The following is a 227,367-nucleotide window of genomic DNA, read 5'->3' as shown; positions in this document are numbered from 1 at the left end:
CGCGCGCGGCAGAAGCTGGTGCTCAGCTACGCCGAATCGCGGCGCATCCACGGGCAGGAAAACTACAACGTGCCGTCGCGCTTCCTGCGCGAGATCCCGCGGGAACTGCTCAACGAAGTGCGGCCCAAGGTGCAGGTCTCGCGCACCGCCTCGCTCGGTGCCAACCGGGTGATGGGCCACGCCGCGCTGGAGGCGCCGCCGCTGAAGCTGGGCGCGCTGGTCAACCACCCGAAATTCGGCGAAGGCATGGTCACCGACTACGAGGGCAACGGCCAGCACGCGCGCGTGCAGGTGGAGTTCGCCGACGCCGGCAGCAAGTGGCTGGTGATGGCCTACGCCAACCTCACCGTGCTCTGAGCCCGGCGCGCCACGGATGACGCGCCGGGTCTTGTAGCCGGCGCTGTTGGCCCTGCCGCGGTAGTGCCGGCCGCTGGCCGGCTGCTCTTCGCTCGGCTGTTATCGGGAGCCGGCCAGCGGCCGGCACTACAATGGGGCGTATTCCGTTGGCACAGGCCACCCCCATGACCGATTCCCCGCTGCACGTCACCGTCAAATTGAATGCCAAGCTGCAACCCGAGCATCGCCATGAGCTGTTCGAGGATCCGCTCGATGCGCTGCTGGAAAGCGCTGAGCTGGGCCAGCTTACCGGCGGCGGCACCGCGCTGACCGACGAGGGCGAAGTGGACTACGGCGATATCGAGATTGCCCTGACCGACCCGGCCTCGCTGCCGGGCGTGATCGAACTGCTGGAACAGCTGGGCGCGCCGAAGGGCTCGCTGATCCAGCGTGCAGGCGAACCGGACCAGCCGTTCGGCGTCACCGAAGGCCTGGCGCTGTACCTCAACGGCACCGACCTGCCCGATGAGGTCTACGAGCAGTGCGACTCGAACTATGTGTTCGAGCAGATCGTCGAGCGGATTGAAGGCGTGGGCGAGATCTGCAGCTGGTGGCAGGGGCCGACCGAGACCGCGCTGTATCTGTACGGCGTGTCGTTCGAGACCTTGCGCGAGCGCATCGCCGACTTGGTCGCCACCTACCCGCTGTGCCAGGGCGCGCGCGTAGTGAAGATCGCCTGATCACCGTGTAACGGTGCCGGGTGTGCGTGCAGCCGACCAACGGTCGGCTCTACCGAACCCCAGACCGTTGGCAGGCCGCCAACCCCGGTAGAGCCGACCGTTGGTCGGCTGCACGCGCGCCTGATCGAGAAATTCCTGCCGGTCGAGTTCGACTGGCAGCCGCACGAGGGCGGGTGGCAGGTGACGGTCAGTCGTTGACCGCGCGCGCCACCCGGGGCGGGACAAGGTCGGGGGGGCGCGCCCCGAACAGGGTCAGCCACAGGCCGCTGCCAATCTCACCGAGCGAAGCGGGCAGCGTGGCGTAGTTGGAGAGTGCCGTCGTGGCGTAGCCGGGGATCAGCAGCTCGCCGAACACGTTGAGCAGGTAGCCGATGCCGCCGAGCATCAGCAGCACGCCGAGCACGCGCGGTATGGCGCGCGTGCGCCACACCAGCCAGCCGAACGGCAGCAGCCACAGGCCCCAGAACAGGCTGGCCAGGGAGATGTGGCTGCTCCAGCTTTTCAGCGCGGCCATCGCCAGCATCTGCAGCTGCCCGCCCGACAGCGCCCGCGCCAGCGCCGGGTCGGTGAGCAGGGTCACCGCCTCCAGGCGATGGGAAAGTGCGGCCAGCGCGATCGGTACTCCGGTGACCGCCAGTGCCACCATCAGCGTGGCCGCCGGGCGATGCGCCGCAGAGAACACGCGATACAGCAGCAGCGGTAGCAGCAGGAAGGCGATCTGCTCCAGCGCGAAGGCGGCGATGCCGGCGCGGAACAGGTCGGCATGCGCGATCACGTTGGCCACGGTGGCGGCGGGATCGTCGCCGACGCTGATCCGCGAGGGCACATAGGCCAGGCTGAAGATGCCGGTGGCGATCACCACCAGATACACCCCTCCGGCCAGGCGGCCGGTCCGCTGCTGCGTTGCCATCGTGCCGCTCCGGGTGCCGGTGTGGAAGGACCGGTTGCCGCCACCGTACGGCGCTGGTGGGGCCGTGGTGACTGCCGGAAGTCACGCGCCGACGGACGGTAGGGCGGCGCAGGGCCGCCGGCCGCGGGCGCCGGCGCCCCCACTCGTCGGCCATGGCCGTGCACTCATCCCGCATTTCAGCCGCTTCGTCGCGTGCCGCTTGTGGCGGTCCGGCGCGGCGACCAGAGTCTGGCGCTGTCCGCTGGGAGCGCGCAAATGAACAAGGGAACTCCGTACCTGTTGGCTGTCCTGGTTGCGCTGACGCTGTCGGCAGACTGGGTGGCACCGGTCGTGGCCCTGTTCGAGCATGCCTACGCCTGCCTGCAACACGGCGGTGGCCTGGACCTGGTCCGGCTGCGCTGCGAACCGCGCCCGGATGGCCTGTGCGCGTTGCTGGCGTCCTGGCCGTTCTGGGCCACCGCGGTCGCGTTGGCGGTGGCCACGCTGGTTGTCACGCGCGGACCGCGGCGGCAGCTGCGCCTGCGCTGAACCGGGCGCGCTGCGGGCTTACCGGCATCGTGGCGAACCGGCATCATCAGCAGCCGCATTGCAGGAACGATCATGGCGCTGAGCGAGAAGGACAAGATGCTGTCCGGCCAACCCTACCGGCCGGGCGACCCGCAGCTGCGGGCCGAGATGGCGGCGGCCAAGGCCTGGATGGTGCGCTACAACGCCGCCCTGGCCGAGGCGCCGGATGTCCGCCGTGCGCTGCTGCGCGAGCGCCTCGGCGCGGTCGGCGACGGCACGGTGATCCGCCCGCCGTTCCATTGCGACTACGGCAGCCACATCCACCTGGGCACCGGGGTGTTCCTCAACTACAACTGCGTGATCCTGGACGTGGCCGAGGTGCACATCGGCGATGGCACCCAGATCGGCCCGGCAGTGCAGATCTACGCGGCCGACCACCCGCGTGACCCGCAGGCGCGGGCGCAGGGATTGGAGCTGGCGCGACCGGTGCGAATCGGGCGCAATGTGTGGATCGGCGGTGGCGCCATCCTGCTGCCAGGCGTGAGCATTGGCGACGACGCGGTGGTGGGTGCAGGCAGCGTGGTCACCCGCGACGTGGCGGCCGGTGCCACCGTGGTGGGCAACCCCGCACGCGTGGTGCCCCCGCGCGATTGATCCGGCTCAAGGCGCGGCCTCCACGCCGGGTGTGCAATGGTGGTCCCACACTGCACCGGAAGGAGCCCTGCCATGTACAAGCGAATCCTGATTGCCACCGACGGTTCGGAGCTGTCTGAAAAGGGCCTGCTCAAAGGCCTGGAGCTGGCCAAGGATCTGAATGCCGAGGTCGACATCGTGACCGTGTCCGAGCCGTGGGCGGTGGGCATGTACGACGCGATGGGCTGGAGCGTGGGCTACATGAACAGCCCCGAGTACAAGGCCGACCGCGAAGAGACCGCGCAGAAGGTCCTGGCCCCGGCCAAGGCCACCGCCGAGGCGCAGGGCCTGCGTGCCAATGTGGTGCACGTGCTGGACCGGTATGCGGCCGACGGCATCATCGATACCGCCGTCGAGCGCAACAGCGACCTGATCGTGATGACCTCGCATGGCCGCCGCGGCGTCACCCGCGTGCTGCTGGGCAGCCAGACCGCCGAGGTGCTGGCGCGCAGCACCGTGCCGGTGCTGGTGATCCGTTGACGGACGGCGCCGCATAGCCGCGTCCCGGTAGTGCCGGCCGCTGGCCGGCTCCCGACCATGCCAGGTTTTACGAGGATCCGGCCAGCGGCCGGCACTACCGTGTTGGGTAGGGTTTGCCGAGGAGCCGGCCAGCGGCCGGCACTACCGTGGGTGTGTTGAGGGTGCGTTCACCGCTACGGCCGCAGCTTCAGCGTCTGCGATTCATCCAGGCTGCCGTCAGGCTGCAGCACCACGAAGCGTTCGCCGCTGCGGTCGAACAGGACCGGGATCGGGTCGCGGAACAGCGGGCGGCGCACGAAGCGCAGGTGCCAGCCAAAGTGTTCCAGCGTTTCCACGGCCTGGCGTTGCTCGGCGGTGAGCCCGGCCCGCAGCTGGGCGGGGTCGGGCGGCTGGCGGCGTTCGGGCGTATTCATCTACTGAAACAAGGCAAAGTCCGGAGAACCTGTCGATGCAAGCAGCGTTCCAACCGCGTGGCGGGCGGGGCGCCTGCCGTCACCAGCTGTAGAGCTTCCAATACACCGGCGACACGCCGTCCTTGTCGCTGTCCATGCGGCCATCGCCGTTGCGGTCGTACATGTAGAACGCCGGGCCCTGCGCAGGCGTCACCTTGACCATCCGCAGCTGGCCACCCACGCGGTATTCCTGCAGCGTGTCGCCGTTGGCCAGTGTCTTGCTGGACACATCGGCACCGCTCACATCGACCGGGGGCTTACCGCCGCCGCCCGTGGTGGCACAACCGGCCAGCGCGAGCAGGCCAACCAGCAACAGGGTCTTCATGGGCCGAGGTCCTTGTACAAAGTGAAGGTCGATTATGCCCCACGCGTCGTCGTCGGCGTGTCTGGGGTCGGCGCGGGCGGGCGCGTAGAATCGTCGCATGAGCCGATTAGTCCTGATTGACGGGTCCAGTTACCTGTACCGCGCGTTCCACGCGCTTCCGCCGCTGACCAACGCCCACGGTGAACCCACCGGCGCGCTGTTCGGTGTGGTCAACATGCTGCGCGCCACCTTGAAGGAGCGCCCGGCCTACGTGGCGTTCGTGGTCGATGCGCCCGGCAAGACCTTCCGCGACGACCTGTATGCCGACTACAAGGCCAACCGCCCGCCGATGCCCGACGACCTGCGTCCGCAGATCGAGCCGATGTGCCGTATCGTCGAAGCGCTCGGCCTGAGCATCCTGCGCATCCCCGGCGTGGAAGCCGACGATGTGATCGGCACGCTGGCCCTGCAGGGCCACCAGGACGGCCTGCAGGTGACCATCTCCACCGGCGACAAGGACTTCGCCCAGCTGGTCCGCCCGGGCATCGAACTGGTCAACACCATGACCGGCAGCCGGATGGATTCGGATGCGGCGGTGATGGACAAGTTCGGCGTGCGCGCCGACCAGATCGTCGACCTGCTGGCGCTGATGGGCGACACCGTGGACAACGTGCCCGGCGTGGAGAAGTGCGGCCCCAAGACCGCCGCCAAGTGGCTGGCCGAGTACCAGAACCTGGACGGGGTGATGGCCGCCGCACCGGGCATGAAGGGCAAGATCGGCGAGAACCTGCGCGCGGCGCTGGAGCGCCTGCCGCTCAACCGCGAACTGGTCACCATCCGCACCGACGTGCCGCTGGAGTCCAGCCCGCGCACGCTGGCACTGCGCGACCCGGACGTACCCACCCTGGGCGAGCTGTACCTGCGCTACGGCTTCACCCAGGCGCTGAAGGAGCTGGGAGGCCCGGCCGCGGCGGCAGTGGCCGCCAGCGACGCCACGGTGAGCCTGCGTGGCACCGCCGCCGGGTACGCACGCAGCGCGCCGGCGGAAACGGCGGCCGAGGTCGATCCGGCGCTGTCGGCGCCCGGCGAGTACGAGACCGTGCTCACCACCGAACAGCTGGATGCCTGGGTGCAGCGCGCCGAGGCGGCCGACCTGATCGCCTTCGACACCGAAACCGACGCGCTCGATGCGATGCGCGCCAACCTGGTGGGCATCAGCCTGGCGGTCGAGCCGGGCAGGGCCGCCTACATCCCGGTGGGCCACAACTACCCCGGCGCGCCGGCCCAGCTGGGCGCCGAACAGGTACTGGCCGCGCTGCGCCCGGTGCTGGAAAACCCCGACAAGAAGAAGCTCGGCCAGCACGGCAAGTACGACCTGCACGTGCTGCGCCGGCATGGCATCGACGTGCAGGGCTACCACGACGACACCATGCTGGAGAGCTTCGTGCTCAATTCCACCGCCACCCGCCACGACATGGATTCGCTGGCAATGCGCTACCTGGGCTACACCACGATCAAGTTCGAGGACGTGGCCGGCAAGGGTGCCAAGCAGATCCCGTTCTCGCAGGTGGGCCTGGACGAGGCAGGCCGCTATGCCGCCGAAGACGCCGACATCACCCTGCGCCTGCACCGCGTGCTGCAGCCACAGCTGCTGGCTGTTCCGTCGCTGGACGGGGTGTACCGCGACATCGAAATGCCGCTGGTGCCGGTGCTGGCCCGGATCGAAGCCAACGGCGTGCACATCGACATGGCCGAACTGCGCCGCCAGAGCCAGGACCTGAGCGTGCGCATGCTGGCCGCCCAGCAGAAGGCCACCGAGCTGGCCGGCCACACCTTCAACCTGGATTCGCCCAAGCAGCTGCAGGCGGTACTGTTCGACGAACTGAAGCTGCCGGCGCTGGTGAAGACCCCCAAGGGCCAGCCCAGCACCAATGAAGAGGCGCTGGAGGCCATTGCCGAGCAGCACGAGCTGCCGCGGGTGATCCTGGAGTACCGCGGGCTGGCCAAGCTGCGCAGCACCTACACCGACAAGCTGCCGGAGATGGTCAACCCGGACACCGGCCGGGTCCACACCAGCTACCACCAGTCCGGCGCGGCCACCGGCCGGCTGTCTTCGTCGGACCCGAACCTGCAGAACATCCCGATCCGCACCGACGACGGCCGCCGCATCCGCCGTGCGTTCGTGGCCCCGCCCGGGCGCAAGATCCTGGCCTGCGATTACTCGCAGATCGAGCTGCGGATCATGGCCCACCTGTCCGAAGACCCGGGCCTGGTGCGCGCCTTCGAACAGGGCGTGGACGTGCACCGGGCCACCGCGGCCGAGGTGTTCGGGCGCGCGCTGGACGAGGTCACCCCGAACGAGCGCCGCGCGGCCAAGGCGATCAACTTCGGCCTGATGTACGGCATGAGCGCGTTCGGGCTGGCCCGCAACCTGGGCATCGACCGCGGCCAGGCCCAGGATTACGTGGCGCTGTACTTCAGCCGCTACCCGGGCGTGCGCGACTTCATGGAGCGCATGCGCCAGCAGGCCCGCGACCAGGGCTATGTGGAAACCCTGGAAGGCCGCCGGCTGTACCTGAACGACATTCACGCCCGCAACCAGGGCCTGCGCGCCGGGGCTGAACGGGCGGCCATCAACGCCCCGATGCAGGGCACCGCGGCCGACATCATCAAGCGGGCGATGGTGAAAGTGGACGGGTGGCTGCAGGGCCAGGGCGACCAGGCGCGGATGATCATGCAGGTGCACGATGAACTGGTGTTTGAAACCGAAAGTGAGTTTCTCGATACCTTGCGTTTGAAGGTGGTGGAACTGATGTCGTCTTCAGCCCAGTTGCGGGTGCCGTTGGTGGTGGACGCCGGCGTCGGCGATAACTGGGATGAGGCGCACTGAGACGGAAATCACGCTCAAACAGCTGAATTGGTTCATGGCGCCCTGAAAAACTGACTGTCGGATGAATGTTTCCCCTACAGAGCTTTCATTAATTGGGCCCCTTCACGAACTATCAATGTTCGGGGTGCTTTTATAGACCTCGACAGGCGCAACGCCTGTTGTGGATCTCTCCCATCCCCTGGAGCAGATCTCGGAACGGGGGCTCCTCCCCAAGCGCCCGTTCCCCGGCCCCGCTGACCTCCCCCTGGTCGGCGGGGCTTTTTATTTGGGGCGCCATAAACTCCGCGCGGCCCGCCGCAGGACAGGCCCCCGCGCTGCCGATTGCCGTTTGCCCTGCGCGCGGCCCATGCTGTGGGCTGGACCCGGGGAGAACCGCATGAGCGATCTGTTTGCATTGGCCATGCCGTGGTGGGAATTCATCCTGCGCGCGGTGGTGGTGTACGTGCTGGTGCTGGGCATGGTGCGGTTGTCGGGCAAGCGCGCGCTGGGCCAGATCACCCCGTTCGATGTGCTGCTGATCGTGCTGCTGGGCAATGCGGTGCAGAACGCCCTGCTGGGCAAGGACACGTCGCTTGGCGGCGGGCTGCTGCTGGCGGCCACGCTGATCCTGCTCAACTACGGGGTGGGGTGGTTGAGCACGCGCAGCCGGCGCGTGGAAACCCTGGTTGAAGGCGAGCCGGTGCTGATCGCGCGCGACGGCAAGCTGCTGGATTCGGTGCTGCGGCGCGAAATGGTCACGTCGGCCGATGTCGATGCGGCGCTGCGCCAACAGGGTTGCCTGTCGATCGACGATGTCGCGCTGGCGGTGCTGGAAATCAACGGCCACATCACCATCGTGCCGAAGAAGGGGTAATGCCACCCCATGGGTGGCTGCCTTCGTTCGTCGCCGGTAGAGCCACCCCATGGGTGGCTGCCTTCGTTGGGTACCGCAGCCACCCATGGGGTGGCTCTACCACCCGCCGGGGCGACCATCGGCCGTGCGCGATTCCACCCTCGGTAACGCACCGGCCTCTGCGGTGCCGCGTCCGGTTACACCCAGTCGCGCGGAACCAGGTAGTCGGCCAGGCGGGCTTCGTCGCTGCCGGCTTCGGGCTGGAAACCGTATTCCCAGCGTACCCGCGGTGGCAGGCTCATCAGGATGCTCTCGCTGCGCCCGCCGCTCTGCAGGCCGAACAGCGTGCCGCGGTCGTAGACCAGGTTGAACTCCACGTAGCGGCCGCGGCGGTACAGCTGGAACTCGCGCTCACGCTCGCCGTACGGCATGTCCTTGCGACGTGCCACGATCGGCAGGTAGGCGTCGAGGAAGCCATCGCCGACCGCGCGCAGGTAGGCAAAATCGCGTTCGAAGTCACCGTGCAGGTCGTCGAAGAACAGCCCGCCCACGCCGCGCGTTTCATTGCGGTGGCGCAGGAAGAAGTACTCGTCGCACCAGCGCTTGTGATCGGCATAGCGCCCTTCGCCAAACGGCGCACACAGGTCGTGCGCGACGCGGTGCCACTGCTGCACGTCCTCATCGAACGGATAGAACGGGGTCAGGTCGAAGCCGCCGCCGAACCACGACGCCACTTCCACGCCATCACGCTCGGCGCGGAAATAGCGCACGTTGGCATGGGTGGTGGGCAGGTACGGGTTGGCCGGGTGGAACACCAGCGATACCCCGGTGGCCCGCCACGAGGCACCGGCCAGCTCCGGCCGGTTGGCTGACGCCGACGGGGGCAGGCGGGTGCCGGCCACGTCGGAGAAGCCGATGCCGGCCTGCTCGAACACCGCGCCATCGCGCAGGATGCGGGTGCGGCCGCCACCACCCTCGGCGCGCTGCCATTGGTCTTCGGCGAACCGAGCCTGGCCGTCGGCGGCCTCGATGGCCGCACAGATGCGGTCCTGCAGGTCGGTCAGGTAGCTGCGTACGCGCTCGAATTCGTTCATGGCGCTACTTTACCGCAGGCCGGAGACCGGGCTGCAGGGTAGCGAGGCGGCCGGCGCAACCGTGGCTGTCGCTTACGGCCGTTGGCGCCGCGCCGCCGTCGCAGGCGTCACTCGCCGCCTGCGGCCTCCTCGGCGATCGCACGCACCATCGCGCGCAGTGCCGGCCAATCACGGGTCGCGTCCACGTCGCAGGCGATGTGGGTAGCGCCGCCCTTGGCGCAGATGGCGGTCAACATGTTCGGCACCGCTTCGTCACCGGTATGCACGTAGACCTCGGCCAGGCCCACGCAGCCATCGCGCACGCCGGCGGTGCACAGCGCGGCGTAGTAGGGCAGCGTGCTTTTCCAGTCTTCATCACGTGCACGCGCGCTGGCGGCCAGCTTGCAGCCCAGCAGCTGACCGGCCTTGCAGCAGGCCTCCGGACCGCCTTCGCGATCCAGCGTGGGGCAGTCCAGCGGCTGCGGAATCTCGGTGAAGCTCAGCGGTGCGCTGCAGGCGCCGGCGGCGCCGGGTTGACGCGTGTAGTGGGCAAAACGGGTGTTGCCGTCCATGCCCACCAGGCTGCCGTCGCGCGTGGTCTGCAGCACGACATCGTCGCCGATGTCGCGGCGCAGGTGGATCCGCCCGTCCTGCACGCGGGCACGCAGGCGCGTGGCGTAGCCGCTCAGCTGGACCACGCCGGCATCGCCGAACTGCAGGTCCGAGGGCAGGCCGTTCTCGGCCTCGTAGCGGCCACAGGGCAGGGTGGTGGCGGGCACCGGCGACAGCGCCGCCGCCGACAACCCGACCAGCGGGGCGACCAGTGTGCAGGCATGGGCGTCGGCGCGCGTGCTGCAGGCGTGCTGCAGGGCGTCGCGGGCCTCCAGCAACCGGCCGGCGTTCCACTGTGCCTCGGCGACGCTCTGGCAGAATTCCTCGCGAGGGTGCTGCTTGCACAGGCCTGCCAGTTCGATCAGCTGCTCGGACGGCAGTACGGCCTGCGATGCGTGGCTCAGCCCCATGATCGCCTTGCCCATGATCTCGCCTGCCATGGTTTCGCCCAGGCGCAGGCAGACCACCGGGTCGAATTCCTTGGCGGTTTCATCGCACTGCGCCGGCATGGGGAACGGCGGCGGCTCTTCCGGGGCGGCTGCGTTGGCCTGTTCCTGGTAGACCTCGATCAGGCGCTTGCAGGCCACCGGCACGTCTTCGCTGCACCACTGGCGCAGCTGCACCGGTTTGGCCTCGACGTAGTGCTCCAGGCAGCCCACCGGATCGGCGCGGCAGCTGCCTTCCTCGACCGCATAGAACGGCTTGCAGGCCGCGGCCTTCTCGCGCACGAAATCGTGGTATCCGCCGGTCAGGGTGCGGTCGCCCTCGCCGAAGGTCCAGTTCTCCATGCGGCCGGTGGCCAGGTTGACCATGCCCAGCACATCCTCGCTGCGTGCGATGCGCAGTTCCTCGGTGGGCGAGTGGGCCGACGTCAGGAAGCCGTGGCCCTCGCTTTCCAGGATCAGGGTGGCGTTGCCATCGTCCTGCTTGTACGTGCCGCAGGCCATGGACTGGGCAGCGGCGGGAAGGCTGGCGGCGGCCAGAACGAGAACGGCCAGGGCACGCCAGCCGATGAAGCGGCGGCGCGCGGAAACAACAGAAGTCACAACAGCATCCTTGGGTGGAAATCGGGGGGCGTCGGCACGGGCGCAGGGGCCGGCCGGGCCAGGTATCAGCGTTGCAGCCAGGCGCGCACGTCGGGACGCAGCAGGCGTGCGGCCAACCAGCCATGCAGGCCGGCAAAGCCCACGGCAGTGAGCACCAGCATGCCGCTCAGGACGATGCGCTGCAGCTGCAGGTCGTGGCGCAGCTGGCGCATCTCGGGGGTGTCAGCGTGCCGCGTCAGGTACTGCGACAGGTGCGCCATTGCATCGTCCATCGCCCACGCGGCAACGAAGTTCAGCAGTGCGGTCACCACCAGCAACACGATGAACAGCCACACCGCCCATTGTTCACGGCGCAGCATGCCCACGCACGCCACCACGCCCACCAGGCAGGTGAGCAGCATGGCCACGCAGATGCCCAGCGCATGTGTGGTCAGCCATTGCAGCGGCGGTGACAGCCAGGCCACATCCCGGGTTTCCACCTGCTCCTGCAGGAAGGCGCCGATCGACAGCGGGCCGACGACCAGCGCCGCAATGGCCCAGCCCACGGCGGAGGCCACGCACACCAGCAGCACCGACTTGGCCATCGGCGACAGGAATTTCGGGGGCGCCAGCGGGTCTACGGGCGGCTGGGCACTAGGTAATTGCGGGGGCGATGACATCCGGTGTCCTGTTGGAGTCGGCCACGGGCATCAGCCCGCGGCCACCGCGCGTGCGGCCGCGGGCAGGATATGGTCTTCGCTCAAGGCTGCCAAGCGCCGCCCATGCGGCGCCTGCAGGGGAACCCAGGCCAACTCGGCGATTTCCGCCTGCGCCTGCGGTGTGCCGGTGACCTGCACCCGCCACACCTGGGCCCGTACCCGGCGGCCGTGTTCGTGCACCGCCCAGGCGTCGAAACGTCCCAGCGCCTGGGCGCTGGCCAGGTCCAGCTGCACGCCCAGTTCCTCGTGCAGTTCACGTGCCAGCGCCTGCAGCGGCGCTTCGCCCGGGTCGGGTTTGCCCCCGGGCTGGATGAAGGTATCCGAGCCGTGCTTGCGCACCACCAGCACCTGGCCGGTGGCATCCAGGATGACCGCGGCGACGATCTCGATCGGCGCCGCGGGGTGGCTGGCCTGCGCCGCCACTTACTTCAAAGTGTCGTTGAACAGCTTGAGGATGCGCTTGTACTGGTCCAGCCACGAGTCCGGACGGACGTAGCCATGGCGCTCCAGCGGGTACGGCGCGATGGACCAGTTGTCCTTGTGCAGCTCGATCAGCTTCTGGGTGAGGTTGACCGAGTCCTGGAAGAACACGTTGTCATCCATCATGCCGTGCGCGATCAGCAGGTGGTCCTGCAGGCCGTCGGCGTATTCGATCGGCGACGACTTGCGGTACGCCTCCGGGTCGATGTCCGGGGTGTTGAGGATGTTGGCGGTGTAGCCGTGGTTGTACTGGTGCCAGTCGACCACGGGGCGCAGCGCGGCACCGGCCTTGAACGTGCCCGGCGAGCGGAACAGCGCCATGAAGGTCATGAAGCCACCGTAGGAGCCGCCGTAGATGCCGGCGTGGTCGCGGTCGCCCTGCTTGGTGGCCACCAGCCAGTCCAGGCCGTCCTTGTAGTCTTCCAGCTCCGGGTGGCCCATGTTGCGATAGATGGCGGTGCGCCAGTCGCGGCCGTAGCCTTCGCTGCCGCGGTAATCCATGTCGAGCACGATGTAGCCCTGCTGCACCAGCAGGTTGTGGAACATCTGCTCGCGGAAGTAGGCCGGGTAGCGCTGGTGGACGTTCTGCAGGTAGCCGGCACCGTGCACGAACATGGCAATCGGGTACTGCTTGCCCGGTTCGGGGTTCTCCGGGCCGTAATACTTGGCCCAGACCACGCCGGCGCCATGCTTGGACGGCACCTGCACCAGCTTGGGCTGCACCCACTCGCGGGCCTTGTAGGCGGCGGTGCGGGTGTCGGTGAGCACCTTGGCCTGGCCGCCGCTGGTGGGCACCACGGCCAGCTGCGCCGGCAGGTAGGCGCCGGAGTAACGCACCAGCAGCTGCTGGCCGTCCGGGGACAGCGAGAAGTCTTCGACGCCGTTGAGCGCGGTCAGCTCACGCACCTGCCTGCTGGCGGTGTCGACCGCGCAGACTTCGTAGTCGCCCGGGCTCTGCTGGTTGCACAGGAAGTAGAAGCCGCGGCCGTCGGCGCTGGGCACCGGCATCGAGGTTTCCCACTTGCCGCCGGTCAGTGCCTGCGGCTTGGCGGTGCCCTGCTGGGTATACAGGTGCGCGTAGCCCGATTCTTCGGACAGCAGCCACAGCGTGCGGTTGTCGTTGGACCAGCCAAAGTCGTTGAAGCCCCAGTTGATCCAGGCGCTGTCGGTCAGGCGGTGGCGGTTTTCCAGCGTGGCGCTGGCGGGGCTGACGCTGGCAATCCAGCGGTCCTTGTTGTCGTTGGCGCGCAGCATGATCGCGGCCTGCTGGCCGTCGGCGCTCCAGCGGATGCCGGGGTTGCCGGGGCCGGCCAGCACTTCCAGCGGGCGGTTGCCCTTGAGTGCGTCCTTGCCGGCGGCCTTGCGCAGTGCGGCCAGCGGGTCGGTGCCGATGCCGGGCAGGCGGTCCAGCGAGAGCGGCTTGACCGTGCCGGTGACCGCATCGACCAGCCACAGGGAATGCGGCTCGGGATCGTTGCGGCCCACGCGGGTGCGGGTGTCCTCGGACTCTTCGTAGCCCGATTCGGTCACGTACTTGGGCATCTTGCCGCCGCGGCCTTCGTCGAAGCCCTTCGGCTTGGTCACCACGATGAGGCTGCGGGTGTCCGGCGAGAGGGCGCTGCCGACGATCTCCACGTCGGCGCCCAGGTAGACCGGGCCGGGCGCGCGGGTGGCGTCGGCGCGGCGCCAGCTGGCTTCCTGGGCCTTGAGCGCGTCGCGCTGGGCGCGATCGTTGCGCAGGGTGGCCAGGGTGCGCAGCTGCTGGTCGCGCAGGACGTCGGCCTTGGGCGCATCGTCGGGGTTCTTTTCGGCCTTGAGGCTGGCTACCTGCTGGACGCCACCGGTGGCGGTCCAGTGGAACCAGTTCTGGCCGGTCTGCCAGATCACCCCGCCGTCGCGGGCGAAGTTGACCGCGCTGGCCTTCTCGCTGCCGCGGGTCAGCTGGGTCAGCGCGCCGCTGCGCAGGTCGCGCAGGAACACATCGCCGTTGCGCACGAACACCGCGCGCTGGCGGGTGGTGTCGTACACCGGGCTGTCCACGTCCAGGCTGCTGCGCTGGTCATCGGCCACCTGGGTGGCCACGCCACCGCTGACCGGCTGGCGGAAGGTGTCGCGGACCGGGCTGCCCGTGCGCTTGAGCTGGTACTCCACCTGCTGGCTGTTCCAGGACCACCACGCGCTTTCGACCGGCGGGCCGATCCAGTCGGGGTCGGCCATGGCCTGCTCGATGGTGATCGGCGTGGGCGCCGCGTGGGCGGTCCCGCCGAGGGCGGCGAGCAGCAGCAGGGACAAGGGCAGCGTTCTGGGCATTGCGGGCGGCACCGTAGTAGAAAACCCCGCAAGCGTAGCAGCCGCAAGGGCCGCAGGAAGGGGCCACAGGTCATGGGCGTGGCCCCTTCCTGCGCAAGGCAAGCGGTGGTCGGTGGGTCGGGCGCTGGGGCCCCATACCCTTTCCGGCGAATGTCCCCCGGCGTCGGCCTGCGGCCGACCCCTCCTCCTTTATTTCGCCTCCAAGGGTATGGGACCCCAGCGCCCGACCCACCGACAGGCCCCGAAATGCCCGGCGTCCACTTGCTTACCGCAAGCCGAGCCCCGTAGCGGCCGGTAGGCTTCTGGGCAAAATAAAGGAGGAGGCCGCCCAGCGGCCGGGGGACATTTGCACCAGGGGCCTACCGGCCGCTAAGGGGCCCTCACGCTCGCGGTAGCCCCTGCGACAAAGTGAAGCAGCGCGTCACCGGGTCGCATGTGCCTTTCACGGATACCGGCCCAGACTGGTGCGGATTTCAGAAACCAGTCGGAGGCGTCACGTGGACGCGTTGTTGTTGTCGCGGATCCAGTTCGGGTTCGTCATCAGTTTCCATGTGTTGTTTCCCGCCTTCACCATCGGCACCGCCAGTTGGCTGGCCTTCGTGGAGTCACGCTGGCTGCGCACCGGCAACCCGGTCTGGCGCGAGCTGTATTTCTTCTGGCAGAAGATCTTCGCGGTGTCCTTCGGCATGGGCGTGGTCAGCGGCATCGTCATGGCCTTCCAGTTCGGCACCAACTGGCCGCGCCTCAGCGAGGTGGCCGGCAGCGTGATCGGGCCGCTGCTTACCTATGAAGTGCTCACCGCCTTCTTCCTGGAGGCCAGCTTCCTGGGCGTGATGATGTTCGGCTGGGGCCGCGTTTCGCCGCGGCTGCATTTCTTCTCCACCTGCATGGTGGCGCTGGGCACGCTGTTCTCCACGTTCTGGATCCTGTCGTCCAACAGCTGGCTGCAGACCCCGGCCGGCTACGCGCTGATCGACGGCATCGTGCACCCGCAGGACTGGTGGCAGGTGGTGTTCAACCCCTCCTTCCCCTACCGGTTGGCGCACATGGCGCTGGGCTCGTTCATCACCACCTGTTTCGTGATCGGTGGCGTGGGCGCCTGGTACCTGCGCAAGGGCACGCACGTGGAAGCCGGGCGCACGATGCTGCTGGCGGCCGTGGCGTTCGCCGCGCTGACCGTGCCGGTGCAGATCTTCGTGGGCGACATGCATGGCTTGAACACGCTCAAGCACCAGCCGATGAAGATTGCCGCGATGGAAGCGCACTGGCATTCCGAAGGGCAGGGCGAAGGCGTCCCGCTGGTGGTGTTCGCGGTGCCCAACGAAAAAGCCGAGCGCAACGATTATGAAATCGCCATTCCCCGGCTGGGCAGCCTGATCCTGACCCATTCGCTGGAGGGAACGTTCGACCCGCTCACCTCGGTACCGGCCAGCGATCGGCCGCCGGTGGTGCCGGTGTTCTTCGCGTTCCGGATCATGGTCGGGCTGGGCACGCTGATGCTGCTGCTGGCCTGGGTGTCGGCGTTCCAGTGGTGGCGGGGCAAGCTGCTGCAGTCGCGCTGGCTGGTGCGTGGCTGGAACTGGATGCTGCCCAGCGGCTTCATCGCGCTGGTATCGGGCTGGTTCGTGACCGAGATGGGGCGCCAGCCGTGGGTGGTGTACGGGGTGCTGCGCACCGCCGACGCGGTGGGCCCGCAGAGTGCCTGGATGACCGCGCTGTCGTTGGGCGTCTACATCGTGGGCTATGCGTTCGTGTTCGGCTGGGGCATCTGGTACCTGGTGAAGATCATCCGCACCGGGCCCAAGCCGCATGAGCCGGCGCCGGCGCTGGACGCGGGCAGTCATACCCCGGCGCGGCCGCTGTCCGGTGCCGACGAACCGCTGGAGGAGCGCTGACATGGAGATGACAACCTGGCTGCCGGTGGCATGGTTTGCGGTGATTGGTTTTGGCGTGCTGATGTACGTGGTGCTGGACGGTTTCGTACTGGGCATCGGCATCCTGGCGCCGATGGCCGAGGACGAAGAACAGCTGGACATCATGATGAACACCGCCGCGCCGATCTGGGACGGCAACGAAACCTGGCTGGTGCTGGGCGGGGCCGGGCTGATGGCGGCCTTCCCCAAGGCCTATGCGGCGCTGCTGTCGGCGCTGTACCTGCCGGTGCTGCTGCTGGTGGTGGCGCTGGTGTTCCGCGGGGTGGCGTTTGAATTCCGCTTCAAGGCGCACCGCTCGCGGCGGTTGTGGAGCGTGGCGTTCGGGCTGGGCTCGCTGCTGGCTGCGTTCGCGCAGGGGGTGATTCTCGGGGCGCTGGTGGAAGGCCTGCAGATCGTGGATGGCCGTTACGCCGGCGGTGCGTTCAGCTGGTTCAGTCCGTTCTCGATGCTGACCGGTGCGGCGGTGGTGTTCGGCTATGCGCTGCTGGGCAGCACCTGGTTGATCCTGAAGACCGAGGGGCGTGAGCAGGCGTTCGCGCGCACGCTGACGCGGCCGCTGGTGGTGGCGGTGATCGTCTTCATGGGGCTGGTGAGCACCTGGTTGCCGTTCCTGGATTCGCGCCTGATGGCGCGCTGGTTCAGCGATGGCAACTTCTGGTGGTTGTCGCCGGTGCCGCTGCTGACGCTGGGCGTGGCGGTGGCGCTGTGGCGCAGTGCGATGCACCCGCGCCGCGACCTACCGCCGTTCCTGTTGACCCTGGCGTTGTTCATCCTGGGCTTCATCGGGCTGGTGCTGGGCATGTGGCCCTACCTGCTGCCGCCGAGCATGACGCTGTGGGAGGCGGCCGCCCCGGCGTCGTCGCTGGGCTTCAGCCTGGTCGGGCTGGTGGTGCTGCTGCCGGTGATCCTGGGCTACACGGCGTGGTCGTACCGGGTGTTCCGCGGCAAGGTGCGCTCCGATACCGGGTATCACTGAGGAGGAGAGGCGCTGGCTCTTCTTATGTTCCGGGGTTGGCGAGGGTGGTCAGACCCTGCCGGGACACGCCGTGAACCCATCCTTGGGGGCTCGTGAGCGGCATCCATGCCGCTCAACGGTCCCGGCAGGATCTGACCACCCTCGCCCCGCAAAGTGTGCATCGTCGGTTGGACGAGCCAGACGCAAAAGAAGGGTCGAGAGCAGCCGACCAACGGTCGGCTCTACGCAGGACGCGGCCGAGCGTGTATCAGGCGTGCAGGCCTTCGATTTCGACCAGCAGTTCGGCCCGGCAGACTTCGGCGTGCAGCACTACGTAGGCCGGTGGGCCGGGTAACGCGGCCATCTGGGCGGCCACCGCCGGCATGTCTTCGGCACGCCGCACATACACTTTGAGTACCGAATCGGCGCCGAGCTGGGCGGCCAGCGATGGACGCTGCCGTCGGGCGGCGTCCACCAGGCTCTGCAGGTTGGTCAGCGTTTCGCGCAGCTGGTCTTCCACGGCGCCGGTGTGCTGGGACACATGGCCCACGATCGCCGCCGTGCCCGACTGCAGCAGCGGCAGCCCGGTTGCTGCCGGTGCCAGCAGCGCCCGCGAGAAACTGGGCGACTGCGGGCCGTACTGGCGCGGGTAGCGGAACGCGCTTACCTGGCGGGGGTTTTCCAGGGGCAGGCCGGGTTCGCGGCCGGCCAGCCAGTACACCTGCAGGCGCCGGTGCCCGTCGAAGCGACCGATGCAGGTCGCGGCCGGCAGGGCCGCTTCGTCCAGCTCGCGCAGCCCGCGCACCCGGCCCACGCAGAAGCGCCGGTAGCGTTCCTGGTCGCCGTCGCCTTCGGTCACCGCGTCCAGGTAGTTCCAGGTCCGCAGCAGGTGCGGGAACCCACAGTGCGCCAGGAAGCTGCTCATCCGCGCATAGGCGTCGGCGGCGGCCGTCTCGATGTCGCCCTCGGCTTCGTCGATCTCCAGCACCCCGAACAGCAGCGCGGCATTGTGCGACCAGCGCACTCCGTCGGTGACGCCCGACTGCACCGGCGTCGCGCCCCGCCAGACTTCCACCTGCGCCGGACCGTGTTCGGCCAGGGGCACTTGGAGCCAGCGCGGATCGTTGCCCGGGAAGGTCGCAGGCGCGCCAAAGCCGAACACCGCCAGGGTGCACGGGTCGGCCAGGGCGGCCTCGCGCAGCGCTGCCGGCAGGTAGCCGGCGCTGAACACCGCCGCCCCTGGGGGAAAAGCGACCGCCGGGGCCGTTGCGTCGTGGATCGTGCTGCTCATTTCAGATTGTGAAAGCTGCCAGTGCCAAGGGTGTCATGATAGCGTGCGCTCCTTTTTACGGCGGTGCGCTGCGATGCCTTGGTGCCCATCAACATGTTGGCGTGAATGATCGAGTTCTCAGTGGTGGATTGGTCGGCCTGGGCACCGGGACTGACCTCGAAGGAACAGTGGCAGGCCTGGGCACAGGCGCCCGCGCTGCCGCAGGGCGATGACACCCCGGCGCTGGCCGAGGTCCCGGCCATGCAACGACGCCGCATCGAGCGGCTGGGCCGCATGGCCATCCAGGCCGCGTGCTGGTGCGAGCAGCCCGACGACGCCGGCCAGGTGCCGCTGGTGTTCGCCTCGCGCCATGGCGACGTGGCCCGTTCGATGGAACTGCTCGACAGCCTGGGCGCCGACCACGGCATGTCCCCGACCGCGTTCGGCCTGTCGGTACACAACGCGGTGGCCGCGCTGTATTCCATCGCCCGCGGCCACCGCGGCAACTACCTGGCCCTGGCCGCCGGCCGCGCCACGGTCGAAACCGCCTGCGTGGAGGCCTACGGCCTGTTGGCCGATGGCGCCGACGAGGTGCGGGTGATCGTGTATGAATCGCCCTTGCCGCCGGTGTATGCCGGCTTCGCCGACGAGCCCGATCCTTATTACGCCTGGTGCTGGCGGCTGGCCCGGGCCGATCGCCCCGGCACCCGGCTCTCGCTGGGCTGGGGCGCGGCCGGGGCCGACAGCCCGGCCGGCGCACTGCCCCACGGTCTGGATGCGCTGCGCTTCCTGTTGGCCGGCGATCCAACCCTGACGCTGGCCGCCGATGGCCAGCAATGGACCTGGCAACGCCATGGCTGAGCGCGGTCCCGGCCGTCTCAACCATGCCTGGCGGGTGTTCGGCACCGGGCTCAGCTTTGCCGTGTTCGGCATCGGCGGCCTGGTGCTGGGCGGGGTGTTGTTCCCGCTGCTGTTCCTGGTCCGCAACCCGGTCCGGCGCCGCACGCTGGCGCGCCGGTTGGTCCAGCTCAGCTTCGCCAGCCACGTGGGCCTGATGCACCGGCTGGGCGTGATGACCTATGAAATCCGCGGGGCTGAACGTCTTCAGCGCAACGGACTGCTGATCCTGGCCAACCACCCGACCCTGATCGACGTGGTCCTGCTGATCGCCCAGTTGCCCAATGCCGACTGCGTGGTCAAGCGGGCCGTGGCCTGCAACCCGTTCATGTGCGGCCCGGTGCGGGCGGCAGGGTATGTGTCCAATGAGGATGGTGCGGGGCTGATCGATGACTGCATCGCCGCGGTCAAGGCCGGCGGCACCTTGGTCATCTTCCCCGAAGGCACCCGCACCGTGCCCGGCCAGCCCCTGCGCCTGCAGCGCGGGGCGGCCAACATCGCCGTCCGCGGTGGCCTGGACATAACCCCGGTCAGGATCACCTGCACCCCGCCTACCCTGACCAAGGGCCAGAAATGGTATCGTGTGCCATCACGGCGTTTTCACGTTCAGCTGGAAGTCGGGGAAGATCTCCCGATCGCCCCGTTCCTGGCGGTGGCCGGCGACACGCCCAGGGGGGATGCCTTGGCGGCCCGGCGCGTGACCGATCATCTTGCCCATTACTTTGACTTCGCTGGAGAACCAAGCCGTGCAGGCACTTGAGCACGAGATCAAGGAATTGATCATTTCATCGCTGTCGCTGGAAGACATCACTCCCGAAGACATCGACCCGGAAGCGCCCTTGTTCGTCGAGGGGTTGGGGTTGGATTCGATTGACGCACTTGAACTTGGTTTGGCCCTGCAGAAAAAGTACGGTGTCAGCCTGTCTGCGGATTCGGAAGAGACCCGTCGCCATTTCTCCAGCGTGCGTGCCCTGGGCGAGTTTGTCGCCGCACGCCAGTCGTCGTAACGGCGCGTCAGGATTTGCCATGACCAAGAACGAACTTTTCGATCGCATCGTCAAGATCCTCAAGGACAGCTTTGAGATCGAACCGGCGCGCATCACGCCCCAGGCCCGTCTGTACGACGACCTGGACATCGACAGCATCGACGCGGTCGACCTGATCGTGCAGCTCAAGCCCTTGCTGGGCCGCAACCTGCAGCCGGAGGCCTTCAAGGCCGTGCGTACCGTGCAGGACATCGTCGACGTGGTGCACGGGCTGCTGCCCGGTCAAGCAGCCGCCTGACGGCTGCCGCAGGACACTGACCATGGTCCGGGTGCGCGTCGCGGCGTTTGCGTTGCTGTCGCTGGCATACCCGCTGGTGGTGTACCTGTCGCTGGGCCGGTTCGAGCCGCGCTGGCTGTCGCTGTTGCTGTTCGGGCTGGCCGCGCTGCGCGCGCTCACCACCCGCCAGCCGGTGTGGTGGGTGGCCGCCCTCGGCACCGGGGTGCTGGCCCTGGTGGCTACGGCCTTCAACGAGGCCCTGCCGCTGAAGCTGTACCCGGCGCTGGTGAACGCGGTGATGCTGGTGATCTTTGCCACCAGCCTGCGGTTCCCGCCCAGCGCGGTGGAGCGCCTGGCGCGGCTGAGTGAGCCGGACCTGCCGCCGTTCGCCGTGATCTATACCCGTCGCGTCACGTGGATCTGGTGCGGCTTCTTTGTTCTCAACGGAAGTCTGGCCCTGGCCACGGCGCTGTGGGCGTCCAACCAGGTCTGGGCGCTGTACAACGGATTGTTGGCGTACGTGATGATGGGTGCTCTGTTTGGTGGCGAGTGGCTGGTGCGGCGACGGGTGAAAGCGGCGCACGCGCATGGTTGAGTGGATCGCATTGGACCAGCTGGCGGTGTCGCCACGGCCCGGCCGGATCGTGGGCGAAGCCGAGCACGGCGCGGTGTTGCACCCGGACTTCCGCCTGCAGGTGATGCGCTGGCAACAGGCGTTCGCCCGTGCGCCGGGACGCGACTGGGCCCTGTACTTCGACGACACCCTGGCCTTTGCCGCCGCACTGCTGGGCGCCTGGCACGCCGGCAAGCGGGTCTTCCTGGGCGGGGACAACCTGCCGGCTACGCTGGATGCGCTGCGCCCGCGCGTGGCCGGGTTTGCAGGTGACGTGCCCGCGCACCACGCCCCGCTGCAGCCCGATGCCGACGTCGACGTCGAGGGCGAACTGCTGCCGCTGGACGAAGACCAGCTGGAACTGGTGGTGTTCACCTCCGGCAGCACCGGCGCGCCCAGCGCGATCGTCAAGCGCATGCGCCAGCTCACGCGTGAAGTGGAGGCGCTGCAGGCCGCGTTCGGCGAGCAGCTGGAAGGCACCCAGGTGCACGGCACCGTCTCGCACCAGCATATCTATGGCCTGTTGTTCCGCGTGCTGTGGCCGCTGGCCGCCGGCCGCGCCATTCAGCCGCGCCGGTTCTTCCATGAAGACCTGGTCAGTGCGTTGGCGCGGCAGCCGTCGGTGCTGGTGGCCACCCCGGCCCACCTCAAGCGCCTGCCCGAACAACTGGACTGGTCCTCGCTGCAGGGTCCGCTGCGCGCGGTGTTTTCCTCGGGCGGTCCGCTGCCCGAAGAGGCCGCGCTGCAGGCGCGGGCATTGCTTGGCGTGGCCCCCACCGAGGTGTTCGGCAGCAGCGAAACCGGCGGTATCGCCTGGCGCCGCTGGAGCGCCGGGCAGCCGCAGTGGCACCCGTTGCCCGGCGTGGCCTGGCGCATCCAGGACGGCTGCCTGGCAGTGTCCTCGCCGCACTTGGAAAACACCGACTGGTGGCAGACCCAGGACCGCGTGGAGGCCGACGCCGGGCGCAGCTTCCGCCTGCTCGGCCGGGCCGACCGCATCGTCAAGATCGAAGAACGCCGGGTATCGCTGGACGCGCTGGAACAGCAGCTGCGCGCGCATCCGGCGGTACAGGACGTGCGCGTGCTGGTGCTGCCGGGCGCGCGCGAACAGCTGGCCGCCGTGGTGGTGCCGCAGCAGGCCGACGCGGCCGGCTGGGACGACGCCCAGCGACGCCGCCAGGCGCAGGCGCTGGGCGCGCACCTGGCCAGCAGCCACGATGCAGTGACCCGGCCGCGGCGCTGGCGCTTCGTCGACGCGCTGCCGTTGAACGCACAGGGCAAGGTCACCTTCGCCGCTCTGGCAGCGCTGTTCCGGCCGCAGTTCCCGGTGGTCCAATGGGAGCGGCGCGAGCCCGACACGGCAGCGCTGCTGTTGCCGCTGGACCCGGACCTGATCGCCTTCGACGGGCATTTCCCGCAGGCCAAGATTCTTCCGGGCGTGGTCCAGCTGGATTGGGCCATCCATTACGCCCGCGATGTGTTCACCATGCCACCGCGCTTCGAACGCATGGACGCGCTGAAATTCCAGCACGTGGCGCGCCCCGGCGATTGCCTGCAGCTCACCCTGGGCTGGGATGCGGCCAAGTCGGTGTTGAGCTTCCGCTATGTCTCCGACCACGGCGTGCATGCCAGTGGCCGGGTGGTGTTCGGCGATGTCTGACACTCTTCGCGCTGGTCCCCCGGCTGCGCCCTTTGCGCCGCTGGTGGTGATTCCGGTCTACGACCATGAGCATGCCATCGGCGCCGTCGTGCGCGGCGTGCTGGCCAGCGGGCTGCCGTGCCTGTTGGTGGATGATGGCTCGCACCCCGCGTGCGCGCAGGCGCTGGATGCCCTCGCGGCGGGATACCCCGCGCAGGTCACATTGCTGCGCCTGCCGGTGAACCAGGGCAAGGGCGGGGCGATGCTGGCCGGGTTTGCCGAGGCGGCGCGCCGTGGCCACAGCCACGTGCTGCAGATCGATGCCGACGGCCAGCACGACCCGACCGACATCCCGCGCTTCGTTGCCCTGTCGCGGCAGCATCCCGACGCGGTGATCTGCGGCATTCCGGCCTACGACGACAGCGTGCCCAAGGCGCGTCTGTACGGCCGTTACGCCACCCACATCTGGGTGTGGATCAACACGCTGTCGCTGCAGATCCGCGATTCGATGTGCGGCTTCCGGCTGTACCCGCTGGCACCGGTGACGGCGCTGGTGGGCGAGGAGACCATCGGCCGGCGCATGGATTTCGACAGCGAGATCCTGGTGCGGCTGTTCTGGCGCGACGTGCCGGTGATCAGCCTGGCTACGCGGGTGACCTATCCCAGCGATGGCGTGTCGCACTTCGATGTGTGGCGCGACAACGTGCGCATCAGCCGCATGCACACCCGCCTGTTCTTCGGCATGCTGTGGCGCGCGCCGCGCCTGCTGTGGCGGCGCATCACCGGTGCGCCGCGGGCCGGAGCACCACGCGCATGACCGCACCGGCACCGGCTAACGCCCCACACTGGGCCGACCTGGGCGAAACCACCTCGGCCGCCGGGGTGTTGTTCCTGTGCTGGGTGCACCGCTGGTTCGGGCGCTGGCCGTTCCGCCTGTGCGTGTACCCGGTGGTGCTGTGCCATTGGCTGGGCAACCGCGTGGCGCGGCAGTCGTCGCTGCAGTACCTGCAGCGGCTGCAGGCGCACACCGGCGTACTGGGTGGCGTGCCCGGGCGCTGGACCAGCCTGAAGCACTTCGCGCTGTTTGCCGACACCCTGCTGGACAAGCTGCTCGGCCTGGGCGGGCGCTATCCGCCCAGCCACATCCGCCTGCAGCGCGACCTGATGCTGGAGAAGATCGCGCGCCGCGAGGGCGGGCTGATCCTCACCGCGCACATCGGCTGCCTGGAACTGTGCCAGGTGCTGGCCGAACAGGTCCCCGGTTTCCGCATCACCGTGCTGGTGCACACCGCGCACGCGCAGCGCTTCAACCGGCTGATGCAGCGGTTGGATCCGCTGGCATCGGTGGAACTGATGCAGGTCACCGACATGGGCCCGGCCACCGCGGTGGAACTGCAGCGGCGGGTCAACGACGGCGGCTTCGTGGCCATCGTTGGCGACCGCGTGCCGCTGCGCGGCGGGCGCACCGTGCCGGCGCCGTTCCTGGGCCACGTGGCGCAGTTCCCGATCGGCGCCTACGTGCTGGCCTCGGCGCTGGCCTGCCCGGTGTACACCATGGCCTGCCTGCACGACGGCGACGGCTACCGCGTGCGCTTCGAGCATTTCAGCGACCGCATCGTGCTGCCGCGCGGGTCGCGTGACGCCGCGCTGACCGCGCAGGCCGAACATTTCGCCCGGTGGCTGGAAGTTCAGGTCACCCAGGCACCCTTGGACTGGTTCAATTTCTTCCCCTTCTGGGATCAGGCATCTCATGGCAAGTAAGTCACCCGATATCCGCTTCGGCGATGCGCCACTGACCATCGAAGACGTGGTCGCGCTGTCGCAGCGCCAGGCCCAGGCCGTGGTCAGCGACGACCCGGCCTTCCAGGCGCGCATCCAGAAGGGGGCCGACTTCCTCGACCGCCTGCTGCGCGAGGACGGCGTCATCTACGGGGTGACCACCGGCTACGGCGATTCGTGCACGGTGAACATCCCGCCGGCGCTGGTGGCCGAACTGCCGCACCATCTGTTCACCTACCACGGCTGCGGCCTGGGCCGGTTCCTGGACCCGCAGGAGACCCGCGCGGTGATCGCCGCGCGCCTGGCCTCGCTGGTCCGCGGCATGTCCGGGGTCAGCCATCCGCTGCTGGACGGGCTGGCCACGCTGCTGCGCCACGACGTGCTGCCGCTGATCCCGGCCGAAGGCTCGGTCGGCGCCAGTGGCGACCTCACCCCGCTGTCCTACGTGGCCGCGGTGCTGTGTGGCGAGCGCGAGGTGATGTACCAGGGCGCGCGCCGCCCGGCCGCCGAGGTGCTGGCCGAGATCGGCATGACCCCGCTGCGGCTCCGTCCCAAGGAAGGCCTGGCGATCATGAACGGCACCGCGGTGATGACCGCGCTGGCCTGCCTGGCCTACGACCGCGCCGACTACCTGACCAGGCTGGCCACCCGCCTGACCGCGTTCAACGTGCTGGCCAGTGACGGCAACGCGCACCATTTCGATGAGATGCTGTTCGCCGCCAAGCCGCACCCGGGCCAGATGCAGATCGCCGCGCGCCTGCGCCAGGACCTGCACAGCGACCGCCCGCCGCGCAACGAACAGCGCCTGCAGGACCGCTACTCGCTGCGCTGCGCCCCGCACGTGATCGGCGTGGTGCAGGACGCACTGCCGTTGATGCGCCAGCTGATCGAAACCGAACTCAACAGCGCCAACGACAACCCGCTGATCGACGCCGACGGCGAGCGAATCCTGCACGGCGGCCACTTCTACGGCGGGCACATCGCCTTTGCAATGGACGCGTTGAAGAACACCATCGCCAACCTGGCCGACCTGCTCGACCGGCAGATGGCACTGGTGGTGGACGCGCGCTACAACCACGGCCTGCCAGCCAACCTGTCGGCGGCCACCGGTGAGCGCGCGGCGATCAACCACGGGCTGAAGGCGCTGCAGATCAGCGTGTCGGCGTGGACCGCCGAGGCGCTCAAGCAGACCATGCCGGCCTCGGTGTTCTCGCGTTCCACCGAGTGCCACAACCAGGACAAGGTCAGCATGGGCACCATCGCCGCGCGCGACTGCCTGCGCGTGATCGAACTGACCGAGCAGGTGGTTGCCGCGCTGCTGATCACCGCCCGCCAAGGCGTGGCGCTGCGCCAGCGGGTAGGCATGAAGGCTATCCTGCACGGCGAACTGGACGCGATGTACCAGGACCTGTGCGCGCGCATCGCGCTGGTCGAGGAAGACCGCGCGCTGGACGGTGAGCTGCGCGCACTGCTCGATGACATCCGTGGCCAGCGCTGGAGCCTGTATGACCAGCCCTGACCTGAGCCTGGAGGTGCGCCTGTCGCCCACCTTCCACGACTGCGACCCGATGCACGTGGTGTGGCACGGCAACTACTTCAAGTACTTTGAAGTTGCCCGTTGCGCACTGCTGCAGCAGTACGACTACGACTACCCGCAGATGCGCGAATCCGGCTACATCTGGCCGGTGGTGGACGCACGGGTGAAGTACATCCGGCCGCTGCTGTACGGGCAGGCGCTGCGCGTGCGCGCCACCATCACCGAATGGGAAAACCGGCTGAAGATCGCCTACGAGATCTTCGACGCCGACAGTGGCCAGGTGCTGACCCGTGCCCACACCATCCAAGTGGCGGTCGACGCGGCCACCAATGAAATGCTGTACCTGTGCCCGCGCGTGCTGTGGGACCGTCTGGGAGTGGAAGTGCAATGAACGCTGTGCTGCGCACGCTGGTCGTGCTGGTGTCGTTGGTCGTGGCCGCGCCGGTGCTTGCCGCCCCCGCTGCCGATGTGGATCTGGTCAAGCAGCGCGTGGCCAAGGTGGGCGTGCTGCGGGGCGAGTTCAGCCAGGAAAAGCAGGTGGCCGGCTTCAAGAACCCGCTGCGTTCGCAGGGGCGCTTCGTGCTGGCCCAGGACCACGGCGTTGTCTGGACCACGCTCAAGCCGTTCCCGTCCGAAGTGGTGGTCACCCGTGACCGCATCCTCAGCCGCCAGCGCGATGGCAGCAGCCGGGTCGAGCTGGACGGCCGCCAGCAGCCGGCGATGCGCTCGGTCAACGCGATCATGTTCGCGCTGATGAGCGGCGACGCGCAGGCATTGTCGGCCCAGTTCACGGTGAAGGTGGAGGCCAAGGCGAACAACGGCTGGAGCATGCAGCTGAGCCCGCGCTCGGCGATGCTGGGCAAGGTGTTCACCGGGCTGAAGCTGCAGGGCGACCGTTACGTGCGCGAGGTGGAGATCACCGAGGCCAACCAGGATGTCACCCGCATCCACTTCACCGGCATGAGCGAAACGCCGGCTGCGTTGAGTGCGGAAGAGGGCGGCAAGTTTGAATGACGCACTGAAGTCGAACGGCCGCCTGCAGCGCATCTGGCGCTGGCTGGCCGTGCTGTGGCTGCTGGTGCTGCTGGGCTTGGGCGTGCAGCAGTGGCAGCTGTGGAAGAGCGAGTCGCGGATTGATACCGACATCCTGGCGCTGTTGCCGCAGGATGCACACGACCGCCTGTTGTCCGACGTCACCCGGCGCATCGCCGATGCCAACGCGCGCCAGATCGTGGTGCTGCTGGGCAGCGCCGACGCCGCGCAGACCAAGGCCGCCGAGGCCGCCTTCCGCGCCACCATCACCCCAAAATCAACCAACGTAGCGCGGGGCTCTGCCCCGCTGCCTCACGCGCCAGCCGCCGTAGAGCGGGGCTCTGCCCCGCTGCCTGCCGCAGGTGACGTTCCAGCGGGGCAGAGCCCCGCTCTACTGCAGGAAAGCGGCTCCATCGAAGGGTGGTTCGAACAGGCGCGTGCGTTCTACGCGCCGTACCGCGACCGCCTGCTCACCAGTGAGCAACGCCAACGCCTGCAGACCGAGCCGGTGGATGGCCTGGCCGACGCCGCGCTGGCCGCCCTGTACGGCCCGATGGGCGCGCCGCGGTTGACCGAGTGGCGGCAGGACCCGCTGTCGCTGTGGCCGCAGTGGTGGCAGGAACGCGCGCTCGGCTCGGGCCTGCAGATGGGCGATGACGGCTTGCTCGAAGCCGACGGCAAGCACTGGTCGATCGTGCAGTACGACACCGTGGGTTCGGCGTTCCAGCTCGACGGCGAACGCCACATCGACCTGCTGCTGGACCAGGCCGCCGCGGCGGCCCGCAAGCAGGCCCCCGGCCTGGAAGTGCTGCGCGCCGGTGTACCGCTGCATGCGGAAGCGGCGGCGGTGCAGGCCAATTGGGAGATCAATACGATCGGCTGGGGCTCGCTGGCCGCGGTGCTGCTGCTGGTGTGGCTGGCCTTCCGGTCGCTGCGCCCGATCCTGCTGGTGGCAGCCTCGCTGCTGATCGGCTGCGGCGTGGCCCTGGCGGTCACGGTGCTGGTGTTTGGCAAGGTGCACGTGCTCACGCTGGTGTTCGGCGCGTCGCTGGTGGGCGTGGCCGAGGACTACGGCATCCACTGGTTCGCCTCGCGCCAAGCCGAGCCGGCCGACCGCCGCTGGCGCCTGCTGCGGCACCTGCTGCCCGGCCTGTGGCTGGCGCTGCTGACCAGCGCGCTGGCCTACCTTGCCCTGGGCCTGGCACCGTTCCCGGGGCTGCGCCAGATGGCGTTGTTCTCGGTGGTCGGCTTGGCCGCCGCCTTCCTCACCGTGATCTTCTGGTTCCCGTGGCTGGACGGCGGCGAGATCCGCACCACCGGCTTCTCGCGCTGGCTGGGCGGCACGCTGGAGCGCTGGCCGCGCCTGCACGGGCGCAAGGCCGCGATCTTCCTGGGCGTGGCGGCGCTGTTGTCGGCCGTGGGCATTGCCCGGCTGGACAGCAACGATGATCTGCGCAGCCTGCAGTCCTCGCCCAAGAGCCTGATCGACCAGCAGATCCGCATCAGCCAGATGCTGGGCATGCCCAGCCCGGCGCAGTTCTACCTGGTGCAGGGCGACAGTGCCGAACAGGTGCTGCAGCGCGAAGAGGCGCTGATCGAACGCCTGCGCGTGCTGGCGGCCAACAAGCAGATCGGCGGGTACCGCGCGATCAGCGACTGGCTGCCCTCGGTGCAGCGCCAGCACGCCGATGCCGCGCTGACCGCCACGGTCGAGCCGCAGGTACTGGGCAAGGTCGGCCAGGCGGTGGGCGAAACCCTGTCACGCCCGGACTACGCCGGTCGCGACCTGGACGCCGACGCCTTCCTGGCCTCCCCGGCGGCGATGCCGTTCCACCACCTGTGGCTGGGCAAGGTCGGTGCGGGCCTGGCCACCGTGGTGATGGTCGATGACCTGTCACGCGCCGATGCGCTGACCCTGCTTGAAACCCAGGCCAAGGGCATCGATGGCGTGCGCTGGGTCGACCGCACCGCCGATTTCTCCTCGCTGCTCAAGCACTACCGCAAGCTGATGAGCGGGCTGCTGCTGGTGGGCATCGTGCTGGTGTTCGCGGTGCTGTACTGGCGCTACCGCGCGCAGGCGTGGCGCGTGTTCGCCCCGACCCTGGTGGCCGGCGCGCTGACCCTGGCCCTGCTGGGCCTGTTCGGCCAGCCGCTGCAGTTGTTCAACGTGCTGGCGTTGATGCTGCTGCTGGGCATGGGCATCGACTACGGCATCTTCCTGATCGAACACCGCGGTGATGCCAGTGCGTGGTTGGCGGTGTGCGTGGGCGCGGCCAGTACCTGGCTGTCGTTCGGCCTGCTGGGCCTGTCGGCCACGCCGGCACTGCGCGCGTTCGGCCTGACCCTGCTGTTCGGCATCGGCCTGGTGTGGATCATCTCGCCGCTGTTCCGCCCGCCACCGCACGACGCACCGCACTGAGCACCGCGTGTTTCCTTTCCCGCCATTGTTTTCTTGATCAAGGATGTATCGATGAACCCGCAAGTGGAAACAACCGAGATCCTGGTGATCGGTGCCGGCCCGGCTGGCTCGGTCGCGGCGGCGATGCTGCGCAGGCAGGGCCGCCAGGTGCTGATGATCGAGCGCCAGCAGTTCCCGCGCTTCTCCATCGGCGAGAGCCTGCTGCCGCAGAGCATGGAATACATCGAAGCGGCGGGACTGCTGCAGGACGTGGTGCAGGCCGGGTTCCAGTACAAGAATGGCGCGGCGTTCGTACGCGGCGAAGCGAGCACCGAGTTCGACTTCCGTGACAAGTTCTCGCCGGGTTGGGGCACCACCTACCAGGTGCAGCGCGCCGACTTCGACAACGTCCTGGCGCGCGGTGCCGAGCGCATGGGCACCACGCTGCGTTTCGGCGATGAAGTGCTGTCGGTGCAGCCGGGTCGCCCGGCGCGGGTGCAGGTGCGCCGCCCCGACGGCAGCGAGTACACCATCGAAGCCGGCTTCATCCTCGACGCCAGCGGCTTCGCGCGGCTGTTGCCGCGCCTGTTGAACCTCGAATCGCCGTCGAACTTCCCCGTGCGCGGCGCGATCTTCTGCCACGTGCGCGACCATATCCCGGCCGACGCGGGCTTTGACCGCAACAAGATCCTGATCACCACCCATCCCGAGCATGTGGACGTGTGGTACTGGACCATCCCGTTCTCCAACGGCTGCTGTTCGCTGGGCGTGGTCGCCGAGCCCAGCTTCTTCGAGAAGTATCCGGGCAGCGACGAAGACAAGCTGCGCGCCATCGTCGGTGAAGACCCCAACCTGACCCGCCTGCTCGTCAACGCCGAATGGGCCGTGCTGCCGGTGCGCACCATTACCGGGTACTCGGCCAACGTGTCCTCGCTGTGGGGCGAAGGCTACGCGCTGCTCGGCAACGCCGGCGAGTTCCTCGACCCGGTGTTCTCCTCGGGCGTCACCATCGCCTTCAAATCCGCGGAGCTGGCCAGTGCGTGCATCGCCCGCGAATACGACGGGCAGACGGTGGATTGGGAGAAGGACTTCTCCCTTCCGCTGCGCGCCGGGGTCAAGACCTTCCGCCGCTTCGTCGAAGCCTGGTACGCCGGTGGCTTCCAGAAAATCATCTATCACCCCGACCCGCAGCCCGACGTGCGCCGCATGATCTCCTCGATCCTGGCCGGCTACGCCTGGGACACCCACAACCCGTACGTGGCCGACGATAGCGGCCGCCGCCTGCGGGTGCTGGAGGAACTGTGCAGCGGCTGATTGTCCTGTTGCTCGTCTGCGTGCTGCTGGCGTCCTGCGCCAGCACCCGCATGCCCGCGTCGCTGGTGCAGCTGCCCACCCTGCAGCTGGCGCCGTCGGCCCTGCCGCAGCCGTTGCAGCTGCAGCAGCGCCTGCAGTTCCGCTTCGGCACCCACGAACGCGAGCTGGATGCGTTGCTGGAAGCCGACGGCAGCCAGGTGCGGCTGGCGGTGCAGGCCATGGGCCAGACCGGCGTGCGCATGGTCTGGGACGGCACCACGCTGGAACAGACCCGCGCGCCGTGGCTGCCGCCGCAGGTGCGCGGCGAGCGCGTGCTGGACGACCTGCAGTTCGCGCTGTGGCCGGCCGCGGCCATCCGCGCCGCCCTGCCGGCGGGCTGGACGCTGGTCGAGGCCGGCCGCGAGCGCCGCCTGGAGCAGGCCGGCAAGGCGTGGCTGCTGCTGGAGCCGCTGCCCGATGGCCGCGTGCGCCTGCGCAACCTGGCCGAAGGCTATGAACTGGTGATTGAATCGTTGGACATGGAACAGGCACCGCCGTGAGCAGTAGCAGCAGCGCGATCTATCTGAATGAACTGGGCGTGGTCTGCGCGCTCGGCGGCGACCGCGCGCAGGTGCGCGCCGGCCTGTTCGCCGACCAGCCCGGCGGGTTGCGCGACAACGACCAGGTGATCGCCGGTCGCACCCTCGCGTTGGGCGAGGTGACCACCCCGCTGCCGGACCTGTCCGTGCTGCCGGTGGCGTTGCGCGGGCGCAACAACGCCCTGCTCGAAGCGGCCCTGGTGCAGATCCGCCCGGCCGTGGACGCGGCGATCGCGCGCCATGGCGCCGATCGGGTGGCGGTCATCATCGGCACCAGTACCTCGGGCATCGGCGAATCAGAGAACGCGCTGCGCTGCCACCGCGACACCGGCCAGTGGCCGCCGGGCTTCGATTACGCACAGCAGGAAATGGGCACGTCGGCGCGGTTCGTGCGCGAGCGCATCGGCAGCACCGGGCCGGCCTGGACCATCTCCACCGCCTGCTCGTCCAGCGCCAAGGCGCTGATGGCCGCCGCGCGCCTGCTGCGCGCCGGGGTGGTGGACGCGGTGGTGGCCGGCGGCGCCGATTCGATGTGCCGGTTCACCGTGGCCGGCTTCAGCGCGCTGGAGTCGGTCTCGGCGGCGCGCTGCAACCCGTTCTCGGCCAACCGCAACGGCATCAACATCGGCGAGGGCGCCGCACTGTTCCTGATGACGGCCGCGCCCGGCCCGGTGTGCCTGGCCGGGTGGGGCGAGTCGTCCGATGCGCACCACATGTCCGCGCCAGACCCGCAGGCACGCGGCGCGATCGATGCCATGCAGCAGGCGCTGGACCGGGCCGGCTGGGCGCCGTCGCAGGTGGACTACGTGAACCTGCATGGCACCGCCACCGGGCACAACGACGCGATGGAAAGCCAGGCCGTGGCGGCGGTGCTGGGCGCCACGGTGCCGGCCAGCTCGACCAAGCCGCTGACCGGGCACACCCTGGGCGCGTCCGGGGCGATCGAGGCCGCGCTGTGCTGGATGGTGCTGGCCGACAACCCGCGCCAGCAGCTGCCCACCCACTGGTGGGACGGACAGGGCGACGCTGCGTTGCCGGCGCTGGCGCTGGTGGAACCGGGCACCCTCGCCGCACACCCGCCGCAGCATGTGCTGAGTCACTCGTTCGCCTTCGGCGGCAGCAATGCCGTGCTGGCCCTGGCGAAGGGATGAACATGCAGCTGCCGCTGAACATCGAGGAGGTGCTGCCCCACCGCGACAGCATGCGCCTGATCGACCGCCTGCTGGACTGGCAGCCGGAGTCGATCGTGGTCGAGGTGGATGTGCCGCACCACGGCCCGTTCAACCATGCCGACGGCGTCCCGGCGTGGGTGGGCGTGGAATACATGGCCCAGGCGATCGCCGCGTGGGCAGGCTGCAAGGCACGCCAGGCCGGGCGCGAACCCTCTATCGGGTTCCTGCTGGGCACCCGCCGCTACACCGCGCACCAGCCGTACTTCGCCGCCGGCAGCTGCCTGCGGGTAGAGGCACAGTGCGAGCTGATGGGCGAAAATGGGCTGGGCATGTTCGCCTGCCGGATCCTGGCAGGCGCTACCGAATTGGCGGTCGCCAACGTATCGGTGTTCGAACCACGCGATGCGATGGCTTATCTGGAGAGTGGAGAGGCATGACAGGGAATCTCACAGTGCTGGTGACCGGCGCCAGCCGGGGCATCGGCCGCGCCATCGCGCTGCGCATCGCGCGCGACGGCTTCGACGTGGTGGTGCATTGCCGCAGCCGCATCGAGGAAGCACAGGATGTGGTGGCCCAGATCCAGGCCCTGGGCCGGCAGGCCCGCGTGCTGATGTTCGACGTGGCCGACCGCGACGCCGCGCGTACCGCGCTGGAGGCCGACGTGGAAGCGCACGGCGCTTATTACGGGGTGGTCTGCAACGCCGGCATCGCCCGTGACGGCGCGTTCCCGGCGATGCCCGCCGAAGACTGGGACGCGGTGGTGCACACCAACCTGGACAGCTTCTACAACGTGCTGCATCCGCTGGTGATGCCGATGGTGCGGCGGCGCAAGCCGGGCCGCATCGTCACCCTGTCCTCGGTGTCGGGGCTGGTCGGCAACCGCGGGCAGACCAACTACAGCGCAGCCAAGGCCGGCATCATCGGTGCCACCAAGGCGCTGGCGCTGGAACTGGCGAGCCGCGCGATCACCGTCAACTGCGTGGCCCCGGGCCTGATCGAGACCGACATGATCAACCAGGAAGTGCTGGACCACGCCCTCAAACTGATTCCCGCCGGGCGCATGGGCCAGCCGGACGAGGTCGCCCATGCGGTGTCCTTCCTGCTGTCCGAATCGGCCGGTTACATCACCCGCCAGGTGATCTCGGTCAATGGAGGCATGGTCTGATGAGCCGAACCGAACGTCGCGTGGTGGTCACCGGTGCCGCCGCGCTCAGCCCGTTGGGCCACGACTGGCCGAGCATCCGCGAGCGCCTGCATGCGCGCGTCAACGCGGTGCGCTACATCCCCGAATGGGAAGTGTTCGACGGCCTCAACACGCGCCTGGCCGCGCCCGTGCAGGACTACGACCTGCCGGCCCACTACAACCGCAAGACCACCCGCAGCATGGGCAAGGTGGCGGTGATGTCGGTGCGCGCCACCGAACTGGCGCTGGAGTCGGCCGGCCTGCTTGGCCACCCGGTGCTGCGCAGTGGCATGGCCGGCGTGGCCTATGGCTCGTCGTCGGGCAGCCACGAGGCCACCGCTGAATTTGGCCGCATGCTGCACGAACACACCACCGACGGCATCAGCGCCACCACCTACCTGAAAATGATGAGCCACACCTCGCCGGTCAACATCGGGGTGTTCTTCGGTTTGTCCGGTCGTGTGTACACCACGTCCAGCGCCTGTACGTCGGGCAGCCAGGGCGTGGGCGCCGGTTACGAGGCGATTCGCGGCGGCAAGCAGCTGGTGATGGTCACCGGCGGTGCCGAGCAGCTGGATGCCACGGCCGCGGCGGTGTTCGATACGTTGTTTGCCACCAGCGTGCGCAACGACGCGCCGCAGACCACGCCGAGCCCGTTCGACGCGCACCGCGACGGCCTGGTGCTGGGCGAGGGCGCCGGCACGCTGATCCTGGAAGAGCTGGAGCACGCGCAGGCGCGCGGCGCCACGATCCTGGCCGAAGTGGTTGGCTACGGCACCAACAGCGACGGCCAGCACGTCACCCAGCCCACCGCCGACACCATGGCCCAGGCCATGCGGCTGGCGCTGGAAGATGCGGGCCTGGAACCGGCGCAGATCGGGTACGTCAACGCACACGGCACCGCCACCGAGCATGGCGACATCGCCGAGACCCAGGCGACCGCGCAGGTGTTCGGCCCGGGCATGCCGATCAGTTCGCTGAAGAGCTACGTGGGCCACATGCTGGGCGCCTGCGGTGCGTTCGAGGCCTGGATGACCATCGAGATGATGCGTGAGGGCTGGTTCGCGCCCACGTTGAATCTGCACGAGGTGGACCCGCGCTGCGGCGCGCTGGACTACATCCAGGGCGAAGGCCGCGCGCTGCAGCCGGAGTACGTGATGAGCAACAACTTCGCCTTCGGCGGCATCAACACGTCGTTGATCTTCCGCCGCTGGCAGGCCTGATCCATCCGACCCGGGTCCGGGTCGGTCGTTTTCCGCACCACCCCGCGTCCTACCAACAAGGAGAAAGTTGAATGCGTCGTTTTGCCCTGATTGCCGCCACCGCGCTGCTTGCCGTCGCCAGCACCGCCCAGGCCCGTGACACCCGTGTTGAACAATCGCTGCGTGAGCTGGTGAACTCGCAGGCCGCCCGTGATGCCGGCATCGACGGCAGCGTGCGTTTCTACCTGGCCGGCGAGAAGGTCAACGTGCAGCAGCGCCTGGGCGAAGACGTGACCAACAAGAAGACCAACGCGGCCAACAAGAGCGACGAGGAAGCCTGCCGCTGGGTCGCCCTGTCGGCGCTGCGCGCGCTGCAGGACGGCGCCAAGTCGCGCAACGCCAACGCGGTGGTGGACATCGTGAGCTACTACAAGAAGAACGAGTTCAAGAGCACCACCAACTACGAGTGCTACGCCGGCACCCTCATGGCCGGCGTCGCGCTCAAGGGCACCTACGCCAAGGTCAAGTAAGACCGCCGCCAGCCACCGCTCCGTTGGGGCGGTGGCTGCGCGTTGTTTCACGATCGACAGCGACAGCCACGGCCAAAGCGATTTCTCGTCTGTGCCGGGGAGGGCAGGCCTGTGTGGGTTTCCGGGGCACGCCGTAAATCCATCCATGGAGGCTCGGTGTTGCCATCCATGGCAACACACGGCCCCGGCAACCCACACAGGCCTGCCCTTGGACAGTGTGTCGGTTCGCATGGAACGGCAAAGTCACAGGCAAAGGCTAAGGCTCAGACCAAGGCGCCACCTGACCCAAGGCCGCGCGGCCTGCTGGTATTGCCGAGCCACGCTCGGCAGCTCTTCCTCCCACCCCAAGAAAACCGGTGCTCTGCTCCGGCTCCTGCCGTGGCTGTTGCCCTGCTCTCCAAAACGCACCAGCCAATTCTGAAAGCGTTGGGGAGGGTGGGTATCCGGGGCCCTGAGCCGCATGGATGCGGCGACGGAGCTTACACGGACGTACTTGCAGCGTGCCCCGGATGCCCACCCTCCCCAGCGCTCCCCCACGAAAAGCGGTGCCGCCTTTGATCCAGCTCTGGCTCCTGCTTCAAGCTCTGGCATCAAAGAAAACCGGCCAAACCCACCTGAACAACCCCGCGACATTGATGAACCTGAATCTGCCGCGCGCCATCAAAGCGTCACTTAAGCCCGCTCCCGGCTTTCCCCCTTGCCTGCTTTACTCCACAATCATCGTATCTACTGCCAGGGCCAAGCCCCGCGGGCAATGCAAGCCTACGTCTACAAAAGCCAACGCAAGCAGGACACTTACGTCTACCTCGCCGTCCGTGATGACTTCAACGCCGTACCTGACGCGTTGAAGGCCAGCCTGGCGCCGTTCGCATTCGTCCTTGAAGTCGCCCTGACCCCCGACCGTCGCCTCGCCCTGGCCGACGTTGCGCAAGTGCGCGCCAACCTCGCCGAACGCGGCTTCCACCTGCAGATGCCCCCGCCGCTGGTCGCCCCCGTGCGCGTACCGCGCCGCGATGACTGACGCCCTGCGCAACCGCGCCACCGCCATCGCCCTGGCCGCCGGCGTCCTCCTGGCCCTCGCCGCCGCACTCGGCCGCGTACCGGCCGCGCTCGGTGTCGCCCTCGCACAGCCCGCGTTCGCCCTCGGCATCTCCTGGTGGCGGCGCACCCGCCCCGTGCATCCGCCTGCGCAGCTCCTGCGCCAGGAACTGCCCGCATTGCTCGCCCCCTGGGTCGCCGGCCCGGTGCTGCTTGCCGCCCTGGTCGCCTGGCCGCTGGGCGCACTGCATGACAGTGGCAGCCTCGCCGCCGTCCTCGGCCTCAGCGTCGCCGTCAGCGCCGCCCTGCTCGGCGTCTGGCGCACCTGGCCGCTGTGGAATGAAATCGAACGCACCGATGGCAGCCTCACCGACCACTGGCAGGCCCTGTCCGGCCGCGACCTGAGCGCCTGGCGCGGCCTGGCCGTCGCCGCCCTGGTCGTCGTGGTCTGCGCCCTCGTCGTGCTGCCCGCCTGGCCGGGCCTGGTCGCCGATGCGCTGCGCTGGCCGCTGACCCTCGCCATCGTCGTCCTCTCACCGCTGGCGCACCTGCTCCTGCAGGCCATCACCCCCGCCGCCCCGCTGGCGGCGCGTGGCCATGCCAGTCTTGATGGTGACGCGGCTGCTGCCTTCACCGCGCACGCCCCCGAACCGCAGCCGCTGGAGCCGCTGGGCACGCACGAACACCTGCCCGCCCTGTACGACGCCGCCCGCAGCGGCCGCGTCGACCGCGCCCTGCAGTTGCTCGCCGCCGGTGCCGACCCGCACGGCCTGCCGGATCCGGCCTGGCGCGACCAGCGCAACCTGCCCGTGCTGGCCGCCGTGCTGCCCGACCTGCGCCTGCTGCGCGAACTGATCGCACGCGGCGTCGACGTCAACGCCCCGCACCGCGGCATGACCCCCTTGCTCGCCGCCACCCGCGACAGCTGGCACGGCCGCCCCGAAGCCGTCATGACCCTGCTGGCCAACGGCGCCGACTCGCGCGCCGTCGACAGCGACGGCAACACCCCGTTGCACCACGCCGCACGCAGCTCCGACCCGGGCGTGGCCGCGCTGCTGCGCGACGCCGCCGCCGAAGTGGATGCGCTCAACAATGACAGCTGGTCGCCGCTGGCCGTGGCCTGCCAGGTCGGCAACTGGCGCCTGGCGCGGTTCCTGCTCGAGCGCGGCGCCAAGACCGAACCCGCCGATGGCACGCCGGTCCTGCTGGCCGCCGCCGGCACCGAAGAAGACGATCCGGCCGGCGTGCAGCTGCTGCTCAAGCACAAGGCCCGCGCCGACGCACGCGACCGCCAGCGCCGCAGCGCCCTGCACGAAGCCGCCCTGGCCGGCCATGTCGACATCATCGACGTCCTGCTGGCCGCCGGCGCCAACCTGGAATCGCGCGATGCCCTGTCGCGCACGCCGTGGCTGGAAGCTGCCCGCGGCGGCCGTGCCGCCGTGATCGAACACCTGCTGCCGCACAAGCCCGACCTGGGCGCGGTCGACCTGGAAGGGCGCAATGCGGTGCTGCTGGCCTGCATGGCCGACAGCGTGTCGCCGCTGCTGGTGCGGCGCCTGCTGGAGCTGGGCATCGCCGCCGACATTCCCGATCCGCAGGGCCGCCGCGCCGTCGACATTGCCGCCAGCGCCGGTCGCTGGACCATCGTCTCGCTGCTCGATCGCAGCTACCCGCTGCCGGCCTCGGTCACCGACGGCCTGACCGCCGCCGAGGGCGATGCCGCCCTGGCCACGTCGACGCTGCCGGACCGCCCGCCGCTGGACCTGCTGCGCGAAGCGCTGGGGTTCGGCAATTTCGAAGGCATGGTCGCGTTGGCGCGCCTATGCGATCCGCAGGAACTGGGCGGCCTGTTGCACGACGCCGAACTGGCGCTGGACCCGCAGGCCGTGGACTGGCTGCTGGCACATGGCGCCGCGCCGGAAGTGCTGGACGCCTGCGGCGATACGCCGATGTTCGCCCTGCTCGCGCGCGGCATCGATGCGGTGCCGGCCCTGCAGGTGCTGCTGCGGCGTGGCCTGTCGCCGGCCGGTCGCGGTGGCCTGGCGCGCCTGCTCAGTGCCTGCGCCCAGCACGACCACGCCTCGCGGGGCCTGGAACAGCTGGCGCTGGAACTGCTGGAGCGCGGTGCCGATCCGTTTGCCCCGTCCCCCGCGGGCGATCCGCCGCTGTCCCTGGCCGTGCGGCTGGGCTGGCTGCGGCTGCAACACGCGCTGCTGGTGCTGGGCGTGGACCGTGAGGCACGCGACAGCCACGGTATGACCGCCCTGCACCTGGCCACGGCGCTGGCCCGCGAAGGCTCGCTGAAGCTGCTGGTGCAGCAGGGCGCCTCGCCGGAAGCACGTGCTGCCGACGGCCAGACGCCGCTGGGCGTGGCGCTGTCGATCGGCCGCCGCGACCTGGCCGACTGGCTGGATTGGCGGGTGTGGCCCTTGCCGCGCCGTGTCCTGCGCGATGCCGACCTGCCGGCGGCCGCCATGTCCGGCGACGCCGACGCCGTGCGCCGCCTGATCGACCTGGGATTTGCGGTGGACGTGGTGGACGCCCAGGGCTGTACCGCCCTGCTGCGCGCAGCCGGCGGCGGACACCTGGCCGTGGTCGACCTGTTGCTGGCGCGCGGTGCCAACCCGCAGCACGCGGCGGCCAGCGGCGCCACGCCGTTGTCGGCGGCGGTCAGCATGCGCCAGATCGACATCGTGTCGGCGCTGCTCGACGCCGGCGCCGAACTGGAATATCGCCTGCCGGGCGGTGTCACCGTGCTGATGCTGGCCTCTGCGCTGGGCCTGCCCGACATCGTTGCGCGCCTGCTCACCGCCGGCGCCAACGTGCATGCCGGTGACGCGCAGCAGCTGGGCCCGCTGCATTGCGCGGCGTTGTATGGGTTCAGTGCGCGCGACCGCTCGCGCCTGCTCGCCCTGCTCGACACTCTGCTGCTGGCCGGCGCCGAGCCGGACCAGGCCGCCGCGGGCTCGGTAACGCCGCTGCTGCTGCTGCTGGGCGCGCGCGCCGAACCGGGTACCGCCTGCGACGAACAGGTGGTGCTGGCGGCGGTGGAGCGCCTGCTCGACGAGGACGTGTCGCTGGACGTGCGCGACCCGCGCGGATTCGGTCCGCTGCACCTGGCAGCCCTGCACGGCCTGCCGTTGCTGGTACAGCGCCTGATGCGTGCCGGCGCCGACCCGGACGTGCGTGACGCGCTCAACCGCAACCCGCGCGAAATCGCGGTCATGCGCGGCTTCATCGACGTGGCCGGCGAGTTCGCCCCACGCGTCCCCGGCGTGTCCTCGATGGCGCGGTTCCTGCGCGACAACGGCTGACCTGTCGCCAACCCTTAATCGGTACTGCGTGGCAACTGATGTGACCACCGGGCCAGAAGCGGTGGAAAGCGGTCATGCGTGCGGCACCACCCTGCGGCCTCGGGCGCAAGCCATTCCATCAGTTGCATCATGTCCGCATGATGCTGCTGCAAGGGCCAGTGCAGGATCGGCTCGTGATGCGCGATGCGGTTGCGAAGCTGCCGTATCCGCACCAGCGGCGTGGAAAACTGCTTGCGTCGAAGCCCACGCCCGGCCGGGTCTGCCGAAATCCGGTGCAGCGTCTGCTGCCATAGCACCTCGTGTTCCTTGTTGAACATCATCGTCCAGAATCCAAAGGTCAGGTGCGAGATGATGCCGCCCGGAGTGATCGCCCTTCCTTGACGCCGCAGATCCCCGGCCGCGGCTCTTAGTTGTTCGTGCTGTCGCGGGATGCCCAGCACCCTCGTACCTGCCTCGAACCAAAGCGGCCCGTGCGCGGCGGCCAGCACGTGATGAATACGATTGCGCAGCAAGACCTCAAGGGTCTGCAGAGGCACGTACAGACTTTCGGAAAGCTGTAAGTTCATCGCGTAGAGAGAGGCCGCACGGGCGCTGCAATGACCGGCCCAGGTCAGATAGCGACGCATGCGCTCGTCGGAATTCCATTCAGCGAGTCTCTCAGCATTCGCCGCCTTCATTCAGAAAATCTCTGGTGCGGCGCTTGATGCAGTGGCATCACGGCGCTAACCTTGCCAGGCACACCCCGGTACCGTCTCTGCCATTGGCACGCGGCCGGGGTAAGTTCTTTCTGGGGCATGGATAGTGGCCTTGTGGCTGCAGTTTCCCTGCAGCGTGGCCCAACCGGTCCTGCCCAGACAGCGGTGACCCGCCCGCCAACGCCTCGGTACGTTCCGCAAAACGCGGTGGGGTTTTCAGCCGCTGCACGCGGTTGCCGGGCAGAGCCCGGCACTACGGGGTAGGTGTAACTTCAGCCGCGGCGGTCGGACGCGTCCGTCTTTGCGTCGCGCTCCGCATCCGCCTCGAACAGATGCATCAGATCGGCCCGCGCGTCACGCGAGGTCTGGATCACCGCCGCCTCGTCGTCGTAGACCAGGTACTGGTCGCGCAGCAGTTTCTCGTCGTGCTCGCGGAAGCGCTGCACATGGCTGCGCGCGGTATCGGCCGGGATGCCCAGCGCGATCAGCATGCGCTCGCTCAGCTCCAGGCTGGTGCCGAACACTTCGCGGAACGGCTCGGCCGACATGTCCATCAAGCGCCACGCATGCTGGCGGTTGCGTGCACGCACCAGCACCACCGCATCGGGGTACATGCGCCGGATCAGCCGCGTGGCGCGCATGTTGGCGTCCGGGTCGTCCAGCGTCACCACATACACGCGGATGTGCTCGCCACCGGCGGCGCGCAGCATCTCCGGCCGGGTCGGGTCGCCGTAGTACAGCTTGTTGCCGAACCGGCGCAGGTCCGACACCGTGTCCGGGTTCGACTCGAGCGCCACGAACGGAATCTTCTGGGCGGTCAGCAGGCGCGCCACCACCTGGCCGAAGCGGCCCATGCCGGCGATCATCACCTGCGGCTGGGTGCCGCCGGTGTCCACCTTGTCGGCCGGTGGCGCAGTGCCCTTGGGTGCGTCCTCGCGGCCCAGCAGGCGCAGCAGCGCGATCATCAACAGCGGGGTGATCGCCATCGACAGGCCCACGATCGCCACCAGCCGGTCGTGGTTGGCGCTGCCCAGCAGGTGTGCGCGCTGCGCTTCGTTGAACACCACGAAGGCGAACTCACCGCCCAGCCAAAGCACGCTGCCCAGCATCACCGCGTGCCGGGTGCGCAGCTTGGCCAGCTTGCCGATGCCGAACAGCAGGCCGAACTTCACCACCAGCAGGATCGCCACGCCCGCGGCGATCATCGCCGGCTCGGCGACGATGCGGTCCAGGTCGATGCCCATGCCCACCGCAATGAAGAACAGCCCCAGCAGCAGCCCCTTGAACGGTTCGATCTGCGATTCCAGCTCGTGGCGGAATTCCGAATCGGACAGCAGCACGCCGGCCAGGAACGCGCCCAGGCTCGGGCTCAACCCGGCCTCCTGCATGAACCACGCCGTGCCCAGCACCACCAGCAGCGCCATCGCGGTGAACACTTCCGGGCTGCGCGTGCGCGCGATGATGTTGAACAGCCGGCGCAGCACCGGTCGCCCGCACAGGATCACCACCGCCAGCGCGCCCAGCGCCACGGCCACGTCGTTCCATTGCAGGGTTTCGTTCTTGGCCCCGCCCAGCAGCGGAATCGCCGCCAGCAGGGGAATGGCGATCAGGTCCTGGAACAGCAGGATCGCAAAGCCCAGCCGGCCGTAATCGCTGTTGATCGCCTTGTGCTCGGACAGCAGCTGCAGGCCCACTGCGGTGGACGACAGCGCCAGCGCGATGCCCACGATCAGCGCGCTCTTCCACTGGAAGTGGTCGAGCAGCAGCAGGCTGCCCAGCACCAGTGCGCTCAGCGCCACCTGCAGTGCCCCGGCGCCGAACACCGAGCGCCGCATCACCTTCAGGCGGGCCGGGGACAGCTCCAGCCCGATCACGAACAGCAGCATCACCACGCCGATTTCGGCCGCGCCCAGGATGCGGTCGGCATCCTGCACGAAACCCAGCCCATCCGGGCCCAGCACCACGCCGGCAGCCAGGTAGCCCAGCACCGCGCCGAAGCCCAGCTTCTTGAACACCGGCACGGCGATCACCGCCGCCAGCAGCAGCACCAGGGCCAGCTCAAGCGCGCCGCTATGCATGGAAGGACCTGCTCATGGGATCGTCGCCGGGCAACATCGAGGGAAAGGGCATCACGGCCCACGGCCGCCGCCCATTATGCGACGCGCACGTTGGCCCAACGTCAATCGCAGCCCAACACGGCAGCGGTGCCCGGGTTGACCCGCCCGGCGCCCGGGTCCAGACTGCCCGCCGCTGCCGGCACGTCCGGCAGTACACCCTTGCGGAGTCCCCGAACCGATGTCCAGCGACAGTAGAAGTCGACCTTGCTCGACGCCAGTGATGGCCACCGCCTGACGAGGGACGGTTCGCCACTGCTGGCGTCGCGCATGGCGATCCCCACAGGCGAACCCGATGAACCAGAAAGACCTGCTGCGCCCGGTGGCCGATGCCGCCGCCCTGAGCGCACCCCTGGCCAGCTTCAACACCGCCGATGCGGTGGAGTTCCTCAATACCCTGGAGCTGTCGCGCGCCGCCGACACCCTGGCCGCCTTGCCGTTGCCGCGCGCGGTGAAGATGCTCGAACAGCCCGAGCTCAACCGCAGTGGCGACCTGGTGGCGCTGCTGCCGGTGGCCCGTGCCGCCGCGCTGCTGGGCCTGATGGCCGACGACCGCGCCACCGACATCGTCCATGAGCTGGACGAAGACGAACGCGCGCGCCTGATCCCGCTGCTCAGCGCCGACGCGCGCCAGTCCATCCAGCAGCTGCTCAGCTACCCCGCGCACACCGCCGGTGCGCTGATGACCACCGAATTCGTCAGCGTGCCGGCCGACTGGACCGTCGGCCGCACCCTGCAGCACATCCGCGAAGTCGAGCGCACCCGCGAAACCGTCTACGCCATCTACGTGCTCGACCCGCACACCCGCACCCTGGTGCAGGTGGTGACCATGCGCCGCCTGATCACCGGCCTGCCCGACGAGCCCATCCTCGACGTGGCCCAGACCAACCCGCCGGTCACCGTCGATGCCATGCTCGACCAGGAAGAAGTGGCCCAGCTGATCCGCCGCCACGACCTGCTCGCCATCCCCGTGGTGGACCCGGCCCAGCACGTGCTCGGCATCGTCACCGTGGACGACATCCTGGATGCCCTCATCGAGGAATCCACCGAGGACGCGCACAAGTTCGGCGGCATGGAAGCGCTGGAAAAGCCGTACATGCAGATCGGCTTCTTCGGCATGATCCGCAAGCGCGCCGGCTGGCTGAGCGTGCTGTTCCTGGGCGAAATGCTCACCGCCAGCGCCATGCAGCACTACGAGGACGAGCTGGCCCGCGCGGTCGTGCTCACCCTGTTCATTCCGCTGATCATGAGCTCGGGCGGCAACTCCGGCTCCCAGGCCACCTCCCTGCTGATCCGCAGCCTGGCCCTGCGCGAACTGCGCGTGCGAGACTGGTGGAAAGTGGCGCTGCGCGAAATTCCCACCGGCCTCACCCTTGGCGCCATCCTGGGCGTGCTGGCGATGATCCGCATCGTCTCCTGGCAGCTGCTCGGCCTGCACGACTACGGCCAGCACTGGCAGCTGCTCGCCCTCACCATCGGCGCGGCGCTGGTGGGCATCGTCACCTTCGGTTCGCTGTCCGGCTCGATGCTGCCCTTCATCCTCAAACGCCTAGGCTTCGACCCCGCCAGCGCCTCGGCCCCGTTCGTCGCCACCCTCGTCGACGTCACCGGCCTGGTCATCTATTTCAGCATCGCCGCGATGATCCTGCGCGGCACGTTGTTGTAGCGCCGCCCCGGTAGTGCCGGGCCATGCCCGGCAACGCCAACGCCAACGAACCCCGCAGATTGCGCCCGATCATGCGGGCCGCACCGCCACCCGTGTACCGTGTAGCCACGTACCCCGGCGACTGTGCGGCCCCATGAGCACCTACCACCTGCAATCCGTCTTCCGCCCGCAATCGGTTGCCGTCATCGGCGGCAGCCCGCGCGAACGCTCCGCCGGCCGCGCCGTCATGCGCAACCTGCGCAGCACCGGCTTCCCCGGCAAGGTGGCCTGGATCAACCCCCGCTACAGCGACATCGACGGCATCCGCACCGTCAAACGCCTCAAGGACCTCGACTGGGTTCCCGAACTGGTCGTCATCACCGCGCCGGCCAGCATCGTGCCCCAGGTCGTGGCCACCGCCGCCGAACGCGGCGTGGCCGCCGCCATCATCCTCACCGCCAACCTCGGCCAGGGCCCCGGGTCGCTGGCCGAGCAGGTGGAAACCGCCGCCCGCGCCAAGGGCCTGCGCATCCTCGGCCCGCACTGCCTGGGCGTTATCGCCCCGCACGCGCGTTTGAATGCCAGCATCGCCGCCCACTTCCCGCAAGCCGGCGACCTGGCGCTGATCTCCGAATCCAGCGCCATCGCCGCCGCCCTGGTCGAATGGGGCGTCGCGCGCTCGGTCGGCTTCTCCGCGGTCGTCTCGCTCGGCGACACCCTCGACGTCGACTTCGGTGACCTCCTCGACTACTTCGCCACCGACTACCGCACCCGCGCCATCCTGCTCTACGTCGAACACATCGGCGATGCGCGCAAGTTCATGTCGGCCGCGCGTGCCGCCGCGCGTGCCAAGCCGGTGGTGGTGGTCAAATCCGGCCGCCACATCCGCATCAACCCCGATGCCGACACCCACGTGCAGGCGCTGGCCAGCGCCGATGCGGTGTACGGCGCCGCCTTCAACCGCGCCGGCCTGCTGCGCGTGGGGGCACTGGACGAACTGTTCACCGCCGCCGAAACGCTCGGCCGCCTCGGTACCTTCCCGGGCCGCCGGCTGGCCATCCTCAGCAACGGCGGCGGGGTAGGGCGCCTGGCCGTGGACCAGCTGCTGGCCCTGCGCGGCAGTCTGGCCGAGCTGTCGCCGGCCACCGTGGCGCAGCTGGACAGCGTGCTGCCGCAGGGCTGGTCGCGCAGCAACCCGGTCGACATCGTCGTCGACGCCGATGGCGAGCGCTATGCCGCCGCCATCGACGCGCTGATGTCCGACAGCGAAAACGATGCCGTGCTGGTGGTCAACGTGCCCACCGCGTTCACCTCCTCGGCCGACGCCGCCCAGGCCCTCACCCGCACGCTGGGCCTGCGCCCGCGCCACCACCGCGACAAACCCGTGTTCGCGGTCTGGCTGGGCAACGATGACCGGGCCACCGCCACGCTCAACGCCGCGCGTGTGCCCACCTATCCCACCGAAGCCGAGGCCGTGCGCGGCTTCCAGCACCTGGTGCGTTACCGCGACGCGCAGGCCGCGCTGATGGAAACCCCGCCCAGCCTGCCCGAAGATTTCGTGGTCGATACCACCACCGCGCGCGCGCTGGTCGAGGCTGCGCTGGCGGCCGGCCAGCAGTGGCTGGACCCGATCGCCACTCACCAGCTGCTCACCGCCTATGGCATTCCGTCGGCGCCGGTGATGCAGGCCCGCGACGCGCGCGAGGCCATGGAGCTGGCCCAGCCGCTGCTGGAGCAGGGCGCCACCGTGGCGGTGAAGGTGTTTTCCGCTGACATCCCGCACAAGTCCGATGTGGACGGCGTGCGCCTCAACCTCGGCTCGCTGCAGGCGGTGCATGCGGCGGCCACCTCGATCATCGCGCGCGCGCATGAGAAGCGCCCCGACGCCCGTATCGACGGCGTGCTGGTGCAGCCCACCATCGTGCGCCCCAAGGCGCGCGAACTGATCGCCGGCATCGCCGACGACCCCACCTTCGGACCGGTGATCGTGTTCGGCCGCGGCGGTACCGCCGTCGAAGTGATCGACGACAAGGCGCTTGCGCTGCCGCCGCTGGACCTGCGCCTGTCGCACGAGCTGATCGGCCGCACCCGCGTCTCGCGCATCCTCAAGGCCTACCGCGACGTGCCGGCGGCCGACGAGCGCGCGGTGGCGCTGATCCTGGTCAAGCTGGCGCAGCTGGCCGCCGACATTCCCGAGATCCGCAGCCTGGACATCAACCCGCTGCTCGCCGACCGTGACGGGGTGATCGCGCTCGATGCACGCGTGGCCATCGCGCCCTCGCGCAAGCTGCACAAGGGCCGCGGCCATCCGCGCTTTGCGGTATTCCCGTATCCCAAGGAATGGGAACGCACCATTACCCTGTCCGACGGCGCGCCGGCCTTCGTGCGCCCGGTACGGCCGGAAGACGACGCGCTGTTCCGCGCGTTCTTCGCCCGCGTCACCGACGACGACCTGCGCCTGCGCTTCTTCCAGTCGGTGAAGCACTTCAGCCACGAATTCATCGCGCGCCTGACCCAGCTCGATTACGCCCGTTCGATCGCGCTGGTGGCCATCGACCCGCGCAGCGGCGACATGCTCGGCGCGGTGCGCCTGCACGCCGACGCCGACTACGACCGCGGCGAGTACGGCATCCTGATCCGCTCGGACCTGAAAGGCCACGGCATCGGCTGGCGGCTGATGGCGATCATGATCGAGTACGCCAAGTGGCTGGGCCTGAACATCGTCGAGGGCCAGGTGCTGCGCGAGAACAGCACCATGCTGGCGATGTGCCAGAGCCTGGGCTTCAAGACCAGGCTGGACCCGGACGACTCCACGGTGATGGTGGTGACCCTGCCGGTGCAGGAGGTGCAGGTGCCGGACGTGCCAGATACCGCAACGCACTGAGCCGTCGGCGGCACGGACCGTGCACGTCGGCGCGGCGACAATAGGGGCATGACCGACCGCCTTCCCCTGCTGCTGCTCCCCGGCCTGCTCAACGACGCTGAACTCTGGCGCGCGCAGGTGGCCGACCTGTCCGACATCGCCGACTGCATCGTGGGTGACCAGACGCGGGGCGAGACGATGCAGGCCGTGGTCGACGATGTGCTGGCGCAGGCGCCCGAGCGTTTCGCGTTGGCGGGCTTCTCGCTCGGCGGCTTCGTCGCCCAGCAGATCCTGCGCACCGCGCCGGAGCGGGTGCTGCGGCTTGCGTTGATCGACACCTCGATCCACGCCGACTCGCCCGAGCGCGCCGCCCAGCGCCAGTCGCAGCGTGCCAGCGTGCGCCTGCCCGGCACCTTCCACGGCTTTGGCGACACACTGATGCGCAGCTACATCGACGCCTCGCGGCTGGATGACTACGTGCTGGTGCAGCGCGTGCGCGACATGACCGCGCGGCTGGGCGCGGAGGTATTCCTGCGCCAGAGCGCGCTGGAACGCGGCGATGGCCACGACGTGCTGGCCGGCTACCGCGATCCGCTGTTGATCGTGTGCGGCGCCAACGACCGCATCACCCCGCTGGCGATCAGCGAGGAGATGCATGCGCTGGTCCCGGGCTCCACGCTGGTGGTGCTGCCCGATTGCGGGCACCTGGCACCGATGGAGAAACCGGACGAGGTGAGCGCGGCGATGCGCGCGTGGTTGCACGCCTGATCCGGCACTGTCGCCGCGCCCGCTGCTCCCGGTAGGGTCGGATCCCGATCGACTGCCGTGAAACGCGCCACGTTCGGTGATGGCATGACCCTCGTCGAAGCACGCGCTTCGGCCAGGGTCATGCGTTCGCCGCCCCGATTCACATGGTCGGCGGTCGATTGGGATCCGACCCTACCGCCGGTTACATTCGGAAGACGGCCAGAAGGTGCGGATGACCAACACCGGGAAAGCGACCCCCGGTAGGGTCGCATCCGGATCGACTGCCGTGAAACGCGCCACGTTCGGTGATGGCATGACCCGCATCGAGGCACGCGCTTCGGCCAGGGTCCTGCGTTCGCCGCACCGATTCACATGGTCGGTGGTCGATCGGGATCCGACCCTACCGCCGGTTACATTCGGAAGACGGCCAGAAGGTGCGGATGACCAACACCGGGAAGGCGACCCCGGTAGGGTCGCATCCCGATCGACTGCCGTGAAACGCGCCACGTTCGGTGATGGCATGACCCGCGTCGAAGCACGCGCTTCGGCCAGGGTCATGCGTTCGCTGCGCTGATGCACACGGTCGGCGGTCGATAGGGATCCGACCCTACCGCCGGTTACATTCGGAAGACGGTCAGAAGGTGCGGATGACCAACACCGGGAAAGCGACCCCCGGTAGGGTCGCATCCGGATCGACTGCCGTGAAACGCGCCACGTTCGGTGATGGCATGACCCGCGTCGAAGCACGCGCTTCGGCCAGGGTCATGCGTTCGCCGCCCCGATTCACATGGTCGGCGGTCGATTGGGATCCGACCCTACCGCCGGTTACATTCGGAAGACGGCCAGAAGGTGCGGATGACCAACACCGGGAAAGCGACCCCCGGTAGGGTCGCATCCGGATCGACTGCCGTGAAACGCGCCACGTTCGGTGATGGCATGACCCGCATCGAGGCACGCGCTTCGGCCAGGGTCCTGCGTTCGCCGCACCGATTCACATGGTCGGTGGTCGATCGGGATCCGACCCTACCGCCGGTTACATTCGGAAGACGGCCAGAAGGTGCGGATGACCAACACCGGGAAGGCGACCCCGGTAGGGTCGCATCCCGATCGACTGCCGTGAAACGCGCCACGTTCGGTGATGGCATGACCCGCGTCGAAGCACGCGCTTCGGCCAGGGTCATGCGTTCGCTGCGCTGATGCACACGGTCGGCGGTCGATAGGGATCCGACCCTACCGCCGGTTACATTCGGAAGACGGTCAGAAGGTGCGGATGACCAACACCGGGAAAGCGACCCCCGGTAGGGTCGCATCCCGATCGACTGCCGTGAAACGCGCCACGTTCGGTGATGGCATGACCCGCATCGAGGCACGCGCTTCGGCCAGGGTCCTGCGTTCGCCGCACCGATTCACATGGTCGGCGGTCGATAGGGATCCGACCCTACCGCCGCGTACATTCGGAAGACGGTCAGAAGGTGCGGATGACCAACACCGGGAAAGCGACCCCGGTAGGGTCGCATCCCGATCGACTGCCGTGAAACGCGCCACGTTCGGTGATGGCATGACCCGCGTCGAAGCACGCGCTTCGGCCAGGGTCCTGCGTTCGCCGCGCCGATTCACATGGTCGGCGGTCGATAGGGATCCGACCCTACCGCCGCGTACATTCGGAAGACGGTCAGAAGGCGCGGATGACCAAGGCGAACACCGACCGTGCCGCCTCGTTCAATCCCAGGCCGGCGCAATCCCATCCGGGTTGGCCAGCCGCTGGCCGCGGTCCAGCGTGGCGATCTGGGCCATGTCCTCATCGCTCAGGCGCAGGTCGGCGGCGAGCAGGTTGCTGGCCAGGTTCTCGCGCTTGGTGGAGGAGGGGATCACCGCGAAGCCCTGCTGCAGCGCCCACGCCAGCGCTACCTGGGCCGGGGTGGCCTGGTGGCGTTCGGCGATCGCCTGGATCACCGGGTCCTTGAGCACTTCGCCGTAGGCCAGGCTCATGTAGGCGGTCACGTGGATGCCCTGTTCCTTCAGGAACGCGATCAGGGCGCGGTTCTGCAGGTAGGGGTGGACTTCGATCTGGTTGGTGGCGATGGCATCGGCGCCCAGGATCGTGATGGCCTGGCGGGTCAGGTCGATGGTGAAGTTGGAAATGCCGATCTGCCGGGTCAGGCCCAGCGACTTCGCTTCGGCCAACGCGCCCAGGTACTCGGCCATCGGCACCGCATCCTTGGGCGACGGCCAATGGATCAAGGTGAGCTCGACATGGTCGGTGCGCAGCTTGCGCAGGCTCTCGCGTAGGCTGTCCAGCAGCGCGTCGTGGCTGAAGTTGGCGATCCACACCTTGGTGGTCAGGAACAGATCGTCGCGGGCCACGCCGGATTCGGCGATGGCCTGGCCAACCTCGGCCTCGTTGTCGTAGATCTGCGCGGTGTCGACGGCGCGGTAGCCCACGTCCAATGCGTTGCGGACCGAGTCGATGACGGTCTGGCCCTTCAGGCGGAACGTGCCGAGGCCGAATGCGGGAATGCTCATGGAAACTCCTTCATGGGGTGAGGTGCAGGCTACGCCGTGCACCGTAAAACGACGGTAGAGCCGACCGTTGGTCGGCTGTGGTCAGGTAGAGCCGACCATCAGTCGGCGGCTGTCACGGGTCCGCGACCGGAATCCCTCAATGCGCGCCCACGGCGATGCCTTCGGCGCGGTCGGCCACGCCATCGCGGCGATCCAGGCGACCGCTCAACGCGGTCAGGCCGAAGGCACCCATCACCACCAGCGCACCCAGCCACGGGGTGTGCATCAGGCCGAAATGGTCCACCACCAGCCCGCCCAGCGAGGCACCGAGCGCGATGCCGACGTTGAACGCGGCGATGTTCAGGCCCGACGCCACGTCGGCGGCCTGCGGGGCAAAGCGCTGCGCCTGCTTGACCACGTACACCTGCAGCCCCGGCACGTTGCCGAACGCCACCGCGCCCAGGGCCAGGACCGTCAGCAGCACCAGCCAGGTGTTGTAGGCGGTGAAGGTCAGCACGAACAACACGGCCGCGAGCAAACCGAAGATCAGCTTCAGCGCCGGGATCGGGCCGCGACGGTCGGCCAGGCGGCCGCCCCACAGGTTGCCGATCGCCACCGACACGCCGTACACCAGCAGCACGCCGCTGACCGCATTGGCCGAAAAACCGGTGACGTCCTGCAGGATCGAGGCCAGGTAGGTGAACGACAGGAAGGTGCCGCCGTAGCCCAGTGCGGTGATGGCATACACCAGCAGCAGGCGCGGCTGGGCCAGCACCGAAAGCTGCTGGCCGAACGTGGCCGGTTCGCTGCGCTGCAGGTTGCGCGGCACGAACAGCAGGCTGCCGATCAGCGCGATCACGCCGAGCGCGGCCACCGCCAGGAAGGTGGCGCGCCAGCCCAGGTGCTGGCCGATGAAGGTACCCAGCGGCACGCCGGTAACCAGCGCCACCGTGAGCCCGGTGAACATGATCGCGATCGCGCTGGCGGCCTTCTCCTTGGGCACCACCGAGGTGGCGATGATCGACCCGATCGAGAAGAACACGCCGTGCGCCAGGCCGGTGAGCACCCGCGCCACGATCAGCGAGCCATAGCCGGGCGCCATCCAGGCAATCACGTTGCCCAGCGTGAACAGCACCATCAAGGCCACCAGCAGGGTCTTGCGCGGCACCCGGCCGGTGAGCGCGGTGAGCACCGGTGCGCCGATCGCCACGCCCAGGGCGTACAGCGAGACCAGCAGGCCGGCCGAGGGCAGGGACACGCCCAGGTCGGCGGCGATGGTCGGGATCAACCCGACGATGACGAATTCGGTGGTGCCGATGGCATACGCACCGAGGGTGAGCGCCAGCAGGGCCAAGGGAATACCACGGGACATGACGGTTACCGGTGGGAGGTGAGGCTGCGCAGTCTGCGCGCCGCACTCTTGCCGAAAAAGCGGCCTTCACGCCAATCACTCTTGCCTGATGGTCAATAATGGGCCTCTGTCCGCCGCGTGCCCGCCATGAAAACCACCCTCGACGAAATGCAGGCCTTCATTGCCGTGATCGACAGCGGTTCGATCACCGCCGCCGCCGAAACCCTGGGCCAGACCACCTCCGGGGTGAGCCGCGCGCTGGGCCGGCTGGAAGAGAAGCTGGGCACCACGCTGCTGACCCGCACCACCCGGCGCCTGCAGCTCACGGAAGAGGGCGATGCGTTCCTGGCCCACGCGCGCGCGATCGTGGCGTCGGTGGAAGCGGCCGAGGAACAGCTCGCCGCCCGTCGCGACCGGCCGGCGGGCCGCTTGCGCGTGGATGCGGCGATGCCGTTCGTGCTGCACGCGATCGCGCCGCTGGTGGCGGGCTACCGCGCGCGTTACCCCGACGTGGTGCTGGAACTCAACAGCAGCGAGCGCTACATCGACCTGCTGGAACGGCGCACCGACGTGGCGATCCGGATCGGGCCGCTGGCCGATTCCACCCTGCATGCGCGGCCGCTGGCCCACAGCCGGCTGCGCGTGCTGGCCAGCCCGGGCTACCTGCAGCAGCACGGCACCCCGGCCAGCGTGGCCGACCTGCGCACGCACACGCTGCTGGGCTTCAATGAGCCGGACTCGCTCAACCACTGGCCGCTGCCCGGCGACACCGACGCGCTGCTGCATGTGCGCCCGGCGATGGCGGTGTCCAGCGGCGAAACGCTGCGCGCGCTGGCGCTGGAAGGGGTGGGCATCGTCTGCCTGTCCGACTTCATGACCCACCGCGACCGCCAGGACGGCCGCCTGGTGCAGCTGCTGCCCGACCTCACCGTGGAGGTGCGCCAGCCGATCCACGCCGTTTACTACCGCAACACCGCGGTGTCGGCGCGGATCAGCTCGTTCCTGGACCACCTGGCGGCGGCGATGGTGGGCGACCCCTACGTGCGCTGATCCGCGCGCTGACGCCGGCCCAAGGCCGGCGCCGCGTTGGATCACGCCGCGCGCGACAGCCCCGGCGCCGGCGCGCGCCCGGCGTCCAGCACGAACACGTCCACGGCGTCGTTCAATGCCACCGCCTGTTCTTCCATGCTGCGTGCCGCCGCCGACGCCTCTTCCACCAGGGCGGCGTTCTGCTGGGTGGCTTCGTCCATGTGCACAACGGTCTGGTTGACCTGTTCGATACCGGCCGACTGCTCCTGCGATGCGGCGGCGATCTCGGCCATGATGTCGGTCACCCGCTGCACGCCGGTGACGATCTCGCCCATGGTCTGCCCGGCCTGCTGCACCAGCCGCGCGCCGGTGGCGACATCGCCGACCGAAGCATCGATCAGCGTCTTGATTTCCTTGGCCGCGCCGGCCGAGCGCTGCGCCAGCGTGCGTACTTCGCTGGCCACCACCGCAAAACCGCGCCCCTGTTCGCCGGCACGCGCCGCTTCCACGGCCGCGTTGAGCGCCAGGATGTTGGTCTGGAACGCGATGCCGTCGATCACCGAAATGATCTCGGCGATCTTCTTCGACGAGGTTTCAATCGCGCCCATGGTCTGCACCACCTGGCCCACCACCGCACCGCCCTGCGAGGCCACCGCGTGTGCGCCGATGGCCAGCTGGTTGGCCTGTCGCGCGTGCTCAGCGTTCTGGCGTACGGTCGAGGTTAGCTCCTCCATCGAAGCGGCGGTTTCCTCCAGGTTGGCGGCCTGTTGTTCGGTGCGCTGGGACAGGTCGCTGTTGCCCGCGGCGATTTCGCCGGCGGCGGTCTGGATCGACTGCGCGGCACGCTTGATGTCGCCCACGATGCCGGTGAGCTGGCCGCTGGTCAGCGCCACGTCGTCGCGGATGCGCGCGAACACGCCATGGAACTGGCCGTGCATGCGCGCGCTCAGGTCGCCACGCGCGATCGCCTGCAGCACCGTGGAAACCTGGTCCAGGTCGCGCTCGGTGGTCTGCATCAGCTGGTTGAGCCCCCCCACCATGTCGCGGAAATCGTGCTCGTAGCGTGCCTCGTCGCCGCGCTGGCTGAAATCGCCGGCCGCTGCCGCACTGGCCAACTGCTTGATCTCCGCATTGATCGCGCCGAGGTTGGCCTTGACCCGGTCCAGCGACTGGGTGATCACCGCCTTCTCGCCGGGCAGGCGTTCCATGTCCTGCGACAGGTCGCCCACCGCGTAGCGGCCCATGATCTCGATGGCGCGCATCTTGACCTGGATGTGCGCGGCCACCAGTGCGTTGCTGTCGCGGACCATCTGGCCGTAGCCGCCGGGGAAGGCGCTGTCGTCCATGCGGTAGCTGATCTGGCCGGCCTCGTGGCGTTCGGCCATGGTGGCCTGCGCAGCCAGCACGTCCTTGAGCGTGCGTGTCACCGCCATCATGGCCTGGCCGAGGCGACCGATTTCGTCGCGGCTGTTGACCTGCACGCTATGGTCAAGCTCGCCACGCGCCACGGCGCGTGCGGCCGCTTCCACCGCCACTACCGGCGCAATCACCGCGCGGCGCAGCCACACCGCCAGCAGGCCCATCAGCACCACTGCAGCCGCGGCGGTCAGTGCCGCGCACACCAGCAGCGTCCGCCGCGCCTGTTCGGAACGGGCCTGCACAGCCTGCTCGGCGACCGCGGCGGTGCGGTTGCCCAACGCGTCCAGCGTGGTGCCCAACGCGCGGTCCTTGCCGCGCACCAGCGCATCCCCCTCCAGCGGGCTGTAGCCGCTGGCGGCGAAGGCGTCGAGCGCGCCGTGGTAGTCCTTTTCAAGCGCGGCATGCTGGGCCATGAACTGGGCGGCCAGGCGTGCGGTGCCGGCATCGCTGCTGGTGGCCAGGTCCTTGCCCAGCGTGCGGGTCTTGTCGCCCTGGCGGTCGAAAGCGGCCAGGTGGCGCGCACGCAGTGCCGCATCGCTGCCGCGGATCAGCACGTTCTTCCACTCCTGCACCTGCAGCCGGAACTCGCGCTGCAGCGCTTCGGCCTGCGTATTGCGGGCCACCTCCGGCGGTACCGCGGTGGACAGGTTCAGCCAGGCCGAACCGAGGCCGGCCAGGGCGCACAGCACCACGATGGCCAGGCCGAGCGACAGCGCGCCCAGCAGTTTGAACTGCAGGCTCAAGGCGCGGGTGGGGGCGCCGGACGTCATGTTCATGGGAATTGAAAGTGAGGGAGGGCGATGCGGTATCGGTTTACCCCCTCCTCTTCTGAAGTGAGATGCGGATCACATTAATGTCCTAATTAACAACATGAAGAGCGTGTGACAGCCGCCCGAAACCGTATGGAAGCGCCCGCTGGACATCGGCTCAATTTGTAACTAGTGTTGTTACATGAAATCCAGCAACCAGTTCTCCGATGCCCTGCACGTGATGGCCCACCTGGTCGGCCAGGACGGCCCGCGTACCTCCGAGCAGCTCGCCACCTGCCTGCCCACCCACCCGGTGGTGATCCGGCGCCTGCTCGCCGCCCTGCAGAAGGGCGGGCTGGTCACCAGCGTGCGTGGCCACGGCGGCGGCAGCCAGCTGGCCCGCGCACCGGCGCAGATCACCCTGCATGACGTGTACGTGGCGATCGGCGCGCCGGCGCTGCTGTACACCGGTGCCCGCGAAACCGGGCGCGGCTGCCCGGTGCAGCAGGTGGTCAACGACGCACTGGATGACAGCTACCGCCAGGCCCAGGCCCTGCTTGAGCAGCGCCTGCGTGGCACCACCCTGGCCACCCTCGGCGAGGCCTTCGCCCGTCACCTGGCCCACCATGCAGCAGGAGTTCCCCATGACCGTTGATGCCATTGTCGTCGGCGGCAGTTTCGCCGGCCTGTCCGCCGCCCTGATCCTGGCGCGTGCGCGCCGCGAGGTCCTGGTGATCGACAGCGGCCTGCCGCGCAACCGCTTCGCCGCGCATTCGCACGGCGTGCTGGGCCAGGACGGCATCGCCGGGGCCGAGCTGCTGCGCAACGCCAAGGCGCAGCTGCTGGAGTACCCCACCGTGCGCTGGATCAGCGACACCGTCACCACGGCCCAGCCCACGGTCGATGGCTTCGTGGTGGCGACCGCCAGCAACGAGAACTGGGCCACGCGCAAACTGCTGCTGGCCACCGGCATCCGCGACAATCTGCCCGACCTGCCTGGCCTGGCCGAGCGCTGGGGTCACAGCGTGGTGCATTGCCCGTACTGCCATGGCTATGAAATCGGCGGCGGCGCGATCGGTCTGCTGGGCGGGCACGAGAAGTCGGTCACGATGGCGGCCCTGCTCGCCGATTGGGGTCAGGTCACCCTGTTCGCGCACGGCATGGCGCTCACCGCAGAGGAACTGGCCGCCCTGCAGCGTCGCGGCGTGAGCATCGAGCACGAGGCGGTGGTTGGCCTGGAGGGCGAGGCACCCGCGTTGAGCGCTGCGCTGCTTGCCGATGGCCGCCGGGTGGAACTGCGTGCGCTGTTTGTTACCGCGCGCCAGCAGATGGCGACGCCGCTGGTCCAGCAGCTCGGCTGCGCACTGGAGGACAGCCCGGTGGGCGTACTCGTGCAGGTCGATGCGGGCAAGCAGACCAGCGTGCCCGGCATCTACGCGGCCGGCGACGCGACGCTGGTCGGCAACATCAGCCTGGCCAGCGCCGAAGGCGTGCGCGCGGGCGTGAGCCTGCACCACGCGCTGGTGGCCGAAGACAGCGCGGTTTGACACATCCACGGCCACCGGTTGGTGGCCGCCCCGTTCTGCCTGCTCAGCCCTTGATGCACACCACCTGGCGCAGCGTGTGCACCACCTCCACCAGGTCGCGCTGCGCGGCCATCACCGCGTCGATCGACTTGTAGGCCGCGGGTGACTCGTCGATCACCGCGGCATCCTTGCGGCATTCCACGTGCGCGGTCGCCTCGCGGTGCTGGGCCAGGGTGATCTGCTGGCGCGCCGCGCTGCGACTCATCACGCGGCCGGCACCGTGGCTGCAGCTGTGGAAGCTCTCGGCATTGCCCTTGCCACGCACGATATAGCTGCGCGTGCCCATGCTGCCCGGGATGATCCCCAGTTCGCCGGCGCGCGCGCTGACCGCACCCTTGCGGGTCACCAGCAGCTCCTCGCCACCGTGGGTCTCGGTCTGCACATAGTTGTGGTGGCAGTTCACCGCCAGCTTCTCCAACTGGAACTTCGGCAGCCGCAGGCGCATCTCGGCCAGCACCCGCGCCATCATCGCCTCGCGGTTCTCGCGGGCGTAATCCTGCGCCCACGACACGGCCTGCACGTAGTCATCGAACAACGGTTCGCCCTGCATGAAGAAGGCCAGGTCCTTGTCCGGCAGGTGGAAGCCGAGCACGCGCCGGGCCAGCTGCTCGCGCGCCTGCTCGATGAAGTAGGTGCCGATCAGGTTGCCGGTACCGCGCGATCCGCTGTGCAGCATCACCCACACCGCCCCGGTTTCATCCAGGCAGATCTCGATGAAGTGGTTGCCGCCGCCGAGCGTGCCGATCTGGCAGGCCAGCTTGTCGGTGCGCACGCGCCGGTGCCGTTGCTTGATGGCATCCAGTCGCTCGACCAGCCCGGACCGCACGATGCGGCTGTGGATGCTGTCCGGCAGCTGCCGGTGCTCGCCGCCGCGGCCATTGCCCACCGGCACGCTGCGCTCGATGTCACTGCGCAGCCGGGCCAGGTTGTCGGGCAGGTCCTCGGCACGCAGCGTAGTGCGCACCGCCGCCATGCCGCAGCCGATGTCCACGCCGACCGCAGCCGGAATGATCGCGCCGCGGGTGGGGATCACCGAGCCCACGGTGGCTCCCTTGCCTACGTGTACGTCCGGCATCACCGCCACCCACGGGCCGACGAACGGCACCGCGGCGATGTTGCGCAGTTGCGCCTGGGCCAGTTCGTCCACGGGTACGCCGTGGACCCAGCCCTTGATGGGGGTGGTGCCCTCGGCGTGCAGCAGCTCAAAAGTGGATTCTATGTTCATGGTCATTCATTCCATTGCGTGGCGGTGCCAGATAATCTCGGGACACGGCCAGGCAGCGCCGGGTAAACCGGCACGCATAATAAAAAAGACATCATCTCCCGCTGCCCGTGCCCCACACCTGGGCACAGCGCTTTCGCGCCTCGTGGCAACACGTCCGTGTGGTCAGGCAGTGCTTGCCCGGGTGTGGACGATGGAAGATCACGCCATGTGATCGGAAGGTGGGGCGACGCCAACGCAAACGAAAACGCCCCCGGATGCAGCATCCGAGGGCGTTGGCGTGCCTCGGAGATCGGTGACCGATCTCCGTGCGGGAAGATCAGTCGATGGTCAGCGCGTCGGCCTTGCCCGCAACGTCGCACGGACGCAGCGCAGTTGTTGCGCGGTGCAGTCGCTTGGCGATGGCGGAGAAACGAAGGGACATGACGGGCTCGGTTGGGTGGAAGGGTGCCGCAGGCTGCGGCGATGGGCGCGAACATTACCCGGGTTTGTTTCCCGCTGCAAGCGGACTATGTAATCCTCACATTATGTCGGCCGAATGCAACGACCGCCGTTGCATCGCGGCCGTGCACCACGGCATGACGTAAACGACGCAGCCGCCTCGCGGCGGCTGCGTGTGCGACACGTGGGCCGCCGGGCTCAGCCCTGCTCGGTGCTGGCGGCATCCAGCTGCGCCACATCCTCGGCCGACAGCGCCACCTGCGCGGCCGCCAGCACATCCTTCAACTGCGCGACGCTGGTGGCGCTGACGATCGGCGCGGTAATGCCGGGCCGCGCGATCAGCCATGCCAGCGCCACCTGCGACGCACTGGCACCGTGCGTGCTGGCGATGTCGTCCAGCGCGGTCAGGATGCGCAGGCCGCGCGGATTGAGGTACTTGTCCACCACGCGCTTGCCGCGCGCGCTGCTCTTGCTTGCATCGGCGGCACTGCGGTACTTCCCGCTCAGGAAGCCGCTGGCCAGCGAGTAGTAGCTGATCACGCCGATGCCCTGGTCGCGCACCAGCGGTTCCAGTTCTGCCTCGTAGCCGGCGCGGTCGTACAGGTTGTACTCCGGCTGCAACGTTTCATAGCGCGGCAGCGCGTAGTCGGCCGACACCGCAAGCGCATCGCGCAGGCGGCTGGCGCTGTAGTTGGACGCGCCGATGGCGCGCACCTTGCCCTGTTCGATCAGGCGGCCGAACGCGGCCAGGGTGGTTTCCAGCGGCGTGGATTCGTCGTCTTCATGGGCCTGGTAGAGATCGATCACATCGGTCTGCAGGCGGCGCAGCGAATCTTCCACCGCCGCGGCGATGTTGTCGGCCGACAGGCCCGGGCGCTCGGCCCACTTGGCCACCTTGGTGGCCAGCACCACCTTGTCGCGCTTGCCGCTGTGCTTGAACCAGCGGCCCAGGATGGTCTCCGATTCGCCGCCGCTGTTGCCCGGCACCCAGGCCGAATACGCGTCGGCGGTATCCACCAGGTTGAAGCCGGCGTCGACGAAGGCATCCAGCAGCGCGAACGAGGTTTTCTCGTCGGCGCTCCAGCCGAAGACGTTGCCGCCGAAGGCAATGGGTTGCACAGTCAGGCCGGAGCGGCCGAGTTCGCGCGATGCAGTCATGGGAGAGGTGCTCCTGTGGAAATCCAATGCATCAGCATAGTTCCGCGGCCATGACAGCGCTGCGGCGGCTGCCACAAAACAGTGTTCCGCCGTGCTGCATCGCACTAACGTTTTGTGAACACCTTGGGCATCGCGGCTGCTAGTCTCGCCGCATCCCGCCACTGGAAGACGCCGATGAAAACCCGTTCGCTGACCACTGCCTGCCTGTTCACCTTGTCCACGCTGCTGCTGTCCGCCCCGGCCCTGGCGACCAAGCCGGCCGGCCCCAATGCACAGATCGCGATCACCCCGGCGGTGCAGACGGCGGTGCAGGGCACCTGGCGCGACCCGGCCAACGTCAAGCGCGATGCGTGGCGGCATCCGGCGCAGACGCTGTCGTTCTTCGGCGTGGCACCGGGCAAGACCGTCATCGAGATCACCCCGGGCGGCGGCTGGTACGCGGAAATCCTGGGCCCGCTGCTGCACGACAAGGGCACCTATGTCGCGGCGGTGGTCGACCCGATGGCGGTGCCCGAAGGTCGCGGCCGTGACTACCAGCAGCGCAGCCGCGACGGCCTGGACAAGAAGTTCGCCGCCAATGCCGCGCTGTATGGCAAGAGCAAAGTGGTGGCCTACAACCCGACCGCCCCGCAGTTCGGTGCGGACAACTCGGCCGACGTGGTGCTGACCTTCCGCAATGTGCACAACTGGCGCAGCGCCAACCAGGCCGAGGGCATGTTCACCGGCTTCTACAAGGTGCTCAAGCCCGGTGGCGTGCTGGGCGTGGTTGAACACCGTGCCAAGGCCGATGTGCCGGCCGACGACAAGAGCGGCTACGTGGGCCAGAAGCAGGTGATCGCGATGGCCGAGGCGGCGGGCTTCAAACTGGCCGGCAGCAGCGAAATCAACGCCAACCCGCGCGACACCAAGGACCACCCGAACGGGGTGTGGACCCTGCCGCCGACCAACCAGCACGACAAGGCCGACGATGCGAAGTACCAGGCCATCGGCGAGAGCGACCGCATGACCCTGCGCTTCGTGAAGCCCTGACCCGCAGCGCCCGCTGCCGGTAGGCCTGCATCACAGACGAGCGGGGGATGGGACAATGGCCCGTCCCCCGCTGTTGTTTCCGCCATGCTGATCGCCTTCAACAAACCCTTCAACGTGCTGTGCCAGTTCACCGACCGCAGCCAGCCACCGCGCGCGACCCTGGCCGGCTTCGGGCTGCCGCCGGCGGTGTATGCGGCCGGGCGGCTGGACTACGACAGCGAGGGCCTGCTGCTGCTCACCGACGACGGTGGCCTGGCGCACACCCTCACCGATCCGCGCCACAAGGCCGACAAGACCTACTGGGTGCAGGTGGAGGGCACGCCCAGCGACGCGCAGCTGCAGGCCCTGCGTGACGGCGTGCAGCTCAATGACGGCCCGACCCTGCCGGCGAGGATCGAACGCCTCGACCCCGCCCCCGCGCTGTGGGTGCGGGATCCACCGGTGCGCTTCCGCAAGACCGTGCCTGACAGCTGGCTGGCCGTCACCCTGCGCGAAGGCCGCAACCGCCAGGTACGGCGGATGACCGCAGCCGTGGGGCTACCGACGTTGCGCCTGGTGCGCGCGTCCATGGGCCCGCACGCGCTGGGCGACCTGCAACCAGGCCAGTGGCGCCAGATCGGATAACACCGCCGGTAGGTACCAACCGTTGGTTGGTACGCATATGCAAAACCAAAAAAAACCGCCGGACAAGGCCGGCGGCTTTCGATACACCTGCGCTGACGCGTCAGCAGATCAGGCGTCGCTGCCGATATCGCTGTGCTCATCGACCACGGTGCTGGTGCGGCGGTTGCGGGCGCTGATGCGCTGCGCCTGGCCGTCCACCACGCCGCCGTTGGCAAGCTTCTTCTTCTGCTGCTTGCGGTACAGCGCGTAGCCCAGCAGGCCCACGCCCACCGCAGCGGCGGCGATGGTGACGGCCGGATTGCGGCGGACCACCTTCGCGGCGACCTTGCTGCCGGTCTTCACCGCGCCCAGTGCGGCACCGGTCTTGATCCAGTCCGTAGCCTGCGGGCCAAGGTGACGCAGGCTGCCACCGGCATGCTTGAGGCCGTCGCCAGCGCTGCTTGCCAGGTCCAGGGCGCGCTCAAGGGCGCGGTCGGTAATCACAGTCAGTCTGCTCATGGGGGTTCCTTTGCCTCGGTTCTGATCCAGTGTGGCGCGCGGGCCGTGTAGGGCGTGTTAGCCACCTGCCACGGCCGGATCACGACTGTAGCCGCTTGCCCGTGCCGGTGCGGTGCGGCGCGATGACGCGGTCAGCCGGCAGCCATGAATGCGACAGCCGCGTCACGTCCCGCGTGGCTTGGCCCGGTGCGTGGCAGTCGCCGTCCACGGATCGTCCGGCCACGGGTGCCGGGGATAGCGGCCCTTCATTTCCTTTTTGACCTCGGCGTAGGTGTTGGCCCAGAAGTTGCGCAGGTCCTGGGTGACCTGCAGCGGGCGGCCGCCGGGCGAGAGCAGGTGCAGGGTGAGCGGCACGCGGCCATCGGCGATGCGCGGGGTGTCGGCCAGGCCGAACAGCTCCTGCAGTTTCACCGCCAGCACCGGTCCCTGCGGGGTGACGCCATCGGCGTCCACCGCGTAGTGGATCGGCCGCTCCATGCCCGACGGCACCGCCATGCGCACCGGCGCGTGCCGGTCGATCACCTGGCGCTGCGCCCACGGCAGCGGCGATTTCAGGGCCTCGCCCAGACTGGCTTCGTCCAGCGCGTCCAGCCGCGTCTTGCCGGTGAAGGCCGGCGTCAGCCACTGCGGCAGGGTCGCCATCAGCGCGGCATCGGATACGTCCGGCAGCTCCAGCTCGGGCATCCACGCACGCAGCGCCAGCGTCCGTGCCTGCCATTGGCGCAGGCCCTCGGTCCACGGCAGCGCGTCGATACCCAGTTCGGCCACGGCCTCGGTCAGCGCCTGCGCGGCATGCGCCGGATCCACGCGCCCGGCCGACCGGCTGTCCAGCACGATGCGGTCGAAACGGGTTTCGCGGCGCGCCACCAGCGCACGCTTGTCGCCGTCCCAGCGCACCACGTCCTGCTGGGTGAAGCGGGCGGGGAAGTCGCGGCGCAGCCGGTTCTCATCGACCGGCGCGGCGCGCAGCAGCAACGCGTCGCGCGCCTCATAGCGCAGTTCCACCGCCACCAGCCACGGCTCGCCACGCAGATCGCTCGGATCGAACAGGCGCGCACTGCGCCCGTTGGCCAGCAGGTAGCGCAGCGGATCGGTGGGGTGGCGCGCGGCGATCCGGTCGGGGAAGGCGTGGGCCAGCAGGTCGCCGAGCTGGTGTGCCTCCACCGACGTGGGCGGCGCGGCGTCGCAGCGCAGGCGTCGCCGCCACTGCTTGCTGGCGGCATCGATGGTGGCCAGCCCACCGCGGTTGGCATCGTGCGGCGCGCGGCCGTGGCGGAACGCCGCCAACGCGCGCCATCGCGCGGCCAGTGCATCACCGCCCTGACGCAGCGGGTCGCGTGCCTCCACCAGCGCGGCCAGATCGCACGCCAGCGCCTGCTCGCTGCCGCCGGTGGCGGCCAGCAGCATCGCCGCCAGCCGCGGGTGCGTGCCCAGGGTAAGCATGCGGCGCCCCAGCGCGGTCAGCCCGCCGCTGTCGCTCATCGCACCCAGCCGCTGCAGCAGCTCGCGCGCGGCGGCCAGTGCGCCCACCGGCGGCGGGTCGACGAAGCGCAGGTCATCGCTGCCCCACGCGGCCAGCTCCAACGCCAGCGACGTCAATTCCACCTGCGCGATCTCCGGCCGGCGCTGTGCCTCCAGCCGCTGCGACTGCGGCCACAGCCGCCATGCCCAGCCCTCGGCCACACGCCCGGCACGCCCGGCGCGCTGGTCGGCCGACGCCTGCGCGATGCTCACCACGTCCAGCCGTGCGAAGCCGCTGTTGGGGTCGTAGCGCGGCTCGCGCGCCAGCCCGGCATCGATCACCACGCGCACCCCCGGCAACGTGACCGAGGATTCGGCCACGTTGGTGGCCAGCACCACGCGGCGCTGGCCCTGCGGGTCGGGTTGCAGCACCCGCGACTGCTGCTCCACCGGCAGTTCGCCGTGCAGCGGCAGCACCTGCACCGTGGCCGGCAGCGCCTGCTCCAGCGCGGCCTGGGTGCGCGCGATCTCGCGTTGGCCCGGCAGGAACACCAGGACATCACCGGGATGCTCGGCCAGTGCCTGTTCCACCGCGCGCCGCGCCTGGGCTTCCAGCGATTCCTCGCGACGGGCGGGGAAATGGCTGATCGCCACCGGGAAGCTGCGGCCCGCGCTGCTCAATCGCGGTGCATCCAGGAACTGCGCCAGGCGCTCGCCATCCAGCGTGGCCGACATCACCACGATGCGCAGGTCCTCGCGCAGCTGCGCCTGCACGTCCAGCGCCAGTGCCAGGCCGAGGTCGGCGGCGAGGTGGCGTTCGTGGAATTCATCGAACAGCAGCGCGCCCACGCCGTCGAGCATCGGGTCGTCCTGCAGCATCCGGGTCAGGATGCCTTCGGTGACCACTTCGACGCGGGTGCGGGCCGACACCTTGTTCTCGAAACGGATGCGGTAGCCGACGGTGTCGCCCACCTCCTCGCCCAGCTGTCGCGCCATGAACTGCGCGGCGCTGCGCGCGGCCACCCGGCGGGGCTCCAGCATGATGATCCTGCGGCCTTGCAGCCACGGCGCGTCGAGCAGGGCCAACGGCACCTGGGTGGTCTTGCCGGCGCCGGGTGGCGCTTCCAGCACCAGGCGCGCGTGTGCGGCCAGGTGGTCCAGAATCTGCGGCAGCAGCGGGGAGATGGGGAAGCGCGAGGAGTTCATCGGGTAAGGATACGGGCTCGCTGACAGGGATGTTTGGCAGGCGTGGGCAGCTGTGCTCTCATGCGCGCACTGTTTTCAGGGATGCCACATGTCACCGTTCACCCGCGCCTTCGTCGCCGCACTGACGCTGTTCGCCGCCATTGCCAATGCCCGCGCGGATGCACCTGCCCGCACCGCCGCGCCCGCGCCGTGGTCGGCCGGTTTCACGCTGGAAAAGAACGGCGAAACACTGCAGGTGCTGGATGCCCAGGGCCATGTGGTTGTGGGTGGGCTGGAGGGTTTCTTCCCCAATGCGCGCTACGCCCTGCTGCTGCGCCAGTCGCAGTGGGGGGTGCTGCGTGCGGACGGACATATCCTGCTGGCACCCGAATACGCCCGCGTGGAGCATCTGCCCGAATCACAGTTGTTCGAGGTATGCCGCGACGCCAATGAGCGCTGCGGTCTGGTCGATATGGATGGGCGCATCGTGGTGCCGATGGACAACGCGCGTATCACCGGCGTGTGGGTGACCCAGACGCCGTGGGTGGTCGAACGGGACGGCCGCAGCGGCGCGTTCGACCCGGCCACGCGTCGCTGGGTGGTACCGCAGGCGCAGGCCGAGATCCGTGTGGGCGCGGGCATGCTGATGGTCAAGCGCGAGCCCGATAGCCCGTGGCAGGTGCTGGATCGGCGGGGCGCGGCCATTGCCGGCATCCCGCCCGCCAGCGATTGGCAGGTGTGGGAGGAGGGCATGCGTATCATGGGTGCGCAGGGCATGTTCGATGCCACTGGCAAAGCATGGGTGCCGGCTGGCCGCTACGACGCCATCGCGCCCCAGGGCGACACCGCCGTGGTAAGCACCCGCACGGGTCAGGGCCTGATAAACGCGCAGGGCAGGCAGGTGCTGCCGCCGCGATTCCTGCTGATCGAGCCGTTGGAAAGTGCCCACCTGGGTTGGAAGCGGTTCGTGGAAGGCGAGCGCTGGGACGCGCGCCGCGTGGGTGTGATGGACGCTCAGGGCCTTGTCATCCTCCCTGCGCGGTGGGACGGCATCACACTGGACCTGGCCGACACCGCGCGTGGCCGGCGCAACCAGCTCATCTTCCAGGTAGAACGTGATGAACGGCTCGGGGTGCTGGACGCTGCAGGCAACACCTTGTTCCCGCCCCGGTTCGACAGCGCCAGCATGATCGCCTACGGCAGCGTCATGTATCTGGTGTCGGAAGACGGCAGGCAGGGGCTGTGCAACTTCGCCAGCGGCCACTGTCCGATTCCAGTGCAGTTTGAACGGATCCAACAGGTGGACGACAGCGAGGCAGGACAGTCGCTGTTCGTGGTAACTCAAGACACCCGCTCGGCCCTGTATACCGAGCAGGGCCAGGTGGTGATGCCCCTGCAGCCGGGCCTGATCGCGCTGTCCACGGCCAGTGATGACCTGCACGTGCTTGAGGTCACCCTCACCCAGGGCAGTGAACAGCGCACGCTCCGCCTGCAGGTGCTGGCGGGCGTGTGGCAGGTGCAAGCGCCCGGCCACGCGCCGGCGCAGTAGCCCCCGAGCCACGGGTGCCTGCCGGACCGCGGGCTACAATGGCCGGGTTACCTGTCTTGTAGCTCCCCCATGCAACTGATCGATATCGGCGCCAACCTCACCCACGACTCCTTCGACCGCGACCGCGACGCCGTGCTGGCGCGTGCCCGCGACGCGGGGGTGGCACAGATGATCATCACCGGCGCCAGCCGCGAGCATTCGCCGATGGCGCTGGAGCTGGCACGCCAGCATCCCGGCTTCCTGTATGCCACCGCCGGCGTGCACCCGCACCACGCGGTGGAATACACCGACGAATGCGATGCGGACATGCGCGCGCTGCATGCGCATGCCGAAGTGGTGGCGGTGGGCGAGTGCGGGCTGGATTACTTCCGTGACTTCGCCCCGCGCCCGGCCCAGCACCGCGCCTTCGAGCGCCAGCTGCAGCTGGCGGCCGACGTGGTGGCTGCCGATGGCGCGCGCAAGCCGCTGTTCCTGCACCAGCGCGATGCCCACGCCGATTTCATGGCGCAGATGAAGAACTTCGACGGCCGACTGGGCGCGGCGGTGGTGCACTGCTTCACCGGCGAGCGCCAGGAGCTGTTCGACTACCTGGACCAGGACTGGTACATCGGCATCACCGGCTGGTTGTGCGACGAACGCCGTGGCGGCCACCTGCGCGAGCTGGTGAAGCACATCCCGGCCAACCGCCTGATGATCGAAACCGACGCGCCGTACCTGCTGCCGCGCTCGCTCAAGCCGATGCCCAAGGACCGCCGCAACGAGCCGATGTTCCTGTCGCACATCGTCGAGGAGCTGGCGCGCGATCGGGGCGAAGACGTGGAGACCACGGCCGCCAACGCGACGGCGGCCACGCGTGCGTTCTTCCGGTTGCCTGACGTCGCCTGATACATCCCCACGACCAACGGTCGTGGGCTACCGGTGGCCGTCGCCGCTTGCCCAGGCGTCGGCCAGACCATCGCGGTAGGTCGCGAAGCGGGGCTGCCATTGCAAGGCCGCGCGCGTGCCGCGGCTGTCAATGCGCTTGTTGCTGGCGTAGAAGCGTCGCAGCGAGGCGGGAACGGCCGGGTCATCCCAGGCCTGCGCGGCGGGCAGCGGCAGGCCACTCAGCAACGCGGCATGCGCCAGCACGTCCTGCGGCGGGGCCGGCTCATCGTCGGCCGGCAGATACAGCGCGTGCCCCTGCGGACGCTGCATCGCCGCCAGCACCGCAGCGGCCAGGTCTTCCACATGCAGCCGGTTGAACACCAGCCCGGGCCGTACCACGTGCCGGGCCTTGCCCTGCGCCAGCTGCGCCAGCGCGTTGCGCCCCCGACCGTACAGGGCGGGCAGGCGGAACACCGCCGAGGCGATACCGCGTGCCTGCGCGAACGCACGCCACTGCTGCTCCGCACGTAACCGTCGCAGGGCGGTGTCGTCGTCCGCATCGGCACGGGCCTGTTCGTCCACCCAGCCCCCGTCGCGGTCGGCGTAGACCGCCGTCGAGGACAGATAACCCACCCAGCGCAGCGCGGGGCTGTCGTGCAGTACATCGGCGAGCAGGCGCAGCGCCGGGTCGCCCGCCTCCTCCGGCGGCACGCTGCACACGATCGCGTCCGCGCGCCGGAGTGCCGCGCGTAGCTCCTCATCAACCGGCACGCCCTCGGCCAGCCGATACCGCGTCAGTCCGTCATCGGGGGCGGTGCCGGGGTCACGCACGGTGCCGCTGCATGCGATGCCCTGGGCCTGGAGCAGGGCGGCCAGGTGCCGCCCGCTGTAGCCCATGCCCAGCACCAGCACGCGCGCCGGCGCGGCCATCTGCATGGTCAGGCGCCGCGCTGGCGCTGGTAGGCCTGCAGGTGGCTGTAGGCCACCGCCAGCAGCGGGGCTGCCTGCCCGGCGGCGCGTGCGCGCGCCAGCATGTCGCCCACGATCTGCTCGGCCTCCACCTGCTGGCCCGCTTCCAGGTCGCGCAGCATGGACGCCTTCAACACCGAGCCGGGCTGGGTCGTGGCCGTCAACGCGATCTCGCGCGCCTTGGCCGGAATCGGCTCGCCCGCCGCATCGGCCACGGCCAGGCATTCGTCATACAGGCCACGCACGATCGCCGCGCCATCGTCGGTGGCCACGATCGTGCCCACATCGGCGCGCATCAGGCACGTTGCCGCCGCCAGGGTGGTCAGGAACGTGTACTTGATCCACTGCTCCTGCCCGATCGCATCGCTGGCCACATGGTCCACGTTCGCCTGCACGCACGCGGCCGCCAGCGCCAACACCCGCGCGCTGCTGCCGGTACCGTCGCGCTCGCCGAAGGTCAGCTTGGCCGCCGGCGCCAGGTGCAGCACCGCGCCATCGGCGGCCTTGGTCGCACTGATGAAACACAGCCCGCCCAGCACCGCATCGCGCCCGAAGCGCGCATCCAGTGCCGCGTAGTGGTGCAACCCGTTGAGGATCGGCAGCAGCGTCGTACGCGGCCCCATCGCCGGGGCAATCGCCTCGATCGAACTGTCCAGGTCGTACGCCTTGCAGCTCAGGATCACCAGATCGAACGGCTGCGCCGCCGCCAACGCAGGCAGCGCATCGGCCGTGACATGCGCCACCGGGAAGCGGGCATCGCCAAGCGGACTGCGGATCACCAGCCCCTCGGCCGCCAGCTGCGCCGCACGCGCGGGACGCACCAGGAAGGTCACATCCACACCGGCCTGGGCCAGCCGACCACCAAAATAACCACCGGTACCACCGGCGCCGAGGATCAGGATACGCATCGCACGCTCACTGCAGTTGGGGGATTCACCCTGCGATTGTGCCGGAGTTTTGCGGCACCCGCAGGGCGTTATGTGGCGGTTGGCGTAGCGCCTTTCGCGGATGGGCGAGATCGATTCAAGACACGACGTCCCTCCAAATTTCTCTTCCACATTCTCACAGTTCGTCCAACCGCATACGAAAAGAGCCGGGCAAAAGCCCGGCTCCACAGGAACGATCATTTCCGCGAGGTTGCTGGCCAGCGGCCGGCACTACCGGAACTCCGCTGCCGTCACCGGGAAACTATCGAAGGCGGGGTGGGTGAGTGTGCGGGGGCGTGAGCGCCATGGATGGCGCGACCGAGCCTACAGGGACGTACTCGCGGCGTCCCCCGCGGACTCACACACCCCGCCTACCCCGATTCAATCCAGAGCCGCAGTTGACGTTGCTTCAGCAGTGGCAGTGGCAGTAAAGCGGGCCGCCGGGCCGCAGGCCCGGCAAAACACCACTCAGCTCCGCATCCCCACGCCCCGCTTCAACAACCACAACGCCAGTGCCGTCAGCGCCACCACGAACCCGATCATCAGCGCATACGCCACCCACAGCGGCACATCACTGGTCCCCAGCAGTCCGTAACGGAACGCATTGACCATGTAGAAAATCGGATTCGCGTGCGTCGCCGCCTCCGCCCACGTCGGCAGCAGCTGCACCGAATAGAACACACCGCCCAGGTAGGTCAGCGGGGTCAGGATGAAGGTCGGCACGATCGCCACATCATCGAACTTCTTCGCGTACACCGCATTGATGAACCCGGCCAGCGAGAAAATCGTCGCGCCCAGCAGCACCGTCGTCAGCGTCACCAGCGGGTGCGGAATGCGCACCGGCGTGAAGAACATCGCGATGATCAGCACGATCACGCCCACCATCAACCCGCGCAGCACCGCACCGGACACATACCCCCACAGGATCACCCAGTTCGGCATCGGGCTGACCAGCAGCTCCTCCACGTGGCGGCCGAACTTGGCGCCGAAGAATGACGAACTGATGTTGCCGTAACTGTTCTGGATCACGCTCATCATCACCAGGCCCGGCACGATGAACTGCATGTAGGTGTAGCCGCCCATGTCGCCCACGCGCGAGCCGATCAGGCCGCCGAAGATCAGGAAGTACAGCGTCATGGTGATCGCCGGCGGCACCAGGGTCTGGCCCCAGATGCGCAGGATGCGCGCCACTTCGCGGCGCACGATCGTCATCAACGCGATGCGGTTGCGCTGGCCGTCGGTCAGGACCGGGGTAGGGGTGGTGCTCATGCCGCATTCTCCTGGTTGCCGGTGAGGCGCACGAACAGCTCCTCCAGGCGGTTGCTCTTGGTCCGCATCGAACGCACCCGGATACCGGCCGCGTTCAAGGCTTCAAATACCCGGTTGAGGTCCATCGCGCGCGGCATGTCCACGTCCAGCGTGTGCCCGTCGGTCGCGATCAGGGTGGCGCCTTCGATCACCGGCAGCTCGGCCGGCAGGCTGCCGTCGATGTCGAACAGGAAGCCTTCCACGTCCAGCTTGGCCAGCAGCTCACGCATCGGCCCCTGGGTGACGATCTGGCCGTGGTTGATGATGGCCAGGTTGCGGCACAGGTGCTCGGCTTCTTCCAGGTAGTGCGTGGTCAGGATGATCGTCGTGCCGGCGGCATTGATCTCCTTGAGCACCCGCCACATGTCGCGGCGGATCTCGATGTCCACCCCGGCCGTGGGCTCGTCCAGGATCAGCAGGCGCGGGCGGGTCATCATGGCCCGGGCGATCATCAGTCGGCGCTTCATGCCGCCGGACAGCGTGCGGCTCATCACCTGCGCCTTTTCCCACAGGTGGGCGCGCTTGAGCTCCTCTTCGGCCATCTTCTCGGCCTCGGCACGGGCCACGCCATAGAAACCGGCGTAGTTGACCAGGATGTCGAAGGGCTTTTCGAACAGGTTGAAGTTGATCTCCTGCGGTACCAGGCCGATCAGGCGCATCGTGGCGCTGCGGTTGCGCACCAGGTCGCTGCCGAAGACCTCGACCTGGCCCTCGCTGAGGTTCACCAGCGAGCTGATGATGCCGATCAGGGTCGACTTGCCGGCGCCGTTGGGGCCCAGCAAGGCGAAGAAGTCGCCCGGGGCCACGTCCAGCGAGACGCCCTTCAGGGCCTGGGTGCCGTTGTCGTAGGTCTTGCGGAGGTCACGCACCCGCAGGGCGGGGGCGGCGGTGGGCGCGGGAGTGTTCTGGGAAGCCAAGCTCTTGCCTTCGCGCCCATGGGCTGGCGCTGGATAGGGGCGGGGAGCGGCTATTATAGAAGACCCCGAGGGCTTGCCCCGGCTACACACTGTCCCGAAAAGTCGTGCCTGCCCAATTCCCCCTCAAACTGGTCGACCGGCGCATGCTGGCCCCGACCGTCGGCCACTACCAGTTCCTGCGTGATGACGGCCAGCCGCTGGATTTCCAGCCCGGCCAGTTCATCCAGGTCCATTTCGAGTACGCCGACGGCACCGCCACCAAGCGCAGTTACTCGCTGGCCACCATTCACAACCACGCCCTCGGCGCGGGCGACGCGGTCGATATCGCGGTCAGCTTCGTCCCCGGCGGCGCCGCCACGGCTCTGTTCGAGGGCCTGGACATCGGCGGCCACGTCACCGCCAGCGGCCCGTTCGGCCGGTTCTGCCTGCAGCCGGGCGACCACAACGCCCGCTACCTGCTGATCGCCACCGGCACCGGGGTCACCCCGTACCGGTCGATGCTGCCGCTGCTGGCCACCGCCATGGCCGAGCGCGGGGTGGAGGTGGTGCTGCTGCAAGGCGCCCGCACCCCCACCGAGCTGCTCTACAGCGACGACTTCTATGCCTTCGCGGCCGCCCACCCGGGCTTCCGCTACGTGCCGTGCCTGTCACGCGAGCTGCCCGACAACCCCCATCCGGACGTGCGCCACGGCTACGTGCAGCAGCACCTGGCCGAGTTCGCACCGAACCCGGCCACCGACATCGCCTACCTGTGCGGCAACCCGGACATGGTCGATGCCACCTTCGAGTCCCTGAAGGACGCCGGCCTGCCGACCCCGCAGGTGCGGCGCGAGAAGTACGTCAGCAGCAAGTAACCGGTGCGGCGCGCGCTAAGATGCGCGCGCCGCCCTGAGGCGCGAGGCCGCATGACCCTGGATTTCCCCACCGTCGCCGTGCTCGGCTACCTGCTGTGCCTGGGCATCGCGCTGGGCTTCTCACTGCTGTTGTTGGTCCTGCGCGGGCAACCGGCGCTGCGGCTGTGGACGGCCAGCCTGTGGCTGCTGGCGCTCAGCCTGACCTCGGTGGCGCTGCGCGCCCATCTGCCCGTCGTGCCTTTGGTGATCTTCGGCAACGCCGTACTGGCGCTGTCGGCGGTGCTGATGCTGTACGGCGTGGCGCGCCACCTGCAGCGGCAGCTGCCGGCCTGGCAGCCGGCCCTGCTGGCCGGGGCATACGTGGCGGGCATCGTGGTGTTCGTGGTGCCGTTCCCGAACCTGGCCGTGCGGCTCAACGTGGCCAGCCTGTTCGCGGTGCTGATCAACAGCTGGATGGCCTGGATGCTGGTGCGCCATGCGCCGCCCCAGCAGCGCACCAGCTGCCGGCTGGCCGCGGCCATCTTCGCGGCCGAAGCGGTGGTGTACCTGGTGCGGCTGTGGCTGCCGGTGGCGCCCGATGCCGGACAGGACATCTTCCGGGCCGGCGCGCCGATGTTCGCCACCTACCTCGCGGGCATCTTCCTGGAACTGGCCCGCTGCTTCGCGCTGGTCCTGCTGCTGGTGGAGAAGATGCTGGTCGACCTGCGCCGCGCGGCACGCACCGACGGGCTCACCGGCCTGCTCAACCGCGGCGCGGTGCTGGCCGATGGCCAGGCGTGCCTGCAGCAGTGCCAGCGGCAGCAGCAACCGCTGGCCCTGCTGCTGCTGGACGTGGACCACTTCAAGCAGGTCAACGACCGCTGGGGGCATATCGCGGGCGACCAGGTGCTGCACCACTTCGCCTCGGTCCTGGCCAACTGCCTGACCAACTGCCTGGCCAGCCAGCAGCCGCTGCTGGGCCGCTACGGCGGCGAGGAGTTCGTGGTGCTGCTGCCGGGTGCCGACCATGCCCGCGCCCTCCAACACGCCGCCTACATCCGCGCGCAGCTGCAGGCGCACCCCGCCTACGTGGGGGACATGCCGGTCACGGTCACCACCAGCATCGGGTTGGCGGTCGGCACCGGCGCGCACGACCTGGCGGCCTTGCTGGCCGCCGCCGACCGGGCGCTCTACCAGGCCAAGGCCGACGGCCGCGATCGCACTGTCAGTGCGGTGCCACTGCCTGCCTGAGCCTGGCCGGCGCACGCCGCCCGTGCCACCGGTACCGCGCTGGTCACATCCAGCGCGCCCCTTCGTCATGGCATGCTGAGACCCTTCAATCCAGGATGCGATCGAACATGCGAGTTTCCTGCCGTCCCTTGGCGACCGGTGCAGCCTTGCTGCTGCTGGCCGCCTGCCAGGCCACACCGGAGGCCACCCCGGAAGCCGCACAACGTCAATACGGACACCTGACGTTCAAGCCGTGCACGCTGACCAGCACCCAGGCCAGCGACAACGTGGAAGCGCAATGCGCCACCCTGCAGGTGGCCGAGAACCCGGCCGCGCCGGACGGCCGCAAGATCGGGTTGAACATTGCCTGGCTGGATACCAGCAACGAAGGCGAGGGCAAGGGCGACCCGGTGTTCTTCCTGGCCGGTGGACCGGGCCAGGCAGCGACCGAAGTGGCTGCGGTGATCAACGTGGCGTTGCGCGAAGTGCGCAAGCAGCGCGACATCATCCTGGTCGACCAGCGCGGCACCGGCAAATCCAACCCGCTCACCTGCGTGGGGGCCGACGGCAAGGAAATGGCGCTGGACGACACCATCGCCCCGACCACCCAGGCCATTGCCGACTTCGCCGCGCAGTGCGCCACGTCGCTGGCCAGCCGCGCCGACACCCGCTTCTACACCACCACCCAGGCCATCGCCGACATCGACACCGTGCGTGCGGCGCTGGGCGTGGACAAGATCAACCTGATCGGCGGGTCCTACGGCACCCGCGTGGCCCAGCAGTACGCCGCGCACTACCCGCAGCACACCCGTGCGGTGGTGATCGACGGGGTGGCCCCGAACGACGTGGTGGTGGGCGGTGATTTCGCCAACACCTTTGAAGCCGCCATCGACCTGCAGGCGGCGCAGTGCAGGAAGGATGCCGCCTGCGCCAAGCGCTTCCCGGTCGATACGCGTACCCAGCTGAAGAACGTCATGGACGCGCTGGCCAAGTCCCCGGTCGAAGTCGAGTACCGCGACCCGGGGACCGCCGAAACCAAGCGCGATGTGTTGACGTCCGATTCGGTCACCGGCCTGGCCTTCATGTTCTCCTACATGCCCGAGTTGTCCTCGCTGCTGCCGGTGGTGCTGGATGAAGCCGCGCATGGCCGCTACGCCCCGCTGATGTCGCTGAGCAGGATGGCCAGCCGCTCGCTGGGCGTGCAGATGAACCGTGGCATGCAGTGGTCGGTGATCTGCGCCGAGGATGCCGACCGCTACCAGGAGCCGGCCACCAGTGATCGCCTGCTCGGTCCGGAGGTGGCGCGCATGTTCTTCGCCGCCTGCCCGGGCTGGAAGGTCGGTACGCGCCCGAAGGACTTCACCGCGCCGCTGAAGAGCGACCTGCCGGTGCTGCTTCTGTCGGGCCAGTTCGATCCGGTCACCCCGCCGCGCTACGCCGAGCAGGTGCTCAAGACGCTGCCCAACGGCCGCCACCTGATCGCCAAGGGCCAGGGCCACGGCACCCTCAACGCCGGTTGCATGCCGCGCCTGCTGGGCCAGTTCATGGACAAGGCAGATGCCAAATCGCTTGACGCCACCTGCCTGGACTCGCTGAGCCCGGTGCCGGCCTTCACCTCGTTCAACGGATGGGAACCATGATCGTCGCCGAGAACCTGCACAAAGCCTTCAAGACCAAGACCGGCCTGATCAAGGCGGTGGAGAACGTCGGCTTCCAGGCCGAGGACGGCCAGATCACCGGCCTGCTCGGCCCCAACGGCGCCGGCAAGACCACCACCATGCGCATGCTGTACACGCTGATGACGCCCGACCAGGGCCGCGTGCTGGTGGATGGCATCGACGCGTCCGCCGACGCGGTCGCGGTGCGCCGCCGGCTGGGCGTGCTGCCCGACGCGCGTGGCGTATACAAGCGCCTGACCGCCCGCGAGAACATCGCCTATTTCGGGCAGCTGCACGGCATGAGCGCCGCGCAGATCCGCGCGCGCACACAGGTGCTGTCCAAGGCACTGGACATGGACGACATCCTGGACCGCCAGACCGACGGTTTCTCGCAGGGCCAGCGGACCAAGACCGCCATCGCCCGCGCGCTGGTGCACGACCCGCGCAACGTGATCCTGGATGAACCCACCAACGGCCTGGACGTGATGACCACGCGCGCGCTGCGCGGCTTCCTGCGCGGCCTGCGCGACGAGGGCCGCTGCGTGATCTTCTCCAGCCACATCATGCAGGAGGTGGCCGCGCTGTGCGATCGCATCGTGATCATCGCCCACGGCACGGTCATGGCGGCCGGCAGCGCCGATGAGCTGCGTGCACAGACCGGGGAAGACAACCTGGAAGATGCCTTCGTCAAGGTGATCGGTTCGGAAGAAGGATTGCACGCATGAGTTCGTTGAGCACGTTGTTGACCGTGATGCGCAAGGAACTGCGCGATCTTTCCCGCGACCGCCGCACCCTGGCCCTGACCCTGCTGCTGGGCCCGCTGCTGTATCCCATCCTGATCCTGGGCATGGGCAAGCTGGCCGAAAGCCGGGTCAAGACCCAGATCGACAAACCGCTGGACATCGCCACCATCGGCCGCGAGAACGCCCCCAACCTGGTGCGCTTCCTGGCCGCGCAGGGGCTCAACGCGGTCGATGCGCCCAAGGATCTGACCGCGGCCATCCGTGACCAGCAGATCGACGTCGCGCTGCGGATCAGCCCGGACTTCGGCAAGGACTGGGCCGAAGGCCGCCCGGCGCTGGTGGAGATCGTCAAGGACAGCACCCGCCGCGCCGCCGACATCCCCAGCATGCGCCTGCAGACCGCGCTGGCCGGCTACAACCAGCAGGTGGGTGCGCTGCGTCTGCTCGCCCGTGGCGTGGATGCCCAGGTCGCGCGGCCGCTGGATCTGGCCACCCAGGACCTGGCCACTGCCGAAGCCAAGCGCGGCCAGGTGCTGTCGTTCCTGCTGCCGGTGCTGTTGACCATCACCTCGTTCCTGGGCGGTGCCTACCTGGTGATGGACACCACCGCCGGTGAGCGCGAGCGCCAGTCGCTGGAACCGCTGCTGGCCACCCCGGCCTCCCGCAGCGCGATTGTCAGTGGCAAGATCGTCGCCGCCTGCGTGGTGGGCATGGCGTCGCTGCTGCTCACCTTGCTCGCGTTCAAACTGAGTGCGCAGCTCTCCAGCAGCGGGGCGGGGCGACAGCTCAACATGGGCTTCCTGCCGATGCTGCAGATGCTGCTGATCATGCTGCCGATGCTGTTCATCGGCACCTCGCTGCTGACCTTCCTGTCGGCCGCGGCCAAGAGCATGAAGGAAGCCCAGAGCCACATGACCTGGCTGATGCTGCTGCCGATGCTGCCCGGCTACGCGCTGATGGTCTACCCGCTGAAGAGCGAGCTGTGGCAGTTCGCGGTGCCGTTCCTGGCGCAGAACCAGATGCTGCTGAAGATCATCCGCCACGAGGCGATCAGCATGCAGATGTGGGCCGTCTATCTGGCCGCCGGCTTCGGCCTTGCCGCGGTGCTGTGGTATGCGGCGGTGCGCCGTTACCACCAGGAGCGGTTGGCGATTTCGGGCTGAGCACACCGGGGCGATGGCGAGTGCGCCATCGCCCCGTCGGCCGCTCTCATCCGCGTGCATCCCGCGCATACCGCGCCGGTGTATCGCCCAGTTCGCGTTTGAATACCGCGATGAACGCGCTGGTGGTCTCATACCCCAGCGCCAACGCGGTACGCGTGACCGTGTCACCTGCCGCCAGCCGGGGCAGCGCATGCAGCACCCGCAGCCGTTGCCGCCAGCGCGACAGCCCCATACCGGTTTCGCGCTGCCATTGGCGGGTGAGCGTGCGGCTGGACAAGCCGGCGAACGCTGCCCAGTGCTCGACGCTGCGGTTGTCCTCGGGGTGGGCGGCGAACGCGCTGGCCACGCGTCGCAACCGTCGATCCTGCGGATGTGCCAGGGCCAACGGCAATGCCGGGTGGGTGGCGATCTCATCCACGATCACCCCTGCCAGGCGTCGCTGTGCAGCGCCCAACGGGCCGGGCGGCCACTGCTGCGCGCGCTGGATGGCGGCCTGCAGCAGCGGCCCCGGTGCCAGGATCCGGGGCTGGTCGGGCAGCAGCGCGCTGGCGGCTGCGTTGAAGTACAGGCTCCACCCCTCAAAGCCCTGTGGCGCCAACAACGCGTGCGGCAGGTCAGGCGGGATCCAGGCCAGGTGGCCGGCCGGCAACAGCCAGTGCGTGGCCCCCACGTCGATCTGCATCAGGCCGCTGTCGGCGCCCAGCAGTTGCCCGCGCGCATGCTGGTGGCGCGGTGTGCGCCGTGGACCGGCCTTGCCGCCACGCGGGACCGTGCGGGCAGCGAACAGCAACGGGCCCGCGGGGGCATCGGCCAGCGCCGGGTCGAGCAGGGCGGGATGTGTCGGATCTGCCATATCAGGTGGCAGTTATACGACAGAACCGCCGTTGCGGTCCCTGGATACTGGCATTCCCCCCCTTGGAGCGTGCCCCGATGCGACCTGAAGACCTGCTGCCGGATGACCACAACCATGTGCAACGCGCCGGCATCACCGTGCGCAAGGGAAGCGTCGGCGCGTTCCTGGCCAATGCGACGATCCTGCTCGATGCCGATCAGGACGCCGCGGCGCACAACGCAGCCGAGCGCGACCTGCTGGCGCTGCTGCCCGGCCTGCACGCCCTGGGCCTGTTCGACGTGCTGGTGCCGAAAGATGCAGCGCTGCGACAGCTGGTGGAACAGCACCGGTGACGGCGTTGCCTGCGCGGCGCGCGCGTCACGCGCAGCGTGTCATCGCGCACTGACCTTTCGCAGCGCTGTGGAGCGTTGGATGTCCCTGCCACGGATAGGCATGTCATATGGATGCTCGCGAGTCATCCACAAATCGAAATAGAAAAACTGTGAAGCCCGCGACGCATTGTCGGTTCTGGCTCTTCGCTACACCCCATGCCCCTCGTAGCCTGCCTGCAACCACCGATGCAGAGTTCCAATGGACCTGGACATGCACGTCAACGCGCCGATCGACATGGGTCATCGCACCTTCCTTGCGCAGACCCACGCCATCATCGACCCCACCCAGGTGGCCGCCACCTGCTTCGCCGATCTCTCCGGAGAGCCGCTGGAGCCGGTGGAGCTGGAAGGGTGTCTGCGCCAGCCGCCGCTGCTGGTGGCGCTGGATACGTTGTCCTGGGACCGGCGGTTAGAGATGCTGGACCGTGCCGAACGCCATCTGCGCGAACGCGGACGCCCCTTGTTCTGCGCGCTGTTGGCCTGCAACGACGCAGCGCGCCTGCGAGGTCACCTGCGGCATCTGATGGGCTTGTGGCGGCCCGGCAAGGGCCGCGTATGGTTTCGCGTGCACGATCCCCGCGTGTTCCGCCACCTGCGCTGGTTGTTGACCCCGGCGCAGATGGCCGAAGTGATGGGCCCGGTACATGCGTGGACCTGGCACGAGCCGCTGGGCGGCACCTGGCGCACCCATCACCGGCCAGACGCGCACGCGCCGTTCGGCTTGCTGCTGCAGCCGGACCAGTGGCTGGGCCTTGAGCAGATGGGCGTCATCAATGCATGCCTGCGCGATCTGGTCGATGCCCCTGCCACTGCGGGTAGTGGCCCGTTGCGCGCGCTGATGGAGGGCGTGCTGGAAGCGCGCGATGCCGGTCTGGAAGATGTCAGGGACCTGTCCCTTTACGCGCGGCAGCGTCTGCAGCACGGACCCGGGTTCCGGCAACGGCCCGATGTGGCTGCGCGGCTGGCACGGTTGCGTGGCGACGGGATGTCCTATGCGATGGCCACCCGGCTGGAATCTGACGCCTCCGCCACGGCGGTAGCGGCATGAACGACGCCGCTGCCGACTACTGCCCCAACTGCATCAGGTTCGGCTTTCCGATCCTGCTGGCGCGCTATGCCGTGGCCCGCACCGACGCAGAGGTACGGCGGCGGGCACCTCCGTTGCAGGCTCCTTTCGGCGCGGGCATACAGGACATCGTGCTGCCGGCATCCGATGCGCAGTACACGCTAAGGCTGCTGCGCGGCGGCTACGTCTATGCGTTCAACGAGACGCGCGGCGAGTGGCTGGCGTGGCAGGTCAATGAGCACGGCGACCTGTCTTCCTTCGACATCCGTGACACCTCCCCGCCGCCGCAGAACGATGACGCCCCGGCCAGCTGCTCGCGGCACGGCAGCGCGATGATGAGCAAATGCATCGTCCTGCCGGATGCGAAGTGGGGGACCACGCTGTGGCTGGCGTACAGCACGGCACCGTGGACGGCCAGGGTATGGCGCCGCCACCAGGACGCCGCGTACCGGCAGCGCAGCATGCGCCGCATCGACCTGGCCGGCTGGGTCGGCAGCGGAAACCCGCAACCGCACATGGCAGGCTTGTACCAGACGCTGGATCAGGTGTCGGAATTCCACCTTGTCGACACTTACTCAATCCTGCCCAAAACACCAGACGCCACCAACCTGCCCCGCATGGAGGTGCTGCCCGGCGCACATGCGCTGGATCACAGCCTGAGCGGTCGAGTGCAGTACGCCCAGCATCAGCTCGACCTGCTGCGCGCCCAGGCGCGACTGGCGGCACGCCAGGACGTTCCGGACCATCCGCTGGCGGTGGCCCCGGCGCTGGTAGCGCTGGACGACCCGGTGGGCATCATCGCCGACCTCAACCAGTTGGCGGTGACGCGTTTGCTGGAATGGGAGAACGAACCGGAGCGGGCAGAGAAGCGCCAGTCCGCGGCGGCCATCACCGCCCTGCGCGAAGCCATTCATCAAGGCGCGATCGAAGATGAAGTACACCGGAAACGCACCAGCGCCATGGTGGGGAGGGGGATCGTCGGCGTACTCGGTGGACGGGCTGCCGCGCAGGAACTGAGCAGGTCGTTGCCGCTGTGGACCGACGACGTGTTCGCCGTGGAAGACGAAGAGGAGGTGCTCAGGCTGGGCAGAAAGTCCTGGAAGAAATACCGCAAGCACCTGCGCGGTGGCAACGCGTATGCGCGTTGGCTGAAGAATACCTACCTGGACGAGCAGGACCGGTTCTACCAGAAGCACATCGCCGCACTGGACGATGGGTACATCGCCTGGTTGTCGGCAGCGGCCTTCAAGCAGCATATGGCCTGCAACTTCGACAGCACCGACACCACGTCGGGGATTCTGTATCAGGAGGCGGTGACCGCCATGCTGCAGGACGCTACCTCGCGCGGCAAAGTGTTCGCGTATGTGCTGGAACAGTTGGAGAACGGCGATCCGCTGGATCCCGAGTCCATTCTTCTGCGCGCGCAGATATGGAACCAGGACGCGCTGATCAGCGATTGGAAACAGGTGCTGGAAAAGACGTCCACCGCGCCGGGTGCGCGCGACTGGTTGCTGGCGGCCAACGGGCTGTCCAATGCGTTCAAGGGGCTGCTGGACCATCCGGCGGCGGGCAAGACTGCGGGCATGTATCAAGGTTCAGCGCGTCTACTGGAGCACCTTTCAGGTCCAGTGACGCGAATGGTAGGCGACGAAATTGGCCGTATGGTCGCTGCGGACGTTGGCCGCCTGCCTGCGCGCTGGCAGATGGGGCTGTTGACCGCCATGGCGCAGTCGGGATCGCCTCAAACCCAGCTGATGGATCTGACCGGCTACACCACACCAAAACGCGCGCGCAAAGCCTTGGCCATGACCTTGGCGGCGCGGGCGGGCTTGAACGCGGCACAGCAGGCCAGCGTCGCTGCGACCGCAGCACTCGAATCCGCCAACGCGACGATGGATGGCGCCCGGTTCAAGTTCGGCATGCTGGCATTCGTGGACGCCGATCAACTGAAGCTGTTCAAGGCACTCAATGCCAAGGCGGTGATTCCCGGGGCGGCGATTCAGGGACACCTGCAACGCACCTTGAGCGTAGTGGACCTGCATGATGCGATGCGTAGCACCGTCTCTGGACTACATCGCAGCTCTTATGGGTATGGCGTCGCGGGGTTGGTCATGATGTCGGCCAGCCTGGGTCACCTGAACCAGCAGATCATGAAGGCGCCCGTGGAAGAGCGGGGTCTTCTGCAGGCCAACTTCGCGGCAGGCGCAGCGGCGCTGATTGGTGATTCGGCCATTCTTCTGGGTGAGGTTGGCGCGAAGCTGCCCTGGTTCTCGAAGACCTTGGCTGAGCCAATGGGGCGATGGATGTTCAATGCCAGCACGAGAGCTGAACTTTTGGGGGGAGGTGGGCGTTTGATGAGTGGATTGGCGGGCATGGTTATTGGTGCCCTTACGTTCTATCAGGGCTACCGCGACTACGCATTGAGCAAAGGCTATGGCGCGAGCATGATGATTGGCGGCATTGCCGGCGCGGCTGGCGCATTTCTCATCACCATCGGCGCCGCCATTCCAGTGGCCATTTTTCTCATGATCTCTGCAGCCGTACTAACCGTAGCAGTGGCGTGGATGGTGCCAAACGAAGTTGAGCGCTGGCTCGATAAGGCGGTGCACTTCGGAAACAATGAGAGCGGCGCCTTCGACAGTTGGACGGACCAATCAAAGGCCATGAAAGCACTGAGGGCACTTTGAGATGCTGACAGGCTGGCAGCCCCCGTTCAAAGTTGAGCGCGATCTCACCAAGGAAGAATGTGACGGTGAACTGAAGCATGACGCCTCAAACGAAGTTTCGGCGGATGACGCGATAAGCCTCGTTCGCTTCAACTCAGTATTCATTGAGTACATAGATAGGACATTCAAGATCAAGGGAATGATTGCGACGTTGGTATCGCTAACGCTCTCCTGCTTGACAGTGTTTGGGGTATCGGCACTGATCTTCAAGGCATCCGGGATGCGTGGCGGGCTCGCAGACAGTGCGTTTTCTGTCTCCTCCGTCGCACTTGCTGGAACGGGCATGATCGCACTGATCTGGTTCCTCTACCTACGCAAGGACGTGTTTAGTTACACCCACTATCCCGTCCGCTTCAACCGCATCACCCGCAAGATCTACTTCTTCCGTCACAACGGCCCGGGCGGCGTCGTGGTCGTGCCCTGGGGTTCGCCCTTCGCCTTCTTCCATATAGGCCGTGGCGGCCAGGACCCCAATCTGCGCGACCTTCGCTGCCACCTCCTTGATCGCAACCGTCAAGTGCAGCAGACCTTCACCATCGGCCACTTCTGGGATCACGACCAGGACATCCGGGAAGAATGGGCGTTGATCTGTCGGTACATGCAGGACGGTCCGGAGACGTGCTTCGACGACCCGCTGGATCGCGTCATCACGCTCTCCACACTGCCCACCTTCCGCAACCACTGGATGCTGGTGTGCCTGATGATGGGCACCAACCTATTCCCATTTCGGCACAACCTTCTTTTCCCCTTCTATGGCGCACTGACCCTCAGTCGCTGGCTTACCTTGAAGACCTGCAAAGCGCCGGTATTTCCGCCAGAAATAGAGGCAGAGTGCGCCATCGCACCGGATGATCCCTACGCCCTCCCGGAGCCGCGCTTCATGGCCGAGTTCGCCAGCGATCCGGCCATCTACGAGCGTGCACGCAGGCGCCACTTGGAAAAGATCATGTGGCGATAGGTAGCGGCGTTCATGTCGCCAAGGCGCATCCCATTCCAGACAGAGAGCAGGTGTAGCAATGTTCACCGGTTGGCAGCCAGTGCTCAGTATAGATAGAGGTCTTTATCCTACAGAGCTGAAGAATCGACTGGAGCGCACATGTCGCCGCGTGGTCAGTCCAGACGACGCCATTGCGATGACGCGTTTCAACTCGACGTACCTGGAGATGGTTGATCGCACGTTCAAGATCAAGGGGATGTTCGCACCCCTCGCTGGCATCAGTGCGCTCGCCGCCTTTCTGGTAGCTTCGCTCTCCCTGCCGTGGCGACCGCTCGTTGTGGAGTCGGAAATTGACCTCGAGAACATCGCCGCTGTGGCCTTGATGTCCCTGGTATTCGTCGGCTGCTGCGTGCGCTTGTGGAGGATCAATCTGCGTAAGGATATGTTCCAGTACGCGTACTATCCCGTGCGGTTCAATCGGAGGACGCAGAAGGTCTACTTCTTTCGTCACAACGGGGCCGGCGGAGTAGTCGAAGTTCCCTGGGACTCACCCTCGTTGTTCTTCCATGTGGGATGTGGCGGGCAGAACACTGAGCTGCGTGATCTTCGCTGCCATGTGCTTGACGAAAACAGGCAGGTCATGGACACCTTCACCATGGGTCACTTCTGGACGGGTGACGCCGAGGTTCACAAGATGTGGGAGTTCATCTGTCGCTACATGCAGAATGGCCCGGATCAAGCCTTCGCCACGCCTTCGGAAGGCGTCATCACCCTGTCCACACTGCCAACACTTCGCAACCACTGGATGATGGTCTGTCTGATGATGGGCACCGCACTCCTGCCGATGCGCTACACGCTGATGTTCCCGCTGTACGCCGCGTTGACTGCATGCCGTTGGCTGGTCTTCAAAAGTTGCACGGCGCCGGTGTTTCCTCAGAAGATCGAGCTCGAATGCGCCATTTCGGTGGACGATCCGCTTGCGTTGCCAGAGCCGCGTTTCATGGCCGAGTTCGCCCGCGCCCATGCGGTTCGTCAGCACGTACGCGAGCGCCAGTGGGAGTGGAACGCGCATGAGGGCGCCATGTTGTTTGACGCGAGCTGGGTAGGCTGGAAAGTGGTTGCGTGGATCCTGGCTGGGTTACTTTTCATGCACGGGCTCAAGGATTTCGCTCTCGCCAATCTCTATGGCGCATGCCTTATCTCCACCGGATTTCTACTTGTTTTCGCCACGTTCTTGTCGAGCATCGGAGGGGGCGTTGGTCCGCACCCACGATTTGAATAAGGGCGACGACCGCTCACCGACGCGTGCCCTCATCGCTTGATCAGGTTGTGCGATCTGCGGTCCGGGCCCGCACTCACGGGCGCTTGCCTCGTACATATCGCATGGGCGTGGTGCCCCGTTCGCGCCGGAAGACCGCGATGAACGCACGGTGCGTGTCGCAGCCCAGGCGCTGGCCACTGACTCATCGGCCAGCGATCGCGGTGGCGCGTGGAGTACCCGCAGGCGCTGTCGCCAGCGTGCCCGTTCGATGCCGGCGCACCAGTGGAAGGAAGCCGCCGAAAACAAAAAAGGCCCGGATCGCTCCGGGCCTTTCTGCAAGTCACTGTTGAAACCGATCAGCCGCCCGGCGCGAACGCCAGCGTACGTCGGGTGGTCACCGGTGCGCCCACCGGTTCGAACTTCCAACGCTTGACCGCGTTGAGCGCCTCGCGGTCGAACACGCGCGACGGCGTGGCGCGCAGCACGCGGGCGTTGGTGACCGAGCCGTCGGTGCCAACGGTGATTTCCACCAGCACTTCGCCGGAGGTACCCGAACGCAGTGCTTCGGCCGGGTAGCGCGGGGCCGGCGTGCTGACCGGACGCAGGCTCGGTGCCGCTGCCGCCGGGGTGGCGGCCTGGCGGGCCGCGGCGGCCTGCTGGGCGGCGGCGGTCTGCTGGCGCTGCTCGGCCTCGCGGCGGGCGCTGGCTTGGCGCTCGGCATCCTGGCGTTCGCCGTCGCGGCGCGCGGCATCCTGCTGGGCGGCAATGGTGCGGGCCGCTTCGGCTTCGACCGCCTGCTGCTGGGCCAGGCGCTGCTGGTCGGCCAGCTGCTTGGTGCGGTTCTCGGCGTCCTTCTTGACCTTGTCGGTCTCTTCCTGGGTGCGCTTGAGGGCGGTCTGCATGCCGCCGCTGATGCCCTGCTTCAGGCGCGGCAGGGCCGGTGCGGTGGCGTCCACCTTCTCGATCAGCGCGACCAGCCGCTGCGACTCGGCGAAGTCCTCACGGCCCAGGCTCTGTTCGGCGGCGATCAGGGTGTAGGGCAGCAGGTCGGTGAGCGCGCTCTTGACCGAGGCGTCATCCGGGGTCTTGTCGCGCAGCGCCAGGTAGTACTCGATGGCGTTGTCGCCGGCCGGGGCGTACATGCGGTTCTCGCGCAGGGCCTTGCTGGCCAGGTCGCGCAGTTCCTCGGTGCCCATCGACTGCACCTTGGCCGACACGGCAGGTGCCGCAACCGGGGCGGCAGCGGGGGCCGCGGCGGGCGCGGCCGGCGCCGGTTCGTCCTTGCCTGAACAGGCAGCCAGAGCGACCAGAAGGGCCAGCGGCGCCAGCCGGCGCAGCGTGGCAATCGTGTTGACGTGCGACATCCAACTCCCCTTTGAATACGACGGTACGTAAGGCCCGATGCGGTCAGGCTGGCCGAGGCCGATGGACGTTTCCCGGCGTCCACGGCGGTACTGCAGGTGTGCAATCTAGCATCACCCCGGCCGGCCAGGGGCCGGACGGCGAGGGCAGGCCGGCATCGTGACCGATGCCGGCGCCGCCCGGCAAGTGTCAGTGCGCCGACGCCTTGCTGGGCGTTCCGCTCATCAGCTTGTCGGTGTAGGCGATGCCGATGGCCGACAGGATGAAGGCGCAATGGATGATGGTCTGCCACATCACGCCGGTGGAGGTCATGGTGGTGCACTTGAACGCGGCTTCGGCGCTCGGGCCAATCGTCTTGATCGCGGTCTGCACGGCCAGGATGTAATCGGGACTGCTGCACAACGGCAGACCGTCCAGGTTGCCGGAGGCGATGAAGGTCTTGAGCAGGTGGATCGAGGAGATGCCGATGATCGACAGCGCCAGTTTCACCTTGAGCACGCTGGCATTGACGTGGCTGAGCCACTCCGGCTGGTCGGGGTGGTTCTCCAGGCGCAGGCGCGAGACGAAGGTTTCGTAGCCGCCCACGATCACCATCACCAGCAGGTTGGAGATCATCACCACGTCGATCAGGCCCAGCACCAGCAGCATGATTTCCTGTTCGCCCATGGCATTGGCCTGGTGCAGCAGGTGCCACAGCTCCTTGCCGAACAGGAACACGTAGACGCATTGGGCCAGGATCAGGCCCAGGTACAGCGGCAGCTGGAGCCAGCGCGAGGCGAAGATCAGGGAGGACAGGGGGCTGATGGGCCGGGGAGTGGGGCTCATGCTGGAATGCTGCGTTGCGGGAGACGCGGCAGGGTAACGGGTCCGCCGTGACCCTGCCACCCAACTGACGCACTAGACTCGGTGTTCCTCATCCGCGAGTGCTGTCGCCATGATCGATCTGTATTACTGGCCTACTCCCAATGGCCACAAAGTCACGCTGCTGCTGGAAGAGCTGGGCCTGCCGTACCAGATCAAGCCGGTCAACATCGGCGCCGGCGACCAGTTCAAGCCGGAATTCCTGGCCATCTCGCCCAACAACAAGATGCCCGCGCTGGTCGACCACCAGCCTGCCGATGGCGGCGCGCCGCAGAGCGTGTTCGAATCCGGTGAGATCCTGCTGTACCTGGCCGAGAAGACCGGTCGCTTCCTGCCGGCCGACAGCCGTGGCCGCGTGGCGGTGCTGGAGTGGCTGTTCTGGCAGATGGCCGGGCTGGGCCCGATGAGCGGGCAGATGGGCCACTTCAATGTGTACGCGCCCGAGCAGATTCCCTATGCCATCGAGCGCTACAACAATGAAGTGCGCCGCCTGCACGGGGTGATGGACAAGCGCCTGGCCAACAGTGCGTACCTGGGGGGCGAGGCGTACAGCATTGCCGACATGGCCAGCTACCCGTGGATTGGCGCATACGACAAGCTGCCCGTGGACTTTGCCGCCTTCCCGCACCTCAAGCGTTGGCATGAGGCGATTGCCGCACGCCCGGCCACCCAGCGCGCCTATGCGCTGCGCCAGCAGGTGAACCCCGATGCCGGCAAGCCGCTCAGCGACGCCGAGCGCAAACACCTGTTCGGCCAGCGCTGACAAATCCGGTAGCGCCGGGCTCTGCCCGGCTGTGCCCTGCCGCCGGAGCCCAAGGCAGCGGGGCAGAGCCCCGCTCTACGCAGGGGCGCGTCCCCATCCGTAGCGCCGGGCTCTGCCCGGCTGCGCCTTGCCGCCGAGCCCAGGGCAGCGGGGCAGAGCCCCGCTCTACGTGGGGGCGCGGTTCGGTCCGTAGCGCCGGGCTCTGCCCGGCTGCGCCCTGCCGCCAGAGCCCAGGCCGCCGGGCTCCGGCCGCGCCCGGGTAGAAGGTCATGCTGCCTTCCCGCACTGCCTTGGTTAGGATGGGGGCTGACCGCCCCATGCCTTCCTTGGCAACGGGCGGACCTGTCGCTTGCCGGAACCCTTCATGCGCCACCTGTTTGCCTCGCTCGCCCTCATGCTCGCTTCGACCACCATGGCCCACGCTGAAAAACTCACCCTGGAGGCCATCACCGGTCCGCTGCCGTTGTCCGGTCCGACCCTGATGAAACCCAAGGTGGCCCCGAATGGCTCGCAGGTGAGTTTCCTGCGCGGCAAGCAGGAAGACCGCAACCAGCTGGACCTGTGGAGCTTCGATATCGCCAGCGGCCAGACCCGGCTGCTGGTGGACTCCAAGGTGGTGCTGCCCGGCACCGAAACCCTCAGCGATGAAGAAAAGGCACGCCGCGAGCGCCAGCGCATCGCCGCGATGACCGGCATTGTCGATTACCAATGGTCGCCCGACGCCCACACCCTGCTGTTCCCGCTGGGCGGCGAGCTGTACCTGTATGACCTGTCCAAGCAAGGCACGGCCGCGGTGCGCCAGCTCACCCACGGGGAGGGCTTTGCCACCGACGCCAAGCTGTCGCCGAAGGGCGGCTTTGTCAGCTTCGTGCGCGCGCGCAACCTGTGGGTCATCGACCTGGCCAGCGGCCGCCAGATCCAGCTGACCCGCGATGGCAGCGACACCATCGGCAACGGCGTGGCCGAATTCGTCGCCGACGAAGAGATGGACCGCCACACCGGTTACTGGTGGGCCCCGGACGACTCGGCGATCGCGTTTGCGCGTATCGACGAAAGCCCGGTGCCGGTGCAGAAGCGCTACGAAATGTACGCCGACCGTACCGAAATGATCGAACAGCGCTACCCCGCTGCCGGCGACCACAACGTCACCGTGACGCTGGCCGTGATTGCCCCCAAGGCCGATGCCGCACCGCGCTGGGTCAACCTGGGGGCCGACCCGGACATCTATCTGGCGCGCGTGGACTGGCGCGATCCGCAACGGCTGACCTTCCAGCGCCAGTCGCGCGATCAGAAGCACCTGGCGCTGGTCCAGGTCGACCTGGCCAGCGGCAAGCAGCACACGCTGGTCACCGAAACCTCCACGACCTGGGTGCCGCTGCACAACAGCCTGCGTTTCCTCACCCAGGGCGGCTTTGTGTGGTCGTCCGAGCGCAGCGGTTTCGAGCATCTCTACCGCATCTCCGATGACGGCAAGACCGTTACCGCGCTGACCGCCGGCAACTGGCCGGTGGACGAACTGCTGGCGGTGGACGAAGCGGCCGGCAAGGTCTACTTCCGGGCCGGTGTCGAGTCGCCGCGCGAGAGCCAGATCTATGCGGTGTCGCTGCAGGGTGGCACGCCGCAGCGCCTGTCCCAGGCGCCGGGCATGCACAGCGCCAGCTTCGCGCGCAATGCCAGCGTGTACGTGGACAGCTGGTCCAACACCACCACCCCGCCGCAGATTTCGCTGCACCGCGCCGATGGCACGAAGATCGCCACGCTGGTGGAGAACAACCTGGCCGATCCGCAGCACCCGTATGCGCGTTACCTGGAGGCCCAGCGCCCGGTCGAGTTCGGCACCCTGAAGGCCGCCGACAACCGCACCGAACTGCACTACAGCCTGATCAAGCCGGCCGGTTTCGACCCGGCCAAGCGCTATCCGGTGGCGGTGTACGTGTACGGCGGGCCTGCCAGCCAGACCGTCACCAACAGCTGGCCCGGCCGCGGCGACCACCTGTTCAACCAGTACCTGGCCCAGCAGGGCTACGTGGTGTTCTCGCTGGACAACCGCGGCACCCCGCGTCGCGGTCGCGACTTCGGCGGCGCGTTGTACGGCGTGCAGGGCACGGTGGAAGTGGCCGACCAGCTGCGCGGCGTGGCCTGGCTGAAGCAGCAGCCGTGGGTGGACCCGGCGCGCATCGGCGTGCAGGGCTGGTCCAACGGCGGCTACATGACCCTGATGCTGCTGGCCAAGGCGTCGGACACCTACGCCTGCGGCGTGGCCGGCGCGCCGGTCACCGATTGGGGCCTGTACGACAGCCACTACACCGAGCGCTACATGAACCTGCCGGGCAACAACCCGAAGGGCTATGAAGAGGCACGCGTGCTGACCCACATCGACGGCCTGCGCTCGCGCCTGCTGCTGATCCATGGCATGGCCGACGACAACGTGCTGTTCACCAACTCCACCGCGCTGATGAGTGCGTTGCAGAAGCGTGGGCAGCCGTTCGAACTGATGACCTACCCGGGCGCCAAGCACGGTCTGTCGGGCAGCAACGCGCTGCACCGCTACCGCCTGGCCGAGGACTTCCTGGGGCGCTGCCTGGCACCGTAACTCTTGCGGTACACCGCATCACCGGCATAACAAGGAGGACGCCGATGAACCAGCCACCCCCGCTTCCCGGGGCGCGCCGTGCCGGCACCGGATGGTGGCGCCGACACTGGCGCTGGGCCATGCCGTTGGCCGTACTGTCGGCCAGCGCGGCGGCGGCGGCCGTGGTGTGGCTGGCGGTCACCCAATGGGCGCACTGGAGCCGCAGCAGTGAGCCCTACCAGGAAGCCATGCGCCGCGCGCGCTGCAGCGTGGAACTGGTGGCGGTACTGGGTGAGCCCATCGAAGACGGGTTCCTGCCCGCCGGCAGCATGCGTTCGGCGCCCGGTGGCGGTGGCCACAGCCAGTTCCTGGTGCACTTGAATGGTCCGCGCGGCCACGCGCGGATGTTCCTGCAGGCCACGCGCCAGCAGGGGGAATGGGACTACCCGATGCTGTACGTGCTGGCCGGGCAGTCCGAGCCGATCGACCTGACCGCACTGGACGACGCCGAGGCTGCGCAGGAATGTGCGCTGCGCGAATGCCGCGCGCGCGGCGACTGCCCCCTCACGGCGATGCTGTGAGTGCAGCGCCTGCTGCGGCGTCGGCCGCAGCAGGTCGGGCACAGGCGCCCGGCGGTGCGCCCACCATGACCCTTGGCCGATTGTCGGTACCGTCCTGACCGGGTAGGGTCGCAGGCATCCGTTCCCGGGAGTCGTGCATGAAGCCGCTTGTCCTTGCCGTTGCGTTGGCCCTTTCCGTTCCCGCTGCGCTGAGCGCACCCCCGGCCCTGGCCGCCAAGGCTGCCGCCGCCAAGGCGCCGTCCAGCCCGGCCTGGGTCACCCGCAGCAACCAGCTGGCGCAGATCCTGCTGGATGCGCAGGGCCCGTTCCAGCCGGAGGAAACCGGCTTCTTCGGCGTGCCCGGCTACGACGACAAGGTCGCCGATTTCGGCCCGGACAACGGCGCCCGCTACCGTGCGGCCATGGCCAAGGCACGCAGCGAACTGCAGGCCAAGCTGGCCACCGAGCGCGACCCGAACGTGCGCCAGGACCTGGCGATCATGATCGCCGCGGCCAGCCAGAACATCGAAGGCAGCGAGCTCAACGAGAAGTACCTGCTGCCGTGGACCGACACGCCGCAGACGGTGTTCAGCGGTATCAACATGCTGCTCTCCGACCAGGTATCGGCCGAGCGTCGCGCCAAGGCGCTCGATCGCCTGAAGGCCTACGCCGGCCTGGCCCCCGGCACCCAGCCGGTGACCACGCTGTCGCGCCAGCGCTATGAAGAGCGCCTGGCCGACAAGGGTCTGCTGCAACCGACAAAGATCGAGGTCGAGCAGTCGCTGGCCAACGTGGACACCTACATCACCGGCATCGAACAGCTGTTCGGCAAGTACAAGGTGGCCGGCGCCGACGAGACGCTGAAGACGCTTGCCACCCAGCTGCGCGAGTACCGCGACTGGACCCGCAAGGACGTGCTGCCCAAGGCCCGTACCGACGCGCGCCTGCCCGAGCCGCTGTATGCCTACCAGCTCAAGCGCGTGGGCATCGACATCGCCCCGGCGGTGCTGATGCAGCGTGCGCAGCTGGAATTCATGGAAACCCGCTCGGCGATGCGCCAGCTGTCGCCACTGGTGGTGCAGGCCAAGGGCCTGAAGGTGACCGACCCCACCGATCCGGTGGCGGTGGTGCGCGCGCTGAAGGGCGACAAGATCGCCGACGACCAGCTGGAGCACCACTACCGCGGCGTGATCGATGCGATCGACCCGATCATCCGCCGCGAAAAAATCGTCGACGTGCCGCAGCGCCCGATGCAGATGCGCCTGGGCTCGGCCGCCGAAAGCGCGGCCTCGCCGGCCCCGCACTTCCTGCCGGCGCCGCTGGTGGGCAACACCGGCCAGCAGGGCACCTTCGTGCTGCCGCTGGGCAACCCGGCGGCGGGCGACAAGGCCGCGCAGTACGACGACTTCAACTTCGGTTCGGCGGCCTGGACGCTGAGCGCGCATGAAGGCCGCCCGGGCCACGAGTTGCAGTTCACCGCGATGGTCGAACGCGGCATCTCGCTGGCGCGCACCATGTTCGCCTTCAACTCGGTCAACGTCGAAGGTTGGGCGCTGTATGCCGAAGCCGAGATGGTGCCGTACGAGCCGCTGGACGGGCAGCTGATCGCGCTGCAGTTCCGCCTGCTGCGGGCCGCGCGCGCCATGCTCGACCCGATGCTCAACCTGGGCCTGATCGACCGTGCCAACGCCGAGCGCGTGCTGATCGACGAGGTCGGCCTGTCCAAGGCGATGGCCACCCAGGAACTGGACCGCTACATGGTGCGCATGCCCGGCCAGGCCGGCAGCTACTTCTACGGCTATACCCGGATCCTGGAACTGCGCATGCAGACCGAACTGGCGCTGGGCAAGCGTTTCGACCGTCTGGCCTTCAACAACTTCCTGCTCGACCAGGGCCTGCTGCCGCCGGACCAGCTGGCGCAGGCGGTCAACGAGGTGTTCGTGCCGAAGTACAAGGCACCTGCAAAACGCTGACCTGGCAAATGCCGGTGGGCACCGACCGTTGGTCGGTGCGCCGTTGCGGGGCCGCCACGACCAACGGTCGTGGCCTACCGGTTACCGGGTCGGCGTGATCGTCTGCGTCGGCAGGCGCGCCGGTGCCGTGGGTGCGGCCGGGTTCGGTACCCAGATCGCCACGCCGGCCGCGCGCTTCTGCGTGGTCGGAATGCCGATGCCGACACCGCCGCCCACATGCGAGCCGTAGCTGCCGCCGCCCACCGACATGCCCACCGGCGAGCCGCTGGAGCCTACGCCCATCAGGATCACGCCGTTGGCGCCCAGGGCGGCCGCTTCACGCTTGAGCCGCATCACCGCCGCATCGGTCTGGCCCTGGGTGCCGAAACCAACCGCGCTGGACGATTCCAGCTGGGCGATTTCCACCGAGCCGGCCGGCGGGGTCGAATAGATCTGCACGCTGGCCGGGTCCACCGGCGCACGCGCCTGGCCCAGCATCACTTTGGACGTGCTGGCGCAACCGGCCACGGCCAGCAGTACGCCGAGTACGGCAATCGATCGGATGTTCATGCATCACCCCTGTTCGGTAGGGACCGGTGGTCCGTGGCGCGATCATCGGCGCTGGCAACTGAATCGGTGCCAACGTTCTGACTGCCACGCTAGCACCCTGCGGGTGATCGTCATGGCACTGCTGCGATGGCCGGCACAGATGCGCCGATGAACGCGTCAGGTTCGGCGCCGACGGCCCGGATCTGGGCTATGGTGGCGCCACCGTCATTCAAGGAGCCTGGCATGGGATTGATCAGTCTGTTGTGGGGCATTCTGGCCCTGCTGTGGATGGTGCTGGCCCTGATCCCGCTGCTGGGCTGGGGCAACTGGTTCCTGATTCCGTTCGCGGCGGTCGGTGCGGTCATCGCCGCGCTGGGCATCCTGTTCACCCACCCCAGCAAGCGCGGCCGGGCCTGGGCCGGGCTGGTGCTGAACGGCATCGTGGTGGTGGTGGGCATCGTCCGGCTGGGCCTGGGCGGCGGCATCATCTGAGCCGACCCGGCGGCTGCGGCCCGGGCTGCGACCATCGGTCGCAGCGGGCAGGCGCCCGCGTGCAGGGGCGTACAATCAGCCGCTGCCGGGGCGTTTGCGCCACTGGCCCACGCCTTCCCAGGCGCCATGTCCGCTTTCGATGATCATTCGTCCCCGCCCCCACGGCTGGCAATTGCTGTACATCCTGCGCGGCTCCATCGTTCCGGCGGTGGCGCCCAAGGTGCTGGCGATCCTGGTGCTGGCCATTGCCGTGGCCGCCTTCGCCGAGGTCTGGCACCCGCCGGGCATCGAACGCGTCTCGGTGGCGCCGTTCACCCTGCTCGGCCTGGTCCTGTCGATCTTTCTGAGCTTCCGCAACAACGCCTGCTTCGAGCGCTGGTGGGAAGGCCGCAAGTTGTGGGGCCAGCTGGTCTACGAATCGCGCAGCCTGGCGCGGCTGTGCAGCGCTTTGCTGGCAGACGACGCGCCGCGCCGCGACCGGATCTGCCGGCTCGGGATCGGGTTTGCCCATGCGCTGGCGGCCAAGCTGCGCGGCGGTGACGCCGCGCTGGCCGCACTGCCCTGGGTGGCCGAGCACGACCACGCCCGCTTCGGCGCGCGCCTCAACGCACCCGACCAGCTGCTGGCGATGATCGCCGCCGATCTGGCCGAACCGCTGCGTGCCGGCCGCCTCGACCCGATCCTGTACGCCCAGTTCGAAACGCGCCTGCACGCGATGTCCAGCATCCAAGCCGGCTGCGAGCGGATCCTGTCCACCCCGCTGCCGTTCGCCTACACCCTGCTGCTGCACCGTTGCGCGTGGATGTTCTGCGTGCTGCTGCCGTTCGGCCTGGCCAGTTCGCTGGGCTGGGCCACCCCGGTGGTGTCGGCGGTGCTGGCCTACGCCTTCTTCGGGCTGGACCAGCTGGGCGAAGAGATGGAAGAGCCGTTCGGGCTGGAGCCCAACGACCTGCCGCTGGACGCGCTGGTGCGCACCATCGAAATCGACCTGCTCGACAGCCTTGGCGTGGACCCGCTGCCCGCGCCGCTGCAACCGCATCGTTACCTGCTGCAGTAATCCTGCCGCGCCCCCTGCATACCGTTACGGAGCATCCCCATGGCCCACCCCGACTATCGCCCCCGCCGCATGCGCCACGACGAGTTCTCGCGCCGCCTGATGCGCGAGAACACGCTCACCACCGACGACCTGATCTACCCGGTGTTCGTGCATGAGCGGGAAGGCCGCGCGCCGGTGGCATCGATGCCGGGCGTGGAGCGCCTGTCCATCGACGAGCTGCTCAAGGTGGCCGAAGAGGCACTGGAGCTGGGTATCCCGGTGATCGACCTGTTCCCGGTGATCGACCCGGCCGGCAAGTCGCTGGACGCGGCCGCCGCGTGGGATGAAAACGGCCTGGCGCAGCGCGCCATCCGCGCGCTGAAGTCGCGCTTCCCCGAGCTGGGGGTGATGACCGACGTGGCCCTGGACCCGTACACCACCCACGGCCAGGACGGCATCATCGACGACAAGGGCTACGTGCTCAACGACATCACCGTGGCCGCACTGGTGAAGCAGTCGCTGTCGCACGCCGCCGCCGGCGTGGACATCATTTCGCCGTCGGACATGATGGACGGCCGCATCGGCGCCATCCGCCGCGCGCTGGATGCCGATGACCACGTCAACGTGCGCATCATGGCCTACTCGGCCAAGTACGCCTCGGCCTTCTACGGCCCGTTCCGCGACGCGGTGGGCAGCTCGGCCAGCCTGGGCAAGGCCGACAAGAAGACCTACCAGATGGACCCGGCCAACGGCGACGAGGCCATGCGCGAAATCGCACTGGACCTGGAAGAGGGCGCGGACATGGTGATGGTCAAGCCGGGCATGCCGTACCTGGACCTGGTGCGCCGGGTGAAGCAGCAGTTCGGCGTGCCGACCTTCGCCTACCAGGTCAGTGGCGAGTACGCGATGATGAAGGCCGCCTTCGCCAACGGCTGGCTGGACGAGCGCGCCTGCGTGCTGGAGTCGCTGATCGGGTTCAAGCGCGCCGGTGCCGATGGCGTGCTGACCTATTTCGCCCCGCAGGTGGCGCGTTGGCTGCGCGAACGCTGACAATACGCGCCACTACGCCGACAGGACGATGACGATGCAGACGATGGGATGGGTCCAATGGGTGACCTGGGGCACCGGGGTGGTGGTGTTCGCGGCGGTGATCGGGCTGGTCATCCGCGGCGTGCTGCGCGCGGCCAAGCGCCCGCCGGAACAGCCGTCCGCCGCCGCCCGGGTGGCGCGTGAGGCGCAGCTGTCGCCCGAACTGCAGGCGCAGCTGGCCGCGTTGAACCAGCGCAAGGACCACGGCGACATCAGCGAAGCGGAGTACGAACGGCAGCGCGCCGCGTTGCTGGCGTCGCGCTGACCGCATCGATTCTCCTCAGCGGCACGCACCGCCCGGTGCGGCCGGTGCCTTCATCCGGTACAGGTCCAGCCCGCCGGCACGCGGTGCGCGGGCCATGCCGGCCAGCACCAGCTCGCCCGGCTTGGCGGCATCCACCACCGGTGCGCCGGTCTGGCCATCGGCCGTGTTGAACGACAGCACCAGCGGCGTAGCCGGTTGGCGGTAGTCGCAGCCCACCACCCACACCTGCGCGTGCCCGCCGCTGACCCGGGTGAGGGCCAGTGCGCCGTCGTTGCCCAGCCACGCGCCCCCCAGTTCGTCGGCGGCGCTGTTGAGCGGGGCCGGCAGCGCGGCCACCGCGCCGAAGCCCTTGTCCTGCACGGCAGCCCGATACAGGTCGAAGCCGCCGTGGGTGCCGGTGCCATTGCGCGCGAACAGCAGCGCCTGGCCATCCGGGCGCAGGGCCGGGCGGCGCTCGTCGGCGGCGGTGTTGATCGTCACCGGCAGCGCCATCACCGGCCCGAAGCTGCCGTCGCCACGCACCGCCACGCTGTACAGGTCGAACCCGCCGCGCCCGCCACCGCGGTTGGAGGCGAAGTACAGCCAGCGCCCGTCGTGGCTGAAGTAGGGGTCGGTTTCATCGCTGCCGGTGTTCAACGCCAGCGGCGTCGGGTCCTGCCAGCGTCCATCGCGCAGTACCGCCTGCCACAGGTCCCAGCCGCCGGCGCGGTCGGAGGCCCACACGATGCGCTGGCCGTCCGGGGCTATCGTGGCCTGGGCCTCGTTGGCCTTGGTCGACACCACGCCCATGCCCTCGATGCCGAATTCGGAAAGCGCCATCGCCTGCGGCGTGGAGAGTAAACTGGCGCACAGCGCGAGCAGTGACAATGGAGTGCGCATAGCCGCTTCCGTTGGGGGTTTGCGTTCCATTCTAGGCCCGGAGCAGACACACCCATGACCGCCGATCGTTACGCCGTATTTGGCCAGCCCATCGCCCACTCGCAGTCGCCGCGCATCCACGCCGCGTTCGGCCGCCAGGAAGGCATCGCGCTGGACTACCGCGCCATCGAGGCCAGCCCGGACGCGTTCGCCGCCGCACTGGAGGCCTTCGCGGCCGAAGGCGGCGTGGGCGCCAACATCACCGCCCCGCACAAGGAAGCAGCGTTCGCGCTGTGCACCACGCTGACCTCGCGCGCGCGCCGCGCCGGCGCGGTCAACACCCTGCTGCGCAAGGGCGACCGCTGGCACGGCGACACCACCGATGGCATCGGCCTGGTGCGCGACCTCACCGACCGCCACGGCCTGGACCTGCGTGGCCGCCGCACCCTGCTGATCGGCGCGGGCGGATCGGCGCGCAGCGTCGCCCCGGCGCTGCTGGATGCCGGCATCCTGGAACTGGTGGTGGTCAACCGCACCCCCGAGCGCGCCGATGCGCTGATCGACGCCATGGGCGAACCCGGCCGCGCCATCACCCGCTACTGGGAAGACATCCGCGAGCTGGGCGACTTCGAACTGATCATCAACGCCACCTCGGCCGGGCGCGACCGCGCCAATGAATTCACCCTGCCGCTGGGGCTGGTCAACAGCATGACCACCGCGGTGGACCTCAACTACGGCGAGGCCGCCATCGGCTTCACCGCGTGGGCGCGGTCGGCCGGCTGCCGCAACGTCGTCGACGGGCTGGGCATGCTGGTCGAGCAGGCCGCCGAGAGCTTCCTGCAGTGGCATGCAGTGCGCCCGCAGACCGACCCGGTGTACACCGAGCTGCGCGCCGAGCACGCGTTGGCCGGCGAGGACTGAGCCGATGAACATGGAGCTGCTGATTTCCGTGCTGGGCATGACCGCCACGCGCCTGCCGATCCTGATTGCCCTGGCCGTCTCGGTGGTCTGGGTCATCGACACCCCGCGCACGGCCGTGCGTGACGTGGCGTTGTGGTCGCTGATCCTGCTGGCCGTGGCGACCGTGGCCGGGCTGGTGTTGAACCTGGTGCCGATGTGGATGGTGCAGCAGGGCAACTACGAGTCGATCCGCAGCCTGTCGATGTGGCTGGGCGTGGGCCACTTCGTGCTGGGCCTGCTCAATGCGGTCGGGGTGGTGCTGCTGGTGTGGGCCCTGACCCGCACGCTGCGTGCCCGCCACGCCACGGCGGCCGCTGGCTGAGGATCGGGCCGGCGTTCCGGCCCGACGTGCTGCGGGGTTTGCAGCAAAGGAATTCACACACAAGGAGGTGGACCGATGACGCTGTCTGATATGGGTGTGCTGTGGGGGCTGGTACTGCAGGGCGTGCTGTGGCTGGCCAGGCCGGGGGTGCTGATGCCGGTGCTGGGTCTGGTGGCGCTGGTGCTGCTGTTGCGGCGGCCCGCGCAGCCGGGGCGACGCCTTGGCCTATGGGCGGCGGGCGTGCTGCTGCTGGCTCCCGCAGTGGGGGTGCTGTGGGATGCCTCGCTGGTCATGCTGATGTCCTTCATCAGCAGTGAGGTGTCGCTGGGTCTGTTGCTGGGCGCCTTCGGCTGGGCCCGGACGCTGTTGCTTGCCGCTGCCGTGGTGCTGCTTGGCAGGGCACTGCGGCAGGCGCTGGCAGGCTCTGCAGGAGAAGGCGCATGAGTTCGCCGCTGTCGCTGTCCGGTCTGATGATGGTGGGGCCGATGCACATGGCGCAGCTGCTGCAGCACGTCACTGTGCTGGGGGTGGCGGTGCTGCTGCTGGTGACGTTGCGGCCGTTCGTGCGACGCCGCGGCGGGCGCATCGGTCTGGTCGGTGCCGCGTTGCTGTTGGGCGGCGCGGCGCTGGACATCGTGCGGATCCTGCCGGCCCTGCTTTCCGGCAGTTCGGACGCCGTGGAGTCGCTGTACCTGGCACAGAGCACCGGGCTGATCGTGCTGGTCTGGGCCCTGCTGGCCGCGCTGCGTCGGCGCTGAGGTCCCGGCCATGCGTGTCCCCGGTTGCTCCGGCACCGGACCTGCATCCCGGATCTGAACCGGCGCGGAAATCCGCGCCGGTCCCGACCCTCCGCTCGTGAGAAAATACCCGCCGTGATCCAGGCAGGTAGCTCTTGGCGTGACCGAAAAAGTTGAAGCCCCGCGTGCGCTGAACGACGACATGAAGGCCGCCATCCGCGATGCCTACGCCAAGCTGCAGGCCAACACCCCCGGCTTCAGCACCCGGCGGTCGCAGAGCCAGATGATCGGCGTGGTCTCGCGTGCGCTGTCGCACAGCGGCGGCGTCGGCGTGGTCGAAGCCCCCACCGGCGTGGGCAAGTCGCTGGGCTACCTCACCGCCGGGGTGCCGATCGCGCTGGCCACCAAAAAGAAGCTGGTGATCAGCACCGGCACGGTGGCCCTGCAGTCGCAGCTGTTCGAGCGCGACATCCCCAACTTCCTCAAGGCCACCGGCATCGAGGCCACGGTGGCCCTGGCCAAGGGCCGCACGCGCTACCTGTGCACGCGCAATGCCGCCGAAGCACATGGCGATGGCGCCCAGGAGGGCATGTTCGAGGACGAGCAGCCGCTGTTCGACCGGCCGTTGGCGCCGATCGAGATGGACCTGGCGCAGAAGCTGAGCAAGGACTTCCTGGAAGGGCGCTGGAATGGCGACCTCGACAACGCCCCGGAGACCATCAGCAACACGCTGCGCTCGCGCATCACCACCCCGGCGTCCGGCTGCGCCGGGCGCAAGTGCGCCTATTCGGCGCAGTGCGCGGTGCTGCGCTCACGCAACACCGTGCGCGAGGCGCAGATCGTGGTCACCAACCACGCGCTGCTGTTGTCGGCGCTGTCCATCGGTGAAAGCGACAACGGCCAGCCGCTGATCGCCCCGCCCTCGGACATGCTGCTGGTGCTCGACGAAGGCCACCATATCGGCAGCGTGGCCATCGACCAGGGCGCGGCCAGCCTGGCCCTGGACGAGATGGCCAAGCGCACCGGCCGCCTGCAGGTGCTGATCGCCGCCTCTTACCGCGCGGTGGACAAGGACAAGCTGGGCAACCTGCTGCCCAACGAAGCCATTGAAGCGGCGGCCAAGGTCAGCAAGCAGCTCAAGGCGTTCCGCGACGTCATCGACCGCAACTGGCGCCCGGACCCGGCCGCCCAGGAACCGATGTGGCGCGCCCCGAACGGGCGCCTGCCGGACATCTGGATGGCCGACATCGAGGCCATCGCCGACGACACCCGCAGCCTGTTCAACTGGGCCCATGCCGCGCTGGCCCAAGTAGCCAAGGGCAAGCCCGAGGACGCCGCGCGCGAACGCCTGCAGCGCAACCTGGGCATGGCGCTGGAGATGATCGAGCAGCAGCACAACCTGTGGACGGCCTGGCGCCGCGAAGACAAGGAAGGCCAACCGCCGATGGCGCGCTGGATCACCCTGTCGCGCGACGGCGACCTGATCCTGCACGGGTCGCCGGTGTCGGCCGCGCACGTGCTGCGCAAACTGCTGTGGGACGAAGTGGACTCGGTGGTGATGACCTCGGCCACGCTTACCGGCGGCGGCGATTTCCAGTCGCTGGCGATCGACAACGGCATTCCGGCCGAAGCCGAGATGGTGTCGCTGGCGTCGCCGTTCGACCTGCCCAACCAGGCCCAGCTGATCGTGCCCGCGTTCCCGGTCACCCCGGACGACCGCGAGCGCCACCCCAAGGAAGTGGCCAAGTACCTGGTCAAGGAACTGGATTGGGGCAAGGGCAGCATCGTGCTGTTCACCTCGCGCTGGAAGATGGAAAAGGTGGCCGAGCTGATGCCTGCCGCGCAGCGCAAGCTGATGCTGGTGCAGGGCGAGGGCGCCAAGCAGAAGATGATCGACGAACACCTGCGGCGCACCGCTGCCGGCGAAGGCTCGGTGCTGTTCGGGCTGAACTCGTTCGGCGAGGGCCTCGACCTGCCCGGCGAGGCGTGCACCACGGTGGTGATCACCCAGGTACCGTTCGCGGTGCCCACCGACCCGCAGACCTCCACGCTGAGCGAGTGGTTCGAAAGCCGTGGCCTCAATGCCTTCAACCTGATCGCGATCCCGCACGCGCTGCGCACGCTGACCCAGTTTTCCGGCCGCCTGATCCGCACGTCCACCGACACCGGCCGCGTGATCATCCTCGACTCGCGCCTGCTGACCCGCCGCTACGGCAAGCGCATCATCGACGCGTTGCCGCCGTTCAAGCGGGTGATCGGGTAGAAAACCGGTAGAGCCACGCCATGCGTAGCTGCACGGCGTGACCCAGGCGCTCACCCCGGCGTTACCCGCCCGGGGTGCGGCAGGCCATCCCGTAGGCATCGCGGTAGGGCTTGCCGAAGCAGCGGACAAAGGCATCCACCACGTCGAGGTTGGGCGGCCAGGCCACCTTCATCGTTTCGCCGCTGGGCAGGGTGAACGAAAAGAACCCGTCCTTGACGTTCGCCTCCGGGGGCGCCGGCACGGCTGCCAACGCCGCGCGGGCCGAAACCAACGCAGGCTTGTTCTTCTCGATCAGCGCGATGCTGGCATCCACGTAGGGATTCCAGCCCCCGGCATCGGGGGCGGGCTTGTAGGTCTGGCGCATCAGCGCCACAGCCTGCGCATCCTGCCCGGCCTCCGCGCGCACCTGCGCTTCGTGCCAGATCAACGTGGTGTTGCCCGCAGCCTTGGGCTGCGCACGGTAGGCGGCAATCAGGTCCGCAACGGGCAGCTGGCATCCCGGCTTCTCCGCCATCGGTCGCCAACCGCCGGTCAGGTCCTGGTCGAAGGCATCCGGCGACAACGCCAGCAGCGCGGCCCGATCGACCACGCAGTCGTCGGCAAGAGCGGGAAGTGCAACGGCCGAAACGGCCAGTGCAAGCAGACAGCGAACAGCACGCATCGTCACCTCCTTGTGCAGAACCATCACCCGAGTGTTTGCCAGCAGCGCGCGTCGGGTCAAGCCGTTGCTCACTCCGGCGCGGCCGGACACGCCTCATAGGCCAACGCATACGGCTGGTACATGCAGCGCACCAACGCATCCACCACCGGCAAGCGCGGCGGCCAGGGCACCTGCTCGGCCTCCACCTGCACCATCCCATTGCGGACCACGCGGCCCGGTGGCGGCGGCAGCGCGGCCAACCGCGCCCGCGCCTGCTTCAACGCGGGCAGGTCGTCGTCCAGGAAGGCGATGGTGGCGTCCACATACGCATTCCAGCCGCCCACATCGGCGTGCGCCGGTTTGTAGGTGCTGCGCATCAGCGCGCTGGCCGGGTCGCGTTGCCCGCCCAGTGCGCGCAGCTGCGCCTCGCGCCAGATCAACGGCCGGTCACCGGTCGCCGTGGGCTGCTGGCGACGGTAGTCGGCGATGAGGTCGGCGGTCTCCAGCGAACAGCCCGGCCGGTCGGCCAGCGGCCGCCAGCCGGCATACGGATCACCATCGAACACCTGCAGGGGCAGGGCCAGCACCGCGTCGCGGTTGGCCACGCTGCATTCGGCCGCCAGCAGCGGAGCGGAAGCGCAGGACAGCGCAAGAAACATCAGGCAGGCAGTCAGCCGCATCGTCACGTCCATGTGTGAAGGACGCCAAGTATGAAGGCTGCGTGCCGTTCCCGCATGGGCAACGGTCACCGTTGGCCATGCCAACGCGGATCGGTAGTGCCGGCCGCTGGCCGGCAGCCGCACACCCGTAGTGCCGGGCTCTGCCCGGCAGCACGTGTTTGGCTGGGGAGCCGGCCAGCGGCCGGCACTACCGGGGTGTGCGATAGATGCCGGTTACAGCTTGGACAAATCGCGCACCGCCCCCTTGTCGGCGCTGGTGGCCAGTAGCGCGTAGGCCTTCAGCGCGCCGGTGACCTTGCGTGGGCGTGCTTCGCGCGGCGCCCAGCCCAGCGCGTCCTGCGCGGTGCGGCGGGCGGCCAGTGTGGCGTCATCCACCAGCAGGTCGATGCGGCGCGCCGGGATGTCGATGCGGATGCGGTCGCCTTCCTGCACCAGCCCGATCACCCCGCCGGCCGCGGCCTCGGGCGAGGCGTGGCCGATCGACAGCCCGGAGGTGCCGCCGGAAAAGCGCCCGTCGGTGAGCAGTGCGCACTGCTTGCCCAGGCCTTTGGATTTCAGGTAGCTGGTCGGGTACAGCATTTCCTGCATGCCCGGGCCCCCCTTCGGGCCCTCATAGCGGATCACCACCACGTCGCCGGCCACCACCTGATCGGCGAGGATGCCGGCCACCGCCGCATCCTGGCTTTCGAACACGCGTGCGCGCCCTTCGAAGACGTGGATGGACTCATCCACGCCGGCGGTCTTGACCACGCACCCGTCCACGGCCAGGTTGCCGCGCAGCACGGCCAGCCCGCCTTCGGCCGAGTAGGCATGGGCGACGCTGCGGATGCAGCCGTCGGCGCGGTCCACGTCCAGCGTGGGCCAGCGCGTGGCCTGGCTGAAAGCCACCTGGGTGGGAATGCCTGCCGGACCCGCACGGAAGAAGTCGTGCACCTTTTCATCGTCGCTGACGGCCACATCCCAACGCGCGATCGCGTCGGCCAGGCTGCGGCTGTGCACGGTGGGCACGTCGGTATGCAGCAGCCCACCACGCGCCAGTTCGCCCAGGATGCCGTACACGCCGCCGGCGCGGTGCACGTCTTCCATGTGGTACTTCGGCGTGTTCGGGGCCACCTTGCACAGCTGCGGCACGCGCCGCGACAGCGCGTCGATGGCATGCAGGTCGAAGTCGACCTCCGCTTCCTGCGCGGCCGCCAGCAGGTGCAGGATGGTGTTGGTGGAGCCGCCCATGGCGATGTCCAGGGTCATCGCGTTTTCGAACGCGGCCACGCTGGCGATGGTGCGCGGCAGCGCGTTGGCGTCTTCGCCGCCGTACCAGCGATGGCACAGCTCCACGATCAGGCGCCCGGCACGACGGAACAGCTGCTCGCGGTCGGCGTGGGTGGCCAGCGTCGAGCCGTTGCCCGGCAGCGACAGCCCCAGTGCTTCGGTCAGGCAGTTCATCGAGTTGGCGGTGAACATGCCCGAACACGACCCGCAGGTGGGGCAGGCGCTGCGCTCGTACTCGGCGACCTTCTCGTCGCTGGCGCTTTCGTCGGCGGCAATCACCATCGCGTCCACCAGGTCCAGCTTGTGCTCGGACAAGCGGGTCTTGCCGGCTTCCATCGGGCCGCCGGACACGAACACCACCGGGATGTTCAGGCGCAACGCGGCCATCAGCATGCCGGGGGTGATCTTGTCGCAGTTGGAAATGCACACCAGCGCATCGGCGCAGTGCGCGTTGACCATGTACTCCACCGAGTCGGCGATGATCTCGCGGCTCGGCAGCGAATACAGCATGCCGTCGTGGCCCATGGCGATGCCGTCATCCACCGCGATGGTGTTGAACTCCTTGGCCACGCCGCCCACCTGTTCGATCTCGCGCGCCACCAGCTGCCCCAGGTCCTTGAGGTGCACGTGGCCGGGCACGAACTGGGTGAAGGAGTTGGCGATGGCGATGATCGGCTTGTGGAAGTCGCCATCGGTCATGCCGGTGGCGCGCCACAGGGCGCGGGCGCCGGCCATGTTGCGGCCGGCGGTGGAGGTGCGGGAGCGGTATTCAGGCATGGTGGCTGGCAGGATCTGGCGGGCCGTGGGGGCGCGTTTCACCTCGATTCTGCCGAAAAATTCCGGTTGCGTTTGCAACCAAGCGCCCGCCGCCCGTAGCGATGGCGGGCCGCGTGGCGCGACGGATTTCTGAAATGCCATTCATCTTCCCGGCTTTGCCGGTTTTGGTTGTTCGGCCCGATGAGGCATGATTGAACCGATAACCGTACAAGGGGGCATGACGCCATGAAACGTTCCAGGACCACCGCGCTGCTGTTGATGAGCGCCGCACCGCTGCTGTTCACCGCCTGCCAGAAGGACGCCGGCGTCCAGACGCAGGAAGGGCTGTACACCTCGGTGGAAGCCTGTACCGAAGCCACCGGTGACCCGTCCAGCTGCCGCACCGCCTTTGCCGAAGCGAAGAAGCAGTCGGCCGATGCGGCGCCCAAGTACGCCTCGCGTGCCGAATGCGAAGCCGAGTACAACGCCGAGCAGTGCGTGGAACAGAAGACCTCCACCGGCCACTCGTTCATCGGCCCGATGATGATGGGCTTCTTCATGTCGCAGATGCTCGGCAACCGCGGCGCCGGCCTGGCCCAGGCCCCGGCGGCCAGCCCGGCCTACCAGGACAAGGCGAAGGGCTGGGCACGCCCGGCACCGGGTGGCAGCGGCGGCTTGAACACCGCCAGCGGCATCGGCGCCGGCAAGGCCGGCCTGGCCCCGGTCAACGCCACCCCCAACCGCGCCGTGACCGCCAGCCGTGGTGGCTTCGGCAGCACCAGCAGCGGCCGCAGCAGCGTCGGCGGTTGATCGATGCAGCGTGTCCGTATTGCCGAGCGCAGCCAATGGCGCGCCCGGGCCGAGGAATCCGGCTTCCGCTTCCACACCATCGACGGCCTGCCGTATTGGGATGAAACCGCGTACTACGCCTTCACCCTGCGCCAGATCGAGCAGGACATCGAAGACCCCAGCGCCGAGCTGCACGCCATGGCGATGGGGTTGGTGGACGAAGTGGTGGGCAGCGAACAGCTGATGGACCAGCTGGCCATCCCGCCGGCGTTCCGCGACTGGATCGCCGACAGCTGGCGCCGTGGCGAGCCGCACCTGTATGGCCGCCTGGACTTTGCCTACGACGGCACGGGCCCGGCCAAGCTCTACGAACTCAATTACGACACGCCCACGTCGCTGTTCGAGGCGTCGTTCTTCCAGTGGCAGTGGCTGGAAGACCAGCGCAACCAGAACCGTCTGCCGCCGCACGCCGACCAGTTCAACGCGATCCACGAAGCATTGGTGGACCGCTTCGCACAGCTGTCCGCGCAGTTGCCGCCGCCGCTGTACTTCAGCGCGGTGGGCAGCTCGGAGGAAGACCAGGGCACGGTGGCCTACCTGCGCGATTGCGCGGCCCAGGCCGGCCTGCGGGGCGAGGCGATCGCGATCGAGGACATCGGGTTGTCCGAAGACGGTCGCTTCACCGCGATGGATGACACCGTCATTGGCAGCCTGTTCAAGCTGTACCCGCTGGAAGACCTGATGACCGAGTCGTTCGGCCAGGCCTTGCCCGGGTCGGGCGTGCAGCTGCTGGAACCGGCGTGGAAAGCGATCCTGAGCAACAAGGGCGTACTGCCGTTGTTGTGGCAGCGCCACCGCGGCCATCCCAACCTGTTGCCGGCCGAGTTCGACGATGGCAGCGCGCTGCCGCGTGGCTGGGTACGCAAACCGCTGTTCTCGCGCGAAGGCGCCAACGTGGCCATGCACCTGGCCGATGGCAGCTGGCAGGAGAGCGAAGGCCCGTACACCGGCCCGGCGATCCGCCAGGCCGCGCACCCGCTCACCGCGTTCGACGGCGGTTACCCGCTGGTGGGCAGCTGGGTGGTGGGCGACCAGGCCTGCGGCCTGGGCATCCGCGAAGACAACAGCCGCATCACCCGCGACAGCGCGCGTTTCGTGCCGCACGCGATCATCGACGAAGCCCCCACCCGCATTTACGTGTGATGGCGATCCAGCGCGACCGCAGCCTGCGTCCCGGGCCGTTGGCCGGGCGGCATCTGGATGACGGACATGCCCTGTGGCGCTACGCGGACCGCATCGCGGTGCGCTGCCATCGCTGCGATTTGCCGGGCTGGGTCACGCGGCAGGACCAATTGAGGCGCTTCCGTTGCCTGGGGTGCGCCATGGCGCTCGACGGGGGCTGCGGCTGCAGTCGCTGCGGCCCCGGCGACTGGGTGGGGCCGATGCTCTACAGCGGCTACCGACCCTGCGGCCACTGCGGGTACAAATGGGTGGGCGTGGAGATCCGTCGCCCGCGCCCAACGCCAACGTTGACCACGTCTACCGCGGCGTGCCGGCAATGCGGTCGCGACAGCGAAGTGGAGGTCACCGCGCGGCCACTGGGCAGCGCTGAGTCCAACGACCCGCATTTTGGCATGCCGCTGCTGCTGGTCGAGAAGACCGCAGCCGGCGTGCTGTGGGCGTACAACGCAGCGCACCTTCAGGCGCTGCACGACTATGCCGCCGCACCGCTGCGCGAACGCGCCGGCATGTCCAACGGCTCCATGTTCTCCCGCCTGCCGCAGTGGATGAAACTGGCGCGTAACCGCGTGCTGCTGCAGAAGGCCACCGCCCGTCTGATCGCCAAGGCCAACGCGATCCGGTAGGTACCGACCGTTGGTCGGTACATGCATCCGCGCCGATGCACCGTGCGCCACGACCAACGGTCGTGGCCTACAGCAGCCCGTCGCGCTTGACCGCCAGATACCGCTCCACCAGCGCGCCGGGCAGTGCATCGGCGGTGACATCCAGCACCATCACCCGATGGCTGCGCAGGGCCTCGTGGGCGTCGCTGCGCTGCTGCAGGTAACGCGCAATGGCGCCGGCCTGGGTGGCGTCCTGCAGGGTGTCCACCGGCTGGTCCAGCGCGTCGTCCAGCTCGCGTTCGCGCAGGCTGGCCACGCACACCAGGTGCTGGCGCTGCAGCAGCCGCACCGCGGCCAGCAGGTCTTCGATGTCTTCGTCGCGGACGTTGGTGACCAGCATCACCAGTGAACGCCGCCGTTGGCGCAGGGTGAGCTCGGTGGCGGCCGCCAGGTAATCGGTGGCGACCGGTCGCGCCTGCAGGTCGTAGCTGGCGCGCAGCAGGGCATCGATGGCGCCCATGCCGCGCTGCGGTGCCACCCAGCGGTTGTCGCCGCCGCTGGCAAACAGGCCCACGCCGTCGCCCTGGCGCAGCGCCAGGTAGGACACCACCAGCGATGCGTTGAGCACGTGGTCGAAATGCGACAACCCACCTTCGCTGGCCATCATGCGTCGGCCGGTGTCGATCATCAGCATCAGCTGCTGGTTCTTCTCGTCCTGGTACTCGCGCGAAATCAGCTTGCGCGCGCGCGAGGTCGCTTTCCAGTCGATCTGGCGCAGGCTGTCACCGATGCGGTACTCGCGCATCTGATGGAAATCGGTGCCTTCGCCGCGGCGACGCTTCAGGTGCGCGCCGACCAGCCGCGAGGCCTGTTCGGCACTGAACAACGCAAAACGGGTCAGCGGGGCGAAGTTGGGGTACACCCGCACGCTCAACGCGGGCGGCAACGTACGCCGCTGCCACCACAACCGCCACGGCGCATGCACGCGCAGGTGCACACCGTCCAGCTCGAAACGGCCGCGCGCGCTGGGGGTCACGGTGTACTGGAAACTGCTGGCCACCATCGGCTTGAGCGTGAGCCGGCGCGGCAGGCCCTGCAGCGTCCATTGGCCCGGTGCCAGGTCGAACACCTCCACGCGCTGGCGCAGGCTCGATTCCAGCCGCAGCGTTACCGGCCGTGCCACGTTCAAGGCCAACGCCTCGGGCATGTCGCGCTGAATGCTGGGCGAGGGCTGCCGCCACAGGCGCAACAGATCCACCAGCGCCAGCACCGCGATCGCAGCGCCGGCGGCCGCCCAGCTCCAGCGCGGCCACAGCCCGAACGCCACCGGCAGCCCGAGCAGGCTCCAGGCCAGCAGCAACACCAGCAGCAACGGCGCTGGCCTCATCGGCGCAGCCCCCAGGCGTCAATGGCGCGGCAGGACCTCATTTGCGCGGTGCTTCCACCTTGGCCAGCAACGCTTCAAGCGCATCGTCGGCACTTTGCCCTTCGATCTGCAGTTCCGGGGCCAGCGCGATGCGGTGGCGCAGCGCCGGCTTGGCGATGTCGCGCACGTCATCGGGGGTGACGAAATCGCGACCGGCCAGCACCGCCTGCGCGCGCGCCGCACGGACCAGCGCGATGCTGCCGCGCGGACCGGCGCCCAGCGCGATGCCCGGCCACTGGCGCGTGGCGGCCACGATCCGCACCGCGTAGTCGATCACTTCCGGATCCACGGTGATCGCGGCGGTGGCCTGCTGCAGCGCCACCACCTCGGCGGCGGTGAGCACGCGCGGCACCTGCGACAGGTCGAAGTCGGCCGCGCTGCGCCCGGTGGTGATCGCATCCACCATGCGCTTCTCGTCTTCCAGCTGCGGGTAGTCGATCAGCACCTTGAGCAGGAACCGGTCCAGCTGCGCTTCCGGCAGCGGGTAGGTGCCTTCCTGCTCCACCGGGTTCTGCGTGGCCAGTGCAAGGAACGGCGGGGTCAGCGCGAACGCCTTGCCTTCGATGGTGACCTGGCCTTCCTGCATCACTTCCAGCAGCGCCGACTGGGTCTTGGCCGGGGCACGGTTGATTTCATCGGCCAGCAGCAGGTTGGTGAACACCGGGCCGCGGCGGATCTTGAAGCTCTCCGACTTGGGGTCGTACACCGCGTGCCCGCTGACGTCGCTGGGCATCAGGTCGGGGGTGAACTGCACGCGTCCGTAGTCCAACTCCAGCGCCTGGGCCAGTGCCCGCACCAGCAGGGTCTTGCCCAGCCCGGGCACGCCTTCGATCAGCACGTGGCCACCGGCCAGCAGCGCGATCAGGATCTGGTCGAGGACCTCCGGTTGGCCAATGAACGCGCGGCCGACCGCGTCGCGCACGGCATCGACGCGTTCAACCAGGCTGGGGCCGGACAGCGCGGCCGGGGCCGGGCTGGGGTCGGGCGGGGACAGCGGCGGCGGCTGGATGGACTCGGTCATAGCAGGTTTCTCATCTGGATCAGCAGGCGGATGCGCTCGCGCAGCGCGGTGAGGTCTTGCGAAGCGGGGACGTGCAGGGCGGTCTGCACGCGGCCGTGGGGCCACTGCAGCAACGTGGCGATGGCCTGTACCTGCGCCTCGCCGGTGAGCGCGGCGGCTGTTGGTGCCCGCCGCCGCAGCCGTGCCAGGAACGCACGGCGTACCGCGTCGTACAACAGTGAGGCCTTGCCGTACCGCAGCAGGTGCTCGCCACTGGCGCGCACGTGTTCCAGCAGCGAGCGGCGCTCGATCGCCGGTGACGGCAACAGGCTGCCCATGCGCTGCGCGCGCTGCCACAGCCAGGCCAGCAGGGCCAGCAGCAGCGGCACCCAGACCGGCCAGCCCTGGTAGAAGATCCGGTGCCACAGCGAGGGCGGACGCGAGCCGTACACCAGCCACATCGTGCCCTGGCCATAACGCGGGGCCAGCAGGTAGCGGGTGAGGTCGCGGTGCGCCTTGTCGTGCAGCCCGTCGATGAAGTCGCCCTGTTTGGCGCTGGGCGTGTCCGACGGCGCCGGGTGGCCCAGCCCTTTCATGAATTCCATGTCGGCCAGCACATCCACACTGCCCTGGCCGTGCTGCAGGCGGGCGAACACCAGCCCATAGGCCTCGTTGTCTTCGTCGTGCTCGCCCCAGCTGCGCGCAAGCGTGACGCCCGGTGGTGGGGCCACGCTGAAGCGGCGGCCGCCACAGAATTCCACGTGCTGCGGGTCATCGCGCACGTGGAAGGGCTGGCAGCCGGCCTCCCCATCGATGCTGTCCACGCCCAGCGCGTCCAGCAACGGCCCATTGCGCTCGAGTGATTCGTCGCCGGTGATCGGCGGGGTGCGCACCAGCAGGTGGCCGCCGCGTGCCACCCAGTCCAGCAGCGCCTTGGCGGTGGGGGCGGGCAGCAGCGCGCTGTCCTGCAGCAGCACCAGGGTGTCGTGCGGCTGCAGCGCCATCGTGGTCAGGTCCACGCGCGGCTGCGAATGCACCTCGATGCCATCGGCACGCAAGGCCTGCCCCAGCACGTACAACGGGTTGTAGCTGGCTTCGCCCTGCGGGGGCAGGTGCTGGGTTTCGGTGATGCGCTCATGCGAGCGCAGGAACAGGATCGTCAGCGGCACGCCGATCGCGAGCAGCCCCACCACCACCAACAGCCAGCGCAGACGGACGCTCATCCGCGCCACCGGAACTGCTGCTGCAGGGTGCTGGCCAGGCTCTCGAAGGCGTCATCGTCGGGCAGTCGTCCGGCATAGGCGGCGTACTGCCACACGCGCACGACACGCGCGAACAGGCTGCGGTCGGCCGCGTCGGGCATGCGCCGGGATACGCGCAGGCACTGCGCCTCGGTGGCACCCGGCGGCAGCGCCATCTGCGCCCGTTCGCTCATCGATTCCACACTGGCGCGGTACAGCAGCGCCAACGCCTGGCGTGGCCGCCCCTGGTGCCACAGGGCGCGTGCACGCGCCGCCGCGTCCGGTGGGACCTCCTGCGGCACGGTGATGTCATCTTCGACCACGGCCGACACCGTGCTGCGGCGCCGCGCGCCGTCGCCACGCAACCAGCGCAGCCAGCGCGGTGCGGTGACCACCAGGATCACCAGCAGGATGCCAACCAGCCCCCACAGCATCCATTCGGCGATCTGCGCCGGCAGCAGCGGGCCCTTGCGCTTGCGCGCCGTGTCGGCGTCCTTGGGGTCCGGTTTTTTCTCTTCTTTCTTGGCGGCATCGTGGTCGATGCGTTCCCAGCGGCTGACCTGGCGGGTGGGGCTTTGCAACGGATCCTCATAGGCGCGCTGCACCGCCTGGCGGAAGCCGGCGGTGTCCACCGGGTCGGCGCCGAAGATGCCGTCGGCGGTATTGGTCGGGTCGTTGGCGTAGGTGGCGGTGGGCCGCTCGGCTGCGTCCGTGTCCGTCTCTGCCTCGGCCTCGGCTTGCGCATCGTCCAGCAGCTGCTCCAGCGAGGGGGCATCCGCATCGGCCGACTGGGCATGCACAGCGGTGCCGGGCCATGCCAGCACCAGCGCAAGCACGAGCAGCGGTGCGGCCTGCTGCAGGCGGTCGCGGAGGCGCCGGAAGGCAATCTCCACGTCCCACGCTTCCATCTCGGTGCGCCGGTTCAAGTACAGCCCGAAGCCGGCGCCGGTGTAGAACGGCCCGATCAACGTCGCCGACAGCCAGCACACCAGGTTGAGCCCGAGCAGGGCCCACGCCGGGGTGTCGTCGCGCACCATGGCCCACGCGGCGCGCCACGAGTCGGACAGCAGCTCGAACGGCACGAACAGGAAGACCGCGGCGATGCAGCCTGCCACCAGCACCAGCTCGAAGGCCATGCAGGTGGCAGCCAGCAGCACCGCGTGCCCGAACGCACCGCCGGCAATCGCGCGGCGGCGCGCGCCGCGGTGTTCGGGCGGGTTGCCTTCCAGCAGGTTCACCGGCAGCAACAGCGCGCGCAGCGGGCTGAAACGGCGCCAGCCCAGGTAGCCCCAGAACCCGGTCCAGCCCCACTGGCGCTGTGCGCGCAGGGTCTGCAGGGCACCGGGCGCTTCGCCGAAGATGCTGCGCGACATGACGTACAGGGCCAGCCGGTCGAACACCGGCTTGAGCCACCACATCAGCAGCCACGCCCAGCCGAATGCATCGGCCCACCACGCCAGTGCGTTGACCAGTGCGAACACCGGCAGGCCCAGCAGCAGGATCGGCGCCCAGATCGCGCGTGCGTGCCGGCGCACCAGCGCCGTGCCCAGTTCCACCGCTTCCCAGCCACTGCGTGCGCGCAGCACTACGTCGAGCTGGTCAATGCGCATGCCCGCTCCCACGCCCACCACGCCACAGCCAGGCAAACACCGCGCTCCACAGCACGGCGGCCACGGCGAACTTGCCCCACGCGGGGATCTCGGCGATCGAGGACCAGAAGGCTTCGATGAACGCGGCCACCAGCAGCATCGCCGCCACGCCCAGGCACAAGCGCGCGCCGATCACGCCGCCTTCGATCAAGGCATCGATGCGGCGCCTGCGCCCCGGTGCCAGCAGTTTCATGCCCAGCTGCAGGCCCGCGCCACCGGCGATCACGATCGCGGTCAGCTCGAACGCACCGTGCCCGACCACGAAGCGCCAGAACGGTTCGCCATGGCCCACGTGCTGCAGATGGCCGGCCACCGCGCCGATGGTGAGCCCGTTGAACAGCAGGATCAGCACCGTGCCCACGCCGGCCAGCAGGCCACTGGCGAAGGTACGCAGGCCGATGCTGATGTTGTTCATGATGTAGTAGCCGAACATCATCCAGTCGGTGCCGCTGTCGCGCCCCAGGTGCGGTGCGGCCGGGTCGTACATGCGCTCCATCGCGGCGATCTGCGTGTTGTCCATCAGCAGGTGGATGAACTGCGGGTACCACTGCACGAGCGCGAAGGTGCCGACCAACGGCACCACGAACAACGCGGTGGCCACCCACATGCTGCGCGCCTGGCTGCGCACCAACTGCGGAAAATCCGCGAACAGGAATTCCAGCGCACGCCGCCAGCGGGGCGGTGGGGTGCGGTAGAGCAGGCGGTGGCCCTGCTGCATCAGCAACTGCAGGCGTGCCACCAGCTGCGGGCTGTAGCCGCGCTTGCGGGCCAGCGCGAGCTGCTGGCACAGGCGCCGGTAGTGCTGCGGAATGTCCTCATCATTGAGCCCGTCGGCTGCCGGTTGCCCGCGCCCACTGCGCGGGTTGTCGCCGCGCGTGGCCAGCCAATGCTCCAGCGCCTGCCATTCGTGCTGGTAGCGGGCGACGAATTGTTCCTGCCTCATCGGCGCCCCAGCAGCCAGTTGGCCATCGCATACAGGCGCAACACGCCCACCTGGCCACCGCCGCCGCTGAGCGGGGCGACGATACCGGCCAGTTCCTGCTGGCGCGGGGCCGACAGCCGCGCGGCACGTTCGGCAAAGGCGACCACGGCGGCCTGTTCGGCCGGCTGCAACGGTTGCGGTGGCGCCAGTACGGTGTCGATTGGCACGCTGCCCAGCGCCGGGCGCGCGCTGTCGTGGATCACCACGGTGCCGGCGACCAGGTCGCCCAGGCGGCGCCCGTGCGCATCGAACAGGCTCGACAGCAGGCCCAGCGCGTAGCCGAACGGCAGCATGTCCACGGTGCGCAGCAGGTTGCGGGTGATGGCGGCCATCCAGCCGATGGGTGCGCCGTCGCGCGCGACCACGCGCAGACCCAGCACGCGCTTGCCCACGGTGCGGCCCCACAGCGCTTCCTGCACGATGGTGTAGGCCCACATCAGCAGGAACATCAGTGCCAGGTAGAGGCCTTGGCCGAACTCGCCGAGGAAGGCCAGCGGAATGCTCAGCATCATCAACGCGCCGACGCGGAGCATGAAGTCGATCGCCCACGCCAGCGCACGCGGCACCGGACCGGCGGCCGGCAGGTGCAGCGGCACGCCTTCGGGCGTGATCACTTCACGGTAGGTGTCCAGCATCGTCGCGCTCATGCGCGCACGGGGCCGGAAAAGATGTGCCGGAATCCTCTCCGGTCTGCTGCCAGCGGGGGCATGCGGGTTCTCGACTGCTTCCTGGTCGGCTGTGGACTTTACCGTGCGGCCGTGCCGATGCCCAGCACCGGGGGCGGGGTGGGGGCGGTTGCGACCGCCGCGACCGGGATCAGCCCAGGTACTTGTCCTTGAGCCGGACGTAGTGGTCGGCCGAGTAGTGCAGCGATTCGATCTGCTTGCTGGTCAGCGTGCGCACCAGGCGCGCCGGGTTGCCCACCCACAGTTCGCCTTCGCCCACCACCTTGCCCGGGCCCACCACGGCACCGGCGCCGACGAAGCCGTGCTGCTCCACCCGTGCCCCGTCGAGGATGCACGCGCCCATGCCGATCAGGCTGTAATCGCCGATGGTGCAGGCATGGATGATGGTGCCATGGCCCACGGTCACCCCCTCGCCGATCAGCGTCGGGAAGCCTTCCATGTTGTACGGGCTATGGTGGCTGACATGGATGATGGTGCCGTCCTGGATGTTGCTGCGCGCGCCGATCCGGACATGGTTGACGTCGCCGCGGATCACCGTGCCCGGCCAGACCGATACGTCATCGCCCAGGACCACGTCACCGATGATGGTGCAGGCCGGGTCGATGTAGCAGCGCTGGCCAAGGACGGGAAGCGTGTCGAGGAAGGGGCGGATCGGGGACATGTGCAAACTCCGGCAACGCAGGGGCAGGGACGCCGCCTGCAGCGTTGTCCCGGCCCCCGATGATAACGCGGGGGCGCCCGACGCCCGCCATGCGCAACGGCACGCACCCACCCGGGGGGTAGAGCCGACCGTTGGTCGGCTGCCAGAAACCCGGCGGCGCATGCTGTGCAGCCGACCAACGGTCGGCTCTACCGGGGGGCGTGGGTGGCCAGCATCTGGCGGAACAGCGTGTCCAATGCCTCGCTGTCGCCATTGCCCGATGCCAGTGGCGGGGCTGCATGGCCCATTGCCGCCAGTTCGGCCTCGATGTACGCGCTGATCACCTCCACCCGTGGGCCATCGGCAACCTCGGCGCTGGCACGCTTGACCACCAGCAGCTGGTCGATTGCCGCGCGCACCGGGCCGTGGGGCAGCAGGCGATCCAGTAGCAGCTCGAAGGCCATCGGCGGCGGCTCGGCCTCGCACTCGATCCAGCGGCAGGCCAGTAGCGGGCGCAGCACATACAGGTACTTCTTGGTGCGCACCCCAACCCGGGGTAGAGCCGACCGTTGGTCGGCTGCACGGAACCCCAGCGGCGATTGGTGTGCAGCCGACCAACGGTCGGCTCTACCCATCCAGCAGCGTGGCCACCGCGGCATCGTCCTGCCGATACACGATCGGCGAGCGCAGCCATTCGGACAGGGTCGGGTTGGATTTGGACACCAGCCGCAGTGCCTTGCGCAGGTCCCAGCCGCTCACATCCAGTTCGTCGTCGATCGGCAGCTCGATGACATCCCGCTGTGCTTGGCCGGGGCCGGTGGCCTCGTTGACGCTGACGTACCACGGTTGGCGGTGCACGTAGATGAAGCGCGCGTCGTAATCGCTGTCGGGCGAGGAGAAGCCCCAGCCGCGACTGCCCGATTCGCAGGCCATCAGCACGCGCACGTCGTGTTCGCGTTCGATGCGCTCCAATTCGACGATGACGGCGGCGCGCTTGTCCGGCGCGATCGGATGGATATCCATGTCTGTTCTCCTGCGTCCTGCAGCGGTGGGTTGGGCGTGGACCGGGTAGAGCCGACCGTTGGTCGGCTGCGCGGGACCTGGGGCAGCCGGGCAACGGTTGCTGTGCAGCCGACCAACGGTCGGCTCTACCGGGCATTTGGAGCAGCCGACCAACGGTCGGCTCTACCTGGTGGGGGCCGCGTTACCCGGTGGGGTGGCGTGTCATGCGGCGCGGATGCGGCGCGCGCGTTCCAGGTGCACCAGCAGCAGCGAGATCGCCGCCGGGGTCATGCCGGGGATGCGCTGGGCCTGGCCGATGGTCTGCGGGCGCACGCGCTCGAGCTTCTGCTGCACTTCGGCCGACAAGCCGCGCACGCCGGCATAGTCGAAGTCGCTGGCGATGGCGGTGTTCTCGTGGCGCTGCTGGCGCGCGATCTCGTCGCGCTGGCGGTCCAGGTAGCCGGCGTACTTCACGCCGATCTCCACCTGCTCGGCCACCTTCGGGTCGGCCACCGCCGGGCCCAGCGACGGCACCTGCATGAGCTGGGCGTAGTCCAGTTCGGGGCGCTTGATCAGGTCCAGCACGTTGGTTTCGCGGCTGACCGCCACCCCCAGGGTGGCTTCCACTTCGCGGCCCAGTGCGTTGCCGGGCGTAGCCCAGAGCGCGCGCAGGCGCGCCGATTCGGCGGCCACGGCCGCCTGTTTGGTCTGGAACGCGGCCCAGCGGTGGTCATCCACCAGACCCAGTTCGCGGCCGGTGCCGGTCAGGCGCACGTCGGCGTTGTCCTCGCGCAGCTGCAGGCGGTACTCGGCGCGGCTGGTGAACATGCGGTACGGCTCGGTGGTGCCGTGGGTGATCAGGTCGTCGACCAGCACGCCCAGGTAGGCCTCGTCGCGGCGCGGGCACCAGCCGGCCTGTTCGCGCACGTGGCGGGCGGCGTTGATGCCGGCCAGCAGGCCCTGTGCGGCGGCTTCTTCATAGCCGGTGGTGCCGTTGATCTGGCCGGCGAAGAACAACCCGGACACGCTCTTGGTCTGCAGGGTGTTGTCCAGCCCGCGCGGGTCGAAGAAGTCGTACTCGATCGCGTAACCGGGGCGGGTGATGTGCGCGTTCTCGAAGCCGCCGATGCTGCGCACCAGCGCCAGCTGCACGTCGAACGGCAGCGAGGTGGAAATGCCGTTGGGGTAGATCTCCACCACGTCCAGCCCTTCGGGCTCGACGAAGATCTGGTGGCTGGCCTTCTCGGCGAAGCGCACCACCTTGTCTTCAATCGACGGGCAGTAACGCGGGCCAATGCCTTCGATCTGCCCGCTGTACAGCGGCGAGCGGTGCAGGGCACTGCGGATGATGTCGTGCGTGCGCTCGCTGGTGTGGGTGATCCAGCAGCTCACCTGGGCCGGGTGTTCGGCCTGGTGGCCCAGGAAGGACATCACCGGGCGCGGGTCGTCGCCGGGCTGCTCGTCCATCACCCTGTAGTCCAGCGAACGGCCGTCGATGCGCGGCGGCGTGCCGGTCTTCAGGCGGTCGATCACGAACGGGCGCTCGCGCAGGCGGGCGGCCAGCGTGGTGGCCGGCGGGTCGCCCATGCGGCCGGCGGCGTACTGGGTCTGGCCCACGTGGATCTTGCCGGCCAGGAAGGTGCCGGCGGTGAGCACCACGGCGGCGGCGTGGAAGGTCAGCCCGGTCTGGGTGATCGCGCCGCGCACGGTGTCGCCGTTGATCACCAGGTCGTCCACCGCTGCCTGGAACACGGTCAGGTTCGGCTGGGCTTCCACGATCTGGCGGATCGCCATGCGGTACAGGTTGCGGTCGGCCTGGCAGCGGGTGGCGCGCACGGCCGGGCCCTTGGAGGCATTGAGGGTGCGCCACTGGATGCCGGCGCGGTCGGCGGCATGCGCCATGGCCCCGCCCAGGGCGTCGATCTCCTTCACCAGGTGGCCCTTGCCGATCCCGCCGATGGCCGGGTTGCAGCTCATCGCGCCGATGGTTTCCACGTTGTGGGTCAGCAGCAGGGTGCGTGCACCGCTGCGCGCAGCCGCCAGCGCAGCTTCGGTGCCGGCGTGGCCGCCGCCGATGACGATGACGTCGTAACGGTAGAAGGAGTCGGTCATTTCGATGGGGCTCGGGGGCGCGGGGGGCCCGGAACGGCCCTGGACGCAGGGCGTGGGGTGGTGATTTTAGCGCCAATCGGGCCTGTCGCTGAAATCAACCCTCAAGTTGGCACGTTTTCTGCAGATAACCCAATAGCACCCAGGCTGGCAGGCGTCGTTTGGCGCTACGGACCGGAATTGGAACAGGGGCCGGTCCATGCGCAACCAGGGGAAGCAGAAGGGCCGGCAGTCGGGGGACTGCCGGCCCTGTTTTTTTCAGCCCATGCCACGATCCAAAAACAGAAGGCCCCGCCATGGCGGGGCCTTCTGCGTTGTAGGTGCCGACATCCGACAGGGCCGGAACAGGGGGGATCCAGAGAATCCCGGCGGATATCGACATAGAGCTGGATGTGACGTGCTGTGTCGCTTTTGTCACTTTGCGACCGAAGCTGTCACCACCCGCCTAGATTGAACCGGGTGGGTGGTGAAAATCAAGATGGATCAGGGCTCAACTGTGCGCTGGTTCAAATTGTTCATGTTCCGCCACGGGGAACCGTTCATCCGCTGTGCCGGGCGCGGTGCCTGCGCCGGACGTGCCTGCGGCGGCGCCGATGGGCGCTGCTGCTGCTGCGGACGCTGCTGTTGCTGCCGGCCCCCCAGTGAATCCATGTTCCGCCACGGCGAGCCGCCGTTGTACGACGGACGCGGTCGATCCGGGCGATCGGGCCGGACCGGCGGATTGCCGCCGTTGCCCGGGCGCGGCGGCGGGCGGTGGTTGTGCGGCGGGCGATAGTTCGGATACGGGCGGTAATACGGGTTGCCGTAGCCATAGCCACCGCCGTAGTACCCGCCACCGTAGTAGCCCGGGCCGTAACCGGACGGGTACCCATAGGGATAGCGGTACTCCACCGACGGCGCGCCGTGGTAGTAGCCGCTGCCAGCACCACCGCCAACGTAGTCGTAGGTGGCGCAGCCGGACAGGGCCAACAACAGGCCACCGGCAAAGATCAGGCGCATTTTCATGGTGGGTTCCCCCCGAGGGTATGCGGCCAGCTTCGGCCCGGCGCATTGAATCGGCCCTTAACTCCGGCCCGATCCGCTGAATGATTGCCATCGTGTCACGTTCAGACGGGGCGGTGCGAACCGGGGCCATACGTTAATCTTGCGTCATGAGCGATTCACCCTTGCCCTGTGTCGACGACCTGCTGGCGGCCGCCGCACGCATTGCCCCGCATGCCAGCGTGACCCCGGTGCTGCACTCGCGCGCGCTGGACGGGTTGGCGGGGGCGTCGCTGCTGTTCAAGGGCGAGCACCTGCAGCGTGGCGGGGCCTTCAAGTTCCGGGGGGCCTGCAACGCGGTGTGGTCGCTGGACCCGGACCAGGCCGCGCGCGGGGTGGTCACCCATTCCTCGGGCAACCATGGTGCCGCGCTGGCGCTGGCCGCGCGTACCCGCGGCATCGCCTGCAACGTGGTGGTGCCCCAGGGCGCGGTGGGCGCCAAGCTGGCCAACATCGCCCGTCACGGCGCCACGGTGTGGCGCTGCGAGGCCAGCATCGCCGCGCGTGAAGCCATGTGCGCGCAGGTGCAGGCCCAGACCGGCGCCAGCCTGGTGCACCCCTATGCCGACCCCCGGGTGATCGCCGGGCAGGGCACGGCGGCGCTGGAGCTGCTGCGCAGCCACGGCCCGTTCGACGTGCTGGTGGTGCCGGTGGGCGGCGGCGGGCTGGCGTCGGGCACGCGGCTGGCGCTGCAGGCGCTGGCACCGCAGACCCGGCTGGTGCTGGCCGAGCCGGAGGGCGCGGCCGACACCGCACGCTCGCTGGCCGCTGGCGAATGCCGCATCGATTTCACCCCCGACACGCTGTGCGATGGCCTGCGCACCACGCTGGGCGCCCCGAACTTCGCGCTGCTGCACGGCGCGGCCGAGGTCATCACCGTGGCCGATAGCGGCACCGTGGCGGCCATGCGCCTGCTCTGGCAGGTGCTCAAGCAGGTGGTGGAGCCGTCGTCGGCGATCGCCCTGGCCGCCATCCTCGCCACGCCGCAGCGGTTTGCCGGGCAGCGGGTGGGCGTGGTGCTGTCGGGCGGCAATGTCGACCTGGATGCCTTGCCCTGGGCGCGCGCATGAGCCGCCGTGCCGGGGTAGGGCTGCTGGGCTGGGTGTGGCGGCTGTGCATTCTGCTGGTGGCCTGGCTGCTGGGCGTCACCGCGTGGATCGTATGGGTAGGCGAGCGCGACCAGGCGGCCAAGGCCGACGCGATCATCGTGCTGGGTGCGGCCGCGTATGACGCCAAGCCGTCACCGGTGTTTGAAGAACGCATCCGGCATGGCCTGGATCTGTACGAGGCAGGCTATGCGCCGCTGCTGATCTTCACCGGTGGCTACGGCGGTACCGGCGCGCGCTTCTCCGAATCGCAGGTGGCGCGCCGCTATGCGCTCAAGCAGGGCATTCCGGACGAGGCGATCCTGATCGAGACCGCCTCGCGTACCACCCGCCAGAACCTGATCGAGGCGCGGCGGCTGATGCAGCAGCGCAAGCTGCACCGGGTGATCATCGTCAGCGACCCGCTGCACATGGCGCGCGCGCTGCGGCTGGCGCGCGAGCTGGGCATCGATGCGCTGGCGTCGTCCACGCCGAGCACGCGCTTCCGCAGCTTCCACACCAGCTGGAAATTCCTGGTGCAGGAGATCTATTTCTTCCACCGGGATCTGTTTCCGGCGTAGAGCCGACCGTTGGTCGGCTGGATTGCCTGGCCGCCGTAAGGGCAGCCGACCAACGGTCGGCTCTACCCCCGGGAGGTTTCAGGGGGTGCGGCGGCGGATCGGGATGGCCGATACCGGTACGCTGGCCACGTCGTGGCCCTGTTCGCGGATGGGGGCGCCGGCTTCGGGGGCCCAGGCGTGGGCGTAGATGACTTCCCAGCTGCTGGGCAGCTTGCCGTCTTCGCGGCGCAACGGTTCGTAGGCGGCGCGGGCGGCGGCGAAGCGGCCGCGGCCGGTGAGCGTGTGGCGGCGGTCATGGCGCGCGTTGGTGGCACCGATGGCCTGCAGCTCGCGCATCAGCGCGGTCATGTCGTCGTAGGTGAGGGTGAACAGGTCGCGGTCCAGCACCGGGTCGCGGAAGCCGGCCATCATCAGCGCGTCGCCGAACTGCGCGATCGGCGCGAAGCGGCTCACGTGCGGCACCGCGTCGGCCTGGGTGAAGGCGTCGCGCAGTTCGATCAGCGTTTCCGGGCCGAACGTGGAGCACAGCAGCAGCCCGCCCGGCTTGAGCACGCGGCGGAACCCGGCGAACACCGCCGGCAGGTCTTCCACCCACTGCAGGCACAGGTTGCTGTAGATCACATCCACGCTCTGGTCCAGCAAGGGCAGGGCCTGCGCATCGGCGCACACGCGGGTGAACGGCCTCCACCAGCCGGCCTGCTTCTTCGCCTCGCGCAGCATCGGTTCGGCCAGGTCCAGCGCGATCACCTGCGCCTTGGGCCAGCGCTTCTTCATCGCCGCACTGGCATGGCCGGTGCCGCTGCCCACGTCCAGCACGACCTGCGGCTGGCGGTCTTCCAGGTAGTCCAGCGATTCCAGCAGGCGTTTTTCCACCTCGCGCTGCAGCGCGGCGGCGGCGTCGTAGCTGGCGGCGGCACGCGAGAACGCGCGGCGGACGTGGCGGGGATCGAAGCTGGACGTCATGGAAGGCTCACTGCGAAAACAAGGGTGCGAAGGTCAGAACGTGCCCGGGTAGGCGCCGCCGTCGATCAGCAGGTTCTGCCCGGTGATGTAGCCGGCGTGCGCGCTGCACAGGAAGGCGCAGGCGGCGCCGAACTCATCGGCGGTGCCGAAGCGGCCGGCCGGGATGTGGGTGCGTTTGCGCTCGGCGATCTGGCCGGCGTCGATGCCCTGCTGCTGGGCCAGGTAGGCGAAGTTGCCGCGCAGGCGGTCGGTGTCGAACTGACCGGGCAGCAGGTTGTTGAGGGTGACGTTGTGCGCCACGGTCTTGCGGGCCACGCCGGCCACGAAGCCGGTGAGCCCCGAGCGCGCGCCGTTGGACAGCCCCAGGATGTCGATGGGCGCCTTCACCGATGAGGAGGTGATGTTGACCACGCGGCCGAAGCCGCGTTCGATCATGCCGTCCACGGTGGCGCGGATCAGCGCGATCGGGGCCAGCATGTTGGCATCCAGCGCGGCGATCCAGTCGTCGCGGGTGAACTGACGGAAATCCCCGGCGGGTGGGCCGCCGGCGTTGTTGACCAGGATGTCGACCTGCGGGCAGGCGGCCAGGGCCGCATCGCGGCCAGCCTCGGTGGTGATGTCGGCGACCACGCCGACCACCTTGCGCGCGCCGGGCAGCGCCTGCAGTTCCAGCACCGCGCGGTCGAGCGCGTCTTCACCACGTGCGGCCACCACCACGTTCACGCCCTCGCGCACCAGCGCACGGGCGCAGCCCAGGCCCAGGCCTTTGCTGGCCGCGCAGACCAGCGCCCAGCGACCGGCGATTCCAAGATCCATGGGTCACTCCTGCAGTGAAAGACGGGCGTACATGATCGGCGATGCGCGCGGTGGATGGGTCAGGGAAGGCCGGCAACGAAGTGTTGCAGCTGCGTGGCCACCTGGTCGGTGTGGCCCAGGAACGGCGCATGGCCGCCCTGGGCGACCGCATGCGCCTGCGCGCCGGGCGACAGCGCGGCGGCGGCCTGCATGGCGCGCGCGGACACCAGCCGGTCGCGCGCGCCGGCCAGCCACAGGCTGGGCTTGCCCAGCCCGGCCAGCGCGCCGCGCAGGTCGGTGGTCTCCAGCAGGCGCAGCCCTTCCTGCAGCGCACGCGCGGCCGGTTCACCGCGCGCGATGAGCATCTCGCGCAGGGTGCGCAGTTCCTGCCGGGCGTGTTCGGACCCCATCGCATCCAGCGCCAGGAAACGTTCCAGGGTGCCGCGGTAGTCCTGCGCCAGGTCCTGCCCGAACTGTTCGAACACCGCCGGTTCCACCGCGTGTGGCCAGTCGTCGCCGCGCACGAAACGCGGGGTGGCGGCGATCATCACCAACGCGCGCACCTGCGGCAGCGTGGCGGCGGCATGCAGGGCGAACAGCCCGCCCAGCGACCAGCCGCACCACACCGCCGGTGGCGTGGCGGCAGCAATGGCGTTGACCACATGGGGCAGCCGCAGCGGCGTGGCATCGTCGTGGCTGAACCCATGGCCGGGCAGGTCCACCAGATGCAGCTGGTAGTGCGCGGCCAGGCGGTCCACCAGCGGCGCGAACACGCCGCCATGCAGTGCCCAGCCATGGATGAGCACCAGCGCCGGCCCGTTGCCGACCACCTCGATATGCAGGCTCACAGCACCGGGCTCACGCGCTCAGTGCATCCAGCGATTGCTGGCGCAGGACGGTATCGCGCGCGTGCCCGATCGCGTCGGTGAGCGCGCGCACCTGCGCCGGGGTGTGCAGCGCCGACAAGGTCACGCGCAGGCGCGCTTTTCCTTCCGGCACGGTAGGGGGACGGATCGCGCTGACCAGGAACCCGGACGCTTCCAGCGCGGCCGACAAGGCCATCACGGTGGACTCGGCGCCGCACAGCAACGGCTGGATCGGCGTATCGGACGGCATCAGTTCCAATCCGTGCTGGCGCGCACCGGCGCGGAACACGGCAATCAGCTCGCCGAGTTTTTCGCGTCGCCAGTCGTCACGCCGGGCCAGTTTCACCGCGGCCAGCGAGGCGGCCGCCTGTGCCGGCGACACCGCCGTGGTGTAGATGTACGGGCGGGCGGTTTCGGCCAGGTGCTGGATCAGGGCGTCGTCGCCCAGCACCACCGCGCCACTGCCACCCAGCGCCTTGCCCAGGGTGGCCAGCTGCAGCGGCACGTCGGCCACGCCCAGCCCGGCATCGGCCACGCAGCCGCGCCCGTGTTCGCCCACCACGCCGATGCCATGCGCGTCGTCCACGTACAACAGCGCTTCCTGCATGCGCGCCACCAGCGACAGCGAGCGCAGCGGGGCGATGTCGCCGTCCATGCTGAACACGCCATCGGTGACCAGCATCGCCGCGCCGTCGGGCGCGTGCTTCAACTGGCGCAGCGCGCCTTCGGTGTCCAGGTGCGGGTAACGGCGCAGCCGGCAACCGGCCAGGCGCGTGGCGTCGAGCAGGCTGGCGTGATTGAGCCGGTCCTGCACGCACACATCGTCTTCTTCGCTGAGCAACGCCTGCTGCACCGCCAGGTTGGCGGTAAAGCCGCTGCCGAACAGCAGCGCGCGCGGGTAGCCGAGCCACTCGGCCATTTCCCGCTCCAGCGCCTCATGCAGCGCATGGTGGCCGCAGATCAGGTGCGAAGCGGTGGCACCGGCGCCTTCGCGTGCGGCGGCATCCTGTAGCGCGCTGACCACCCCGAACTGCTGTGACAGCCCCAGGTAGTCATTGCTGCAGAAGCCGGTGAGCCATTGGCCATCGATCTCCAGCCGCACGCCGTCGCGACGGGTCACCGTGCGGCGCACGCGGATGCGGCCCTGCGCGTCGCGGAGCTTGCGCTGGGCCTGGATGCGGTCGTGCAGGTCGGGGCGGGCCATGGTCGTCGGCTGGCATGGATGGGCGGTTAGCGTACCCGGTTGGCGGGCGCGGCGCTGCCCCGGGGGGCGGGCACCGGGCGGACCTCAGGCGGCCTGCTCGCAGCCGCCACCGCAACGCCCTGTGTCCTGGGTGATGTCGGCATGGACCGTGCCGGGATGGTCGTGGTCGGCCGCATCCACCTGGACCGGCATCGGGCGCAGGCCCAACCGCGCGAACAGGGCCAGGTCGCGTTCGGTGTCCGGGTTGCCGGTGGTCAGCAGCTTTTCCCCGTAGAAGATCGAGTTGGCCCCGGCCAGGAAGCACAGGGCCTGCAGCTCGTCGCTCATCGCCTCGCGCCCGGCCGACAGCCGCACCATCGCGCGGGGCATGGCGATGCGGGCCACCGCGATCATCCGCACGAACTCGAACGGGTCCAGTTCGGCGGTGCCGTGCAGGGGCGTGCCGGCCACCTGCACCAGCCGGTTGATCGGCACCGAATCGGGGTGGGCCGGCAGGTTGGCCAGCGCCAGCAGCAGCCCGGCGCGGTGCTCGCGGGTCTCGCCCATGCCCACGATGCCGCCGCAGCAGGTCTTCAACCCGGCGTCGCGCACGTGGCCCAGAGTGTCCAGGCGGTCCTGGTACTGGCGGGTGTGGATGATCGAGTCGTAATAGTCCGGCGCGGTGTCCAGGTTGTGGTTGTAGTAGTCCAACCCGGCCTCGCGCAGGGCCACGGCCTGGTCGCCGCTGAGCATGCCCAGCGTGGCGCAGGTTTCCAGGCCCAGCGCCTTCACCTCGCGGATCATCGCCGCCACCTTGGGGATGTCGCGTTCCTTGGGCGAACGCCAGGCCGCGCCCATGCAGAACCGCGACGCGCCGGCCGCCTTGGCCTGCCGCGCCTTGGCCACCACGTCCTCGGTGGCCATCAGCTTCTGCGCATCCACCCCGGTGCTGTAGCGCTGGGCCTGCGGGCAATACGCGCAGTCTTCGGGGCAGCCGCCGGTCTTGACCGACAGCAGCGTGGACACCTGCACCTGCGCCGGGTCGAACTGCTCGCGGTGCACGCTGGCGGCGCGGTGCAGCAGTGCAGGCAACGGCAGCGCGAACAGGGCCAGCAGCTCCTCGCTGCGCCAATCGTGGCGGATGTCGCTTGGCATGGAGCAGCCCTCGGCGTGCAGGAACGGGGGCGGAAGTGTGGTCGTCGACGCAACCCGCTGTCAACCAAATATAGATGCGGAAGGTTTACAGCCCGGTAGTGCCGGCCGCCGGCCGGCAACCCAGCCAACCCCACCAACCCGGCACCCAACCCACCCATACCCACTACAGTCTCCACCCAAGCACCAGAAGGAGACCGCATGACCCTGCCCCGTTTCACCTACCACCCCGACCCGCTCGCCACCGGCAGCGTCATCGCCTCCCCCACGGTCTGCGTCAGTTGCCACCAGGCGCGCGGCTACGTCTACACCGGCCCGGTGTATGCCGAAGAGGAGTACGACGCAGAGATCTGCCCGTGGTGCATTGCCGACGGGTCGGCCAGCGCGCGGCTTGATGCCAGCTTCACCGATGACGAAGGCATTGGCGGCGGCGGTGAATGGGACGAAGTACCGGAGGCGGTGGTCGAGGAAGTCGCGCGGCGCACCCCCGGCTTCAGCGCCTGGCAGCAGGAAAAGTGGTGGACCCATTGCGGGGACGCGGCCCAGTTCATTGGCCGTGCCGGGCAGGCGGAACTGCAGGCACTGGGTGCAGGCGCGATCGCGGCGATCCAGGACAGCACCGGGCTGGATGATGGCCCGCAGTGGGACCATTTCTTCGGCGCGCTGCGCAAGGATGGCTCGCCTACCGCGTATATGTTCCGCTGCACGCAGTGTGGCGAACTGGGTGGCTACCAGGACTGCGATTGATCGGCGGGTGCGCCCGGTAGATGGCTGACCGCACGCACCGGCAAGCACCGACATACACGCCTGGGGGCGGGCCGCCACGCTGGGGGCCGGCCTCTTCAAACGGTGATCGCGTGCTTGCCCGGTTGTCTGCTGCGCTGACCTGGCTGGGCCGGCAGGCCCTGCCCCTGCGCTGCCTGGTCTGCGAAGAACCCGGCAGCGCCGGGCTGGACCTGTGCGCGGCCTGCCATGCCGCCCTGCCCTGGAACGACCACGCCTGCCCGCTGTGCGCGCTGCCGCTGCCGGAGGGCACGCCTGCACGGTGCTGTGGTGTCTGCCTGCATGACCCGCCCCGGCAGGCTGCCGCTGCCGCGGCGTTCCTGTACGCCGCACCGGTGGACCAGCTGCTGCGTCGCTTCAAGTTCCACCACGACCTGGCCGCCGGGCGTCTGCTGTCGCAGTTGATGCTGCAGCGGGTGCCCGCGTTCGTCATCGGCCCGCTGGCCCCGGTGCCGCTGCACCGCCAACGGTTGCGCACGCGCGGCTACGACCAGGCGTTGGAACTCACCCGGCCGTTGGCGCGCGCGCTGCGGCAGCCGCTGTGGTGCGGGCTGCATCGGGATCGGTTGACGTCCGCGCAGTCGGCGCTGGATGCCGATGCACGGCGGCGCAACCTGCACGACGCCTTTGCGATCACCACCCCACCGCCGGCGCGGCTGACCGTGGTGGATGACGTGATGACCACCGGCGCCACGCTCGACGCGGCCGTGCACGCCCTGCAGCGCGTCGGCCTGCCCGATCCCGCCGTGTGGGTCTGCGCACGGGTGCCGTGAGTGGCCGCTCTATACTCGGGGGCTGTCATAGGGAAAGACCGCCGCCGATGGATCCGTTCGCCACGTTCGACTTCGCCGATTTCTGGGACGACTGCGAGTACTCGCAGCAGAACTACCAGGAACCGCCGCCCAGCGACGCGCTCATTGCCGAGCTGCAGGCCGAGCTGGGCTATCGCATCCCCGATGCCTACATCGCACTGGCCCGCCGCCACAACGGCGGCCTGCTGCAGCGCAGTTGCCACCCGATGGACGAGGCCACCAGCTGGGCCGAGGATCACGTGCAGGTCTGCGGCCTGTACGCGCTTGGGCGACAGAAGCCCTACGCGCTGGGCGGCGAATTCGGTTCGCGCTTCATGCAGGAGGAGTGGGGCTACCCGGATATCGGTATCGTCATCGCCGACTGCCCCAGCGCCGGGCACGACCTGGTGATGCTCGACTACCGCCAGTGCGGCCCGCAGGGCGAACCCCAGGTGGTGCACGTGGACCAGGAGGCGGACTACGCGATCACGGTGGTCGCACCGGACTTCGCCACGTTCATCCACGGACTGGTGGATGAAGATGCGTTCGACGATGCAGCCGAAACCCTGGAGATCGATCTGGTCACGGTGGACCGCGGCACGCTGTCGCCGATCGTGCAGCGTGCGCTGGAGGCATCGGCCGGTGTGCTGTCCGACGGTGAGCGCGCGCTGCGTGCGCTGGCGCGCCGGATCACCGAGGAAAAGGGCTTCTTCGCGCTGCATGCCGATCCCGATTCGCACCGGATGTACGACCTGATGTTCTGGTTGTACTCGCAGCTGACCACGGCCACCTCGTTCACGCATTTCCTCAAGCTCCCCGCCGAGCAGGACGACTACGCAACGCCGTGCTACGAACTCATGGTGCCGTTCGACCTGGTCGTGGCGCCCTTCGGCTTCAAGACCGGTGGGTTCGCGCCCGGTTTCGTCGAAGAGTGGTGGGAGACGCGGGTGGCCGAGGGGGCGATCGTGCCGGTGGACGGAGGCTGGCGCTTCAGCGCGGCGGCCGAACAGGCGCTGCTGGACGAACTGAAGGCAATACCCGGCGGCGCTGCGGTGTGACTGCGGCTTTCATGCGCGGGCGCTAGCATGGGCCAGTCCCCCCTCCCTGCATGGAGAGCTGCCCATGAACATTCCGGTATCGCCTGTGGTGTCGCTGGTTGCCCGTAGCTGGTGGGTGCTGCTGCTGTACGGCCTGGTCGCGCTGGTGTTTGGCGCGGTGGCCATCCTGCAGCCGCTTGCGGCCGCCACCGCGCTGGCATGGGCGATCGGCGTGATGGCCGTGGTGGAGGGCGTGATCAGTCTGGTTGCACTGTTCGGCGGCAACAGCGGGGTATCGCGCGGTTGGCTGGCGGTGTACGCGCTGGCATCGCTGGTGTTCGGCGTGCTGGCGGTGATCAATCCGTTGGCCACGGCCAGCGTGCTGGTACTGCTGCTGGCGGTGTGGCTGATCGTGGCCGGCATCCACCGCATCGTGTTCGCGGTGCGCGTGCGCCGCCACATCCAGGGCGAATGGCTGCTGATTCTCAGCGGCGTGCTGGCGATCGTGCTGGGCGCCCTGCTGGTGGCCAACCCGCTGGCCGGTGTCGCCGTCACCACCTTGTGGATCGGAATCGGCAGCCTCATCTATGGCGTACTGCAGGTGGTGGTGGCGTTCCGCCTTCGCCGCCTGCGCTGACCGGTGCCGGGCCAGGCCCGCACCCCCCAACAAGGAGGAGGGCGTATGCGCAGGATGTTTCTTGCCGTGATGTTGCTGGCCGGCACGGTCGGCCTGGCCGGTTGCCAGCAGATCCACCAGGTGTTCGATCCCCCCTCCTCGGCGGCACCGTTGCCGCAGGCCCGCATCCAGATGCGCGAAGTGGACGAGCACGGCAGCGCCGCTGCCACCCTGTTGAAGGACGAGAACGGACGCCCGCTGGCCGTGCTGGAACCGGCGTTCATCACCACCGCCGATATCGCATCGGTCGCGCTGGACCGCAACACGCAGGGCGGCGAGCCGCTGCTGAGTCTGACCATGACCGACGCCGCCGCGCCGCGCATCCAAGCCGCCACCGAGGCCCGCATTGGCCGCCGGGTGGCCTTCAGCGTTGGCGAGAAGGTGCTGTCGGTGGCCACCATCCAGGGGCCGTTCGGCAAGGGCATGCAGGTGTCCGGCCTGGGCGATGCCACCCAGGCACAGCGCATGTACACCGAAATCACCGGGAAAACGCCCTGAGCAGAGGGCACTGCGGCGGAAAGGAGTCTGCTCAATGCGCACATCAACGTGGTGGGTCGGCCTGGTAATCACCCTGGCGGCGCTATCGGCACGCGCCAGCGAACCGTGCCGCTGGCCGGCGGCGATGCCGTCGCCCGCCGTGGTGCTGGTGGGTGAGGTACATGGCACCGACCAGGCGCCGGCCTTCGTGGGCCAGTTGGCCTGCGCCGCCTCGGCCGACGGCACGGCGGTGACCGTTGCGCTGGAAATCAGCGCCCGGGAACAGCCGCGGCTGGACGCCTACCTCGCGTCGGCGGGCACCCCGGCCGCGCGGGCGGCGGTGCTGGCCGGCCCGTTCTGGACCCGATCCACCCAGGACGGGCGGTCCAGCACCGCGATGCTGGCGTTGCTGGAACGGCTGCGCCGATTGAATGCCGACGGCCGCCGCATCGCGGTGATCGCAGTGGACGAGGAACGCATCGGTGCCCGCGATGTGGGCATGGCCGAGCAGATCACGCGTGCGGTGCAACCCGGCCGGCGCGTGATTGCGCTGCTGGGCAACGTGCATGCCAGCCAGCGGTTGGGGCGGCCGAACCTGCCCGACTATGCGCCGGCGGGCTATCTGCTGCGTGCGCTCGCACCGCTGGGCGTACGCGTGGGTGCCCACGGCGGTGCGGCGTGGGTGTGCGCGCCGGTGTGTGGGGTACGCGCGTTTGGCCAGCAGCGCGTGGGCGGCGCGCCGATCGGGTATGCCGCTGGCGACCGTGCGCAGTCGGGGTATGACGGTGATTACACCGTGCCAGTGTATACCGCGTCGCTGCCCGCCGTTGGGACGGTCGGGCAGGCGGCCGGGCAGAGCCCGGCGCTACGGTAGGGCAGGCAGTGGCAGCCGGGCAGGGCCCGGCGCCAGGGGTCAGCGGAAGTTGGCTTCGATCTGTTCCAGCGACTTGCCCTTGGTTTCCGGCAGCCAGAACGCGGCGATCAGGAAGTACAGCAGCGTGCACGCTGCCCAGAAGAAGAACATGCTGGCGTAGCCGTGGTGGCCCACGGTGGGCAGGAAGATCGCGGCGATCACGGTGGACACGAACTGGTTGATCAGCAGGGCGATGCTCATGCCGTTGGAGCGGATGCGGGTGGGCATCAGTTCGGACAGCGCCAGCCATACGCACACGCCCGGACCCACCGCGAAGAACGCCACGAACAGCAGGATGCAGCCGGCCACCAGCCAGCCGTGGGTGGGCGAGGGCACCGGGCCAATCATCGCGCGCTCGATCACCAGCGGCGCCTGTGCGGCGTGGGCGGGATCGGGGAAGGGGTTGAAGTGCAGCCGGCGGAAGAACGCGCCGATCACGCTGTCGGCCGACACCGCGTCTTCCCGGCGGATCTGCAGCGAGGCATCGATCGGGTTGTCGCTGCGCAGCGAGCGCACGTTGCTGAAACCGCCGTACGCATACGACACGGTGAGCTGCTGCGGGGCGTCGCCGGCGTTGCGGTCCAGGCGGTGCCACTGGGCCGCATCCAGCGGCAACGACAGGCTGCTGCCGGCCACCTGCTGTTGCAGCTGCGCCTGCACGTCCAGCCGCCCGTGCTCGCTTTTGACGAACAGCAGCGCGGCGGCCAGCAGGGCCACGGTGATGCCACCGGTGCCCAGCATCAGCAGGAACTTGCGGCCCTTGCGGTCCACCAGCACCAGCGCCACCACGGTCATCACCGCGTTGAGCAGCTTGATGGCCACGTCGGCGCCATTGGCCACCGACCCGGGCAGGCCGGCCTGGTTGAGGATGTTGACCGCATAGGCCAGCACCGAGTTGATGCCGGTGGCCTGGGTGAAGGCCAGCACCAGGCAGGCCAGCACGAACGGCCATACATAGCGACGGCTGAGCAGCGGGTCACGCTTGCCGCTGGCGCCGGTCTGCACGGCATCCGGTGCCAGGATGCGCTGCAGGGTGGGTTCGACGTCGCTTGCCGCCACCGTGCGCTGCAGGGCAGCCCGCGCCTTATCGATACGGCCACGGCGTACCAGCCAGCGCGGCGATTCGCTGATCAGCAGCACGCCGCCGGTGAACACGAGCCCCGGCAGCAGGCAGGTCCAGAAGATGGTGCGCCATGCGTGGTCCTTGACGTCGAACAGCAGGCGCTGCTGTTCGGCAACCGGCAGCTGGCGCACCGCCTCGGTGGCCGCGTCCACCGCATGGGCGTGGTACAGGCCGATCAACGCAGCCAGCACCAGCCCGATGGTCAGCAGCAGCTGGAACATCGCCGCGCCACGGCCGCGTCGTTCGGGGCTGAGCACTTCGGCCAGGTACAGCGGCACCACCACGCCGATCAGGCCGCCGCTGATGCCCTGCAGCAGCCGCCCCATCAGCAGCGCGGCGTAGCCGTCGGACAGCGCCATGATCGGAATGCTGGCGGTGAACAGCACGCCGGCCACGAACATCGCGCCTCGTCGGCCGATGAGGTCGGCCACCATGCCGGCGAACAGCGACGACAGCACGCTGCCCAGCAGCACCGCGGCCACCACGAAGCCCAGTTGCTGGCTGGTGAGGTGCCAGCTGGCGGTGGCGGTGGCCTCCAGGTAGGGCAGGGCGCCGGCGATGATGCCGATGTCGATGCCGTAGAGCAGGCCGCCCATGCCCCCCATGAACAGCAGGTAGCGGATTGGCCAGCGCGGGGCGTCGGCGGTGGGAACGGCAGTGGCGGCGGCGGTGGTCATCTACGCGTTCCTGGAAAGACGGGAAGAGGGGGCGGCGCCAGCAGCCGGGCCTGGCGAAGGTTGGCTGCTGGCCGGGCAGCGCCCGGCATTACAGGGGGATCGGGTGGCCGGTGACGAAGACCTGCTGCAACTGCAGTGCGGCATCCAGTACCACCAGGTCCGCGCGCGCGGCCGGGGCGATGCTGCCGCGATCGTCCAGGCCCAGGTACTGGGCCGGGAAGGTGGACACGCGCTGCGATGCATCGGCCAGCTCCAGCCCCACCTGCACCAGGTTGCGCAGGGCCTGGTCCATGGTCAGTGCGCTGCCGGCCAGTGAACCGGTGGCCAGGCGCACGCAGCCGCCGCACTTGTGCACGCGCTGCTCGCCGAGCGCGTACTCGCCGTCGGGCATGCCGGTGGCGGCGGTGGCGTCGGTCACCGCATACAGGCGCGGAATCGCGCGTGCGGCCAGCCGGATCACGCCCGGGTGCAGGTGCTGCAGGTCCGGGATGATCTCGGCGTATTGCGCATGCGCCAGGGCGGCGGCGGCAATGCCGGGGCGGTAGTGGTCCACGCCGGTCATGCCGTTGAACAGGTGGGTGAAGCCGGAGGCACCGGCCTGCAACGCGGCCACGCCGTCTTCGTAGGTGCCGGCGCTGTGGCCCAGCTGCACGCGGATGCCCAGTGCGCACAGCGCGGGAATCAGGGCGGTGTGCGCGCCGATCTCCGGGGCCAGTGTCATCACCCGGATCGGTGCCAGCGCATGCAGCTGCTGCACCAGCGCCAGCGTCGCCTCCAGCGTGCGGTTGGGCTGCGCGCCCAGCCGCTGCGGGCTGATGAACGGGCCTTCCAGGTGCACGCCGGCGATGCAGGCGGCCGCGGCGTCGGGGGCGGCCATGGTGGCGGCAACGCCCTGCAGCGCATGGGCGATCTCGTCCAGGCCGGCGGTCATGGTGGTGGCCAGCAGCGTCGTGGTGCCAAAACGCGCGTGGGTGCGGGCGATGGTGCGGGCGACGTCGCCGCCCTGCATCAGGTCCACGCCGGCCGCGCCATGCACGTGCAGGTCGATGAAGCCGGGCAGGATCACCGGCAGCTGCGGATCATCGGCGCCGCTGTGGTCGTCCACCTGCAGCTGCCGGATATGGGTGTCGAAGTGCACGTGGCCGCGGCGCCACCCCAGCGGGGTGAGGATGCGGCCGTAAAGGGAGCGGGTCTGGGTCACGCGGGGGACTCGGCGATGATCACTTCGATGCCCAGCCGCTGCAGCCCTTCCAGGTACTCGGCGTCGATGCTGGCGTCGGTGATGACGGTGTGGACCTGGTCCAGCCGCGCGATGCGGTGCAGGCTGACCCGGCCGAACTTGGAGGCATCGGTGAGCACCACGATGCGGCGTGCGCGCTCGACCATGCGGTGGTTGAGGCTGGCTTCGGCCTCGTGGTGGGTGGTGAGGCCGAACTGCAGGTCCAGGCCGTCCACGCCCAGGAACAGGGTGTCGAAACTGTAGGTGTTGAGGCTGGCTTCGGCCTGGCTGCCCTGCAGCGACAGCGACTGCTTGCGCAGCAGGCCGCCGGTGAGCAGCAGTTCCACGCCCGGTGCGTTGGCCAGTTCCCAGGCGATGTTCAGCCCGTTGGTCATCACCGTCACGTCGCGGTGCCCGCGCAGGTGACGGGCCAGGGTCATCGTGGTGGAGCCGGAGTCGATGATGATGTTGTCGCCGGCCTTGACCAGCCCGGCCGCGTGCGTGCCAATGCTGTCCTTCACCGGCAGGTTCAGGGCGTCCTTTTCGTGGATGTCCTGTTCCTGCGGCGGGGTGCGCACCAGGGTGGCGCCGCCATGGGTACGCGTGGCCAGGCCCTGCGATTCGATGTGGGTCAGGTCGGCGCGGATGGTCACCGCCGACACGCCGAAACGCGCGACCAGCTCGCTGACCTGCACGTTGCCGTGCTCGACCAGCAACTGCAGGATCTGTTGGCGACGCTGGCGGGTATTGCGCATGGGGGCGATTCCGTTCGGAAGGAAAGCCGAAGCTTACCGTTCCGAAAGCTCCGTGGCCCGGGAAGTTTCGTTATTGGCCCCTGCGCGGTTGCGATTGCAGGCGCGGGCGTACTCGCCCAGCCGTTCGGCCACCTTGTGCTGGATCAGCGCCAACGGCTCGGCTGTCAGCTCGCCGGCTTCGATGGCCAACTGCTGGTTGGGCAGGAACTGGCTGAGCAGGATCTGCGGCGGCGCGTGCTGGCGCAGGTTGGCCACCAGCGTCTGCAGTGCGGCCACCACGGCCGGCTCGCCCCAGTAGTAGCGGCTGCGGTCGCTCAGCGAATAGGCGCGCAGCAACCGCAGTTCGCGTTCGTCGCCCTGGTAGTAGCTGCGCCAGCTGCCCGGCTTGTCGCGCATGCACTGGTCGAGCACGGCGATCACGTTGGAACACTGCGCCGCCGGCAGCAGCTCGGCTTCGATCATGGCCAGGGCGAACACCGCTTCGCGGAACGCATAGGTGGCGGCCGGGCCAACCTTGAGGATGGCGAAGTGGTCGCGCACCAGCGCGTGCAGGCCGGCTTCGGTCTGGTAGTCGGTGGAGTGCGCCTCGAACACGATGCGCGGCTGCGCGTCAACAAACGCCGACAACGCGCGCGCTGCGGACGGGTCGTAGTAGTGCACGCTGCTGTGGTCGAAATCGACGCCGGGCTGCACCACCATCGCAATCACGCGCTCCCATGCCGGCAGGAGGTCCGGGGCGGAAAACGCCTCGCGGTGGATGGCCAGGGTGGTGGCTGCCGCCGCCGGCGTGGTGACCTGCAGGCCACCGGCCAGCGAGGCTTCGCCGCCGGGGATCGGGACTTCAGTGCCGATCACGTACACCGGCGGCGGCAGGCCGTGCGCGGCGGCGGTGCGCTCGGCGATGCGGGCCAGCTCGGCCGAGCGCGCCGCCACCACCGCATCGGGCAGCGGGGTGGGGTCATCGACGCAGGACATGCTGCAGTCCAGATGGATCTTGTGGAAGCCTGCGGCCACGTACGCTTCGATCAGCGTGCGCGCGTTGGCCATCGCTACCTCGGCCGGGCCCTTCTGCCACGCATTGGGGCCCAGGTGATCGCCGCCGAGCACCAGCCGCTCGGCCGGGAAGCCCGCATCGCGCGCCAGTTGGAGCACGTAGTCGCGGTACTGCGGCGGGGTCATGCCGGTGTAGCCACCGAACTGGTCCACCTGGTTGGAGGTGGCCTCGATCAGCAGCAGGGTGTCGTAGCGCTGGGCGACCTGCATGGCCGCCAGCAGCACCTGTTCATTGCTGCAGCACACGCTGTACAGGCCCACGGGATGGCCCTGGCGATGGGCGGCGATCAGCGATTGGATGGCAGACATGGCAACTCCGGAAACAAGCGGTGCAACAAAGGGGTATCAGCAGGCAGGGAGGTGCTGGCGGGCCAGCAGCGCCGCGCCACGCGCACCGCCGGCATCGCCGAAGGTGGGCGGCAGGATCGGCGGCACGCGCACCCCCTGGAACAGGTAGGGAACGATTGCGGCGGGCAGGTCGTGGTACAGCTGCTCCAGCTTGGACAGGCCGCCACCCAGCACGATCACGTGCGGGTCGATGGCCAGGATCAGGTTGGCAAAGCTGTAGCCCAGCAGGTCGCGGTGGATCGCCAGCGCCTGCGTGGCGACGGCATCGCCGGCGTGGGCCAGCGCCACCACGGCGGTGGCGTCCACGGCGTCACCGCCGCGGCCTTCGTGGATCAGCGCCAAGCCATTGCCGGACACGTAGCGCTCCAGGCAACCGCGCAGGCCGCACGCGCAGGGCAGCACCGGCAGCGCGTGGCGTTGCAGCAGGGTGGCCGGAATGCTCCAGTGCCCCCACTCGCCGGCGATGCCGTTGGCACCGGTGAGCAACTGGCCACCCACGCAGAAACCGCCGCCGGCGCCGGTGCCGAGGATCGCGCCGAACATGCTCGGGTACCCCGCGCCCGCGCCGCCGTGGGCCTCGCTCAGGGCGAAGCACTGCAGGTCGTTGCCGAACTGCAACGGCCGGTGCAGCCTGGCCTGCAGGTCTTCGCCCACCAGGCGGCCGGTGAGGCTGGGCACGTTCGCGCTCAGCTGGCGCCCGGTGCTGCGGTCGCGCACGCCCGGCAGGCCGATACCGATGGCACGGCACGCGCCGCCCAGCGTGCGGTCGGCGCTGTGCACCAGCCCGGTGATCGCCTGCAGGAAGGTGTCGTAGTCCTGCGTGGGCGTGGTCACCCGCTCACGGTGCAGTTCGCGCAGGGTGGCGTCGTAGGCCACCAGCTCGATCTTGGTGCCACCAACGTCGATGCCGTACCAGCACTGCATGGGCATGCCCTGCTCAGCCATGGGAATGGATGGTCACGCCCTGCACGACCCGGTTCACGGTGCCGTCGGGGAAGGGGTTGTCCGGGGTCATGCCCAGCGCCGCCGAACACTGCAGCGCATAGCACTGCGGCATCAGCAGCCACAGCGGGGCCAGCCAGCTGTCGTCCAGCGTGGGTGCGTCGAGCACGAAGTCGCCGTCGGCGCGGTCATCGCCATCGGGACCCACCGAGATCACCCGTGCGGCGATGCCATCGCCACGCAGTTCGTCCAGCAGGTCCTGTTCGTAGCGGCGCGACAGCGGCTGCGCGCTGCGCAGCATCACCACCAGGGTGTCGCCATTGAGCGTGGACTTGGGACCGTGGCGGAAGCCGAGCGGGGTGTTGGACAGCGCCAGCACCTGGCCGGCGGTGAGCTCGAGCACCTTCAGCGCCGCTTCGCGGGCCAGTGCTTCCAGCGGGCCGCTGCCCAGGTAGATGACGCGCGAATACGCGGCCTGGGCCAGCGTGCCCACGGCACCGTCCCACGCCTGCAGGCCACGTTCGCCGTGGCTGGCCAGGCTGCGCAGGCGCTGCACGCGCTGCGGCCACGGCGCGCTGTCGAACACGCTCAGCGCGGCCAGCAGCATGCTGCTCAGGCTGCTGGTCATGGCAAAGGCGCGGTCGCAGCTGGGCGGCGGCATCAGCAGCGACAGCGTATCGCTGCGGCCATGGCCACGCCGGGCCAGTTCGCCGTCGGCATTGCAGGTGATGTCCAGGAAGCGCGCGTCGTCGACCCGGTCGCGCACCAGTTCCACCGCCGCCACGCTTTCCGGGCTGGAGCCACTGCGCCCGAACGACACCAGCAGGGTCGGGCGGTCGCGGCGCAGGTACAGCGCCGGGTGGGTGAGCAGGCTGGTGGTGTGGAGCGCGCGGACCTCGGCGGGCCACTGCGCATTGATGTGGTCGGCCACCATTTCGGCGATGAAGCCCGAGCTGCCGGCACCGGTGAAGATCACCAACTGGCCGGGCTGGCGCAGTGCCTCCCCAAGGAAGCGGTCGATGCGCGCCTGCGCGTCATCGAGGAGGTCGGCCAGGGCAGTCCACATGCGCGGCTGCTGGGCGATTTCTTCGGCGGTATAGGCGCCGCCAAGGCGCTGCCACGCGGGCAAGTCGGTAAGCACAGAAGCGTCCATTCGCAATTCCTGTTGGGCGACCGCACCTTCTGCGTTTTCTTTCGAAATGTCAAATATCGAAAGATAAAGAAAAGCTAGGGCGGTCACAGTTTTTACGAATCGATCGGGTCGACCGCAGGGCGCTCCCCCACGGATGCCGCACCGCAGCAAGGTTTCAGGCGGCAACAATCGCGTATTCAGCCGCCATATAGAAAGCAGCTCCAGTCATATCTTTCGTTTTAAAGAAAATATCCTTCCTTTTTCTTTGCAATTTGTTGACATCTTTCGAGACCCTGCCCTAGAGTCGGCCGCACTGGTTTCAGATTCCCGCTGACCGCGGGCTTGGGGGCAAGGTGGAATCCCGGTTTCGACGTACTGGCCTGATGGTGGCCCTGCTGTCCGCGTTGGCGGCGGCACCGGCCGTGGCCGAGCCCCTGGGCAACCTGGCCCGTATCAGCGCTGCTCCCAACAAGGACGGCAGCCCCGGCTGGGATATCCGCACCGACAACGGCATGCTGCTGCGCGTGGACCTGCTGGGCGAGGACATGCTGCGCGTGCAGGCCGGACGCAACGGCACGCTCAGCGGCGCCGGCGACAAGGCCGCCCCGATCGTGGTGCCGCAGCCGGCCGCGAAGTTGGCCGCCCAGCTGGAAGAAGACGGCACCGAAGTACGCATCCGCACCGCTTCGCTGGTGTTGCACATCCAGCGCCAACCGCTACGCCTGGCGCTGGACCGCCGCGACGCAGACGGCGCGGTGCCGCTGTGGCGCGAGCTGCAGCCATTGGACCTGGGCAAGGACCAGAGCGTGCAGGTGCTGTCCAGCGACGCCGACGAACACTTCTTCGGTGGCGGCCAGCAGAACGGCCGCTTCGCCTTCAAGGGCCGCGAACTGGAGGTGTCCTATTCCGGTGGCTGGGAAGAGGGCGACCGCCCCAACCCCGCGCCCATGCTGCTGAGCGCACGCGGCTGGGGCATGCTGCGCAACACCTGGAGCGATGGCACCTACGATCTGCGCCAGGCCGACCAGGCCACGCTGCTGCACCGCGAAGACCGCTTCGATGCGTACTACTTCGTCGGCCCCAGCCTGCACACGCTGCTGGATCGCTACACCGCACTGACCGGCCGCGCCGGCCTGCTGCCGCGCTGGGCGTTTTCCTATGGCGACGCCGACTGCTACAACGATGGCGACAACATCAAGAAGCCCGGCAGCGTGCCCGATGGCTGGAGCGACGGTCCCACCGGCACCACCCCCGACGTGGTGGACAGCGTGGCCAAACAGTACCGCGACCACGACATGCCCGGTGGCTGGATCCTGCCCAACGATGGCTACGGCTGCGGCTACAAGAAGCTGCCCGAGACCGTGCAGGGCCTGGCGAAGTACGGCTTCAAGACCGGCCTGTGGACCGAGAACGGCGTGGACAAGATTGCCTGGGAAGTGGGCACCGCCGGCAGCCGCGTGCAGAAGCTGGACGTGGCCTGGACCGGCAAGGGCTACCAGTTCGCGATGGACGCCAACCAGTCCGCGTTCAACGGCATCCTGCACAACTCCGATTCGCGCCCGTTCCTGTGGACGGTGATGGGCTGGGGCGGCATCCAGCGCTACGCGGTGGCCTGGACCGGCGACCAGAGCAGCAGCTGGGATTACATCCGCTGGCACATTCCCACCCTGGTCGGCTCGGGGCTCTCGGGCATGGCCTACGCCAGTGGCGATGTGGATGCGATCTTCGGCGGCAGCGCTGAAACCTTCACCCGCGACCTGCAGTGGAAGAGCTTCACCCCGGTGCTGATGGGCATGTCCGGCTGGTCGGGCAACGCCCGTAAGCACCCGTGGTGGTTCGACGAGCCTTACCGCAGCGTCAACCGCGACTACCTCAAGCTGAAGATGCGCATGACCCCGTACATGTACGGGCTGGCGCATGACGCGGCCACCACCGGCGCGCCGCTGCTGCGCGCGCTGATGTGGGACTACCCGCAGGACCCGCAGGCCTACACTGAAGCCTACAAATACCAGTTCCTGCTCGGCCGCGAACTGTTGATCGCGCCGGTGTACCGCAGCCAGGCGGCCAGCCGTGGCTGGCGCCGTGACATCCACCTGCCGCAGGGCCGCTGGATCGACTACTGGGATGGCCGCCAGCTGCAGGCCGGTGCGAACGGTCGCACCCTGGACCGCGCCGTGGACCTGGCCACGATCCCGGTGTTCGTGCGGGCCGGCGCGATCATTCCGATGTACCCGGACATGCTCTACGACGGGCAGAAGCCGCTGGATGAAGTCACCTTCGACCTGTACCCGCAGGGCGATGCGCAGTACACCCTGTACGAAGACGACGGCAACACCCGGCGCTACGAGAAGGGCGAATCCAGCACCCAGCAGGTCACCGTCACAGCTCCCACGCAGGGCACGGGCCCGGTGCAGGTCGCCATCGGTGCGGTGCAGGGCCAGTACGCCGGCCAGCTGCCGCAACGCCGCTACGCATTGCGCGTGCTCAGCCGCCAGCGCCCCACCGCGGTCACCCTGGGCGAGCGCGCGCTGCCGATGCTGGCCGACAAGGCGGCGTGGCAGGCGGCCAGCGAAGGCTGGTACTTCGATGGCGCCGAGCGTCGCGGCACGCTGCATGTACGCACCGCACCCACCGACATCCGCCAGCCGCTGGCGCTGCAGCTGGCCCTGCCGGTAGCCGCCGCCGTTGCGGACGACGCGTACCCCGCCGCGCCGGAACTGGGCCGCGCACTGCCGTCGGACAGCCTGCTGGTGGTCAACCGCCCGGCCGAAGAGCAGGGCTACGAACTGGAAAAGGCCTTCGATGACGACCCGGCCACCTGGTTCCGCACGGTGCGCAACCAGGCGGTGAAGACCGGCGCGCACGAATGGGTGCTCGGCTTCGGCGAACGCAAGCTGATCGACGGCATCGAGCTGGCGCCGCGCAACGACCCGCACTGGAAGAACGGCCAGATCCGCGACTACGAGATCTACCTGGCCGACAGCAATGGCGAGTGGGGCGAACCGGTCAAGCGTGGCCGCCTCACCCTGCAGCAGGGCACGCAGCAGATCGACTTCCCCGCCCACGCCGGCCGCCTGCTGCGCTTCCGTGTGCTGAGCACGCAGAACCCCGACGGCGACGGTGCCGGCGCCAGTGATCCGATGGTGACCGCCGCGCAGGGCAGCGTGGCCCGTGCGGTGGATGCGCTGCAGCCGCGCGACGTTGGCCCCATCGTGCTGTCCAGCTTCCATGTGCTGGAACATCCGCAGCCCACCACGCCCGCCCAGCAGCTGTACGTGTCTGCGCTGACGCTGCCGGCCGCGCTGCAGGCAAGCGTGGCCAGCGACCACGCCTTTGGCGGCCAGGCGGCATTGCGCATGAACGGCCTGCTGTTCCGCCGCGGCCTGGGGGTGAATGCCAACAGCCGCATCGACCTGAAGCTCACCGGCAGCTGGCGCCTGCTGCGCGCCGATCTCGGCATCGATGACCAGTGCCGCGCCGCCGGTGGCATGCAGTTCCAGGTGTGGGGCGACAACCGGCTGCTGTATGACAGCGGCCTGGTCAAGGCGCCCGGCGTGGTCAAACCGGAGCTGGACGTGCGCGGCCTGCATACCTTGAGCCTGCGCACGCTGGGCGCGCAGGGCGACCACCCCGCGCAGGTCTGCGGCAACTGGGCCAACGCCGCGCTGATCGGACAGGAGGGCGATACCGCCAGCATCGTGTCGCCGTAACCGACGCAACACGCTTTCAAAAAAACAGCTCTCTCCGTTTCCCGTCTGCGGCCGTGTGGCCGCGGCACGGGGGACGTTTGCCCGAAAACACCCATCCACCGCCAGCCCCACGCTGCGGATCGAACAAGGAGACAAAGATGTTGACCGAACGCCATCGCCATCGCTGCATCCCCGCTACCCCCTTGTCCATCGCACTGGGCCTGGCCCTTGCCGTGGTCGGCAACGCCGGTGCGCAGGAGGCCGCGCCCGCTGCCAAGGCCACCGAGCTGCAGCGCATTGAAGTGACCGGCTCCAACATCCGCCGCAGCGACGTGGAAACCGCCTCGCCGGTGCAGGTGATCAGCAAGCAGGACATCGAGAACATGGGCGCGCGCACGCTGCTGCAGGTGCTCGACAACCTGCCCGCCGCGCGGCCAGCCCAGCAGGATTCCCGTTCGCTGTTCACCGGTTCCGACGGCGCCTCGCAGGCCAACCTGCGCGGCCTCGGCGCGCAGGGCACGCTGGTGCTGCTGAACGGCCGTCGCCTGTCGTACTACGGCGCGCCCGCCGGCTTCCAGACCCAGTTCGTCAACATCGATGCGATTCCCGCCGCGGCGATCGAACGCATGGAAGTGCTCACCGACGGCGCCTCGGCGGTGTACGGTACCGACGCGGTGGCCGGGGTGATCAACGTGATCACCAAGCGCTCCTACCAGGGCGCCGAGATCAACCTCACCACCGACAAATCGTCGCGCATCAGCTCCTACGGCGAACACCAGGGCAGCATCACCGCCGGCTTCGGCGACCTGGATGAAGACCGCTACAACGTATACGCCTCGGTCAACCTGTACCGGCGCGATGCGATTCCGTTGAGCGACTTCTACGACAAGCGCCCGTCCCAGTACTACGTCAACAATCCCAACTACCTGCCCAACCTGCGCCTGGGCACCGGCAGCAAGCCGGGCGAGTTCAACCCGGGCAGCTACTTCGCCTTCGACCCGGTCACCGGTCGCCGCGTGCAGGAAGCCGCGCCGGGCTGCAACAACGTGCTCACCAGTGAAGCGGCCGGCCCGCGCTGTATCTGGGAGACGTGGATGAACAACGAGATCGACGCCGGTGCCAAGTCCGAGCGCAACACCGCCTACGTCAACGCCCACTTCCTGATCGGCGACAGCACCGAGGCGTTCGCCGAAGCGACCTACACCGACATCGACCTGACCGCCAACGGCGGCACCCCCCGTGCCTACGGCACCACCACCGGCAACCCCACCAGCTGGTTCTCGCGCAACACCGGCACCACGGTCAACCAGTTCCTGTACCCGTACCTGGGCCCGAACAACGAATACAACCACGCCTCGCCCGAACTGAAAGCCCTGATGGGAGGCGTGGTGGGCCTGCAATACCTGCTGCAGGACGTGGGCGCCAACCACTTCGGCCAGCGCAACACCGACCAGAGCTACCGCGTGGTGGCCGGCCTGCGGGGCGACGTGGGCGACTGGAACTGGGAAACCGCCTTTGCCACCGCCGGCAGCCACTCGGTGACCTACCAGACCACCAACGTCAACCTGGCCGGCTTCGAGAAGGCGTTTGGCCCGTACAGCGTCGACCCGGGCACCGGGCGGGTGATCATCTCCGACCACCCGGCCTATAAATTCGGCGAATACAGCGAAGCCAACGCGGCGCTGATCCGCGAAGCATTCCCCACCTTCGACATCCAGTCCTGGACCCGCCTGCACACCCTGGACGGCAAGATTGAAGGCCCGCTGTTCCAGATGCCCGCCGGTGAAGTGCGCGCGGCCTTCGGCTTCAATGCCAGCCGCGAAACCTTCTACACCCCCGGCAACCCGGACGCGGCCAACGGCCTGATCACCCAGCAGGGCGGCTCCTGGTTCGACGGCAAGCGCAACACCTACGCGCTGTTCGCCGAAACCGTGGCCCCGCTCACCGAGAAGCTGGAACTGGACGCGGCGCTGCGCGTGGACAAGTACCCCGACTTCAGCGCCAACCTGGCCCCGAAGGTGGGCCTGAAGTACCAGATGTTCGACCAGCTGATGCTGCGCGGCACCTATTCCACCGGCTTCCGTGCCCCCAGCCTGGCCGAATCCGGCAACGGCGGTGTGTTCGCCCAGCTCGGCGGCTACCGGGACGAAGTGCGCTGCAACGAGACCAACGCCATTGCCAACCTGCTGCTGCAATCCCAGCGCGGCGGTGACGTGGACCTGGGCAAGACCCTGCTCAACAGCGACTGCAGCCGTACCGTGGCGCGCATGACCCAGCCCAACCCGGAGCTGAAGCCGGAGAAGGCCAAGATCACCACGCTGGGCTTCGTCTACGAACCCACCGCGTGGCTGTCGGTGTCGGCCGATTACTGGTTCATCTACCGCACCAACGAAATCGTCGCACCCGATTACACCCGCGACGAAGACATCATCTCCTCCACCCGTTCGCCGATCACCGAAGCCGACCGCGCCAACCAGGCGGCGCTGGCGGCCATGTGCGCCGACCCGGCCAGCGGCGTCAGCTGCCCCGGCACGCTGCCCGGTTACAGCACCGGCAACGTGGCCAGCGTGGTGGGGCAGTACAAGAACCGCGGCAAGACCCTGATCGACGGCTTCGACATCGACGCGCGCAGCCGCTTCTCGCTGGGCGAGTGGGGCAACCTGAACATCGGTGTGGCCGCCACCATCGCCAACCGCAACCGCTCCTACCTGGACGACGAAAGCGGCTGGTACTACGGTGACCTGGTGGGGTACTACAACAACCCGCGCCTGCGGGCCACGTTGAACGCCGACTGGAGCTACAAGCAGGTCACCACCAGCATGTTCATCAACTACGTGGGCGGCACCAAGTGGGCGCTCCAGCAGATCGATGAAGAAGACAACAACCCGCAGACCTGCACCGCCGGCTACCTGCCGGTGGAGCAGAGCAAGTGCGACGGCGCCCCGTCGTGGTGGACGGCCAACCTGAGCGTGGCCTGGCGCCCGGACGACCACTGGAACGTGGGCTTCACCGTCAAGAACCTGTTCGACCGCCTGCCGTTCTACGATCCGAACAGCTTCCTGGGCGATTCCAGCGATTACGCGACCATCTTCGGTCGTGGTTACAGTCTGACCGTCGGTTACAAGTTCTGACGGTTCCACCGCGCCGGCCCCCGCCGGCGCGGTCTCAAGAGGAGGAGTGTTCCATGCAACGTAGGGAATTCATCGCGGCCAGCGCCGCCGTCGCCGCCAGCAGCCTGCTGCCGCAGGTACCGGCCTGGGCGCGCGGGCGCAAGGTGCGGCTGGGCCTGATCGGCACGGGTATGCGCGGCCAGGTGCTGCTGAAGGAACTGGTGCGCCGCGACGACGTGGAGGTGGTGGCGCTGTGCGACATCGAACCGATCATGCTCGGCCGCGCCGTGGAGATGGTGGCCAAGGCCGGCAAGCCGGCGCCGAAGACCTACGGCCAGGACCGCGACGTCAATGCCTGGAAGCGCCTGCTGGAACAGCGCGGGCTGGACGGCGTGGTCATCGCCACCCCGTGGGAGTACCACGCCCCGATGGCCATCGCGGCCATGCAGGCCAGGATCGCGGTTGGCTGTGAAGTGGTGGCCGGCATCACCCTGCAGGACCATTGGGACGTGCTCAAGACCCAGCTGTCCACCGGCACCCCGTACATGCTGCTGGAAAACGTCTGCTACCGGCGCGATGTGATGGCCGCGCTGCAGATGGTGCGGCAGGGCCTGTTCGGCGAGCTGGTGCACCTGCAGGCCGGCTACCAGCACGACCTGCGCGGGGTGAAGTTCAACTCGGGCGACCCCAACCAGCCCTATGACAGTGGCGTGGAGTTCGGCGCCAAGGGCTGGTCCGAAGCGCGCTGGCGCACCGAGCACTCGGTCAAGCGCAACGGCGAGCTGTACCCCAGCCACGGCATCGGCCCGTGCGCCATGTACACCGGCATCAACCGCGGCAACCGCTTCACCCACATCAACGCCTTCGCCAGCAAGGCGCGTGGCCTGCACGATTACACCGTCGCCAAGAGCGGCGGCACCACCCACCCCAGCACCAAGGTGGCGTTCAAGCTCGGCGACGTGGTGACCACCACGCTGGCCTGCGAGAACGGCGAAACGATCATCCTGCAGCACGACACCTCGCTGCCGCGCCCGTACTCGATGGGCTTCCGCGTGCAGGGCACCAAGGGCCTGTGGATGGACGTCAACCAGTCCATCCACATCGAAGGCCGCAGCCCGCCGCACAAGTGGGAAGACTTCAAGGCCTACCAGGACCAGTACGAGCACCCGCTGTGGAAGCAGCACGCCGACACCGCCGCCAGCGCCGGCCACGGTGGCATGGACTGGTTCGTGATCCATGCGTTCGTTGAGGCCCTGAAGGCCCGCGCGCCGATGCCGATCGACATCTACGACGCCATCACCTGGAGTGCGATCACCCCGCTGTCGGAGCAGTCCATCGCCAACAGCTTCCAGACGCTGGAATTCCCGGACTTCACCGCCGGGCTGTGGAAGCAGCGCAAGCCGATCTTTGCGTTCGACGGGACGTATTGAGCAACGGCGCACCGACCAACGGTCGGTGCACCCCGACGCCGTCCGCCATCGCACTGTCACGCAGGCTGCGCACAGTACATGCCCACCCGGCCACCGTCGGGCCCCGCAGTACGCGGCGGCGCGCGGTCCGGGTTCATGACACGGTGACGGAGCAAGCGCGATGGGTGTGTGGCAATGGCGGGGCGGCGCCCGCATACGGGGCTGGCTGGTACTGGCAGGGCTGGCTGCGGCCAGCACCGGCAGCACCGCCGAACCTGCGGTGCCCGCCACATGGCAGGCCTATGCCGGCAGCGCCAGCACCGCGCTGGCCGAACGTCTTGCGCGCACCGACGACCCGCGCGTGGTTCGCCTGCAGGCGTTCCTGCAGCAGCACCCCACGACTGCACCGGCCACCCCAGTGGTGGTGAGCCTGTGGATCGACGCCGGCGGCACGGTGATCCGCAGCCAGTTCGCCTCGCTGGGGGATGCGCAGGCCGACGCCGACCTGCGCGCCGTGCTGGACCATGCGCCCCTGCCCGGACCCCCGCCGCCCGGCATGCGCCAGCCGCTGCGCCTGGGGCTGGGGATGCAACCGGCCGAAGCCACCGTTCCTTAGCCACCGTTCCTTAGTCGCTCACGGACGCACCGGTGCGGGCGGCGGGGCAGGCCGTTGTGGTTGGGTGGACACCCCGAAACTGGTGCCCATGCGCTGCTGGGTGGCGGCACGGTTGGCCAGCCCTAGCGCACTGGGCGATTGGCGCACACGCTGTTCGGCGGCCATCGGGGCCGTAGTTGCCGGGGTCGCCGTGGTTGCCGCCGGTGCCAACATCCGGCTCATGCAGGCGTAATCGCGGATCCGCTCGCCATTGACCTCCAGCTCGATGCAGCCGGTGCCATCGGCCGCGTCGCCTGCCCGTGCGGCCGGGCCGTACAGGCCCAGCCACAGCGCGGCACAGGCCAGCACCGCGCACCCCCTGCGTGAAATGTTCTGCATCATGTCTGTCACCGCGCTGCAATGAAGCCGCTCTAACGTGACCGGCTTGGCGTTCTGATGCTGGCGTGTCTTGCATGCAGTTTGATGACACCGGGGCGCGGGCCCGCCCGCGACCGCTGCTGGGGCTGGCGCTGGGGGCGATGTGCAGTGCCGCGCTGGGCCTGTGGCTGCCGTGCGCGGCAGCCGCCGGTGTCGACGACAGCGGCACGCCACGTCGCTTCGACATACCGGCACAACCGTTGCCGCACGCCTTGCAGTCGTATGGGGAGATCACCGGGGTGGCGGTACTGATCGATGCGCATCTGCTGGGTGGGCTGCGCTCCACGCCGGTCCAGGGCACCTTTGCGCCGCTGCCTGCGTTGCAGACCCTGCTGGAAGGCACCGGGTTGGCGCCGCGCTTCGTCGACGGCGCGGCCTTCACTCTGGTTCCCGCCGATGCGGTTGCCGCGGCCGCGCCGTCGGACGCGCCCGCCGCTTCGGCAGGCACGGTGCCGGCACACGCCGCGCGGATCATCCAGCGCTCGCTTGAGCAGGCGCTGTGCGGCACCCGCGCCACGCGCCCGGGCAGCTACCGTGCCGTGCTGCAACTCTGGTTGAATGCCGACCACCGCGTTGAGAAAAGCACCCTGCTGCAGGGCAGCGGCGATACCGCGCGCGACGATGCGCTGCTGGCCCGCGTGCGCGGGCTTGCGCTGCCGGGCCTGCCCAGTGGCCTGCCGCAGCCGATTACGCTGCAGCTGCTGCCGCGCAGCGCGAACGCAACGGTGCCCTGCAAGGGCCCGCCGTGAGCAGCCTGGGCAGCGTGCTGCTGGAACACTACGAGGCGTTCCGCAAGCGCCTGCGGCGGCGGCTCGGCTCGGACGACCTGGCGCTGGATGCGCTGCAGGAAACCTGGCTGCGGGTGGAACGCATGGGCGGCGCACAGCCGCAGCGCAATCCGGTGGCCTACCTGTTCCGGATGGCGGTCAACGCCGCCAGCGATCAGCGCAGCGCCCACGCCCGGGTGCTCACCGGCGCCGAGGTGGAGGCGCTGATGGAAGAGGGCACCGACCACCTGGACCCGGCCACGGTCACCTTTGGCCGTGCGGAGATGAGCGCGCTCACCGATGCACTGCGCGAACTGCCCGCGCGCCAGCGCGCCATCCTGATTGCCGCCCGCGTGGAACATCGCCCCATCGAGGCCATCGCTGCCGAACACGGCGTGTCTGCGCGGATGATCGGCAAAGACCTGAAGAAGGCGCTGCAGCATTGCGCCGCACGGCTGGACCGGCCGCTGGTGCAGCGGTTCGGTCCCGGCGCCGGAAAACCGTCATGACTGGTATGAACCCGCTTGCCTCCACCGTGATTCCGCCCGACCTGCAGCAGCAGGCGCACGACTGGCTGCTGCGCCTGCAGGGCGCGCCCGTCACCCAGGCCGATGCCGATGCCTTCCGGCGCTGGCGTGCGCTCGACCCGCGCCATGCGGCGGCATTCGCGCAGGCGCGTGCCCTGTGGAACGCGCTGGGCCCCGCACTGCAGGCCGGCAACGTCGCCGCGGCACCACCCACCGCCGCCGCGTCGCTGCCATTGCCCGTGCCCACCGCCCACGCGCGCCCGCGCAGCCGGGTCAACCGCACGCGCCGCGCGTTCCTCGGCGGTGCCGTGGCGGCCGCCGCTGGCGGCTGGCTGATGGCGCGCTCGCCGTTGGGCATGTGGCCGGAGATGGACGCGCTGGGGGCCGACTTCCGCACCGCCACCGGCGAGCAGCGCACATTGGAGATCCAGGGTGTCGCGGTGGCCATGGGCACCCGCACCGACCTGCGCCGCGTCGACGGCGGCACCGGCCTGCAACTGGGCCAGGGCGAAGCGCAGTTCAGCGTGCCTGCGCGCGGCAGCGCCGACTTCGCGATCCATGTCGACGGTGCCCGGGTCACGCCGGCCGCCGGCGCGCGGATCAATGTGCGTTGCGTCGGTGCCGACGCGCGCGTCACCTGCCTGGCCGGCAGCGCCACGCTGACGCGCGGCACGCGCACGGTCACGCTGCAGCCGGGCTGGCAGGCGCGCCTGGGCGGCGACCGCATCGCCTCGGTCGCGCAGGTGGCCACCGACCGCATCGACGCGTGGCGCCAGGGCTGGCTGGTGGCCGATGACCAGCCACTGGCCGACGTGGTGGACGAGATCAACCGCTACCGCCCCGGCCGCATCGTCATCACCGGCACGGCGCTGCAGGCGCGGCGGGTGCAGGCGCGCATTCCCCTGCGTGACCTGGACACCTTCATCGACCTGGTCCGCGACGTGTATGGCGCGCGCGTGGTGCACATGCCCGGCGGCGTGGTCCTGCTCGGCTGAGCGCGCCGCGCATCCGTGCGCGATTGCAGCACACCGCGATGACAGCGCGATGACGCGCACGGCACAAATCGCAGTGGCGTCATGTGCAGATGAATTTTTTGTTGCAACGGTTCAGTCGTTGCCACCTATCCGCGTCTTATCCAGCGTAACAAGCGCAACGCATTGCCCTGTCACGCTGTTTCCCGTTGCCAGGGAAAGGCGTGCCGCGTAACGCGGTGACCTGCGCTTGTCCTTATCAGCGAACGATATTGCGACGGGTGACGGCGATGGTGAAGCAGCAGAACGGTTCGGTTGTCGGTGCATCCCTGCGTACGCCGCAGGTACGTCCGCTGGCGCAGGCCATCGCAGTGATGCTGGTGGCCGGCGGCGTGGTGGCCAGCGCCACCGCGCAGCAGGCCTTCAGCCCGGCGTGGTTCGCCAACAAGGGCGTGCAGCAGCAGAACGCGGTGCAGAGCGGCCGCCTGCCCAACGGCATGCCGTCCAACCTGGCGCGCACCGATGCGCAGGCGCAGAAGGCGCGCGACACGCTCAAGACCTCGCTGGACAATCTCAACACCGCCGCGCAGGCCATCGCCATGCAGCAGCGCATGCAGCAGACCGCGCGTGATGCCGCGCGCCTGCGTGCCGGCAGCGTGCCCGACGGGTTGGGCGAAGGTGGCCTGAAGGTGGACGACGACGCGCTGACCCGCGGCTGGTCCAACGCCAGTGGCCCGGTGCAGAGCAGCAAGGACGGCACCACCACCGTCAGCATCGCGCAGACCGCCGACAAGGCCATCCTCAACTGGGAAACCTTCAACGTCGGCCGCAACACCGTGGTCGACTTTGACCAGCAGGCCGGCTGGTCGCTGCTCAACCGGGTCAATGACCCCTCCGCGCGACCCTCGCAGATCCTCGGCCGTATCCAGGGCCAGGGCACGGTGATGCTGGTCAATCGCAACGGCGTGGTGTTCGACGGCGGCAGCCAGGTCAACGTCAAGAATCTGGCCGCCGCGGCGGTGAACATCAGCGATGCGCAGTTCCGCAAGGGCCTGTACAGCGACGCGCAGGGCAGCGGCTTCATTCCCACCTTCGGCAACGAGGTGACCACCACCGCCAGCAGCTTCAGCCATGCCGCCGCCAGCGGCGATGTGGTGGTGGAGCGCGGCGCGCAGATCACCACGCACGTGCCGGCCTCGGTCACCGACGGCGGCGGCTATGTGCTCATGCTGGGCCGCCAGGTGCACAACCACGGCCAGATCACCACCGCCAACGGCCAGACCACGCTGGCCGCTGGCGATGCGTTCGTGATCCGCAAGGGCCTGGGCACCGACCAGAACCTGACCTCCACCACCCGTGGCAACGTGGTCAACACGCTGCGCAGCCCGGTGGCGGCCGCTGCCGATGCAGCCCCCGCCAGCGGCGTGGTCAGCAACACCGGCCTGGTCCAGGCCAGCACCGGTGACATCACCCTGGCCGGTCACGACGTGCGCCAGCAGGGCACGCTGCTGTCCACCACCTCGGTGCATACGCGCGGCACCGTGCACCTGCAGACCGAGCGCAGCGACACCACCGGCCGGGTCACGTTCGGCGAGGGCAGCACCACCGCGATCGTGCTCGACCCCAGCGCCACCACCGCGCTGGACGTGCAGCGCGAAACCCTGGTGCAGGACTCGGACAAGCTGGGTGACGGCATTGCCCACCGCCGTGACCAGTCGCTCGTCCAGGTCAGCAGCGGCGGCGACGTCGGCTTCGAGGCCGGCAGCCTCACCCTGGCCACCGGCGGCCAGGTGTTCGTGGATGCCGTGGGCAGCAGTACGGTGGGCGAGGGCGCGCGCATCGACGTGGCCGGCTACGTCGGCGTCAAGATCGCGATGGAAGCCAACAACGTCCAGATCAACGTGCAGGGCAACGAGCAGCGCGACGCGCCGCTCAACCGCGACGATAAATCGCTCAACAGCAAGAACATCTGGCTGGACCGCCGCGACCTGGTGCTGGTGCCGGCCGGCACCAACGGCTACGAGGCCGACCGCTGGTACACCGCCGGCGGCCTGCTCGAAGTAGGCGGCTACCTGGGCGTCACCGGGCACGGCATCGGCGAGTGGTCGGCGCAGGGCGGCACCGTGCAGTTCAGCGGTGGCAACGTGGCCACCGCGCGCGGGTCCAGCATCAACCTGTCCGGCGGCGCGCTGGACGTGCAGACCGGCTACGTCAACCTGACCCACCTCAAGGGCGCCGACGGCACGCTGTACAACGCCTCCACCGCCCCCGGCGACCTGCTTTACACCGGCCTGTACCGCGGCTTTGAAGACACCCACGCGCGCTGGGGAAACACCGCGTTCTACTACAACCCGCTGATCGCGCCGCAGCGCAAGCTGGAGAACGGCTACACCGTGGGCCGCGACGCCGGCCGGCTGATCGTGTCCACCGCCCAGGCGCAGCTGCAGGGCGAGGTGGACACCACCACCTTCCAGGGCGAGCGCCAGCAGCGTGCGCGCGACGCCGCGCTGGATGGTTACCAGCAGGCGCAGACCAGCGTGGCCCGCCAGGGCCAGCTGGTGGTGGGCGGCTACCTGCCGTTCTACGACAAGGACAGCGGCCAGCAGCGCTTCAGCCCTGCGCCGCTGGTCGAGCGGGTCACCGTCGGTGAGGGCACCCACGCCGACGCCGGCACGATCGCGCTGGACGCGGCGTGGCTCAACGCGCAGGCGTTCGGTGGCGTGGCGGTGTACGCGCACGCCGGCATCAACGTGGACCAGGCCGTCGAAGTGGCGCACGGCGGCAGCATCGCCCTGCATGCCAGCGACGTGCGCATCAACGCCGACCTGCGCGCCCGTGGCGGCAGCATCGCGCTGGGCGACATGGTGGTGCAGCACACGGCGTCCGGTACGCCGTGGCTCGATCTGCCGATCAGTGCGCGCCCGGGCGACACGCTGCTGCACCAGGTCATGGTGGGCGACAACATCACCCTCGATGCGCGCGGCCTGTGGACCAACCAATGGCAGGATCCGGCGTCCATCGCCGGGTTGCCGTTCGTCGACGGCGGCAGCGTGTCGCTGCGCAGCACCGGCAACGTCAGCCTGGGCAAGGGCAGCCTGATCGATGTGTCTTCCGGCGCGGCGATGGGCGTGGACGGCGACGTGGCGGGCGGCAAGGGCGGCAACGTCACCCTGGCCGCCGGCCAGAACATGGGCAGCGGCGTGCTGTCGCTGGATGGCAGCATCCGCGCGCACGGGGTCAAGGGCGGCGGCGCGCTCAACATCGAAAACGGCACGCTGGTGAGCATCGGCGGCGACATCCCCGACGCCGTCGAACACCTGGCCGCCGGGCAGGCCAGCACCCTGCCGGTGCGCCTGGCCGCCGATGTCATCCTGCAGCCTGGCGACATCATTCCGCTGACCTTCTCCATCACCGTTACCCACGTGTCCGGCGGCAAGCCGATGCCGGTGACGGTGCGGCCGGAAGTGAGCAGCACCAAGCCGGTCACCACCCAGGCGGCGTGGGTGCTGCCCACCACCGTGCAGCTGGCCAACTACGGCCCCGTGCGCTACGCCGGCGAGATCCTGCCGGCCGGCACCACGCTGTGGACCATTGCCGACCTGCAGGCCGGCTACGTGGTGCCGGCCAATGTGTTCCCCGGTGGCCTGCCGATTCCGGCGCAGACCTCGCGCTACACCGCCGGCAGCGTGGCCACCGCCGCCATCACGGTACCGGCCGGCACACGCCTGCCGGTGGGCACGGTGTGGCAGCGCGAAGTGCCGGTGCAGTCGTTCCTGGCGCTGGACACCGGCCTGTTCCAGTCCGGCTTCAAGCAGTACAACGTGATCGGCCGCGACGGCGTGTCGGTGGTGGACGGTGCGCAGCTGGAGGTGGCCATGCCGCTGCTGCAGGTCGACCTCGCCGCCGCGCGTGCACTGGCCAGCGGCGAGGATCCGCACGGGGCGCTGTCGACCTGGCTGCCGCCGCTGCAGCAGGATGATCCGGCAACGGGCGCGGTGACGCTGCGCAAGGGCGCGGGCCTGTCATTGACGGCCGGTACCGCGCAGAACGCCGCTGACCTGGAGATCGGCACGGGCAGCCGGATCACGGTGGATCCGGGCCAGGCCATCCAGCTGACCGGCAATGCGCAGATCACCCTCGACGGCACGCTGCAGGCACGCGGTGGCCGCATCAGCGTTCTCGGCGGCGACCTGGGCGAAGGCCCGCTGCTCAACCGCCCCAACGGCATGCCGAACGCGCGCTCGATCTGGATCGGCGAGCACGCCCTGCTGGACGTGTCCGGCGCCGCCTACACCGCGCTGGGTGCCACGGGCGACCGCCAGGGCAAGGTGCTGGACGGCGGCACCATCGAAATCGGCGCGCGGCATGACCTGGCCTCGCGCGACCTTCCGGCCATCGATGCGTTCGTGGTGGTGCGCGAGGGCGCCCGCCTGGAGGCGTCCGGCGCGCAGGCGGTGCTGGACCTGCCCGGCCTCGGCCAGACCCCCGTGGCCAGCCACGGCGGCGTGATCGCGCTGAGCGCCAGCAATGGCTTGTTCGTGGATGGCCGCCTGCATGCCGCCGCCGGTGGCAGCGGTGCGCGAGGCGGCACGCTGGCGTTGAACCTGGAAACCCCGGTCTACGGCCAGGTTGACCGCTGGACCAGCAAGGGCGCCGAGGTGGACGATGGCGTGCGCATACCGCGCGAGCTGATCATGGAACAGCAGTACAGCGGCAGCGGCCTGGGGGCCGACGTGGTGGCCGGTGAACGCGACCCGACCCTGGCCTACGGCAAGGCGCGCTACGGCGTGGATGCCATCCAGGCCGGTGGCTTCGACACCGCCTCGCTGTACGTCAACGGCCTGCTTGATTTCGACGGCAACGTGGCGCTCAGCATGCGCCAGGCGCTGTACCTCACCGCCAGCGCGCTGGGCCTGGCCACCGACGCCGCACGCGACAGCCAGGTCCGGTTGGAGGCACCGTACCTGCGGCTGTCCGGCGCGGCACGTCGCCAGATCGACAACACGATCATGCCCAACCCGGTCACCGGGTCGCGCAATGCCACCCCGGCCACCGGTTCGCTGGGCGTGGCCACGCTGGCCGACGCCGCGGCGATCACCTTCGCCGGCGACCTGGTCGACGTGGTGGGCGCGGTCGGCTTCGGGGCAAAGGGCGAGATCGTGCGCAACGCCGTCGATCCGCTGGTGGTCGAACGCGATGCCTTCGGCACGGTGCGCATCCAGAGCCAGGGCGACCTGCGCCTGCGCGCCGCCGACTTGTTCTCGCCGGGCAACACCACCCTGGCGGCCGCGCAGATCTACGGCAGCGGCAACGTCACCGTGGGCCTGCGCAGCGCGTACAACGAGTGGGGCGCGCTGACCACCGAACTGGACCCGGACCGCGTGCTGGACATCCAGCGCGTGGGCACCGCGTTGCCGCCGCAGCCGTACAGCGTGTTCGGCAACATGAGCTTCGGCGCGGCGGTGATCAACCAGGGCGGCGTGCTGCGCGCGCCGCTGGGCACCATCACCCTGGGTCGCGCCGACGGCACCGGCCACACCGGGGTGGTCAACCTGCTGCCGGGCAGCATGACCTCGGTCAGCGCCAAGGGCCTGGTGATGCCCTACGGCGGCACGGTCGATGGGCTGGTCTACAACTACAACGGCGTGGACGTGGCCTACCAGGGCGTGGGCGGCGAACCGAAGGTGGAGTTCCGCTCGCACGCGGTGAACGCGCAGGAAGGCGCGGTGCTGGACCTGTCCGGCGGCGGCGAACTCACCGGTGCGGCGTTCCTGTCCGGCCGCGGCGGCTCCACCGACGCGCGCCTGCACCCGCTGGTGCAGATGGGCCGCGACGGCTTCACCCTGCCGGGCCTGGCCACCAACCCGGTGTATGCCATCGTGCCGGGCGTGCAGGCCGGGCAGGCGCCGCTGGGCAGCGAGCGCGGCGCCGGCGACCCGGCCATCGGCCAGCAGGTCACCATCGGCGCCGGTGTGCCGGGCTTGCCGGCCGGCACCTATACCCTGTTGCCGTCCACCTATGCATTGCTGCCCGGCGCGTTCCGGGTGGAACTCAACGGCCTGGCCGGCAGCGCGGCGGCTTTCGGCACCACCCAGGCCATGCGCAACGGCTCGTGGAGCACCTCGGCACGGCTGGGTATTGCCAACACCGGCAGCAGCGACGTGCTGCCCACCCAGCTGGTGGTGACCGCCGCCGATACCCTGCGCAGCTACGCGCAGTACAACGAAACCAGTTACGCAACCTTTGCCCTGCAGCAGGCCGCGCGTGAAGGCGCACCGCGCCCGTTGCTGGAGCGCGACGCCAAGGCGATCAGTTTCAACGTGACCCCTCCGGCCGTGGCCGGCGGGCTGGACCTGCCGCCGCTGCAGTTCAACGCCACCGTGCTGGACGCACCGGCGAGCGGTGGCACCGGTTCGGTGGCCCGCCTGGTCAATGCCACCAACTACGAAATCCTCGCCGATGGCGGCCAGGCCAGCGCGGACTTCAACGGCGTGTCGGTGCATGCCAGCGAGCTGAACCGCATCGGCGCGGCACGCCTGGAAATCGGCGGGCAGCTGCGCAGCACCTATGCCAACGCAGGCACCGGCTCGCTGCAGTCGGCCAACGTGATCACCCTCGAGGGCAGCTCGGGCAGCAACAGCATCGTGCTGCGTGCCGGTGCACAGCTGCAGGCCGCCGACGTGTTCCTGATGACCGGCCGCCAGGCCGGCGGCATCGTGCTGGAGCAGGGCGCGGGCATCAACACGCTGGGCCAGGGCGCGGCCGCCTACGACGCCACCCAGGGCTACATCTACGCCCCCGGCCGCAATGCGCTGCTGGCGGTGTCCAACGGCCAGATCAACCTGCTGGCACCCGACGCGCCCGACACCCAGGGCAATGGCGCCGGCAGCATCGAGATCGGCGCGTGCGCGGTGGGCGACACCTGCACCGGCCAGACCCGGCTGTACTCCGAAGGCACCATCGCCACCGCCACCGACAACCGGTTCGTGCTCGGCGATGCGGTGCGCTACGGCACCCGCAACCTGTCCCTGGCCGTGGGCGGCATCAATGTCGGCAGTGCCGAGGCCATTGCCGACGCCACGGCGCGCGGTACGTTGCCCTCTGGCATGACCCTCAACCAGGACGTGCTCAGCCGCCTGCTGCTGGGCGACACCAGCGTGGGGGCACCGGCGCTGGAGGCGCTGTCGCTGACCGCACGCGAGTCGGTGAACTTCTACGGCGACGTGTCGCTGTCCACCTTCGATGCGGTCACCGGAAAATCTGCGCTGAAGCAGCTGGTGCTGGGCACGCCGGCCATCTACGGATACGGCGATGCCGACGCCGTGGCCCGCATCCAGACCGACACCCTGGTCTGGAGCGGCGCGCTGGCGCCGGCCGGCAGCATCATTGCCGACGGTCCGGGCACCGGCCACGGCCAGTTGGTGGTGGACGCCCGCGAGATCGTGCTGGGCTACGGCCCGCGCACGCAGCCGGACACCGTGCGTACGCAGGACCGTCTCGCACTGGGCTTTGCCGGTGTGCACCTCAACGCCAGCGAGCGCCTCACCGCCAACCAGAAGGGCAGCCTGAGCGTGTTCGAGACCCAGGGCGACTGGGACCCGGCCACGCGGTCGTATGCACGCCGTGGCGGCGAATTGTTCATCACCACCCCGCTGCTTACCGGCGCGGCCGGGTCGGTCAACACCATCACCGCCGGCGGCAACCTGCAGGTCACCGGCAACGGTGCCGCCGCCCGCCCCGACAACGCCACCCTGGCCGGCGCGCTGGGTGCGGAAATCGCCCTGGACAGCCGCGCCGGCAGTCTGCTGCTGGACACCGCCGTGCTGCTGCCGAGCGGCAAGCTCCGCCTGGCCGCGCAGGGTGACGTGCGCCTGGCCGACGGTGCGCAGCTGGACCTCGCCGGTCGCCGCATCGCCTTCTTCGACACCGCCAAGTACAGCTGGGGCGGGGACGTGGTGATCGACAGCCGCAGCGGCAGCGTGCAGCAGGCGGCCGGTGCGCGCATCGACCTGGCCGCGCAGAACAACCGCGCCGGCGCGCTCAGCGTGCGTGCTGCCAGCGGTGCCATCGACCTGGCCGGCGCGCTCCTGGGCGGCAGCAGCGGCCATTACGACGCCGGCGGCACCGAGGTGCCCTACAGCGCCGGTCGGATCGACCTGCATGGCCAGTCCATCGCCGATTTCAGCGGCCTCAACACCCGCCTCACCCGCGATGGCGTGACCGGCGCGCGCAGCTTCCGCATCGGCCAGGGCGACCTGGTGCTGGGCGACGAGGTGGTGGCGCACGCGGTGGACATCGGCCTGGACAACGGCCAGCTCACCGTCAACGGCACCGTGGATGCCAGCGGCGAACAGGCCGGCAGCATCCGCCTGTCCGCGCGCCAGGGCGTCAGCCTGGGCAGCACGGCGGTGCTCGACGCCAGCGCCAGCGTGTTGCGCCGTGACAGCTACGGCGTGGCGATCGATGCGCCCAACCGCGCCAGCATCGACATCGATGCCGGCAGCGGCACCCTGGCCATTGCCAGCGGCGCCCGCATGGACCTGCGCGTGGCCGGCAGCGACCGTAGCTACGGCACGGTGGCGTTGAACGCACCGCGCGTGGGCAGCAACGACGTGGCCATCGATGCCGGCGGCACGATCGGTATCGACGGCGCGCGGGCGATCCAGCTCAATGCCTTCATCACCGACAACAGCGCGGCAGCCGGCACCGAACACACCACCACCGGCGAAAGCTACCAGGTCATCGACCAGGCCTACCTCGACCGCCTGCACGCGCAAAGCAGCACTTTCATCGACGCCGCGCTGGGCAACAGCGCGCTGGTCAACACCCGCCTGGCCGGCCTGCGCCGCTACGGCGATGCGTTCCACCTGCGCCCCGGTGTGGAGGTGGTGGCCAACCTGGGCGTCAACGCCGACGGCAACCTGCACGTGGACGGTGACCTGGACCTGTCCGCCCACCGCTACGCCAGCCTCAACCCCGCCCTGGCGCGCAGCAGCGTGCGCGGCTCCGGTGAAGCCGGTGCGCTGGTGCTGCGCGCGCAAGGCGACCTGGAGGTGTTCGGCAGCATCAGCGATGGCTTCGATGGCAGCCGCCTGGGCAGCACCTTCGACGACAACGGCTGGTACCTCACCGCCGGCCGCCAGCTGTTCGGCAGCGACGTGGTGGTGCCGCACGGCGGGCTGGTCACCCTGGCGGCCGGCAGCGTGTTCAACTCGGGCAAGGTGCTCAACTACGACCTGCCCATCGGCGACATGCAGATGGCCGCCGGCACCCTGTTGCCGGCCGATGCGCGCCTGGCGCTGCCGCTGGCCCTGGCCAAGGGAACGGTGCTGGGCGCGGCGGTGCACGATGCCTCCGGCGCGCTGTTGTACGCAGCCGGTACCGTGCTGGCCGACGCGGTCACGCTGCCGCAGGGCGCGCAGCTGTCCGCCGGCCTGCGCCTGCCGATGGCCGCGCGCATCGCGGCGATGACCTGGCCGGCAGGCGTGGCCTTGCCCGCCTCGCCGATCGGCAACCTGGTCACCCTGGCCACCGACCTGGGCTTGGCCAAGGGCGCCTTCATTCCCAGCGACACCGAGGTCAAGCTGCCCGGCGGTGCCACCACGGTCAACCTGCGCCCCACCGACGCCGACGGCAACCAGGGCCGCATCTGGGCGCTGGCGCCGATGCTGGCGGCCGGTTCGCAATCGTGGGACATCACCCTGGTGGCCGGCGCCGACCTGGCCGGCGCCGACCGCCTCACCATCGACCGCGCCGGTACCGGCAGCCTGCGCCTGTCCGACCCGCACTACGGGCAGGGCGGCGCGGTGGTGGAGATTCCTGGCACCGGCTCGCCGGCCACCTATGTCTGGGGCGATGCCGACCTGTTCGTCGAAATGATCAACGTGTTCTTCGGTGAGTACATCCTGAGTTTCGTGCCGACCTCCGGGTCTGGCTTCACCGACGACCAGCTCACCGAACTGATTGGCTTGGGCCTGATCTACAGCGGCCCGGAAAATCTCAACGACCTCGGTTACGAGGGCCTCGCCGCCGTGGATTCGCCGGAGGTCCCACCGGACAAGGAATTCAAGACGCTGCCGGGCCGCGAGCAGCTGCCCAGCGTGGTGCGTACCGGCACCGGCGACCTGCGCCTGGTGTCCGGCGGCGACATCGCCACCACCTCGCTGTACGGCGTGTACACCGCCGGTACGCCGTCGGCGGTGTTGCCCGCCCAAGGCCGCGATCCGTACAACCAGCCGCGTGCGCTGGTGACGCCCAATCCCTCCAACCCGATCGGCAACACCGTGCTCGGCGACAAGGGCAGCGTGTTCGAACACCTGGTCGACGGCGGCAGCCAGAGCCTGTACCAGGCCTGGTATCCCGAGGCGGGCGGCAACCTGCTGCTTCGCGCCGGCGGCACCATCGTCGGCGACAGCCTGGGGCGACCGAGCAGCAGTTTGCGTCCCGAAGCGCTGGGCATTGCCACCGATCGGGTGAGTTCCACTGCCGCGGTGGGCAACTGGCTGTGGCGGCAGGGCACGGGCAGCGTGCAGGGCGGGGCCGAGGGCCTGCCCACCGCGTGGTGGATCAACTTCGGCACCTACGTGGCTGCGGCTAGCGGCGCCAACTACTACAACAACTTCGTGGAGATGCCGCGGCTGATCGGCTTCACCGGGTTCGGCACGCTTGGCGGTGGCAACCTGGTGCTGGACGCGGCCGGCGATGCCGGCATGCTGCAGGGCCGGGGTGACCACGGCGGAGTTTTCATCAACCGCAGCGCCGGTCTCAACCTGGCCGTGGCCAGCACCGGCCGGGTCACCGCCGACGGCACCCTGGTGCAGACCGGCGGCGGCGACCTGGACATCCGCATCGGCGGCGGACTCAATCCCGACCCTGCGCTGCGTTCGTACACCGGCAGCAACAGCCCGCCGGTGGCCAACCTGGTCACCGTCAACGACCTCCATCACCTGGAGCTCAACGGCAGCTTCACCAACCTGCGCGGTGCGCTGCGGCTGGAAGCCGGTGCCGTCGGCGGGGTGGAACTGCGCTACGGCAGCCGCCAGGACGCGAAAGAATCGCGCCCGTACGACATGTACAGCGCGACGGCCGCCACGGCGGCGGGCGGCCCGGTGCTGGTGCTCGGTGATGCCGGTGCACGCCTGGATGCGCGCGGCGACCTGGTGCTGGGCACCGTTACCGATCCGGGCCGCGTGGCCCAGTTCAACAACGGCACGCCCTTCAGCGTGGACGGCACGGCCTACCAGGACGGTGGCTGGAGCTGGTTCTCGCTGTGGACGCCGTCCACCGCGGTGGACCTGATGGCCGCCGGTGGCAACCTCACCCCGTCGCTGGCCATGCACGACCGCAACACCCGCACCGACGCCCAGCCCACCGACGGCAACCATGTGTATCCCTCGGTGCTGCGTGCCACCGCCGCCAGCGGCAGCATCTACTACGGCACCCCGCGCACCGCGCCGACCCAGGGCACCAACAACGAGTACTTCGTGGCCGGCGTGGTGCTGGCGCCGTCGCCGGTGGACGATGTCTTCACCGCGCACGGTACCGGCCAGCTGGAACTGCTGGCGGCCGGCTCGATCTATGCCAATGGCATTGGTCTGAACATGTCCGGCGCCGACCCGACCGCGCTGCCCAGCCCGTTCAATCCCGGTTTCGTGGGCCTGGTCGACACGCTCTGGTACGGCCGCGGGTTCGTGCACAACGTCAGCCCCACCGGCCTGGCACCCAGCGTGCTGCTGTCCGGCGACGAGCCCAGCAGTTCGTCGCAGGTGTACCCGCTGTTCGCGTTCACCGCACCCAGCGCATCGGGCCATGTGTACGTGGGCCAGACGCCCTCGCGCTACTACGCGGTCAACGGCGACCTGGTGGGCCTGCGCACCGGCAGCATCGTCACCACCACCAACAACGTGCTCAGCAACGGTGCCATCCGGACCGACACCACCACCTGGTACGACGGCGGCGGCGCGGTGGCCATTCGTGCCGGGCGCGACATCGTCAATTCAGGCACGCCGTTGGGTGCGTTCGACAACGTGGGCACGGTGTACGGCAACAACAACGGCGCACTGGGCTGGTTCAACCAGCTCAAGGGCGGCGATCCTTCTGCGCCGCCCAAGCCGGCCGCCATCGCCGCCGGCACCGCGCGCGGCAACCTGATCGTGCACACCAGCGCCGATGACGTGTCAGTGGTGCAGGCCGGGCGTGACATCCGCTTCAGCACCTTCTACATCGCCGGCCCCGGCCTGCTCGACATCAGCGCCGGCCGTGACCTGTACATGGCCGACAAGGGCGAACTGCGCAGCCTGGGCCCGGTGGCCAACGCAGCCGCCGGTGACCGCAGCAGCGGGGCCGCCATTGCCGTGGCGGCCGGCGTGGGCCCGCACGGTGCGGATTGGACCGGCTTCGCCGCGCGCTACCTGGACGCGGCCAACCTGGCCGACCCCAACCGCGCGCTGGGCGAACAGGCCGGCAAGGTGGTGCGCGTGTATGGCGGCGCCACCTCGTTGGCGCAGTGGCTGAAGAGCGAGTTCGGCTACGGCGGTGACGAGGCCGGTGCCAGCGCGTTCCTGGCCCAACAGCAGCAGACCCTGGACCAGGCGCGCGATGCCGCCACCGCCAGCGGTGCCACCGGCGTGGCCAACCGCGACCTGGCCCGCGAGTTCAAGCAGGACAGCCAGCTGCATCTGGTCAACTGGCTCACCGCCCGCTTCGGCGGTGCCAACGGCCGTGGCCTGCACTTCGACGCGGCCCGCATGGACGCGCAGGCGTTCTTCGCGCAGCTGCCGGCCGAACAACAGAGCGCGTTCCTGCGCAACGTGTACTACGCCGAGCTCAAGGCCGGCGGACGCGAGTACACCGACGTGGACGGCCCGCGCGAGGGCAGCTACCTGCGCGGCCGCGAGGCCATCGCCACGCTGCTGCCGGCAAAGGACGCCACCGGCAGCGAGATCGCCTACCGCGGCGACCTCACCATGTTCAGCAGCGCCCAGTACTTCGAGAAAACCGGCGACGTGGTGGCCACCCGCCGCCCGCTGCCGGGCAAGCGCTACGTGACCGAGGCCGAGTGGATCGCCGCCGGTCGTCCCAGCGAAGGCCTGCCGTTCTACCGGGTCAACGATGCCGGCATCCATACCGATTTCGGCGGCGACATCAGCCTGCTGGTGCCCGGTGGGCGCGCGCTGGTCGGTGTCGATGGCGGGTTCGTGCCGGGGGCGGGCTCGGGCGTGCTCACCCAGGGCGAGGGCGACATCAACATCTATGCGCGTGGCAGCCTGCTGCTCGGCCAGAGCCGCATCTTCACCACCTTCGGCGGCAACGTGCTGGCCTGGTCGGCAGAAGGCGACATCAACGCCGGACGCGGCAGCAAGACCACCGTGGTCTACACCCCGCAGCGCCGCGTCTACGACAGCGTGGGCAACGTCAGCCTGTCGCCGAACACGCCCACTACCGGTGCCGGCATCGCCACCCTCAACCCGATCGCCGAAGTGCCGCCGGGCGACATCGATCTGATCGCACCGCTGGGCACCATCGATGCAGGCGAAGCGGGTATCCGTGTCTCCGGCAACGTCAACCTGGCCGCGCTGCAGGTGCTCAACGCCGACAACATCCAGGTGCAGGGCAAGGCCGTGGGCATCCCGATGGTGGTGGCAGTGAACGTCAACGCGCTGACCTCGGCCAGTGCGGCGGCCAACAACGCCGTGCAGGCCGCGCAGGACATGGTCAAGCGACAAACGCGCCAGGCCCAGCCGTCCACCATCAGCGTGCAGGTGCTCGGCTTTGGCGAAGAGACCAGCAGCGTCACCCCGGCCAAGGGCGACGACCGCTACGACCCCGACAGCGTGGTGCAGGTGGTGGGCATGGGCGAATTGAGCGCCGAGCAACGTGCGCGCATGGCTGCCCCGGGCACGCAACGGCAGTGAGCATGACGCCCGACATTTCCACGGCCACCGCGCGTGGCCACGGCCCGGTGCGGCCAACGCGCCGCAACTGCCTTGTGCGTGCAACGCCGGTGTTACCCGCGTTGCGCACCATCGCGGCCACCGCAGCGCGTGTTCCTTCCCTTTTCCGCAGTGAGAAGCTCCTGATGTCTTCAACCCCCAAGGCGATGGCCTGGTCGCCGCTGCCGCTGTGCCTGCTGTGCGTGATGCCGCTGGCCGCCGCCCAGCAGGCGCCGGCGGCCGGCACCCCGGCCACGCCCGCTGCCAACGAAACGCCGGCCGCTGCGCGCGTCACCATCAACGAGTACCTGGTGCGCGGCAACAGCGTGTTGGATGCACGCGACATCGAACGCGCGGTCACCCCGCACCTGGGCCCCGACCGCACCCTGCAGGACGTGGACGCCGCGCGGCTGGCGCTGCAGGCGGCGTACCAGCGCAAGGGCTACCAGTCGGTCTACGTCGACCTGCCCGAACAGCAGGTCAGCGGTGGCGTGGTGATCCTGCAGGTGACCGAAACCCGCGTGGGCCAGGTCAACGTGGTGGGCGCGCGCTACAACGATGCCGCGCGCCTGCGCGAGCGCGTGCCGGCGCTGCAGCCGGGCCAGGTGCCCGATTTCGACGGTGCGCAGCGCGAACTCACCGAACTCAACCGCGGCGGAAAGCGCCAGGTGGTGCCGCTGGTCAAGCAGGGCACCGCCGACGGCACCATGGACGTGGAGCTGAAGGTCGACGACAAGACGCCCTGGCGCTTCAGCGCCACCGTCAACAACGACCACAGCGTGGATACCGAGCCGCTGCGCAGCATCGTCAGCATCGGCCACGACAACCTGTGGCAGAAAGACCACACCGCCTCGCTGACCTTCTTCGCCGCCCCGCAGGACCTGGACCAGGCCAACGTGCTGTCGGCGTCCTACGGCCTGCCGCTGGGCAGCCCGGACTGGATGCTGGAATTCTCCGGCTACCGCTCCGACAGCAACGTGGTCTCCAGCGGCCAGACCAACGTCACCGGCAAGGGCCATGCGCTGGGCATCAAGCTCAACCACAGCCTGCCGATGACCGGCGCGTGGTGGCACCAGCTTTCGGCCGGCATCGACTTCAAGGACCTGGACGAATCGGTGGCCATGGTGGGCCAGGCGTCCGATTTCGCACCGCTCAAGTACGCACCGCTGACGCTGGGCTACAGCGGCTTCCGCCAGGGCGACAAGCACCAGCTCAGCGTGGCGCTGCAGGCCGTGTTCGGCGCGCGAAGCCTGCTGGGCTACGGCAGCAGCGACGACGAGTTCGACTGGAAGCGCGCCTACGCCGATTCCAGCTTCTTCGCGCTCAAGCTGGACCTCAGCGACACCTACACCCTGGACAGCGGCGCGCAGTGGTTCGCGCGCATCTCCGCGCAGATGACCGACCAGCCGCTGGTCTCCGGCGAGCAGTTCGCCGCCGGTGGCATGTACACCACGCGCGGCTACCGCTCGGCCGAAGGCATCGGCGACTACGGCGCGCTGGCCACGCTGGAATGGCGCACCCGCCCGTTCGCGCTGTGGGGCCTGCAGGACTGGCGCCTGTACGCCTTCGTCGATGGCGCCTGGCTGGGCCTGCGCCGGCCGCTGCCCGAGCAGGCCGACAGTAGCTGGATGTCCGCCGCCGGCCTCGGCAGCAGCCTGCGCATCAGCGACCACTTCAACCTGCGCCTGGATTACGGCCACACGCTCAGCGATGGCCCCACCACCACCAAGGGCGCGAACCGACTGCACCTGAGCGTCGGCGCCAGTTACTGAGCCCGACCCCCGACTTCCCCGGAGATATTTCCCATGCAACGCCTTCTTGCCCTGTTGTTGTTCTGCCTGAGCATGTGCACGCTCGGCACCGCCCGTGCCGATACCCCGTGGTGGCAGGCCGACTGGAAGTACCGCAAGCCCATCACCGTGGACGCCGGCCCCAACGGCGCCGCGCTCGGCGGCAACCTCGGCCGCACCCCCGTGCTGGTGCGCCTGCACACCGGCAACTTCGCCTTCGACGGCGTGGCCGACGGCGGCAGCGACATCCGCTTCATCGGTGCCGACGGCCGCACCGTGCTCAACCACCAGGTGGAGCAGTACGACGCCAGCCTGGGCATGGCCCTGATCTGGGTGGACGTGCCGGCCATCAGCGGCACCGCACCGCAGACCCTGTGGATGTACTACGGCAACGCCGGTGCACCGGCGGCCGGCAACGGCCAGCGCGTGTTCGACCCGGACTACAGCGCCGTGTACCACTTCGCCGAAGGCAACGAGCCGCGCGACACCACCGCCTACGTCAACCACCCCAGCGGCCCGTTCAAGGCCGCCGACGGCGCCATCATCGGGCGCGGTGCGCAGTTGGCCGGCCAGCCGCTGCACCTGCCCGGTTCGCCGTCGCTGGCCATCGCCGCCAACGGCGCGATGACCGTCTCGGCCTGGATCAAGCCGGCCCAGCTCGGCCCGGACCAGGCCGTCTACACCCGCCGCGAAGGCGACAACGTACTGATCATCGGCCTCGACAACGGCGTGCCCTACGTACGCGTCAACCAGCAGCGCAGCCAACCGGTGCCGGCGCTGGCGGCGGGGCAGTGGGCGCATCTGGCGGTAACTGCCAGCGATGGCGCGGTGGTGCTGTACGTGGGCGGCCGCGAGGCCACCCGCATCGAGGCCAGCCTGCCGGCGCTGGCCGGTGAGGCGCTGCTGGGCGCCGACGTGGCCCCGGCGGCGGGTGCTACCGCAGCGGTGGCCATGGCCCAGCCGTTCCTGGGCGACATCGACGAAGTGCGCGTGTCCAAGGTGGCCCGCCCGGCCACCCAGCTGCTGGCCGACGCCAGTGCGCAGGGCGCCGAATCGCGCCTGGTTGCCTTCGGCGAAGACGAACAGTCCGCCGGCGTCAGCCACTTCGGTTTCATCCTCAAGGCGATGCCGGTCGACGCCTGGGTGGTGGTGGCCATGCTCGGCCTGATGCTGCTGCTGTCGTGGGCCATCATGATCACCAAGAGCCGCTACTTCGGCATCGTCGCCAAGGCCAACGAGGCCTTCACCGTGCAGTACCGCAAGGTCACCGGCGCACCGGTGGCCTCGCTGCAGGAACTGGAACGCACCGGCACGCTGGCCCCGCAGATCCGCGAGAGCTCCACGCTGTGGCGGCTGTACCGCATCGCGATGGAGGAAATGGACGGGCGCGGCTCGCACCACCACGGCCTCACCGCCGCGGCCATCACTTCCATCCGCGCCTCGATGGACGCCGAAGTCACCCGTGAAACCGAGCGCATGTCCAAGCGCATGAACTGGCTGTCCACCACCATCGAAGGCGCGCCGTACATCGGCCTGTTCGGCACGGTGATCGGCATCATGCTGGTGTTCGTGGTGGCCGCGATGGCCGGTGCGGTGGACATCAACTCCGTTGCCCCCGGCATGGCCGCCGCGCTGCTGTGTACCGCAGCCGGCCTGGGCGTGGCGATCCCGGCGTTGTTTGGCTACAACTGGCTGGCCTCGCGTGCCGAAGCCATTGCCGCGGACATGTCGGTGTTCGTCGACGAGTTCACCGCGCGCCTGGCCGAAGAGTTCGACCGCAGCGCACCGGCCGCCGTCGTGCGTCCGGTCCAGGCCTGAGGCGCACGACCATGGCCAGGGCAAAACGGTTCGGCATCAAGAAGCGCGAAAAGGGCATCAACGTCACCCCGTTCGTCGACGTGCTGCTGGTGGTGCTGGTGATCTTCATCCTCACCAGCAACGCCTCCATTCCGGGAATCCAGGTCAACCTGCCCAAGGCCAGCTCCAGCATGGCGTTGGAAAAGCCGAAGACCAAGGCGATCACCGTCGACAACGCCGGGCAGATCTTCCTCGACGCCTACCCGGTGAGCCTGGCCGAGCTGGAAGACCGCCTGCGCACCGAAAAGGCACTCACCCCCGACTTCCCGGTGATCGTGCGCGGCGACGCCCAGGTGCAGTACGCACGCGTGGTGGAGGTTCTCGACCTGCTGCGCCGGATCGACCTCAACCAGGTTGGCCTGGTGACCGGCAAACCACAGGGGTGATGGCGTGACTGCACTCAATCCCCGTGCGCAGGGCGCGGCCGGCTGGCAGCGCTGGTGGCCGCTGGCCGCGCTGCTGGCCGGCATCGCGCTGCTCGCGCTGCTGGCATGGCTGCTGCTGTTCAAGGACACCGCCAGTACCCGCCGCCCGCAGGTGGAGGTGCCGATGGTGATGCTGCCCCCACCGCCGCCGCCGCCACCGCCGGAACCCGAGCCCGAGCCCGAACCCAAGCCCGAAGAGGTCATGCCCGAACCGGAGCCGCTGGACGAGGTGCCCAAGCCCACCGAGGAAGCGCCCACCCCGGACACCGCCGACCCGGTGACCATGGACGCCACCGCGCAGGCCGGCACCGACAGTTTCGGCATCCAGTCCGGCAGCGGCGGTGGCCGCAGTGGCACCGGTAGCGGTGGCGCCGGCAACGGCACGTACGGGCGCTACCTGGGCTACGTGCTGCAGCAGGCCGTCGCACGCGACGAGCAGGTTCGCCGGCTGTCGTTCCAGCTCACCGTCAACATCTGGCTGGACCCGACCGGCGCGGTCACGCGGGTGGAACTGCTGCGTGGCAGCGGCAATCCCGAGGCCGACGAACGCGTGCTGCAGGCCATCCGCGCGGTGGGCCGCATCGACGAGCGCCCGCCGGCGTCGCTGGATTTCCCGGCGCGCGTGCTGGTGCAGGGCCGGCGCCCGGCCGGCTAGGCGCGGCCGCCTCCTTCTTCCCGACTTTCCTTTTTCTGCGAGCAAGCTGATGACCCGTTCAACCTATTCCGCCGCGCTGCTGGGCCTGCGCCGTTCCGCCCTCGCCGCCGGTGTCGTGCTGGTGCTGGCCAGCGGTGCCGCCCATGCCCAGGACGGCAGCGGCGAAAGCACGATGATCAAGCTGATCCGTGGCCTGATCGACAGCGGCGCGCTCAAGCCCGAGGCGGGCCAGGCGCTGCTGCTGGAAGCCCAGCGCGAAGCGGCCGTGGCGCGCCCGGCAGCGGCGGCCGGCGCCATCGCCGCGCAACCCGGCGACGTGCGCGTGCCGTACATCCCGCAGACCGTGCGCGATGAGATCCGCGAGGAGCTCAAGACCAGCGTGATGGCCCAGGCCAAGGCCGAAGGCTGGGCCGCTCCGGACCAGGTGCCCGACTGGACCCAGCGCCTGCGCGTGCAGGGCGACGTGCGCGTGCGCAATGAAAGCCGCCTGTATTCGGACCGCAACAGCGACATCGAAGTGGATTGGGCGCGGATCAACGCCGGCAACGGTTACGACGTCAACGGCAACACCAACCTGGGCCTGCCGCCGCTGCGCAACACGCGCGAAGACCGCAACAATTCCTGGCGCATCCGCGCGCGCCTGGGCGTGGTGGCCGAGCTGGGCGAGCACACCCGTGCCGGCGTGCGCCTGGCCACCGGCAACGACAACGGCCCGGTGTCGTCCACCCAGACCCTGGGCGGCGGCCTGGCCAAGAAGGATGCCTGGCTCGACCAGGCCTGGCTGTCCTACACACCGGTGCAGGGCCTGGACATCATCGGCGGCCGCTTCGGCAACCCGTACTGGTCCACCGACACGCTGTTCTCCAACGACCTCAACTTCGACGGCCTGGCCTTCAAGTACGCCTACCCGCTGGGCGGCGAGGGGCTGTCGCTGTTCGCCACGCTGGGTCTGACCCCGCTGGAGTACTCGTCCGACGGTTTCCCCAACACCAGCCAGACCAAGATGAAGAGCGAGAACAAGTGGCTCAACGGTGTGCAGGTCGGCGCCGACTGGCAGTTCGGCGACCAGCAGAAGCTGCGCGCCGCGGTGGGCTACTTCGACTTCCGCAACATCGCCGGCGAATACTCCCAGCCCTGCGCGCTGTACGCCGGTGCCGACCACTGCAGCAGCGACTGGTCGCGCCCGGCGTTCATGCAGAAGGGCAACACGCTGATGCTGCTGCGGAACATCGCGCTCGATCCGCTCGACCCGGCCAACACCCCGATGCCGCAGTACGTGGGCCTGGCCTCCGAGTTCGAACTGCTGGACCTCAACCTGGCCTGGGAAACCCCCACCTTCGCCGGTTACGCGCTGCGCGTGGAAGGCCATGGCATCAAGAACCTCGCCTTCGACCGCAACCGCATGTGGTCGCGCGCGCAGGGCGGCATCGTCACCAACCTGGGCGCCGCCGCCAACGGCGTGGCCGGCCCGCAGGACATCCAGAGCGGTGACATGGCCTACATGGCGCAGGCCACCTTTGGCCAGCTGGCGCTCAAGGAGGCCGGCGACTGGAACGTGTGGCTGGGCTACAAGCGCTTGGAAGCCGATGCGCTGCCCGACGCCTACAACGATTCCAACTTCCACCTGGGCGGCACCAATGCCAAGGGTTACTACCTGGGCAGCTCCTACATGTTCGACAAGAACGTGTGGCTGACCGGCCGCTGGATGGCGGCCAAGGAAGTCACCGGCGCGCCGCAGTCCATCGACGTCTTCCAGCTGGAAGTGAACGCTGGCTTCTGACCTGTTGGCCGGTGCACCCGCGCCGGCCGTTTCCCTGCTGGATACCCCATGACCACTGACGACACCCTGCACACGCTGCCTGACGCGCCCGACCAGACCGCGCCCGATGCCATCGAAGCCGACGCCGCCGCACCGGCCTCCCCGCCGCTGTACCGCACCCCGGTGGTGCTCTCTTCGCACGACCACGCGCACTGGCGCCTGCTGCCCGGCGACGCCGCGTTCGCCGCCGCCAGCCACGCCGTTCCGCTGGTCATCGGCGAATTCGCCGCGGCCGCCCGCGATTACCCGCTGGTGTTCGTCGGCGCCGACGCCGCCCCGGTGGCCGTGCTCGGCCTGCAGGCCGAACACAACCGCTTCGTGGTGGCCGACCACTGGCAAACCGGCACCTACGTTCCCGCGTATGTGCGCCGCTATCCGTTCGTGTTCGCCCGCACCACCGAGCCCGACGGCCACGTGTTGGCCATCGACGCCGACGCCCCGATGCTGCGCACCAGTGGCGACGATGGCCAGCCCCTGTTCGACGCCGACGGCCAGCCCAGCGCGCTCACCCGCCAGGCCCTGGCGTTCTGCGAGGCGTTCACCCGCGACGCCACCGCCACGGCCGCCTTCAGCGCCGCGCTGGTCACCGCCGGCGTGCTGGTGGAACGCCAGGCCGACGTCGTGCATCCCGACGGCCGCCAGTCCAGCCTGCTCGGCTTCCAGCTGATCGACGCCGAACGCTTCGCCGCACTCCCCGACGCCACCGTGCTGGCCTGGCACCGCCAGGGCTGGCTGGCGCTGGTGCATTTCCACATGGCCTCGCTGGCCCGCTTCAAGGACCTGCTCACCGCCTGACCGTTTCAACCGGGACACCGGACAGAACAACGACATGGACGTCGTGGACCGCACACGCGGTTCGCCACTGCCAGGCAGGTGGGAAGACCTCGCCCTGGCCCCGGCAGTCTGTCCGGTACCCGACCCTCGTTCCCTCTACGCGCGCTCCCGGTAGAGCCACCCCAAGGGTGGCTGCACGCAACCTCCCCCAAACTCCAAAACGCACCCACGGCACGCCCCTACCGTGGTTTCCCCATTCGCTACCTGCCACCCTGGGGTACGGGGGCCGTCCCAGAAGCGCGCGCGGTCGCGCAGTCTGCTATCACGGACGTCATCCCGCCCTTCCCGGCGACATCCACCACAGCGAAGCAGCTGCCGAACACGCGCTTCTGTGCCTCCCCCTGCTTGCCTGGTGTGCCCGGCGTATACCCCGACATAACCACCTCATAGCGCGTCCCCACCCGTAATGCAGGGGCGGACGCGTCCCCGTGACCATAAACAAGGCACTGGCTGGGCGGCAGCGCAGGTTCGGAAGTTCCCGACCGCAGGAAGATGTGCTCCCACACGGGTACGCCTCCCGCGCCACTGGCTCTTACCGACACTCTTGCAATGATCGGCGCGGTGGTGCGTGTTTCCCGCGTGTCAGGCACCCCAAAACAGGGCAAACCATCACGATCCTGGATCGTCGCGGGCTGGTAGCGCCCCGGTGGCGATGCACCGCTGGCCATCATCGGCAGAAGAAGGCCCAGCAGGGCCACGGGCAGTTGCATTCGCATCATCGGATCGTCCTCGGAAGATCATCCTTGCTGCTGTGGTCGGCAAAGAACGCGGAGGTAGAGCCACCCCATGGGTGGCTGCAAGCAACCTCACCCAAACTCCAAAACGCACGCACGGCACATTATTACCGCCGGCTCAACCCCACCAGAACCACAGCGCCTGCGCGCCCTGGCCCACGCTGTAATCGCCTCGACCCGCGGCAATATCCACCACGCCCTGTCGAAGACTTCCCATCGCGGCCCCTCCCAGCCGCAGCGTGGCGCGCGCGCCGTCCACATCCCACTGCCAGAACGCCACATCCTCATCCACCGTCAGCCGTAACGTTGCCGGGGCGTCCCACCGCGCATCGCGGTTGTTGGGCACGGCGAGCTGCGCTGGGCTGGGTGGAGAGAGCTGCAGCGTCCGTGTCGCGCCCGTAGCGTCCAACGCCAGCGCATCCAACAACGCCAGCATCGACGCGCAGCCGACGGCATCGGCGCCGATATGCCAGCCCGGGTAGTTGCGCAGGTTCTCCCGATAACGCCAGAGCGACACGGTGCCGTGGTGTTGCCACGCATGGGATCGTTTCATGGCCGAAGTGTCCCAGAAACGTGGGCCGTCCACGCTGGGCTGCAGGTATCGCAATGGCTGCGACGCAGGGCAGGGTTCTGGACGTTCAGGGGGATGTGGCGATGGGCCACAAGGCAAGGATGGTGCGCCCGGAGGGATTCGAACCCCCGACCAATGGCTTCGGAAGCCACTACTCTATCCGGCTGAGCTACGAGCGCGTTGTGTCCTGCAGTCCCGGGCGCCGGTGCGGGCCGCCGTACGCCGTGATGGCGCGGGAGGAGCATTCTAGCGGTAAACGCGGCGCAGGTCTGCCCCCCGTTCAATTGCCCGGCACGGCAACGCTCGCGGCGGGGCTTGGCGGTATCCTTTGCGCATGGCTTACGAACGTTTTGAAGCCCCCGACGGTCCCGCACCGTCGCGTTGGGGCCAGTACTGGAAACTGATGCGCGCCGATCGCCCGATCGGCACCCTGCTGCTGCTGTGGCCCACCTGGTGGGCATTGTGGCTGGCCGCCGGTGGCCTGCCGCCGCTGTGGACCCTGTTCGTGTTCAGTGCCGGGGTCTGGCTGACGCGTTCGGCCGGCTGCGTCATCAACGACTACGCCGACCGCTGGCTGGACCCGCACGTCAAGCGCACCAAGGACCGCCCGCTGGCCAGCGGGCGGGTGTCCGGGCGCGAGGCGCTGCTGCTGTTCGCCGGGCTGATGCTGGTGGCCTTCGCGCTGGTGCTCACCCTGAACCGGTTGACCATTGGCTTGAGCTTCATCGGCATCTTCCTGGCCGCCAGCTACCCCTACCTCAAGCGCTACACCCACCTGCCGCAGGTGTACCTGGGCATGGCCTTCGGCTGGGGCATCCCGATGGCGTTCGCCGCCGTGCAGGGCGAGGTGCCGGTGGTGGGCTGGCTGCTGTATGGCGCCAACATCCTGTGGTCCACCGCCTACGACACCTGGTACGCCATGGTGGACCGCGATGACGACCTCAAGATGGGCTCCCATTCCACGGCCATCCTGTTCGGCGACCTGGACCTGGTCATCCAGGGCATCCTGTTCACCCTGTTCCTGGGCACCATGAGCCTGGTGGGCCTGCGCGCCGGCCTGGGCGCGGCGTACTGGATGTCGGTGGGCGTGGCCGCGCTGTTGATCGCCTACCAGTTCCTGCTGTGCCGCAAGCGCGAGCGCGATGCCTGCTTCAAGGCGTTCCTGCACAACAACTGGGTGGGCGCCACCCTGTTCGCCGGCATTGCCGCGGCCTTGGCGTTCCATTAAAGCGCCCCGACCAACGCTCGGGGCCTACCGACCGGTCGCGGTGCCATGCCCCGGTAGTGCCGGCCGCTGGCCGGCTCCCGACCATCCCGAGGAACCGCCCCGCGGCCGTCACCCCGCACCTCGCCCCTACGACCAATAGGCGACTGACAGCCCGCCACCCAACCCACACACTGCTCCCCATCTGAATCACCTGGGAGGGTAGGGCGATGGCCACGTCGACAGCAGCACAAGACGGTTGGATGGCGCGCGCAGCACTGCGCTCGGCCGCGTGGGCGGAAAAATGGTTCCCCGACGCCTACGTGTTCGCCGTGCTCGGCGTGGTCATCGTGGCGGCCGCCGCCATCGGCTTTGGCGCCACCCCGCAGGCCACCGCCAGCGCCTTTGGCGAAGGCTTCTGGAGCCTCATCCCCTTCACCATGCAGATGGCCTTCGTGGTCATCGGCGGCTACGCCCTGGCTACCGCGCCCATCGTGGCGCGCTTCATCGACCAGCTGGCGCGGGTGCCGCGCACCGGCCGTGGCGCGGTGGTCTACGTGGGCCTGGTGAGCATGCTGGCCTCGCTGCTCAGCTGGGGCTTCTCGCTGGTGTTTGGCGGCTTGCTGGTGCGCGCGCTGGCGCGACGCGAGGACCTGAAAATGGACTACCGCGCCGCCGGCGCCTCGGCCTACCTGGGCCTGGGCGCGGTGTGGGCGATGGGTCTTAGTTCCTCGGCCGCCCAGCTGCAGGCCAACCCGGCCAGCATGCCGCCGGGGCTGGTGGAGATCACCGGGGTGCTGCCCTTCACCGAAACCATCTTCCTGTGGCAGTCCATCGCGTTGACCGCCGCGTTGATCCTGGTGTCGCTGCTGATCGCCTGGCTCACCGCCCCCGGCCCGGCCACCGCCCGCACCGCACGGGACTTCGACGGCGCCGCGCAGGCCGAGCCGCAACCGCTGCAGCCGCGCACCCGCCCGGGCGAGTGGCTGGAATACAGCCCGCTGCTCACCGTGCTGCTTTCATTGCTGGCGTTTGGCTGGCTGTTTGGCGAATTTGCCAACAAGCCGCTGGTGAGCGCCATCGCCAACCTCAACACCTACAACTTCCTGTTCATTTCGCTGGGCCTGCTGCTGCACTGGCGCCCGCGCAGCTTCCTCAACGCCGTGGCCAAGGCCGTGCCCAGCACCACCGGCGTGCTGATCCAGTTCCCGTTGTACGGCGGCATCGCCATGATCCTCACCCACGCGGTGGGCAGCGGCGACGAAACCCTGGCGCACCGGTTGTCCAGCCTGTTCGTGCACATCGCCACCGCCGACACCTTCGCCCTGGTCATGGGCGTGTACTCGGCGGTGCTGGGCTTCTTCGTGCCCTCTGGCGGCGGCAAGTGGATCATCGAAGCGCCGTATGTGATGCAGGCTGCCAACGAACTCAAGGCCCACCTGGGCTGGGCGGTGCAGGTGTACAACGCCGCCGAAGCGTTGCCCAACCTGATCAACCCGTTCTGGATGCTGCCACTGTTGGGCGTGCTGGGGTTGAAGGCGCGTGACATCGTCGGCTTCACCTTCATCCAGCTTCTGGTGCATATCCCGTTGGTATTGGGGTTGTTGTGGCTGCTGGGCATGACGCTGACGTACGTGCCGCCGGTCATGCCGTAAGGCCAGCGGGGCAGAGCCCCGCTCTACGAGGTGGGTGGGCATGCCGCGTAGAGCCCCGCTCTACGTGGGGGCAGGTCCGGTGTCGGCCAGCAGCGTTGGCAGCTGCGCCAGCACCGCCTCGCAATGCGCGGGCGACAGCACCGCTGCCAGTGCCGGGGCCAGCCGGCGTTGCAGGTCGGCCAGCGCCAGGTGCGGCGCGCGGGGCTGTGCCGCATGTGCTGCGCCGATGGCGCTGTGCAGCTGTTCGGCCACCGCATGATGCAGCTGCCGCTGCGCGGTGTTTTTCGGCGCACCCAAGGTGCGTACCAGTACCCCACGGCAGGCCAGTTGCACCCGTGTCGCACTGCCGGCTGCGGGAAAATCCAGCGCCCGGCCGCGCAGCACCTGCAATGCCTGCAGCGCCTGCAGGCAATGCAACCGCTCGGCAGGCGTACGCGGCGTGGCCAACAAGCCCCGCAGCTGCCGTTGCAGTTGCTGCCGTGCGGCGGCCCCGATCGTGCTGGTTTCCAGTTGATGGCGCAGCAGGCTGTGCAACGCATCCGCCTCATGGCGTGGGTTGGCCGGCAGCGTGTCCACTGCGCCAAGGTAGTCCCACCCCGCATCACGCACCTCCGGTGCCCGCTCGCGCGCCCAATGGCGAATGCGCACATCTTCGTCCCCACTCAAATGCGCCTCGCACGCCTCGGCAGCCACCGCATCGCGCAGCAGCGAACAGAAATGCAGGTCATACCGGTAACGCTGCTGCGGTGTATCCAGCTCGGCCCCGCTCCCCTCGCCGGGCAGCGCCAGCATTGCGGCCTGCAGCTGCTGGCCGAAGCCGGTCACGCGCTGGTGCAGGCAACGCCGACGCAGGCGGTGCAGGTCGCGCTCCTGGCCGTGCGCATCCACGCCCCATCGCGGCCCCACGTGCGCGCGGCAGGCATGGAAATCCGCGCTACCGGTGGGTGGCAGCAACGCCCGCAGGCGGCGGTGCTGGCGCGATAGCCCGACCTGCACCTGTTGCAACGGCAGCGGGGCCCAGGCATCTGCCTCGCCGTGTTGCCAAGGCGCTGGCACACCCGGCAGATGCACCAGCCACGCGCAGTGCTTGTGCGTGTGCGGGCGGTTGAGCAGGGCCAACACCCGCGCCAACCCCGCGCTGTCCACAGCCGTGTCCAGGTACACCAGCGCCAGCCGTGCATCCAGGTAGGGCAGGGCGTGCGGGTCGCTGGCAATCAGCAGTTGTGCCTGCTGCTGCGCCGCGTTGGCCCGCCCGCATCCGGGGCCGACCATCGCGCTGTGCACCGCGCCGTCCCTGGCAAAGGCACGCTGGTAGCGGCGCATGGTTTCGGCATCGTGCACCAGCAGCACCGCGCGCAGGTTGCGTTCGGTATGCTGCAAGGTATCGCGCAGGTGCTGGGCGATGGTGGACGCCCAGCGGCCGCTGGGCGGCGCGGCGGGCTCAACCAGAAGCGTGGCCCCGCGCTTGGCTTTCTGCCGCCGCGGTGGGGTGGGCTGCAGCGCATGGTGGTACACCGGCGCCAGCAGGCCATCGGCGATGGCGTCGGCATTGCTGCATGCAAACAGCAGCGGCTCGCTCACTACGCTCGGCACCGCTTCCGGCAGCGGGCCGTTGCCCAGCCAAAGCCACCCGGCGCGCGGCAGCCGCTCACGCGCGCGTTCCACCCACGCCGGCTGGCCGGCCTGCAGGTGGGCGTCCACCAGCAGAATCAGGTCGTCACTGTCATGCCCGGCGTCGCGGCGGCGCAGCCAGGCCTGCAGCGTGCCCGGCGTGGTCTGCAGGGTGCAGCCGCGCCCGTCGGCCATGAAGGCCGCCAGCCGCCGCCCGGGCGACACCGGCAGTTCGCCCCGCCTGCCCGGCTGAGGTGCAGCGGCAGGGTGCTGTTGCACCCGCAACACCCGGCAGTGGCGCAACCACGGGTCGCGCTGCACCTGCTGCACCAACCAGTGCCACGTAAGCGCCATGCCGGCGCCTGCTGCCAGCCGCAGATGCCCTCGCCCCCGGCAGCCGTGCGTGTCGATGCGCCGCAACTGCGCCAGCCCGGCTTGCACCGCGAAGAACTGCGCCGCCCGCGCAATACGTGGCTGGCCGTCCGCACCGGTGTGCATGAAACCCCGCAGCAGCGCCAACACCCGCGCCGGCGCCGCCACGCCGGCCAGCAAAGGCGCGTGCACCGCGCGCAGCCAGCGGCCATTGGCCTCGGCAGCGCCGGTTCGCGGCATGGGCACGGTATCGCGCAGCTGCTGCACGGCGTCCGCGTTCCAGCCGTGCTCGCGCCACCGCACCCAGCCGCCCGCCGGTGCGCCGCTGCACGCATAGCGCCCACCGCGCCGGTCCAGCGCCAGCAGCAACGGCGGGCTGCACGCATTGCCGCGGGTGCGCACCTGCCGGTAGTGCAAGGCAACGGCCGCCGCATCCCTGCCCCAGCGTGCCTGCCCATCGCGCTCTACGCACAGCAGCCGCAGCAAGGGCAGGCCGTTGACGTAGCCCATCAGCACATCAATCCGTGGCGCCGCATCCAGCAGCGGCTGGCCCTCGTCACGCGCGCTGGCGATGTCCCATTCGTTGTTAAGCGGCTCGGCCCAATCCACCAGCGGCACCGTGGCCCGCACAGTGCGGCCATCTGGCAGCCGCTGCGCTACGCATACCCCGTTGCGCAGCGCGACCAGCAGGGCGTCATTGCCTGCCTGTGAGCCGCGCCGCAGCGGCCCTTGGGTTACGGCGGCCAGCACCTGCGCAATGCCGTCCGCATCCAGCGGCCACTTCTCACCGTGCGCCTCAAAGCGCAGCTGCTGCAGGTACTGCCGCAAACGACCGTCCAGCAGCATGCTGCCGTCATCGCCGCGCAGGGAACAACGCCGGTTCGGCGCCAGGTACTGCCAGCCCAGCCGTTGCAACCAGCCCAAGGTGGAGCGGGTTACCACCCCGCGCACCGGTGCGCGGCTCATGACAGCGCGCCTTGCAGCGGGAAACGGCACAGCGGCGGCGTGGCGAAGCAGAAGGTTCGATAGCGCATGCCCGCAGTCTGGCGCAGCCGCTACGCGCCACGCCGTGTGCACCATTCCGTTTCCTGCACATCCGCTGCACGGTGCAGTGAACAGTTTCAATGCACCGACGCATGCACATAGCGGGCGCCAATCAACCCAGCATGCGCTGCAGCGTCAGCCCGCTTTCGCCGGCCGCTCTTCCAGCTCCGCCAGATCGCCGTCCAGTGCCTGCTCCAACGCGCCCAAGCGCGAACGCAACCGCGCACGCTGCCCACGCAGCGCCTCCAGCGTGGGCACCTGGGTGTGCTCGCCCGGCTGCACATAGCGCGCAATGCTCAGGTTGCTGCCCTGAAGGGCCAGCATCTGCGGTGACGCCAGGCAGGCCACGCCGGCCACATCCTCGCGGCGGCGGCACAGCGCGAGCACCTGCTCGGCGGCGGCCTGGTCCAGCCGAGGCCCGCGCTTGGTGGCCGGCTGCAGCTGGCGCGCGTCCACAAACAGCACGTTCTCGTCGTCGCGCATCGCGCGCAGCACCAGCAGCGCGGTCGCCACCGGGCTGCCCGCAAACAGCCGATCGGGCAGGCCGACCACGGCCTCAATCAGGTTGGCGTCCAGCAGGCTGCGGCGAATCAACGCTTCCTCGCCATCGCGGAACAGCACCCCGTGCGGCACCACCATCGCAATGCGCCCGGTGTGCCGGTCCATCGTTCTCAGCATGTGCTGCAACAGCGCCAGATGGCCCCACTGGCGCGACGGCATGCCATGCACAAAGCGCTGGTGCGTATCGCGGATGCCGCGCTCGGGCGACCACGCCAGCGCAAACGGCGGGCGCGTGAGCTGCACGTGGAACCGCCGCAGCTCCCCGGTGGCATCCACCAGGGCGTCGTGCAGCAGCGGCATGCCCGCATGCACCGCGTGGTTGTCTTCGCCATGCAACAACAGGCGCAGGCGCGCACACGCCCAGGCTGCGTCGCTCTCTTCCTGGCCCAGCAACTGGTGCCGGCGTGCGCCGTGGGTGGTGCGCGCCCAGCGGCTGGCCGCCAGCAGCAGGCTGCCGTGGTGGCAGGCCACATCGCAGATGGTCTCGTCTTCGCGCGGGTCCATCAGCCCGGCCATCAGCCAGCCCAGCGGGTCGGGCACGTGGGCCACAGGCGCGGGGCTGCGGCGGGGCTGGCTGCGTTCCAGCAGGCGGTCCACCGCTTGCCCGATGTCGGCCCGGTAGGTGCCGCGCAGGGGGCGGAAGTCCAGCGCCGGCACTGTCATGCGGCCCAGCACGCGGGAGAGCGCCACATCGCGGTGCTCGGCATCGCGCGGCCAGCCATCGTGCAGGCGCAGCACATCGAACACCTCGGCCAGCGTGGCGCGGTTGGCCTGGGTGAGCTGCTGCAGCGCGGTGGTGATGCGGCGGTCATTACCAGGGGCGAAACGCTGGCGGAACAGCAGCTCAAAGCGCGCCTCGGGCGGCACCACCAGCAGCTGTGCCCCGGGCGCGGTGGGCGGCCAGTGCAGCGGTGCGCCGTAGGTTTGGTCCGGGTCCTGCGCGGCGGCGTCGGTGTCGCTGGCAATCTTGAGCAGCAACAGCGCCAACAGCAGGTAAGTGGCCGCGTTGGTATCGGCGGCGTCGTTGAGGGGCTCGCGCGCTGCGCTGAGCGCGGCGTGCGTGGCGTGTGCACCGGGCAGGCCCGCCATCGTCTTCATACGCCACTCCCTTGCAACACCTGCTCGGCCACCACGGCAATCTCCTGTTGGCGAATGTGGATCAGCGCTTCCAGGCAGCGCTGTTCGGCCTGCGCCGCACTGGCAATGCCCACAATGCGCCGCTGCTGCGCCACCGGGGGCACGTGCACCGGCAACTGCGCCACCGCTGTTTTGCGCAGGCTCTGCTGGCGCGACCCCGCCGCCTGCTGGCGCAGGTACGCCTGTGCCGCACGCTGGTTCAACTGCCAGGCCAGGAAGGCCGGCAGCAGATCGGGCGTGCACACCCGCAACACATACAGGTGCGGGCTGCACACCGTGGATTCTGGCGGGTTGTGCAGCAGCATCGCCAGCGGGTGATTGCCGCGCCCGGCGATCAGAACATCCTGATCCTGCACCCAGTCGGGTGGCTTGCGCGCACGCAGCGCAGTGCGCAGCAGGTGGTCGCGTTCCTGCAGCCCATCCAGGGCAAGATTCTTGAGTTGAATGACCTGCACCGGGCCCTCCGGCACGGCGGCAATGGCACCGCGGAAGGGGTGGCCCTGGCGGATGCTGGCCACGTCGCCGAGCAGGGCAATGCGCGTGAGTGTGTTCATGCGTGCACCATGCGTTCGGGTATGCAGAGGGTCAACCGAACAGGCGGGCAGCATTCGCGATGATGCGAAGTGGAGTGCGGTGGATGTGCAGAAGTGGGATGAAGCTCGCAGGGGGTCGCAGCTGGTGCGAACGATGCGGTGAACTGGAGTTGGGGGTTTGGAGAGGTGGGGGTGATGGTGGGGTGGCGGGTGCGCGAATTCTTGGTGGCTGTGAAGGCATCGATTAGCGCGGCCGCATTGGTGCGCTCTGGCCAATGATCCGATGCCATCCACACGGTGGTGACAGGGATCTTGATGTTGTTGCAGGTGCAGACACATACCGATTGGGTAGCTGACAGGACGGCTAAGCCAAAGCTCTTGATGGGCATGAGGGTTCTCCTTTGCGGAGCAACCGTACTGCGCAGATTCGGTTATTCAAAATCCCGATATTTCGCGCTGCTGCCAGGGAGGAACGGCGCACTCCGCTACTGGTGGACGTGACCTAAATCCATCTGGGGCGCCGGAAAGGCGGTAACGCGAGCGAAGCTAGACTTCGCGTTTCGACCAATGGACCGGGCGGATTTCCCAAGGGGCGTTGCGTGAAGCTCGCCAAGCCGCCAATATGCGGAAACTGCCAAGGAAAGGGGGGGCTATGTTGAAGATTCCGAAGAAGGTGATGGATCGCTGGCCGGCTACTGTTAAATCTCTGGTTGCTGTTGCGATTTCCCACAAGACCAGGGATGTGTCCGAGGCCGACACGGTGACTCTGGTCAAGGATATGCTCGCCGAGGTGTTCGGCTATGACAAATACAATGAACTGACTAGCGAGCAGCAGATTCGTGGCACGTTCTGCGACCTTGCGGTGAAGATCGACGGAAAGATTCGCGTGCTAATCGAGGTGAAGGCTGCTGCGATAGCCCTCAACGAGACGCATCTTCGGCAGGCCATCAACTATGGCGCTCACGAGGGTATTGAGTGGATCGTACTCACGAATGCGTTGGAGTGGCGTCTGTACCGAATCAAGTTCGGACAGCCAATCGAGTATGAGCTTGTCTCTTCATTCTGCGTTGCAGACATCAACTTGAAAAATGAAGAGGATCAGCGACGCCTGTTCCTTCTCTGTAGAGAAGGCATTACCTCCGATGCCATGGGTCTCTACCATCAGCACATCTCTGTACTCAACAAGTTCACTGTGGCGCAGGTCATTCTGGCTGAGCCAGTTGTATCGGTGGTACGTCGTGAGATGCGTCGCTTGTTCCCTGAGTTGAAGATCGAGCCTGAGGCGATCGTTGAGTTGCTCAATAACGAGATACTCAAACGAGAGGTGCTTGATGGGGAGAAGGTCAAGGATGCTCAGCAGCGCATACGAAAGGCTCTCTCCAAGAACGCGAAGAGCCTAGCTAAGAAGGCTGTTGAAAGCACCGATGCGCAAACTACGGATAGAACGTCAGTCAATTGACGACGCACAGAAGGTAGATCCGGAGGTGTCGGTGTCCAACTCTTCCGCGTGCGATCTATGTCTGGTCCACGCCCCGGTCGCGCCAGGTGGAGGGCTCACGGTAATGACCTATCAGCTGGCGGATTGATGCGGGCTACTGGAGAATTCGTGCGGCACTGTTGCGCGGCGCACCTTGGCGGCACAGAAGCTTAGTAGCTATCACTTCGGCGCCAACGTCGGGTTCTGCTAGGCGTCACGACCTGAATCGAGAGGTGTGTGTGCTGGACTCCTTTGAAGTCGAAGCCCTGTTGGGAAAGTTGGGATTCAAGCAGGTTGAGTTGAAAACGCATGCGGTAGGGTTTGAGCATCCGGATAGGCCCGGGCAGCGTCTCTATCTAAAGGATGGGAGGGGCCGTTTTAACGACCCGAGGAAGGTGGTACGCAGGCAGCCGCTTGTGTTGCACCCCGAGACTGTGACGCTCCCGGGATTTGCCGATACCGATGTCGCACGACGGCGCCCAAACCTCTGCTATGTCAATGCGAACATGTCGAGCTTTTGCCTGAAGTCGGGCGGAAGAGCTGCGGGAATAGCCGTTGACATCGCGGATGAAGTCGCCTTACTGGAGGTGTTAGGGGTTGTGAGCAGCAATTGGGTCGGACGAACCTTGCCTGTCGCACCGATCACACACCAGCTGAGCGAGGACGCGGCATGGTTGGTGCAGTGCTTTCTTTCATCCGACAACCCACAACTCTACTACTGGTGGCCCAAGTACCGTTCATCGGTGGCTAGGCTTGATGCTGCGATCGTCGCCGGCGACCTTGACCTAGCGTTCTCGATCATCTGGCTGGATGCGGACAATCACGTCAGCAATGCTGGACAGGGCTTGCTTGGGCGAGAGAACGCAGAGCGCTCGCGGATGCTGCTGATGCAGTTGATGAGGGATGCATATGCAGATGGTAGCCCTGCCCAATTTCATCTGACCATTTCACAGTTGACAGCGGAACGTGCATTGGGACGGCAGGCAAAAACGCCGTACCTTTTGGTAGCGAGAATGTTCGCTGCCCTACACCCAAAGATCTACCACACCTTGGTGGACGAAAGTAGGCAGGCGGCGGTGCTGGGGTGGTTCGAGGAGAATACTGGGTTCCACGCTCCAAGCGGAAATTGGGCAGAGGTTGCGCAGGCGTTGACGCAGCACCTGCAAGAGCTTGATTGCTTCAAGGGGGACTTCCTGCTTCGTAATATGTTCCCTTGGTTTGTCCATACGCGTTTAGCTGCAAGGACTGATACTCAGCAAACGCCTCGCAAGGCAAAGAAGCACACTCCTCGCGCCAGCGAGGCGTATGCGGACCTGCCGGCACATCGGCGTAGGATCGTTTTGCGCCATAACTTACTGTCGGCGTTCTTGGCTAACCAGTTGGAACACGCTCGACCAGGGATGGTGCGGGTTGAGGAGCCGGTTGGATCCGGCGGAACTTTCGATGTGCTGGTGTTGTCGGCGCAGCACCGCAAGCAAGGAGGAGATCTCTACGAGATCAAGGTGGCTAACAACGCCGCGAGTGCTGTGCGGCAGGCGTTGGGCCAGCTACTGGAATACGCTCACCGCCATCCAGGGCTGCAACCAGCCCGGTTTTATGTAGCGGCGGAACCAGAATTGGATGTGGCAACCGAGTTGTACCTATCGGAGTTGCGAACACACTACGGCCTACCGGTTCACTACCACCGCATAGAAATGCCCGGGCCTGCCTTTTTCGTACCGGAGGATGAGCTGGTACAGCAACTTCGCCAGACACATGGAGGAGCCTCCGCCACGAATGTCTGAACTCGTGCAGACGGCGACCGGCCTGCAAGGAATATAGAAGACCGCTTTGGAGAAGATCGTACGTGGGATAGGTGTTAGGCGAATCTAAGCGGTGCTGCACGATTTCAAGCGGGCCCGCACGATGAGGATACCGGCAATTGCCCAACGCGCTTGATGAATATTATCGGTACCATCGTGCCGGTTGCAGAACTTCCAAGTTCGATGCACTCCTCGACCGATCTGGGTGGCTATATGCCACTGGCGTCATTGGGTTCAAGCGTCGCGTGGGCCGCAGCACCTCCAGGCGTGCCGTTGCTGACGGATGCCCGCCTGTTTGCTGAGCAACGTTGAGTCTGGGTCCTTGTCTCTCCAGGGGAGCATTGGCCCCAGCATTGTTTCGCTCAATCCGCAGGGGACAGCAAAACGATCAAGAGGAATGGCGCACCCGTCAGAAGGTATGATCAGACAGGCGCGCCTTCAGGAGCGCGTGCGATGGTGCATACGCCGAACATCACCCGGCCTCGCTAACCCGCCCACTCTCCCCATGCCGCACCAACCGCTCCCGCACCTTGTCATACACCAGGTTGTACACATACGTGTAAGGCAGGAAGGGCGCGATCAGCTCCATCTCCAACAGGAACGCATCCCAGTAGGAAAGGGACAGCCACCACGCGGCCAGCTGAAGGACTACGATGCCTTCCCGCCCCGCCGCGATGAAGAGTAAATCTAGGAAGGAGTCGCACGCAGGTCCGAGCAAGTTTCCTCAATGACTTTGAGGAACTCTGGCAGAGAGAACTTCATCTTTACGTCGGCCTCAATAGCTCTAGTCAGATGAAAGAACTCGATCTCAAGTACTCCATCAACGCGCTCCTGATCGATGCGACATAGAAGCTGTGAGTCGAATGATATTTCAGCGGCGAGCGATTCAAAGTCCATCGGACTCACGTAATCAATTGAAAACCTTGTCATGTTCCACCTATTTTTTCTTGGGATCCAAAAACGTGTTAAACGCTCCATCGGCTTCGAACCGCACCCCTTGACCGCTCGCGATTCTGTACTCGACCCCTCCGCCACTCAGGGAGCTTTTGACGGTATCTGGACTCTTCAGGAGCCCTTCTACAACGCGGCTAGCGGTTTCATTCTTCTGTGCCACGCTTCCTGTCGGAGCTGCGAAGGTTCCGCCTGGACGAGTGGCGTGCTGTTCGAGTTTTCGCGCAGCCACGGAAAGGCCGCTTGCGTTGAACGGCTTACCAGCAGCTTGCAGCAGTGGCCCTACCTCCTTGGCGGCAAGGCCAGCGGCACCCACGGTTCCGGTGACCCCAGCCATCTCCGCAGCTATGTTGGTGGCCGCGGCCATTGCACCTGGGTTAGCCATTGCGGCTAGACCAAGTTCCACCGCTACAGGAGCAAGCATTAACCCCGTAGCGGCGACAGCGTATGGTTGGAGCGGCTCGTAGACTGCTCCGTTGCCAGCCTGCATGTCATTGCGATGCTGCTCTACGAAACGTTCTGCTGCTTGACGACCGTCAGTATCGGTAAATCGGTACGGGTTGCTATTCGCATACCTATACCGACTGAACTGATTAATCGGCTGCTCGTAGGCTGTTATAGGATCAACGCTCAGAAACACGCCCAACTGCGGATCCATGTAGCGCTGCTGCATGTAGCTCAGCCCGGTGGCTGCGTCGCTCACATGTCCGCTATAGCCTGGTCCATCTGTGATTTCTCCTGCCACGACTTCCCCATAGGGCTCGTAGTCATATCGTTTGATCACATTGCCATTGGCGTCGGACTCGGCCACCACCGAACCCAATGCATCGGTATGGATGTAGGTGACGGTCTGGCCGCTTGCAGACGAGACCAAAATTCCGATCAGCGCGACGCAACAGAGCCAGGCAGGCAAGGAACTCGGCCAGAGCATCTTGCTCCTGAGCGCTCCATCACAGGCGGGCACGCGCCGCGTAGTTCTACTTAACCACGTCATCTTTCAAATCCCTGAAAGCACCCACTCGAAGGGTGTGGAACTCATATCACAGCCGTTGGGCACTCTGCTACAGGTGCCGACGAAGCTGTCGGTTGCGTTGCCGTGATCCACCCATGGACGCGACCCCGGAAGAGCCCAAATCCTCTGGTTTCATCAGGAACGTTAAACGCTGTCGCCACGCCACTCTGGCCTCGCCGTCTATTGCATTGGGCCGAGCGACGCACTTCGCTCGGCAGAGAGTTTCATCCAGCAACATCACGGCGACACGATTGGCGAGCTGTTTCCGTCCAGACGAAAAGCACTAGTCAGGAGCTCGTCATCCTAGTGTGTGCCACGAGTGCCCACGACAAGGATCCTATCAGGCCTCACTAACCCGCCCACCCTCCCCCCGCCGCACCAACCGCTCCCGCACCTTGTCATACACCAGGTTGTACACATACGTGTAAGGCAGGAAGAACGCGATCAGCCCCATTTCCAACAGGAACGCATCCCAGTAGGAAATGGACAGCCACCACGCGGCCAGCAGCACCACCACCAGCACCAGCCCGCCTTCAAAGCCCACCGCATGCCCGATGCGCACCGGCACGGTCCGCTTGAACCCGAACTTCTTTTCCACGCGCTCGAACATCGCGTTGTAGAGCATGTTCCACAGCATGGCGCAGGTGGCCAGGGCGATGGTGAGCACGCCGGTGTCGAACAGCGACTTGCCCAGCACGTACGACATCACCGGTGCGCACAGGCACAGGGCAATGCCTTCAAACAGCACGGCGTGGACAACACGGTCCCAGAGGGTCTTTTCAGCTTTCATGGTGCAGCACCTGATGGTCGCCGCCGGCAGGGCCGGGAGCGCGGGGAGCGGATCGGAGGAGGGGGAGGGGGCGGCGATCAACGCTCGTAGCGCGCCCGGGGGCCATGGTATAAGTTTCAAAATTGGTGAAAAACCCCCAATATCGTAGGCGGCCGTTTCATATATGAAACACTTTCCCTGGGACAACCTGATGGTGCTGCTGGCAGTAGTGCGCGGCGGCACCCTGCGCGAAGCCGCCAAGGCTGCGCGCATGAGCACGGCCACGCTGTCGCGCCGGCTGGATGCGCTGGAAGAGCGTCTGGGCGGCAAGGTGGTGGAGCGCACGTCCACCGGCTGCATCCCCACCGAGCTGGGGCAGCGGGTGTTCGCGCTGGCCGAACAGATGGAAGAGGCCGCCGACGAGATCGCCCGCGAGGCCGATACGCCCAAGGAGCTGGTGGGCACGGTGCGCATCAATGCCGACGAATGGGCCAGCTTCCTGCTGATCACCCTGCTGCCCGGGCTGAACCGCCTGCACCCCGGCCTGGGCGTGGAGGTGCTCACCTCGCGCGAGCCCTACAACCTGGCCCGCCGCGAGGCCGACGCGCTGCTGCGCTACGGCCCGCCCGACACCACCGACCTGCGCGGTGACCGCGTGGGCCGGGTGGAGTACGCGCTGTATGCCAACCAGGCCTACGCCGCGCGGCGGCAGGCGGCTATCGCCAACCAGGCGTGGCATGAACTGGAATTCGTGGGGCTGGACGAACCGCGCGTGGAGTTCGAGGTGGAGCGCTGGCTGCGCACCTTGCCCGGCGCCAACCGGCCGTGGCTGCGCTGCAACTACTCGGTGGGCGTGCTGGACGGCGTGACCGCCGGCGGCGGGCTGGGCGTGATTGAGCGCACGGTGGCCGAACACGTGGGCGGCCTGGTGCGCGTGCGCGATGCACCGGCACTCACCCAGGACGTGTGGCTGTGGACGCACCGCTCGCTGTATGAAACGCCGCGCTTCCAAGCCGTGCGCGATTTCCTCAAGCGCGCCTGGCTCAACGCGGTGGCCGACCGCGAGCCGCCGTCGGCGTAGGCGTGCAGGCGGGGGCTACGCTGCGCTGATCAGGAAGAAGTGGAAGTCCGAGTCGTCGGGCGGCGCCGGCGTCTCGATGGTCAGGCCCATCTTCGGCAGGTTCCGGCGCCAGAACGCATGGGCCACCGTGTCGTTGCGGAACGTGGCCAGCAACCAGCGGCCGCTGCCCGGCAGCACCAGGCGCGCAACCACCTCGCGTGCGATGCCCTTGCCGCGGTGCGTGGGCAGCACGAACAGGTCGGCCAGCTCGGGAATGTGGTGGCCCTCGTGCTCCACCTCGTCCACCAGCACAAACCCGCACAGCACGCCGTCCAGCCACAGCAGCTGCGCCCAGGTGGGCGTGTCGCGCAGGTTGGCTTCCACATCGGCGCGGGCGCAGTCGTAGGTGCCGTCGGGGGCGATCTGCTCGCCGCTCCATGCCGACGCTTCGAAGTAATACAGCTGCAGCAGGCGGTGCAGCACGTCGGTGTCGGCAACCGAGGCGGCGCTGAGCGTGAGTCCTCGCATGGGGCATTCCTTTCCGGGCGGGGCGAGGGTGGCGGCCATCATAGGCGGCCGCCTCGCTGCTGCACAGGTCACCCATTCACGCAGCTGAGCAGGCACGGCGGGCGGAGTGGTATGTGGCCATTCCGCACCGCCATATGCACGGCCATTCCCCCGCAAACGCAACCATTGCAGGCACTACGCGGCATGGGCGCGTGCGGGTGCGGCTGGCTTGACGATTTTCTGAGGTTTCTCCCACGCGTCCTTAACCCGGCGCTGCACAGCATTGCCCCACCCCCGGCATTCCGCCGGTGGGCTCCGGAGACCTTCCATGACCCAGCAGCGCAAGCAGGATTCCCAGAATCAACGCGACCAGCAGCAACAGCAGCAGGACGAGCAGCAGCGCAACCAGAACCAGCAGCAGGGGTGGCAGGACGAGGAAGAGTGACGGCCACCGGCACGGCCGCCCCCGGAAGCCCCGCGTGATGCGGGGCTTCTTCGTTTGCGCCGGGCTGCGGCGCATCGCGTAGCATGCGGGCATCAAGCAACCGGACGCTGTGATGCACGCCAGGACGACGCAACTGTGGCAGTGGGTGATGGTGCTGTGCCTGCTGCCGGTACTGGCGCTGGCCGCGCCCACCCCCATCCCTGACCTGCACGATCCGGTGGTGGACACCGTGCAGGTGCTGTCGGCCGATGAAGCCCAGCAACTGCGCACCCAGGCGCTGGAGCTGCAGGCACGGCGCGGTGCGCAGCTGCAGGTGCTGGTGGTCGACAGCGCCGGTGACGAGGGCATCGAAGCCTATTCGCAGCGTGTGTTCGACCAATGGCAGATCGGCCGCAAGGGCGTGGACGATGGCGTGTTGCTGCTGCTGGCGATGGGCGACCGCCGCGTGCGCATCCAGACCGGTTACGGGCTGGAAGGGGCCATCCCCGATGCGTATGCGCAGCGCATCATCGACCAGGCCATCATTCCGCGGCTGCGCGAGGGCGAACCCGGCCAGGGCATCCTCGATGGCAGCGCGCTGCTGGTGGGCCTGATCGACGGCGAGGCGCTGCCGCTGCCTGCCGAGACCGACAACGTGGTGCGCCTGCCACAGGACTGGCGCCGTGGCGACAGCATCGTGGCGCTGGCACTGCTGGCCGGGGCGCTGCTGGGCGCATGGGCCCGCCGCGCGGGGCAGCGTGGCGTGCCCAGCCGCTGGTGGCGCGTTCCGTCGCTCATGCTTGCGGTGGTGTGCGTGGGCGCGCTGGCCTGCGCGCTGATCACCCCCGGTGCTACCGCCGCGCTGGCGATCGCCATGGGCATGCTGGTGCCGGTGGCCATGGTGCTGGGCTGGCTGTGGGTGGACAGCCGCCGGGCGCGCTGGGTGCTGTCGTTCCTGCTGGTGGCCGCGGTGGGGGCAAGCGTAGCCAGTGTGTCGATGGGCAGGCCGGTTCCCAGCCTGGCGCTGCACTTGCTGCTGGTGTTCGTGCTGTCCATTGCGGTGGGCCTGGCCACCTTGTGGGTGGCCGCGCTACGCACCAGTTGGCGCACCGGCAAGCTGGGGTTCTTCGTGCGGCTGGTGTTCCTGTGCGGGGTATCGGCGGTGTACGCGTGGCTGGTCCATCGCACCTATTCGAAGTTCGGCGATGATGCGGGCCTGGTGATGGTGATCGCCGGCGGCTTCTTCCTCTACATCACCTGGACCATGGTGATGGGCTTCCACCAGCGCCCGCAGCCGGGCAGCCGGGGCAAGGGCGGGCGGCGCACACGGCGCAGCGACCGCGATTCCAGCAGCAGTTCGTCCAGCAGTTCGTCCAGCTCGTCCAGCAGCTGGTCCGGCGGTGGCGGGCGCAGTGGCGGCGGGGGCGCCTCGGGCAGCTGGTAGCGCCGGTTTACGCCGACTGCACGCGCCAGCCCAGTGCGGCATCTTCCAGCACCGCATCGGCATGCACGCCGCTCAGCCGCACCTGCAGGCCCTGTGCATTGGGCAGCCAACGTTGCTCGGGGAACCAGCGGCGGGTGGCATCCACCACGATCAGCAGGCCTTCGTCATCGCCCATGGGCGCGAAGTAAGGCGTGGGCGTGGACAGCGGCGCCAGGCCGAATGTGGTTTCAATCCGGGTCTGCAGCGCGGCGACGGCGTTGGTTGGCACGCCCACTTCGCTGATGCAGGTCATTTCGCTGCCGTGGAACGCGCCGGTGCGTTCCGACGCGGGCAGGCGACGGCGGGCGATGAGTTCGAGGATGAGCTCATCGGGCCCGGTGAAGTAGATCGATTCGGAATCCCACCGGCCTTCGAAGGTGAAATGCTCCTGGCCTTCGGCATTGCGCTGGCGCGTGGCGCGCGCGTCCAGCCAGGCGGTGGCGGCGGCGAAGCGGTTGTGCGGCACGTTGAAGGCGAGGTGGACGCCGCCCACGGGGAGGTTGCCTGCGGGGACGAGGTGGAGCCGGCTCCAGCCGAGCGTGACCGTTGCGTCATGCACGGGAAGCTGCAGCACGTCGGCGAAATAGGCGGCCGTGGCGGCAACGTCGGCAGTGGGGAGCGTGAGCTGTTCAATGCGCATGCCTGCCATGGTGCGACGGTGCGGGGCATGCGTCTAGTGGTTACGTGGATGCGGGGATTTGCAGCTGTGCGGCCATGTGTCTGATCACCCCATGGGAGATGGTGCGCAGCATGCGCATCTCACCTTTCAGGGTGACCCCGGCTACCAACCGCTCCCGCACCACCCACTGTTCAAGAGGGTGGCTCGGGGGCGCCATAGTCGCTACCGGCCGATGCTGCGCGTGGGTAGGCGCATGCCGCGCTACGGCGATGGCACTACGCCCACACTGCGCCTTACCCCGCCTGCGGCAGCGGCGCATCCACCGCCACCAACCCACGCGTGCGCAGCGCCTGCCAGAACGCAGCCGGAATCTCCGCATCCACCAGCGCCAGGTTCTCTGCGATGCGGCTCGGCTGGCTGGCCCCGGGAATCACCGCCGCCACTGCCGGATGGGCCAGCGAGAACTGCAGGGCGGCCGCGCGGATGTCCACGTTGAACTCGGCGCACACCGCGCGCAGGGCGTCCACGCGGGCCAGGATCTCGGGCGTGGCCTGCTGGTATTCGTAGTGCGTGCCGCCGGCCAGGATGCCCGAGTTGTACGGGCCGCCGACTATGATGCCCAAGCCGCGCGCGGTGCTGGCCGGCATCAGGGCGCGCAGCGCGTCGGCGTGGTCCAGCAGGGTGTAGCGGCCGGCGATCAGGAAGCCGTCCGGGTCGGCCTGCTGCAGCGCCATTTCGCACGGTTCCACGCGGTTGACGCCCAGCCCCCAGGCGCTGATGACGCCTTCCTCGCGCAGCCGGGTCAGGGCCTTGGCGGCACCGTTCATGGCGATGTCGAACACGTCGCGCCAGCCTTCGCCGTGGAAGTCGCGGGCGGGGTCGTGAATCCACACGATGTCCAGGCGGTCGGTCTTCAGGCGCGCCAGGCTGGCCTCGATGGCGCGCAGCGTGCCGTCGGCGGTGTAGTCGTAGACGATCTTGTTGGGCAGGCCGTGCTCGAACAGGCCACCCTTCTCACCGAGGTCGCGCTGGGTGGTGTCTTCGCGCTCATCCAGGATCAAGCGCCCCACCTTCGTGCTGAGTACGTAGTCGTCGCGCCGGTGTTGCTGCAGCGCCGTGCCCAGCCGGATCTCGGCCAGGCCGGCGCCGTACATGGGGGCGGCGTCGAAGTAGCGGATGCCCTGTTGCCAGGCGGCCTCAACGGTGTCGAGCGCTTCCTGTTCGGGGATGTTGCGGTACATGTTGCCAAGCGGGGCGGTGCCGAAGCCCAGCCGGGTGGGGACTGAAATGCGCATGGGTGTCTCGATGAAAAGGGGGAGGGGGGAAAGCAGTCGAGCTCAGGCGTCTGCGGTTGCCCGCGTTGTCGCGCCGGGCGCGTTGTCGGTAGCCGCGCAGCTGTGGAACAGCGGCAGGACGTACTCGGCGATTTCGTGGAAGGTGTCATCCAGCGGGCGCTGGTTGCGGCGCACCTGCAGGCCGATATGGTCCACACCGGCAGCACGCATGGCCTGCAACTCCTGGATCAGCGCGGTGCGGCCGCCACTGAAGCCGAAGCGCCAGCGCTTCATGGGCGCGTCGGGTCGCGCGTCCAGCTCCAGGTGGATGAAGCTGGCATAGGGTTTGGCACCGGCCACCGCGCGCCACGCGGCCACGCGATGGGCGTGCTCTGCCGGTGTGCCGGGGAAGGCCAGGCTGCCATCCATGTGCTGGCCGATCCATGCAGGGGTTTGCTGCGACAGCCCGGCCACCAGCAGCGGCAGCGGCGCGGATGGGCGGGGCAGCAGGTCCAGCGGTTCGGGCAGGTGCGCGCGTGCGTGGTCGCGCAGCAGGTCAACCTGGTTGCGGAAGTTGGCACCCCGACCGGGGAAGTCGCGGCCGAACAGGGGGTACTCCACCGGGCGGTCGCCGCTGGCCACGCCCATCAGCAAGCGGTTGCCGCTGAGCTGCTGCACCGTGGCGGCAGCCTTGAGGGTCAGCAGCGGCTCGCGGATGGGTAGCACCACGGCGGCGGTGCCTAGCAGGATGTCGTGGGTGATGCCGGCCAGGTAGCCAAGGTAGGTGAACACCTCGAACACCTGCGCGGCATCGCCGAAGGACGGGTCGTACACCGGCACATCGCGCACCCACAACGCCCGGAAGCCGAGCTGGTCCACCAGCTTGGCCAGGTCCGCATGGTGCTGCATGTCCGGTTCGCCGGGCAGCCGACCACTGTTGCGGCGGGCGAGTTCGCCGGCGGGTGTCCAGTCGTTGTCCAGCGGCGCTTCCACACCGATGCTGAAACCGCCGGCGGTGAGGCGGGAGAGGGCGTTGGCGTTGGATGCGTGCGAGGCGGGGGACATGGGGAGATCCAGTGAGAGGCCGGTGGTACGGGTGGCCGACAGTCTGGTGGCTGGATCTTTGCGGAGTAAGCGGGGAATTCGGGAATTTCTTTTGCGCTGGAATCAATAGTCAACGAGCGGGAAGCTGGGATTCAGCTAATACAGCGGGGACGGCTATCGATTCATCCACCCCCACCACGATCCAACTGCCGATACCCGATCGCTTCGGCCACGTGCGCCGTCCGAATGTCCTCACTCCCCTCCAGATCGGCCACCGTCCGCGCCACCCGAAGAATGCGATGCATCGACCGCGCTGACAGCTGCAATCGTTCCACCGCATCCTCAAGCAGTTGCCGATCCGCAGTAGACAGCCGACAGTGCTGCGCCAGCTCGCCCGGTTGCAACTGCGCATTGGCCTTCCCGCTGCGGCCCAGCTGCACTTCGCGCGCCGCCACCACCCGCGCCCGCACCGTGTTGCTGTCTTCGCCGCACGGCGTGTCATCGCGGAGTTCGTGCGGCTCCAACCGCGGCACCTCCACATGCAGGTCGATGCGGTCCAGCAGCGGGCCGGACACGCGACCGCGATAGCGCTGGATGCCATCGACCGCGCAGCGACAGCGCCCGCTCCGGTCGCCGGCCCATCCGCAGGGGCAGGGGTTCATCGCGGCCACCAGCTGGAAGCGTGCGGGAAACGCTTCACTGCGCGACGCGCGCGCGACTATCACCTGGCCCGACTCCAATGGCTCGCGCAGCACCTCCAGTGCGTGCCGGCTCCATTCGGGCAGCTCATCCAGGAACAGCACGCCGTTGTGCGCCAGCGATATCTCGCCCGGGCGCGGGAACGAGCCGCCGCCCACCAGCGATACCGCGCTGGCGGTGTGGTGCGGTGATCGGTACGGGCGCTGCCGCCAACGGGCGGTGTCGATGCCGCCGCCGGTGCAGGACGCCACCGTGGCGGTCTCCAGTGCCTCCAGCTCGGTGGCGTCGGGCAGGATGCCGGGCAACCGCGAGGCCAGCAGCGTCTTGCCGCAGCCCGGCGTGCCTATCAGCAACAGGTGGTGACCACCGGCAGCGGCTACCTCAAGCGCTCGCCGTGCCTGCGGTTGGCCGCGTACGTCGCGCAGGTCGGGCATGGGCAGGCTGGCGACGTCGGCAGGCAGGGCCTTGGGCAACGTGCGCTCACTCAGGCCGGCGCATGCTTCCAGCAGCGTCCGCGCCACGCGCACATCGGCGTGCCCGGCCAAGCCGGCTTCGGCGGCGTTTTCCGGTGGCACGATCAACGTGCGGCCAAGCCGGGCGGCGGCAAGGGCGGCGGGCAGCACGCCGTTCACCGGGCGCAGTTCACCGGTCAGCGCCAGTTCGCCCAGAAATTCGTAGCGCGACAACACCTGCGTATCGATCTGCCCGCTGGCGGCCAGGATGCCGAGCGCGATGGCCAGATCAAAGCGACCGCCTTCCTTGGGCAGGTCGGCCGGGGCCAGGTTGATGGTGATGCGGCGTTGTGGAAACTCGAACTGCGAACAGACGATGGCGGCACGCACGCGGTCGCGCGATTCGCGCACGGCGGTTTCCGGCAGGCCCACCATCTGGGTGTGCGGCAGGCCGCCGGAGAGCAGTACTTCAATGCGGACGGCAGGCGCGTTGACGCCTGCGCGGGCACGGCTGTGGACCAGCGCCAGGCTCATGCGATTACCCAAAGTTGTCGGTCAAGCTCGCAATGGTGGGTAAGTTCAACGTTGACCGGTATAGGCAAACCCTGCAGCTGGATGTGGGTATTGCGGTGCATCGCTCAATGCGTTTGGCGTGGCGTACGGCGCAGCAACCGTTTCATGTGTGAAGTCGCATTCGTCTGGTTGAAGCACGGGATAAGCACCAACCGAACGTGGGCGACGCGATGCCACCAGGGAGATTTTCGCGCCTGTCGATGCTGTTTGCGTTGTCAGCGCTATGGATGAAACGCCGGCAGTTGCTCGTCGCCCACCATCGACTCGACGTAGCAGTACACGTTGGCAATTTCAAAACTGACATGAATCACAAATCACACAGGACAACCCAGATCGACGTAGCGAATCTCCAGCTGTGCTTGTTGAGCAACGAACAGTTTTGCGATATAGAAGCTGTGCGCAATGAAGGCGCGCCGATCTTCATCACATGGAAGAGCGCATGAAGCTGCTTGAGTCCGGGACGAGCACGATTACGGCCTCCCTCCGTAGCGATATTGATGATCATTGCAATAGTGCTCCGCTGGGCATCGGAGGAGAATCTGGCGACAGCGACAGCCCGTTCCTCGAAGGGGACAGGTGTGAAGGTCAGCGTCCCTGTCGTGATGGTCTGCGTGCTGCCTGCACGTCCAACGGCTGATCGTGCCTATGCGACGACAGTTCGCCGCCGTCGCATTCCACGGTGCCATGAAGGCGCTTGTCTTCCTGCATCTTTCGACATTGGCGGTTGGGGTCGCTTCTGCGAAAGGGAAGCCGCCCGAATTCTCACAAAGAATCGAGGCGATGGCGTCTGCTGAGCAGCAAATGACCTCACTCGAGAGGCGCGATCGTCTGGTGCGTCTGTATAGGGCGGAGTTCCCGGCACCTGTCAGTACCACCGATCCACAGGCACTTTCAGCGCGACTGGATGCTGCGATCTCCACTGTCTTCTACTCGAAGGACCCTGGCGTCGCGCGAGAGTTGGCCATGGTCTATCGGGCATTGACCGCGCTTGGCGATGCCAGGGAGGGTGACCTTGATCAAGTGATCCGTTCAATGATCAAGGCACGAGAATTCGAGTGGGCGGACATCCTGCTGGCAGAGGCCGGGCGCCCATCGCTCCCTTCGGTGGATGTCGGCGCGTTGGCCGGCAAGGGTGCAGTGCGTAGGGTAATGGTGACAGACAACAACCATATCTCCGTGGAGCCGGCTGACGAAGCCCGGCTCAGGGATGGCATTGTCGTAGTGAGTAATCCTGTATGTGGGTTTTCGAATGCGGCAGGCGCGGCCATTTCCATGGACTCACGCCTTGCCGACGGCTTCAAGGATGCGTTGTGGCTGGTGCCTCCCGAAGGTGACCTTCGCGTTCGCGAGGTGGAGAGCTGGAACCGACGTCATCCGTCCCAGCGCATGGTTTTGACGTATGACTGGCTTGACTGGCCAGAGATCGATGACTGGTCGACACCGGTGTTCTATTTCTTTGCGGGTGGCCGGCTTGTCGAGAAGGTCACTGGTTGGCCACTGGACGGGAGTCGGGCATCGCGCCTTCATGGCGCCGTGGAGAGGTGGAGGAAGGCGAAGGAACTACAGAGCGTTCCGACTCCAGAAGGCTTCTGAGGCGACGCGCGCGGTCGCGGGCGTTCATGCGCTGCCGCTAGACTGGACGCCCCCCTGCACCGCCCGAACATTCAACCTGATGGATATGCCGCACCACCCCAGCCCGGTCCGCCTCATCGCCATCGACATGGATGGCACCCTGCTCAACCCGGCCCACAAGCTCACGCCGCGGGTGAAGCAGGCCATTGCCGCGGCCCGCGCGCAGGGCGTGCGGGTGGTGCTGGCCAGCGGCCGGCCGGTGTCCGGGCTGGCACCGTTCCTGGCTGAGCTGGGCATCGAGGGCGATGCGGAATTCTGCATCGCCTGCAATGGTGCGGTGGTGGAGAACCTCGGCAGCGGCCAGCGCGTGGTTGAGTATCCGCTGAGCTTCGAGGACTTCCTGTTCTGCGAACGCATCGCACGCGATCTGGGCATCCACTTCCAGGCGCTGGATGGCCGGCGCATGTACACGCCCAACCAGGACATCAGCATCTACACGGTGGCCGATTCGCACCTGTCGCACGTGCCGCTGTCGTACCGGCGGGTGGAGGACATGGACCCGGCGATGCAGTTCATCAAGCTGATGATGATCGACGAGCCGCATGTTCTGGATGCAGCGATCACGCGTCTGCCATCGGAACTGACCGACCGTTTCGCGGTGCTCAAGAGTGCGCCGTTCTTCCTGGAGGTGTTCGACCACCGGGCGGGCAAGGGGCCGAGCCTGCAGAAGCTGGCCGCGCACCTGGGCGTGGACGCGGCCAACGTGATGGCGCTGGGCGATCAGGAGAACGACCTGACCATGCTGCAGTTTGCCGGGACCAGCGTGGCGATGGGCAACGCGATCGATGCGGTGAAGCAGACGGCGCGCTTCGAAACCGCGACCAACGCCGAGGACGGCGTGGCGCTGGCGATCGAGCGGTTTGTGCTGCAAACGGCCTGATGCGGCCCGGGCTCAGCCTGCCGGCGTATCGCCGCCGCGCGCTTCCAGCTCGGCCACGGTCTTTTCCAGCGCCTCCAGCTTCTCGCGGGTCTTGAGCAGCACCGCGCGCTGTACGTCGAATTCCTCGCGGGTGACCAGGTCCAGTTTGCCCAGCCCGGCCTGCAGCGCGGTCTTGAAGGTGGCCTGCAGTTCCTCGCGCGACTGGCGCAGTCCCGGCGGGACCATGTCGCTCAGGCGACGGGCCAGGTCATCAAGGTGGTTGAGGTCGATCATGCTACTGCTCCGCAGGGTATACGCTAAGGATAGTCCCCCACGCCGGCGCCGGCACTGACCGCGCGCATCGCGTTCACCGGGGGACAGGCGTTATCCTCGCTCGCCGGAATACAGGAGCCAAGCAGAATGAAGATGGTCATGGCGGTGCTCAAGCCGTTCAAGCTCGACGACGTGCGCGAAGCACTGGCCGAGCGCGGCGTCACCGGGATCACGGTCACCGAGGTGAAAGGCTTCGGGCGCCAGAAGGGACATACCGAGCTGTACCGCGGTGCGGAGTACGTGGTGGACTTCCTGCCCAAGGTGAAGATCGAGGTGGCGGTCACCGATGGCCAGGTCGAGGAAGTGGTGGAGGCCATCGTGAAGGCCGCCGGCACCGGCAAGATCGGCGACGGCAAGGTGTTCGTGTACGACCTGGGCAGCGTGGTGCGCATCCGCACCGGTGAGCTGGACGCTGACGCGCTGTAAGTTGTGTTTGCCGGGCAGAGTCCGGCGCTACGGTCCGCTGTATGCGGGTCGGGTTGGCATGGCCGGGCAGCGCGCCCGGCCTGCGGGACACAGCGGCGGGGTTACGCGTGGCCCTTGAACCAGCGGTAGAAGCGCTTCCAGCCCACGCGCAGGCTGGCCACCCAGCGCGGGTCGGCCACCAGCGCGGCCTGCGACGGCGTGGGCGTCAGGCCGGTCAGGCGCTGGCGCATCTTCAGCAGGTTCTTCATGTCGCTGCGGCGCAGCTGGCGCGATACCGGGTGCACCGGCAGCCAGCGCGGGCTGCGCCAGGCCGAGGTGAAGTCCACCAGCACCGGCACCCCGCCGCTGACCATCACGTTGGTGCCATGCAGGTCGTTGTGGGTGATGCCGGCCGCGTGCAGGCGGGTGAGGGCGTATTGCAGCTGCTCGAACACCTCCACGCCGACCGACTGGGCCGCGCTCAGGGTCTGGCCGGGAATGAACTCCATGCCCAGCGCCAGCCCGCCGATGGTGCCCAGCAGGGCCGGGGCATGCTTCCAGCCACTCAGGCGCTGCAGGATGCGGGCCTCGCGGCGCACCAGCAGGCGCGCCACCGGCGACAGCGGCGTGCCGCGGTAACGGGTGTAGTCCTTCACCACGGCCTGCTGGCCGTTGAGGCAGGTGCGGTAGACGTCCGGTTCAAGCAGGCGTTCGCCGCGCTTGAGCAGCTCGGCCGGGGCGGTGTCGGTGCCGACACACGAAGCAACAGGAGTATTCATGGCGTTCTTTGGGCGACCCGGTGGTCGGCGCAAAGCGTCAGGCGTACCGGTGCTGCTACTGGGGAGGGGTGGGTATCAAGATTTCGTTAATTTTAATACTCACCAGTACACCAATCCAGAGAATGTCGGAGAAATGTCGTAGCCGGGGGTGGAACAGTTCGTCACGCAGAATCGGACAATTCTGTATCACTCGCTAGAATTTCGTTCTCGATCAAGTGCTTGCGGACAGGCCCGAATGGGCAATGCGCTCAAGGAACGCCAGCAGTGCGTGGCGCAGCACGCTGGCCACCGGAGCGAAGAAGTCCTGGTAGGCCTCGCTGAGGGGGAGGCGGCGCCGCCGAGGTGACGGTGCATCGGGGTGGTCCAGTCGCCCTGTTCAGGCACGGGGTGCTGAACAGGCCCCACCGCCCGCTTGACCCCGGCGCACCCGGTGCCGACCATACGCTGTTGATCGCGACATGGGCGGCCGCCCCTCTCTGGCACGTCCCCGCCCCCTGACGCCTTATCGGTGCCGGTTTCTGCCGTGCATCGCCCCCACTTTTCGGTTCCGGCCCTGCCGGAGGAAGACTGATGACCAAGATCGTGCTGGCAGCGCTGTTCATCGCCTGCGTGCTGTATATCCATTTCCGCGGCAAGGTGCGCGCGCGCTGGTCGCGGCAGCTGCTGGACCACTCCAGCTTCATGGCCCCCATCAACGTGATTATGTACATGTTCTCGAAGGTGCCGACCACGCCGTTCCTGGACCCGGGCAAGGAATTCCCGCAGCTGGAACCGCTGCGCCAGAACTGGCAGATGATCCGCGATGAGGCGCTGGCGCTGCGCGATGCGGACAAGATCGCCGCGTCCAGCACGTTCAACGATGCCGGCTTCAATTCGTTCTTCCGCCGCGGCTGGAAGCGCTTCTACCTGAAGTGGTACGGCCCGTCGCACCCGTCGGCCAAGACGCTGTGCCCGAAGACCACCGCGCTGCTGGAATCGCTGCCGGACGTGCGCGCGGCGATGTTCGCCCAGTTGCCCTCGGGCAGCGAACTGCGCCCGCACCGCGACCCGTTCGCCGGTTCGCTGCGCCTGCACCTGGGCCTGGCCACGCCCAACGACGATGGCTGCTACATCGTGGTGGATGGCATCAAGAAGAGCTGGCGCGATGGCGAGTGGATGATGTTCGATGAGACCTACATCCACCACGCGCACAACGAGACGCCCGATGACCGGGTGATCCTGTTCTGCGACATCGCGCGCCCGCTGCGCTTCGGCCTACCGGGCCTGTTCAACCGCGCGGTGGCGTCCACGCTGCTGGCCGGTGGCGCCTCGCCGAACCTGCCGGGCGACCCCACCGGTGGGGTCAACAAGGCGTTTGGCGGCGTGTACAAGGTGCGGCTGAAGGCCAAGGCGCTGCGCGAGCGCAGCGTGGTGGCCTACCAGGTGATCAAGTGGGGTCTGGTGCTGGCGGTGATTGCCGGGATCTGGGCGATCTGAGGTCAGGGGTTCATGGGGTTGCCGGCCAGCGGCCGGCACTACCGGGCACAAAAAACCCGCGCTGTTGCCAGCGCGGGTTTTTGTTTGTCCGCATGCATCGCGGTTTCAGGGCGCACCGACCAACGGTCGGTGCCTACCCCTTCATTGCCGGGGCCGGCCGATCAACACCGGGGCCGAAGGCGACCGGTAGAGCCGACCGTTGGTCGGCTGGCCGCGCACAGCGCGGCAACGATCGAAACCGGCGCTTACCGCATCAGCCCTTCAGGGCTGCCGCCACGAACGGCGGGGTCACCAGCACGCCGGTGTGCAGCGCGGCGGTGTAGTACAGCGTATCGAACGCCTTGCCAGCCGAATCGGCCTGGCGGAAGTCGAAGCTGCTCTCGCCCTTGCGGGCCAGGGTCACGCTCCACCAGCCGGTCGGGTAGCACGGCTGCGGGAACGGCAGGGTCTTGAACGAGCCGAAGCCCGCCTTGCCCATCTCGGTGCGCATTTCGTTGATCAGGTCCAGCTGCATCAGCGGCGATTCGGACTGCTGCACCAGGATGCCGTCGTCCTTGAGCGCCTTGAAGCAGCTCTCGTAGAAGGCCTTGTTGAACAGGCCTTCGCCCGGGCCCACCGGGTCGGTGGAGTCCACGATCACCACGTCCACGCTGCCGGCCGGGCAGTTGGCCATGTAGGCCACGCCATCGTCGAACATCAGCTCGGCGCGCGGATCGTCGTTGGAATCGCACAGTTCCGGGAAGTGCTTGCGGGCCATCACGGTGACCTGCTCGTCGATGTCGCACTGGGTCACGCTCTCCACGCCCGGGTGCTTGAGCACTTCGCGCAGGGTGCCGCAGTCGCCGCCGCCGATGATCACCACGCGCTTGGGCGCGGCGTGGGTGAACAGCACCGGGTGGCTGATCATCTCGTGATAGAAGAAGTTGTCCTTGCTGGTCAACATGATGGCGCCATCGATGGTCATCAGGTTGCCCCAGTCGGTGGTCGCGAAGATCTCGATCTTCTGGAACGGCGACTGCACTTCGTCCAGCTTGCCGGTCAGGCGGTAGCCGATGGCCGAGCCGGTGCGCTCGAAATGCTCGATGTACCAGTTGTTGTTGTCAGTCATGGAATAGCAGTCCTGTTCGGAAGGGTATTGGAGCCGGGCTGGCGGCGGTGCCGCGTGGCGCAAGCCACGTCCGGACGGGTTGCCCGTTCAGGTTTGAAGCCTGAGCACGGGCGCGGGCGCGCATGATAACGGAGCTGTCGCCACATAGGCGTTATCATGCACCCCCTTTTTTACCAACCAGGCCCACTGAAATGACCGATTGGTCCCTCGACCAAGCCCGCAAGACCTACTCGATTCCGCATTGGGCGGATGGCTACTTCGACGTGGATCAGGCAGGACACATGGTGGTGAGACCGACTGGCCAGGACGGCCCGGTGGTGTCCTTGCCCAAAATCGTGGACGCCGCCCGCGAGGCCGGCGCCAAGCTGCCGCTGCTGGTGCGCTTCCCGGACATCCTGGGCCAGCGCCTGGGCAAGCTGCAGGCCGCGTTCGCGCAGGCCCAGGCCGACTGGGAGTACCCGGGCGGCTACACCGCCGTGTACCCGATCAAGGTCAACCAGCACCGTGGCGTGGCCGGCACCCTGGCCAGCCACCATGGCGAGGGCTTCGGCCTGGAAGCGGGCAGCAAGCCCGAGCTGATGGCCGTGCTGGCGCTCTCGCGCCCGGGCGGGCTGATCGTCTGCAATGGCTACAAGGACCGCGAGTACATCCGCCTGGCCCTGATCGGCCGCAAGCTGGGCCTGCAGACCTTCATCGTGATCGAGAAGCCGTCCGAGCTGAAGCTGGTGCTGGAGGAATCCAAGGCGCTGGATGTGAAGCCGGGCCTGGGCGTGCGCATGCGCCTGGCCTCGCTGGGCGCGGGCAAGTGGCAGAACAGCGGCGGCGACAAGGCCAAGTTCGGCCTGTCCCCGCGCCAGCTGCTGGACCTGTGGAAGTCGCTGCGCGACACCGAGTACGCCGACTGCCTGAGCCTGCTGCATTTCCACATGGGCTCGCAGATCTCCAACGTGCGCGACATCGCCAACGGCATGCGCGAAGCCACCCGCTACTTCGTGGAACTGTCGCGCCTGGGTGCGAAGATCACCCACGTGGACGTGGGCGGCGGCCTGGGCGTGGATTACGAAGGCACCCGCTCGCGCAGCTTCTGCTCGATCAACTATGGGCTCAATTCGTACGCCAGCAACATCGTGCAGCCGCTGGCCAATGCCTGCGAAGAACACGGCCTGACCCCGCCGCGGATCGTCACCGAGTGCGGCCGCGCCATGACCGCGCACCACGCGGTGCTGATTGCCAACGTGTCCGAAGTGGAAGAGGCGCAGGAAGGCCGCGTGCCGGACCAGCACGACGACGAACCGGCGGCGATCCGCCACCTGCGCGAGATCCACGCCGAGCTGGACGAGCGCCCGGCGGTGGAGCTGTTCCAGGAAGCCCAGCACTTCCATGCCGAAGGCCTGTCCAGCTATGCGCTGGGCCAAATCGACCTGCCGCAGCGGGCGCGCATCGATGACCTGTTCTACGCCATCGCCCATGCGGTGCGTGCGCGCCTGAGCTACGACGAGAAGAGCCATCGCCCGGCGCTGGACGAGTTGAACGAACGCCTGGTGGACAAGTATTTCGTCAACTTCAGCGTGTTCGAGTCGATTCCCGATGCGTGGGCGATCGACCAGGTGTTCCCGATCGTGCCGATCGAGCGCCTGAACGAGGCGCCGCAGCGCCGCGGCATCATCGCCGACATGACCTGCGATTCCGATGGCATGGTCAAGACCTACGTCGAGAACGAGAGCCTGGACAGCTCGCTGCCGCTGCACGCGCTGAACCCGGGCGAGAGCTACCGCATCGCCTTCTTCATGGTGGGCGCGTACCAGGAAATCCTGGGCGACATCCACAACCTGTTCGGCGACACCGACGCGGTGGAAGTGCTGGCCGATGCCGATGGCTACGCGATCACCCAGCAGCGCCGCGGCGACACCACCGACGTGATGCTGGACTACGTGGGTTACAGCCTGGCCGACCTGCGTGCCAGCTATGCCGAACGCGTGGCGGCAGCGAAGCTGTCGCCGGAGCGCGCACAGGAGCTGTCCGACGCGCTGGAAGCAGGCCTGACCGGGTACACCTATCTGTCCGACGAGCCGCTGGCCTGAGCCAGCGGCACCCGCGTAGCGCCGGGCTCTGCCCGGCTGCTTGCTGCGGCACGCTTCCCGTTGCCGGGCATACCGCCGGGCAGAGCCCGGCGCTACGTAGCGGCTTGGTTTCCTTTTTCAACACGGCAGCCGGCTCATGAGCGCACGCGCGATCTTCCATCTGTTCCTGCATGCCGCCGTGCCGGCGTTGCTGGCGTGGATGTTCTGGCGCAAGCGCTTTCTGTCTGCGTGGGCACTGCTGTTGCTGGGCTGGATCATCGACCTGGACCACCTGCTGGCCGACCCGATCTACGCCCCGAACCGCTGCAGCATCGGCTTCCATCCGTTGCACACCGCGCCGGCGATTGCGGTGTATGCGGGCCTGTGCGTGCCGAAGAAAACGCGGTTGTTCGGCATCGGGCTGATCATCCACATCGTGCTGGACGCCATCGATTGCTGGTGGATGCACCACTCCCGGTAGAGCCGACCGTTGGTCGGCTGACGCGCACCATGGGCGCGTCAGGTTGTTCGCAAAGTGCAGCCGACCATACGAGCGTTCCGTAGGGGCCGGGTAGAGCCGACCGTTGGTCGGCTGACGTACACCACGGGCATTCGGTTGTTCGCGAAATGCAGCCGACCAACGGTCGGCTCTACGCGCATTTGGGGCCGGTAGGACCACCGCCGGTCAGCCCGCTGGCAGCGTCAACGTCGCGCGCAGTCCCGGGTGCGTATTGGCCAGCACCAAGGTGCCGCCGTAACTCTCGGCGATGTCGGCCACGATCGCCAGGCCCAGGCCGTTGCTGGAGGCACGCTCGTCCAGGCGCACGCCACGCTCCAGCACGTGTTGCAGCTCCGCGTCCGGCAGCCCCGGGCCGTCGTCCTCCACGCGGATGTGCAGTTCATTACCGACGTGGCGCACGCTGACACGCACCGTATGCGCGGCCCACTTGCCGGCGTTGTCGAGCAGGTTGCCGAGCATTTCCTCCAGGTCTTCGCGCGCACCGGCAAACAGGCCCTGCGCATCGGGGTCCTGTTCGAACACCAGCCCGCGTTCGTTGTGAACGCGCTGCATCAAACTGCACAGCGCGCCCATCACCGGGGCCACCACGGTGCGCTGCTGGCTGTCGGCACCGATCCCGGCCGCCAGGTAGCGCTCGATGCTGGCCTGCATGCGCGCGGTTTCGCTGCGCAGGGTCTGGCGCCAGTCGCTGCCGTCGCCCTCGGCTTCGGTCATCAGCACCGTCAGCGGCGTCTTCAAGGCATGGGCGAGGTCCTCGGCACTGCGGCGCGCACGCACCACCATGCGCTGATGGTGGTCGAGCAGGTCGTTGAGCTGCACCGCCAAGGGCGCCACCTCCCTGACCAACCCCTGCTGCGGAAAGCGCACGTTTTCACCGTTGCGGACCTGGCCGGCGATGCGGCTCAGTTCGGCCAGCGGGCGCAGGCCGTAATGCACCTGGGTGACCAGTACCGCGAACCACAGCGCCACCAGCACGGCCAGCGCCAGCGCCGTGTGCTGGCGGAACGCGCTGACCTGGGCGTCCAGATCGCTGCGGTCGGTGGCCACCACCACGCGCAGCGGCGTGGGCACGCGCGGCAACGTGACCTGCTGGGCCAGCGCACGCAGGGGGGCATGCAGCGGGCCGGTGGTGTCGAAGGCCTGCGCCGGCCCGGTGCGCAGCGTCGCCGGGGTGGCCAGGGTTTCATCCCACAACGAGCGCGATTGCCCCAGCGGCTGGCCCTTGGCGTCCTGCACCTGCCAGTAGGTACCGGAAAACACCCGCTGGTAGCGCTCGTCGAACAATTCACGGCGCAGCTGCAGGCGGCCCTGTGCATCGCTTTCGGCCAGCGCCAGCACTGCGATCAGTTCGTTGCCCAGGCGCTGGTCCAGCGCGCTGCGTGCCGAACGCTCAAACATCGCACCCAGCCACCAGGTGGCCAGCGCCGACACCAGCACCAGGCCCACGCCACCGGCGAGCAGCAGGCGGGTACGCAGCGAGCCGGTATTCATGGCTGTGCCGACAGGCGGAAGCCCTGCCCACGATGGGTATGGATGAGGTCGCTGCCCAGCTTGCGGCGGATCCGCCCGATCAGCACGTCCAGCGTGTTGGAATCGGGATCGAAGCCGGCCTCGTACACGTGCTCGCCCAACCGCGAGCGGCTGATCACCACGTCGGGGTGGTGCAGGAAGTAGCTCAGGATGCGCTGCTCCTGCGGGCTCAGGTGCAGCAGCTCGCCGTCCAGCTCGAAGCGGCCGGCGTTGACGTCCAGCAGCAGTGGCCCGCACTGCAGGCGCGGGCTGGCATGGCCGGCGCTGCGCCGGATCAGCGCACGCAGGCGCAGCAGCAGTTCTTCGGGCTGGAACGGTTTGGTCAGGTAGTCGTCGGCCCCGGCATCGAAGCCGGCCAGCTTGTCGTGCCAGCGCGCCCGGGCGGTCAGCACCAGCACCGGGAAGCCGCGCCCGGCCTGGCGCCAACGCTCGATGATGCTCAGGCCATCCAGCCCGGGCAGGCCCAGGTCGACCACCGCCGCGGCGATGTCCTCGATCTGGCCCAGCTCCTCAGCCTGGCGGCCTTCGGCGCTGTGCAGCACCAAGTAGCCGGCCTCTTCCAGCAGGGCCTGCAGCCGGTTGGCCAGCAGGGCATCGTCCTCGGCAAGCAGGATCCGCATCAATCTTCTTCCATCTTCAACAGGCGCCCGGTAGCTGCATCGTAATCCAGCTCCATCACCACGCCGTTGGCGCCCAGGATCTCGATCTCGTACTTGCCGTCGTCCAGTTCCACTTCCACCAGCTTGCCGGGGTAGCGGCGCAGCGCGTCGGCCACCACCTGCTGCAGCGGCACCAGCCGGCCCTGGCGCACGGCCTGGCGCACCGCCTCCTGCTGGCGGCTGCCGCCGTCGTGCACGCGCACGGGCTCCTGCGGGCTCAACGCCAGCAGCACGGGAAGCAACAGGGAGGCGGTCATGGACATGCCACACGGTATACGCCGCCCGTCTAAACATTCCCTAACAGCCGGGCTCATGGTCCGCTTAGGTGCGCTTGCCAGACTGGCGGTGCCGGAATCGACCGGCCCTTTCTGGAGATCCCCCATGAACAAGCTGATCCTGGCCGCCGCCCTTGCCACCGCGCTGGTATCCACTCCGGCCTTCGCCGCCGACCTGAGCGCTGCCGACGTACAGGCCAAGCTGCGCGCCGCCGGCTACACCCAGGTGCATGAGCTGGAACGCGATGACGGCCTGTGGGAAGCGGACGTCACCCGTGCCGATGGCAGCTTCGAAGAAGTGATCGTGGACCCGGCCACCGGTGAGATCTTCGACCCGCGCAGCACCCGCGCCCTGCTCGATGCCGGGCAGATCTTGGCCGTGGCCCAGAAGGCCGGTTTCCGTCAGGTGGAGTCCTTCGAACGCGACGGTGCCACTTGGAAGCTGGAGGCCCGCAACGCGCGCAACCAGCGCGTGGAAGTGCGCATGAGCGGCCACGACGGGCGCGTGTTGTCGAGCAAGCGCGAAGGCTGGTGGGACTGAGCACCGCGCCGCCGGTGACGCGGATGCAGAAACGGCCGGGGTGACCGGCCGTTTCGCTGTGGTGCGTTACCTCACCAGCCGTACGGGGGCGGGTAGTCCCAGTAGCCGGGGCCGGGGCCGTAGCCATAGCCGCCATAGCCACCGTAGGGGCCGAAGCCCGGACCCTTGCCCTCGCTGACGCGGATGTTCACGTTGACGTTGTGGGTCTTGCCTTCGTCGGTGGTGTAGTTCTTGTTGAGGTTCAACTCGGCGGCGTTGTAATGGGTGTTGCCGAAGTTCTTGGCGTAGCCGATGCCGGTGGTGATGCTGCCGTTGACCCGCAGCTTGTCGTCGGTGACATCGGCGATGCCGTTGGCCGCGCCACGGTCGCTCAGGCGGCGGCCGCTCTTGTCGCCGTAGAAGGTGCCGGGCGGGTCGCCGCGCAGCGAACCATCACCCAGGTATTGCATGGGCGCCTGCGGGACCGCCAGGTTGAGACCGGTCGCCGATTGCGGGCCGGTGGCCCCTGCCGCGGACTGGGCCAGGGCAACCCCGGGGGCAAGCAGGCACAGCAGCAGCGAAAGCGAGCGGATCATGATGGGCTCCGGAACGGGCGGGCAGCACGCAGGCCGCCGACAGCGCTGACGCTATCACCGGCTGCTTGAACGATGCCTGTCATGGCAGCGCCTCCAGGGGAACTTTACTCCAGCCGCTCGAACCCGAACAGCGCGGCCAGCGGGTGCCTGCGGCGTTCGATGCGGGCACGCAGCAGGCCGGCGCCGATCATGGAATAGGTGATGCCGTTGCCGCCGTATGCCATGCCGAACAGGACCCGCGGCCCCCATTGCGGGTGGGGACCGAAGAAGGGCAGGCCGTCGGCGGTCTCGGCAAAGGTGCCGGCCCAGGAGAAGGCCGGCTGCAGCGGCAGGTGCGGGAACAGCCGGCCTACCTTCTTCAGCAGGCGCGCGGCCTTGGCGTCCACGCGCCGGTCGCGCCGGGCCGGAATGTCCACCGCATCGTCCTCACCGCCGATCAGCAGGCGCTGGTCGCCGGTGCTGCGCATGTACAGGTAGGGCCGCGCGGACTCCCAGACCATGGTCTGGGCCAGTGGCCCCAGCAGGTCGGCCGGGATCGGGTCGGTGATGAAGGCGTAGCTGCTGCGGTTGCGCGCCACCGAGGGCTTCAGCCAGTGCTGGTTGGCGTAGCCGGCGGCCATCACCACGTGCCCACAGCGGATGCGCACGCCCTCGGCGGTGGTGGCGGTTACCCCGCGTGCGGTGGGCACCAATGTGGCCAGGGTGGTGCGGTCGTGCACCTGGCAGCCGTTCTTCTGCAACCGCGCCAGCAGCCGGTAGGTCAGGCAGTACGGGTCCACGCGGGCGGCCAGCCCGCTGAGGATGGCGCCCGGCGCGTCCACGCCGAATTCGTCCTGTACCGCATCACGGTCCAGCCAGCGCACGTCAAAGCCATGCCGCTGGCGCAGTGCGAATTCTTCCTGCAGCACCGCGCGGTGCCGGCGTTTGCTGGCGTAGTACAGGCTGTGCATGGGATGGCAATCCACCCCCTTGAGCCCGCGGGCGACCTCGCGCAACCCGGGAATCGCGTCGGCACAGGCCTGGTAGGCCTGTACGGCGGCGGTTTCGCCGTACTGCCGGGCCAGGTCGATCAGGTGGGTGTCGATCTCGTACTGCAGCAGCGCGGTGCTGGCGGCGGTGCTGCCCCAGCCGATGTCCCGTTGTTCGATCAACGCCACATCGTGGCCGTGGGCGCACAGTTCGTTGGCGATCAGCGCGCCGGTGATCCCGCCGCCCACCACCAGTACATCGCACTGCAGGTCGTCGCGCAGGGGCGGGAAGGCGTGCATCAACCCGTTGCGCACCGCCCAGAACGGGTAACCACTTTTCAGGTCCATGCGGGGCTCAGGCGGTGGGGTGGCCGGTATGCGGCGTCTGGATCAGCGGCCCCAGATCAAAGCCCTGCTGACGGGCCTGGGCCAGGTAGTGATCCTGCACGGTGGTATCCAGGGTGGGGGTGCGCGACAGCAGCCACAGGTACTTGCGATCCGGGCTGCCGACCAGTGCGACGCTGTAGTCCGGCGCCACCTGGATCACCCAGTAGTCGCCCTTGGTGAAGGGAATCCAGCGCAGGCCCTTGGGCAGGAAGCTGACTTCCAGCCGCGCGCTGTCGTTGTCCACCGGGCAGGCTTCGCCTTCGGCTTCTTCGATCTCCCCGTCCATGCGGCAGCGGTTGAGCACGGCCACGTGGCCGTTTTCCTTCAGGCTGTAATGGGCCGACACATCGGTGCACCCCTCCGGTTCGTGCTTCATCGGCAGGCGGGCGATTTCATACCAGGTGCCCAGGTAGCGCGGCAGCTTGAGGTCCGGAACGGTCTTGAGGTCGGCGTGTGTGTTCATGGGGCGCGCGAAGAGAAGGTGCAGCCACCATGCCGCGCCCACCGCCACGGGTAGGTGAAGCCGGCGCAGGCGCGGCGTGGAGAACGTTGCGTTGCCCGTGCGTGATGCACCGGCGCGGCAGGCGGCGCTATTCTGTGGGCGGGCGAAGCCTGCCTGTTTTCACTGCGATGGAGGTGCCGATGTACCACGTGATCCTGCTCAAGAGCCCGACCGACTTTGCCCGCGCGCGCTGGGAGGCGGCCGAGGACGTGGTGGACCACGAGGGCGTGGCGTACTCGCTGCGCGCCGGCCCACGCCAACCGCTGCCGACCGACCACGCCTGGGACGAGGTGGCCGTGTATGCGCCCGATGAGATCAGCGAAGAGGAATTCCAGGACTGGTATGCCAGCCTGCGGCCGCAGGTGGAAGAGCTGCGCCTGAAGTACTGACGGCGGCATGCCGGGCGCGCATACCCGGCGTGAACGAAGCCCGGTTTATAGTTCGCGCAGGCGCGGTGGTCCGCGCGAATCCTGTGGTGCGCCGGCTTGTCTTCCCGTTCATTCCGTTCCTTCCTGCGGCCGCTGGCCTGGTTGATGCTCTGCGCCTGGCTCAGCGTGGCGCCCCTGGCGCTGGCGCAGGGCGACGATGCCGCTGCCGATGATCCGATCGTCCAGCTGGCGCAGGCCGGCAAGGACCTGAAGCAGATTCAGGCCGCCCTCGACAGTGCCGATACCCCCGATACGCTCAAGACCCTGTCCGACCGCGCCTTGGCCGTACAGCGCGACGCCGATGCGGCGCGCAACGCCCTGCAACCGCAGCTGGAGCAGGTGGACGCCCGCGTGGCCCAGTTGGGCGAGGTGGCCGAAGGCACCACCGAGGCGCGCGACATCACCGCCCAGCGCAAGGCGCTGAACCAGCAGCGCAGCGACCTGGCTTCGGCCATTGCACGGGCCAAGCTGCTGGCCGGCGACGCCAAGCAGGTGGGCGCGGATATCGAGAAGATGCGCGTCACCCAGTTCAGCGAGGACCTGGCGCGCAAGGTCAACTCGCCGCTGTCGCCCTCGTTGTGGAAGCAGTTCGCGGTGCACGTGCCGGCCGACTATTCGCGGCTGGTGGTGCTGTACCGCCTGGGCGAGACCGCGGCACGCAAGGCGATTGCCGAACACGGCTGGGGCGCGCCGCTGACCGGGCTGGCGCTGGCGCTGCTGATGTTCTTCCCGCTGCGGCTGTGGCTGCGCGCCGTTGGCCGCCGCTATGCCGCCTCCGAGCGCGCACCCGACGGCCGCCTGCGCCGGTCCGGGCTGGCGGTGTGGTTGCTGGCGGTGGGCACGTTGCTGCCGGGGTTCGCGGCGGTGGTGCTGGTGGCTGCGCTGGACTCCATCGGGGCGATCCCGCCGCGGTTGGAGCAGCTGGCGCTGCACTTCCAGGTGGCCACGTTCGTGGCGGCCTTCATCACCGCGCTCAGCGCCTGCCTGCTGGTACCCAAGCGGCCGTCCTGGCGCCTGCTGAGCCTGGATGACAGTGCGGCATGGCGGCTGCGCAAATACGCCTGGGGCGCGGCCGGGCTGACCTTCCTGAGCATCCTGCTGGTGGAGATCAACCGCGCCTCGCGCACCAGTGAGATCACCACGGTGGCGGTGGACGGCCTGATCGCGATCACCTACATGGCGCTGATCGTGGCCATCCTGGTGTCGCTGGCGCGCCTGCACCGTCGCCAGACCGACGAGGCGCAGGCCAAGCTGGACGCGCAGGTGGACGCCGGGGCCAAGCAGCCCAAGGCGCCGGTGCGCAAGAGTGGCTGGATCGTGCTGGCGCGGCTGGCCGGGCACGTGGTGGTGGCCGCGGCGGTGATCGCCACGCTGCTGGGCTATCTCAACCTGGCGCTGTTCGTGGCCCAGCAGCTGGTGTGGGGCGCGGTGGTGCTGCTGGCCGCCTCGTTGCTGCTCAAGTTCGCCGACGACCTGTCGCTGTGGCTGCTGTCGCCTACCAGCCGGGTAGGCAAGAGCATCGTGCTGACCACCGGGCTCAACGATGCCAAGGTGGAACAGGCCGGCGTGCTGCTGTCGGCGGTGCTGCGCATCGGCGTGATCCTGCTGGCGGTGCTGGCGTTGACCGCGCCGTTCGGCAACCTCAATACGTTCTTCAGCGCCATGGACTCGCTGTCCAACGGGCTGACCATCGGCACCACCACCCTCAAGCCCAGCAGCGTGCTGTATGCGGTGCTGGCCTTCCTGGTGGTGTGGGCGGTGATGCAGGCCTTCCAGAACTGGTTGACCAACACCTACCTGCCCAAGACCGACCTGGATGCCGGGGCGCGCAACTCGATCAGCACCGTCACCCGTTACCTGGGCATCATCGCGGCGGTGCTGTGGGGGCTGACCGCGCTGGGCATCGGCTTTGAAAAGCTGGCGCTGGTGGTCAGTGCGCTGTCGGTGGGTATCGGCTTCGGCCTGCAGGCGATCACCCAGAACTTCGTGTCCGGCCTGATCCTGCTGGCCGAGCGCCCGGTGAAGATCGGCGACTGGGTGAAGCTGGGCGACCAGGAAGGGGACATCAAGCGGATCAGCGTGCGCTCCACCGAGATTCAGGTGGGCGACAAATCCACCCTGATCGTGCCGAACTCCGAGCTGATCACCAAGACCATCCGCAACATGACGATGGGCAATGCGCAGGGGCGCATCCAGATCCAGTTCGCGGTGCCGCTGAGCACCGACGTGGCGGCGGTGCGGCAGATCCTGCTGGACTGCTACAGCGAACACGTGGGCGTGCTGGCCGAGCCGGCACCGTCGGTATTCATTGATTCGATCGCCAACGGCCAGGTAGCGATCAACAGCTTCGCCTACGTGTCCGGCCCGCGCGCGGTGTATGGCGTGCGCAGCGACCTGTACTTCACGATGCTGCAGAAGTTCGCGGCGGCGCATATCGCGCTGTCCTCGCCGACCGATATCCATCTGGTCCGCGATCCGGCAGCGCCGCAGGAGTAGGTAGGTACCGACCGTTGGTCGGTACGAACACCTGACGATGCGACGGCATGCCGACCAACGGTCGGCATCTACCGGGGTTTTACCCGCGGTTGCCGCGGCGCGAGGGCACCAGCGCGAAATTGTCCACGGCCAGCTTCTCGGCGTGGTTCAACCACGCGCGGATCTCCAGGTCGTCTACTTCGTGGTCCAGGCCGAACGGCACGCTGATGCGGCCTTCGGCATCGGGCTGCACCCACTGCTGGGCCACCACCACCTTGCGCTGCGAGGACACCGCTTCGATCCAGAAACCGCGATCAGGCGACTGCTTGGCCACGAACTGCAGCATGTACTGGCCGGCGCGGGTGCGGCGGCCTTTCTGGGTAATCATGTGCGCCTGGCGGATGCTCGGGCGCGGGCCGTTGAACGGTTCCAGCGGGCCATCCACTGCAAAGCCGGTGCGCAGCGCATCGTCGCGGTATAGCTTGATGCCTTTGTCACGGTTGACCAGCATCGCGCACCAGTCGCCATCGGCCGAGCCATCCTCGAACGCCGTGCAGCGGTCCACGTAGGCCAGGGTGTTGGCCGGGTCGGCGTCATCGAACTGCTTGGACGTGTTTTCCAGGTACACCGACTTCAAGTCGAACTGCTTGTCGTATTCCAGCAGCACCGGCGGCTGCACATGCTGCAGGCCGATCACCACCTGGTTGTCGTCATCGATGCGCAGCTGGCGGGTCTTGTCGCCCAGCCACAGCGAACGCGAGAAGGCCAGATAACGCGGGTAGTCCTTACCGTTGTCACGCAGCGCCGCAGCGCTGGCACTGTCGGTGCGTTCGGGATCCAGCAGCGAGCGGCCGAAGCCGATCGCCTTGATGGCCGGGTCGATCAGGCTGAGCAGCGTGGCGCCGGAATCCAGCGTGGAGCCGGCGGTGGTGGCCAACTGGCGCGGGGCGATGTCCTTGCCCAGGAACAGCAGCAGGTTCTCGCGCTTCTGCTTGGCCAGCACATGGCTGAGGTCGTTGGGCATGGCCAGGTGATCGGAGGCGATGACGATCAGGGTGTCCTGCCCATACGGGCTGGCCTGGATGCGATCGACCAATTTCGAGATCAGGCCATCGGTGCACTTGAGGGCGTTGAGCAGGCCGATGTTGCCGTACTCGCTCTGGTAGCGGGTGCGCTTGCAGGCCACCGGCAGGTGCCCGGCCGGATGGTGGGTGTCCATGGTGAGCGTGGTCAGCATGAACGGCTGGCCGGCCTTGGACAGCTGCTCGAAGCGGTCATAGGCCTTGTCCAGCAGCACGTCGTCGTGCACGCCCCAGGTGGAGAAGTGCGAGCGCGCCACCTTCTGCGTCTTGAACCAGGCCAGGTCGTCCACCGCGTCGTAGCCGTGCGTGGCCAGGAACTGGCCCTTGCCCGCGAACTGCCCGTTGGCGCCGCCCAGGTAGTGGTTGGTGTAGCCCTGCTGCTTGAGGTAGTCGCCCAGGCACACCGCTTCGGGCAGGAAGCTGCCCATGCGGCCCATGCTGTTCTCATCGTCCTTGGCGGTGGTCAGCGGCACGCCGCACATCGACGACACCAGCCCGGCGATCGTCCAGCCGCCGCCTTCGGCCGAGACCAGCCCGCGCACATCCAGCGCCTGGCCCGCCAGCCGGTTGAGGTTGGGCATCAGGCCCGGGAAGGTGGTTTCATCGAGGTAGGTGCGCTCCAGGCTTTCGCCGTAGATCCACACGATGTTGCGCGGCTTGGCCAGCGCCTGTTGCGGAATGGTGTACTCGGGTGCGATCACGGTGTAGTCCACCGGGCGCATCTGCTGGTACAGGCGCAGGCCGTCGCTGTACAGCGGGCTGACCGCAATGGCCACCAGCCACATCGCGACGAAACCACCGAACACCGCCTTGCCGTGTTCGATGCGGCGCCAGCGCTGCATGCGTGCGGCCGCCAAGGGCAGCAGCGAGACCAGCAACAGCGCGATGTAGGCGGCGATGTAGCCCTTGAAGTCCGCTACGCCCGCGCCTTCCATGTCGGCGCCCAGGTGATACAGCGTGGCCGCGTTGAGCCCATCGCCGGACAGCTTGTTGATCAACCACCACGTACTCAGCAATACCAGCAGCACGGACATCAGGCTGGCCTTCCACCATATCCACTTGCGCGAGGCGAGCAGCAACCAGGAGAGCAGCAACAGAGTCAGCAGCAGGATCCAGAGCATCGGCGGTATCGGTAGTGGAGACAGTTGGTGATGGACGCCATGACGACGTATTTCCCATCCGACCGGCTGTCCAACCACATCTGCATGACAAGCCGATGACCCGATCATGCATGCACGAACCTGACTGAAATGTTTGTTTCAGGATGCTGAAGATGCGCTACAACGCATCGTGTTTCCAGGTGTAAAACACACGTGAAGAAATGCGATGCAGCGCGGCATCATCGATGGCCGCGCTCTTCCTTCGAACGCGCACGGCGATCAAAGATCAGCGCGCTGAGGATGATGCCAAGGCCTAATGCCACGCCGATCAGCATCAAGGTGAATGCGATGGCCGGATACCCGAACAGGTGCCAGCCGGTATCCACTTTCATCATCATCGCTGCGGCAAGAATCAACGCGGCGGTAACAATGCCGGCCGACACGCGGTTGGCGATCTTCTGCAGGTTTTCCATCAGCCGCGATTCTTCCAGCCCGGTCACTTTCATCTGCAGGCGGTTCTCGGCCAGCAGGGCAAGGATGTCGGACATCTTGCGCGGCCCTTCGCGCAGCAGCTGCTGTATCTCCATGGCTTCGCTGGCCAGGTTGGCCGCCGACAGCGATTTCTTCAGGCGCGCACGCATCACGTGCTGCAGCTGTTTCTCCACGATGCGGCGGGTGTCCAGGTCGGGCGACAGCAGCCGGCATACCGTTTCCAGGTTCAACAGCGCCTTGCCGAGCAGGCTCAGTTCCGGCGGCGTGCGCAGCCCGCTGGCAGTGGCGATGCGGACCAGGTCGAGCACCACGCGGCCTTCGGAGAAACTGGTGTTGGCGGCATAGCGTGCAATCATCTGCCCGGTTTCGCGCAGGTAGCGTTCTTCGTCGAACGATTCCAGCCGGGTACTGATGCCGATGATCTCATCGGCCACTTCCTCGCCACGCCCGTCCACGGCGGCGAACAGCAGCTTGAGCAGGCGCTCGCGCAGGCGCGGTGGCATGTGCGCGACCATGCCCAGGTCGAAGATCGCCAGGCGACCCTGCGGGGTGACGCGCAGGTTGCCCGGGTGCGGGTCGGCATGGATTTCGCCATGCACGAAGATCTGGTCGATGTAGCCGCGGATCAACGCGGCGGCCAGCGGTGCCATCGGTTCTTCGGTGCGGCGCACATCGGGAATCATGTCCACCCGCACGCCGTTGGCCAGCTCCATGGTGAGCACGCGGTGGCTGCAGTAGTCCCAGATCGGCTGCGGCACCCACAGCGGCTTGAACGGCTTGAGGTGCTGGCCGAAGCGCTGCAGGTTTTCTGCCTCTGCCTGGTAGTCCAGCTCCTGCATCAAGGTCTTGGCGAACTCGTTGAGCCAGTCGCGCAGGCGTACCCGGCGGCCCACCTGGGTGAGATGGTCGGCGGCCAGCGCGAAACTGCGCAGCACCTCCAGGTCCGAGCGCAGCTGCGCGGCCACTTCCGGCTTCTGCACCTTTACCGCCACCTCGCGGCCATCATGCAGCTGCGCGCGGTGGACCTGCGCAATGGAGGCGCACCCCAGCGGCACCGGGTCGAAGCTGGCAAACAGCTTGGACACCGACGCGCCCAGCTCCTGCTCGATGATCTGTACAATGCGCTCGACCGGAATCGGGGCCACCTTTTCCTGCATGCGTTCCAGCGCGGTGGCAAATTCCACCGGCACCATGTCCGGGCGGGTGGACAGCATCTGCCCCAGTTTGACGAAGGTGGGGCCGAGCGATTCCAGGTCGGTGACGAACTGCTCCGGATTGCCCTCCGGCGGGATGTCGTGCACCGCGCGGGCGTCCAGGTTCATGCCCGAAAACACCCCGGAGTTCCGGTAACGCAGCAGCAGGCGCAGGATCTGGCTGCGGCGGTTCATGCCTTTTACCAGCGATGGCGAGCCAGGGGCGACGGGCGTGGTATTCAAGCAGGGCTCCAGGACGGGTGTCCTCGGCAGTGTGCGGGCGGGGAGGTAGTGGGGCGGTGAATCCGCAGGCATCTACCGCGAACGGGCCAGGATCGGGCAGAATCCACGCTTCCCGCTTGATCTATTGGATTGCCATGGCCGGTGCCAGCCTGTTTGCGTTGCTCGATGACATTGCCACGCTGTTGGACGACGTGTCGGTCCTGACCAAGGTCGCGGCCAAGAAAACCGCCGGCGTGCTGGGCGACGACCTGGCGCTGAACGCGCAGCAGGTTACCGGGGTCAATGCCAACCGCGAGCTGCCGGTGGTGTGGGCGGTGGCCAAGGGCTCGCTGGTGAACAAGGCGATCCTGGTGCCGGCCGCGCTGGCGATCAGCGCGCTGGAAGCCTGGCTGCGCGGCAAGGGTTACCCGGTGCCGATCGTGGTGCCGCTGATGATGATCGGCGGCGCGTTCCTGTGCTACGAGGGCGTTGAAAAGCTGGCGCACCGCTTCCTGCATTCCAAGCAGGAGGACGAACAGCACAAGGCCGAACGGGTCAAGGCGCTGGCCGACGAGAAGGTCGACATGGTGGCCTGGGAAGGCGAAAAGGTGAAAGGCGCGGTGCGCACTGACTTCATCCTGTCGGCCGAGATCATCGTCTTGTCGCTGGGGGTGGTCTCGGCCGCCCCGTTCCTCAACCAGGTCACCGCGCTGGTGGTGATCGCGCTGGCCATGACGGTGTTCGTCTACGGGCTGGTGGCCGGCATCGTGAAGCTGGATGACCTGGGCTTGTACCTGTCGCGCAAGGGCGCGGGGCTGGCCGCATTCGGCCGTGGCCTGCTGATCGCCGCGCCCTGGTTGATGAAGTTCCTGTCGGTGGCCGGCACCGCGGCGATGTTCCTGGTGGGTGGCGGCATCCTGGTGCACAACGTGCCGGCGCTGCACCACGCCGTGGTCGGCCTGGGTGGCGAAGGCCAGTGGGGCTGGCTGATCAACGCGCTGGGCAACATGGTGGTCGGCGTGATCGCCGGTGCGATCGTGCTGGCCGCGGTGATGGGGTTCCAGAAGCTGCGCGGCAAGAAAGCGGCGCACTGACAGGCGCGCGGTCTGTCAGCCGCCGTTCCAGTCGCGCAGCGCCTCCAGCTCGGCGCGTGCGCGGGCCAGGCGACGCCCGGACAAGGCATCGATCGCGCGCTGCAGGCGGGGTGACGCCGGGGCCTGCCGCTGCCAGCGCCGGGCCAGGAGCAGCAGGGCGGTCATCAGCGCCGCCCCGGCCACCAGCGAGATCAGCAACGCGCGTGCGGCGAAGGCGGACAGGTCGATGCCCCACGCCTGCCACGCCACCAGCACCGGCACCGCCAGCCACAGCCAGCACCAGGGCAGCCCGAGCAGCAGTTCGCTGGCGGCGGTCTGCATGCGCAACACCGCCAGTTGCCGGGACTGCTGCAGCACCGGCTGGTCGGGCTGCAGTTGCCCGCGCAGGTGCAACCGGGCCGCGCTGACGATGATCACCGCCACGCAGTAGACGTGCAGCGCCACGGCGCTGAGCATCACCGCCAGCGGTGGCTGCTGCCACCACACGCTGCCGCAATACATCGACAGCCCCAGCCAGAACAGCAGCTGCACCACCTGCAGTGCACTGAACGCCGACAACTGGCGTTGCGCGGCGTACTGCCGGTGGCGGCGCCAGCTGTTCAAAGCGGCGGTGGCCTCGCTGTCGTCGGCATCGCCGCCGGCCTGGTGCCACAGCTGCTTGAGTGGATCGGTATGCATGACGGTGGCCTCAGGCGGTGGGGTCGAAGCGCGCGCGCAGCTGCTGGCGCAGGCGGTGCAGGCGGGTGGACACGTTGGCGGTGCTGATGCCGAGAATGTCGGCGATCTGGCGGTGGTCGTGATCGTCCAGGTGCAGCAGCATCAATGCGCGGTCCAGCGGCGGAAGCGCGCGGATCGCACCCTCCAGCTGCTGTACGGCGTGCTGCTGTTCGGCCGGTGCACCCTCGTCCACCGGCAAGGTGTCTTCATCCAGCGCGGCGTGATGGCGCTGGCGCAGTTGCTGCCGGCGCACCTGCGAGATGGCCACGTTGAGCGCGACCCGGTACAGCCAGGTGGAAAAGCGGGCGCGTGCCGGGTCGAAGCTGTCGAATGCATCCCAGGCCTGCACGCTGATGTCCTGGATCAGGTCGAGCCGGTCTTCCTGGTGCGCGCAGTAGCCGCGTGCGATCTTCAGCACGATGCCGCGGTGCTGGTCCAGCAACGCGGCGAAGCGCAGGCGCGGGTCGTGGGCGGCAGGGGTGTTCATGTCCATACCAGGGTGATTCGCACGGAGGCGGCCGTTATCACAGCGCCTCGGCGGGCATGCCGGTCACCGGGGCGCGTCGGCCGCCTGCACGCGGTTCTTGCCGACCCGCTTGGCCGCATACAGGGCCGCATCGGCGCGCCGCAGCAGGCCATCCACCGGTTCGCCGGCGTGCCATTGCGCCACCCCGGCGCTGAAGTGCACCGGCACCCGCGTGTCGTCCAGCTGCAGGGGGCGCTGGGCCAGCGAGCGCTGCAGCCGCAGCAGGGTGGACATGCTGTCGGCGGCCGGTGTTTCGGGCAGCAGCAGCACGAACTCATCGCCGCCGATGCGGGCGATCGCATCGGTGCTGCGCAGGTGCAGCTGGCAGACCGCCACCAGGTGGCGCAGCACGGCATCGCCGCCGGCATGGCCGTGGGCGGTGTTGGTCTGGTGGAAGTCGTCCAGGTCGATCAGCGCCAGGGCCAGCGGGTGGCCATGGCGGCCCGCCCGTGCCAGCTCGCGGTCGACCAGTTCGTCGAAGCCGCGGCGGTTGAGCGCCCCGGTCAGCGGGTCGGTGCGGACCAGCCCGGACACATCGCGCAGTTCCTGCTCCAGCTCGGCGATGCGTTGCTCGGCCTGTTCCACTTCGCGGCGTGCATTGCCCAGGTGGTCGCGCGCCTGCAGTGCCTGCTCCTGCACGCGGCCGGTGTCCTGCAGCACGCCCTGCAGCAGCTGGCTGAGGTCGGCGATGCTGCGCGCTTCCTTCAGGGCCAGCGCATAACTGCTGATCCGGTCGTGGTACTCGCCGGTGCTCACGGCCATGCCGTCGAGGCGCTCGATGAAGCCGCCCATCAGGCCCTTCATGGCCGCCTTGGATTCGACGATGCCCTGTTTGAGCAGGCCCTGCTTGTAGATCACTTCGCGCAGGTTGGCGCGCGCCTGGTCGACCGAGTCGCGGTCCAGCGGGCCGCTGATCAGCTGGCGCACCGCATGCACCTGCCCATGCAGCCAGCTGCTGTCATCGAGCAGCTCGCCGATGTTGTCCAGCAGCAGGTCGAACAGGCTCAGCAGCAGTTCCTGCTGTTCCTGCCAGCCATCGCTGCGCACGCCGATCTGGTGGGTCAGCTCGCGCAGGCGCAGTTCGATCGGTTGCAGCGGCTGGCCGGGGTGCCAGTGGCGCAGGTCGGCGGCGATCTGCGCCGGCTCCTCCCGCAGCTCGGGCATGTTCTGCAGCAGGCTGGCCACGGTCACGCCCAGCGTGTGCCGCAGCAGCTCGCGCAGGCGCAGGCTGTCGGGCTGGCCGTCGGGGCTGTCCTGCTCGATGGTGCGGATGTACTTGTCGATCAGCTGGCGCATCGCGCGGCCGTAGCTGACCCAGTCGGCACTGCGCTGGGCCGACTGCAGGCGCAGGCCCATGTCGCCCAGTTCGCCGGGCAGGGTGGACATGCCGTTGGCGAAGGCCGCCAGCAGCGGTTCGGGGCTGTCGATGCCGGCGAACAGGCGCTGCAGCATGGCGCTGGTGCCGCCCTTGGGGCCGGGCGCGTCCACGCTGGCCGTGTCGATCACCCGGCTCTCCACCTGGCGCCGCGACAGCAGCCGGCCCACGGCGGTGCCGGGGCTGGGGGGAGCGTCGTGCGGGTCGGTCATGCGCGGATCCTTGGCGGGTCACCGGCGGGGCAGCCGGGCGGGTGGAAGAGGTTGGAACAGTATCGGCGCGGTGCAGGCCGGCTTGAACGCGGGAGGGGCACGGCAGCTGTGCCACGATGGTAGGCAATCTGACGGTGGGAGCGTGCGATGAAGGTGATGCTGGTGGGGGCAACCGGGCTGGTGGGCGGGCAGGTGCTGCAGCAGCTGCTGGATGACCCGCGTTGCGATGCGGTGGTGGCGCCCACCCGGCGGCCGCTGGCGCATGCCGACCCGGCCCTGCACAACCCGGTGGTCGACTTCGAGCGGCTGCCGGTGGACGCACCCTGGTGGGCGGTGGATGCGGTGATCTGCGCGCTGGGCAGCACCATCAAGCAGGCCGGCAGCCGCGCGGTGTTCTCCCGGATCGACCACGACTACCCGCTGCAGGTGGCCACCCTGGCCCAGGCCCACGGCGCGCACGCGTTCGTGCTGAATTCGGCGATGGGCGCCGACCCGCAGTCGCGGATCTTCTACAACCAGGTCAAGGGCCGGCTGGAACAGGACCTGCGCGGGCTGGGCTACCGCTCGCTGACGCTGGTACGCCCCGGCCTGATCGGCGGCGAACGCAGCGAACGCCGCACCGGCGAGCACCTGGCCAGCGTGGTGCTGGGCGCGCTCGGCCCGGTGCTGCCACGCGCCTGGCGGATCAACCCGGCGGTGAACATCGCCGCGGCCATGGTGGAGGCGGCGCTGGCCCCGCGCCCGGGCGTCCAGATCGTAGGCGCAGCAGACCTGGCAGGGTAGAGCCGACCGTTGGTCGGCTGCAGGAAACCCAACCGGAGGTAGAGCCGACCGTTGGTCGGCTGCACGGTATCCGGAGGAGCCGGCCAGCGGCCGGCACTACCGGGTGCGGAAACAACAACGGCCACCTTGCGGTGGCCGTTGTCGTATCCGTCATTGCCCGCCGACCAACGGTCGGCCGCTACCCGCCCACGTAGATCAGCTGGCCAGCGCCAGATCATCCAGCATGGCCCGCAGGAAACGCGCAGCTTCACCGCCGGTAGCCGCGCGGTGGTCGAAGGTGACCGACAGCGGGATCACCTTGTGCGCTTCCACGCCGCCCATCACCGGGGTCATCTGGTGGCGGGCACGGCCGGCACCGACGATGGCCACGCACGGCGGCACCACGACCGGGGTCGCGTAGCGGCCGGCGAACATGCCGAAGTTGGACAGCGAGATGGTGTAGCCGCTCAGCTCGGACGCGGCGATCGAGCGCGATTCCACCTGCTCGCGCAGGCGGTTCACGCCCTCGCGGATGCCACGTGCGTCGAGCATGTCGGCGTTGCGCAGGGCGGGCACGAACAGGCCGTCGTCGGTGTCCACCGCGATGCCGATGTCCACCTGGTTGTGCAGCGTGCGGGTGAGCGCATCGCCGTCGAACCACGCGTTCAGGGCCGGCACCTTCTGGCAGGCCACCACGATCGAGCGCACCAGGCGCGCGGTGACGTCGTTGCCCGGCACCCAGGCGTGGATGTCGGCGTCGTCGTTGAGCGTGGTCGGCACGACCTTGCTGTGCGCATCGGCCATGACCCGCGCCATGTTGCGGCGCACGCCCTTGAGCGGTTCCGGCTGGCCCTTGGCCACCACGCCCGGCGGCTGGGTGCGCATCGGGCGACCGGCGGCCGACAGCGGCGTACGCGATTCGGCGGCGCGCGCCACCGGTGCCGGTGCAGCTGCAGCCGGAGCGGCCACGGCGGCGCGTGCCGGCGCAGCGCCGACCTTGGCGCTGCCATCGGCGGCGGCCTGCTTGACGTCGGCCATGGTTACCGCGCCATCGGTGCCGGTGGCACGCACCCGGGTAAGGTCCACGCCCAGCTTGCGCGCGGTGGCGCGCACGGCCGGCACGGCCTTGACCCCGCCCACGGCGACGGCCTGTTCGGCGTGCACGGCATTGGAGCTCTGCATGGCGCCAACCACGGTGCCGGCGTCATCGCGCTCGGCGCCGGGCTTGGCAATCTCGCCCCCGTTGTCCGACGCCACCACCCTGTCCGGCTGCGCGGCCGCGGTCTGGCCGGTGCTGGGGGTGGGCGACGGCGCGGCGTGCCCGTGGCTGTGGCCGGTGTCCTGGCCATCGGCGCGCTGCGGCATGTTCGGGTCCAGTTCGAACTGGGCCAGCACGCTGCCGGTGGGAATGATGTCGCCTTCACCGCCGGCCAGCGCCAGCACCTTGCCGGAGAACGGCGAGGGCACTTCGACCACGGCCTTGGCGGTCTCCATGGACACCAGCGGCGCGTCGAGCGCGATCACGTCGCCTACCTTGACGAACCACTCCACGATCGTGGCGTCCGGCAGGCCTTCGCCGAGGTCGGGCAGGTGGAAATTCTTGTTCTCACTCATGTGCAGTTCTCTTCCAGCAGTTCGAGATCGCGGGCCGGCAGCCAGCCCGTCGCGCCGTTCGCGCGCTCGGACCACCACCAACCACCGTGTTCATGATGCAGTTTGACCAGTTCACCGCTGTCCACATCCAGTTCGCGGGCGTCATAGTCGCGCAGGGCTTCTGCGCGACCTTCGTCCAGCAACTGCAACCACGCCACCGGTGCCCAGCCGGCACGCCCGTCATCGGTGCGTACCCAGGCAAACGCCGGCCATTCCTCGTCACGAACACCCAGTTCGACGATCTGGCCGGTGCGGAACCGGAGCGGGTTGGGGTACTGGCTGCGGTACGGGCCTAGGAGGCGGGCCCGCACGTCAGCCTGCCGCAATGGCGCGTTTGGCCGCGCTGACGATCCGGTCCACGCTCGGCAGGTACTTCATTTCCAGGCGGAACAACGGAATGTGGGTGTCATAGCCGGTGACGCGCTCGACCGGTGCCAGCAGGTCGTACAGCGATTCCTCGGCCAGGCGCGCGGCGATTTCCGCACCGAAGCCGGCCGTCTTCGGCGCCTCCTGCACGATCACGCAACGGCCGGTCTTGGCCACCGATTCGGCGATGGTGGCAAAGTCGAGCGGACGCAGCGTTGCCACGTCGATCACTTCGGCACTGATGCCTTCGCCGGCCAGCTTGTCGGCCGCTTCCAGCGCTTCCTTCACCTGCGCGCCCCAGGTCACCAGGGTCACGTCGGTGCCGTCGCGCAGCACGAAGCACACGTCCAGCGGCAAGGCTTCGCCGTCATTGACGACCACTTCCTTGTACTGGCGGTAGATGCGCTTGGGCTCCATGTAGATCACCGGATCCGGTTCGCGGATCGCGGCCAGCAGCAGGCCATAGGCGCGCTGCGGCGAGGACGGCAGCACCACGCGCAGGCCCGGCACGTTGGTGAAGATCGACTCGTTGGCTTCGCTGTGGTGCTCCGGCGCGCGGATGCCACCGCCCCACGGCACGCGCAGCACCATCGGGCAGTGCAGGCGGCCACGGGTGCGGTAACGCAGGCGCGCGGCGTGGCAGATGATGTGGTCCACCATCGGGTACATGAAGCCGTCGAACTGGGCTTCTGCCACCGGCTTCATGCCCTGTGCGGCCAGGCCGATGGTCAGCCCGGCGATGGTGGTTTCATCCAGCGGGGTGTCCAGGATGCGGTCGGCGCCGAAGCGCTGCTGCAGGCCGGCGGTGGCGCGGAACACGCCGCCGTTGACGCCCACGTCTTCGCCCAGCACCAGCACCGACTTGTCGTGCTCCAGCTCCCAGGCCAGCGCCTGGGTGATGGCTTCGATGAGGGTGATCGGGGTGGTGGTCATGATGTCTTCTCCGCGCGCGACGGCGGCGCTGTCGGCGGCGTTGGTCTGCGCGCTGGAGGCGCCGTTCTTGATCTCATCCATGGCGCTGCTCCAGGGCGATCGCCTGCGCACGCTGGGCCAGCAGGTCCTGCGGCGGATCGGCATACAGGAAGTCGAACATCGCCTCCACCGGCTGCACCGGAGTATTGAGGTACAGGTTCACTTCTTCGTCCACGCGCTTGCCGCACTCGGCGGTCCAGGCGGCTTCCTCTTCCTCGCTCCACACACCGGCGTTGGTGAGGTACTTGCGCAGGCGCAGCATCGGCTCGCGCTGCCAGGCATCCTTCACTTCGGCGTCGTCGCGGTAGCGGCGCGCGTCATCGGCGGTGGTGTGGTCGGACAGGCGGTAGGTCATCAGTTCCAGCACGGTGCCGCCGTCGCCGGCCAGCGCGCGTTCGCGCGCCTGCAGCATGGCGGCCATCACCGCGATCAGGTCGTTGCCGTCCACCTGCAGGCAGAACAGGCCACCGGCCAGCCCCTTCTGCGCCAGTGTTTCGGCGCCGGTCTGGGCCGAACGCGGAACCGAGATGGCCCAGCCGTTGTTGACGATGCACAGGATCAGCGGGAGCTTGTAGGCACCGGCGGAGTTCAGGGCAGCGTAGAAGTCGGTCTTGGAGCTGCCGCCATCGCCACACACCGCCACCGCGATCTGCTTTTCGTTGTTGAGCTTGAACTTCAGCGCCGCGCCGGCCGCATGCAGGCACTGGGTGGAAATCGGCACGCAGAACGGGAAGTCCTTGGCCGCGTTGCCGCCGTAGTCGTTGCCACGCTCGTCGCCGCCCCAGTACATCAGCACGTCGTGCGGGCGCACGCCACGCATGAACATCGCGCCGTACTCGCGGTAGGACGGTGCGAACACGTCGTCCTTCTGCATCGAGGCGCCAATGCCCACGTGCGCGGCTTCGTGGCCCAGGCAGGCCGCGTAGGTACCCAGCTTGCCGGTGCGCTGCAGCGCGATCGACTTGCCGTCGAACACGCGCACGAACAGCATCTGCTTGAACATCGGCAGCAGCGCGCGTGGATCGCGCAGGGCCTCGGGCAGGTCATCGCGGACGAGCGTGCCGTCCGTGTCCAGGTACTGCAGGTATTCGATCTTGAACTCAGCGGCAACCGTCATTGCGTACTGCACCTTCGACAGGAAGTTACAAATGATATGAATTGCCATGTTAAGGAAGGCGTACGAAAAAGCCGTCCTGCGGCGCAGCAAGTGTCCCGGTGGACAATACGCCCATATACCCCGTAAGGGGCGCGAAATGCCAATGACTGCAACGTATTCAGTTGCTGCAACCGGGCATGAGCGGCGGTTGCCGGGGCAGGGCGGGTGGCCGCCGCCGCCGGTCTGCCCGCGCAGAATCCGGGCCCGCCCCGGGCACCACACGGCGGCGCATGGCGCCCGCCGCCCGGGAGCGCATGCTGTGCGCTACCCTTTGACCCCCTCATTTGGCCCACGCCATGTCCGTCGAGAAGAACCAACGCGACCTCGAAGCCGGTATCCACACCGATCTGCAGGGGCGCCTGACCTACGGCGGCTACCTGCGGCTGGACCAGCTGCTCAGCGCCCAGCAGCCGCTGTCCAACCCGCCGCACCACGATGAGATGCTCTTCATCATCCAGCACCAGACCTCCGAGCTGTGGCTGAAGCTGCTGGCCCACGAACTGCGCGCGGCCATCGGCTTCCTGCAGCGCGACGAGGTCTGGCAGTGCCGCAAGGTGCTGGCGCGCAGCAAGCAGGTGCTGCGCCAGCTGACCGAGCAGTGGTCGGTGCTGGAAACCCTGACCCCGTCCGAGTACATGGGCTTCCGCGATGTGCTGGGCCCGTCCTCGGGCTTCCAGTCGCTGCAGTACCGCTACATCGAGTTCCTGCTGGGCAACAAGAACGCGCAGATGCTGCAGGTGTTCTCGCACGACCCGGCCGGCCAGGCGCAGCTGCAGGAAGTCCTGGACGCACCCAGCCTGTACGAGGAATTCCTGCGCTACCTGGCCCGCTTCGGCCACCCGGTGCCGGCCGAGTACACCGGCCGCGACTGGCAGCAGCCGCACGTGGCCGACGACGCCCTGCACCCGGTGTTCGAGCGGATCTACCAGAACACCGACCGCTTCTGGCGCGAGTATTCGCTGTGCGAGGACCTGGTGGACCTGGAGACCGCCTTCCAGCTGTGGCGCTTCCGCCACATGCGCACGGTGATGCGGGTGATCGGCTTCAAGCGCGGCACCGGCGGCTCCAGCGGGGTCGGCTTCCTGCGCCAGGCGCTGGAGCTGACCTTCTTCCCGGAGCTGTTCCAGGTGCGCACCACGATCCGCAACGACGACCCGATGCCGCCGGACGCCTGAGTCCGCGCGGGCACCGATCGCCCTATTCATCATGACGCCCGGATGACCACGGGGCTGCCCGCAGCCCCCGCCGTTGCTGCGCTGGCGGGCGATCCCCGACGGTTGCAGGTGCAAGTTCAGCGAGCATGCCGCCACCTGCACGGATCAGCGTGTATTTGACGTGAACGCCGTTGGTCTGGGATTCTCCCGCGCTGTTCGCACATCGGACGTGCATGTCTTCCACCGAACCCAGGAATCCCGCATGAGCGTAGACGCCGCCGCGAAATCCGTTCCCGACCCGGCGCTGCCGGATTTCAAGACCACGCTGGGCCATCCGCGCCCGTTGTGGATGCTGTTCATGACCGAATTCTGGGAGCGCTTCGCGTTCTACGGCATCCGCTGGGCGCTGGTGCTGTACATCGTGTCGCAGTTCTTCGAGGGCGACTCGGCCGGCCAGGCTGCCGCCAGCCGCACCTACGGTGCCTATCTGGCGCTGGTCTACGCCGCGGCCATCTTTGGCGGCTACGTGGCCGACCGGGTACTGGGCTACCAACGCTCGATCCTGACCGGTGCGGTGATCATGGCCGCCGGCCTGTTCATGGTCGCCATGCCGAACAAGGAAGTGTTCGAGCTGGGGCTGGCCACGATCATCATCGGCAACGGCCTGTTCAAGCCCAACATTTCCACCATGGTCGGCAAGCTGTACGGCCTGAAGGATGAACGGCGCGACTCGGGCTTCACCATTTTCTACATGGGCATCAACATCGGCGCGATGATCGCCCCGGTGCTCACCCAGTACCTGGCCGAGCGGGTGTTCGGCACCCAGGCGATGCCGTCCTACAAGATGGTCTTCATCGCCTCGGGCATCGGCATGCTGATCAGCCTGGCGTGGTTCTACGTCGGTCGTGCCGGCCTGAAGGGCATCGGCGCACCGCCGGTGGGCGCCGAAGGGTTCGGCCGCATCATCATGGTGTTCGTGGGCGCGATCGTCGCCATCCCGGTGGCCTACTTCCTGCTGTCCACCGGCGCCACCGCGCTGGCCTGGATCCTGGGCGTGATGTTCATCGCGCTGGGCGTGCTGCTGCTGGTCGAAGGCATCCGCGAGGGCAAGGTCCAGCGCGACCGCGTGATCGCCATGCTGATCATCTTCGTCTTCAACGTGATGTTCTGGATGTTCTTCGAACAGGCCGGCAGCTCGTTCACCTTCCTGGCCGATGAGATCGTCAACCGCCAGCTCGGCGGCTGGACCTTCCCGACCGCGTGGTTCCAGTCGGTCAACTCGGTGGCCATCATCACCCTGGCCCCGATCATTGCCTGGATCTGGATCAAGCTGGGCCGCGCCAATCCGTCGATCCCGCGCAAGTTCGGCCTGGGCCTGCTGTTCAACGGCGCGGCCTTCGCGCTGCTGATGCTGGCCCTGTCGAGCATGGTGGTGGACGGCAAGATCCCGTTCTGGACGCTGTTCATGGTCTACGTCATCCAGTCGGTCGGTGAGCTGTGCCTGTCGCCGATCGGTCTGTCGATGGTGACCAAGCTGGCCCCGGTGCGCCTGGTGGGCTTCGGCATGGGCGGCTGGTTCCTGTCCACCGGCATCGGCAACAACCTGTCGGGCATCTTCGCCGGCGTGGTCAGCGGCGAAGGCGGCATGACCGTGGAATCGGCCCTGAAGGGCTACACCTTCGGTTTCTGGGCGTTGATCATTTCCGGTGCGCTGCTGTTCCTGCTCGCCCCGCTGATCAACAAGCTGATGCACGGCGTCAAGTGAGGTCGGTGATGCGCATGTACGCATGGGGTGGTGCGATGATCGCGGCCGGCCTGCTGGCCGCCTGCTCGCCGTCGTCGGCGCCTGCCACCGCGCCTGCGCAGCCGGTGGACACCACCGAGCAGAAGGCGCCGGTCGCTGATCCCAGCGTACCGGTGGCCTCGGGCAATACCCCGGCCGCGGCGGATGTCGCCGCCGTGGCGGCGCTCAACGCGCAGTTCGACCCGGCCCGCGATCCGGTCGCCGACCTGGCCACGGCCAAGGTCGAGGCCCAGCGCGGGGGCAAGCGGATCGTGCTGGACGTGGGCGGGGAGTGGTGCTCGTGGTGCCACCTGATGGATGCCTTCATCGAGGGCGATGCGGAGATCCGCAGCTTCCGTGACGCCAACTTCGTGTGGATGAAGGTCAACTACAGCGAAGACAACGAGAACGCGGCGTTCCTGTCGCAGTTCCCTGCGATCAAGGGCTACCCGCACCTGTTCGTGCTCGACGCCGACGGCAAGCTGCTGCACTCGCAGTTCACCGGCGAGCTGGAGGCCGACAAGGGCCAGCCGAAGGGGTACAACCGCACGCGGTTCTTCGCCTTCATGAAGGACTGGGCGCCCGCCAAGGCGCCGTGACCGGAGAAAAAGCCGCGGATTCCGCGGCTTTTTTTTGGTTCTTGACCCGTCCTGAATTGGGTTGACACCTTTTCCCACAGGAAGAGGAATGTTCAATGGATTCAACACTCAGGCGCAGCCAGCGGGATTACTCGTTGGCCTTCAAATTGTCGGTGGTCGACCAGGTCGAGCGCGGGGAACTGACCTACAAAAAGGCCCAGGAGCGATACGGGATCCAAGGAAGGAGCACTGTGCTTGGCTGGCTTCGCCGCCATGGTCGGCAGGATTGGTCCGGTGGTGCATCATCTGCCCCCATGACCACTTCACCCAAAAGCGGGGCGGGCAAGCCGCTGACGCCGGAACAACAGATCAAGGCCTTGCAGG

191 protein-coding genes, 1 tRNA gene and 2 pseudogenes (1 of these 194 only partly in view) are annotated in these 227,367 nt (G+C 68.4%); 110 read left to right on the top strand and 84 right to left on the bottom strand.

From position 1 onward, the window contains the following. On the top strand, nucleotides 1-357 hold the 3' portion of the coding sequence (uvrD, locus tag AC6CHL_RS12115; protein ID WP_038685491.1) for a DNA helicase II. 1,836 nt of this gene lie to the left of the window's left edge; the window shows 357 of its 2,193 coding nt (coding positions 1,837-2,193); its start codon lies beyond the left edge, outside the window; its stop codon occupies nucleotides 355-357. Between the two features lie 164 nt (nucleotides 358-521). Then, nucleotides 522-1,076 carry a hypothetical protein gene (locus AC6CHL_RS12110; RefSeq protein ID WP_038685497.1) on the top strand — a complete coding sequence of 185 codons (555 nt, stop codon included), beginning with the start codon at nucleotides 522-524 and terminating at the stop codon, nucleotides 1,074-1,076. Between the two features lie 187 nt (nucleotides 1,077-1,263). Here AC6CHL_RS12110 and AC6CHL_RS12105 read toward each other — a convergent pair whose 3' ends face one another. Then, the gene (locus tag AC6CHL_RS12105) at nucleotides 1,264-1,986 is read right to left on the bottom strand and encodes a DUF4386 domain-containing protein (protein WP_498294533.1); all 723 of its coding nucleotides are present in this window, start codon (nucleotides 1,984-1,986) and stop codon (nucleotides 1,264-1,266) included. A gap of 255 nt (nucleotides 1,987-2,241) precedes the next feature. On the opposite strand from AC6CHL_RS12105, the gene AC6CHL_RS12100 reads away from it, so the two are divergent. The 3 genes from AC6CHL_RS12100 to AC6CHL_RS12090 all read left to right on the top strand — a co-directional run bounded on the left by AC6CHL_RS12100 (nucleotide 2,242) and on the right by AC6CHL_RS12090 (nucleotide 3,666). Then, the gene (locus AC6CHL_RS12100) at nucleotides 2,242-2,514 is read left to right on the top strand and encodes a hypothetical protein (protein ID WP_038685502.1); all 273 of its coding nucleotides are present in this window, start codon (nucleotides 2,242-2,244) and stop codon (nucleotides 2,512-2,514) included. Nucleotides 2,515-2,586: 72 nt separating this feature from the next. After that, nucleotides 2,587-3,147 carry a sugar O-acetyltransferase gene (locus tag AC6CHL_RS12095; RefSeq protein WP_498294531.1) on the top strand — a complete coding sequence of 187 codons (561 nt, stop codon included), beginning with the start codon at nucleotides 2,587-2,589 and terminating at the stop codon, nucleotides 3,145-3,147. A gap of 72 nt (nucleotides 3,148-3,219) precedes the next feature. Then, nucleotides 3,220-3,666, top strand: coding sequence for a universal stress protein (locus AC6CHL_RS12090; RefSeq protein WP_038685506.1), 447 nt, complete (start codon nucleotides 3,220-3,222; stop codon nucleotides 3,664-3,666). Nucleotides 3,667-3,839: 173 nt separating this feature from the next. Here AC6CHL_RS12090 and AC6CHL_RS12085 read toward each other — a convergent pair whose 3' ends face one another. Next, the gene (locus AC6CHL_RS12085) at nucleotides 3,840-4,079 is read right to left on the bottom strand and encodes a hypothetical protein (RefSeq protein WP_498294529.1); all 240 of its coding nucleotides are present in this window, start codon (nucleotides 4,077-4,079) and stop codon (nucleotides 3,840-3,842) included. A gap of 79 nt (nucleotides 4,080-4,158) precedes the next feature. After that, nucleotides 4,159-4,443: a DUF2782 domain-containing protein gene (locus AC6CHL_RS12080; RefSeq protein WP_038685510.1), complete on the bottom strand. Its 285-nt coding sequence runs from the start codon at nucleotides 4,441-4,443 to the stop codon at nucleotides 4,159-4,161. A 97-nt stretch (nucleotides 4,444-4,540) separates the two neighbouring features. Here AC6CHL_RS12080 and polA point away from each other — a divergent pair, with 97 nt between their 5' ends. Both polA and AC6CHL_RS12070 read left to right on the top strand, forming a co-directional pair. Beyond that, nucleotides 4,541-7,312 (top strand): DNA polymerase I, encoded by a 2,772-nt coding sequence (polA, locus tag AC6CHL_RS12075; protein ID WP_038685512.1) that lies wholly within the window; start codon nucleotides 4,541-4,543, stop codon nucleotides 7,310-7,312. Between the two features lie 376 nt (nucleotides 7,313-7,688). Further along, complete coding sequence (locus AC6CHL_RS12070; protein WP_314404190.1) at nucleotides 7,689-8,165, top strand: DUF421 domain-containing protein; 477 nt, start codon at nucleotides 7,689-7,691, stop codon at nucleotides 8,163-8,165. A gap of 176 nt (nucleotides 8,166-8,341) precedes the next feature. Here the strand turns inward: AC6CHL_RS12070 and hemF are convergent, their stop codons facing one another. The 5 genes from hemF to AC6CHL_RS12045 form a co-directional block, all read right to left on the bottom strand. Next, a complete protein-coding gene (gene hemF, locus AC6CHL_RS12065; protein WP_498294527.1) occupies nucleotides 8,342-9,238 on the bottom strand; it encodes an oxygen-dependent coproporphyrinogen oxidase in 897 nt (298 codons plus the stop codon). 107 nt (nucleotides 9,239-9,345) lie between these two features. Beyond that, nucleotides 9,346-10,875 carry a hypothetical protein gene (locus tag AC6CHL_RS12060; RefSeq protein ID WP_498294525.1) on the bottom strand — a complete coding sequence of 510 codons (1,530 nt, stop codon included), beginning with the start codon at nucleotides 10,873-10,875 and terminating at the stop codon, nucleotides 9,346-9,348. 65 nt (nucleotides 10,876-10,940) lie between these two features. After that, nucleotides 10,941-11,534 (bottom strand): hypothetical protein, encoded by a 594-nt coding sequence (locus tag AC6CHL_RS12055; protein WP_498294523.1) that lies wholly within the window; start codon nucleotides 11,532-11,534, stop codon nucleotides 10,941-10,943. Between the two features lie 30 nt (nucleotides 11,535-11,564). Then, nucleotides 11,565-11,996 carry an NUDIX hydrolase gene (locus AC6CHL_RS12050; protein WP_038685518.1) on the bottom strand — a complete coding sequence of 144 codons (432 nt, stop codon included), beginning with the start codon at nucleotides 11,994-11,996 and terminating at the stop codon, nucleotides 11,565-11,567. After that, complete coding sequence (locus AC6CHL_RS12045; RefSeq protein WP_498294521.1) at nucleotides 11,997-14,363, bottom strand: S9 family peptidase; 2,367 nt, start codon at nucleotides 14,361-14,363, stop codon at nucleotides 11,997-11,999. A gap of 497 nt (nucleotides 14,364-14,860) precedes the next feature. Between AC6CHL_RS12045 and AC6CHL_RS12040 the strand changes: the two genes are divergently transcribed. After that, nucleotides 14,861-16,258: a cytochrome ubiquinol oxidase subunit I gene (locus tag AC6CHL_RS12040; RefSeq protein WP_159498413.1), complete on the top strand. Its 1,398-nt coding sequence runs from the start codon at nucleotides 14,861-14,863 to the stop codon at nucleotides 16,256-16,258. Nucleotide 16,259: 1 nt separating this feature from the next. Further along, entirely contained in the window at nucleotides 16,260-17,273 is a 1,014-nt protein-coding gene (gene cydB / locus AC6CHL_RS12035) for a cytochrome d ubiquinol oxidase subunit II (RefSeq protein ID WP_498294519.1), read from the top strand. Between the two features lie 247 nt (nucleotides 17,274-17,520). Here cydB and AC6CHL_RS12030 read toward each other — a convergent pair whose 3' ends face one another. Next, nucleotides 17,521-18,543 carry a chorismate transformation FkbO/Hyg5 family protein gene (locus AC6CHL_RS12030; protein WP_498294517.1) on the bottom strand — a complete coding sequence of 341 codons (1,023 nt, stop codon included), beginning with the start codon at nucleotides 18,541-18,543 and terminating at the stop codon, nucleotides 17,521-17,523. A 105-nt stretch (nucleotides 18,544-18,648) separates the two neighbouring features. Here AC6CHL_RS12030 and AC6CHL_RS12025 point away from each other — a divergent pair, with 105 nt between their 5' ends. The 21 genes from AC6CHL_RS12025 to AC6CHL_RS11925 all read left to right on the top strand — a co-directional run bounded on the left by AC6CHL_RS12025 (nucleotide 18,649) and on the right by AC6CHL_RS11925 (nucleotide 40,011). Next, the gene (locus tag AC6CHL_RS12025; protein ID WP_448134732.1) at nucleotides 18,649-19,383 is read left to right on the top strand and encodes a beta-ketoacyl synthase chain length factor; all 735 of its coding nucleotides are present in this window, start codon (nucleotides 18,649-18,651) and stop codon (nucleotides 19,381-19,383) included. After that, a complete protein-coding gene (locus AC6CHL_RS12020) occupies nucleotides 19,376-20,179 on the top strand; it encodes a lysophospholipid acyltransferase family protein (RefSeq protein WP_463601955.1) in 804 nt (267 codons plus the stop codon). Before AC6CHL_RS12025 ends, AC6CHL_RS12020 begins: the two co-directional genes overlap by 8 nt. Continuing rightward, the gene (locus AC6CHL_RS12015) at nucleotides 20,166-20,426 is read left to right on the top strand and encodes a phosphopantetheine-binding protein (RefSeq protein WP_447596080.1); all 261 of its coding nucleotides are present in this window, start codon (nucleotides 20,166-20,168) and stop codon (nucleotides 20,424-20,426) included. The genes AC6CHL_RS12020 and AC6CHL_RS12015 overlap by 14 nt, the downstream gene beginning before the upstream one ends. A 19-nt stretch (nucleotides 20,427-20,445) precedes the next feature. Next, nucleotides 20,446-20,703, top strand: coding sequence for an acyl carrier protein (locus AC6CHL_RS12010; RefSeq protein WP_038685533.1), 258 nt, complete (start codon nucleotides 20,446-20,448; stop codon nucleotides 20,701-20,703). 22 nt (nucleotides 20,704-20,725) lie between these two features. Next, on the top strand, nucleotides 20,726-21,277 hold the full coding sequence (locus AC6CHL_RS12005; RefSeq protein ID WP_498294515.1) for a COG4648 family protein: 552 nt from the start codon (nucleotides 20,726-20,728) through the stop codon (nucleotides 21,275-21,277). Further along, nucleotides 21,270-22,955 carry an ApeI family dehydratase gene (locus AC6CHL_RS12000; protein WP_498294514.1) on the top strand — a complete coding sequence of 562 codons (1,686 nt, stop codon included), beginning with the start codon at nucleotides 21,270-21,272 and terminating at the stop codon, nucleotides 22,953-22,955. The genes AC6CHL_RS12005 and AC6CHL_RS12000 overlap by 8 nt, the downstream gene beginning before the upstream one ends. Further along, nucleotides 22,948-23,751 (top strand): glycosyltransferase family 2 protein, encoded by an 804-nt coding sequence (locus AC6CHL_RS11995; RefSeq protein ID WP_498294513.1) that lies wholly within the window; start codon nucleotides 22,948-22,950, stop codon nucleotides 23,749-23,751. The genes AC6CHL_RS12000 and AC6CHL_RS11995 overlap by 8 nt, the downstream gene beginning before the upstream one ends. Then, a complete protein-coding gene (locus AC6CHL_RS11990) occupies nucleotides 23,748-24,695 on the top strand; it encodes a lysophospholipid acyltransferase family protein (protein WP_498294511.1) in 948 nt (315 codons plus the stop codon). The genes AC6CHL_RS11995 and AC6CHL_RS11990 overlap by 4 nt, the downstream gene beginning before the upstream one ends. Beyond that, nucleotides 24,685-26,232, top strand: a complete 1,548-nt coding sequence (locus AC6CHL_RS11985) for an HAL/PAL/TAL family ammonia-lyase (RefSeq protein WP_128096727.1) — start codon at nucleotides 24,685-24,687, stop codon at nucleotides 26,230-26,232. The genes AC6CHL_RS11990 and AC6CHL_RS11985 overlap by 11 nt, the downstream gene beginning before the upstream one ends. Continuing rightward, complete coding sequence (locus tag AC6CHL_RS11980; protein WP_038685540.1) at nucleotides 26,219-26,641, top strand: acyl-CoA thioesterase; 423 nt, start codon at nucleotides 26,219-26,221, stop codon at nucleotides 26,639-26,641. Before AC6CHL_RS11985 ends, AC6CHL_RS11980 begins: the two co-directional genes overlap by 14 nt. Next, entirely contained in the window at nucleotides 26,638-27,264 is a 627-nt protein-coding gene (locus AC6CHL_RS11975; RefSeq protein ID WP_498294509.1) for an outer membrane lipoprotein carrier protein LolA, read from the top strand. Before AC6CHL_RS11980 ends, AC6CHL_RS11975 begins: the two co-directional genes overlap by 4 nt. Further along, nucleotides 27,257-29,701, top strand: coding sequence for an MMPL family transporter (locus AC6CHL_RS11970; protein WP_448134726.1), 2,445 nt, complete (start codon nucleotides 27,257-27,259; stop codon nucleotides 29,699-29,701). Before AC6CHL_RS11975 ends, AC6CHL_RS11970 begins: the two co-directional genes overlap by 8 nt. A 51-nt stretch (nucleotides 29,702-29,752) precedes the next feature. Then, nucleotides 29,753-30,994 (top strand): NAD(P)/FAD-dependent oxidoreductase, encoded by a 1,242-nt coding sequence (locus tag AC6CHL_RS11965; RefSeq protein WP_448134725.1) that lies wholly within the window; start codon nucleotides 29,753-29,755, stop codon nucleotides 30,992-30,994. Beyond that, nucleotides 30,982-31,533 carry a DUF3261 domain-containing protein gene (locus AC6CHL_RS11960; protein WP_498294507.1) on the top strand — a complete coding sequence of 184 codons (552 nt, stop codon included), beginning with the start codon at nucleotides 30,982-30,984 and terminating at the stop codon, nucleotides 31,531-31,533. Before AC6CHL_RS11965 ends, AC6CHL_RS11960 begins: the two co-directional genes overlap by 13 nt. Next, nucleotides 31,530-32,723 carry a beta-ketoacyl-[acyl-carrier-protein] synthase family protein gene (locus AC6CHL_RS11955; RefSeq protein ID WP_498294505.1) on the top strand — a complete coding sequence of 398 codons (1,194 nt, stop codon included), beginning with the start codon at nucleotides 31,530-31,532 and terminating at the stop codon, nucleotides 32,721-32,723. Before AC6CHL_RS11960 ends, AC6CHL_RS11955 begins: the two co-directional genes overlap by 4 nt. A gap of 2 nt (nucleotides 32,724-32,725) precedes the next feature. Beyond that, entirely contained in the window at nucleotides 32,726-33,181 is a 456-nt protein-coding gene (locus tag AC6CHL_RS11950; RefSeq protein WP_137190771.1) for a hotdog family protein, read from the top strand. Beyond that, the gene (fabG, locus tag AC6CHL_RS11945) at nucleotides 33,178-33,909 is read left to right on the top strand and encodes a 3-oxoacyl-ACP reductase FabG (RefSeq protein ID WP_038685546.1); all 732 of its coding nucleotides are present in this window, start codon (nucleotides 33,178-33,180) and stop codon (nucleotides 33,907-33,909) included. Before AC6CHL_RS11950 ends, fabG begins: the two co-directional genes overlap by 4 nt. Then, entirely contained in the window at nucleotides 33,909-35,150 is a 1,242-nt protein-coding gene (locus AC6CHL_RS11940) for a beta-ketoacyl-ACP synthase (RefSeq protein ID WP_038685548.1), read from the top strand. Before fabG ends, AC6CHL_RS11940 begins: the two co-directional genes overlap by 1 nt. Nucleotides 35,151-35,221: 71 nt before the next feature. Continuing rightward, on the top strand, nucleotides 35,222-35,659 hold the full coding sequence (locus AC6CHL_RS11935; protein WP_038685550.1) for a hypothetical protein: 438 nt from the start codon (nucleotides 35,222-35,224) through the stop codon (nucleotides 35,657-35,659). A 754-nt stretch (nucleotides 35,660-36,413) separates the two neighbouring features. Further along, nucleotides 36,414-36,680: a YcgL domain-containing protein gene (locus tag AC6CHL_RS11930; RefSeq protein ID WP_038685557.1), complete on the top strand. Its 267-nt coding sequence runs from the start codon at nucleotides 36,414-36,416 to the stop codon at nucleotides 36,678-36,680. Beyond that, nucleotides 36,673-40,011, top strand: coding sequence for an ankyrin repeat domain-containing protein (locus tag AC6CHL_RS11925; protein ID WP_498294503.1), 3,339 nt, complete (start codon nucleotides 36,673-36,675; stop codon nucleotides 40,009-40,011). The genes AC6CHL_RS11930 and AC6CHL_RS11925 overlap by 8 nt, the downstream gene beginning before the upstream one ends. A 14-nt stretch (nucleotides 40,012-40,025) precedes the next feature. On the opposite strand, the gene AC6CHL_RS11920 is transcribed toward AC6CHL_RS11925, so the two are convergent. Then, complete coding sequence (locus AC6CHL_RS11920; protein ID WP_498294501.1) at nucleotides 40,026-40,688, bottom strand: Abi family protein; 663 nt, start codon at nucleotides 40,686-40,688, stop codon at nucleotides 40,026-40,028. Nucleotides 40,689-40,978: 290 nt separating this feature from the next. Continuing rightward, on the bottom strand, nucleotides 40,979-42,784 hold the full coding sequence (locus tag AC6CHL_RS11915; protein WP_038685560.1) for a monovalent cation:proton antiporter-2 (CPA2) family protein: 1,806 nt from the start codon (nucleotides 42,782-42,784) through the stop codon (nucleotides 40,979-40,981). Nucleotides 42,785-43,115: 331 nt separating this feature from the next. Between AC6CHL_RS11915 and mgtE the strand changes: the two genes are divergently transcribed. The 3 genes from mgtE to AC6CHL_RS11900 all read left to right on the top strand — a co-directional run bounded on the left by mgtE (nucleotide 43,116) and on the right by AC6CHL_RS11900 (nucleotide 48,096). Then, nucleotides 43,116-44,486 (top strand): magnesium transporter, encoded by a 1,371-nt coding sequence (mgtE, locus tag AC6CHL_RS11910; RefSeq protein WP_498294499.1) that lies wholly within the window; start codon nucleotides 43,116-43,118, stop codon nucleotides 44,484-44,486. Nucleotides 44,487-44,619: 133 nt separating this feature from the next. Further along, nucleotides 44,620-47,349, top strand: coding sequence for a bifunctional acetate--CoA ligase family protein/GNAT family N-acetyltransferase (locus AC6CHL_RS11905; protein ID WP_141058887.1), 2,730 nt, complete (start codon nucleotides 44,620-44,622; stop codon nucleotides 47,347-47,349). Between the two features lie 48 nt (nucleotides 47,350-47,397). After that, nucleotides 47,398-48,096: an alpha/beta fold hydrolase gene (locus AC6CHL_RS11900; protein ID WP_498294497.1), complete on the top strand. Its 699-nt coding sequence runs from the start codon at nucleotides 47,398-47,400 to the stop codon at nucleotides 48,094-48,096. 1,698 nt (nucleotides 48,097-49,794) lie between these two features. On the opposite strand, the gene dkgB is transcribed toward AC6CHL_RS11900, so the two are convergent. Then, a complete protein-coding gene (gene dkgB / locus AC6CHL_RS11895; RefSeq protein ID WP_038685568.1) occupies nucleotides 49,795-50,598 on the bottom strand; it encodes a 2,5-didehydrogluconate reductase DkgB in 804 nt (267 codons plus the stop codon). Between the two features lie 136 nt (nucleotides 50,599-50,734). Then, nucleotides 50,735-51,949, bottom strand: a complete 1,215-nt coding sequence (locus tag AC6CHL_RS11890) for an MFS transporter (RefSeq protein ID WP_498294495.1) — start codon at nucleotides 51,947-51,949, stop codon at nucleotides 50,735-50,737. 126 nt (nucleotides 51,950-52,075) lie between these two features. Here AC6CHL_RS11890 and AC6CHL_RS11885 point away from each other — a divergent pair, with 126 nt between their 5' ends. Beyond that, a complete protein-coding gene (locus tag AC6CHL_RS11885; RefSeq protein WP_038685572.1) occupies nucleotides 52,076-52,978 on the top strand; it encodes a LysR substrate-binding domain-containing protein in 903 nt (300 codons plus the stop codon). A 41-nt stretch (nucleotides 52,979-53,019) separates the two neighbouring features. Here AC6CHL_RS11885 and AC6CHL_RS11880 read toward each other — a convergent pair whose 3' ends face one another. Then, the gene (locus AC6CHL_RS11880) at nucleotides 53,020-55,152 is read right to left on the bottom strand and encodes a methyl-accepting chemotaxis protein (RefSeq protein WP_498294493.1); all 2,133 of its coding nucleotides are present in this window, start codon (nucleotides 55,150-55,152) and stop codon (nucleotides 53,020-53,022) included. 175 nt (nucleotides 55,153-55,327) lie between these two features. Here AC6CHL_RS11880 and AC6CHL_RS11875 point away from each other — a divergent pair, with 175 nt between their 5' ends. Together AC6CHL_RS11875 and AC6CHL_RS11870 are read left to right on the top strand one after the other, a co-directional pair. Beyond that, entirely contained in the window at nucleotides 55,328-55,780 is a 453-nt protein-coding gene (locus AC6CHL_RS11875) for an Rrf2 family transcriptional regulator (protein ID WP_498294491.1), read from the top strand. Next, the gene (locus AC6CHL_RS11870; protein ID WP_498294489.1) at nucleotides 55,770-56,672 is read left to right on the top strand and encodes an NAD(P)/FAD-dependent oxidoreductase; all 903 of its coding nucleotides are present in this window, start codon (nucleotides 55,770-55,772) and stop codon (nucleotides 56,670-56,672) included. The genes AC6CHL_RS11875 and AC6CHL_RS11870 overlap by 11 nt, the downstream gene beginning before the upstream one ends. Before the next feature lie 43 nt (nucleotides 56,673-56,715). Here the strand turns inward: AC6CHL_RS11870 and AC6CHL_RS11865 are convergent, their stop codons facing one another. Together AC6CHL_RS11865 and AC6CHL_RS11860 are read right to left on the bottom strand one after the other, a co-directional pair. Continuing rightward, entirely contained in the window at nucleotides 56,716-57,936 is a 1,221-nt protein-coding gene (locus AC6CHL_RS11865; RefSeq protein ID WP_498294487.1) for an RtcB family protein, read from the bottom strand. A 636-nt stretch (nucleotides 57,937-58,572) separates the two neighbouring features. After that, nucleotides 58,573-59,532, bottom strand: a complete 960-nt coding sequence (locus AC6CHL_RS11860) for an aldo/keto reductase (RefSeq protein ID WP_498294485.1) — start codon at nucleotides 59,530-59,532, stop codon at nucleotides 58,573-58,575. 174 nt (nucleotides 59,533-59,706) lie between these two features. On the opposite strand from AC6CHL_RS11860, the gene AC6CHL_RS11855 reads away from it, so the two are divergent. Beyond that, nucleotides 59,707-60,561, top strand: coding sequence for a class I SAM-dependent methyltransferase (locus AC6CHL_RS11855; RefSeq protein WP_448134710.1), 855 nt, complete (start codon nucleotides 59,707-59,709; stop codon nucleotides 60,559-60,561). A gap of 84 nt (nucleotides 60,562-60,645) precedes the next feature. After that, nucleotides 60,646-61,185 carry a pseudouridine synthase gene (locus tag AC6CHL_RS11850; protein ID WP_447596058.1) on the top strand — a complete coding sequence of 180 codons (540 nt, stop codon included), beginning with the start codon at nucleotides 60,646-60,648 and terminating at the stop codon, nucleotides 61,183-61,185. A 108-nt stretch (nucleotides 61,186-61,293) separates the two neighbouring features. Here AC6CHL_RS11850 and AC6CHL_RS11845 read toward each other — a convergent pair whose 3' ends face one another. Both AC6CHL_RS11845 and hrpB read right to left on the bottom strand, forming a co-directional pair. Continuing rightward, the gene (locus AC6CHL_RS11845) at nucleotides 61,294-61,683 is read right to left on the bottom strand and encodes a hypothetical protein (protein WP_038685585.1); all 390 of its coding nucleotides are present in this window, start codon (nucleotides 61,681-61,683) and stop codon (nucleotides 61,294-61,296) included. A gap of 162 nt (nucleotides 61,684-61,845) precedes the next feature. After that, nucleotides 61,846-64,350 carry an ATP-dependent helicase HrpB gene (gene hrpB, locus AC6CHL_RS11840; protein WP_498294483.1) on the bottom strand — a complete coding sequence of 835 codons (2,505 nt, stop codon included), beginning with the start codon at nucleotides 64,348-64,350 and terminating at the stop codon, nucleotides 61,846-61,848. A gap of 88 nt (nucleotides 64,351-64,438) precedes the next feature. On the opposite strand from hrpB, the gene AC6CHL_RS11835 reads away from it, so the two are divergent. Together AC6CHL_RS11835 and AC6CHL_RS11830 are read left to right on the top strand one after the other, a co-directional pair. After that, entirely contained in the window at nucleotides 64,439-65,878 is a 1,440-nt protein-coding gene (locus AC6CHL_RS11835) for a WG repeat-containing protein (protein ID WP_498294481.1), read from the top strand. Nucleotides 65,879-65,947: 69 nt separating this feature from the next. Further along, complete coding sequence (locus tag AC6CHL_RS11830; protein WP_498294479.1) at nucleotides 65,948-66,763, top strand: TatD family hydrolase; 816 nt, start codon at nucleotides 65,948-65,950, stop codon at nucleotides 66,761-66,763. A gap of 27 nt (nucleotides 66,764-66,790) precedes the next feature. Here AC6CHL_RS11830 and AC6CHL_RS11825 read toward each other — a convergent pair whose 3' ends face one another. The 4 genes from AC6CHL_RS11825 to AC6CHL_RS11810 all read right to left on the bottom strand — a co-directional run bounded on the left by AC6CHL_RS11825 (nucleotide 66,791) and on the right by AC6CHL_RS11810 (nucleotide 70,862). Further along, on the bottom strand, nucleotides 66,791-67,678 hold the full coding sequence (locus AC6CHL_RS11825) for an NAD-dependent epimerase/dehydratase family protein (RefSeq protein WP_498294477.1): 888 nt from the start codon (nucleotides 67,676-67,678) through the stop codon (nucleotides 66,791-66,793). 2 nt (nucleotides 67,679-67,680) lie between these two features. Further along, nucleotides 67,681-68,619: a 2-dehydropantoate 2-reductase gene (panE, locus tag AC6CHL_RS11820; protein ID WP_498294475.1), complete on the bottom strand. Its 939-nt coding sequence runs from the start codon at nucleotides 68,617-68,619 to the stop codon at nucleotides 67,681-67,683. Between the two features lie 486 nt (nucleotides 68,620-69,105). After that, nucleotides 69,106-69,906: an ABC transporter permease gene (locus AC6CHL_RS11815; protein WP_038685599.1), complete on the bottom strand. Its 801-nt coding sequence runs from the start codon at nucleotides 69,904-69,906 to the stop codon at nucleotides 69,106-69,108. Further along, a complete protein-coding gene (locus tag AC6CHL_RS11810) occupies nucleotides 69,903-70,862 on the bottom strand; it encodes an ABC transporter ATP-binding protein (RefSeq protein ID WP_038685602.1) in 960 nt (319 codons plus the stop codon). The genes AC6CHL_RS11815 and AC6CHL_RS11810 overlap by 4 nt, the downstream gene beginning before the upstream one ends. Nucleotides 70,863-70,966: 104 nt before the next feature. Between AC6CHL_RS11810 and AC6CHL_RS11805 the strand changes: the two genes are divergently transcribed. The 5 genes from AC6CHL_RS11805 (at nucleotide 70,967) to AC6CHL_RS11785 (ending at nucleotide 76,489) form a co-directional block, all read left to right on the top strand. After that, complete coding sequence (locus AC6CHL_RS11805; RefSeq protein ID WP_498294473.1) at nucleotides 70,967-71,716, top strand: ferredoxin--NADP reductase; 750 nt, start codon at nucleotides 70,967-70,969, stop codon at nucleotides 71,714-71,716. 51 nt (nucleotides 71,717-71,767) lie between these two features. Further along, nucleotides 71,768-72,946: a GGDEF domain-containing protein gene (locus tag AC6CHL_RS11800; protein ID WP_498294471.1), complete on the top strand. Its 1,179-nt coding sequence runs from the start codon at nucleotides 71,768-71,770 to the stop codon at nucleotides 72,944-72,946. 107 nt (nucleotides 72,947-73,053) lie between these two features. Next, nucleotides 73,054-74,565: an alpha/beta hydrolase gene (locus AC6CHL_RS11795; RefSeq protein ID WP_498294469.1), complete on the top strand. Its 1,512-nt coding sequence runs from the start codon at nucleotides 73,054-73,056 to the stop codon at nucleotides 74,563-74,565. Beyond that, a complete protein-coding gene (locus AC6CHL_RS11790) occupies nucleotides 74,562-75,308 on the top strand; it encodes an ABC transporter ATP-binding protein (RefSeq protein ID WP_038685610.1) in 747 nt (248 codons plus the stop codon). Before AC6CHL_RS11795 ends, AC6CHL_RS11790 begins: the two co-directional genes overlap by 4 nt. After that, nucleotides 75,305-76,489 carry an ABC transporter permease gene (locus AC6CHL_RS11785; RefSeq protein WP_038685612.1) on the top strand — a complete coding sequence of 395 codons (1,185 nt, stop codon included), beginning with the start codon at nucleotides 75,305-75,307 and terminating at the stop codon, nucleotides 76,487-76,489. Before AC6CHL_RS11790 ends, AC6CHL_RS11785 begins: the two co-directional genes overlap by 4 nt. Before the next feature lie 46 nt (nucleotides 76,490-76,535). Here AC6CHL_RS11785 and AC6CHL_RS11780 read toward each other — a convergent pair whose 3' ends face one another. Beyond that, complete coding sequence (locus AC6CHL_RS11780) at nucleotides 76,536-77,342, bottom strand: AraC family transcriptional regulator (protein WP_498294468.1); 807 nt, start codon at nucleotides 77,340-77,342, stop codon at nucleotides 76,536-76,538. Nucleotides 77,343-77,419: 77 nt separating this feature from the next. On the opposite strand from AC6CHL_RS11780, the gene AC6CHL_RS11775 reads away from it, so the two are divergent. The 5 genes from AC6CHL_RS11775 (at nucleotide 77,420) to AC6CHL_RS11755 (ending at nucleotide 83,724) form a co-directional block, all read left to right on the top strand. Continuing rightward, nucleotides 77,420-77,674, top strand: coding sequence for a hypothetical protein (locus AC6CHL_RS11775; protein ID WP_498294466.1), 255 nt, complete (start codon nucleotides 77,420-77,422; stop codon nucleotides 77,672-77,674). 238 nt (nucleotides 77,675-77,912) lie between these two features. Beyond that, nucleotides 77,913-78,761, top strand: a complete 849-nt coding sequence (locus AC6CHL_RS11770; RefSeq protein WP_498294464.1) for a DUF4123 domain-containing protein — start codon at nucleotides 77,913-77,915, stop codon at nucleotides 78,759-78,761. Then, nucleotides 78,758-81,466 (top strand): T6SS effector BTH_I2691 family protein, encoded by a 2,709-nt coding sequence (locus AC6CHL_RS11765; protein WP_498294463.1) that lies wholly within the window; start codon nucleotides 78,758-78,760, stop codon nucleotides 81,464-81,466. Before AC6CHL_RS11770 ends, AC6CHL_RS11765 begins: the two co-directional genes overlap by 4 nt. A gap of 1 nt (nucleotide 81,467) precedes the next feature. Next, a complete protein-coding gene (locus tag AC6CHL_RS11760; RefSeq protein WP_498294461.1) occupies nucleotides 81,468-82,463 on the top strand; it encodes a DUF6708 domain-containing protein in 996 nt (331 codons plus the stop codon). 175 nt (nucleotides 82,464-82,638) lie between these two features. Next, entirely contained in the window at nucleotides 82,639-83,724 is a 1,086-nt protein-coding gene (locus AC6CHL_RS11755; protein WP_498294460.1) for a DUF6708 domain-containing protein, read from the top strand. A 335-nt stretch (nucleotides 83,725-84,059) separates the two neighbouring features. Here the strand turns inward: AC6CHL_RS11755 and AC6CHL_RS11750 are convergent, their stop codons facing one another. Beyond that, the gene (locus tag AC6CHL_RS11750) at nucleotides 84,060-85,067 is read right to left on the bottom strand and encodes an energy transducer TonB (RefSeq protein WP_038685620.1); all 1,008 of its coding nucleotides are present in this window, start codon (nucleotides 85,065-85,067) and stop codon (nucleotides 84,060-84,062) included. A gap of 187 nt (nucleotides 85,068-85,254) precedes the next feature. After that, on the bottom strand, nucleotides 85,255-85,890 hold the full coding sequence (locus tag AC6CHL_RS11745; RefSeq protein WP_038685622.1) for a TIGR00645 family protein: 636 nt from the start codon (nucleotides 85,888-85,890) through the stop codon (nucleotides 85,255-85,257). A gap of 109 nt (nucleotides 85,891-85,999) precedes the next feature. On the opposite strand from AC6CHL_RS11745, the gene AC6CHL_RS11740 reads away from it, so the two are divergent. The 4 genes from AC6CHL_RS11740 to AC6CHL_RS11725 all read left to right on the top strand — a co-directional run bounded on the left by AC6CHL_RS11740 (nucleotide 86,000) and on the right by AC6CHL_RS11725 (nucleotide 91,794). Further along, nucleotides 86,000-86,689, top strand: a complete 690-nt coding sequence (locus AC6CHL_RS11740) for a glutathione S-transferase N-terminal domain-containing protein (protein WP_038685624.1) — start codon at nucleotides 86,000-86,002, stop codon at nucleotides 86,687-86,689. Between the two features lie 364 nt (nucleotides 86,690-87,053). Then, nucleotides 87,054-89,282 carry a S9 family peptidase gene (locus AC6CHL_RS11735; RefSeq protein WP_498294458.1) on the top strand — a complete coding sequence of 743 codons (2,229 nt, stop codon included), beginning with the start codon at nucleotides 87,054-87,056 and terminating at the stop codon, nucleotides 89,280-89,282. Between the two features lie 119 nt (nucleotides 89,283-89,401). Continuing rightward, entirely contained in the window at nucleotides 89,402-89,842 is a 441-nt protein-coding gene (locus AC6CHL_RS11730) for a cytochrome c oxidase assembly factor Coa1 family protein (RefSeq protein ID WP_498294457.1), read from the top strand. 137 nt (nucleotides 89,843-89,979) lie between these two features. Next, on the top strand, nucleotides 89,980-91,794 hold the full coding sequence (locus AC6CHL_RS11725) for a DUF885 domain-containing protein (protein WP_498294456.1): 1,815 nt from the start codon (nucleotides 89,980-89,982) through the stop codon (nucleotides 91,792-91,794). An 81-nt stretch (nucleotides 91,795-91,875) separates the two neighbouring features. Here the strand turns inward: AC6CHL_RS11725 and AC6CHL_RS11720 are convergent, their stop codons facing one another. Further along, the gene (locus AC6CHL_RS11720; RefSeq protein ID WP_038685630.1) at nucleotides 91,876-92,343 is read right to left on the bottom strand and encodes a hypothetical protein; all 468 of its coding nucleotides are present in this window, start codon (nucleotides 92,341-92,343) and stop codon (nucleotides 91,876-91,878) included. Between the two features lie 222 nt (nucleotides 92,344-92,565). Here AC6CHL_RS11720 and AC6CHL_RS11715 point away from each other — a divergent pair, with 222 nt between their 5' ends. The 4 genes from AC6CHL_RS11715 (at nucleotide 92,566) to AC6CHL_RS11700 (ending at nucleotide 95,204) form a co-directional block, all read left to right on the top strand. Then, a complete protein-coding gene (locus tag AC6CHL_RS11715; protein ID WP_038685632.1) occupies nucleotides 92,566-92,814 on the top strand; it encodes a hypothetical protein in 249 nt (82 codons plus the stop codon). Between the two features lie 139 nt (nucleotides 92,815-92,953). After that, the gene (locus AC6CHL_RS11710; protein WP_038685634.1) at nucleotides 92,954-93,871 is read left to right on the top strand and encodes a bestrophin family protein; all 918 of its coding nucleotides are present in this window, start codon (nucleotides 92,954-92,956) and stop codon (nucleotides 93,869-93,871) included. 39 nt (nucleotides 93,872-93,910) lie between these two features. Continuing rightward, nucleotides 93,911-94,900 (top strand): porphobilinogen synthase, encoded by a 990-nt coding sequence (hemB, locus tag AC6CHL_RS11705; protein WP_038685636.1) that lies wholly within the window; start codon nucleotides 93,911-93,913, stop codon nucleotides 94,898-94,900. A 34-nt stretch (nucleotides 94,901-94,934) separates the two neighbouring features. Further along, nucleotides 94,935-95,204, top strand: a complete 270-nt coding sequence (locus AC6CHL_RS11700; RefSeq protein WP_038685638.1) for an SHOCT domain-containing protein — start codon at nucleotides 94,935-94,937, stop codon at nucleotides 95,202-95,204. Nucleotides 95,205-95,219: 15 nt separating this feature from the next. Here the strand turns inward: AC6CHL_RS11700 and AC6CHL_RS11695 are convergent, their stop codons facing one another. Then, nucleotides 95,220-96,083: a TolB family protein gene (locus tag AC6CHL_RS11695; protein WP_463601922.1), complete on the bottom strand. Its 864-nt coding sequence runs from the start codon at nucleotides 96,081-96,083 to the stop codon at nucleotides 95,220-95,222. Nucleotides 96,084-96,137: 54 nt separating this feature from the next. Between AC6CHL_RS11695 and aroE the strand changes: the two genes are divergently transcribed. From aroE to dinG, 5 genes are all read left to right on the top strand, one after another. Beyond that, the gene (gene aroE / locus AC6CHL_RS11690; protein ID WP_038685641.1) at nucleotides 96,138-96,983 is read left to right on the top strand and encodes a shikimate dehydrogenase; all 846 of its coding nucleotides are present in this window, start codon (nucleotides 96,138-96,140) and stop codon (nucleotides 96,981-96,983) included. 4 nt (nucleotides 96,984-96,987) lie between these two features. Next, nucleotides 96,988-97,344, top strand: coding sequence for a hypothetical protein (locus AC6CHL_RS11685; protein WP_244880159.1), 357 nt, complete (start codon nucleotides 96,988-96,990; stop codon nucleotides 97,342-97,344). Between the two features lie 75 nt (nucleotides 97,345-97,419). Next, entirely contained in the window at nucleotides 97,420-97,788 is a 369-nt protein-coding gene (locus tag AC6CHL_RS11680) for a hypothetical protein (protein WP_463601921.1), read from the top strand. Further along, entirely contained in the window at nucleotides 97,785-98,102 is a 318-nt protein-coding gene (locus tag AC6CHL_RS11675) for a hypothetical protein (protein ID WP_498294454.1), read from the top strand. Before AC6CHL_RS11680 ends, AC6CHL_RS11675 begins: the two co-directional genes overlap by 4 nt. A gap of 181 nt (nucleotides 98,103-98,283) precedes the next feature. Continuing rightward, on the top strand, nucleotides 98,284-100,344 hold the full coding sequence (gene dinG, locus AC6CHL_RS11670; RefSeq protein ID WP_498294572.1) for an ATP-dependent DNA helicase DinG: 2,061 nt from the start codon (nucleotides 98,284-98,286) through the stop codon (nucleotides 100,342-100,344). 61 nt (nucleotides 100,345-100,405) lie between these two features. Here the strand turns inward: dinG and AC6CHL_RS11665 are convergent, their stop codons facing one another. From AC6CHL_RS11665 to ilvD, 3 genes are all read right to left on the bottom strand, one after another. Continuing rightward, nucleotides 100,406-101,095 carry a hypothetical protein gene (locus tag AC6CHL_RS11665; RefSeq protein WP_498294452.1) on the bottom strand — a complete coding sequence of 230 codons (690 nt, stop codon included), beginning with the start codon at nucleotides 101,093-101,095 and terminating at the stop codon, nucleotides 100,406-100,408. After that, nucleotides 101,074-101,664 carry a hypothetical protein gene (locus AC6CHL_RS11660; RefSeq protein WP_498294450.1) on the bottom strand — a complete coding sequence of 197 codons (591 nt, stop codon included), beginning with the start codon at nucleotides 101,662-101,664 and terminating at the stop codon, nucleotides 101,074-101,076. Before AC6CHL_RS11660 ends, AC6CHL_RS11665 begins: the two co-directional genes overlap by 22 nt. Nucleotides 101,665-101,877: 213 nt before the next feature. Next, a complete protein-coding gene (gene ilvD, locus AC6CHL_RS11655) occupies nucleotides 101,878-103,710 on the bottom strand; it encodes a dihydroxy-acid dehydratase (RefSeq protein WP_038685650.1) in 1,833 nt (610 codons plus the stop codon). 225 nt (nucleotides 103,711-103,935) lie between these two features. Here ilvD and AC6CHL_RS11650 point away from each other — a divergent pair, with 225 nt between their 5' ends. The 3 genes from AC6CHL_RS11650 to AC6CHL_RS11640 all read left to right on the top strand — a co-directional run bounded on the left by AC6CHL_RS11650 (nucleotide 103,936) and on the right by AC6CHL_RS11640 (nucleotide 106,343). Continuing rightward, nucleotides 103,936-104,499 (top strand): DUF1190 domain-containing protein, encoded by a 564-nt coding sequence (locus tag AC6CHL_RS11650; RefSeq protein WP_038685652.1) that lies wholly within the window; start codon nucleotides 103,936-103,938, stop codon nucleotides 104,497-104,499. Nucleotides 104,500-104,502: 3 nt separating this feature from the next. Beyond that, nucleotides 104,503-105,681, top strand: coding sequence for a glutathionylspermidine synthase family protein (locus AC6CHL_RS11645; RefSeq protein ID WP_038685654.1), 1,179 nt, complete (start codon nucleotides 104,503-104,505; stop codon nucleotides 105,679-105,681). Between the two features lie 326 nt (nucleotides 105,682-106,007). Further along, nucleotides 106,008-106,343, top strand: a complete 336-nt coding sequence (locus AC6CHL_RS11640; protein ID WP_342341999.1) for a hypothetical protein — start codon at nucleotides 106,008-106,010, stop codon at nucleotides 106,341-106,343. Nucleotides 106,344-106,410: 67 nt separating this feature from the next. On the opposite strand, the gene AC6CHL_RS11635 is transcribed toward AC6CHL_RS11640, so the two are convergent. The 10 genes and pseudogenes from AC6CHL_RS11635 to AC6CHL_RS11590 all read right to left on the bottom strand — a co-directional run bounded on the left by AC6CHL_RS11635 (nucleotide 106,411) and on the right by AC6CHL_RS11590 (nucleotide 118,062). Then, on the bottom strand, nucleotides 106,411-107,709 hold the full coding sequence (locus AC6CHL_RS11635; RefSeq protein ID WP_498294448.1) for a DUF58 domain-containing protein: 1,299 nt from the start codon (nucleotides 107,707-107,709) through the stop codon (nucleotides 106,411-106,413). Between the two features lie 37 nt (nucleotides 107,710-107,746). Then, a complete protein-coding gene (locus AC6CHL_RS11630; RefSeq protein ID WP_051598689.1) occupies nucleotides 107,747-108,769 on the bottom strand; it encodes an AAA family ATPase in 1,023 nt (340 codons plus the stop codon). Beyond that, complete coding sequence (locus tag AC6CHL_RS11625; RefSeq protein ID WP_498294446.1) at nucleotides 108,766-109,971, bottom strand: DUF4350 domain-containing protein; 1,206 nt, start codon at nucleotides 109,969-109,971, stop codon at nucleotides 108,766-108,768. Before AC6CHL_RS11625 ends, AC6CHL_RS11630 begins: the two co-directional genes overlap by 4 nt. Then, nucleotides 109,968-111,599 carry a DUF4129 domain-containing protein gene (locus AC6CHL_RS11620; protein WP_498294444.1) on the bottom strand — a complete coding sequence of 544 codons (1,632 nt, stop codon included), beginning with the start codon at nucleotides 111,597-111,599 and terminating at the stop codon, nucleotides 109,968-109,970. Before AC6CHL_RS11620 ends, AC6CHL_RS11625 begins: the two co-directional genes overlap by 4 nt. Then, nucleotides 111,589-112,581, bottom strand: a complete 993-nt coding sequence (locus AC6CHL_RS11615) for a stage II sporulation protein M (RefSeq protein WP_463601915.1) — start codon at nucleotides 112,579-112,581, stop codon at nucleotides 111,589-111,591. Before AC6CHL_RS11615 ends, AC6CHL_RS11620 begins: the two co-directional genes overlap by 11 nt. Continuing rightward, complete coding sequence (locus tag AC6CHL_RS11610; protein ID WP_038685667.1) at nucleotides 112,578-113,267, bottom strand: RDD family protein; 690 nt, start codon at nucleotides 113,265-113,267, stop codon at nucleotides 112,578-112,580. The genes AC6CHL_RS11615 and AC6CHL_RS11610 overlap by 4 nt, the downstream gene beginning before the upstream one ends. Nucleotides 113,268-113,436: 169 nt before the next feature. Continuing rightward, a complete protein-coding gene (locus AC6CHL_RS11605; RefSeq protein ID WP_038685668.1) occupies nucleotides 113,437-113,967 on the bottom strand; it encodes a gamma carbonic anhydrase family protein in 531 nt (176 codons plus the stop codon). A 188-nt stretch (nucleotides 113,968-114,155) separates the two neighbouring features. Then, a pseudogene (locus tag AC6CHL_RS11600) lies at nucleotides 114,156-114,969 on the bottom strand (nucleotidyltransferase domain-containing protein). Between the two features lie 201 nt (nucleotides 114,970-115,170). Further along, complete coding sequence (gene mnmG, locus AC6CHL_RS11595; RefSeq protein WP_498294442.1) at nucleotides 115,171-117,060, bottom strand: tRNA uridine-5-carboxymethylaminomethyl(34) synthesis enzyme MnmG; 1,890 nt, start codon at nucleotides 117,058-117,060, stop codon at nucleotides 115,171-115,173. 480 nt (nucleotides 117,061-117,540) lie between these two features. Beyond that, a complete protein-coding gene (locus AC6CHL_RS11590; protein ID WP_447596030.1) occupies nucleotides 117,541-118,062 on the bottom strand; it encodes a hypothetical protein in 522 nt (173 codons plus the stop codon). A gap of 146 nt (nucleotides 118,063-118,208) precedes the next feature. On the opposite strand from AC6CHL_RS11590, the gene AC6CHL_RS11585 reads away from it, so the two are divergent. Then, complete coding sequence (locus tag AC6CHL_RS11585; RefSeq protein ID WP_498294440.1) at nucleotides 118,209-119,168, top strand: pyridoxal-phosphate dependent enzyme; 960 nt, start codon at nucleotides 118,209-118,211, stop codon at nucleotides 119,166-119,168. Further along, nucleotides 119,153-119,764, top strand: coding sequence for a YdcF family protein (locus AC6CHL_RS11580; protein ID WP_137190713.1), 612 nt, complete (start codon nucleotides 119,153-119,155; stop codon nucleotides 119,762-119,764). Before AC6CHL_RS11585 ends, AC6CHL_RS11580 begins: the two co-directional genes overlap by 16 nt. 78 nt (nucleotides 119,765-119,842) lie before the next feature. Here the strand turns inward: AC6CHL_RS11580 and bioC are convergent, their stop codons facing one another. From bioC to bioB, 5 genes are all read right to left on the bottom strand, one after another. Further along, nucleotides 119,843-120,727, bottom strand: a complete 885-nt coding sequence (gene bioC / locus AC6CHL_RS11575) for a malonyl-ACP O-methyltransferase BioC (RefSeq protein WP_038685678.1) — start codon at nucleotides 120,725-120,727, stop codon at nucleotides 119,843-119,845. Nucleotides 120,728-120,760: 33 nt separating this feature from the next. Beyond that, nucleotides 120,761-121,543: an SDR family oxidoreductase gene (locus AC6CHL_RS11570; protein ID WP_498294438.1), complete on the bottom strand. Its 783-nt coding sequence runs from the start codon at nucleotides 121,541-121,543 to the stop codon at nucleotides 120,761-120,763. A 59-nt stretch (nucleotides 121,544-121,602) separates the two neighbouring features. Beyond that, nucleotides 121,603-122,364, bottom strand: coding sequence for a pimeloyl-ACP methyl ester esterase BioH (gene bioH / locus AC6CHL_RS11565; protein ID WP_448134882.1), 762 nt, complete (start codon nucleotides 122,362-122,364; stop codon nucleotides 121,603-121,605). Nucleotides 122,365-122,380: 16 nt separating this feature from the next. Further along, a complete protein-coding gene (bioF, locus tag AC6CHL_RS11560; protein WP_498294436.1) occupies nucleotides 122,381-123,592 on the bottom strand; it encodes an 8-amino-7-oxononanoate synthase in 1,212 nt (403 codons plus the stop codon). Nucleotides 123,593-123,676: 84 nt separating this feature from the next. Further along, a complete protein-coding gene (bioB, locus tag AC6CHL_RS11555) occupies nucleotides 123,677-124,726 on the bottom strand; it encodes a biotin synthase BioB (RefSeq protein ID WP_447596027.1) in 1,050 nt (349 codons plus the stop codon). Nucleotides 124,727-124,924: 198 nt separating this feature from the next. On the opposite strand from bioB, the gene AC6CHL_RS11550 reads away from it, so the two are divergent. From AC6CHL_RS11550 to AC6CHL_RS11525, 6 genes are all read left to right on the top strand, one after another. Then, entirely contained in the window at nucleotides 124,925-125,470 is a 546-nt protein-coding gene (locus AC6CHL_RS11550; RefSeq protein WP_463601909.1) for a CbrC family protein, read from the top strand. 110 nt (nucleotides 125,471-125,580) lie between these two features. Next, nucleotides 125,581-126,279: a ComF family protein gene (locus AC6CHL_RS11545; protein WP_498294435.1), complete on the top strand. Its 699-nt coding sequence runs from the start codon at nucleotides 125,581-125,583 to the stop codon at nucleotides 126,277-126,279. Between the two features lie 47 nt (nucleotides 126,280-126,326). After that, complete coding sequence (locus AC6CHL_RS11540) at nucleotides 126,327-127,355, top strand: SMI1/KNR4 family protein (protein ID WP_498294434.1); 1,029 nt, start codon at nucleotides 126,327-126,329, stop codon at nucleotides 127,353-127,355. Between the two features lie 64 nt (nucleotides 127,356-127,419). Beyond that, complete coding sequence (locus AC6CHL_RS11535) at nucleotides 127,420-127,971, top strand: HdeD family acid-resistance protein (protein ID WP_038685691.1); 552 nt, start codon at nucleotides 127,420-127,422, stop codon at nucleotides 127,969-127,971. 45 nt (nucleotides 127,972-128,016) lie between these two features. Beyond that, nucleotides 128,017-128,508 (top strand): SecDF P1 head subdomain-containing protein, encoded by a 492-nt coding sequence (locus tag AC6CHL_RS11530; RefSeq protein WP_463601907.1) that lies wholly within the window; start codon nucleotides 128,017-128,019, stop codon nucleotides 128,506-128,508. Nucleotides 128,509-128,542: 34 nt separating this feature from the next. Then, on the top strand, nucleotides 128,543-129,361 hold the full coding sequence (locus AC6CHL_RS11525; RefSeq protein ID WP_498294432.1) for a hypothetical protein: 819 nt from the start codon (nucleotides 128,543-128,545) through the stop codon (nucleotides 129,359-129,361). Nucleotides 129,362-129,400: 39 nt separating this feature from the next. Here the strand turns inward: AC6CHL_RS11525 and AC6CHL_RS11520 are convergent, their stop codons facing one another. From AC6CHL_RS11520 to AC6CHL_RS11495, 6 genes are all read right to left on the bottom strand, one after another. Continuing rightward, nucleotides 129,401-131,200: an MFS transporter gene (locus AC6CHL_RS11520; protein WP_498294430.1), complete on the bottom strand. Its 1,800-nt coding sequence runs from the start codon at nucleotides 131,198-131,200 to the stop codon at nucleotides 129,401-129,403. Nucleotides 131,201-131,288: 88 nt separating this feature from the next. Further along, a complete protein-coding gene (gene nagA, locus AC6CHL_RS11515) occupies nucleotides 131,289-132,401 on the bottom strand; it encodes an N-acetylglucosamine-6-phosphate deacetylase (RefSeq protein WP_447596019.1) in 1,113 nt (370 codons plus the stop codon). Beyond that, entirely contained in the window at nucleotides 132,398-133,174 is a 777-nt protein-coding gene (locus AC6CHL_RS11510) for a DeoR family transcriptional regulator (protein WP_137190701.1), read from the bottom strand. The genes nagA and AC6CHL_RS11510 overlap by 4 nt, the downstream gene beginning before the upstream one ends. Before the next feature lie 33 nt (nucleotides 133,175-133,207). Next, on the bottom strand, nucleotides 133,208-134,536 hold the full coding sequence (locus tag AC6CHL_RS11505) for a D-tagatose-bisphosphate aldolase, class II, non-catalytic subunit (RefSeq protein ID WP_498294428.1): 1,329 nt from the start codon (nucleotides 134,534-134,536) through the stop codon (nucleotides 133,208-133,210). A gap of 36 nt (nucleotides 134,537-134,572) precedes the next feature. After that, nucleotides 134,573-135,520 carry an ROK family protein gene (locus AC6CHL_RS11500; protein WP_498294426.1) on the bottom strand — a complete coding sequence of 316 codons (948 nt, stop codon included), beginning with the start codon at nucleotides 135,518-135,520 and terminating at the stop codon, nucleotides 134,573-134,575. Next, nucleotides 135,513-136,670 (bottom strand): SIS domain-containing protein, encoded by a 1,158-nt coding sequence (locus AC6CHL_RS11495; protein WP_498294425.1) that lies wholly within the window; start codon nucleotides 136,668-136,670, stop codon nucleotides 135,513-135,515. The genes AC6CHL_RS11500 and AC6CHL_RS11495 overlap by 8 nt, the downstream gene beginning before the upstream one ends. A 362-nt stretch (nucleotides 136,671-137,032) precedes the next feature. On the opposite strand from AC6CHL_RS11495, the gene AC6CHL_RS11490 reads away from it, so the two are divergent. The 4 genes from AC6CHL_RS11490 (at nucleotide 137,033) to AC6CHL_RS11475 (ending at nucleotide 145,473) form a co-directional block, all read left to right on the top strand. Then, on the top strand, nucleotides 137,033-140,359 hold the full coding sequence (locus AC6CHL_RS11490) for a TIM-barrel domain-containing protein (RefSeq protein WP_498294423.1): 3,327 nt from the start codon (nucleotides 137,033-137,035) through the stop codon (nucleotides 140,357-140,359). A 137-nt stretch (nucleotides 140,360-140,496) separates the two neighbouring features. After that, nucleotides 140,497-143,469 carry a TonB-dependent receptor domain-containing protein gene (locus AC6CHL_RS11485; protein ID WP_463601901.1) on the top strand — a complete coding sequence of 991 codons (2,973 nt, stop codon included), beginning with the start codon at nucleotides 140,497-140,499 and terminating at the stop codon, nucleotides 143,467-143,469. Between the two features lie 53 nt (nucleotides 143,470-143,522). After that, entirely contained in the window at nucleotides 143,523-144,878 is a 1,356-nt protein-coding gene (locus AC6CHL_RS11480; protein WP_038685707.1) for a Gfo/Idh/MocA family protein, read from the top strand. Nucleotides 144,879-145,038: 160 nt separating this feature from the next. Further along, complete coding sequence (locus AC6CHL_RS11475; protein ID WP_498294421.1) at nucleotides 145,039-145,473, top strand: hypothetical protein; 435 nt, start codon at nucleotides 145,039-145,041, stop codon at nucleotides 145,471-145,473. An 18-nt stretch (nucleotides 145,474-145,491) separates the two neighbouring features. On the opposite strand, the gene AC6CHL_RS11470 is transcribed toward AC6CHL_RS11475, so the two are convergent. Further along, nucleotides 145,492-145,854, bottom strand: a complete 363-nt coding sequence (locus AC6CHL_RS11470) for a hypothetical protein (RefSeq protein WP_498294419.1) — start codon at nucleotides 145,852-145,854, stop codon at nucleotides 145,492-145,494. 71 nt (nucleotides 145,855-145,925) lie between these two features. On the opposite strand from AC6CHL_RS11470, the gene AC6CHL_RS11465 reads away from it, so the two are divergent. The 10 genes from AC6CHL_RS11465 to AC6CHL_RS11420 all read left to right on the top strand — a co-directional run bounded on the left by AC6CHL_RS11465 (nucleotide 145,926) and on the right by AC6CHL_RS11420 (nucleotide 169,427). Continuing rightward, the gene (locus AC6CHL_RS11465) at nucleotides 145,926-146,639 is read left to right on the top strand and encodes a TonB-dependent outer membrane receptor (RefSeq protein ID WP_498294418.1); all 714 of its coding nucleotides are present in this window, start codon (nucleotides 145,926-145,928) and stop codon (nucleotides 146,637-146,639) included. Further along, a complete protein-coding gene (locus AC6CHL_RS11460; RefSeq protein ID WP_241658990.1) occupies nucleotides 146,636-147,166 on the top strand; it encodes an RNA polymerase sigma factor in 531 nt (176 codons plus the stop codon). The genes AC6CHL_RS11465 and AC6CHL_RS11460 overlap by 4 nt, the downstream gene beginning before the upstream one ends. Next, nucleotides 147,163-148,179: a FecR family protein gene (locus AC6CHL_RS11455; protein ID WP_498294416.1), complete on the top strand. Its 1,017-nt coding sequence runs from the start codon at nucleotides 147,163-147,165 to the stop codon at nucleotides 148,177-148,179. The genes AC6CHL_RS11460 and AC6CHL_RS11455 overlap by 4 nt, the downstream gene beginning before the upstream one ends. A 266-nt stretch (nucleotides 148,180-148,445) precedes the next feature. After that, nucleotides 148,446-162,068 carry a filamentous hemagglutinin family protein gene (locus AC6CHL_RS11450; protein WP_498294415.1) on the top strand — a complete coding sequence of 4,541 codons (13,623 nt, stop codon included), beginning with the start codon at nucleotides 148,446-148,448 and terminating at the stop codon, nucleotides 162,066-162,068. Between the two features lie 164 nt (nucleotides 162,069-162,232). Beyond that, nucleotides 162,233-163,858: a ShlB/FhaC/HecB family hemolysin secretion/activation protein gene (locus AC6CHL_RS11445; RefSeq protein WP_498294413.1), complete on the top strand. Its 1,626-nt coding sequence runs from the start codon at nucleotides 162,233-162,235 to the stop codon at nucleotides 163,856-163,858. A 33-nt stretch (nucleotides 163,859-163,891) separates the two neighbouring features. Beyond that, nucleotides 163,892-165,694: a DUF2341 domain-containing protein gene (locus AC6CHL_RS11440; RefSeq protein ID WP_498294411.1), complete on the top strand. Its 1,803-nt coding sequence runs from the start codon at nucleotides 163,892-163,894 to the stop codon at nucleotides 165,692-165,694. Nucleotides 165,695-165,705: 11 nt separating this feature from the next. Further along, nucleotides 165,706-166,119 carry an ExbD/TolR family protein gene (locus AC6CHL_RS11435; RefSeq protein ID WP_038685716.1) on the top strand — a complete coding sequence of 138 codons (414 nt, stop codon included), beginning with the start codon at nucleotides 165,706-165,708 and terminating at the stop codon, nucleotides 166,117-166,119. Nucleotides 166,120-166,123: 4 nt separating this feature from the next. Further along, nucleotides 166,124-166,813 (top strand): energy transducer TonB family protein, encoded by a 690-nt coding sequence (locus AC6CHL_RS11430; protein ID WP_241658989.1) that lies wholly within the window; start codon nucleotides 166,124-166,126, stop codon nucleotides 166,811-166,813. Between the two features lie 49 nt (nucleotides 166,814-166,862). Next, nucleotides 166,863-168,593 (top strand): putative porin, encoded by a 1,731-nt coding sequence (locus AC6CHL_RS11425; protein ID WP_498294409.1) that lies wholly within the window; start codon nucleotides 166,863-166,865, stop codon nucleotides 168,591-168,593. A 48-nt stretch (nucleotides 168,594-168,641) separates the two neighbouring features. Further along, nucleotides 168,642-169,427, top strand: a complete 786-nt coding sequence (locus AC6CHL_RS11420) for a SapC family protein (protein ID WP_498294408.1) — start codon at nucleotides 168,642-168,644, stop codon at nucleotides 169,425-169,427. An 891-nt stretch (nucleotides 169,428-170,318) separates the two neighbouring features. Here AC6CHL_RS11420 and AC6CHL_RS11415 read toward each other — a convergent pair. Beyond that, nucleotides 170,319-170,753 carry a hypothetical protein gene (locus AC6CHL_RS11415; RefSeq protein WP_498294407.1) on the bottom strand — a complete coding sequence of 145 codons (435 nt, stop codon included), beginning with the start codon at nucleotides 170,751-170,753 and terminating at the stop codon, nucleotides 170,319-170,321. Nucleotides 170,754-170,873: 120 nt separating this feature from the next. Further along, a tRNA-Arg gene (locus tag AC6CHL_RS11410) sits at nucleotides 170,874-170,950 on the bottom strand. Nucleotides 170,951-171,105: 155 nt separating this feature from the next. Here AC6CHL_RS11410 and ubiA point away from each other — a divergent pair. After that, entirely contained in the window at nucleotides 171,106-171,999 is an 894-nt protein-coding gene (gene ubiA, locus AC6CHL_RS11405) for a 4-hydroxybenzoate octaprenyltransferase (protein WP_313424924.1), read from the top strand. 206 nt (nucleotides 172,000-172,205) lie between these two features. Beyond that, nucleotides 172,206-173,630: a short-chain fatty acid transporter gene (locus tag AC6CHL_RS11400; protein ID WP_181406170.1), complete on the top strand. Its 1,425-nt coding sequence runs from the start codon at nucleotides 172,206-172,208 to the stop codon at nucleotides 173,628-173,630. A 60-nt stretch (nucleotides 173,631-173,690) separates the two neighbouring features. Here the strand turns inward: AC6CHL_RS11400 and AC6CHL_RS11395 are convergent, their stop codons facing one another. From AC6CHL_RS11395 to AC6CHL_RS11380, 4 genes are all read right to left on the bottom strand, one after another. Next, nucleotides 173,691-176,579, bottom strand: a complete 2,889-nt coding sequence (locus tag AC6CHL_RS11395; protein WP_498294406.1) for a type I restriction endonuclease — start codon at nucleotides 176,577-176,579, stop codon at nucleotides 173,691-173,693. 213 nt (nucleotides 176,580-176,792) lie between these two features. Beyond that, the gene (locus AC6CHL_RS11390; RefSeq protein WP_498294405.1) at nucleotides 176,793-178,316 is read right to left on the bottom strand and encodes an HsdM family class I SAM-dependent methyltransferase; all 1,524 of its coding nucleotides are present in this window, start codon (nucleotides 178,314-178,316) and stop codon (nucleotides 176,793-176,795) included. Further along, nucleotides 178,313-178,909 (bottom strand): restriction endonuclease subunit S, encoded by a 597-nt coding sequence (locus tag AC6CHL_RS11385; RefSeq protein WP_128095836.1) that lies wholly within the window; start codon nucleotides 178,907-178,909, stop codon nucleotides 178,313-178,315. Before AC6CHL_RS11385 ends, AC6CHL_RS11390 begins: the two co-directional genes overlap by 4 nt. Beyond that, the gene (locus AC6CHL_RS11380) at nucleotides 178,906-179,277 is read right to left on the bottom strand and encodes a hypothetical protein (protein WP_498294404.1); all 372 of its coding nucleotides are present in this window, start codon (nucleotides 179,275-179,277) and stop codon (nucleotides 178,906-178,908) included. The genes AC6CHL_RS11385 and AC6CHL_RS11380 overlap by 4 nt, the downstream gene beginning before the upstream one ends. Nucleotides 179,278-179,540: 263 nt before the next feature. Between AC6CHL_RS11380 and AC6CHL_RS11375 the strand changes: the two genes are divergently transcribed. Next, entirely contained in the window at nucleotides 179,541-180,347 is an 807-nt protein-coding gene (locus AC6CHL_RS11375; RefSeq protein WP_498294403.1) for a type I restriction enzyme HsdR N-terminal domain-containing protein, read from the top strand. Nucleotides 180,348-180,604: 257 nt separating this feature from the next. Further along, the gene (locus AC6CHL_RS11370) at nucleotides 180,605-182,149 is read left to right on the top strand and encodes a hypothetical protein (RefSeq protein ID WP_498294402.1); all 1,545 of its coding nucleotides are present in this window, start codon (nucleotides 180,605-180,607) and stop codon (nucleotides 182,147-182,149) included. Nucleotides 182,150-182,639: 490 nt separating this feature from the next. Here the strand turns inward: AC6CHL_RS11370 and AC6CHL_RS11365 are convergent, their stop codons facing one another. The 3 genes from AC6CHL_RS11365 to AC6CHL_RS11355 all read right to left on the bottom strand — a co-directional run bounded on the left by AC6CHL_RS11365 (nucleotide 182,640) and on the right by AC6CHL_RS11355 (nucleotide 184,920). Then, entirely contained in the window at nucleotides 182,640-182,885 is a 246-nt protein-coding gene (locus AC6CHL_RS11365; RefSeq protein ID WP_498294401.1) for a chlorhexidine efflux transporter, read from the bottom strand. A 219-nt stretch (nucleotides 182,886-183,104) separates the two neighbouring features. Next, nucleotides 183,105-184,049 carry an RHS repeat domain-containing protein gene (locus tag AC6CHL_RS11360; RefSeq protein ID WP_498294400.1) on the bottom strand — a complete coding sequence of 315 codons (945 nt, stop codon included), beginning with the start codon at nucleotides 184,047-184,049 and terminating at the stop codon, nucleotides 183,105-183,107. A 421-nt stretch (nucleotides 184,050-184,470) separates the two neighbouring features. Continuing rightward, the gene (locus AC6CHL_RS11355) at nucleotides 184,471-184,920 is read right to left on the bottom strand and encodes a multidrug/biocide efflux PACE transporter (protein WP_498294399.1); all 450 of its coding nucleotides are present in this window, start codon (nucleotides 184,918-184,920) and stop codon (nucleotides 184,471-184,473) included. A 163-nt stretch (nucleotides 184,921-185,083) separates the two neighbouring features. Here AC6CHL_RS11355 and AC6CHL_RS11350 point away from each other — a divergent pair, with 163 nt between their 5' ends. After that, entirely contained in the window at nucleotides 185,084-185,980 is an 897-nt protein-coding gene (locus AC6CHL_RS11350; RefSeq protein ID WP_498294398.1) for a LysR family transcriptional regulator, read from the top strand. A gap of 15 nt (nucleotides 185,981-185,995) precedes the next feature. On the opposite strand, the gene AC6CHL_RS11345 is transcribed toward AC6CHL_RS11350, so the two are convergent. Next, a complete protein-coding gene (locus tag AC6CHL_RS11345) occupies nucleotides 185,996-186,487 on the bottom strand; it encodes a GNAT family N-acetyltransferase (protein ID WP_498294397.1) in 492 nt (163 codons plus the stop codon). 536 nt (nucleotides 186,488-187,023) lie between these two features. Between AC6CHL_RS11345 and AC6CHL_RS11340 the strand changes: the two genes are divergently transcribed. Further along, entirely contained in the window at nucleotides 187,024-188,334 is a 1,311-nt protein-coding gene (locus AC6CHL_RS11340; RefSeq protein ID WP_498294396.1) for a TPM domain-containing protein, read from the top strand. 7 nt (nucleotides 188,335-188,341) lie between these two features. Here AC6CHL_RS11340 and AC6CHL_RS11335 read toward each other — a convergent pair whose 3' ends face one another. From AC6CHL_RS11335 to AC6CHL_RS11320, 4 genes are all read right to left on the bottom strand, one after another. Next, entirely contained in the window at nucleotides 188,342-189,013 is a 672-nt protein-coding gene (locus AC6CHL_RS11335; protein WP_498294395.1) for a VOC family protein, read from the bottom strand. A 272-nt stretch (nucleotides 189,014-189,285) separates the two neighbouring features. Continuing rightward, nucleotides 189,286-190,287, bottom strand: a complete 1,002-nt coding sequence (locus AC6CHL_RS11330; RefSeq protein ID WP_498294394.1) for an aldo/keto reductase — start codon at nucleotides 190,285-190,287, stop codon at nucleotides 189,286-189,288. 42 nt (nucleotides 190,288-190,329) lie between these two features. Further along, nucleotides 190,330-191,331 carry a TIGR03571 family LLM class oxidoreductase gene (locus tag AC6CHL_RS11325; protein WP_498294393.1) on the bottom strand — a complete coding sequence of 334 codons (1,002 nt, stop codon included), beginning with the start codon at nucleotides 191,329-191,331 and terminating at the stop codon, nucleotides 190,330-190,332. A gap of 161 nt (nucleotides 191,332-191,492) precedes the next feature. Continuing rightward, entirely contained in the window at nucleotides 191,493-192,995 is a 1,503-nt protein-coding gene (locus tag AC6CHL_RS11320; protein WP_498294392.1) for a YifB family Mg chelatase-like AAA ATPase, read from the bottom strand. A gap of 197 nt (nucleotides 192,996-193,192) precedes the next feature. On the opposite strand from AC6CHL_RS11320, the gene AC6CHL_RS11315 reads away from it, so the two are divergent. The 3 genes from AC6CHL_RS11315 (at nucleotide 193,193) to yidA (ending at nucleotide 195,546) form a co-directional block, all read left to right on the top strand. Beyond that, nucleotides 193,193-193,477 (top strand): hypothetical protein, encoded by a 285-nt coding sequence (locus tag AC6CHL_RS11315; protein WP_498294391.1) that lies wholly within the window; start codon nucleotides 193,193-193,195, stop codon nucleotides 193,475-193,477. Between the two features lie 202 nt (nucleotides 193,478-193,679). After that, nucleotides 193,680-194,627, top strand: coding sequence for a hypothetical protein (locus tag AC6CHL_RS11310; protein WP_498294390.1), 948 nt, complete (start codon nucleotides 193,680-193,682; stop codon nucleotides 194,625-194,627). 79 nt (nucleotides 194,628-194,706) lie between these two features. Beyond that, complete coding sequence (gene yidA / locus AC6CHL_RS11305; protein ID WP_498294389.1) at nucleotides 194,707-195,546, top strand: sugar-phosphatase; 840 nt, start codon at nucleotides 194,707-194,709, stop codon at nucleotides 195,544-195,546. A gap of 12 nt (nucleotides 195,547-195,558) precedes the next feature. Here yidA and ubiK read toward each other — a convergent pair whose 3' ends face one another. Further along, complete coding sequence (ubiK, locus tag AC6CHL_RS11300; protein ID WP_313245031.1) at nucleotides 195,559-195,819, bottom strand: ubiquinone biosynthesis accessory factor UbiK; 261 nt, start codon at nucleotides 195,817-195,819, stop codon at nucleotides 195,559-195,561. A 126-nt stretch (nucleotides 195,820-195,945) separates the two neighbouring features. Here ubiK and AC6CHL_RS11295 point away from each other — a divergent pair, with 126 nt between their 5' ends. Then, complete coding sequence (locus tag AC6CHL_RS11295; RefSeq protein ID WP_038685739.1) at nucleotides 195,946-196,284, top strand: P-II family nitrogen regulator; 339 nt, start codon at nucleotides 195,946-195,948, stop codon at nucleotides 196,282-196,284. A 101-nt stretch (nucleotides 196,285-196,385) separates the two neighbouring features. Here the strand turns inward: AC6CHL_RS11295 and AC6CHL_RS11290 are convergent, their stop codons facing one another. Then, nucleotides 196,386-197,042, bottom strand: coding sequence for an RIO1 family regulatory kinase/ATPase domain-containing protein (locus AC6CHL_RS11290; protein ID WP_038685740.1), 657 nt, complete (start codon nucleotides 197,040-197,042; stop codon nucleotides 196,386-196,388). Between the two features lie 570 nt (nucleotides 197,043-197,612). Between AC6CHL_RS11290 and AC6CHL_RS11285 the strand changes: the two genes are divergently transcribed. Beyond that, nucleotides 197,613-198,518: an aspartyl/asparaginyl beta-hydroxylase domain-containing protein gene (locus tag AC6CHL_RS11285; protein ID WP_447595977.1), complete on the top strand. Its 906-nt coding sequence runs from the start codon at nucleotides 197,613-197,615 to the stop codon at nucleotides 198,516-198,518. Between the two features lie 253 nt (nucleotides 198,519-198,771). Here the strand turns inward: AC6CHL_RS11285 and speE are convergent, their stop codons facing one another. Further along, nucleotides 198,772-199,626, bottom strand: a complete 855-nt coding sequence (gene speE, locus AC6CHL_RS11280; protein WP_137190644.1) for a polyamine aminopropyltransferase — start codon at nucleotides 199,624-199,626, stop codon at nucleotides 198,772-198,774. Nucleotides 199,627-199,817: 191 nt separating this feature from the next. Here speE and speA point away from each other — a divergent pair, with 191 nt between their 5' ends. Continuing rightward, complete coding sequence (gene speA, locus AC6CHL_RS11275; protein WP_038685744.1) at nucleotides 199,818-201,707, top strand: arginine decarboxylase; 1,890 nt, start codon at nucleotides 199,818-199,820, stop codon at nucleotides 201,705-201,707. A gap of 136 nt (nucleotides 201,708-201,843) precedes the next feature. After that, nucleotides 201,844-202,167, top strand: coding sequence for a DUF6122 family protein (locus AC6CHL_RS11270; RefSeq protein WP_038685745.1), 324 nt, complete (start codon nucleotides 201,844-201,846; stop codon nucleotides 202,165-202,167). A 204-nt stretch (nucleotides 202,168-202,371) separates the two neighbouring features. Here AC6CHL_RS11270 and AC6CHL_RS11265 read toward each other — a convergent pair whose 3' ends face one another. From AC6CHL_RS11265 to AC6CHL_RS11255, 3 genes are read right to left on the bottom strand one after another with little or no spacing between them, the layout of a single operon-like run. After that, nucleotides 202,372-203,697 (bottom strand): sensor histidine kinase, encoded by a 1,326-nt coding sequence (locus AC6CHL_RS11265; RefSeq protein WP_498294388.1) that lies wholly within the window; start codon nucleotides 203,695-203,697, stop codon nucleotides 202,372-202,374. Then, on the bottom strand, nucleotides 203,694-204,356 hold the full coding sequence (locus AC6CHL_RS11260; protein ID WP_038685747.1) for a response regulator transcription factor: 663 nt from the start codon (nucleotides 204,354-204,356) through the stop codon (nucleotides 203,694-203,696). The genes AC6CHL_RS11265 and AC6CHL_RS11260 overlap by 4 nt, the downstream gene beginning before the upstream one ends. Continuing rightward, nucleotides 204,356-204,652, bottom strand: coding sequence for a PepSY domain-containing protein (locus tag AC6CHL_RS11255; RefSeq protein WP_038685748.1), 297 nt, complete (start codon nucleotides 204,650-204,652; stop codon nucleotides 204,356-204,358). Before AC6CHL_RS11255 ends, AC6CHL_RS11260 begins: the two co-directional genes overlap by 1 nt. Nucleotides 204,653-204,776: 124 nt before the next feature. Here AC6CHL_RS11255 and AC6CHL_RS11250 point away from each other — a divergent pair, with 124 nt between their 5' ends. Then, nucleotides 204,777-205,211, top strand: a complete 435-nt coding sequence (locus tag AC6CHL_RS11250) for a PepSY domain-containing protein (protein WP_137190640.1) — start codon at nucleotides 204,777-204,779, stop codon at nucleotides 205,209-205,211. Between the two features lie 71 nt (nucleotides 205,212-205,282). On the opposite strand, the gene AC6CHL_RS11245 is transcribed toward AC6CHL_RS11250, so the two are convergent. From AC6CHL_RS11245 to AC6CHL_RS11235, 3 genes are all read right to left on the bottom strand, one after another. Then, entirely contained in the window at nucleotides 205,283-205,786 is a 504-nt protein-coding gene (locus AC6CHL_RS11245) for a hypothetical protein (RefSeq protein WP_038685750.1), read from the bottom strand. A gap of 104 nt (nucleotides 205,787-205,890) precedes the next feature. Next, the gene (locus tag AC6CHL_RS11240; RefSeq protein WP_498294387.1) at nucleotides 205,891-207,102 is read right to left on the bottom strand and encodes an NAD(P)/FAD-dependent oxidoreductase; all 1,212 of its coding nucleotides are present in this window, start codon (nucleotides 207,100-207,102) and stop codon (nucleotides 205,891-205,893) included. Nucleotides 207,103-207,109: 7 nt separating this feature from the next. Continuing rightward, on the bottom strand, nucleotides 207,110-207,604 hold the full coding sequence (locus AC6CHL_RS11235; RefSeq protein ID WP_498294386.1) for a lipocalin family protein: 495 nt from the start codon (nucleotides 207,602-207,604) through the stop codon (nucleotides 207,110-207,112). A gap of 179 nt (nucleotides 207,605-207,783) precedes the next feature. On the opposite strand from AC6CHL_RS11235, the gene AC6CHL_RS11230 reads away from it, so the two are divergent. Then, nucleotides 207,784-208,032: a hypothetical protein gene (locus tag AC6CHL_RS11230; protein ID WP_038691707.1), complete on the top strand. Its 249-nt coding sequence runs from the start codon at nucleotides 207,784-207,786 to the stop codon at nucleotides 208,030-208,032. 144 nt (nucleotides 208,033-208,176) lie between these two features. Continuing rightward, on the top strand, nucleotides 208,177-210,567 hold the full coding sequence (locus AC6CHL_RS11225) for a DUF3772 domain-containing protein (RefSeq protein WP_448134878.1): 2,391 nt from the start codon (nucleotides 208,177-208,179) through the stop codon (nucleotides 210,565-210,567). A 79-nt stretch (nucleotides 210,568-210,646) separates the two neighbouring features. Here the strand turns inward: AC6CHL_RS11225 and AC6CHL_RS11220 are convergent, their stop codons facing one another. Next, entirely contained in the window at nucleotides 210,647-212,749 is a 2,103-nt protein-coding gene (locus AC6CHL_RS11220; protein ID WP_498294385.1) for a phosphoglycerol transferase I, read from the bottom strand. Nucleotides 212,750-212,967: 218 nt separating this feature from the next. Continuing rightward, nucleotides 212,968-214,608, bottom strand: coding sequence for an ABC1 kinase family protein (locus AC6CHL_RS11215; protein WP_498294384.1), 1,641 nt, complete (start codon nucleotides 214,606-214,608; stop codon nucleotides 212,968-212,970). Nucleotides 214,609-214,790: 182 nt separating this feature from the next. Here AC6CHL_RS11215 and AC6CHL_RS11210 point away from each other — a divergent pair, with 182 nt between their 5' ends. Next, the gene (locus tag AC6CHL_RS11210) at nucleotides 214,791-215,729 is read left to right on the top strand and encodes a DUF808 domain-containing protein (RefSeq protein WP_038691709.1); all 939 of its coding nucleotides are present in this window, start codon (nucleotides 214,791-214,793) and stop codon (nucleotides 215,727-215,729) included. Nucleotides 215,730-215,744: 15 nt separating this feature from the next. On the opposite strand, the gene AC6CHL_RS11205 is transcribed toward AC6CHL_RS11210, so the two are convergent. Genes AC6CHL_RS11205 through AC6CHL_RS11195 form a run of 3 tightly spaced genes read right to left on the bottom strand, consistent with a single transcriptional unit; the run spans nucleotide 215,745 to nucleotide 218,559 of the window. Next, a complete protein-coding gene (locus tag AC6CHL_RS11205; RefSeq protein WP_498294383.1) occupies nucleotides 215,745-216,407 on the bottom strand; it encodes a hypothetical protein in 663 nt (220 codons plus the stop codon). Nucleotides 216,408-216,417: 10 nt separating this feature from the next. After that, nucleotides 216,418-216,939 (bottom strand): RNA polymerase sigma factor, encoded by a 522-nt coding sequence (locus AC6CHL_RS11200; protein ID WP_478070535.1) that lies wholly within the window; start codon nucleotides 216,937-216,939, stop codon nucleotides 216,418-216,420. Nucleotides 216,940-216,996: 57 nt separating this feature from the next. Next, a complete protein-coding gene (locus tag AC6CHL_RS11195) occupies nucleotides 216,997-218,559 on the bottom strand; it encodes a GGDEF domain-containing protein (RefSeq protein WP_038685757.1) in 1,563 nt (520 codons plus the stop codon). Between the two features lie 147 nt (nucleotides 218,560-218,706). On the opposite strand from AC6CHL_RS11195, the gene AC6CHL_RS11190 reads away from it, so the two are divergent. Then, complete coding sequence (locus tag AC6CHL_RS11190) at nucleotides 218,707-219,342, top strand: Rossmann-fold NAD(P)-binding domain-containing protein (protein ID WP_038685758.1); 636 nt, start codon at nucleotides 218,707-218,709, stop codon at nucleotides 219,340-219,342. 195 nt (nucleotides 219,343-219,537) lie between these two features. Here AC6CHL_RS11190 and AC6CHL_RS11185 read toward each other — a convergent pair whose 3' ends face one another. From AC6CHL_RS11185 to pdhA, 4 genes are read right to left on the bottom strand one after another with little or no spacing between them, the layout of a single operon-like run. Then, nucleotides 219,538-220,935: a dihydrolipoamide acetyltransferase family protein gene (locus AC6CHL_RS11185; RefSeq protein ID WP_498294382.1), complete on the bottom strand. Its 1,398-nt coding sequence runs from the start codon at nucleotides 220,933-220,935 to the stop codon at nucleotides 219,538-219,540. Continuing rightward, complete coding sequence (locus tag AC6CHL_RS11180; RefSeq protein WP_038685760.1) at nucleotides 220,932-221,285, bottom strand: SH3 domain-containing protein; 354 nt, start codon at nucleotides 221,283-221,285, stop codon at nucleotides 220,932-220,934. Before AC6CHL_RS11180 ends, AC6CHL_RS11185 begins: the two co-directional genes overlap by 4 nt. A gap of 1 nt (nucleotide 221,286) precedes the next feature. Continuing rightward, complete coding sequence (locus tag AC6CHL_RS11175) at nucleotides 221,287-222,354, bottom strand: alpha-ketoacid dehydrogenase subunit beta (protein ID WP_141057826.1); 1,068 nt, start codon at nucleotides 222,352-222,354, stop codon at nucleotides 221,287-221,289. Continuing rightward, entirely contained in the window at nucleotides 222,347-223,429 is a 1,083-nt protein-coding gene (gene pdhA / locus AC6CHL_RS11170; protein ID WP_038685762.1) for a pyruvate dehydrogenase (acetyl-transferring) E1 component subunit alpha, read from the bottom strand. Before pdhA ends, AC6CHL_RS11175 begins: the two co-directional genes overlap by 8 nt. 335 nt (nucleotides 223,430-223,764) lie before the next feature. Here pdhA and AC6CHL_RS11165 point away from each other — a divergent pair, with 335 nt between their 5' ends. The 4 genes and pseudogenes from AC6CHL_RS11165 to AC6CHL_RS11150 form a co-directional block, all read left to right on the top strand. Beyond that, a complete protein-coding gene (locus AC6CHL_RS11165; RefSeq protein ID WP_038685763.1) occupies nucleotides 223,765-224,643 on the top strand; it encodes a tryptophan 2,3-dioxygenase in 879 nt (292 codons plus the stop codon). A 241-nt stretch (nucleotides 224,644-224,884) separates the two neighbouring features. Beyond that, nucleotides 224,885-226,387 (top strand): peptide MFS transporter, encoded by a 1,503-nt coding sequence (locus tag AC6CHL_RS11160; RefSeq protein ID WP_038685764.1) that lies wholly within the window; start codon nucleotides 224,885-224,887, stop codon nucleotides 226,385-226,387. A gap of 8 nt (nucleotides 226,388-226,395) precedes the next feature. Continuing rightward, nucleotides 226,396-227,004, top strand: a complete 609-nt coding sequence (locus tag AC6CHL_RS11155) for a thioredoxin family protein (protein WP_463601862.1) — start codon at nucleotides 226,396-226,398, stop codon at nucleotides 227,002-227,004. A gap of 95 nt (nucleotides 227,005-227,099) precedes the next feature. Beyond that, nucleotides 227,100-227,367: pseudogene (locus AC6CHL_RS11150) on the top strand (IS3 family transposase); the annotation flags it as partial.

It is taken from the genome of Stenotrophomonas sp. GQ19 (genome assembly GCF_059758695.1).
This window is presented reverse-complemented; position numbering and strand designations above follow the sequence as displayed.

Excerpts from the sequence above, each read along its gene's own strand:
- AC6CHL_RS12110 (WP_038685497.1), top strand. The coding sequence starts at position 522 with ATGACCGATTCCCCGCTGCACGTCACCGTCAAATTGAATGCCAAGCTG.
- AC6CHL_RS12105 (WP_498294533.1), bottom strand. The coding sequence starts at position 1,986 with ATGGCAACGCAGCAGCGGACCGGCCGCCTGGCCGGAGGGGTGTATCTG.
- AC6CHL_RS12100 (WP_038685502.1), top strand. The coding sequence starts at position 2,242 with ATGAACAAGGGAACTCCGTACCTGTTGGCTGTCCTGGTTGCGCTGACG.
- AC6CHL_RS12095 (WP_498294531.1), top strand. The coding sequence starts at position 2,587 with ATGGCGCTGAGCGAGAAGGACAAGATGCTGTCCGGCCAACCCTACCGG.
- AC6CHL_RS12090 (WP_038685506.1), top strand. The coding sequence starts at position 3,220 with ATGTACAAGCGAATCCTGATTGCCACCGACGGTTCGGAGCTGTCTGAA.
- AC6CHL_RS12085 (WP_498294529.1), bottom strand. The coding sequence starts at position 4,079 with ATGAATACGCCCGAACGCCGCCAGCCGCCCGACCCCGCCCAGCTGCGG.
- AC6CHL_RS12080 (WP_038685510.1), bottom strand. The coding sequence starts at position 4,443 with ATGAAGACCCTGTTGCTGGTTGGCCTGCTCGCGCTGGCCGGTTGTGCC.
- polA (WP_038685512.1), top strand. The coding sequence starts at position 4,541 with ATGAGCCGATTAGTCCTGATTGACGGGTCCAGTTACCTGTACCGCGCG.
- AC6CHL_RS12070 (WP_314404190.1), top strand. The coding sequence starts at position 7,689 with ATGAGCGATCTGTTTGCATTGGCCATGCCGTGGTGGGAATTCATCCTG.
- hemF (WP_498294527.1), bottom strand. The coding sequence starts at position 9,238 with ATGAACGAATTCGAGCGCGTACGCAGCTACCTGACCGACCTGCAGGAC.
- AC6CHL_RS12055 (WP_498294523.1), bottom strand. The coding sequence starts at position 11,534 with ATGTCATCGCCCCCGCAATTACCTAGTGCCCAGCCGCCCGTAGACCCG.
- AC6CHL_RS12045 (WP_498294521.1), bottom strand. The coding sequence starts at position 14,363 with ATGCCCAGAACGCTGCCCTTGTCCCTGCTGCTGCTCGCCGCCCTCGGC.
- cydB (WP_498294519.1), top strand. The coding sequence starts at position 16,260 with ATGGAGATGACAACCTGGCTGCCGGTGGCATGGTTTGCGGTGATTGGT.
- AC6CHL_RS12030 (WP_498294517.1), bottom strand. The coding sequence starts at position 18,543 with ATGAGCAGCACGATCCACGACGCAACGGCCCCGGCGGTCGCTTTTCCC.
- AC6CHL_RS12025 (WP_448134732.1), top strand. The coding sequence starts at position 18,649 with ATGATCGAGTTCTCAGTGGTGGATTGGTCGGCCTGGGCACCGGGACTG.
- AC6CHL_RS12020 (WP_463601955.1), top strand. The coding sequence starts at position 19,376 with ATGGCTGAGCGCGGTCCCGGCCGTCTCAACCATGCCTGGCGGGTGTTC.
- AC6CHL_RS12010 (WP_038685533.1), top strand. The coding sequence starts at position 20,446 with ATGACCAAGAACGAACTTTTCGATCGCATCGTCAAGATCCTCAAGGAC.
- AC6CHL_RS12005 (WP_498294515.1), top strand. The coding sequence starts at position 20,726 with ATGGTCCGGGTGCGCGTCGCGGCGTTTGCGTTGCTGTCGCTGGCATAC.
- AC6CHL_RS12000 (WP_498294514.1), top strand. The coding sequence starts at position 21,270 with ATGGTTGAGTGGATCGCATTGGACCAGCTGGCGGTGTCGCCACGGCCC.
- AC6CHL_RS11995 (WP_498294513.1), top strand. The coding sequence starts at position 22,948 with ATGTCTGACACTCTTCGCGCTGGTCCCCCGGCTGCGCCCTTTGCGCCG.
- AC6CHL_RS11990 (WP_498294511.1), top strand. The coding sequence starts at position 23,748 with ATGACCGCACCGGCACCGGCTAACGCCCCACACTGGGCCGACCTGGGC.
- AC6CHL_RS11985 (WP_128096727.1), top strand. The coding sequence starts at position 24,685 with ATGGCAAGTAAGTCACCCGATATCCGCTTCGGCGATGCGCCACTGACC.
- AC6CHL_RS11980 (WP_038685540.1), top strand. The coding sequence starts at position 26,219 with ATGACCAGCCCTGACCTGAGCCTGGAGGTGCGCCTGTCGCCCACCTTC.
- AC6CHL_RS11975 (WP_498294509.1), top strand. The coding sequence starts at position 26,638 with ATGAACGCTGTGCTGCGCACGCTGGTCGTGCTGGTGTCGTTGGTCGTG.
- AC6CHL_RS11965 (WP_448134725.1), top strand. The coding sequence starts at position 29,753 with ATGAACCCGCAAGTGGAAACAACCGAGATCCTGGTGATCGGTGCCGGC.
- AC6CHL_RS11950 (WP_137190771.1), top strand. The coding sequence starts at position 32,726 with ATGCAGCTGCCGCTGAACATCGAGGAGGTGCTGCCCCACCGCGACAGC.
- fabG (WP_038685546.1), top strand. The coding sequence starts at position 33,178 with ATGACAGGGAATCTCACAGTGCTGGTGACCGGCGCCAGCCGGGGCATC.
- AC6CHL_RS11940 (WP_038685548.1), top strand. The coding sequence starts at position 33,909 with ATGAGCCGAACCGAACGTCGCGTGGTGGTCACCGGTGCCGCCGCGCTC.
- AC6CHL_RS11935 (WP_038685550.1), top strand. The coding sequence starts at position 35,222 with ATGCGTCGTTTTGCCCTGATTGCCGCCACCGCGCTGCTTGCCGTCGCC.
- AC6CHL_RS11930 (WP_038685557.1), top strand. The coding sequence starts at position 36,414 with ATGCAAGCCTACGTCTACAAAAGCCAACGCAAGCAGGACACTTACGTC.
- AC6CHL_RS11925 (WP_498294503.1), top strand. The coding sequence starts at position 36,673 with ATGACTGACGCCCTGCGCAACCGCGCCACCGCCATCGCCCTGGCCGCC.
- AC6CHL_RS11920 (WP_498294501.1), bottom strand. The coding sequence starts at position 40,688 with ATGAAGGCGGCGAATGCTGAGAGACTCGCTGAATGGAATTCCGACGAG.
- AC6CHL_RS11915 (WP_038685560.1), bottom strand. The coding sequence starts at position 42,784 with ATGCATAGCGGCGCGCTTGAGCTGGCCCTGGTGCTGCTGCTGGCGGCG.
- mgtE (WP_498294499.1), top strand. The coding sequence starts at position 43,116 with ATGAACCAGAAAGACCTGCTGCGCCCGGTGGCCGATGCCGCCGCCCTG.
- AC6CHL_RS11905 (WP_141058887.1), top strand. The coding sequence starts at position 44,620 with ATGAGCACCTACCACCTGCAATCCGTCTTCCGCCCGCAATCGGTTGCC.
- AC6CHL_RS11900 (WP_498294497.1), top strand. The coding sequence starts at position 47,398 with ATGACCGACCGCCTTCCCCTGCTGCTGCTCCCCGGCCTGCTCAACGAC.
- dkgB (WP_038685568.1), bottom strand. The coding sequence starts at position 50,598 with ATGAGCATTCCCGCATTCGGCCTCGGCACGTTCCGCCTGAAGGGCCAG.
- AC6CHL_RS11890 (WP_498294495.1), bottom strand. The coding sequence starts at position 51,949 with ATGTCCCGTGGTATTCCCTTGGCCCTGCTGGCGCTCACCCTCGGTGCG.
- AC6CHL_RS11885 (WP_038685572.1), top strand. The coding sequence starts at position 52,076 with ATGAAAACCACCCTCGACGAAATGCAGGCCTTCATTGCCGTGATCGAC.
- AC6CHL_RS11880 (WP_498294493.1), bottom strand. The coding sequence starts at position 55,152 with ATGAACATGACGTCCGGCGCCCCCACCCGCGCCTTGAGCCTGCAGTTC.
- AC6CHL_RS11875 (WP_498294491.1), top strand. The coding sequence starts at position 55,328 with ATGAAATCCAGCAACCAGTTCTCCGATGCCCTGCACGTGATGGCCCAC.
- AC6CHL_RS11870 (WP_498294489.1), top strand. The coding sequence starts at position 55,770 with ATGACCGTTGATGCCATTGTCGTCGGCGGCAGTTTCGCCGGCCTGTCC.
- AC6CHL_RS11865 (WP_498294487.1), bottom strand. The coding sequence starts at position 57,936 with ATGAACATAGAATCCACTTTTGAGCTGCTGCACGCCGAGGGCACCACC.
- AC6CHL_RS11860 (WP_498294485.1), bottom strand. The coding sequence starts at position 59,532 with ATGACTGCATCGCGCGAACTCGGCCGCTCCGGCCTGACTGTGCAACCC.
- AC6CHL_RS11855 (WP_448134710.1), top strand. The coding sequence starts at position 59,707 with ATGAAAACCCGTTCGCTGACCACTGCCTGCCTGTTCACCTTGTCCACG.
- AC6CHL_RS11850 (WP_447596058.1), top strand. The coding sequence starts at position 60,646 with ATGCTGATCGCCTTCAACAAACCCTTCAACGTGCTGTGCCAGTTCACC.
- AC6CHL_RS11845 (WP_038685585.1), bottom strand. The coding sequence starts at position 61,683 with ATGAGCAGACTGACTGTGATTACCGACCGCGCCCTTGAGCGCGCCCTG.
- hrpB (WP_498294483.1), bottom strand. The coding sequence starts at position 64,350 with ATGAACTCCTCGCGCTTCCCCATCTCCCCGCTGCTGCCGCAGATTCTG.
- AC6CHL_RS11835 (WP_498294481.1), top strand. The coding sequence starts at position 64,439 with ATGTCACCGTTCACCCGCGCCTTCGTCGCCGCACTGACGCTGTTCGCC.
- AC6CHL_RS11830 (WP_498294479.1), top strand. The coding sequence starts at position 65,948 with ATGCAACTGATCGATATCGGCGCCAACCTCACCCACGACTCCTTCGAC.
- AC6CHL_RS11825 (WP_498294477.1), bottom strand. The coding sequence starts at position 67,678 with ATGCAGATGGCCGCGCCGGCGCGCGTGCTGGTGCTGGGCATGGGCTAC.
- panE (WP_498294475.1), bottom strand. The coding sequence starts at position 68,619 with ATGCGTATCCTGATCCTCGGCGCCGGTGGTACCGGTGGTTATTTTGGT.
- AC6CHL_RS11815 (WP_038685599.1), bottom strand. The coding sequence starts at position 69,906 with ATGAGCACCACCCCTACCCCGGTCCTGACCGACGGCCAGCGCAACCGC.
- AC6CHL_RS11800 (WP_498294471.1), top strand. The coding sequence starts at position 71,768 with ATGACCCTGGATTTCCCCACCGTCGCCGTGCTCGGCTACCTGCTGTGC.
- AC6CHL_RS11795 (WP_498294469.1), top strand. The coding sequence starts at position 73,054 with ATGCGAGTTTCCTGCCGTCCCTTGGCGACCGGTGCAGCCTTGCTGCTG.
- AC6CHL_RS11790 (WP_038685610.1), top strand. The coding sequence starts at position 74,562 with ATGATCGTCGCCGAGAACCTGCACAAAGCCTTCAAGACCAAGACCGGC.
- AC6CHL_RS11785 (WP_038685612.1), top strand. The coding sequence starts at position 75,305 with ATGAGTTCGTTGAGCACGTTGTTGACCGTGATGCGCAAGGAACTGCGC.
- AC6CHL_RS11780 (WP_498294468.1), bottom strand. The coding sequence starts at position 77,342 with ATGGCAGATCCGACACATCCCGCCCTGCTCGACCCGGCGCTGGCCGAT.
- AC6CHL_RS11775 (WP_498294466.1), top strand. The coding sequence starts at position 77,420 with ATGCGACCTGAAGACCTGCTGCCGGATGACCACAACCATGTGCAACGC.
- AC6CHL_RS11770 (WP_498294464.1), top strand. The coding sequence starts at position 77,913 with ATGGACCTGGACATGCACGTCAACGCGCCGATCGACATGGGTCATCGC.
- AC6CHL_RS11765 (WP_498294463.1), top strand. The coding sequence starts at position 78,758 with ATGAACGACGCCGCTGCCGACTACTGCCCCAACTGCATCAGGTTCGGC.
- AC6CHL_RS11760 (WP_498294461.1), top strand. The coding sequence starts at position 81,468 with ATGCTGACAGGCTGGCAGCCCCCGTTCAAAGTTGAGCGCGATCTCACC.
- AC6CHL_RS11755 (WP_498294460.1), top strand. The coding sequence starts at position 82,639 with ATGACGCGTTTCAACTCGACGTACCTGGAGATGGTTGATCGCACGTTC.
- AC6CHL_RS11750 (WP_038685620.1), bottom strand. The coding sequence starts at position 85,067 with ATGTCGCACGTCAACACGATTGCCACGCTGCGCCGGCTGGCGCCGCTG.
- AC6CHL_RS11745 (WP_038685622.1), bottom strand. The coding sequence starts at position 85,890 with ATGAGCCCCACTCCCCGGCCCATCAGCCCCCTGTCCTCCCTGATCTTC.
- AC6CHL_RS11740 (WP_038685624.1), top strand. The coding sequence starts at position 86,000 with ATGATCGATCTGTATTACTGGCCTACTCCCAATGGCCACAAAGTCACG.
- AC6CHL_RS11735 (WP_498294458.1), top strand. The coding sequence starts at position 87,054 with ATGCGCCACCTGTTTGCCTCGCTCGCCCTCATGCTCGCTTCGACCACC.
- AC6CHL_RS11730 (WP_498294457.1), top strand. The coding sequence starts at position 89,402 with ATGCCGTTGGCCGTACTGTCGGCCAGCGCGGCGGCGGCGGCCGTGGTG.
- AC6CHL_RS11725 (WP_498294456.1), top strand. The coding sequence starts at position 89,980 with ATGAAGCCGCTTGTCCTTGCCGTTGCGTTGGCCCTTTCCGTTCCCGCT.
- AC6CHL_RS11720 (WP_038685630.1), bottom strand. The coding sequence starts at position 92,343 with ATGAACATCCGATCGATTGCCGTACTCGGCGTACTGCTGGCCGTGGCC.
- AC6CHL_RS11715 (WP_038685632.1), top strand. The coding sequence starts at position 92,566 with ATGGGATTGATCAGTCTGTTGTGGGGCATTCTGGCCCTGCTGTGGATG.
- AC6CHL_RS11710 (WP_038685634.1), top strand. The coding sequence starts at position 92,954 with ATGATCATTCGTCCCCGCCCCCACGGCTGGCAATTGCTGTACATCCTG.
- hemB (WP_038685636.1), top strand. The coding sequence starts at position 93,911 with ATGGCCCACCCCGACTATCGCCCCCGCCGCATGCGCCACGACGAGTTC.
- AC6CHL_RS11700 (WP_038685638.1), top strand. The coding sequence starts at position 94,935 with ATGCAGACGATGGGATGGGTCCAATGGGTGACCTGGGGCACCGGGGTG.
- AC6CHL_RS11695 (WP_463601922.1), bottom strand. The coding sequence starts at position 96,083 with ATGCGCACTCCATTGTCACTGCTCGCGCTGTGCGCCAGTTTACTCTCC.
- aroE (WP_038685641.1), top strand. The coding sequence starts at position 96,138 with ATGACCGCCGATCGTTACGCCGTATTTGGCCAGCCCATCGCCCACTCG.
- AC6CHL_RS11685 (WP_244880159.1), top strand. The coding sequence starts at position 96,988 with ATGAACATGGAGCTGCTGATTTCCGTGCTGGGCATGACCGCCACGCGC.
- AC6CHL_RS11680 (WP_463601921.1), top strand. The coding sequence starts at position 97,420 with ATGACGCTGTCTGATATGGGTGTGCTGTGGGGGCTGGTACTGCAGGGC.
- AC6CHL_RS11675 (WP_498294454.1), top strand. The coding sequence starts at position 97,785 with ATGAGTTCGCCGCTGTCGCTGTCCGGTCTGATGATGGTGGGGCCGATG.
- dinG (WP_498294572.1), top strand. The coding sequence starts at position 98,284 with ATGAAGGCCGCCATCCGCGATGCCTACGCCAAGCTGCAGGCCAACACC.
- AC6CHL_RS11660 (WP_498294450.1), bottom strand. The coding sequence starts at position 101,664 with ATGCGGCTGACTGCCTGCCTGATGTTTCTTGCGCTGTCCTGCGCTTCC.
- ilvD (WP_038685650.1), bottom strand. The coding sequence starts at position 103,710 with ATGCCTGAATACCGCTCCCGCACCTCCACCGCCGGCCGCAACATGGCC.
- AC6CHL_RS11650 (WP_038685652.1), top strand. The coding sequence starts at position 103,936 with ATGAAACGTTCCAGGACCACCGCGCTGCTGTTGATGAGCGCCGCACCG.
- AC6CHL_RS11645 (WP_038685654.1), top strand. The coding sequence starts at position 104,503 with ATGCAGCGTGTCCGTATTGCCGAGCGCAGCCAATGGCGCGCCCGGGCC.
- AC6CHL_RS11635 (WP_498294448.1), bottom strand. The coding sequence starts at position 107,709 with ATGAGGCCAGCGCCGTTGCTGCTGGTGTTGCTGCTGGCCTGGAGCCTG.
- AC6CHL_RS11630 (WP_051598689.1), bottom strand. The coding sequence starts at position 108,769 with ATGACCGAGTCCATCCAGCCGCCGCCGCTGTCCCCGCCCGACCCCAGC.
- AC6CHL_RS11625 (WP_498294446.1), bottom strand. The coding sequence starts at position 109,971 with ATGAGCGTCCGTCTGCGCTGGCTGTTGGTGGTGGTGGGGCTGCTCGCG.
- AC6CHL_RS11620 (WP_498294444.1), bottom strand. The coding sequence starts at position 111,599 with ATGCGCATTGACCAGCTCGACGTAGTGCTGCGCGCACGCAGTGGCTGG.
- AC6CHL_RS11615 (WP_463601915.1), bottom strand. The coding sequence starts at position 112,581 with ATGAGGCAGGAACAATTCGTCGCCCGCTACCAGCACGAATGGCAGGCG.
- AC6CHL_RS11610 (WP_038685667.1), bottom strand. The coding sequence starts at position 113,267 with ATGAGCGCGACGATGCTGGACACCTACCGTGAAGTGATCACGCCCGAA.
- AC6CHL_RS11605 (WP_038685668.1), bottom strand. The coding sequence starts at position 113,967 with ATGTCCCCGATCCGCCCCTTCCTCGACACGCTTCCCGTCCTTGGCCAG.
- mnmG (WP_498294442.1), bottom strand. The coding sequence starts at position 117,060 with ATGACCGACTCCTTCTACCGTTACGACGTCATCGTCATCGGCGGCGGC.
- AC6CHL_RS11590 (WP_447596030.1), bottom strand. The coding sequence starts at position 118,062 with ATGAAAATGCGCCTGATCTTTGCCGGTGGCCTGTTGTTGGCCCTGTCC.
- AC6CHL_RS11585 (WP_498294440.1), top strand. The coding sequence starts at position 118,209 with ATGAGCGATTCACCCTTGCCCTGTGTCGACGACCTGCTGGCGGCCGCC.
- bioC (WP_038685678.1), bottom strand. The coding sequence starts at position 120,727 with ATGACGTCCAGCTTCGATCCCCGCCACGTCCGCCGCGCGTTCTCGCGT.
- AC6CHL_RS11570 (WP_498294438.1), bottom strand. The coding sequence starts at position 121,543 with ATGGATCTTGGAATCGCCGGTCGCTGGGCGCTGGTCTGCGCGGCCAGC.
- bioF (WP_498294436.1), bottom strand. The coding sequence starts at position 123,592 with ATGGCCCGCCCCGACCTGCACGACCGCATCCAGGCCCAGCGCAAGCTC.
- bioB (WP_447596027.1), bottom strand. The coding sequence starts at position 124,726 with ATGCCAAGCGACATCCGCCACGATTGGCGCAGCGAGGAGCTGCTGGCC.
- AC6CHL_RS11550 (WP_463601909.1), top strand. The coding sequence starts at position 124,925 with ATGACCCTGCCCCGTTTCACCTACCACCCCGACCCGCTCGCCACCGGC.
- AC6CHL_RS11540 (WP_498294434.1), top strand. The coding sequence starts at position 126,327 with ATGGATCCGTTCGCCACGTTCGACTTCGCCGATTTCTGGGACGACTGC.
- AC6CHL_RS11535 (WP_038685691.1), top strand. The coding sequence starts at position 127,420 with ATGAACATTCCGGTATCGCCTGTGGTGTCGCTGGTTGCCCGTAGCTGG.
- AC6CHL_RS11530 (WP_463601907.1), top strand. The coding sequence starts at position 128,017 with ATGCGCAGGATGTTTCTTGCCGTGATGTTGCTGGCCGGCACGGTCGGC.
- AC6CHL_RS11525 (WP_498294432.1), top strand. The coding sequence starts at position 128,543 with ATGCGCACATCAACGTGGTGGGTCGGCCTGGTAATCACCCTGGCGGCG.
- AC6CHL_RS11520 (WP_498294430.1), bottom strand. The coding sequence starts at position 131,200 with ATGACCACCGCCGCCGCCACTGCCGTTCCCACCGCCGACGCCCCGCGC.
- AC6CHL_RS11510 (WP_137190701.1), bottom strand. The coding sequence starts at position 133,174 with ATGCGCAATACCCGCCAGCGTCGCCAACAGATCCTGCAGTTGCTGGTC.
- AC6CHL_RS11505 (WP_498294428.1), bottom strand. The coding sequence starts at position 134,536 with ATGTCTGCCATCCAATCGCTGATCGCCGCCCATCGCCAGGGCCATCCC.
- AC6CHL_RS11500 (WP_498294426.1), bottom strand. The coding sequence starts at position 135,520 with ATGGCTGAGCAGGGCATGCCCATGCAGTGCTGGTACGGCATCGACGTT.
- AC6CHL_RS11495 (WP_498294425.1), bottom strand. The coding sequence starts at position 136,670 with ATGGACGCTTCTGTGCTTACCGACTTGCCCGCGTGGCAGCGCCTTGGC.
- AC6CHL_RS11490 (WP_498294423.1), top strand. The coding sequence starts at position 137,033 with ATGGTGGCCCTGCTGTCCGCGTTGGCGGCGGCACCGGCCGTGGCCGAG.
- AC6CHL_RS11485 (WP_463601901.1), top strand. The coding sequence starts at position 140,497 with ATGTTGACCGAACGCCATCGCCATCGCTGCATCCCCGCTACCCCCTTG.
- AC6CHL_RS11480 (WP_038685707.1), top strand. The coding sequence starts at position 143,523 with ATGCAACGTAGGGAATTCATCGCGGCCAGCGCCGCCGTCGCCGCCAGC.
- AC6CHL_RS11475 (WP_498294421.1), top strand. The coding sequence starts at position 145,039 with ATGGGTGTGTGGCAATGGCGGGGCGGCGCCCGCATACGGGGCTGGCTG.
- AC6CHL_RS11470 (WP_498294419.1), bottom strand. The coding sequence starts at position 145,854 with ATGATGCAGAACATTTCACGCAGGGGGTGCGCGGTGCTGGCCTGTGCC.
- AC6CHL_RS11465 (WP_498294418.1), top strand. The coding sequence starts at position 145,926 with ATGCAGTTTGATGACACCGGGGCGCGGGCCCGCCCGCGACCGCTGCTG.
- AC6CHL_RS11455 (WP_498294416.1), top strand. The coding sequence starts at position 147,163 with ATGACTGGTATGAACCCGCTTGCCTCCACCGTGATTCCGCCCGACCTG.
- AC6CHL_RS11450 (WP_498294415.1), top strand. The coding sequence starts at position 148,446 with ATGGTGAAGCAGCAGAACGGTTCGGTTGTCGGTGCATCCCTGCGTACG.
- AC6CHL_RS11445 (WP_498294413.1), top strand. The coding sequence starts at position 162,233 with ATGTCTTCAACCCCCAAGGCGATGGCCTGGTCGCCGCTGCCGCTGTGC.
- AC6CHL_RS11440 (WP_498294411.1), top strand. The coding sequence starts at position 163,892 with ATGCAACGCCTTCTTGCCCTGTTGTTGTTCTGCCTGAGCATGTGCACG.
- AC6CHL_RS11435 (WP_038685716.1), top strand. The coding sequence starts at position 165,706 with ATGGCCAGGGCAAAACGGTTCGGCATCAAGAAGCGCGAAAAGGGCATC.
- AC6CHL_RS11425 (WP_498294409.1), top strand. The coding sequence starts at position 166,863 with ATGACCCGTTCAACCTATTCCGCCGCGCTGCTGGGCCTGCGCCGTTCC.
- AC6CHL_RS11420 (WP_498294408.1), top strand. The coding sequence starts at position 168,642 with ATGACCACTGACGACACCCTGCACACGCTGCCTGACGCGCCCGACCAG.
- AC6CHL_RS11415 (WP_498294407.1), bottom strand. The coding sequence starts at position 170,753 with ATGAAACGATCCCATGCGTGGCAACACCACGGCACCGTGTCGCTCTGG.
- ubiA (WP_313424924.1), top strand. The coding sequence starts at position 171,106 with ATGGCTTACGAACGTTTTGAAGCCCCCGACGGTCCCGCACCGTCGCGT.
- AC6CHL_RS11400 (WP_181406170.1), top strand. The coding sequence starts at position 172,206 with ATGGCCACGTCGACAGCAGCACAAGACGGTTGGATGGCGCGCGCAGCA.
- AC6CHL_RS11395 (WP_498294406.1), bottom strand. The coding sequence starts at position 176,579 with ATGAGCCGCGCACCGGTGCGCGGGGTGGTAACCCGCTCCACCTTGGGC.
- AC6CHL_RS11390 (WP_498294405.1), bottom strand. The coding sequence starts at position 178,316 with ATGAAGACGATGGCGGGCCTGCCCGGTGCACACGCCACGCACGCCGCG.
- AC6CHL_RS11385 (WP_128095836.1), bottom strand. The coding sequence starts at position 178,909 with ATGAACACACTCACGCGCATTGCCCTGCTCGGCGACGTGGCCAGCATC.
- AC6CHL_RS11380 (WP_498294404.1), bottom strand. The coding sequence starts at position 179,277 with ATGCCCATCAAGAGCTTTGGCTTAGCCGTCCTGTCAGCTACCCAATCG.
- AC6CHL_RS11375 (WP_498294403.1), top strand. The coding sequence starts at position 179,541 with ATGTTGAAGATTCCGAAGAAGGTGATGGATCGCTGGCCGGCTACTGTT.
- AC6CHL_RS11360 (WP_498294400.1), bottom strand. The coding sequence starts at position 184,049 with ATGCTCTGGCCGAGTTCCTTGCCTGCCTGGCTCTGTTGCGTCGCGCTG.
- AC6CHL_RS11355 (WP_498294399.1), bottom strand. The coding sequence starts at position 184,920 with ATGAAAGCTGAAAAGACCCTCTGGGACCGTGTTGTCCACGCCGTGCTG.
- AC6CHL_RS11350 (WP_498294398.1), top strand. The coding sequence starts at position 185,084 with ATGAAACACTTTCCCTGGGACAACCTGATGGTGCTGCTGGCAGTAGTG.
- AC6CHL_RS11345 (WP_498294397.1), bottom strand. The coding sequence starts at position 186,487 with ATGCGAGGACTCACGCTCAGCGCCGCCTCGGTTGCCGACACCGACGTG.
- AC6CHL_RS11340 (WP_498294396.1), top strand. The coding sequence starts at position 187,024 with ATGCACGCCAGGACGACGCAACTGTGGCAGTGGGTGATGGTGCTGTGC.
- AC6CHL_RS11335 (WP_498294395.1), bottom strand. The coding sequence starts at position 189,013 with ATGCGCATTGAACAGCTCACGCTCCCCACTGCCGACGTTGCCGCCACG.
- AC6CHL_RS11330 (WP_498294394.1), bottom strand. The coding sequence starts at position 190,287 with ATGCGCATTTCAGTCCCCACCCGGCTGGGCTTCGGCACCGCCCCGCTT.
- AC6CHL_RS11325 (WP_498294393.1), bottom strand. The coding sequence starts at position 191,331 with ATGTCCCCCGCCTCGCACGCATCCAACGCCAACGCCCTCTCCCGCCTC.
- AC6CHL_RS11320 (WP_498294392.1), bottom strand. The coding sequence starts at position 192,995 with ATGAGCCTGGCGCTGGTCCACAGCCGTGCCCGCGCAGGCGTCAACGCG.
- AC6CHL_RS11310 (WP_498294390.1), top strand. The coding sequence starts at position 193,680 with ATGCGACGACAGTTCGCCGCCGTCGCATTCCACGGTGCCATGAAGGCG.
- yidA (WP_498294389.1), top strand. The coding sequence starts at position 194,707 with ATGGATATGCCGCACCACCCCAGCCCGGTCCGCCTCATCGCCATCGAC.
- ubiK (WP_313245031.1), bottom strand. The coding sequence starts at position 195,819 with ATGATCGACCTCAACCACCTTGATGACCTGGCCCGTCGCCTGAGCGAC.
- AC6CHL_RS11295 (WP_038685739.1), top strand. The coding sequence starts at position 195,946 with ATGAAGATGGTCATGGCGGTGCTCAAGCCGTTCAAGCTCGACGACGTG.
- AC6CHL_RS11290 (WP_038685740.1), bottom strand. The coding sequence starts at position 197,042 with ATGAATACTCCTGTTGCTTCGTGTGTCGGCACCGACACCGCCCCGGCC.
- AC6CHL_RS11285 (WP_447595977.1), top strand. The coding sequence starts at position 197,613 with ATGACCAAGATCGTGCTGGCAGCGCTGTTCATCGCCTGCGTGCTGTAT.
- speE (WP_137190644.1), bottom strand. The coding sequence starts at position 199,626 with ATGACTGACAACAACAACTGGTACATCGAGCATTTCGAGCGCACCGGC.
- speA (WP_038685744.1), top strand. The coding sequence starts at position 199,818 with ATGACCGATTGGTCCCTCGACCAAGCCCGCAAGACCTACTCGATTCCG.
- AC6CHL_RS11270 (WP_038685745.1), top strand. The coding sequence starts at position 201,844 with ATGAGCGCACGCGCGATCTTCCATCTGTTCCTGCATGCCGCCGTGCCG.
- AC6CHL_RS11265 (WP_498294388.1), bottom strand. The coding sequence starts at position 203,697 with ATGAATACCGGCTCGCTGCGTACCCGCCTGCTGCTCGCCGGTGGCGTG.
- AC6CHL_RS11260 (WP_038685747.1), bottom strand. The coding sequence starts at position 204,356 with ATGCGGATCCTGCTTGCCGAGGACGATGCCCTGCTGGCCAACCGGCTG.
- AC6CHL_RS11255 (WP_038685748.1), bottom strand. The coding sequence starts at position 204,652 with ATGACCGCCTCCCTGTTGCTTCCCGTGCTGCTGGCGTTGAGCCCGCAG.
- AC6CHL_RS11250 (WP_137190640.1), top strand. The coding sequence starts at position 204,777 with ATGAACAAGCTGATCCTGGCCGCCGCCCTTGCCACCGCGCTGGTATCC.
- AC6CHL_RS11245 (WP_038685750.1), bottom strand. The coding sequence starts at position 205,786 with ATGATCCGCTCGCTTTCGCTGCTGCTGTGCCTGCTTGCCCCCGGGGTT.
- AC6CHL_RS11240 (WP_498294387.1), bottom strand. The coding sequence starts at position 207,102 with ATGGACCTGAAAAGTGGTTACCCGTTCTGGGCGGTGCGCAACGGGTTG.
- AC6CHL_RS11235 (WP_498294386.1), bottom strand. The coding sequence starts at position 207,604 with ATGAACACACACGCCGACCTCAAGACCGTTCCGGACCTCAAGCTGCCG.
- AC6CHL_RS11230 (WP_038691707.1), top strand. The coding sequence starts at position 207,784 with ATGTACCACGTGATCCTGCTCAAGAGCCCGACCGACTTTGCCCGCGCG.
- AC6CHL_RS11225 (WP_448134878.1), top strand. The coding sequence starts at position 208,177 with ATGCTCTGCGCCTGGCTCAGCGTGGCGCCCCTGGCGCTGGCGCAGGGC.
- AC6CHL_RS11220 (WP_498294385.1), bottom strand. The coding sequence starts at position 212,749 with ATGCTCTGGATCCTGCTGCTGACTCTGTTGCTGCTCTCCTGGTTGCTG.
- AC6CHL_RS11215 (WP_498294384.1), bottom strand. The coding sequence starts at position 214,608 with ATGAACCGCCGCAGCCAGATCCTGCGCCTGCTGCTGCGTTACCGGAAC.
- AC6CHL_RS11210 (WP_038691709.1), top strand. The coding sequence starts at position 214,791 with ATGGCCGGTGCCAGCCTGTTTGCGTTGCTCGATGACATTGCCACGCTG.
- AC6CHL_RS11205 (WP_498294383.1), bottom strand. The coding sequence starts at position 216,407 with ATGCATACCGATCCACTCAAGCAGCTGTGGCACCAGGCCGGCGGCGAT.
- AC6CHL_RS11200 (WP_478070535.1), bottom strand. The coding sequence starts at position 216,939 with ATGGACATGAACACCCCTGCCGCCCACGACCCGCGCCTGCGCTTCGCC.
- AC6CHL_RS11195 (WP_038685757.1), bottom strand. The coding sequence starts at position 218,559 with ATGACCGACCCGCACGACGCTCCCCCCAGCCCCGGCACCGCCGTGGGC.
- AC6CHL_RS11190 (WP_038685758.1), top strand. The coding sequence starts at position 218,707 with ATGAAGGTGATGCTGGTGGGGGCAACCGGGCTGGTGGGCGGGCAGGTG.
- AC6CHL_RS11185 (WP_498294382.1), bottom strand. The coding sequence starts at position 220,935 with ATGAGTGAGAACAAGAATTTCCACCTGCCCGACCTCGGCGAAGGCCTG.
- AC6CHL_RS11175 (WP_141057826.1), bottom strand. The coding sequence starts at position 222,354 with ATGGATGAGATCAAGAACGGCGCCTCCAGCGCGCAGACCAACGCCGCC.
- pdhA (WP_038685762.1), bottom strand. The coding sequence starts at position 223,429 with ATGACGGTTGCCGCTGAGTTCAAGATCGAATACCTGCAGTACCTGGAC.
- AC6CHL_RS11165 (WP_038685763.1), top strand. The coding sequence starts at position 223,765 with ATGTCCGTCGAGAAGAACCAACGCGACCTCGAAGCCGGTATCCACACC.
- AC6CHL_RS11160 (WP_038685764.1), top strand. The coding sequence starts at position 224,885 with ATGAGCGTAGACGCCGCCGCGAAATCCGTTCCCGACCCGGCGCTGCCG.
- AC6CHL_RS11155 (WP_463601862.1), top strand. The coding sequence starts at position 226,396 with ATGCGCATGTACGCATGGGGTGGTGCGATGATCGCGGCCGGCCTGCTG.